Consider the following 229,662-nt stretch of genomic DNA (forward strand, 5'->3'; position numbering starts at 1 on the left):
CATAGCGCGTTGGACCCACTCCTTCCCATCCCGAACAGGACAGTGAAACGACGTTGCGCCGATGATAGTGAGCAGATCGCTTGTGAAAGTAGGTCACCGCCAGGCTCCCATTTGAAGCCCCTGCAGAATCCTGCAGGGGCTTCTGCATTTGATGCGCTCAAAACCTACTCTCTAGCCAAACGGCTACAATCCTCGACTCATTCAGATTCGCCCCCATCGTGATGGTGGTTTTGCGACATGGCTATTTAAGCTATCAGCGATGCACTGAATAGGGCTGGATGGGACATAAAGCGAGGCTGATCAGGACACGCTTGAGCGCCAAAAAAACGCTTATGCTGCAGTCTAACAGCGCGTACGCAATGGATCGCCGCTATGCACTCATACCCTCGCCGCGATGCAGTGCATGGGAATAAGCCATATCGCAAAACCCACTCTGGTTTGGCTAATAGGCTGCTGTTCCAGTCCTTACTTGGTATCGCCACCTTCTTGCCAGATACGCAATAGCTTGTCGTAAGGGACGGTTTCTCCGCGTGGTTTTTCGTTGCGCAATCGGGCTTTGGGTCCGCCGGGGCGGCCAAGCCAGTAGGTGGGGGGCTGTGGTGGGTTCAGGCGGGGCGGGCAGCGCAGGCCGGGTTGCTGCGAGAGTTTCTGCAGGGTGACGGGGTGAGAGATAACCTCACAGGGATGTCAGAGATAAGTGGGAACAACCGGGATGATATGGGAAGAACCTGGATAGGCAAAATGAAAGACTATTGCTGGCACTGAAACTACCCGCTAGCCAAACATGTCGCCCTGTCGCTGGGCGATCTCTTCTTGTCGAACCGTCTTGACGATCTTGTAAATCCATTGGAGTGAGACGCTGTATTTTCTGGCCAGCTCACTATGATTGACGCCGTTGAAGTCATCGTAGATTTGCCGGTCCCGCAACGACAGCTTGTACGATAGCCCCATCGGGAAATAGATGTTCTGACCTCCCCAATGGGCAGCCATTCGATCAGCAATCTCACGCCCCAGTTGCTCGGCCTTGTCCTGGCTCACCCCCGCACGCTCAACCAGTGCCAATGCGCATTGCTCGGCTAGATCTACCAGCAGCTCAGGGCCTTTACTCTTGAACTCACTTTTTTGACGGCTATCCTGGAAGGCTGTTTCATTCATGCTGCTCTCCCTCGTTTCAGTACATCGCTCAAGCACTGCCATGCATAGTGCATGGGGTCAAACGTCATACGGGTAAATGCATCACTCAATGCGTTGTTGATCAGATCCTGCTCAGGCATTGTCAATCCCGACTTGCTGGCCTTGGCCGCCATCTCCTGCACAATCTGTGGCAAGAAACGCATGACCCACTTCTTCATGGTCTCAATCACTCGGTGCATATCGCAGTCAACCCACTGCAGCGCATCCACCCCGGCAATGCGTTTAACATAGCTGGCCAGTGCCCGTTCAGAAGGGTCTTTGACAACGCCCAGCTCATGCAGGAATAGCCATAGAGCGCGTACCTTCCGCGCCTCTGCATCTTGCGCCAAGGGGCGTGACTGCACCGGTGACTTGGCACGTACTTTGAAACCCAGCCGCTTCATATGATCCAGAACCATCTGAAGTTCAGATGCACTCAGATCAGCAGCACTGGTCTTGGTAGCCACTTGCAGCAGGATGGCCCTATAGCATCCATCGTCCAGGCCCAGTTCACGTCGAGCAACATGAATCAAGCGAATTAAACGAGTACGGTCATATGTCTTGGTAGTCATGGTCAGCTCATCAGTACCCGGCAACCACACCGGACAGACCGCGCAGCGTACTGCGCGCGGTTTCGCCTTATGCTGCTGCAGCGTCCTTGAGTGCTTTGGCCGGTGAGAACTTTGGCGCGCGCTTCGCTGCAATTTGGATCGACTCTCCCGTTTTCGGGTTCCGGCCCACCTTGGCGGCGCGCTGAGCAGCACCAAACTTACCAAGGTCGGTGATCGCCAGCTCACCTCCGGCCCGCACGGTATCCAGTACGGTCGTAATCAACGCATTAAGTACAGACTCAACCTGGCTGTTGGAAATGCCTGTGGAAGTCGCCAGATGTTTAACCAGTTCCTGCTTGTTCATTGCGGGTTTCCTTTACATGTAATCACGACATGAAGTCCGGCCTCATCAAACCGGGAGGCCGTTCCGGTACTCAAAACATCTCTGGCCATCGCCAGATGCTCCAGAAAGATATCGGTATGCTCGCCCTGAAGGATCACCAACGCCTCCATGGCTTTGCCATTGGCAGGATCACATACCACGGCTTCAGCACTGACTACATCCGGGTGATCCAGTGCCTGGAGCATACGAGCAAAGCATTGGCGCAGGTTTCTGAACCCCTGCATGATCACACCCCGGCGATATCAAGGTTAATGGGCTGATATTGATCGCTATCCACCACGCGTTCATAAATGCGGACATAGGGTTTGCTACCGGCGATCTGGACACTGTCCGCGATGGCCTGCATCGCACGAAGCCACTTCTCGTCACTGATGTTCAAGCGTTTCAGCCCCAACACACGAGCGGTATTGATCTGTCCTTCCTTGTTCACCTGGAACGCATCATTGATCAGTGCCTTGATCTCATCGCTGCTGCTGGCCGTCCAGGACTGGATGCATTCATCAATCAGCTGTTTGGCCGCCTGCAGGCGCTCGTCAAACACCAGATACTCCTGCACCTGCCGGATCACTTTGTATCGCCCGTCGAACGACAGCAATGTCACATTCCCCTTGATGCCCCCCAGCTTTACGCCGTACTGCTCAGCGGACATTTCGACAAAGGCACCAATGTCTGCAAACGCCTTGGTCTTGAACGACGCCAGTACCGAAGACACATGGCGCGCCTGCTCCACCAGTTCACGCACAATCTCATCACGCGCACGGTCTATGGGTTTGACCATCACCTCGGGAATCAACCGGCCTTCTCTGTCTTGCCAGTACCCGTCTGGAATGCTTGCTTTCATCTGCTACTCCTTGCTGTCACCCGTCATACGTTTGGATGTACTCAACTGATTAAGCATGTCACGCAACTGAATTCGAGTACGCATCAATGCACCTCAGACGGTGATTTAGACACGCACATGACCTGATGCTTGACGATGCCATCCAGCTCCCGCAACACAAAATCATGGTGTCCCTGCATATGCCCAATAACCAGGCGAGCCAACTGAGCAGACACAGCGCTCAGGCTGCCATGAATGGCATGCAACCTTTCCTCCAGCGCATGTAATTGCTTGTTGGCGCGATGCAGTGCGGCACGTAGCTCATCCATGTTGTCCATCGCGTCCGGATCGACATGCGTACGCTCAGGAGCGTTGTGTGAACTCATACCTCCTCCCATGTCACAGTTACGCCCTGGAGCTCGGTAAAACCATATTTCTTGCCCGCTACGGTATGCCAATGGTGACCGCAGGAGCGATCCAGCAGAGGGCCAATGGACGTCTGATGGTTGCGATCAATCCGCACCTCCGGCTTGCTTCCTCGCACAGGAAACAGCGTTTGTGCCAACACGCGGTAGCCCATGGTCCGCAATGTGCGAACGGCAGTGTTCATGACACCCAGGCGGTCAATTACATCCGCGCTGAGTACCCGGCATGCGCTCTCATCGGGGGGCATCGTGGGGGCCTGGACAATTTTCAGTAAAGCGCCCACCTCACACCCCCTTGACCACATCAGCAGTCACCAGTGGTACACCGAGATCCGCCGCCAGGTTCATGCACGCCGTCAGCAGGTTGCCCACCGCCAGCGGGTATAGCAGGGAGACCGTCTCCGGGCGGTCGCGGCGCGGCGTGTTCACAGTCAATCTGGCGCGAAGGGCATCAATGCCACTGCTATCAATCACCTCATGCACCGGCTTGTTCATGCGATCCAGCTTGAACTTGAGGTAATCCTCCAAGCGCCCCCCTTCAAGTGGCGCCAGTTCGACCAGCTCACAACGCTGAACCACCTCACGCACGGCCGCATCACGCTCAGAAAGCTTGGTCTTCAGCTCCGGTTGGCCGATCAGGATGATCGACAGCAGCTTTTTGAAGCCCATTTCCAGCTCGAAGAAGCGTTTCAGATGCTTGATGGTTGGAATGGGAAGCGCATGCGCCTCATCGATCACCAGGCAATGCCGATACCCAGCGGCATGGCTCTCGCGCAAGGCCTTGTGCAACTGGGCGAAGCGCGCCTCCGGGCTACTTTTCGGCTTCTCCAGCGGTGCCACGGCGGCCATGATCGCCTCGGCGATGTGGGTCGACTTCAGCGTCTTGCCTTTCTGGTCGTTGTCTTCCATCGCCAGCACGTAGGGCTTGATGATCAGGATCGGCTGGGTCTCGCGCAGGATGCGGTCTTCCAGGTCACGCATCAGCGTGGTCTTGCCTGCGCCAGACTCGGCCACCACTGCCAGCAAGCCACCATGCTTTGCGGTCTGCAGCATGGCCTCGCGAACGTAGCGGATATCCGGGCTGACATACATGTCCTCGTGTGACTGGATCGCATCATCGGAGAATGGGTCACGAAAAAGACTGAAGTGCTTGCGGGTGGCTGGAAACAGGGCTTGCTTGCGCAGCAACATGGATTCCTCCTGACTGGATACGTTAGCGGGTTTGTTTTGAGGGTGGGCGCCACGGGTCGCAGATTCGGCCTGATGCGATTCAAGCGCTTTGAGCAAATCACCAGGCTCAGCCCCTAGCTCGGCCATCACCGCATTCATACGCTCGTGAATATCGGCCTGATCCACTTCTTCAAAGACACTGGTCAGGCTGGGGGCGGCCATTCCCTTGCCCTCCAGAAAGGCACAAATGCGCTGCTTCAGTTGCAGTTCGTCCAGGCTTTTGGGCCACACCCCGTGGTTCACGATTTGTGCCACGGTGGCGGGTGAAACGTTCAACGCTTTGGCCAGATCGGCTTGTTTGCAACCCGCCTTCAACAGCAGGCTCTTCAACTTCAACATCACTCACCTCCTGCCACTGCACGCAGGACGCGCAACGGCTGCTTGAGATCCGTTACCGGCCCGGACAACTCGGTCGAGAGGGTATCGATCTGGTCTTGAGGAACACCATCAGGAAAGCGTTGTACCAGCCAGGCAAAGCGGTCTACGGTCCAAGCCTCGCCCACTTTGGCTTTGAGCAACTTGGCCGCTTCAACATGTGTAAGAAGTGGAAGTTCCAGTTGTGGTGCTACCAGGTCGTGGACTGTGCCGCGACGAGGCAAGTAGGTTGGTAGATCAACATCGTGCAGGTAGGAATGAGCCTTCAGCTCACCCTCAAATGGTGTGATGCGCTTGGCACGTGCGGCCTTGGCCTCATCAGTTGACAAGCCGGGATAGGCTTGGCCGTCCATTGCTTCAGCTGCACGCTCAATCAGGGTATGCGGCATCGCTTTGTACTCTTCGCCGATGACAGCGCCGGACAGCGCTTGGCCGAATTCATCGAAGCCGCGCTCGGGCTCGATCTGATAGATACGATCCTCGCCGTTGTAGCTCGGCACGGTGATCTGGATTGCACAATCGCCGAACACCATCGCACATACGCCTACCTCATCGCCGCTGCACACCCCATCCAGCCCGCGCAGGCTGTAAATAGCAGAGCGTTCGGCCTGCGGATGTTTGAAACTGACCGTCAGATCGGGGCGAACCTTGCGCGTTTCCTCCTTGGCCGTCATGAAAGCGCGGCAGACGTCTACCGGGGGCAGCAGCAGGAGTTGGTCTGCACGAATCCGCTGCCAAAGGTCAAAGCGTGCCACCGGTTCGGCAAGCCCCTCACGGCGCAAGCGTGAGTCCTGGCCGGGAATCAGATTGGCGTTCCAGGTGTTACTCCAGGCGGATGCTGCAGCATTCAGTTGCTCGATGTTCTCAACCGGCTCGAAACGCAGGCGTGACTCGAATTGTGTCTCGACGATGTTGTTGGCACCTTCAACGCCCCCTTTGGCGCGGGCGTTTCCAGCCTCGTGCTCCAGCGTTTGCACCCCGAGTGCCCGGCACAGGTTTTTGATGGCGGCACTGGTATTGGCACTCCCCTTGTCCCACAGCAGGAAGCGGCACAATCCGTGAAACAGCCGCCCCTCCTGCTGCCCCCATGCAAACATCAAAAAATCGAACAGGTTGTGCTGGTTCTCCCCTGCAGACTCGCAGTACCACACAACAATCACACCGCTGGCCCGGTCATACAGTACATAGCGCCAGACCTTGAACTTGACCTTGGCGTAGTTCTCCAGCTTGTTCTTGTAGAAGTCACGGTCACGCATGATGTACTGGCGCCCTTTGAGGTAATACACCAGGCAGAGTGACGGATCGATTTCGTGGGTATGGTTCGGATGCAGCGCGCGCAAGTGCTGTACGGGCTTGATCTCCCGCTGCGCGTCTACGCTGAGCTTACGGTTGCGGATCAGCCGGTTGAGCTGGTTGTTGCTCACCTTCAACTCGATGCCGTTCTGCTCCAGCACACCGCGCGCTGTAGTGGTGAACAGCGTCTGTTTGCCGTTGTCGCGCACCGCCTCACGTTGCACGGCCCCCAGCTTCACCAGCGCGGCCTCACTCACCGAAGTGCTTCCCTTGTCAGACCGCGCCTTGCGTCCGGAACACCAGCCAACAGCCTGCTTCAACTGCCGGTATACGGTTTGAGTCGACCACCCGAGGAACTGGGCGGTTTGAGCCACCAGTGCAGACTGTTCACCATGCCGGGCAGCATCCAGCCTTGACGCCAGCTCGCGCAGCGTGTCACGAATTTCCGGGGTGATCGCCATGTCATCCACCTCACGCCCCTTCGGTCAGCACATGCTGCCGTGCGTCATCGATATCGGCACCAAAACGCATCCGCAACTCACGCTGCATCTCTGCCGCCAAGGTAGCCGTGCGGCTCACGGCATCATCCAGATGCAGCACTACAGCGCGGATGGCTGGCGGCAGGGAAACCGGTGCCTCAGGGTCATAATCCGGCGCATTGGTAATCTCGCCCGTCATCCAGGCATCCAGTGCCTTGATTGCCTCCAGATGCTTGGCAATAGCCGCATCGAGCACAGATTGCCGCTCAGTGATTTCCCGCTGAAAGGGGGCGACGCGGGTATCCCAGGGGGTAACGGTCAAGGGCTTGGAAAGACGCACCACCTCGCGCTGCAACCTGTTGATGGTCTCTTCCTTACTCTTTGTCACACGCTCGGTAGCCTCCTTGTCGGCGGCGATCTCCGCCATCTGATTGGACAGCGCCTCTTTTTCCTTGGCGTGCTTGGCGATCAGGTCTTCGGCCAGCTCCAGGAAGGAGTCTTTGTCGCCCGACTTGGCTACCTCGATCAGCGCGGTCTTCTGGTCTTCCGGCAGGCGGCGGAACTGGCGCAGCTCGCGGTAGCCGATACCCATGCGGGACATGCTTTCGAGGGCTTCTTCGCCAAAATTATGCAGGTTGGAAATGGCTTCGTTCGCATGTTCAGGCGTCCAACCAAGCAAGTTGCAGAATTCTGCCCAAGTACCGGAATACCCAAGACCGTCTTGGGTACGCTTCCCGCTAAGCTGCTGATAGAGCTTGTTTTCCTTCACAAAGGCCAGCTTAGAAACCAAGACGGTCTTGGAAAACTTGGAGAATGCCTCGGCCATCTGCGCCTGTCCCAGAAGCTGGTTCAGCAGATCGCGTTCCTCACTGTAGTCTGCCTGTACTGCGGCCAAGACATTCGCGGCCTCTGTCATTCCCGGGAGTGTTGGCGTGTCGGCATCCGTCACCACCTGCGCGGTGTTTGCAGTCGTTACGGTCTTGCGGCCCATGGGTTCTCCTTAAAGTTGAGTGGTCAGACGATTGGTGATCTCTTCGATCCGCTGCCGGGCAGCATCCAGCGAGCGCAAGATGCCAACAGCGTGCTGCGCCAGTCGGGTTGAGGGGCGGATGCGCCCGGTCTCTGGAATACGTTCGGCAAAGCCCTTGTCTTCCAGCGTGGCGACGTAGCGGGTGATGGCACTGGGCTCCAGCCCGGTCGCTTTGGCCAGCTCGGTGGGTGTCAGGCCATGGGCAAAGTGCCCCAGCAGCACATTCAGGACATCCAGCACCTTCCCGGCGGATTGCGATGTTTTGCTTGTGTCTCTCATGGTCATTCCTCCTGAAAACACAGCTCTGGTTGAGCATGCTTTTCAACGTTGCCCCGATGCCACGCCAGTCCCTCCATGGCGTTCCGGATAGCCGCCAGCGTGTCTGCGGCTTCAGCCTTGCCGCCGTAAAATTGCAGCAACTGGCCTACCGCTGTGTTGAGCACCTCCTGCAGCTTCTGCATGTCCTCAGCACTGGCATCACGGCCGGTAGGGATATCAATCAACAGCCGCCCAGCGCTAGCCGCCAGCCAGCGCGTGATGTAATCGATACCGCAGGCCGTTTCATAAGGGCGGATCATGTTTGCCGGGATACGTCCGGTCTGAATCCACTTGTAAACCGTCCAGTGATCCGTCAGCCCCATGCGCTCGGCAATGCGCTCAACCGACTGGTTGCGCCTTGCCTTGGCAAAGTCTTTGCACAGTTCCAGTGCATGACGTAAAGAGCTGGGCTGGATACGGCTCCAGTTCGGGCGGCTCATTGGAACGCCCTCTCAAGCATGTCTTCCAGACAAATCCCGCTTTTGCAGCTATCGAAAGTGGTTTGCAGCCGATAGCATGTTGGGCAGATAATTCGTGAAAGGAACCAGCCCATGTCAGATCTGGAAAACCGCTTGCAAGCCCAGCTCACTGCCCAGGCTTTGCTGATAGAGACCTTGCTGGATACCATGGTCAGTACCGGGCAACTGGACCCGCAGGCGCTGGTCTGGCGGCTGGAGCAATACCTTGCTGCACCGAAGGCCCGCTTTGCGGACCCCACAGCAGCCTTGGCCGTCAGTAGTGAAGTAGAGGCGTGGGCAGACATGGCTTATGATCGCTATTCGCTGGCTACGCCCGGCTGACCCTTGTGCGGCAGCGGGGCATCAATACGGCTAATGTGTGGAGTGCCCATGGTCAGCTTCAGGCAGCAGCACGGCGCTGAGTCAAGGCGTTGGCAGGATCAGCACAGATCTCGCCCGCCTTCAGCCCCAGCTTGATGGCGATTTCATGGGCTTGGCCACGAACGCACTTTTTGCGGCCCCCCAGTACCTCGAACACCAGGTTGGGAGAGAATTTGTTGGCGATGGCCCATTGGGTGATGGAGATGCCTTTGGCCTGAAGCGCGGCCCGCGCTTCGTCCGGGGTACGTAGTTTCATGTTGGCTCCTGTTTAAGGGGGCGGCGCTTTGCAGAGTGCCGCTTAAGTTGCCGTTTGTTGTTGGACGGTGTGAATCAATTATTGTGGATTATTTCCACAATGTCAAACGGAATTGTGGATTTGATACACGTTCGCTTGAAGGATGAACTAGACCGCCTTGGTCTAAAGCCCGCTGTAGCAGCGAAGGCCGCTGGCGAACCCGACTCTCAGGGCCTGAGGGATGTTCTTGGTGGGCGAAAACGGCTGTCGGCCGACCTGCTGGCGGCATTGGCAGCGGTTGGTGTTGACGTGCAGTTCATCCTCACCGGCCAGCGGCAAGGCCATGGCATTGGTGAGGCGGCAGTACATCAAGCGGTGCTGGACGCTGTGGATTTACTCTCACTGGAAAAGAAGGTGGACGCTCAGCAGTTGGCCAATGCGGTGGTCAAACTGGTGTCCAAAAGCAGCAGTTCTGCTTCACCAACCAGTACCAAAGTACAGGTGGGCGGTGATTTTCATGGACAGCTGGTCGAGGGAAACGTTAATAACACGGGCAAGATAAATATTGGCACCACCAAAAACATAGGGAAGAAGTAACACGCAGCATGGAAGAGGCCAAGCAAGACATCCGGGGTGACTTCAATGGCCAGCTGGCCAACGGCAACATCAACAACTACAACTACCAGGACCGAGAGAAGCTGAGCGAGGCTGATGCCTATCCTATCGGTAAAAAAGTACAAGAGCTGCTCAAATTAACCGGTAGGGAGCAACCCGCTGTATGGGGTGAACTGAAACGCATTTTTGGCGCAGGTTACAAAGATCTATACAAGGACCAGCTCCTTGCCGCCCATGCCATTCTGGACGGATGGATCATGCAGGCCAAGAATGAGGATGCTGTCAGAAACTGCCAGCTCAAACATGAGGTCGATGCCAGAAAAGCCCAGATAGACTTGCGCGAAGCCCAGCAGAGGCTGGCAACAGTGCAGCAACGACTGGACGCCGCGCATACATTGGCCAGCGACACCCGCATCCGCCACCAGCAAGAGAAAGCAGAGTGCGACACACGCGTCAAGGTAGCCAGGAATGCATTACTGCGCTGGAAAAGTGGCATGTCAGCGCTACTGCTGCTGGCTCTGCTTGCTTCTGCTGCTGTCGCAGTCATGTACGGGCTGTATTCGCACAAGTCGGCACAAGCGGAGAGCTTGGCCCTGCAACTGGCAGCCAAACCGGTACCGTCGCCACAGTGCATGCACGAGAGCCTGACCTACGGCTTGGGCAGTGTACTGGATCGCAAGGGAACGCCAGATTGGCGCTGTGTCGTGAAAGATGGTCAAGCCAGCTGGGAAGAGGTCAAGCTCAAGACCAAGCGTAAGTAGTACCTCGTTATTACAGGCTATGGAGAACTGCTCGTGCGTCGTAAGCTGCTGTTCATGTCAATCCTGATTGTCGGATGTGCCTATGCATCCAGCCCTGCTGAGGTCGAACACTATGTGAAAGATCTGGACACCGCGATCAAGGCCTCGACAGCGGTACTGAAGAAAAGTGACCTCGCAAGCCTGCGCCAGCACAGCACCAAAATGAATGAGCTGAAAAAGGCAGGCGAGAAGTATGGCACCACTGCATTTGACCTCCCCTATGGCCGCTGCTTTAGCTCGGGGGTCATGGCCCAGGAATGGTGGTCTGCACAATTGACTGCCGCCCAGAATGGTGGCGTCGAACGAACCCCCGGCAGGATTGACAGTGCGTGGAAGCAGTACCAATCAAACCGGGCTGAATGCCTTAAAGCAGCTCACTCTGGTGGTAAGGCCCCTGGCACCGTGGTGATCGCCTCCGCAAGTGAAACGCCGCCACGTAAGGGATGCCTGAAGGTCTTGGGTGTTCGACCGGATGGCACTGTAGGTACTACTGCCTATACCTGCCCGAAGCAATGATCCCCATCAGGGAAAGCATGCAAATCCAAGAGACAACCCTGCGATCAACATCGCTTTTAGACTTTGAACAACTGACGAACAGCATCTGAAGCTTGCCAAGCAGATGTGATTAAGACTGATAAGTTACCAAAACGACGAACAGAAGGGTTTGCAAATGGCTCGGGATCGTACCGTAGAGATTGGGGGAATCAACATTGTCACGCACCCGCACGCGCCTGCTGGTTATGTACGGCTACTGTATGCCGCTTTTGAATTAAGGCAAAGCATACGTATCCGCAAAGATCAGCACCTCATGCTGGGGGAGATACGAGCTATAGATGGTGAGAAACCTGAAAATGGTCTTATCGGGAAGTTATATCGCTTTGTGAATATAGACAAAGATGCTCCATGGCTAAACATAAAAAGTCAGGTCGTGGCAACAGAGGAGGAGCGGGCTCGTATTCACATCCCAGAGAACCTGCGCCCTAACCTAGAACAGTTTGGTTTCGTATTTTACCCTCATGGGCATACGTTTTATTTTGAAAGCAATTCTTTCAAAAAGTCGCTGAGCCCTAGGCAAGTTTTCAAGTTACTAGACATACTATTTTCGCATCCAGATATAGTGGCGGAGTTTGGTCCAGTTGATGTGACCATCCTTCCAGACCGTGATCAGCTTGAAAATATCCTCAAGATGCCAACCCTGCGCAAACTCACAATCGTGGTTCAGAAACCTAATGCGGATGAACTAGGAGATGCAGAGAAACGTGTTTTTGACCGAATGAGGAGTCAAAATGCACGTAGGACCACCCTGGAAATCACGGCTGAACTTAGGCAGTCTCTAGAGCTGGATGAAGACATACGTGAACTGGCACGTGTTGCAGCAAGCAACGGGAAAGTTCATGGCTCGGGCTTCGGCATTGGGGGCGAACGGTTAGAGGAGTCTACCGTTGCCAAGCCTTGGCTGGAAAAAATATCGTACAATCCAGACCTACAGCTTCCTGATGAAGCACTGATAGCAGCAACGGAGAGACGACCTGGACATGGCGACTAATCAAAAAGAGAAGGGCGATGGTCATGGGCTGCTCGAAATCTTAAAGCTGTACTGGGCAGCTTACGGAGGCTGGAGAGCGCTCTGGCGGTCACCATACCTGTGGCTTTCTTTTTGCTTGCTGCTGCTCACAACGCATTACTGGCTTACCGAAGCTTGGTGGGAGCAGGTCTTTTCAGTTATGCCTAGCATGCTTGGATTCACACTTGGTGGTTTTGCTGTGTTTCTTGGCTTTGGGGATGAAAAGTTCAAATCTATCATTAGTGGACAAATGCCTGAAGATGGGGGGCGCCCGTCTCCATACCTAGAAGTTAGCGCAACCTTTTTGCACTTTGTCTTGGTTCAAATGATCGCTCTAATTTCTGCTGTTATTGCTCGAGCAACAAATTTTGCGTTGCCAGTAGAATTCTCTTGTCTTACAAAAATGCTTGGGATAATTCGTGTTTTAGGTGACATGGTTGGTTATTGGCTCTACCTCTATGGCTTATGTATTACTGCAGCAGCAGCATTAGCAATTTTTCGTACTGCACATTGGTATGACACACACCAAACTAATAATCGAGAAAATCAATAGGTAGCATTAAACCAGATTAAAAGCCCGCTCCAGACATGACGCCCACAATGGCGTCATGTTCACTTCTGGAGTAGGTCATGTCCAGCCGTAGCCTGCAGCACCTCCACCCCGTCCTACAACCCATCTGTCAGGAGTTCCTGCGCCAAACGGCAGCTGCCGGGCTGGACATCCTCATCGTCTGCACCTGGCGCTCAAATGCCGAGCAAGACGAACTCTATGCCAAGGGTCGCAGTGAACCCGGCCCTCGCGTCACCAATGCACGCGCCGGGCAATCTGCCCACAACCACACCATCCAGGGCCAGCCCGCTTCGTGTGCATTCGATATTGTCCCGATGCAGGCAGGCAAGCCCGTGTGGGATGCCAAGCATCCACACTGGCAGAAGGCAGGCCAGATCGGCATGGCATTGGGGCTCAACTGGTATGGCAAGCCGGGGGCACCATTCCGGGAGTTTCCGCACTTTGAACTGCCACGGGATCGTTGGTAATGAGGCCGAAGCGCTGGTTCACCAGTAAAACCATCTGGTTGAACGTCATTGCAGCAGGCCTGGTTGCGCTGGAAGCAGGCTGGGGTGTGCTTCAACCTGTACTGCCGGTCAATTTCTACGCCTTGATGGCAACGCTGTTGCCAGTCGCCAATGCGGTTTTGCGAGTGCTCACGCAACAAGGCATTTCACGATGAATACACCCTCCAATCTTAGCAAGAGGCCGCCATGCTGGACCTGCCACTGATCACGACACGTATGAAAGCCCTGCTGGCATCACTGGGCATGGTTGCTCTGACCGCCCTGATCGCGGGTGCTGGAGGCTATGCCATGGGGCACCGCACAGCCAAGGCAGATGGCACGGCTGCACTTGCCATGCTCAAGGCGCAATACGCTAATGCACTGGCCATGGCATCTGAGCAGGCGCGCCACCAGGAGCAGGTATTGACCATTCGAGCCAATCAACTGGCAAAGCAGGTACAGCAGGAGCGCACCCGCCATGCCGAGGAAGCCAACCAACTCAAACGGAGGATCAACCGTGTTACCAGCATGTATCGCCCCTCTCTGGACAGCCCGCTGCAGCCTGTACCTCGCTGTGTGTTTACCCATGGTTTTGTCGGCGTGTGGAACGGTGCCATCGGTGCCAGTTCAGTGTCCTCAGCCGATCGTGCCACCGGAGCTGCTGATGCGGCCGACACCGCCGAAGCCCTTGATTCCGGGGTACAGCCAGCCGACCTCCTCACCCACATCACCGAGTACGGCGCCCGCTGCCGTGACATCGAATCCCAGCTGAACCGCGTAATTGACTGGGTACAGGAGACCCAGCCATGACTGTGCAAGTGGAGTTCTGGCAGCTGGTTTCTTTGCTGGTGTCGTTCCTGGGCTTCCTGTTTGCGGCTGGCAAGCTGCTGCTGGCCCAGATCGAACGCCGCCTCAATGAGCGATTTGCGGCCATGGAGAGTGCTCGTGAAACTGCCGGGCGCCACTGGGACGAACGGTTTGGTGCCTTGCTCGAGCATATCAAACGAGAGGCCGAAGGCTGGCAATCACTGGAGCGGGAGTTCCTTCGCTTCCAGGCCGATCTGCCACTCAACTACGTGCGCCGCGAGGACTACGTCCGCAATCAGACCGTGATCGAGGCCAAGCTCGACGCTGTGGCGCTGAAGATCGAAAACATCCAACTGAAAGGTGCCCAACGATGATTGACCAGGCCAAAGTGCGCCGCGAATCGCTGCGCTGGTATCTGCTGCTGGCCCTGTACAACGCCCGCCCCGAGGAAGTGGTCGAGGACGTGATCCAGATGACCATGCGCTCCATCTACCCGGACGTGACCCCGATTGAGGTGCGCAAGGAGCTGGACTACCTGGCCGACCGCGCCCTGGTGAAGCTGCGCAAGGAACCGTCTGGCCGCTGGTGGGGCGACCTGACCCGCTACGGCGTGGACATCGCCGAATACACCATCGACTGCGAGCCGGGCATCGCCCGCCCCGCCAAATACTGGGGCCAGTGATATGGCTCGCCGCAACAGTGTCGAGCAGCTGCCTCAAGCTGTGCGCGAGTGGCTCGACCAGTCTCTGGTCGGTGGCAACTTCAGCGGCTATCAGTTGCTGGAGGAGGCGCTGCGCGAAAAGGGCTTCGCCATCAGCAAGTCGGCCATCCACCGCTATGGCCAGAAGATTGAGCGCCGTTTCGCTGCGATCAAGGCCAGCACTGAGGCCGCTCGCCTGCTGACCGAAGGCGCCGCCGACGACCAGGATGCCCGCTCCGAAGCGGTGATCGCCCTGGTGCAGACCGAGCTGTTCGAGAGCATCGTCAACCTGCAGGAAGCCGGTGACGAAGACATCGACCCGGCTGAGCGCATTGGCCTCTTGTCCAGCGCTGCCAAGAATATCGCCACCTTGGCCCGTGCCAGCGTCAACCAGAAGCGTTTCCGCCTGGACGAGCAAGCCCGCATCGAGCGTGAGGCTCGGGAGAAGCTCTTGGCCGAGCAGGAGGAGAAGCTGCAGGAGCTGCGTGGTGCGGATGGCATGAGCGAGCAAATGGAAAGCCGTATCCGCCGCATCTTGCTGGGTAAAGAATAATGGCCAAGGTACACACGCCTCTCCAGCCCATAGGCACGCCCCGAAAGATCAATCTGGCTGAAGAGATGGAACTGGCTGGCGTGGTTGTGCCGCAGGACGTGGCGGACGCTATCCCGGCCGAACAGCCGGTGTTGCTACCGTACCAGCAACGCTGGTTTGAGGACGAAGCCCAGATCATGTTCGCGGAGAAATCCCGCCGCACGGGGCTCACTTGGGCCGAGGCTGGCCGTAATGTCGTGAAAGCCGCAAGGCCACGCCGCCGCCAAGGTTGCAATACCTTCTACGTAGGCAGCAAGAAGGAGATGGCACTGGAGTATATCGCCGCCTGCGCACTGTTCGCCAAGGCGTTTAACGAACTGGCGCAGGCCGATGTCTATGAGCAGACTTTCTGGGATGAGGGCAAGCAGGAGGAAATCCTCACTTACATGATCCGCTTCCCGAAGTCCGGCTTCAAAATCCAGGCACTATCCAGCCGCCCATCCAACCTGCGCGGCTTGCAGGGCGACGTGGTGATTGATGAAGCCGCCTTCCACGACAGTCTGGAGGAACTGCTCAAGGCCGCGCTGGCGCTGACCATGTGGGGCAACAAAGTGCGGCTGATCAGCACCCACAACGGCGTGGATAACCTGTTCAACCAATACATCGAAGACGCCCGCGCCGGCCGCAAGGATTACAGCATCCACCGCATCACCCTGAATGATGCCATTGCGGATGGCCTGTACCAACGCATCTGCTACGTCACCGGCCAGACCTGGTCACTGGTCGCCGAGAAGAAATGGCGCGACGACCTCTACAAGAACGCGCCCAACACCGAATCCGCCGAAGAAGAATACGGCTGCATCCCCAAGCACAGCGGCGGAGCCTGGCTGTCGCGGGCCCTGATCGAATCGCGTATGTCGGTTGATACGCCAGTGCTGCACTGGGCGTGCCCGCAGGGCTTTGAACTACTGCCTGACCACATCCGCACCGCCGATTGCCGCGACTGGCTGGAAGAACACCTGGCGCCACTGCTGGCCGCACTGCCACAGGATGCCATTAGCTTCGATGGTGAAGACTTTGGCCGCACTGGTGACCTGACCGTCCACGTGCCCCTGATCCAGACGCAGAACCTGGTGCGCCGTGTGCCCTTCATCCTGGAGCTGCGCAATGTGCCGTTCCGTCAGCAAGAGCAAGTTGCCTTTTACCTGCTGGATCGGTTGCCACGCTTTACTGGCGCTGCCTTTGATGCCCGTGGCAACGGGCAGGCACTGGCCGAGTACGCCATGCAGCGCTACGGCGCCAGCCGCATCCAGCAAGTGATGCTTTCCGAAGGCTGGTACCGCGAGCACATGCCGCCGGTGAAGGCCGCGCTCGAGGACGGAGAGTTGGTTGACCTGCCCAAGGACGCCGACATTCTGGCCGACCTGCGTGCCGTGCAGGTGGTCAAGGGTGTACCACGCATCCCCGACAGTCGCAGCACCGGTGAGGACAAGGGCAAGCGCCATGGCGATGCAGCCGTCGCCGTGGCACTGGCGTACTTCGCCAGTCGCGAGATCAACAAAGGCCCGGTGACGGTGAAATCCCGCCGCCGCCGCACCGGTGCCAAAATCACCCAGGGGTATCAATGAGGACCAAAGGCTTATGGGTCAGCGCCACTGAGTTCGTCCAGTTCGGAGAGCCGAGCCAATCGCTCTCCAACCAGATCGCCACGCGCGGCCGCAGCATCGATTTTCACGCGCTGGGCATGTACCTGCCCAACCCGGATCCAGTGCTGAAAGCACTGGGCAAGGACATCAAAGTCTACCGCGAGCTGCGTGCTGACGCGCATATTGGCGGCAGCATCCGACGCCGCAAGGCGGCAGTGAAAGCACTTGAATGGGGACTGGATCGTGACAAGGCCAAGAGCCGCGTAACCAGGTCGATCGAGCGTATCTTTGCAGACCTTGACCTGTCCAGAATCATGACTGAAATGCTGGATGCCATGCTCTACGGCTATCAGCCTATGGAAGTGATATGGGGTAAGGTCGGCAGCTACGTGGTGCCGGTCGACATTGTTGGCAAGCCTGCGGACTGGTTCGTGTATGACGAGGACAACCAGCTGCGCATGCGCACCAGGCAAAGCCCGCTCAAGGGCGAAGAACTGCCGCCACGTAAATTTCTGGTGCCGCGCCAGGATGCCAGCTACGATAACCCCTACGGCTTCGCCGATCTCTCCATGTGCTTCTGGCCGACCACCTTCAAGAAAGGTGGCCTCAAGTTCTGGGTGCAGTTCACCGAGAAGTACGGCGCCCCCTGGGTGATCGGCAAGCACCCGCGCAGCTCGTCAGACGCCGAGACCAACCTGCTGCTCGACCGACTGGAAGACATGGTGCAGGACGCCGTAGCGGTGATCCCGGACGACTCCAGCATCGAGATCAAGGAGGCGGCGAGCAAGACCGGCAGTACCGAGGTCTATGAACGGTTGCTGCACTTCTGCCGCTCCGAGGTATCCATTGCGCTGCTCGGGCAGAATCAGACCACTGAGGCCAACAGCAACCGCGCCTCCGCCCAGGCCGGGCTGGAGGTCACCCGTGACATCCGCGATGGTGATGCAGCTGTGGTGGCTGAAGCCTTCAACACCCTGATCCGCTGGGTGTGTGAGCTGAACTTCAACGACGGTGCCCGCCCGGTATTCTCATTGTGGGAGCAAGAAGATGTCGACAAGGTGCTGGCTGAGCGAGATGAAAAGCTGACCCGAGCGGGTGCCAGGCTGACTTCGGCCTACTTCAAACGCGCCTATCAGCTGCAGGATGGTGATCTGGCAGAGGAGGAGCCCTCCGCACCCTCCGCCGAATTTGCTGAGTCTGCTGATGCACCTGATCAACTGACGCTGGATGTAGCGCTGGATACACTGACGGTCGACAGTCTCAATGCGGAAGCCCAAGCCCTTTTGGCCCCACTCCTGCAGCGCGTCACCCAGGGCGTCCAGCCAGACGAGCTCCTCGGCATGCTGGCTGAGCTGTATCCGAAGATGGACGCCAGCGGCCTGCAAGAGCGCCTGGCGCGCATGATCTTTGTGGCCAAGCTGTGGGGTCGCCTTCATGGCTGACGTAGATCTCGCCTACTGTATGTCCCTGCCGCCCAGGAAGGCGATCGAGTATCTGAAAAACAAAGGCTACGCCATTACCTGGGATTGGGAGGAACTTTGGCAGGATGCCCAGACCCAGGCGTTTACCGTAGCCAAGGCGACACGACTGGACATTCTGCAAGACATCCGCGAAGCCGTTGAGGCCGCGCTGCAGGAGGGCAAAACGCAGGCCTGGTTCACCCGGACCTTGACCCCGCTGCTGCAGGCCAAAGGCTGGTGGGGCAAGCAGGAGCATATCGACCCGGATACAGGCGAAGTCAGCCAGGTGCAACTGGGCAGCCCCTGGCGCCTGCAGACCATCTACCGCACCAATCTGCAGACCGCATATATGGCTGGCCGCTGGCAGGCGCAGATGGAAAACGTGGACGACCGCCCGTATTGGCAATACATCGCCATCCTGGACGGTAAGACCCGGCCCAGCCATCGCGCCATGAATGGTAAGGTGTTCCGCTACGATGATCCGTTCTGGCAATCCTTCTATCCGCCTAACGGTTGGGGATGCCGCTGCCGTGTAGTGGCGCTGGCAGAGGATGATCTGACCCGAAGTGGTCTTAGGGTAGCGCAGTCGACAGGCAAATTGGGCCGTACCCAAAAGCTGGTATCCCGCAAGACGGGAGAAATGCGCGAGGTGGCGACCTATCGGGCGACAGATCCCATCACACGCCGCGACATCATCATCTCCCCGGATGCAGGCTGGAGCTATAACCCCGGTGCAGCGGCATGGCAGCCCGAGCGCCAGCGCTACAGTGGTAATCTGGTGGCCTTGGCCAACAAGGAGCTGCCATGAGCATGCTGAGTCTCACCATCGATGATGCTCAACTGCAAGCAGCCCTGCTACGGCTGGAGCAGGCCGCCATTGATCTACGGCCTGCCATGAGACAGATCGCGCAGGCATTGCTGCTGGAGACCGAACGAAATTTTGAGGAAGAGGGTCGCCCGCGCTGGGCCCCGCTGGCCGATGCCACCGTGCGCGCACGTCTTGGTGGCAAGAAGGCGTACAAGAAGAGCGGTGCGCTGAGGGCTTCGGCCCAGCGCCAGTTGGCTGGCATGCGAATCCTGCAGCATACCGGCCAGCTGGCAAGCTCGATCACCACCAACTATGACAGTACCCAAGCGGTAATCGGCAGCAACAAAGTCTATGCGGCCATCCACCAGTTCGGCGGCAAAGCCGGTCGGGGCCGTAGCGTGGATATCCCGGCCCGCCCGTTTCTGCCGGTAACTGCAAACGGAGAACTGCAACCCGAAGCCCGAGAAGCGGTGCTGGACTGTGTATTGCGCCACCTGAGAACGGCTGCTGGCGTTTAGCCTTCAGAGGGCTCCTCAACCCACGGGACAAGCTTGGGTAGCAAACCACCCTAAAGGACAGGCCAGTAAAGCTTATAAAGGCTTTACAGGTCCGGTATATTGCTTTTCCCATTCTATGGAAAGGAAGCTTGTCATGGCAGAACTCAAAGTCGGTGATGTGGTTCAGTTGAAAGGTGGTGGCCCGGTCATGACCATCGAAACGATCGGCATCAACGATTCATATGGGAACTATCAAGGAACATGCGAGTGTAGCTGGTTCCATAATGGGGAGAGGAAAAAGGAGCGCTTTGTGATGGCAGCGCTACAGCACTATGAGCACCCCAATGTGATGGGTATGGGCTAAGCATTCGATATCGAAAGCATCCTATAGTGGCTTATTAACTTTTAACCCGATTTAAAAGCCCCCATCCCTCATGCCGCCGATCATGGCGGCATGAACACGACCCCACCCCTGCACATCTTCAAGCCCGGCCGCCAGACCGCGATGTCTGGTGCGGTGATGGATTTTTCCGAGTCCGATCTTGCGGCCAGCGCCCGCGCCTACGATCCGGCCCTGCATGAAGCGCCCATTGTTATCGGCCACCCCAGACATGACGCTCCGGCCTATGGCTGGGTGAAGTCGCTGGCCGCAGACCGCGATGGCCTCAATGCCGAGCCACACCAGATTGATGCCGCATTCGCCGAGCTGGTGGCAACCGGGCGCTTCAAAAAGATCAGCGCCAGTTTCTACCTGCCGGACGCGCCCAATAATCCGGTGCCCGGCGTGTACTACCTGCGCCACGTTGGCTTCCTCGGTGCCCAGCCGCCTGCCGTGAAAGGCCTCAAGCAGGCCGAATTCGCCGACGCCGAGGATGGCGTAGTCGAGTTTGGTGACTGGGGCATGGAGACCAACGCCTCCCTCTGGCGTCGGGTACGCGAGTGGCTGCTGGCCAAGTTCGGGCAGGAGACTGCCGACCAGGTTGTGCCGGACTGGCAGATCGAATCCATCCGCGAGGCAGCTCGTCAGGATGACGACACCCCGCGCGCAGCCTTCGCCGACCCAACCGATGCCCCCCCTGACCCGACCCCACCTATTCCTGAGGAGAAACTTGCAGTGACCCCTGAGCAAAAGGCTGCGCTGGAGGCCGAAAACGCCCAGCTGAAGCAAAAACTGGCGGAAGCCACCGAACGTGAAAAAGCCAGTGCAACGGCCAAGCGCCACAGCGAACACCTGGCCTATGCCGAGCAGCTCGTCAACGAAGGCAGGCTGGCACCGAAGCATCGGCCTGCCGTGGTCGCATTTCTGGACTTTGCAGACGGTGAGACGGCCGTCGAGTTCGGCGAAGGTGACGACAAGCAGCCGCTGGCTACTGCGTTCATGTCCTTCCTGGGCGATATGCCGAAGGTGATCGACTTTGGCGAGGCCGCCACCAAGGGCAAGGCCAATACCAGTAGTAGTGCCGATGTCGCTGACTTCGCAGAGAAGCAGACCGACCCCGACCGCCTCAACCTGCATATGCGTGCCGTTGCGCTGGCCACCGAAAAGAACATTCCCTACGAGCAGGCCGTACGTCAGCTGCTGTAACCACCACGGGGCAGCAGATCGCGTAGTCCGCGAAAGCCACCCCACGATAGGAGAGCAACATGGTTGATCGTCTCAGACAGCTCCGGGTCGTTGATCCGGTATTGACCAACATCGCGCGCGGCTACCGCAACGCGCAATACATCGGCGAGGCGCTGTTTCCGGTCGCGCATGTGGAAAAAGAAGGGGCCGTTGTGCCGCTGTTCGGCAAGGAGGCCTTTCGCTTGTGGGAAACCGAGCGCGCCATCCGTGCCAAGTCCAACGTGATGACACCGGACGACATCGACACCCTCGATGTAGTGCTACGCGAACATGATTTGGCCTACCCGGTGGATTACCGTGAGCAGCAGGAGTCGATGTTCGACGCCGAGGCCCGTGCGGCCAAGCGCGTCAAGGACGCAATTGATTTGCGGTGCGAGTGGGCGTGTGCTGCCCTGGCGCAGAATCCGAGCACCTACCTGCCCGGTGGCAAGGTGGCGCTGGCGGGGGCCAGTCAGTGGAGCAATAACGGCGGCGATCCGATCCAGGTGATTGAGAGCGGTAAAGAAGTCGTACGCAGCCGCATCGGTATCCGTCCAAACACGATTGTGATGGGCGCCTCGGTGTATCAATCACTGAAGTTCCATACCAAGCTGCAGAACGCTCTCAGTGCCGGAGACAAGAAGCTCCTCACCATTGAGCACCTGCGCGTGTTGTTCGGTATCAACGACATCTACATCGGTGAGGCCTTGGCCGGTGACAGCGCTACCGGCGATGTGTGGGGTGACAACCTGATGCTCGCCTACGTGGCCAAGCCGAGCGGAGGCAGCGCGGCGGATTACGAGGAGCCGTCCTTCGGCTACACCCTGCGCAAGAAGGGCATGCCGGAAACCGACAAGTACGACGCTGAAGGCGGCAAAGTACGTTTCGTCCGCCATACCGATGTCTACAAACCGGTAGTGGTGGGTGCCGACGCCGGATACCTGATCTCCGATACCAACGCATGAGGTGAACCATGAGCACCAAGAGTTACCGAGTGCGCGGCATTGATCTGGACGTCGACGAGAAACGCATTCCCGAGGGCAGCGAGATCGAGCTGGGCGACGAAAGCGCCAGTAAGCTCGCCCGCTGGCTGGAGCCAGTGGTGAAGCCCGAACCGGCCAAAAGCGGCAAGTACGCCAAATCCAACGCCAACAAGCAAGCCGACAGCGATACCAGCAAAGGTGCCGAGGATAGCGGCCAAGCAGAGGGGAACAAGCAATGAAGACGCAACAATCCATACTGACCACTTCTGTGATCACCTCCGCTGGCCTGACTCGCCGCCGTTTTGTCGGCTTTGATGGCAATGCCTGTGGGACCGGAGTTAAGGCCTTGGGTGTCGTAGATGCAGATACCGAGGCAGGAGGTGTCGCACCGGCGAACGTGTTGGGTTTGATCCTGGTGGAGGCAGGTGCAGCAATTGCAGTGGGGGCTGAAGTTCAGTCTGACGCCAACGGCAAGGCTATCCCCAAGGCTGCTGGAGTGGGTAATGGCATTGCGCTGGATGCGGCAGCGGCTGCGGGTGATGTGATCCGCATCGTGCGGGGCATCTGAGGTCGCCATGCGCTACTGCGTCCTGGCCGATTTGCAGCTGGCCATACCGCCGCAAACCCTGATCTGGCTCTCCAATGACGACGAGTCGGCTACCGTCATCCACACAGCGGTGGTCGAGGAAGCCGTCCGCCAGGCGGAAGAGCTGGTCGATGCCTACTTGCGGGGGCGTTACAACCTGCCGCTGGTTCCGGTGCCCTCTGTCATCAAGGACATCACTGTCCATCTGGCCCGACATTGGTTGTATGCCCGGCGACCGGAAGGCAACGAGCTGCCTGATGCTGTCATTCGCACCTGGAAGTCCGGCATGCAGATGCTGGAGGCCATGCGAGACGGCAAGCTGACCATCGGCGTGCCAAGCGGGGAAGCTGCCCCGGAGTCGGGTGAAATGAAGGTGCGGTCGCGGCCTCGCCGCTTCGACATCAACCTGCTGGATCGGTACCGCTGATGGCTACCACCCTGCAGATTATCGACGCCGTGGTGGCTCGTCTTAAGGTGAAGTTGCCGCAGCTGGCGGTTGAGTATTTCCCAGATCAACCCGGAGAGTACCGGCTCAATCATTCCAAAGGGGCGCTGTTGGTCAGTTACCCCGGCAGCCAGTTTACTGACCCCGTTGATCTCACCTGCATCGTCCAGCCGCGTGTGGTGAAGCTGTCCATCACCGTGCTGTTGCGCCAGTTGAATGGCCGGGGTGGGGCCATTGAAAAGGTCGACGAAGTGCGCCGCGCGCTGGTGGGCTGGCGCCCGATGGATTGCCGCAAGACCTGGGCAGTCTCCGAGAAGTTTCTGGGTGAATCGGCGGGCATCTGGCAGTACGCCGTGGACCTGGCCACTCAAACCATGCTGGTGGAAGACAGCAACATGCCGTCCGGCCCCATTCTGAACCAAGTTACGCATGAGGAAACCCCATGAAAACGAGCAAATACCGTTACAGCGGGCCCAGCAGTGGCGTCACGCTGCAAGATGGCGAAACCGGGTACGAAGTGATGCTGCACCCCGGTACCGAGGTGGAGCTGCCGGAAGCACATGAATATACCCGCACGCTGCTGGCTCTGAATTACCTGACCCCCGTGCCCGAAGCCGTGCGTCCGGGCAAAAGTGCTGCTCGGGGTACGGCTGCGGATGAATCCACCGAGAAAGGAGCCTGAACATGGCTGCAAACTACCTGCATGGTGTCGAAACCATCGAGATCGAACGCGGCCCACGCCCGGTTCGTACCGTAAAGTCAGCGGTGATCGGCCTGATCGGTACCGCGCCCGTCGGAGCGGTCAATGTCGCCACCCTGAGCCTGTCCGAGAAAGATGCGGCCGCCTTCGGCCCGCAGTTGCCGGGCTTCAGTATCCCGCAAGCCCTGGATGCTATTTATGATCACGGCGCCGGAACGGTGATCGTGATCAACGTGCTCGATCCAGCCATTCACAAGTCAGCGGTGACCAATGAAGCCATCACCTTTGATGCTGTGACGGACCGGGTGAACCTGGCACGAGGCGCGGCGGCCAATCTGGTGGTCAAAAGCAATGATGGCATCACCACCTATGTGAAGGGCACAGACTACTCGGTGGATCTGATGACCGGGCAGTTGACCCGACTCAAGGGGGGCACCCTGCTGGCCGGGGCCAGCGTCAAGGCGAGCTATGACTATGCGGACCCAACCAAGGTCACAGCGGCCGACATCATTGGCACGGTCAACGCCGCAGGTGTACGCACCGGTCTCAAGGCATTGAAGGATACTTATAACCTCTTCGGCTTCTTTGCCAAGATTCTGATCGCCCCGGCGTTCTGCACGCAAAACTCGGTGGCAACCGAGCTGATCGCGATGGCCGACCAACTGGATGCGATTACCTATATTGATGCTCCAATCGGTACCACCTACGCCCAGGCGTTGGCCGGTCGCGGTCCGGCAGGCTCCATCAACTTCAACACCTCCAGCGATCGGGTGCGCCTGTGCTATCCGCATGTGAAGGTCTACGACCCGGTGCTGAACAACGAGCGCCTGGAGCCGCTGTCGGCCCGTGCTGCCGGTCTGCGTGCCAAGGTGGACCTGGACAAGGGTTTCTGGTGGTCCAGCTCCAACCAGGAACTGGCCGGTGTGATCGGCGTCGAGCGCCAGCTGTCGGCGATGATCGACGACCCGCAGTCCGAGGTGAACCTGCTGAACGAGCAGGGCATCACCACGGTGTTCTCCAGCTATGGCTCCGGCCTCCGCTTGTGGGGCAACCGCACCGCAGCCTGGCCAACGGTCAGCCACATGCGCAACTTCGAGAACGTGCGCCGTACCGGCGATGTGATCAACGAATCCATCCGCTACTTCAGCCAGCAGTTCATCGACATGCCGCTGAACCAGGCCACCATTGATGCCTTGCTGGAGTCCGTCAACAGCTATGGCCGCAAACTGATCGGCGACGGTGCCTTGCTCGGCTTCAAGTGCTGGTTTGACCCGGCACGCAACAGCGAAACCGAGCTGGCCAGCGGGCACTTGCTGCTCAACTACAAGTACACCCCGCCGCCGCCGATGGAGCGGCTCACTTATGAAACCGAGATTACCTCGGAATACCTGCTGACCTTGAAGGGAGGGAAGTAATCATGGCAGGCAAGATTGAAATCAACCGCATCACCAATGCGAACATCTATATTGATGGCAACTCCCTGCTGGGCCGTGCTGAGGAAATCAAGCTGCCGGATGTCACCGCCATCATGCAGGAGCACAAAGCACTGGGCATGATGGGCAAGATCGAATTGCCCTCGGGCTTTGACAAGCTGGAAGGCGAGATCAAGTGGAACTCCCTGTACAACGAGGTTGCCAGGACCATGGCCAACCCGTTCAAGGCCGTACAGCTGCAATGCCGTTCCAGCATTGAAACCTATGGGGCCCAGGGGCGAATCCAGGAGCTGAGCCTGGTCACCTTCCTGACCGTCATGTTCAAGAAGAACCCGATGGGCACATTCAAGCAACATGACAACGCCGAATTTTCCAGCAGCTTCTCGGCAACCTACCTCAAACAGCTGATTGACGGCGAAGAGATGATCGAGCTGGATTACCTGGCCAACATCTACCGTGTTGGCGGTGAGGACATGCTGGCGACCTACCGCAACAATATTGGTGGTTAAGGTGTCATGCTGGCCGTGGCCCACTTCGGTGGGCCCTCTTCTTATGTATACTGCCATAGGAGACGAGTAGCTGGAGGATAGATGTCTACTAACGATACGTGGTCGACGTTCGCAGCAGTGTATGCAGCAGTAATCTCAACCTTCGTTCTCGGCTGGGATGCATATAAGTGGCTGCACTCAGGGCCAAATGTGCGTATTGATACATCTACGGGCATGAAAATCGCCGGGGGGGGCATTCCCGACCCAAAGAGCTATATCAGCATCATTGCGGTAAACAATGGTGACCGGGCAACGACAATCACAAACCTCGGATTCATGTACTACAAAAGCTGGTGGAAAGCATGCTTGTGTCGTAAGCGATGCGACTACAGCGCGATCATCACAACCCCATCGCAGGCACAGCCGCTACCGTACAGGTTTGAGGCAGGTGACCAATGGATCGGATTATGCGAGCAGGACGATGATGTCGACAGGATGGTTCAGGAGGGGTACTTGTTCGTCGTGCTGTACTGCTCGACCTCAGGCAAGGGCATTCGATGCCTCCTGAAGCGGAAAGAGCACATAACAGTGCAGAAAGCCAACCGGGATGCTTGACCAAGCCCCGAACCAGGCTTTCCACTCCAAGGATGCACCGCAGCGTGAGAAACATCCGTTTCACATATCTTAGTGACAGCTTGGCCTACCAGTTCTCTCAAGTAGGCCTTCTCATTTCTAAAGCCGTTTAACCGACGCCCAACACCGGCTGACGCAAAATCCTTCGTGCACCACTCTTTTTCTCGGGCCACCCACACGAAGGAATTGCCATGAATATCACCTTGCAGCACCCGTTCACCAATGCCGCAGGCCAGCGGATTGAAACCCTCACCATCAAACGACTCAAACGCGGCGACCTGAAAGCCGCACATCGCCACAGCAAGGAAGACGCTGAACAGGAAGACTTCCTGTTTGCCCGCATGACGGGCCTGCTGCTGGAAGACCTGGATTTGCTGGACATTGCCGACAGCAAGGCATTGACCGATGCCTTTCGCGACATGGTTGTCGGCGGAGAGTCATCTGCGTCAACTGGATCAGGTTCTGCTGACAGTGCTACGGATACAGCCCTCTGAAATTGACGGACTGGATCTGGAGGATTACTGGGGCTGGGTCGATGAGGCTGAGCGCGAAGTCAAGCGCCGGAACGGGGTGATGCAGTCCATCGCCGAACCATGAGCATCAACAGTGCGCCCATCGTCCCTGCCAACAGAGACGCAGCAGCAAGCAGCGGCGCCCCCACCATCGCGGCCAGCATGCAAAGCACGGGGAGCAGGAACAGCGCACCCCAAAGCGGCAGATGGGCAAAACAAAGCCATGCCAGCCATACCGCACAGCTGGTAATCGTTAGCCCATAGAGCCATCTGCTGATTGTCAGGGTGGTCTGTTCAAACATATGCCCAGCATAGCAAAAGGAATCCATCATGGCCAATGAGCTGCTCGTTGGTGTCAAGATCGGTGCTGCCTTGGGTGGCAGTTTCCAGACTGCGTTCTCGTCTGCGCGTGGCACCCTGGTCAAACTGGGGCAAGTCACGGATGAGTTGCGGCACAAGCATGATCGCCTGCGCGATGCCATGACCCGTGCCATGTCTCACCCGGCACGCAATGTCACAGAGCTGCGCCGCCAGTACGACCGGCTGGGGCATACCCTGGACCAGTTGCGCACCAAGCAGCAACGGCTGGCCAACAGCCTGGCGCGGGGGGATGCCCTGAAAGCCAGTCGAGCCGACCTGCGCGGCCAAGCCATGGAGACAGCGGGTGTGGCGGTGGCGGTGGGAGCGCCAGTACTCAAGTCTGTCCGCATGGCGGGTGACTTTCAGGATCAGATGCGGGATGTCGCCATCACGGGCGGATTCAGCCGAGCAGAAGAAGCACGGGTCGGCCAGGTGGTCCGTGATGCAGCCCTGCAATGGAATCAGACTCAGTCCGAAATTGGTCGCGGCCTTGGCGTGCTGGTTGCCGGTGGCATTCAGGATGCCCGTGCGCTGGAGCGTTACGCCCCGATCATGGCCAAGGCATCCACGGCGACCCGAGCCAGCATGGATGACCTGGGCGCCCTGGCCATTGCCCTGAAAGACAATCTCAAGATCGGTGAGGCCGGTTTTGAGGGGGCGCTGAATATGTTGACCTGGGCAGGCAAGCAAGGGCAGTTTGAAATCCGCGACATGGCCAAATGGCTACCTTCCCTGACGCCAATGATGGCGGATCTCGGGGTTACCGGCAAAGAAGCCGTGGCCGAGCTGGCGGCATCCCTGCAGATCGCCCGTAAAGGAGCAGGCTCGAATGATGAAGCTGCGAACAACTTCAAAAACTTCCTGCAGAAGCTGACCTCACCCGACACCCTCAAGGATTTTGAGCGTGCCGGGATCGACCTCAAGCAAAGCATGCTGAACCTGCGGGCTCAAGGCATGACACCATTGCAGTCCATGCTGGCGATTATCACCCAGTACATGCAGAGCAAGGGGCCGGATGCTGCCCGCCAGTTCCAGCAGATCATGGCGATCAAGGATGATCAGGAACGGAAGGCAGCACTACAACGCTTGTCCGAAGCCTACAAACTGGGTGACCTGTTTCAGGACATGCAGGCCATGGGTTTCATTCGTCCGGCGCTGGCCAATCAAGGCGAGATGAAAGCCCTGAAGCAAGGGGCGATGAAGGCAGACAGTAGCGATGTGATGGGCAAAGACTGGCAAAACCGGATGGACACCTTCAATGAGCAATTCAAGGCGTTCAAGATTCAGCTCATGGATATTGGTCTGACCATCGGGCAAGCCTTGCTGCCACCTTTGGTCTCATTTCTGAAAGACCTGAAGCCTACGGTCAAAGCATTTGGGGAATGGGCCAAAACCCATCCAGGCGTCATCAAAGGTGTGATCGGTCTGGTTGCCGGGCTGCTGGCCAGCAAGGTGGCTTTCCTGACTCTGCGTTACGGCATCAACCTGGTGAAATCGCCGATTACCGACCTGATCACGACGTTCGAATCGCTGTCAGCCCGCTGGAGCATGCTGAAAGCCTTGTGGCAAAGCGGCAAATTTGCCCCCATCGTCAATACGCTACGTACCCTTGGCAGTGGCGTGATGACGTTCTTTCGCGTGGTGTGGGGCGTGGTTGGCACCGTCATGCGTTTTGTTCCTGTCGCCTTGCGTTTTGCCGGTACCGCCATTCTGTGGCTGGGTCGCCTCTTGCTGGCAAACCCCATTGGCCTGGTCATTACGGTTATCGCCGGCGCAGTCTACCTGATCTATCGCAACTGGGGGCCGATCAAAAGCTGGTTTCAGCGTTTGTGGGCGGGTACCAAACACGTATTCAGCCAGGCGTGGGCCGGTATCAAGCACCTACTGCTGAATTACACCCCGGCCGGACTGGTCATCAAGTATTGGGCGCCCATCACCGCCTGGTTCAAAGGACTGTGGAACGGGATCAAGTCTGCGTTTTCGGGTGGTATTGGTGGGGTATGCAAGCTGATCCTGGACTGGTCGCCACTGGGACTGTTTTACAAGGCGTTTGCCGGGGTGATGAAATGGTTTGGTGTTGACATGCCCAAGTCGTTCACCGAATTCGGCGCCAATGTGATCGATGGTCTGGTCAAGGGTATCAAGGCCAAATTCGGCGCTGCCAAGGATGCCATCATCAGCTTTGGCAAGGACATCAAGGGCTGGTTTACCAGCACCCTGGGCATCAAGTCACCCTCCCGCGTATTCATGGGGTTTGGGGACAATATTGCGGAAGGTACCGCTATTGGCATTGGCCGCTCGGCACCGCTGGCATCACGTGCAGCTACCAGCATGGCCACCAAAACGGCAGCAGCAGCCCGCCGCATCAAAGCGGCCCAGGGTGAGCCACTCGCCCCCGGAATGACTGGCGGGACGGCGGGCCTGACCATTCATTTCAACCCAACCATCCAGCTTCAGGCTGGAGCATCATCGTCCACCAAAACGCAAGTGACCGAGGCCTTACGGCTGAGCCTGCATGAACTGGAGCAGCTCATCAAGCGCGTACTGGAGCAGCAAGCTCGTCGCAACTACACAGGAGCCTGACATGTTTGCACTGTTGGGAGACGTGCAGTTTGACTTGATCACCTACTTTGACAGTTTCGAGTCCCAGTACAGCGTCGACTATGCCGAGCACGCCCTGATCGAAGGCAAGCCCCGCCTGCAACGAATCGCAGATCAGCTGGATGAGATCCGCATCCAGCTCTCGTTCCATATCCACTTCTGTGATCCGGAACAGGAGCTGACCAAGCTGCGGCGGGCACTCTCAGCGCACCAGGCCATGGCACTGGTGCTCGGGAATGGCGATTACAAGGGCTGGTTTGTACTGACCGAGCTCACTGCTACCAGCAAACAGACCGATCAAAGTGGTACCTTGCTCGCACTCGAAGCAAACCTGACCCTGCGGGAATATGTCGGTGACAAGAAGAACCCGCTACCGCCACCAGCGGTACAACCCAGGCAGCCGCCCACGGTGGCCACATCACGGCCAGTGAATCTGGCCGCCCCAGGTATCGCCATAGGGAATGCAGTTGGTCAGGTGCGTACTGTCGTGCGCCAGGTCGTATCGCTGGCCCGCCAGGCGCAGTCCACCATACGGGTGCTGAGCGATGCGGCAGATCTGGTCCGGCAGCTCAAGACCAATCCTGCCGCAGCCATCAAACGCTTGCCACGGCTGTTGGACCTGAGCAAGCAGGCTGTTGCCACACTGGAGAAGCTGGCCCCAGCCGTGACATCCCTCAGTCTGCACATGCCCGAAAGTACACCTGTCCTGCAGGCGATCCAAGGGGCGATTCATGCGCTGCGAAATACCCAGGCTGCATTAGCCAGCAGCAGTATCAGCAACCTGGCTGTGCAGATCGACTATATATCCGGCCAGGCGCGTGCAGCCGGTCGTGAACTGGCGGCGGCAGGTTCAACGATTGACCGGCTGGCAGGCAACATCATCACAAGAGGTCTCTGATGTACCTGACCCACATCACCAAGGATGGAGAGCGCTGGGACCAGCTGTCACAGCATTATTACGGCAACCCGTTTCAGTATGAGCGCATTATCAGCGCCAATCCCCACGTTCCGCTGGATGCCATATTGTCTGGAGGCATGACGCTATCGATCCCGGTGATGGATCAACCGGATGGCCTGGAGGAGCTGCCACCATGGCTGCGCTGACTGAAACCGGCCCGACCCTGCCGCCTGCCGGAGTCGCTGGCGTCCCGCACCCGGTCTTCCTGCTGGCCTATGGGCACACGGACATCACACACGACATCACGCCCTATGTCTGTTCAATTACCTACACCGATTACCTGACCGGGCAATCGGATGAGCTGGAGGTGGAGCTGGAAGATAGCGATGGCCGTTGGCTGAGCAGCTGGTATCCCGGCAAGGGGGATGCGCTGTCTCTTCGGCTGGGTTATGCGGGAGAGCCGCTGCTGCCTGTTGGCCCCTTCGAGATTGATGAAATCGAGTTCTCATCACCACCATCCACGGTCGCCATCCGTGGTCTGGCCACCGGCATCCGGAAGTCAGTCCGTACCCGAGGCAGCCGCGCCTTTGAGAACACCACGCTGGCGGCAATCGCCCAACGCCTGGCCAGGCGCAATCACCTCACGCTGGTCGGCAAAATCCGCGACATCCCCATCGACCGAGTGACCCAGTACCAGGAACGGGATGTCGAGTTTCTGACCCGGCTGGCCAGAGAATATGGCTATGCCTTCAAGATTGTCGGGCGCAAGCTGGTGTTTACCGAACTGCTGGACCTGCGTGAGACGGCCTCCACACTGACCCTGCAACGGACCGATCTGATCTCGATCCGCATGCGGGACAAGATCAAGGATGTCTACCAGCAGGCCACAGGCAAATACCATAACCCGAAGACCCGCAAACTGGTGGTCTACGGCGTCAAGGATGGCCAGGTGGCAGAGGTCGGCACCACCACCAGCGGGCGCAAGACTTCAGGCCATGCCAGCAGCAGCGATACCCTCAAGCTGTCATCACGGGGTACGGCCGCTGCAGTACAAGCCAAAACCCAGGCGGCACTCGACCACACCAACCTGCAGCAAACCGCAGGTACGTTGACGGTACCCGGAAACCCGCGCCTGGTGGCAGGCATCACCCTGCAGCTGGAGGCATGCGGCAAGCTGACCGGCAAGTACCTGGTCGAATCAGCACGCCACCAGCTGGAGCGTGACGGTGGCTATACCACCGAGCTGGAAGTGAAGCGTGTGGCCGTTGCAGGCAGCAAGACCACCCAAAGCAGACATACCGCCAGGCGCAAAGGTCTGAAGGTATATGGCATGACTGCCAGCGGCCAGGTCGGCGTGGTGGGCTTCAGCCAGAAAGGCAAAACCCCATGAGTGATACCCAGCAAGAATCCGGCACCAGTCTCAAGATCGGCACAGTCTCTGCCGTAGATGCCCGCAACTGCCGGGTACGCATCCGCTTGCCCGACTATGAAAACCTCCGCTCGGCCTGGCTGCCGGTACTGCAGGCCAAAACCCTGCGCGACAAGCATTACCACCTGCCGGATATCGGGGAGCATGTTGCCGTATTGCTGGACCCACGTGGTGAAGATGGCGTGGTACTGGGGGCCATCTATTCCAGCGCCGATATGCCGCCCGTCAGCAGTGGTGACAAGCATCACATCCAGTTCGATGATGGTGCAGAAGTGGAGTACGACCGTACCAGCCACCAGTTGACCGTCCGAGGCGGTGTCCAGAAGGTGGTGGTCGAGGCAGGCAGCGAGATCCTGCTCAAAGCGGGCAGCAAGGTCATCATCGACACACCGGATACTGAAGTCACCGGCACCCTGCTGGTGAAGGGCAGGCTGACCTGGCAGGGGGGCATGACCGGATCAGGCGGCAGCGGCAGCGGTACCACTGCCACCATTCACGGCAATATCCACGTCGACGGCAATATCGATGCCACCGGCAGCATCATGGATGCAGGGGGCAACTCGAATCACCACAGTCATGGCGGGGGCTAATTAGATTGGTCGCGCTTGGCAATCTGCTCCAGCTTGCTGGTCGGCAGGGACTGGTACAAATCGGCCATTTCTTTGGGTTCAGTGATCATCTTTTCGACGATCAGATTGATCAGGCGAAACAGGACGGTCACGATCTCCGGGTTATCCTCAAAGTTGATTTCCCCTGGATGTACCGCTGCATTCCCAATGACACGAACCGTATCAAGCGCTTCCTGCAAGATTTTGGGCAGTCCTTTTTCGACCAGACGACCAATATCCTTGTTGATATCCTTGCCGGGCTCCCCAAAGTGCTTGCACAGTTTCTGGATGATCAGCCGCAACAGGGCGGCGGCGGCACGGGGCGACTGTGCTGCGATGGCCCTTGCTTCTGCATAGTCCTGCTGACAATCCTCAGGCAGATCTGATGACGGCAAGGGGGCATTTGAGGCAAGCGGGTAGATCATCTTGCCCTTCGGAGCTCGCGGATCGCCTGACTTATCATCGCGCCAATAGGTCTCTTTTTGACATCGTGCGCACCGAGCTTGGAATAGATCAGTCGCTTCCATAGGGGCGGACGTAGTTACCAAGCTCACCCACCCCATATGAGCAAATGTCTTACAAATCGGGCAGTGGAATGCATTTTTTTTAAACGCTGGCGCAACATACTCCATGAACAGCTCCCTCAGCGATGGACCTGTTCATTTTAATCTCCTTGAATATCCTTTGGGCAAGCGGCGCGGCACGATAGCCGCATGACTCGCCTCTCTGATTCCCTGCACTGGCAACCTGCGCTTGGTCACTTCGATCTGGTCGAAGCCGAGGCGGACATTGCCCAAGCCATCCATATCATTCTGCGTACGCCGAAGGGCAGTGATCCGCATCGACCGGATTTTGGCTCCAACCTGCACCTGTATGTGGATTACCCGGTCAATCAGGTGCGGCCACATCTGGTGCGCGAGGCCGTTGAGGCCATCCGGCAGTGGGAGCCGCGTTGCGAGCTGGTCCGGGTACATCCTGAGACCGATGCGTCGCACATCACGATGCGGGTGCAGTGGCGCCTGGCGGGCGGCGTGTTGCGTGAAACCGGGGTGCGGCTATGAGCAACCTGCCTGAGCCAGACTTTATCTCCCGCGACCCGCAGGCCATCACCGCCGAGATGATCGCCCAGTATGAGCAGTTGACAGGCAGAACCCTCTATCCGGCGCAGGTGGAGCGGCTGCTGATCGATGTCATTGCCTACCGGGAGACCCTGGTTCGCATCGGCATTCAAGAAGCCGCCAAGCAAAACCTGGTCGCGTACGCCCAGCCGCCGATGATTGATTACCTGGGCGAGCTGGTCGGTGTGACGCGCCTGCCTGCCCAACCCGCCCGCACCACCTTGCGCTTCTCGGTTGAAACCGCACAGGCCAGTTCGCTGTTGATTCCGTCTGGCACGCGTGTGGAAGGTGGTGATGGTACGGTAGCGTTTGCCACGGATGAGGATGTCACGCTCCAGGCGGGGCAACTGTCAGTAGAGGTGGATGCAAGCTGTGAAACCGCAGGGACCATTGGCAATGGCTGGCTGGCAGGCCAAATCAACAGCCTGCTAGATGAGCTGAGCCATGTCGATCTGACTGCGCTCAACACCAGCGTCACGGCCAACGGCTTCGACGAGGAAGATACCGAGCGGCTGCGTGAGCGCATCCGCCTGGCACCGGAGTCCTTCTCCAATGCAGGCAGTCGCCTGGCTTATCGATTCCATGCCCTCAAGGCGCATCAAAGCATTGTCGATGTTGCGGTGCTGTCCCCAACACCTGGTGCAGTCAAACTCTACCCCTTGCTGGCCAGCGGCTTGCCGGATAGCAATATGCTGTCACTGGTGGAGGTCACCTGCTCGGCAGACCGGGTGCGCCCGTTGACTGATCAGGTACAGGCATTGTCTCCGGTGGCGGTGGACTATGCGATCACGGCACAGTTGCAGCTATACAGCAATGTCGATGCTGCCAGCGTAAAGGCACTGGCACAACAGCGGGCCGAAGCGTACCGGGCGGAGCGTGCCGCAGGTCTCGGTCGTGACATCGTGCCCAGCCAGGTGACTGCAGCACTGCAGGTGCCGGGGGTATACCAGGTCATCCTCACCGCTCCGGCACTGAAAACCCTGGCTGACTACGAATGGGCGCGTTGCACGGGCATCACCTTGACGGTGACGGGGACAGTCAATGGCTGACTTGCTGCCACCCGCACTGGCCAGTGATCCACGCTTCAAGGCCTTGGGGGCGCTGGCGGCTCGGATCAGTGAGATCGACCGTACACCGGTCTTGGTCTGGTTGCTGGATCGGGTACATGCCTCAGCGCTACCGCACCTGGCTGAGCAACTGCATATCCTGGGCGAAGGCTGGCAGTTCACACGCAACGATCAGGAGCGTCGCCAGCTACTCAAACGTGCTGTCGAACTGCATCGCTACAAGGGCACGCGCTGGGCCATCCAGCAGGTACTGGAGACGCTGGCCTTGTCTGGCCAGATCAGCGAATGGTTTGAGTATGGCGGCCAGCCTTATTACTTCCGGATCAATGTCGACCTCGCCACCCGAGGCATTGACGCGGCCACCTTCGATGCGCTGGTCGACCTGATCTCGGAATACAAGAATGTGCGCTCTCACCTGGAGCGGCTCACCTTGTCTCTGGTGAACCGTTCACCGGTCCCCTCAGTGGGCATCGCCTTACTGGCGGGTGAGGTGGCCTCTGTTTATCCGTTTCAGCAGGTCAACCTCGGCCAGAACAGTCCTTTGCAGCTCGGCATCGGGTATTGGTGTGTCGAGACGGTATCCGTGTTTCCCGGCCCATGACCATCACTCAGGAGTAACCCATGGCCAATGAATTTTTCACCCTGCTCACCACCACCGGCAAAGCCAGGCTGGCCGCTGCTCAGGCCAGCAGCACGCCGTTGCAGATTACGCACATGGCCGTAGGCGATGGTGACAATGGCAGTTACTACAACCCGGTTGAGTCTCAAACCGCGCTCAAGCATGAGACGTGGCGGGGGGCGCTCAACAACCTCTCGGTAGATCAGAGCAACCCCAACTGGATTGTGGCTGAACTGGTGATCCCCGACACGGTCGGCGGCTTCTACATCCGCGAGGTCGGCCTGTTCGACAGCACGGGCAACCTGATTGCCGTGGGCAAATTCCCGGAGAGCTACAAACCCACCTTGGCCAGCGGCTCCAACAAGCAGCTCTATGTCCGCATGATTCTGGAGGTGTCCAACGCCGCCTCGGTCACGCTGCTGGTTGACCCCAGCGTGGTGCTGGCCACCCGCTCCACCGTTGACCAGCGCATCGCCGAAGAGTTGGCCAAACGCGACAGCAAACCCTCTGTCAAAGCCGCTACCACCGCACCGATTACCTTCAGCGGTGTACAGACCGTGGACGGTGTCAGCCTCGTTGCAGGTGACCGGGTACTGGTCAAGGATCAAGCCACCGCCAGTGACAACGGTATTTATGTGGTTGCCGCCAGTACCTGGAGCCGCGCTGCAGATGCCGATGCCAGCATCGAAGTCACACCGGGTCTGTTCGTCTTTGTTGAGCAAGGCAACATCCACGCCGATTCGCTGTGGCAGCTGGTAACAGATGCCCCCATTGCACTGGGCACCACCGCGCTCATGTGGGAGCGGGTATCTGGCAAAACGGGTGTCACGGCCGGGACGTGGCGAGCGGTTACTGTCGACCAGCGTGGCGCTGTCGTGGGTGGCACCAACCCGACTACGCTGGCCGGGTATGGCATTACCGATGCGGCCACCCCGCTGGGCGTGCAAGCCTGCACCTATATTGCCGCCCCGGCCAGCGGCACGGCAGACGCCCTTACCGCCAGCTACAGTCCGGCCATCACTGCATTGGTCGACCGCATGCGCCTGCACATCCGGGCCGCAGCGGCCAACACCAGCGCAACCCCGACCTTCACCCCAAACAGCGGCGTCATCCCGGCCAAGGCCATCGTCAAAGGGGCCGGTCAGCCGTTGGTGGTGGGGGACATCGCCGGTGCCGGACACTGGTTGCAACTGGTGTACGACCAAATACTGGACAAGTGGGTGCTACTCAACCCGGCAACCGGGGTGACGGTTGTACCGCCCGTACCTGTCGGCACCATACTCCATGTCGCGCAGAGCACGCCGCCTGCGGGCTACCTCAAGGCCAACGGCGCAGCCGTGTCCCGCACAGCCTATCCTGCGCTGTTTGCCGCGCTGGTCACCAGCGCAGGCTTCACGCCGCAGACGTTCACCGTCAGCCTGGCCAACCCGGCAGTCTTCACCAAGACCGCCCACGGCTTCACCGGCGGCGAGCGGCTGATGCTCACCACCACTGGGACGCTGCCCACCGGGCTCACTGCCACCACCTCTGTTTACCTCGTGGAAGTGATTGACGCCAACACCTTCTACCTGCGCGAGTGGGGTAACCGGGTCGTGACCAGCGGCACCCAGTCGGGCACGCACAGCTACCTGCAAAGCTTGTACGGCCTCGGCGACGGTACCACCACATTCAACTTGCCCGACCTGCGAGGTGAATTCATGCGCGGCTGGGATGACGGGCGCGGACTGGATACCGGGCGCGCATTGGGCACGATGCAGAACGCCAGCGAGATTGCCATCTACGACAACGCCGTCGGCAATATTCCGCTGACCGTCGTCAAAAATGACGACGGCACCAGTACGTATATGACCAGCTACTCAACCAACATCAGCGCGGCGGCTGGGCGTGACATGGCCTACAAGAAAGTCCGGCCGCATAACCTGGCGTTACTGGCCTGCATCAAGTACTGACCGAGGAAATCATGAGCAAAGTCATTTACCAGTTCGACCCCACCACGGGGGCTTTTATCACCGAGTCATTCGCGGATGCGTCACCGCTGGAACCCGGTGTGTTCTTGATCCCGTCGTTTGCCACGGAAGTACCGCCACCATCAAAGCATCACGTGTGGCGCAATGGGGCGTGGGTAATCGTCCCGGTTCAGACACCTGATCCTGCTGTCGTACTGACCGCAGCCAAAGCCGACGCCAACGGACGCATCAACGCCTTCGCCAAGTCGAAGCGCGCGCTGATTGCAGGCACACCGGACGATGCGGAAATCGCAGGATGGAGCAACAAGCTGCGCATCGCGCAGGCCATCGTCGCGGGCTCAGCAACTAATGGCGATAAAGCAGTATTTCAGGCCGAAATTACTGCACGCGGCATCGCTGGAGAAACGCTGGACAGCTTCACGCAGAAGGTCATCAAGAACGCGACCTTCTTTGGCCAGGCCGTCGCGCTGATCGACGGAATGAAACGCAAGGCACAAGACGCCGTGTCTGCCGCCAAAACGGCGGCAGAAGTGGCCGCTGTGCTCGATGCCATGAAAGCCCAGGCCGAGGCCGCCTTCGCTCAACTCATGCAGTCTGCCTGATGAGGAAAACATGATCACACTACTGTTCACCACCAGCTACCACCCGCTGTCTGCAGTCATCCGCGCCACCACCTGGTCGCGCTGGAGCCATGTTGCACTTCAGGCCGGTGACATGATCATTGAAGCAGCAGCGCCGGGAGGCGTCGTTAAACGCAAGCTGGCAGATGCGATACAGCATGCGCGTGACCATGAGCTGGTCCAACTGCCGTGCCGCAACCCGATAAAGGTTCTACAGGCAGCATCAAGCCAGATCGGCAAACGCTATGACTACAGCGCCATTGTCGGGCTGTGGCTACACCGCGACTGGCAGGACGACCACCGGTGGTTCTGTAGCGAGTTGATCGCGTGGGCATTCCAGGAGGCCGGGGAACCCTTGTTCCGGCCAGATGCTGTACGGCGCATCACCCCACAGCACCTGTACCTGCTGCCACCGGCAACCCAACCCACGGCAGTCTGAAGTAGAAGACAGCGACCGGAGGTGTGCTGGTAACGCACCTCCGGCCAGCTGACCCGCAGAAATGACGAAGGGGCCTTGCAGCCCTTTCAGTTTTTATAAGTGAAATTCTGTTGCAAATGCTGGGAAAAGAATCAACCACCATTTATCGCGCAAAAAGGCGCTCAGTTTTCGCGCCGCGCTTCAGCAGGGATTCATCCATCTGGCTGGCCAGTTGATCCAAGGCTTGTTGCGGGGTTTGTTCAGCGGCCAAGGCAGCCGCAATGCGTGGCCACCAGAGTTCGGCCAGTTGCGGATAATCCGGAACATTGGTGCCGGTTGGGGTCCAGTAGACCCGTGATGGGCTACGGTAAAACTCGATTAGTCCTCCCAGCTTGGGTGCCAGTGCGCTGGCAGCGGGGGAGTGGATGTCGGACTCGCGGATGAAGGTGAGCCCGGTCAGCGACTTCTTCAGCGAGACGGTGCGGGACACGGTGAACTGGGCATAGAGCCAGGCCATGTCCAGCTGCGGCCGTGACGTGGTTTTGAGGAAGGTCCATGCGCCGACATCCTGATAGCCGCGCTGCATGCCCTGTTCCCAGTAGGCGCCCAGTGGAGCAGGGGCCATGCGCCACTTGGGTGTGCCGTCCGGGTGGTTGATGGGGAGCCCTGGCTTGGCCATATCGGCGGTGAATGCGGTGTACCAGAAAATTTGCTGCGCAATCTGCCCTTTGCCCGGTATGGGCCCGGCTTCGGAGAAGGTGAGGTTGCGGGCTTCTGGTGGAGCGTACTGCTTGATCCAGTCCAGGTATTTCTGCAGGGCATAGACCGCTGCCGGACTATTGGTGCCGCCGCCGCGGTTGACACTGGCACCCGCCGGGTTGCAGCCTTCCACCCGAATGCCCCACTCGTCGATGGGCTTACCATTGGGGTAACCGACACTGCCTTCGCCAGCCATGGATAGCCAGGCATCGGTAAAGCGCCAGCCTAGACTTGGGTCGCGCTTGCCATAGTCCATATGGCCGTAAACGCGTTGTCCGTCGATGACTTTGACCTGATGGGTGAAGAAGTCGGCAATATCTTCATAAGCGGACCAGTTGAGTGGTACTCCTAGTGCATAGCCGTAGCGCGCCTTGAAGCGGGCTTGCAAGTCAGGGCGGGTGAACCAGTCGTAGCGAAACCAGTACAGGTTGGCGAATTGCTGGTCCGGTAGCTGGTAGAGCTTGCCATCGGGTGACATGGTGAAGGCCAGTCCGATAAAATCTTCCAGCGCCAGGGTAGGCAGGGTCAGGTCGCGGCCTGCACCTTTCATCCAGTCGGACAGCACAACCGTTTGTCCCATGCGCATATGGGTGCCAATCAGGTCGCTGTCGTTGATGAAGCCATCGTACACTGCCGGGCCACCCTGCAGCTGGTTTTTCAATAGGCGTACCAGATCGCCTTCCGGCTTGATGTCGTGAATGACACGGATGCCGGTCAGCTCATAAAATGCTTTGGCAAGCACCTGCTGTTCATAGCGATGGGTGGTGATGTCTTCAGATAGCACGCGCACGGTCATACCGCGATAGGGGCGAGCCGCCTGGATGAACCAGTTCAGCTCCGCCCGTTGCTGGGTGGTGGTTAGCGTGCTGGGCTGGAATTGACGTAACCAATGGTCGAGCTGGTCGGCGGCATGGGCGTTGTGCCAGGATAAGGTCAGGAGTAGCAGCCAGGCAGAGAGTCGGCGTGGCATGCTCAGTGCTCGGGCTGAATCATGGCGGCAGACAGCTGATACTTGCGCAGTATCTCCTGATAAGCCGGGCTTTGTTTGAAGCGGCGCAGCTCAACACCAAAGGCTTCTGCCAGTGTGTCCAGACCCCGTGAGCGGGAGAATGCCAGATACAGCTTGGTGCGGGCGATCGGGATAGGGTCAAATGCCAGTAGATTGCCCAGATTCATGCTCTCAGCCAGGTGAGTGCCCATGGCCATGTCGGCCACGATTAGATCCACACGCCGGGCTTTGAGTTTGTTCAGGTTGATGCTAACCGTAGGTGCGGGCTCCAGTGTCAGATATGGGGCATGCGAGAAATCGGGAGGGTAGCTATAGCCCGCCGTGGTGCCGATGGTTTTGCCGACCAGGCTGGGCAAGCCTTGATAGCGAAAGCCATCCTCCTTTCGGTAAAACAGCACCAGTCTGCTGGCGGACAAGGGTTCAGGAGGGTACGCCAGATAACTCTCCCGGTCATTCAGCAGGCCACGGCCAATCCCGATCACCGCATCGACATCGCCAGACTTGGCCATCAGCAAGGCGCGCTGCCAAGGCACCACCTGAAACTTCACCGTATAACCCAGCCGCGACAGTACCCGCTGGCAAACCTCCATGTCTGCACCGGGGTTACTGGCGCGCTCATCCAGCACCAGCGGGGGCCACAGCTCTCCCACCACGTTCAGGGTGCGTAGCGGCGCACTGCGCGTAGCGAGCGCCAGAAACATGCAAAGGCTGCCGAGGCACAGGCGGGCCAGAGGCTGAGGGTTGCGCATGGCAGAGTGAAGATTAGGCTCTTGCTTGTTTTATAGCAGAACCATGAAGCAGTGATGACAGTCCGTCAAGCGTAAGTGAACTACTCACCCAATGGCAAAGGCTGGGGGGCGAACAGGCGGCTGAGTTCGCTGACCGGTTCAATGTCTTCTTCATCGAACAGGTGGTCGCCTTCAGCATCTTCCACACCAGTGGCGTGCAGACCGGCAAAGTCAAACAGGGTACGGTCTGCCAGGTGGGAGGGCACCACATTGCACAGGGCCTTGAACATGGTTTCCAGCCGGCCAGGATGTTTCTTGTCCCAGTCGCGCATCATGTCAGCCACCACCTGGCGCTGCAGATTGGGCTGGGAGCCGCACAGGTTGCACGGGATGATGGGGAACTGTTTCCACGCCGCATAGCGGATCAGGTCTTTTTCCCGCACATAGGCCAGCGGGCGAATGACCACATGCTCGCCATTGTCGGAGACCAGTTTGGGCGGCATCGCCTTCAGCTTGCCGCCGTAAAACATATTGAGGAAGAAGGTAGCCAGAATGTCATCACGGTGGTGGCCCAGCGCAATCTTGGTACAGCCTTCTTCCTTGGCGACCCGATAGAGAATGCCCCGACGCAGGCGGGAGCAGAGGCTGCAGGTGGTTTTACCTTCCTCCAGCACACTCTTGACGATGCTGTAGGTGTCTTGCTCGATGATGCGGAAAGGTACGCCGATCTGCTTCAGGTAGGTGGGCAGCACTTCTTCGGGAAACCCGGGCTGCTTCTGATCCAGATTGACCGCCAGAATGCTGAAGTCAATCGGGGCATTACGCTGCAGGCTGAGCAGGATGTCCAGCATGGCATAGCTGTCTTTGCCACCGCTCAGGCAGACCATGACCTTGTCGCCCTGCTCGATCATGTTGAAATCCACCACGGCATCGCCCACCTGATGCCGCAGGCGCTTGTTCAGCTTGTTGCCCTCGTATTGCTGTTTGCGATCAAGGGCTTCGGTGTCGGGGGCAGGCGTAGCGGCATTCATGGAGACGGGTCTGGCCAAAGGCAAAGGGCCAGTATTCTCCCATGAACTACAGGGTGTTGCAATGTATTGATTTGTAGATGTTTTCCGGCACCTTGTGGTGCCGGAAAAGCAGGGTCAGCTGCTGGTCTTGAGCAGGGAGTAAAGCTGGTCTTTCAGGTGCAGACGTTGCCGCTTCATGCCTTCGACCACATGGTCTGCCGCCGCTTCGATGCCATCTTCAGCACGGCATACGGCTTTATCAATGGCTTCGTACTCTTCCAGCAGCCGGGAAAAATGCGCATTACCGGTTTTCAGCAGGTGGATCTGATCGCGCAGCTCAGGGAATTCTGCAGCTAAGGGATGATGTTCGACATGCATGTTGATGACTCCAGTAGGGGACGTTGCTGGAATCAGTGTAGGGGCTTGCTGCTGTTGCAGATTTGATCAAGGTCAAGCCTCTCCACCAGGGAGGAAGCGTGGTGATCGCATGGACTGGCGATACTGCCCCGGGCTGGTACCCACACTCGCTTTGAAGCGGTGACTGAAATGGCTGGCATTGGCATAGCCGCAGCGCTGGGCGAGCTGCTCAAGTGGAAGGTCACTGTGCTGCAGCAGCGTACGCGCCAGCTCCAGCCTGCGGGCGCTGATCCATTGCTGCGGTGTCATGCCGAACGACACTTTGAACATGCGTGCCAGATGAAACTCGGACAGGTTGGCTTCAGCTGCCAGCTGCCCCAGCGTGAGTGGCAGCTGCAACTGGGCGTCAATATAGTCCGCCAGGCGCCGCCGCACCGCGACCGACAGCCCTCCCTTGCTCGCCGGGGCACGCAAGGCCGACTGGCTGCGCAGCAGCATGCTGAGGATGTCGTGCGCCTGGCCGTTGGCCTGCAGCAGGCCATCCGGGTGTTGCCAGTCTGTCTGCACCAGTTGCTGGCAAGCGGCAGCCAGTTGCGGATGTTCAAAGTAGGTGCGATCCGCCAGCGTCAGCTCGCGGGGCTCACGGTCCAGCTCCTGTACGGCGCGCTGGGTAAAGTGCTCCGGCAGGAAGTAGAGGTGCAGGAAGCGCAGCTCGCCGCGCACCCACCAGCGCGACTCATGCTCTCCCGGCAGGGTGCAAAGGTATTGAGGCGCGCCATAGCGGGGTACTCGCTCACGCTCGGTCTCCTCGCCGCCGTTCAGATAGAAAGACAGGGTGTGGTGACCGGGGTGGTTGTAGCAGGTCTCGTCCTCATGGGTCTTGCGATGCCAGATGGCGGCCGCCAGATGGTCACCCAGCCAGACAAAACGCTCCAGCTGCGCATTGGTGTCGTTCAGGGTACGGAATACCGAATGCAGCTGGTCAGCAGGTTGCAACAGGGCAGGTGTGGTCGAAACGTCCATGGCTTCAGTATAGGGAGATGGCGTAAGGCTGTGAATGCCGTATGGCAGATATGCGCAAGAATGGACAACTGCGCACGGCTACGGTGTTCACAATGAAACGACAAGACAAGGAGTCGTTTCATGTTCAACCTCATGCTGTATGTTGTGACTGTATTGATCTGGGGGACCACCTGGCTCGCCATCAAGTGGCAGCTGGGCGTGGTACCGGTGCCGGTGTCCATCGCCTGGCGCTTTCTGCTGGCCAGCCTGGTGCTGATGCTGGTGCTGCTGTTGCGCCGTGAGTGGCGCCTGCCACCCAAGGCGGCCATGCCGTTTGTGCTGGCACAAGGGGTGGCGCTGTTCTGCCTGAACTTTCTGTGTTTCTACCATGCCGAGCAGACCGTGCCGAGCGGGCTGGTAGCGGTGATTTTCTCACTGGCCCCGATTCTGAATGCCATCAATGGCAAGCTGTTCCTGAAGCGGGAGATGCAGCCCAGCGTGCTGGTCGGCGCGGTGGTGGGGCTGGCCGGCATCGTTTGCCTGTTCCTGCCGGAATGGCGACACTGGCAGGCTGGCATGGGGCAAGGCGTACTGGTGGCGGCGCTCGGCACGATCTGCTTTTCCAGTGGCAATCTGCTGTCCAGCCGGATGCAGGGCATGGGGTTGACACCGCTGTTTACCAATGCCTGGGCCATGCTGGTGGGGGCCACCATCCTGACGGTGGGCAGCTTGCTGGCAGGTTTGTCGTTTGAGCCGGAGTGGACGCCGCGCTACCTTTCTGCTCTGGTGTATCTGGCCATTCCGGGATCGGTGATTGGATTTACTGCCTACCTGATGCTGGTGGGACGTATCGGGCCTGATCGAGCCGCCTACTGCACCTTGCTGTTCCCGGTGGTGGCGCTGGTGGCCTCCAGCCTGTTTGAACAGTATCAATGGACAGGCTGGACGGTATTGGGCCTGCTGCTGGTGGTGGCGGGGAACCTGATCGGGCTGGCGAATGCCCGCCGTGCCTTGTGGGCGATGCTGACCGGGCGACAGCTCCAGCCCGGCTGACCCAAAGGGATGGTGGCAGCAGGAGTTTGGCGCGCAGGGGCTGGCTTGTGGTATGGTTCTGGCATGATCTTTCCCTGCAAGGCTGATTCATGACTGCACTGCCGCCACCGCGCCCCCTGTCGATGATCCGGGACTTCCATCTGGCTGACTGGTTCACCCTCAGCAATGCCATCTGCGGGGTGGGTGCGCTGTTCTCGGTCATGACCTACCTGCAGCGGCAGCAGGTATTGCATGTGTATTTTGCCGGTGCGCTGGTGCTGCTGGCACTGATATTTGATGTGCTGGATGGTCGCATTGCGCGCTGGCGGCAGAAAAGCTCGGCGATGGGCCGTGAGCTGGATTCGCTGGCGGACGTGATCTCGTTCGGGGTGGCGCCAGCGGTGCTGGCCTATGGCTGCGGCATGCAGGGCATGTATGACCGCATTGTGCTGGGCTATTTCGTAGCCTGCGGCGTGTCCCGGCTGGCCCGCTACAACGTCACGGCTGAGGCGCTCGCTGAGGGGGGCGACAAGGTCAAGTACTTTGAAGGCACGCCGATCCCGACCTCCATTCTGCTGGTGCTGATGCTGGTGATTGCAGCCGCCTGTGGCGCGCTGGGCGACCAACTGTGGTTTGGCGTGCTGAAGGTCATGGGGCATGACCTGCACCCGCTGGTGCTGGTCTATGCCGTGTCCGGCTCGCTGATGATCAGCCGTATCCGTATCCCCAAGCTTTGATGAGCGAGCGCATGCCTCCATTCAGGAGGCATGCCAGCCATCCGATCTTCCGGTTGCTCAAAAAATCTTCTGCTGCTTTAACCCCGTCGGGCCATCTTGCCCGTTTCAGTCTGCAAGTGCTCCGGCAGAATGGCAGCCAGCTGTCGTGCCGGAGGTATCCCAGCCCATCAAAAGGAATGATTCCATGTCTCGTCAAGTTGCCTTGTCCATGCTTTTACTCGGGAGTGCCTGCATGACTGTCGCCGATGCCGCTGAACAAACCAGTAGCCTGAATGAGCAGCAAGAAGTGGCTGTAACCATCTACAACCAGGATCTGGCGCTGGTGAAAGACCTGCGCAATGTGGGCGTGAAGCGCGGCAGCCTCGCCTTGGCTTTCCGTGACGTCAGTGCCCGCATGCGCCCGGAAACGGCGCTGCTGCGCAGTGTTACGTCACCGGGCAAGCTGTCAGTACTGGAGCAGAACTTTGACTATGACCTGCTGACGCCACAAAAGCTGCTGGAAAAGTACGTAGGGCGCAGTGTCAGTGTGATCAAGACCCACCCGACCACGGGTGTGGAAACGGTCGAGCGGGCACAGGTACTGGCCGCTAATCAGGGCGTGGTACTGAAGATTGGTGATCGTATCGAAACCGGCGTGCCGGGCCGTCTGGTGTTTGACGATGTACCGCCCAATCTGCGCGACCGGCCTACCTTGGTGATGCAGCTGGATAATCAGGGCGCAGAGCAGCAGCAGATGGAGCTGAGCTATCTCACCGGTGGCTTGTCGTGGAAAGCAGACTACGTGGTGGAGCTGGCCGACAAGGAAGACCAGCTGGATATCTCCGGTTGGGTAACCTTGAACAATCAGAGTGGCGCCAGCTACCGCAATGCCAAACTGCAACTGGTGGCGGGTGATGTGAACCGGGTAGAAGAGCGTATGCGCGGGGCACCCAAGCCGATGATGGCCGCGGCACCGATGATGGACATGGCAAAGAAGGAGCGCTTCGCGGAGGAGTCGCTGTTCGAATACCACCTGTATACACTGGACCGTCCGACCACCATCGCTGAGAGTCAGACCAAGCAGGTGGCATTGCTGAGTGGTGCGGGGGTACCGGCGCGCAAGGAGCTGCTGCTGCAAGGTAATGACTACTACTACTCCAGCAGCTATGGTGACCTGGGGCAGAAGATGAAGGTGGGCGTGTTTGTCGAGTTCGACAACAAAGAGGCCTCTCGCTTGGGCATGCCGCTGCCGGCGGGGGTGATCCGTGTCTACAAGAAAGACCGGGCCGGTAATGCCCAGTTTGTTGGCGAGGATCACATTGACCACACGCCGAAGAACGAAAAGATTCGCCTCAAGCTGGGTGAGGCGTTTGATGTGACCGCCGACAAGAAGCAGACCGACTTCAAGAAGGTGGGCGGCAACGGCAAGTACAACTACATCTTTGAGGCGGCGTTCGAAGTGGTGCTGAAGAACGCCAAGAAGGAGGCGGTGACGGTGACGGTGCGTGAGCCGATGCCAGGGGACTGGCAAGTGCTGAGCGAAAGTCACCCGCACCAGAAAACCGCCAGCAATACGTCGGACTGGCGCATTACGGTCCCGGGTGAAGGCAGTACCACCCTGAAGTACCGGGCGCTAGTTCGTTATTGATCCGACTTGAGAGGTCGCCTGCGGGTCGGCGCTGCCGACCTGCAGGGTACTCCCGCACTCAGTCTTGACGCAAGATGGCTTCGCGCAAGCTGTCCAGCGCGTCGGTAAACAGGCCGTCTACGCCCCAGGACAGCAACTCACGGGCCCGATCGGCGTCGTTCACGGTGTACGCCATCACCCGGTAGCCTGCTGCCTTGATGGCAGCCACCCGCTCCGCAGTCAGAATCAGGTAATCACAGTTAAACGACAGGCAGCCCAGTTCGCGCAGTCGCGCTTCCCAATCCTCTGGCCATTCTTCGACCAGCCAGCCGCGCGGCAGGTGGGGCGCGGCATCACGAGCGGCTACCAGTGCTTCCCACGAGAAGGAAGACAGCAGTGGAGGCACCGGCTGGCCCGCCCACAGCTGGGCCGCTTCGCGGGCCACCTGCTCGCCTGTCTCTCGATCACGGCCCGGGCAGGGCTTGATTTCCACATTGGCCCGCAGGCCATGTTGCTGGCAGTAGCGGGCGACTTCTGCAAAACGCGGGAAGACGGTGCCAGCGAAGCGGCTACCATGCCAGCTGCCGGCATCGGCTTGCTGCAGTTCGGCCAGCGTCATGCGTGCAGCCAGGCCGCGACCATTGCTGGTACGGTCGATACTGTCGTCGTGCAGCAGGAAGGTGTGATTGTCGGACGAGAGTTTGACGTCAAACTCTACGGCATGAAAGCCGCGCGCAACGGCCTCGGCCATGCCGGGCAGCGTATTCTCGGGGGCCAGATAGCCACCCCCACGGTGAGCAAACAGGGCAGGGTAGGGCCAGGCTTGCAGGGTCATGTACTTCCTTTCAGGCTACGACGACGGGATTTGGCAGGGCCCGCCACTTCGGGCTCAAGGTTTTGCTGCCGCAAGCGATTTTTGGTCAACATGCCTGCAGCGTCAAGGATCGGATACGCCAGCGCGCAGACGTGTGAGTTGATACGGCGCAGGTCACGGATGACATCCAGATGCAGCGCGCTGGTCTCCACGCTGGGCAGCATATTGTTGGTCAGCCGCTGCAGGTGGTTTTCGGCGTACAGGCGCTCCAGCTCATTGAAGCGGGATTTTTCCTCCAGCAGACGCTGGGCATTCTTCACATCCGGATGCATAAACAGGTTCAGGCCCAGACGCAGATTATTGATCAGTCGGTCGTGCAGCTCGCGGATCTCTTCATTGCCGGATTCGGAGAAGCTGAGCTGGCCGCGAATCTTGCGCCGCGCCAGGTCCATCAGGTTCTTGTCGATAATGTCGCCGATATGCTCCAGATTGATGGTCAGCGAAATGATGTCGGCCCAGCGCTGGTTCTCAACCGTGGACAGCTCTTCGCGGTTGACCTGCATCAGGTAGAACTTGATCGCCTTGTACAGGCTGTCGACCCCGCTTTCCATCTGCTCCACCGGGCGAACCAGCTTTTCCTCGTTCTGGCACAGCACCTGTTGCGAATGCCGCAGCATCTGGTCGATCAAGTCGCCAATGCGCAGTGCCTCGCGGGCGGCGCAGCTGACCGCCACTTCCGGGGTATTGATCACATTCGGGTCAAGGTAGCGGGGCTGGGCGGGATCATCGCTACTGGCGCTATTCGGCAGGATGCGCTCGGTCAGCTTGGCAACCGGGCCGGTCAGGCCAATGAACAGCACCGCTGTGGCCAGATTGAACAGGGTATGAAAGTGCAGCATCTGCCGCGCCGGGTCGTCATCCAGCAGGGCCAGCCACTCCGGCAGATAGCGCAAGAACGGCATCACCAGCACACAGGCGCTGAGCTTGAAAATCAGGTTGGCCAGCGGCACCCGGCGGGCAGCATTACCCGTGCCTGAGCTGGACAGCATCGGTGTCATGGCACTACCGAGGTTGGCGCCCAGCACCAGGGCAAAGCCTAGCCCAGGCGAGATTGACTCCGAGCCCACCAGTGACACAATCAAGAGTACGATCGCCAGGCTGGAGTGGGCCAGCAAGGTCAGCAAGGCGGCCAAAGCCATGTCCAGCAGCAGGTCACCGGTCAGGGTTTTGAAAATCTGCTGGATGATCGGGCTGTGGCTGATCGGCAGCATGGTATGCCCGATCAGTTGCAGGGCCAGCATCATCAGGCCCAGGCCAATGGCGGCGCGCCCTGCATTGCGTGAAGTGGTGGTTCGGTCCGCACGGAACAGTGCCACGCCAATGAAAATCAGTAGCGGCGAAATCCAGGTAATGCGCAGCGAGAACGCCTGGGCGATCAGGCTGGAGCCGACATCGGCGCCCAGTACCACGGCCATGGCGGCGTGGGTTTGAATCAGCCCTTGCGCTACAAACGCCGACATCATCAGGGTGGTGGCCGTGCCACTCTGGATCAGGGCCGTCATGGTCAGGCCAGAGAGGAAAGCGGTGCCTTTGTGGTTGACGCTATGTCCCAGCCAGCGGCGCAGCGGTACCCCCCAGGCACGCAGGATGCCGGTTTGCACCATATGCGTGCCCCAGATCAACAGGGCAACGGCACCAAACAGATTCAGCAAGGTCAACATGGCTTGTTCCAGGTCATGTCTGAAGTCACCATTACTTCAGTGTAGTGTCTGATGATGCTTGTGGCGAAACGAACATGGTCATTCTGTGTGCGACTTCGTGTGTGAGCCTTTCCGGATCAGTGTTTCTGGCGGGGGAACGCTGAAGTGCGAAAATGTTCGTTTTGTCATCAATATGTCACATTTAGCTATCAAGATGACCGGTGCGCATCAACTATCGGCTTTGACGATTTTAGGCATTGAATTTTCCGATCAAAGGTGGTGTGCCGCCCCGTTCAGTGGTCGTGCTATGATCAACGCATGAAACAAGACCCGGAACGCTTTGAGCTGCTGATCCGCGCGCACTACCCGATCATCGTGGTGGAAACCCATGAAGAGGCGCGCTTTCGTGACATGCTGGAACTCTTGGCCGCCAAGCATGACTGGCCCTTGTTTGGCTGGAACGTGGCGGACGGTCTGGCGCGGCTCAAGTTTGGCGAGCCCGAGCGGGTATTGGATACCTATCAGCTGACGCTGGCGCTGGGGCATCTGTACAAAAGCCCGCAAAACGGGGTGTTTCTGTTTTTCGATGCCCATCCCTTTCTGGATGACCCGGTCAATGTGCGGCTGGTGAAGAACATTCTGCAGGGGCGGCAACGTACCGATCGTACGCTGGTATTTATCAGCCATGCCTTGAGCCTGCCCCCCGAGCTGCAGCGTTTTGCCACCAGTTTCAGCCTGGACTTGCCCAGTTATGACGACCTCTATCAGATGATGCGGGAGGAGGCGGAGCAGTGGGCGCGCATGCATGGCAGCAAGGTCAAGGCGGAGCCTGCCGCCTTGCAGCAAATGAATCGGCTACTGGTGGGCATGACGCTGGAAGATGCGCGTCGCTTGGTGCGGGAAGCCATCCAGAACGATGGGGCCATCACCCGCGAGGATCTGGTACGTACCCAGCAGGCCAAGAATGACATGCTGAACCACGACAGCATCCTGTCGCTGGAGTCGGATACCGCCCGCTTTGCCGAACTGGGTGGCTTGTCTGCCTTGAAAGACTGGCTGGCGTTACGTCGCCCGGCTTTTTTTGGTGAAGTGCAGGGGCTGGATGTACCCAAGGGTATTCTGCTGACCGGGATTCAGGGCTGTGGCAAAAGCCTGGCCGCCAAATGCGTGGCCGGGAGCTGGGGTTTGCCCTTGCTGCGACTGGATTTTGGCGTGCTGTACAACAAGTTCTTCGGTGAAACCGAGCGCAATCTGCGGCAAGCGCTGGCTACGGCGGATGCCATGTCACCCTGCGTGCTGTGGATCGACGAGCTGGAGAAAGGCATCCACGGCGGTGACGGCAGTTTTGATGGTGGCTCGTCGCGCCGCATGCTGGGGACGCTGCTGACCTGGATGGCTGAGCGCAAGCGCCCCGTCTTTCTAGTGGCCACAGCCAACGACATCGACCCGCTGCCTCCTGAGCTGGTACGCAAGGGACGGCTGGACGAAATCTTCTTTGTGGATTTGCCGGGTGATGCGGATCGGCAGGCCATTTTCACCATCCACCTGCAACGTCGCCAACTGGATGAGCAGCAGTTTGATCTTGCCGCGCTGTCGCAGGCTGCTGAGGGGTTTTCCGGCTCCGAGATCGAGCAGTCCATTGTCGCTGGTCTGTATGCGGCTCACGCTCAGCAAGCCACGCTGAACACCGCCATCCTGCAGACGGAGCTGGGGCGCACACGCCCGCTCTCGGTGGTGATGGCCGAAAAACTGGATGCCATGCGGGCGTGGGCAGAGGACCGGGCCGTGCGGGCGGACGGCCCTGCGGTAGAAGCTGTCTGAGCGGCTTCAGTCGCCAATCGGCAGAAAGCCGCTGCTGACCAGTTCGTCGAACAGGTTGGCGTAATCCTTGGCGGCGCGGCTGGCCGGGTTGTAGCTGAACACATCCTTGCCGCAGGCCAGTGCCTCCGCCAGGCTGGCACTCTCATGAATGCGGGTCTGGCACAGATCGTCGCCAAACGTATCCTGCAGCTTGCCGATGATGTCTTTCACGAACTTGCGGCGCTCATTGAAGCGGGTCAGCACATAGCGGCGTTTGATGGGGCGCTTGAGGACGGCTTCCAGCCCTTGCAGCGTATTGGTCAGCTGCACCGCGCCCTGGTAGGACAGAAAATCAGCGGCCACGGGCACCAGTACGCGTTCACTGGCCACAATGGCGTTGACCGACAGCACCCCCAGCATCGGACAACAGTCCATGATGATGGGCATATCCGGCGTCGCCAGCATTTCATCATGAATGGCATGTTTGAGCTTGGTGGCAATCTTGGTTTCCTTGCCCAGCAACATGTCGATCTTGCACAGCTCAATATGCGAAGGGATCAGGTTCAGCCCGTTGGGCAATTGCTGGATCAGGTCCGTTAGGTATTTCTCACCCTTGTAGAAGCCGTACAGCGAGGTGCCGAGCTGGGTTTGTGCGCCAGACAGCATGGTCAGATGGCACTGGGGGTCCAGGTCGATCATCAAGGGGTGGACATTGTCCCGGCGCATGGCTGCCGCCAGGTTGAAGGCTGTGGTGGTCTTGCCGACGCCACCTTTCTGATTGAATACCGCCAGCATGCTCATGGACGCGCGCGTTCCCTATGGGTGTGCAGCGGCACCAGATTGGTGCCGCTGCTTCGGATGGATATCCGTTTGACTATAGCGTCTCTGCTGCGTAATCGGCAAGGCGAGAACGCTCGCCGCGTTGCAGGGTCACGTGTCCGGAGTGCGCCCAACCCTTGAAACGGTCCACCACATAGGTCAGGCCGGAGCTGCCCTCCGTCAGGTACGGCGTATCAATCTGCGCGATATTGCCGAGGCAAATGATCTTGGTGCCGGGGCCGGCACGGGTGATCAACGTCTTCATCTGCTTGGAGGTCAGGTTCTGGGCTTCGTCGATGATCACAAACTTGTTGAGAAAGGTGCGCCCGCGCATGAAATTCAGGGATTTCACCTTGATACGGGCTCGAATCAGGTCACGGGTGGCGGCGCGGCCCCATTCCCCGGCTTCCTGGTCGCTCTGGTTAAGGACATCCAGATTGTCTTCCAGCGCGCCCATCCAAGGCGTCATCTTTTCCTCTTCTGTCCCCGGCAGGAAGCCGATGTCCTCGCCAACCGGTACGGTAACGCGAGTGACGATGATTTCCGTATAGAGCTTCTTCTCCAGCGTCATCGCCAGACCGGCTGCCAGTGTCATCAGGGTTTTGCCGGTACCGGCCTGCCCCAGCAGGGTGACGAAATCAATATTCGGGTCCATCAACAGGTTGAGGGCGAAATTCTGCTCACGGTTACGCGCGGTGATACCCCAGACATTGTTCTTCTGATGGGTATAGTCCTTCAGGGTTTCCAGCACCACCGTCTTGCCAGTTTGCTCTCGCACGATGGCACTGAAATCCTCCTGGCCACCGCCAAACAAAAATTCATTGACCATCAAGGACTTGCACAGAGGTCCGCTCAGCTTGTAGAAGGTACGCCCTCCTTCCTGCCAACTGCTCATGCCCTTGCTGTGTGCATCCCAGAAATCGGCAGGCAATTCCTGGAAGCCGGTGTACAGCAAGTCGGTGTCTTCCAGTACCTTGTCGTTGGTGTAGTCCTCGGCTGCAATGCCCAGCGCGCGGGACTTGATGCGCATATTGATGTCTTTCGACACCAGAATGACTTGCCGCCCAGGGTGCTGCTCGCGCAGGGCGGCGACCACCGACAGGATCAGGTTGTCGGCCTTGCCGAGCGGCAGGTGGGCCGGGGTAGTGGGGGCGAGCGGGGCGGTTTGCAGGAACAGATTGCCGGTGGCACCACCTTGAGAGGGTTCCGCCAGTGGAATGCCCTGGTCCAGGGTGCCTTCGGTGCCGCTGACCATCTGATCGAGGAAGCGGCTGGCCTGACGGGCATTGCGGGAGACTTCCGACATGCCCTTCTTGTTGTTGTCCAGTTCTTCCAGCGTCATCATCGGCAGGAAGATGTCGTGCTCATCGAAACGGAACAGGCTGGTAGGGTCGTGCATCAGCACGTTGGTATCCAGAACGAACAGCTTGGTGGCGACGGGGCTTTTCTTGCTGCGCTTGGCCGGGCTACCCATGCGGAATTTCCTTTCGTTGTTGGACAAGGACACGCTACGGTGAACAGATTACGCTTGCATGACACGCGCTTTCAAGGTGGCCAGTACGTTGGCCGCATGGCCGGGTACCTTGACCCCGCGCCAGGCTTCCACCAGTACGCCTGCGGGGTCGATCAGGAAGGTGCTGCGCTCAATACCGCGCACCTGTTTGCCATACATGTTCTTCATGCGGATTACGTCAAACAGGGTGCACAGGGCTTCATCGGTATCCGCCAGCAGCGGAAACGGATAGCCCATCTTCTCGCGAAAGCGGTCGTGCGATTTGACCGAGTCACGCGAGACGCCCACCACATCGGCTTGCAGGCTAGCAAATTCGGCGTGCAGGTCGCGGAAATCGTTGCCCTCGTTGGTGCAACCGGGCGTGCTGTCCTTGGGGTAGAAGTAGAGAACCAGCCAACGGCCTTGGCCGGGTGAGAAGTGGAACGGATTTACGCCACTGGCTGCGGCGGTGAACGAAAGTACAGTCTGGTTCAGCATGCAGGACTCCATGAGGCTTCAGTGTTCAGCATCGCTGATTCTGTGCGGGGATGCAAGGGGTTCGCGCAGCCTGATACCAGACTTGACATGGCATGCCTGCCACATAATATAATGATAATGGTTATCATTAATATATGGATGCAAACATGAACGCCATGATCATCGGTGCCGATACCCTGGGTAACATTCCGCAGCTGCTGCTGGACCATGGCATCCAGATTTCACGTCACATCACGGGTCGCAATGCATCGCACCAGCGCAAGCTGCCGGGCTTGCCCAAAGATACCCAGTTGCTGATCCTGTTCACGGATTTCCTGGGTCACAATGTGATGCGCCATTTCCGGGCTCTGGCGCAAGAGAATGGGGTGCCGGTGATGGCGTGCCGACGCTCTGTCTGTGCCATCAAGGAAACGCTGGTGCAGTGTGGCATCGGCCAGCCGTGCCAAGGTTGCCCCAAGCAGTCTGGCAAACGCAACCATTGAGCGGGCCAAACGGGAAATACGGTTCACCACCCTTTAACCGGCGGGCCGGGTAGTTTAAAATGCCGCTTTGCATAAGCCGTGAATCCCGACCATGTCGAACGCCCATATTGAAGCCCAGCGCGTACTGGATGAAGCTGATTGCCTGCATGACCACGCCGAGGTCGAGGCAGCACTGGCCCGCATGGCCAGCCAGATTACCAGCCGGCTGGCAGATCAAGACCCTTTGCTGTTCTGTGTGATGAATGGCGGGCTGATCGTTACGGGTCAATTGTTGCCGCGTTTGACCTTTCCCCTGCAGTGCGAGTACCTGCATGCCACCCGCTATGGCAAAGAAACTTCGGGTGGGCGTCTGGCCTGGGTGGTGAAGCCGACGGAGCCGGTCAAAGGCCGTACCGTTCTGGTGGTGGATGATATTCTGGATGAAGGGCATACCCTGGCAGAAATCGTGCGTTACTGTCGGGAAGAAGGTGCAGCCGAGGTGCTGGTGGCCGTGCTGGTGGACAAGCTGCATGATCGCAAGGCACCGGGCATCAAGGCTGATTTCATTGGGCTGGAAGTGGCCGACCGCTTTCTGTTCGGTTTTGGCATGGATTACAAAGGCTACTGGCGTAACGCACCAGGTATCTATGCGGTGAAAGGGCTGTAAGCCAGCCTGTTTGCTTCGTGCAGCCAACAAAAAAACCGGCCAGATGGCCGGTTTTTTTGTTGGCTGTCACCATCTTACTTCGGCACTGTGCCTTCCACGCCTTCCACATACCAGGTAATGCCATGCATGTCGCCATCAGACATGGTTTTGCCTGCGGCCACTTTCACGGCACCGGTGTTGTCCTTGATCGGACCGGCGAAGATCGGGGCTTTGCCGGAGATGATGTCGGCACGGCGAGCGGCCACCTTCTTCTTCACATCGTCCGGCAGGCTCTTGTTCAGTGCGCCCAGATCGATCATGCCTTCCTTCAGGCCCCACCAGATCGGTTCGTTCTTCCAGTTGCCATCCATCGCAGCCTTGACGGCCTTGGTGTAGTACACCCCCCAATTGATCTGGCTGGCAGCCAGGTGGGCATCAGCACCGAACTTGGTCATGTCGGAATCCCAACCGAAGGCTTTCACCTTCTTCTCCTGCGCGGTTTGTACCACGGCAGCGGAATCGGTGTTCTGCATCAGGGTATCCACACCTTGGGCGATCAGGGTTTCAGCCGCCTGGCGTTCCTTGGCCGGGTCGTACCAGCTGTTGATCCAGATCACCTTGACGGTGGCTTTCGGGTTGTTGGCGCGAGCACCCAGGGTGAAGGCGTCAATATTGCGTACCACTTCCGGAATCGGTACCGAGGCCACCACGCCCAGCTTGCTGGTCTTGCTGGTCAGGCCCGCCACATAACCGGCAAGATAGGCACCTTCATAGGTGCGGACATCGTAGGTGCCGACGTTCTTGTCACTCTTGAAGCCGGTGGCGTGCAGGAACACGGTGTTCGGGAACTGCTTGGCCACCTTCAGCGTCGGGTTCATATAGCCAAAGGAGGTGGTAAAGATCACCTTGTTGCCATCTTGCGCCAGCTTGCGGATCACCCGTTCGGCATCCGCCCCTTCCGGTACGCTTTCCACAAACGTGGTTTTTACCTTGCCTGGGAACATCTTTTCGACGGCCTGACGGCCTTGATCATGGGCGTAGGTCCAGCCAGCATCGCCCACCGGGCCTACATAGACGAAGCCCACCTTGAAGGGCTCGGCAGCATGTGCCACGCCAATGACCCCACTCACCACGAGGGCGGCAGTCAGCTGTTTGAGTACGGTTCTGCGCGAAATAACCACAAGTTGCTCCTTTGCATCAAAAGTTGCACCGTGACGGTGGGGGGTATGCGGGGCGGCCAGACGGCCGGGTTGTCATGAATTGTAGACCGTTTACAGCATGACGGGGGGATGCAGCAGCTTCTGCATCAGGTCGGGTTGATCAAGCCGCTTTAGCCACCACTGCAGGGCGTTGCCGCTATCGCTGGCTCGCCAGGCCAGATGGAAAGGGTGGGGTAAGCGTTGATCCACCACTTGCTTGTGGATCAAGCGACCTTCTCGCACATAAGGTTCAGCCAGCTCACGCGCCAGATAGCCACAGGCCAGACCGCTGAGCTGGATCGTCAGTTTGGTCCGCATGTCGGGGACATGCAGGATTTCCTGACCACTGAGAATGCCGGATGAACGTGGCGGCAGGCTGCGTGAGGTATCCGCGACGGCAACCGAGCGATGCCACAGGATGTCTTGTGGCTGCAGAGGCTCCGGCAATTCGGCCAGAGGATGATTGGGTGCGACACAGAACACAAAATCCAGCGACCCGATGGTACGGGTGGAGAAACCGCCGCCCGCCGGAGCGTCACCCGGCGCGCCAACCACCAGATCCGAGCGTCGGGTCAGCAGCGAATCCCAGGTTCCCCCCAATACCTCATGAGTGATGCGGATACGGGTGCCGCTACCTTGTGCATAGAAATCCGCCAGTATGGGTAGCAGTGCCGTACTGGGGAAGATGGTGTCCATGGCAATGGACAGCTCGGTCTCCCAACCTGTGGCTACCCGCTTGACCCGGCTTTCCAGCTCACCTGCCGCACGCAGCAGGTGGCGGCCTTCTCGTAGTAATTCCTGCCCGGCCGGTGTGAGCCGTGCGCGATGCCCGCTGCGGTCAAACAGCTTGACATCCATATCCTGCTCAAGCTTCTGCACGATATAGGTAATCGCAGACGGCACGCGGTGCAGCACTTCAGCCGCGGCAGCAAAGCTGCCCTGGCGATCGATGGTATCCAGAACGGTGAGGGCATCCAGACTCAGGCGCAGCATCTACAGACCTTCCTGTGTCCTGAAGTGTGCAGGGTCAGGCCTTGCCTGAACATCCCGACAACACCTGTTTCAGGGCGGGCAGGTCCAGGATTTCGATTTCCTTGTTGTGGACCCGGATCAGCCCCTGTTCCTGGAAACGCGAGAAGCCGCGACTGATGGTTTCCAGCTTGAGCCCCAGATAGCTGCCAATTTCCTCACGCGTCATGCGCAGCACAAAGCTGCGGGAGGAGTAACCGCGTAAGGCAAAGCGTTGTGACAGGTTCAGCAGGAAAGCAGCCAGGCGTTCCTCGGCCTTCATATTACCCAGCAACATCATGACGCCATGGTCTCGTACGATTTCACGGGACAGCACCTTGTAGAAATTATTCTGCAAGGAGGGGATATGCCGGCTCAGTTCCTCCAGGTCGGCAAACGGAATCTCGCAGACCTCGGAGTCTTCCAGCGCAATCGCACCGCAGCTGTGTGTCTCGGTGCTGATGGCGTCCAGCCCCAGCAATTCGCCTGCCATCTGGAAACCGGTGACTTGCTCGCGGCCATCTTCTGACAGCACGCTCATCTTGAAGAAACCCAGTCGCACCGCAAACAGGGAGCGCATGGCATCACCAGCCCGATACAGCGGCTCGCCCTTTTTGACTTTGACGCGCTGGGTGATGACGGTTTCCAGCTGGTTCATTTCATCACTGTTCAGGCCCAGCGGCAAACACAGCTCGCGCAGGCTACAACTGGAGCACGCTACCTTGAGGTGCTTGAGGGAAACTTCCTGAATAGGGATGGTGGAGGTATGGTTCATGCCAAATCGGTAGGTGTTGATACAGGTCAACCACGAACGGGCGGTGGATGGGCATAGTGGCAAAAACTGCTCACAACCCCGACCCAACCATGCCCGTCCTCTCGCTTGGTCAACATCATAGCCTGAATGCGGATTTTCCGACAGTGGCCGTCCCACGTGGCTGGGGACAAATGTTGTCTTTCAACATGGACGACATCGCCGCCTTCCCCGCACTTCGCCAGATTCGACAACCCCGGCTGAATGACGCAGCCGTCGGGCGAGCCTGGTCGCGCCCGGCGATCGGCCGTCTGCCGCCCGCGCTGTGCATGACGGAGTGCTGGCCGCGTAAGCCGGCGGCAGTTCAGCCTGTACAAGAGGCCATTACGCTGGAGTGGCAGCAGTGGTGCGCCTTGCTGGGCAAGCGTCAACCGACCCAGATGCAGCTGCATGTGTCAGCGCATCCACAGGTTTTTGCGCTGGCGCTGGCCGACTGGCTGCAGCGGCGTGACTCCGTGTCTCCAAGTATGCCTTGTGGCATCGTACTGTATCTGGGGCAGGCGGATGTGCCGGATTGCTCAGGCGTGCCTGGCGCAGACGTGATGCTGCGCAGCATGGCGGGGGGCGAGCCCGGTTTCCATGCCTCATGCCTCACCGTACTGCCCGCTGTGTTGCAACAGGCTGGCGGCAGGGTCGGTGTGGAACTGTGGCTGGGACAGCTCATGGATGCGGAGGCCATGGCGCAGGTGCATGCCTTGTTGCTCATGCAGCCCGCCCGGCTTTGCTTGCGGGGTGTGGTGGCGGCAGCCGTATCCGCCAGCCAGCTATTGCAACAAAAAGAACAGCTGTATCAGGTGCTGCAATGGCTGGATGAGCTGGGTTATGGCCATCTGGCGGGCGGCTGGTTTACCCGAGCAGATGACCCATGGCGGCATGCGCAGCGCCTCGGGCGCTTGATGTTGACCGGGGAGGGCGATCTGATCGCGGAGGATGGCGAGTGGATCGGGCTGGGACCCGGGGCCAGTACCTTGCTGGGTGCGGTCCAAGGCTGGAACAGCCCTGAGGCTGCCTACCTCAAACAGCTGCAGCAGGGCAAGCGCCCGTTGGCAGCGGCGCGCAAGCTGTCGCTGGATATCCTGATGCGGCGTGCGATGGCGCAGCAACTGCTCTGTCTGGGCTATCTGGACTTCATGACGTTTGAGCTGACCTATATGGTGCAGTTCGAGCAATACTTTGCGACCGAGCTGAAGCAGCTGCAAGGCTGGATCAAGGCGGGCTATCTGCTGCAGCGGCATCGCACCCTGTGGCTGACTGAGAGCGGACGGCTACTGGCGGATCAGTTTGCCCGCTATTTCCTGCATGCCTGATACCGTGGGCGATGGCTCCAGCATGGAGACGCTTCGCTTAGTATGTTGCCGATCCTTTCAGCCGCCATGCCAGCAAGGGCGGGGTGACCAGTGTGCTGAGCACCACCACTAATACAATCACCGAGTAGAGTTCATCGTTCAAGGCGCCGATACTCTTACCCATCTGGGCAAAAATCAAGCCGACCTCCCCGCGTGGCACCATACCCCAACCCACCAGCCAGCGGTCGCTTTTGCCAGCAGCGAGCCCGGCGCACAGTTTGCCGACAATGGCGACCAGCAGGATCAGCGCCGTGAGCAGCAGGGTATGCGGCTGGCTGAACACATCCAGCTTGACCTGCATGCCGGTGACCACAAAGAAGATCGGGGTCAACAGATAACCAATGGGCTCCATCAGCCGCATCGGGCGATGTTCAGCATGCTGATTCAGGATATGGTCGACCTCCTGTTCCAACGCAGCGCCATGATTCAGCACCACCTTGTGCACTTCATGGCGGATCATTTCGGCTTCAAAGCGGGACAGGTAGCTGGCGTCCAGAATCAATCCGGCGGCAAAAGCGCCCACAATGGGCGCGAGGCCTGCTGCAGCGGATAGCCAGGCGAAGCCAAGGCAGAAGCTGATCAACAAAGTGAACTGCATGGCCGGCCCACTGTGGATGGACGCCATGAAGCGGCTGATCAGTGGCGTCAGCCAGCGCCCCAGTACGACTGCTGCAATCAAAAACAGCAGCGCCACCGCGCTGACCCGCGCAATCTCCAGCGCGTCCACGCTGCCGGGTTTCGCCAGCCCGGCGACCACAGCCAGAATCACCAGACCCATCACATCATCAATGACGGCAGCCCCCAGCACGATACGGGCTTCTTGCGTATGCAGTGCCTGCGCATCACGGAACACACGGCCGGTAATGCCCACCGATGTGGCCGTCAGTGCGGCGCCCAGAAACAGGTGTGCCATTAATCCGGCTTGGGGGAGTAGCCACGGGCCGATCAGCAGCGTGCCCAGTGCAAACGGCACGACGACACCCACCGTGGCCACAGCAAAAGCGCGCCCACCGACTTGTTTCATGGACTGCAGATTGGATTCCAGCCCGATCTGGAACAGCAGGATGACTACACCCAGCTCGGCCAGAAAACGGATGACGGGGTCTGTGTGAACCTGATCCAGCCCCGGCAGGCCTGCCAGTGCGAGATTGCCGAGCGCGACGCCAGCCAGCAACTCGCCCAGCACAGCGGGCTGACCTATGCGCTCGATCAGGCTGGAGAAGCGCGCCAGCAACAGGATCAGCATCACCCACAGCAAGGTCTGGGTGCTGGCAGCATTGCTGCTGGCCCAGCTTGGCAAGGCCAGCAGCAGCAAGGCTAGCGGTAACATCAGGCGAGGAGTGCGCATGAAAGGGTCCATTGGCAGGGTGTTGGCATGGTAGCCAGCGGCAGGGATGGGCAGCAATACGGGTTAGCAGATGCGGACGACTGACACAAAACCATGTTATGATTCAGGGTTTTGAAAATTCGGCAGAAAAGCCCATGACACGCGCCTTACGCAATATCGCCATCATTGCCCACGTTGACCACGGTAAAACCACGCTGGTGGACCAACTGCTGCGCCAGAGCGGCACCTTCCGCGACAACCAGCAGGTTGATGAGCGGGTGATGGACAGCAACGATCTGGAAAAGGAGCGTGGCATCACGATCCTGGCCAAGAATACCGCCATCGACTACGAAGGTACCCACATCAACATCGTGGATACCCCGGGTCACGCCGACTTCGGTGGGGAAGTGGAGCGCGTGCTGGGCATGGTGGACGGTGTGCTGCTGCTGGTGGACGCGGTGGAAGGCCCGATGCCGCAAACCCGTTTCGTGACCAAGAAGGCGCTGGCGCTGGGCTTGCGCCCGATCGTGGTGATCAACAAGGTTGATCGTCCGGGTGCCCGTCCGGACTGGGTGGTGAACCAGACTTTCGACCTGTTCGACAAGCTGGGTGCCTCTGACGAGCAGCTGGATTTCCCGATTGTGTACGCGTCCGGCCTGAATGGCTTTGCCAAGATGGAGCTGGTCCAGGAATCGTCGGACATGCGTCCGCTGTTCGACACCGTGCTCAAGCACGTACCGGCACCGAGTGGCGATCCGGAAGCCCCGTTGCAGCTGCAGCTGGCGGCGCTGGATTACTCCAGCTATACCGGGCGTCTGGGGGTGGGTCGTATCCTGAATGGCCGCATCAAGCCGGGTCAGGCTGTGGTGGTGATGAACCACGAAGACCAGGTGGCCCAAGGCCGCATCAACCAGGTACTGGGCTTCAAGGGTCTGGACCGGGTGCCGGTGGACGAGGCTGAAGCCGGTGACATCGTGATCATCTCGGGTGTGGAAGACATCGGTATCGGTGTCACCATTGCCGACAAGGACAATCCGGTTGGCTTGCCGATGCTGACGGTGGATGAGCCGACGCTGACCATGGACTTCATGGTCAACACCTCGCCGCTGGCCGGTACCGAAGGCAAGTTTGTGACCAGCCGCCAGATTCGTGATCGTCTGACCAAAGAGCTGCTGACCAATGTGGCGCTGCGGGTGGAAGATACCGGTGATGCGGATGTGTTCCGTGTGTCTGGCCGTGGCGAACTGCACCTGACCATTCTGCTGGAAAACATGCGCCGTGAAGGCTTTGAAATGGCCGTAGCCAAGCCGCGCGTGGTGTACAAGGATGTCAACGGCGAGAAGTGTGAGCCGTACGAGAACCTGACCATCGACCTGGAAGACGAATGCCAGGGCGCAGTGATGGAAGAAATTGGCCGCCGCCGTGGTGAGCTGACCAATATGGAATCGGATGGTCAAGGCCGCACCCGTCTGGAATATCACATTCCGGCGCGTGGCCTGATCGGCTTCCAGTCTGACTTCATGACCATGACCCGTGGTACCGGTCTGATGAGCCATGTGTTTGATGACTATGCACCGGTCAAGGCCGATCTGCCGGGCCGTCACAATGGCGTGCTGATCTCGCAGGAGCAAGGTGAAGCTGTAGCCTACGCCCTGTGGAACCTGGAAGACCGTGGCCGCATGTTTGTCAGCCCGGGCGACAAGCTGTACGAAGGCATGATCATCGGCATCCATAGCCGTGACAATGACCTGGTGGTGAACCCGATCAAGGGCAAGAAGCTGACCAACGTGCGGGCCTCCGGTACCGACGAAGCGGTGCGCCTGACCCCGCCGATCAAGCTGACGCTGGAATCGGCGGTGGAGTTCATTGACGATGATGAACTGGTGGAAATCACACCGAAGACCATCCGTATCCGCAAGCGCCACCTGTCGGAGAACGACCGAAAGCGTGCACAGCGCGGCCTGTAAGGGCTTGCTGCCCGGCTGAAAACAGCGCGCACCGGCGCGCTGTTTTCATTTGAACGACCGTAGGTGACTTGTATGTTGCAATATATTCTGCTGTGTCTGACCTCGCTGCTGACCATGATCAACCCGCTGGCGGTGATGGCGGTCTATAGCGGTATTACGGCAGACCTGGACCGTCGCCACGCCCGGCGCATTGCGCTGCGTGCCTGCCTGATAGCTTCAGCCATCCTGGTGGCTTTTGCGCTCACTGGCGAGTTGATCTTTGATTTCTTTGCCATCTCGGTGCACAGCCTACGGGTGGTGGGGGGTGTGTTGTTCTTCATCATGGGCTATGAGATGGTGCAGGCGCGCCTGGCCAGCATGCCACATGTGCCGCGCAAAGAAGCTGGCCCCTCGCTGGATGGGGCGTCCAAGGATGTGGCGCTGACGCCAATCGCCATGCCGATGATCAGCGGGCCCGGCACCATTGCGACCGTCATCATCCTGATGCATCAGGGTACTAACCTGACGCAGAAGAGCCTGCTGGTGGCGACCGTGCTGTTCAGCTGCCTGCTGACCTTTTTGCTGCTACTGGGCGCGCAGCCGATCATGCGTCGCTTGGGTGAGCAGGGCAACAAGATGCTGACCCGCATCATGGGTCTGATCGTCATGGTGATCGCGGTGGAGTTTTTCTTCAGCGGGCTGACGCCGATTGTGCGTGAAATGCTGCAGCTGCCATTGAAATAAAAAGTGAACAGGAGCGAGACATGAGTGAAATTGAGCGAATTGGGGTCACCCCGCGCTGGTCGGACGTGGTCATACATGGCGACACCATTTATCTGGTGGAAGTGGCTGACCAGACGCTGGAAGGAGACATTACCGCACAGACCCAGGAAGTGCTGGCGTCGATCGAGCGCCGGCTGCAGGCGGTGGGCAGTGGCAAGCATCGCTTGCTGCAAGTGCTGATCTACTTGCCTGATCTGGCTGACCTGCCCGCCATGAATGCACTGTGGGATGCCTGGTTGCCTGCGGGTGCGGCGCCTTCGCGCGCCTGTGTGCAGGCTGCCCTGGCGCACCCCTCATTGAAAGTGGAGATGGTGGTCACCGCCGCACGCTGAGTGAATGGGCGGTGAGCCGGGCTTGGTCATACCAGACTGCGCGGCTGGCATTCATGCAACACCCCTGACCCCACAGCGGGCAGGGGTGTTTTCATTTTTGCGTGCCTGGCGACAATGTTTAGCTAAACATGGTAAACATTGTTATTTACGGTATGACTGACTCACTGGGCACCACGTCCAGTAGCATGTCAATCAGTCAGCTGGAACAACAAGACAGCGAGGCAGGCCTGGATGAGTAATTTGCGCGAGATTGCCGCTCTGGCTGGGGTGTCGGTGGCGACGGCATCCCGAGCCCTCAAAGGGCAGGCGGGTCTGGCGGAGGCGACGCGCGCGCGAATTGTGCAACTCGCCGCAGAGCTGGGCTATGACGTGGCACGCTTGCGAAAATCGGCAGTACGTCGGGTATGTTTCCTGCTGCATCGTCAGCATAGTACCCTGGTGGCCAATCCCTTCTTTTCGGCGGTGCTGCAAGGGGTCGAGACCGCCTGCCAGGATGCAGGGGTGGTGTTGACTTTTCTGTCCATCGGCCCGACAGACCCGCTCACGGAACTGCTGGCCTTGCACCAGCCCGATGCCTTGCTGTGTGCGGGTTACTTCGAGCCTGAGGTCTTGCAAAGGCTGTCACAGCGCGACTTGCCAATGCTATTGCTGGATGCCTGGCAGCAAGGCGTGGCCTCCGTGAACCCAGACCATCGGCAAGGGGGCTGGCTGGCCACCCGGCATTTGTTGCAGCAGGGGCGCAAAGTGGCATTTTTGTCAGGCTCTCTGGCGCATTACAGTATTCGTGAACGTGCCATGGGGTATCGGCAGGCGCTGTTTGATGCCGGCATGCTGGCCAATCCGGCATGGGAGCCGGTACTACCAGCAGGGGTGACCGTTGAGGATGCCGTGTGGCAGGTCAGCCACCAGCTACTGGACCAGCCGCAGCCGCCAGACGCCATTTTTGCGTATAACGATGCTGCCGCCTTGCTGTTGCTGCAGGTTGCCCGGCAGCGTGGCCTGCGCGTGCCGCAGGACTTGGCTATCGTGGGTTTTGATGACATTGCAGCCGCCAGCCTGGCACACCCGGCGCTGAGTACCGTGCGGGTGGACAAGTTGCGGCTGGGGCAGCGTGCGGTAGCGTTGCTGTTGCAAGATGAAGGCATGCAGCAGGAAGTACACCCGGTCACGTTGGTGGTGCGCGCCAGTTCCAGTGAGGCTGGGCAATGATGAACCGATTTCAGCAGGAGTGAGTGAATGGTCTTTCCGGATTTCCACCAGCGTAGCATTTTGTTACAGCATATAAAGCACACGCTGTCCTTCTATCACCCGCGTGCCATTGACCCGAACGGGGGGTTCTACCACTTCCTCAAGGATGATGGTGCTGTCTACGATACGACGACCCGTCATCTGGTCAGCAGCACCCGCATGATTTTCAATTATGCGATGGCGACGCGCCAGTTTGGCGAAGCCTGGCGGCCGGGCCTGCAACATGGCTTGCGCTTCTTGCGTGAGGTACATCGCAATGCCGACACCGGAGGTTATGCCTGGCAATTGCACTGGCAGCAGGGTGAGAAAACGGTGATGGATGGAACCAACCACTGCTATGGGCTGGCCTTTGTGCTGCTGGCTTATGCGCACGCAGTGATGGCGGGCGAAAGCCAGGCGCGGCCCTGGTTGGAGGAAACGTATGCGCTGATGGAGCAGCGCTTCTGGGAACCTGCACATGGCTTGTACGCCGATGAAGCGAGTGCGGACTGGTCCGAGCTTTACCCCTACCGTGGGCAGAACGCCAATATGCACGCCTGCGAAGCCATGTTGGCGGCGTTTGAGGCCACGGGAGAGGTGCGCTATCTGCACCGCGCCGAGACGCTGGCACATAACATCGTCAATCGTCAGGCTGCTCTCGCCAATGGTCTGGTGTGGGAGCACTATCATGCCGACTGGTCTGTGGATTGGGACTATAACCGGGACGACAAGACCAATATCTTCCGCCCTTGGGGCTATCAGCCGGGCCACCTGACCGAGTGGGCCAAACTGCTGCTGATCATGGAGCGCCATGCCGCCCAGTTGCAGCGGGAAAGTGACTGGCTGTTACCGCGTGCGCGGACTTTGTTTGATACGGCGATGCAAAAGGCCTGGGATGCTGAGCATGGAGGCCTTTATTACGGCTTTGGTCCGGAAGACGAGATTTGCGACAGTGACAAATACTTCTGGGTGCAGGCGGAAAGCCTGGCGACAGCCGCCCTGCTGGCGGCCCGCACGGGTGAGGCGTGTTACTGGGCGGATTACCAGCGCTTGTGGCAGTACAGCTGGCAGCACTTTGTTGACCATCAGCATGGGGCCTGGTATCGCATCCTGACTGCGGATAACCGGTCTTACTCGGATGAGAAGAGCCCGGCGGGCAAGGTGGATTATCACACCATGGGCGCATGCTACGAAGTCTTGAATGTACTGCCGGAGCAAGACGCATGAGCCCCTTGCCACGCTTTGTGTCGGCAGGCGAAGCCTTGACTGACTTGATCCGTACGGGTGAGGACCAATGGCTCAGCAAAACCGGCGGCGCACCATGGAATGTGGCGCGTGTCATGTCACGGCTGGATGTTCCCAGCGCGTTTGCAGGCGCGGTCAGTCAGGATGTGTTTGGTGACGCCTTGTGGGGTGCTTCTGAAGAGGCCGGGCTGGACATGCGCTTCATGCAAAGGGTTGCCCGCTCACCCTTGCTGGCCATGGTGTACGAGACGCATCCGCCCGCCTACTTTTTCATTGGAGACCAGAGTGCGGACCTTGCATTTGACCCGCAACAGCTGCCGGCGGGCTGGCTGAGCGCGGTCGCATGGGGACACTTTGGCGGGATCAGTCTGGCGCGGGAGCCGCTGGCGACGACCCTGTTGAATCTGGCCAGATCCATCAAGCAGGCCGGCGGGCGCATCAGTTATGACCCCAACTTCCGCCAGCTGATGGATGCGCGTTATGACCCCATGCTGCAGCAGATGTGCCGGTTGGCAGATGTCATCAAGGTGTCGGATGAAGATCTGCAAGGCTTGTTCCGGCATGATGATGCTGCGGCAGCGCTGCAGACCATCCGGCAATGGAACCCCAATGCTGCCATCCTGTACACCCGTGGCGCAGCCGGGGCTGAGCTGCTGATACACGACGAACACTGGCGGTGTGCACCACCGGCGATCACGGTGGTCGATACGGTGGGGGCGGGGGATGCCAGTATGGGCGGTTTGTTGTACAGCCTGATGCAACAGCCTGCCATGGGCTGGGCTGAGCATTTGGCGTGTGCGGTTGCTGCTGGTGCTGCGGCGTGCCTGGTAGCCGGTGCGGGCGCACCGACTGTGGCTCAGCTGACCGAGCTCCGCAAGCGTGTGCAGGTTGATCCAGCCTGATCGTGTCTATACTTCCGGGTCAGCCATGGCGGCATGGTTGACCCGCTTCTCCTCCTTATTTAACCGCCTGGGCGAGCGGACAGGGCCGTCCTTGCTGATTTTCTGGCACATTCAACGTAGTGCCATATAATCAGGATAGACTGCGGGTGACTGTCATATGAATGTCACCCGGCCACGGGGGAGAACGTGAATGCGCTGCCTGTTTGTTGTGCTTCTGTTTTTGGGATGTTCCCGGCTCGTGCAGGCGGAAGAACCTGCTTTGCCACGTACCCACCTCAAGGTGGTCGGCTCCTGGGATTTTCTCAGCCAGTTCCGTAACTATGAAGAGCCGTTCTGGAGCAAGAGTGTTCCGGAAAAATCGGCTGGACAGGTGACCGCGGAAATCACGGCCTTCAACAAGCTGGGGCTGAAAGGCACCGAAATCATCCGCCTGATGAAGCTGGGTGCGGTCGACTTTGGCACCATGGTGCTGGCCTATGGCACAGACAGCGATGTGGAAGGTGAGGGGGCTGATCTGGCGGGCTTGAGCCCGGATGTCACAACAGCACGCGCGGTGGTCAAGGTGTATACACCCGTGCTGGATCAGTTTTTCCAGAAAGCCCATGGTATCAAGGTGCTGGGTGTGTGGCCTTACCCGGCCCAGATTCTCTTTTGCAAATCACGGCTGAGCAGTATTGCGGACCTCAAGGGAAGAAAAGTCCGGGTGGGGACGCGCCCGGTTGGGGAGCTGGTCGAAGCCCTGGGGGGCGTGTCGGTCAATATCCCGTTTGGCGAAGCCTATGCGGCGATTCGCGATGGCGCGATTGACTGCGCGGTAACTGGGGCTTTGCCCGGCAATGCAGCCAAGCTGCCGGAAATCACCCAGTATCTTTATGTGTTGCCCATGGGCTGGAGCATGGCCATGCAGGGGGTTAACCAGCAAACCTGGGACCGGCTGGACCCGGCGGTACAGCGCTATCTGATGGCGGGCCTGGACGAGATGAATAGTGCCATCTGGTCAGTAGCGGCCAGTGAAACGGAGGAAGGGATCAACTGTAATACCGGCCATGATCCCTGCACCCGCGGAATTCGCGGCAAGATGACCTTGATTCCGGTCTCAGAGAGTGATCGTAAATTGCTGCGCAAGGTACTGTCCGAGGTGGTGATCCGGCGCTGGGCGCAACGCTGCAGCAATGAGTGTGTGGACAACTGGAACCGCACTGTTGGCAAACTGGTCGGTTTGACTGCACGCCGTTGATGCAGAACACCAGCACGATCAACCCCGAAGAGGCCATGCCTGCGGGCAAGCCCGTCAGCATTGCGGCCCGGCTTCGTCTCGCTTTTGCCGTTGTCAGTGCCCTGACGCTGGTGGCGTCTGCTGCTGCCATTTGGGCATTCAGCAAGGTGGAGGACACGGCCCGCACGGTTTCCAGACACAGCTTTCCCGCGACACAGCTGGCAGCGCGTTTGCAACTGGGTAGCCAGGATTTGGCTACCAATCTTGCGGCATTGGCGGGCGCTCCCACGCAGCAAGACAAGGAAGAGGTCAGTCGGCGGGTACGTGCGCAGCTCGATGGCTTGCCGGAGCAGATTGCTGCGTTGGCGGGTAACAATACCGGCATGACCGCTGAGCTGGTTGGTCAGCTGAATGGCTTGCGCAGCAATGCGAGCGAAACCGAACGGCGGGTCGGAGAGCGCTTGCAGCTGGAGGCGCGCAAGAATGAGTTACTGACCATGGCGGGAAACAGTCAGCGCAAGCTACTGTCTGTGGTGGCACCGGTGTATACCGCCGCCAACGCGGACCTGCTGGCAGCAACCCGGAAAGTGTCCAGTGCGAGTGGCGCTTCCATTCATGGTCTGATTGATGGGGAGTTCAGCCAGGTTCAGTCGCTGTTGCAAATGCGTGCCGAAGCCTATCGGCTGGTCGCGCTGGCGGGCGGTCGGCTGCCGCCCGCACAGCTGAAGGAGCAGGCCTTCCTGATCAGTGATGCCATCCTGCGTCAGTTGCCACGAGCAGATTTGTCAGTACAGCAGGAAGGGCGTGCCCTGCTGGAGACGGTCAACAAGGCATGGTCACAGGGCGAGGAAAGTCGGCTGACCATGGTGGTGGCGGCGGTGGCGCGCTTTGATCAGCTGGTTGAACCGCAGGTCAGGGCCAGTACCTTGCAGCTGGTATCACGTAGTGACCAGATTACCCTGGAAGCCACCAATGCTGTGGTGGTGCTGGTGTCGGAACAGGTCAACTCACTGGGCGCCGTGCAACGTTTTCAGGGCGACAGCAACTTGCTGCTTAGCCTGCTGGCGCAGGCTGCCAATGCGCCGAATGAGTCTCAGTTGTCGGTGATCCGGGCGACCTTTGCCAAAACCCTGTCGCAGGCGCGGCACGATCTGGCCGATATTAAAACCGAAACCAGCTTGCAGGCACTTCGACAAGGGGTGGAGGAAATCCGCCGCCTTTCAGAAGGGCCGGATGGCATGTTCATGGTGCGGCAACGGCAGTTGCAGGTGGCGCTGGCGGTACAGGCCATCATTGGTGACAACTGGCGGCGAACCAACCAGCTGGTCATGCGGGTCCGGCAGGTGACGGAGCAAGTGGGCAATGATCTGGACGGTGAGCTGGGTATTCTCACTCAGCGGCTGCACTACAGTACCTGGCTGCTGATTGCCCTGGCAGTCACCGGTCTGCTGATTTCAACCGTTCTGGGTGGCTTCTATGTTGGGCGCCGCATCGCAGGCCGCCTTTCACGCCTGTCCCGCAGCATGCTGAACCTGGCGCGCGGGCAGATGGATGTGGAGGTGTCGGATGCCGGTAATGACGAAATTTCCCGAATGGCCTCTTCATTGGGAGTGTTCCGCAGCGCCATGCTGTCTTTACGTGAGCAGACGACGGCACTGCGACTGAGTGAAGAACGCCAGCGCGCCATCCTGGCAGCCTCGCCCTTTCCCTTGTTTATTGCACGCCTGCAAGATGGGCAGTTGCTGTATTACAACCATCGTTTTGGGGACCTCAACGGACTGGGAGACCCGGAAGATACGGCCACCCGTGAAATCGATTTCCTGTTTGTCCAGCCGGGTGTGCGAACGGCGTTGATGCAGCAACTGAGCGAGATTGGCTCGGTAATTGATCAGGAAGTACAGATCCGAAGCCTGTTTCGCGGGGATTGCTGGGCCCTGTTGTCTGCCATCGTCATCCACTACAACGATGAGCCCGCCATGTTCGCCGCGCTGCAGGACATTACCGAACGCAAGCGCGCTGAAACCGTCATGCGCGAGGCCAAGGAGGCATCCGAAGCGGCAGCACGGACCAAAAGTGAATTTCTGGCCAATATGAGCCATGAGATCCGGACACCCCTGACCGCCATTCTGGGGTATACGCAGCTGGCGCTGGGTGCTGCCCCCACCGGGCAGCAGAATGGCTATCTTGGCAAGGTACAGGGTGCAGCCCAGACGCTGCTGGGCATCATCAATGATGTACTGGATTTCTCCAAGATCGAGGCGGGCAAGCTGGAGCTGGAGTCTGTTGCGTTTGACCTGCGCACCCTGCTCGACAATCTGGCAGGCATTGCTGCGATCCAGGCCGATGGCAAGGGGCTGGAACTGATCTTTGTGGTTGACCCGGATGTCCCCCTGCTGTTGCAGGGGGACCCACTGCGGATCGGGCAGATCTTGCTGAACCTGACCAGCAATGCCCTCAAGTTTACCGAGCAGGGCGAGGTGGTAATTTCCGTACGGCAATTGCAACGGCAGGAGCAGTCGGTCACTTTGAATTTCTCGGTACAGGACACCGGGATTGGCATGACCGCTGAGCAGCAAGCCCGGCTGTTCCAGTCGTTCAGTCAGGCCGACTCCTCTACGACCCGTCGCTATGGTGGTACTGGGCTGGGGCTCGCCATCAGCAAGCAGCTGGTGCACTTGATGGGGGGCGAGATCAGTGTCCAGAGCGAGCCGGGGCAGGGCTCCAATTTCTCATTCCAGTTACCACTGCAGTATGAAGGTGAAACGAGGCCCATGACCCTCCCGGCATTGGCAGGTTGTGCCTGCGTGCTGGCTATCCACAATGTGAAGACACGGCAGCTGCTGCAAGGGTTGCTGGAGGAGCAGGGGGCTACGGTGCAATTCATCGCGCAGATGGCTGAAGCCGAGACGCTGCTTGCAACAGGATGCCAGCTCCTTCTGCTGGAGCTGCATGATGAGGCCGACCTTCGCTTTGCGGCGCAATATGGACATCTGCTGAAGGGGGATGGCAAGCCGGGGGTCGTGATGATCAGCTCTGTTCTGCAGCGTGAGCGCTGGAGCGCCCGGATGAAGGCACTGGGCTTTCAGCACCTGATCACCAAGCCGCTGGAGAGAAGTCGCCTGCTGCAAGCGGTGGAACAGGCGCTGACCGGGCATAGCTCATTGACCCTGCCCGATATGACAGGGAGCGGCTATGGCTTGCGCCGGGAACTGGTTGGCGCGCGCATCCTGCTGGTGGAGGATACTGAATTGCTGCGCGAGCTTGGCGTCACTGCGTTGAGCAGCATGGGGGTTGTGGTCACCACCGCCAGCAATGGGCGGGAAGCCGTTGAGATCATTCAGCAAACCCAAGGGGCATTCGATCTGGTGCTGATGGACGTACAGATGCCGGAAATGGATGGTATAGAAGCCACACAGCGGATTCGGCAACACCTGGATGCGGAACAGCTGCCCATTGTGGCGATGACCGCGCACGCCATGGAAAGTGAGCGTCAGCGTTGCCTGGATGCCGGCATGAATGATCATCTGGCCAAGCCGATTGATCCGGACCGTCTGAGTGATGCCCTGTCCCGCTGGGTGAAACCCGAACGGCTGGGGCCGCCTGGGCAGCCCGTATCGCCCATGCCACCCCATCCGGTTGCGACCCCGCCGAGCTTGCCCAGCATGCCGGGGTTTGATCTGGACGATGCCTTGCGTCGACTGGGCGGGCGTGAGGCCACATTCCGGCGCATGGTATTCCGTCTGCGGGATGGCTATGCGGATACGTGCGAGCGCCTTAAGGTGCTGATCGCGCGAGGAGCGGATGAGGAGGCTATCCGTCTGGCGCATACCTTGCGGGGGGTTGCTGCAACACTGGGCGCCAAGCAGGTGGCCGCGGTCGCTGAAAAACTGGAGCGAGGCCTGCAGCAAGGTATGGTGACGTCGGGCTCGCCAGACTTGCTGGCCTTGTCCGATGCCCTCCGCGAAGTGGTGCACAGCATTGGCTTGCTGGAACAACAGGTGCTGGCGTCAGAGGTCAAGGAAACTGAGACCGCACTGGAGCCTGAAGCCGGTGCCCTGGATGAGCTGGGCATGCTGCTGGATATCCGTAGCCTGCGCGCCCGCAAGCAGTTTGAGTCTGGTCGCGCCTATCTGAACTCAGTCGATGCGAAAGCGACACAAGAGCTGGAAAAAGCCATGTCCCGACTGGATTTTGCGCAGGCAAAACACACATTGGACGAAATTTGTGCAAAACTGAGCGCCAATTCTCCCTCCTGAGCCTGGGCTATTCTGAATCCTTATAACAACCGTGTGCGACAGGACGTGCTGATGCACCAGCCCACCATCCTCGTGGTCGACGATGACCCGACCAATATTGAGGCGCTGTCCAGCGCGCTGCTGGAGCATTACGAGGTCCGCTTTGCCATGTCTGGCACTGAAGCCATTGCCATGGCGAGAATGATGCCTCGTCCGGACCTGGTGCTGCTGGATGTGATGCTGCCGGACATCGACGGCTATGAGGTGTGCCGCTTGTTGAAGACGGACCGCTTGACGGCCAGTGTGCCCATCATTTTTGTCACGGCACTGTCAGACCCGGTACAAGAAGAGCGGGGGCTGGCTTCTGGCGCGGTGGACTATATCACTAAACCCTTTAGTCCGGCCATTGTACGTGCCCGCATTCGTAACCATATCGAAATGCGACGTGCTTATGAACTCTTGCAGCGTCTGGCTGTAACGGACCCATTAACCGGCTTGGCCAATCGCCGGCACTTTGATGAGGCCCTGCTGCAGGAAGTTTCCCGTCACCGTCGTCATGGTATGCCGCTGTCGCTGGTGCTGATGGACATCGACGAATTCAAGCATTACAACGATCTATACGGCCATCCGGCGGGGGATGATTGCTTACGGCTGGTGGCCTTGACCCTGGCCACGGCCTTGCGGCGCCCTGCGGATCTGGTCGCGCGTGTGGGTGGGGAGGAGTTCGCCTGCCTGTTGCCAGAGACGGATGGCAAAGGTGCAGCCATTCTGGCAGAGCGCATTCGCAAGCTGATCATTGATCTGGCGATCCCGCATCAACAGTCCAATGTGGCCATTCATGTCACGGCGAGCTTTGGCGTCTCCATGCTGGACCACCAGCATCAGGAGGCTGAGCAGAGCCTGTATCAACAAGCGGATGTGAAGCTGTACCAGGCCAAGGCTCAAGGGCGTAACCGCGTGATTGGCCCCTGACGGGTGCGCGGCGGCAAAACAAAAGGCAAGGCATGAGTCTTGCCTTTTGTGCTTTGGGACAAACAATCAGCGAATAATGCCTTTACGCTTGATGCTGAACTCACTGATGTCGTAGGTGCTCTTGCCGGTGGTGGCCAGCTGCACCAGGATACGGCCAAATACCGGCGTGTATTTGAAGGCACGGCCAGATTCGCCAGTCAGCACAGCCACATTCTCGAAGCCGGGCAGGGTATCCAGCACCACCTGTGCATCCGGGCTCATGGTATACAGGCAGCAGATGGCATCGTGCGGGGTGGGCTCCACCCCTTTGAAACGATGCATCATGAAGCTGGACATCTGATCCAGAATGCGCGGGTCAGGCTGGTAGGTGCACTGCGACGGATCCTGGTACTGGTTGTTGGTAAAGTCTGCGCTGACCTTGATCTTGTGCGAGCCATCCAGCAGCGGGAAGCCATAGAACAACTGCTGCTGATTGTTTTTGGTTGGCCCAAACTCGTACCACATTGGCCACTTCAGATGCGGGTCCACCTTGTAGTAAGCCACGGTCATTTGCCAGATGGTCAAGTTCAGCTGCATGCCGAATTGACTGAGCACAGGATTCGACCAGGCGCCGGGAGCCAGCACCAGATGCTTGGCTTCGAAGATGCCTTTGGGGGTGTCGATCAGGTAAGGCCCTTTGCCGGATTTGCAGGGGCGGATGGTGGCCTTGCAATGTGTCAGCAGATGGGCACCATGTTCCCGCGCCAGCCGGGCGAAGGTATGCAGCGAGTGCTTGACCAGAATGGTTGCGCCACTCGGTTGCGACAGGCCAAAGTAGTCTTTCGGAATGTCCTTGAAGACATCATAAGCCCGCGGCAACTGTTCAGCCGAATAACGGGTATAGGGAATCCCCATCTGGCTCATCACCTGGGCGCACTCTTCCAGATTGCCCTCCACTGAGGAGGCAGGCAAGCCATAGAACAACAGACCCTTGCGGTCCAGCAGGCGGTCGCCGGTGTAGTGCTCAATTTCCTGCCATTGGCCCAGTGAGGCTTCCGCCAGCTGGGCCATGTCCTCTTCCGAGTACATGACGCGGAACATGCGGGAGTCGCCATCCGAGCTGGCTTTGTCATTGCCAAAGTCATACTGTTCGAACAGAACGGTTTTCAGGCCGGCTGCGGCCCCATAGTAAGCGGCAGACAGACCAATGGTGCCGCCGCCGAGGACGGCCAGATCAACGTGCTGGATCACATCAGAAGACATAGCTGTTCGCCTTGTGGTGGTAGGTCGGGTTGGTTTCGGTCTGGCCGGGCTTGACTGGCTTTGGGGTCAGCAGCGGGTAGCTGGCCGGGATACCTTGCAGGCGCGGCATCTGGAAAAACTCCTCCAGGATGGATTCGGCGGTACACACGGCCCCTTCCACCCAGCCTTGGGCGTTGGAGTAGGCTTCACCGCAGATGTAGACGTGACGGTCAGACATCGGATGGCGCACTTCCTTCATCACTTCCCACGCCTTGTAGTGGGCCGCCCAGGCATGGAAGCCTGCACCATAGGGGGCTTGTGACCAATCCTGATAGTAAGCTCCGATCAGTTTGGACGGGGTGGGGGTTTTGCCGTCGGTGGTCAGATCCTTCAGCAGCATGCCTTCGGCCATGCGCTTCATTTCCTCGGGGGCCGGGGCGCCACCATCGGCACCGATCTGCTCCCACTCCGGCGGAATGTCATAGGGCCGGTTACGCTCAAGCACTTTCCAGAAGCTGTCCGCCTGCATATCCGAGTACGAAGCCAGCAGCAGGGTGCGGGTATCGGTCGGTTTGCCGCCGCGCTCGTTTTCGCTGCCAAAGTCATACGTCATGCGCAGGGGCAGATCGGTAATGGTCGGCCCGGCGTGAAATTCCTTGCCCCACCAGCGCGATTCGTAGGCGAGGAACAGTTTGTAAGCCGGCTGCTTGAGTACGGACTGGATGTTGTACTGTACCTTCCGGTCCTGGAAGAAACTGCAATCCTGATCAATCAGCTCCAGGCTATGACGCGGCATGGCGAGGAACAGCACCTTGGCCTTGAACTTGCCCTTCACTTTCGGATCGCGGGTGACCGCAACAGTACCCTCCGTCCACTCACCGTGCTTCTCAAAATGTGTCAGTCGCAGGTTGCGATATACCGGCACATTCAGTTTGCGCAGTTCCTTGTACATGGCAACCGGCAACTGATGAAAGCCTGTCTTGATGCGTTTGAAGTCAGTCGGCTGCGAGAAGTCCGTCAACATGTAAGGCATGGCTTCTGCTGCGTTCCAGTTGATGGTGTTGGAGTTGTAGCCGCCACCATCCCACACGAAGTCATAGCCCTCATTGCTGAGGGTCTGATACAACATGTTCCAGAAGCCCATGTCGTACAGCGCAATGTCGCGATAGACCGAATCGGAATAACGGAAGTTTTCCTTGACCCATTGCCAGTTGGCATCAGTCCAGCTGTTCGAGTAGTCGCACACCTTCTTGATGGCGAAGTTGAACAGCTGGTTCGGAGTCTGCCGTTGTTCGTCCTTGGGCAACTGGTAAGGCACTTTATAGCCCGGCACATGCGGGTCTTTTGGCGCGACCTTGTCTTCGCTGAACCGCTCGCCACGCAGGTAAAACTGGCTGTTGTCGGTCATCGGGAAGACATCAACATCCTTGCGCAGGCCAAAGTCATCGATCAGCTGGTTGACGATCAGATGGCTGTCAGTAAAGCGCATGCCGCCCAGCTCAGCAGGGACATTCTCCATGTCGGCAATGATGCGGCTGTCCAGCCGACCCCCGACCCGGTCGCTCCACTCCAGGATGCCGATGCGTAGCTGCCCGGTACCATTTTCCTTGACCAGCTTGCTGAGCACCGGGCTGCGTTGCCACTCTTTCTTCATGCGCCAGGCAGTATACAGGCCGGACATCCCCGCACCGACCACCATGACATCGAACTCATCACTTTGACCCAGCTTCAGGTCTTCTTCAATCTGCAGACTGCTGATCTTGCGTACGGACATGCTGATATCCTTTTGCATGGGTGACAGTGTGTACAGCGACAGAATGGCGGGCTGGCCCGCACAGGCATTTGATTATGGATGACGATATTGACGGTTTCAAGAAAGCATAGGCTTTCCTGACCCCCAGCAAAAGTACCCGGAACTGGTCGAAAGTCGTAGGCAAGAAAAAGGCTGCCCAGAACTGGGCAGCCGGTTCATTTTCGTGATTGCGGTTTAGCTGTTTTGTACACAATCCACAAAATAATGTTTACGACCCGCATTTTCCTCCACCACCAGACCGTGGATATCGGCCTCAAAACCAGGGAAGCGCTCGTTGAAGTCGCGGGCAAACTGCAGGTACTGCACGATGGTACGGTTGAAGCGCTCACCCGGAATCAGCAGCGGGATACCGGGTGGGTAGGGGGTGAGCAGCACGGCGGTGATGCGGTTTTCCAGTTCATCAATGGCCACCCGTTCGATCTCGCGGTGGGCCATCTTGGAGTAGGCCTTGGAAGGCTTGAGCGCAGGCTCCATATTGGACAGGTACATCTCGGTGGTCAGCCGGGCCACATCATTGTCCCGGTAGATGCCGTGAATCTGTTCACAGAGGTCACGCAAGCCCACCCGCTCGTACTGCGGGCGAGCCGCCACAAACTCCGGCATCACCCGCCACAGTGGCTGGTTGCGGTCGTAATCGTCCTTGAACTGCTGCAGCTCGGTCACCAGCGTGTTCCAGCGGCCCTTGGTAATGCCGATGGTGAACATGATGAAGAAAGAGTACAGCCCGGTTTTCTCGACAATCACCCCATGCTCGGCCAGATACTTGGTCACAATGGCCGCCGGGATGCCTTGCTCGGCAAACTCACCATCCACGTTCAGGCCGGGGGTGATGATGGTGGCCTTGATCGGGTCGAGCAGGTTGAAGCCTTCTTCCAGATCGCCAAAGCCATGCCAACGGTCACCAGAGCGCAACAGCCAGTCTTCCCGCTCGGCCGGCCCATCCTCGCTCAGATGATCCGGGCCCCACACCTGGAACCACCAGTCCTCTCCCAGCTCGGCATCCACCTTGCGCATGGCGCGGCGGAAATCCAGCGCTTCCGTCAGCGATTCCTCGACCAGCGCGGTGCCGCCCGGGGCCTCCATCATGGCTGCGGCAATATCGCAAGACGCGATGATGGCGTATTGCGGGCTGGTGGAGGTGTGCATCAGATACGCTTCATTGAAGCGATGGCGATCCAGCTGTCGTTCTTCTGAATCCTGTACCAGGATCTGCGAGGCTTGCGACAATCCGGCCAGCATCTTGTGCGTACTCTGGGTGGCATACACCAGCGTTTTCTGGCTGCGCGGGCGGTCCCGGCCAATGGCGTGCATCTCGCGATAGAAATCGTGGAAGGTGGCGTGCGGCAACCAAGCCTCATCGAAGTGCAGGGTGTCGATGAAGTCCCCCAGTGTTTCCTTGATCTTCTCGACGTTGTACAGCACGCCGTCGTAGGTCGACTGGGTCAGGGTCAGGATGCGCGGCTTCTTGTCCGGATTTTTTGCTAGCGCCTCGCGGGCAAACGGATTGGCTTCGATCTTCTGGCGAATGCTGTCCGGGTGGAATTCGGACAGCGGAATCGGCCCGATGATGCCGTAATGGTTGCGGGTCGGTGTCAGGAACACCGGAATGGCACCGCACATGATGATGGAGTGCAGGATGGACTTATGGCAATTGCGGTCCACCACTACAATATCCCCCGGTGCAACCGTGGCATGCCACACCATCTTGTTGGAGGTGGAGGTGCCATTGGTGACGAAGAACAGATGGTCTGCATTGAAAATCCGCGCTGCATTTCGCTCGGACGCGGCCACCGGGCCGGTATGATCCAGCAACTGGCCCAGCTCGTCCACCGAGTTGCAGACATCGGTGCGCAGCATGTTCTCACCAAAGAACTGATGGAACATCTGCCCGATCGGGCTCTTCAGAAAAGCCACGCCACCGGAGTGACCAGGGCAGTGCCACGAGTACGAGCCATCCTGTGCGTAATGGGTCAGCGCACGGAAGAAGGGCGGCATCAAGCCATCCAGATACTTGCGTGCTTCCCGGATGATGTAGCGCGCCACAAACTCCGGCGTGTCCTCGAACATGTGGATGAAGCCATGCAATTCACGCAGGATGTCATTCGGGATGTGGCGTGAGGTGCGGGTTTCGCCATACAGGAAGATCGGGATGTCGGCATTGCGAAAGCGGATTTCTTCCACAAACTTGCGCAGCGCCACCACGGCTTCGGCTTCTGCACCGGTTTCAGCCGCCATTTCCTCGTCGTCGATCGACAGGATGAAGGCCGAAGCCCGGCTCTGCTGCTGGGCAAAGCTGGAGAGGTCGCCGTAGCTGGTGGCGCCCAGAACTTCCATGCCTTCTTCTTCCAGCGCCTGCGCCAGCGCCCGAATGCCGATACCGCTGGTGTTTTCCGAGCGGAAGTCTTCGTCGATAATCACAACAGGAAAACGGAATTTCATGCCAGCTACCTTCACGCAGTAGGTTTTACAGGGGCTTTGGCGCGCTGCAACACGCAGGCCAGATTGGCGCGGATTGTGGCATAGAACCATCCCTTATGCGTGCAGAAATTGCGACTGCAGCAATACCCTGTTGCGGATGGCGCAATGGACGCCTGTGGGTCCTTGAGGATACTCCTCAGCTACCTGTCATCCGTCGATGATGCAAGGGGGCGATCGTTAATCCAGCAGCAAGGCCCGAGTGACGGTGACCCGCTGTGCCAGTGGCAAGGTGTCATACCAGTCGTACAAATCCAGCAATGCCTGGCAGTAGGGGCGGTTGTCGGCGCCGGGTTCGGTTCGGCGGCCAGCCTTGAGCAGCCGCAGATTCACCTTGCCGGCTGCTTCAGCCGCCTCGTTGGTCTGTTCCAGCAGGATTTGTGCACGCAGACCGGTCAGCACCGGTTCCGGACGAAGATGCTGCAAGGTATTCACCAGCCAGCGCACGTCTTCGGTGTCGTCACCGGAGTATTGTTTGTTGGGGGCAGGCACACCAAAAATCGGGCAGTAACCCTCCAGCAGGCTCATTTGTGCTCTGGCTACGACCTTGGTGCGTGCTGCGCGCGCCAGAATGGCCTCATCACTGGCATACGGCAGAATGCGTTGCGTGCCTTGATAGATGAATTCCTGAATGGCGCGCCAGACCGGGACGAGGGTATCGTTTTCCGCAGCCGCCTTCTGAATCAGGGGCAGGTGTGTCTCATACAGTTGGGGTAAGGCCTTGCGCAGCAAGCGGATCTCGTCATCCTGCTCCAGTAGATCATTGACCTCGTCAGGCTCCAGCACTGGTAGGGAAGCCAGCCCGGCGGGTGGGCGGGATACCACGTCGGTAACGTAATCACTGCGGGTCAGCTGCCGCACTGTTGGCAACCACATGGCGTCAAACGGGGTGGCAAACTGGCCGTCCAGCAGCACATCGGGAATACCGGCCGCTTTCAGCTGCTCACGGACTTGTTGATCGTCCTCTGCGTCGGTCTTGCCACTGCTGTTCAGGTGGTGGTGAAACCCGAATTCGGCTTTGGGTGCCATATAGCGCTCTTTGCCTGCGGCAAAGATGATGGTACAGGCGCTGGCGCAGCTGCTGGGAACCCAGATGTCGACCTGGCGGGCTTTGAGCAGCTGATTGATGCGGATGGCTTCACCGAGCAAGCCGCCCGGGCTCTGCAGTCGTACCACCCGCAGCTGGGGGGCATTGGCCAGAACATTGGCCACCTTGTCGGCCGCGCCTGTGCTGATGCTGCCCGACAAGCGCAATACTTTGCCATCGGCACTCAGTTTGACCTGCAGCGGACGCTCACGCAGTTGCAGGCGTTTGAAGCGCGGCGCGGTTTCTGTATCGCCATCCTCCAGCCCCTCAAGCGGGTTGTCGTGGACCGTTTGCGGAGGTGGGGCGGCATGAGCGGTTGACAGCAGCCACAGACAGGAGAAGAGTGTCAAACGCAGGAGCAGGCTCATGGCGGTGTGGTCGTCCTACGAACTGTGCTGTGGGTCGGCGGCGGGTAACAGCAGGGCCGCCAGCGCGAGGTCTTCCGGGTAGGTGATTTTCAGGTTGTTGCGACTGCCGGTGATCAAACGTGGTGAGTCGCCTTGCCGTTCCATGGCGGATGCTTCATCCGTGATGGTGTCCAGCACACCTTGGTGTGCAGCCAGCAGCGGCCGCAGGCGGAACATCTGCGGGGTTTGGGCTAACCACAGGTCTTGCCGTGGTACGGTTTGTGCGACGTGGCCGTCCAGCGTGGCCCGCTTCACGGTTTCGGGCACTGGCACGGCCAGCAGGCCGCCCACGGCATCAGCGTGCAACTGGTCGATCAGGTGGGTCAGGTCGCTGCGGGAGAGACAGGGGCGGGCGGCATCGTGTACCAGTATCCATGGGTCGTCCGGCGTGTTGCTGGCGATGTTGGCCAAGCCATTGCGCACGGTTTCTGCCCGACTGGCACCACCACAGTACAAGACCTGCAAGCGGGGCAGGTCAGACCAGTCGAAGCGCGCAAACCAAGGGTCACCCTCGGTCAGCACCAGCACAATGTGCGAGATGCGGGGCTCTGTGTGCAAAACCTTGAGGCTGTGCCACAGCACCGGCTTGCCGTGCAGCAGCAGGTATTGCTTGGGGCAGTCGGCCCGCATGCGGCTGCCGCTGCCGGCGGCAGGGACCAGCGCAACGAAGCGGGGCGTCATGCAGCGCTATCCGCCTGCAGGGTTTGCCACAGGCTCGGGGCCTTGTTGGCTTTTTCCAGTCCAGCCAGATACTCCGCATGTACAGCCTGCTCCTCAGCACTCAGGCTACGGATGCGCGGGCGGATAGCGGGTGCGTCGCTGGCGACGGTATTGTGCGAATGAGCCGCGGGCGAAGGCTCGATGTCCATCATCAGGCTTTCCTGCCCGCGCGTCATCTCCAGATAGACTTCGGCCAGTAGCTCCGCATCCAGCAAGGCGCCGTGCAAGGTTCGCCCGGAGTTGTCTACGCCGTAGTCACGGCATAGCGCATCCAGGTTATTCCGCTTGCCGGGTCGCAAGTCCTTGGCCAAGGCCAGTGTATCTAGCACCGACGGGCAATAGCTGCGGATCGAAGGTTTGCCCAGTCGAGCCAGCTCGGCATCCAGAAAGCCGATGTCAAACGGGGCATTGTGGATCACCAGCTCCGCGCCCTCTACAAAGGCCAGGAAATCATCCACGATTTCATGAAACTTGGGCTTGTCGGCCAGGAAGGCACTGTCCAGTCCGTGCACGCGCAGTGCGCCTTCTTCGCTCTCCCGCTCCGGGTTGATATAAAAATGCAGGGTGCGCTGGGTCGGCCTCCGGTTGCTCAACTCCAGACAGGCCAGTTCCAGAATCCGGTTGCCCTGTTTGTGCTCCAGGCCGGTGGTTTCGGTATCAAGGACGATTTGCCGCATGTTCAGTTCCGCAGTACGCTTTCCACGCCGGCATTGGCCAGCTGGTCGGCACGTTCATTCATCGGGTGGCCCGCATGGCCTTTGACCCAGTGCCAGCTGATCTGGTGCGGCACGGTCAGCTGATCCATTTCCTGCCACAGATCGGCATTTTTGACCGGTTCTTTCGCTGCAGTTTTCCAGCCGCGCGCCTTCCAGCCTTTCAGCCACTCGCTGATGCCTTTTTGCACGTATTGCGAGTCGGTATGGACCTGAATGGTGCAGGGGCGCTTCAGCAGACGCAAGGCCTCGATGACCGCCATCATTTCCATGCGGTTGTTGGTGGTGTGGGCTTCGCCGCCAAAAATTTCCTTGCGGTGCTCGCCGTAGCAGAGGATGGCTCCCCAGCCGCCGGTTCCGGGGTTGCCCTTGCAGGCCCCGTCGGTATAAATCACCACGACATCCTTACTCATGCTGCTCCTGTTGTACATCCGGGTGGGCCGATACCAGCCTCGGCTTGCGCACCAGCCGACGTGGCTTGATCAGCCCGGTCAGGCGCATGCCCAGCACCTGCTTGCTGGCTTGCAGGCAGTACACGGCACCTGCTGCAGGCCACCAGCGGTTGCCTGCGGGCTCCATGAAGCGCCAGCGCTGCTGCCACTTCGGTTGCGAAAGGGGCGGAATGTAACACGTCATGGCGCTGGCACGCATCTCGAAGCCAAGCAGGGCCAGCCAGTCCTTGAGCCGGGGCAGGCTGATGAAATTGCCATTCCAGGGTTCAGGCCGGGCATTGAGCAGGCGCCGCATGCCCCACAGACTGTAGGGATTGAAGCCGGAGATCAGCAGTTTGCCATCGGGAATCAGCACCCGCTGCGCCTCGCGGATGACCTGGTGCGGGTCGGCGCAGAAGTCGAGCACATGAGGGAGCAACAGCACATCAATGCTGGCGTTGGCAAAGGGCAGGGCGGCGGTATCGGCTGCAATATGCACGCACTCGCCACGTCCCAGCAGTAGCCGCTGCCGCACCCGGCAATTGGCCATCAGGTTGACCTGGGGCAGCCCCAGTTGCACTGCCGTCCAGCCGTATTGCTCATCCAGCGTGCGTCCGAACCAGTCGGCCTCCCGGTTCAACAGGTATTGGCCGAGCGGTTGTGCGAACCAGTCCGCCAGCCTCTGCATTGACGCCGAGGAGTTTTGCCCCGACCATGTGCTCATGCTGACCCTCGTTTCCTTACCCATCCTTACCGATAATTATATCTGGCTTTTGCACGACGGATCATCTGCCATTGCCGTTGATCCGGGTGAAGCCGAGCCCTTGCTGCATTACTTGCAGTTGCACGGGCTGCGGCTGCAGGCCGTGCTGTGCACGCACCACCATTATGACCATGTGGACGGCATCCCGGCCTTGCGGCATGCGCAGCCCGACCTGACCGTTTACGGCCCTGCGACGCCCCGGTTTTCCACCTGGGTGACGCATCCCGTGGTGGAGGGCTCACGGTTGCCGTTACTGGGGCAGACCTTCCAGGTGCTGGAAACACCGGCGCATACGCTGGATCATGTGGTGTACTACGCGGCCCCCTGGCTGTTTGCGGGCGACGTGCTGTTTGCCTGCGGCTGTGGTCGGCTGTTTGAAGGCACGCCTGTGCAATTGCAGCAGTCTTTGCAGCGGCTGGCAGCCTTGCCCGCAGAGACCCTGCTGTGCTGTACCCATGAGTATACGCTCAGCAATCAGCGTTTTGCATTGGCGGTGGAGCCGGAGAGTCTGGCGCTGCAGCAACGCCACGCGCGCGATGCTCAGCGAAGGGCTGCGGGTTTGAGCACCTTGCCGTCGACGCTGGCGGAAGAAGGACTGACCAATCCTTTTCTGCGTTGTGAACAGGCGTCCGTACAGCGGGCGGTCAGCCAGCAGGCTGGTGCAGTGTTAACCGACGCTTTGGCCGTGCTGGCGGCGCTGCGTCGCTGGAAGGATGTTTTCTGAGGCAGGGGGCTTGACCCGAGGATTGCCATAGATTATAAATGGCATCACATAGCGCCGATTTGATCTGTGTAGCTTGCAAGGCGCTCTATAAATATTGCTAAAGCGCATGCCAAACCCGTATGCGCTAAGCGCTACGGGTTTTTTGCATTTCAGGATTCAGGGTTCAGGTAAGTTTTACCTCACGCCGATTTATCAGCTAATTGCGAGGCGTGCCTGACCGGTGTTTACCGGGAAATTTCGCTAAATCGCTGGCCGGAATCAGCGCTCCGTGCCAGGCACAACGGAGTTCGGCCATGTCCAAGTATGTCAATGATCTTCCCGCAGAAGTGGTCCTCGGTGCACCTTACACCCCGGAGGCGCGTCCCGCTCGGGTGGTGTACCGGGTGTTGTTGGTTGGGCAGGATCAACTGGGCCTGATCAAGGCGGGTGAGCAATACTTGCCGCAACAGGTGGCCAGTCTGGAAGTCCGCTTTGAGTCAGCCTCGCAGCCGGCCTTACAGGCGCATGCCAGCCGGAGCTTTGATTGCGCCGTTTGGCAGTGTCGCGGCGCGCTGGACGAGGCGGTGCTGCATGAGGTGTGCCGCATTGCGCCCGCCGGGATGCTGCTGGCCGCTTGAGTGGGTTACTGATTATCCTGCTGTATCGGTTTGAAGCCACGCTGGCGCAGCAGGGCCAGCAGATTGTTCGGTCCAGCGTAATGCAGGGCCCCCACGGCGACAAAAGCGGGTTGCTTGCCTTTGAGCATCTGTACCAGTTTGTCAGCCATCTTGCGGTTGCGGCCTGAGAGCATGATGGCGGCAAACTCTTTGGTCTGTTGCGGCGTCATGCCGGGTGAGTCCTGCAAGAGCATGTCATTCATCTGCTCGGGCTCCCCCTGCCTCCAGCTCCGCACCGCTAGCTGCATCAGCTCGCGCTGTTTGGCGATCAGCTTGGGGTCCAGCTGGCTGAACAGCCAGCTGATTTGCGTGTCTTCACGCAATTGTCCCATGGCCTCCAGTTGCTGCCGGGTGGTCTCCAGTCCGATGATGGTCTTGCCTTGCTGACGTGCTTCACGGTCCAGGTAGGCATCAACGCTGTACTGCTCAGACCAGCCATCCTTGAGCAGGCTCTGCATGCTGAGGGTCATGGCCAGGAACCATGGGCGGGACTGCTGGAACGCATCTGCCGACATGCCATACTGGCTGGGCAGTGCCTGCTTGAGTTGCTGCCAGCGTTGCGGCCCCAGGTGTGCGCTGAGACTGTCCCCCTTGGGGTAGAGCGTCAGCCCGTAGAGGGCCGTCATCTCATGCGGTACCCGATCCATATCCAGCTCGAATACTGCCACGGGTGACTGGCGAAACGCGCGCATGACGCTGGGCGGCAACGGGAACATGTCTGCCTTGCCAAGGTGAACCGTGCCATACAGCCACAGTGTGGTGGTGGGGCTGTCTACACGCCACAGATAGGCCTTGCCTGCCCATGCTGGCACACTCAGAGCGAGCAGCAGGAGCAGGCAGTGGAGATGGCGCAGGGCGCGCAGCGGCATGCTGATCATGCGCCGGACAGCACGTCCTGCATGTCATACAGGCCGTTGGTTTTACTGGCCAGATAGTGGGCCGCACGCAGTGCGCCTTGAGCAAACGTGGCGCGGCTGCTGGCCTTGTGGCTGATTTCGATGCGCTCGCCAATGCCGGCAAACACCACGGTATGATCGCCGACCACATCACCGCCGCGCAGGGTGGCAAAACCGATGGTGCGCGGGTTGCGCTCACCGGTTACACCCTCGCGCCCATAGATGGCATCCTGCTGCAGGTCACGCCCCAGCGTTTCCGCAATCACTTCACCCAGTCGCAGCGCGGTACCCGAGGGGGCATCCACCTTGTGGCGATGGTGCATTTCCACAATCTCAATGTCGTAACCGTCCTTGAGCGCCAGCGCGGCCTGTTGCAGCAGCTTCAGCATCACGTTGACGCCCACGCTCATATTGGGAGCCATCATGATCGACACATCGTCGGCGGCCTGACGGATCAGCTGCTTTTGCTCGGTGCTGAAACCCGTGGTCCCTATCACCAGCTTCACGCCCAGCTCACGACACAGGGCCAGATGCTGCAGCGTGGCTTCGGGGCGGGTGAAGTCGATCAGTACATCGCAACCTTGCAGCGCCTGGGCTGGATCATCCTGGATCAATACCCCGTTGGGCGCGCCGATCAACAGCCCGGCATCCTGACCTATGAATGCATTGCCGGCACGATCCAGTGCTGCATGTAATTGCGCAGTAGCATCATGATGAACAGCAGACAACAACTCCCGACCCATGCGCCCGCTGGCGCCGGCCACAGCAATCTTCAGGGACATGACAGGCTCCGGATCAGGACTTGGGGGCGGAAGCGGCTTGCTCGGCAGCGATCGGGGCGGAGGCAGCCTTCTCCCCGTTCAGCGGCTCATAGGGACGCAGGGCCGGCATGACCGTACCTTCGAACTTGACCAGCTTGTCACCATCGAACCAGACCGAGAAACGCTTGTCTTCCACCGTTTCCCCACGCTGGGTCAGCTGATAGACATAATCCCAGCGGTCAGCATGGAAGGCGTCCTGTACCAGCGGTGTCCCCAGCAGGAAGCGGACCTGCGAGCGGGTCATGCCGAGTTTGAGCTTGTCGACCGCATCCTGGGTGACATAGTTGCCTTGCGGGATATCCAGCTTGTAAGGCTTGAGGGCGGACAGCGAGCAGGCGGCCAGCAGCGTGGCCATCAAGGCCGGTACGAGCAGGCGTCGAACAGGGCGGATCGCAGTATGGGACATGCTGTTCCTTCAGCGTGACAGGGATCGGGCAACCGTGCTCTCGTAGGCAAAGTCGCCAAAAGCCTTTATGATAACTCAAACCCTCCGTGTTGAGCGCAGACAATGAGCAAAGCCAGTGACCTGAAAGGAGTGGGCCTCAAAGCAACCGGCCCGCGCCTGCGTATCCTCGAACTGTTCGAGACCAGTGAAGTCCGCCACCTGTCGGCAGAAGACGTTTATCGTCAATTGATCGGCGAGGGCGAGGATGTAGGCCTGGCCACCGTCTACCGGGTACTGACCCAGTTTGAACAAGCCGGCATTTTGGAACGGCACTACTTCGAAGGCGGCAAGGCCGTATTCGAGTTGCGCCCAGAAGGGCATCACGATCATCTGGTCTGCATCCAGTGCGGCAAGGTCGAAGAGTTCTTTGACCCTGAGATCGAGCGCCGGCAAAACAAGGTGGCCAAGGAGCGCGGCTTCTCCATCCAGACACACTCCCTGTATCTGTACGGTCAGTGTGCCGACTGCCAGAACACCCCCAAGAAACGTCTTTGATCAACGCGCCTGCGCCAGCCCATGCTGAAGCTGACGTGGCTTGACGATTCCCTGCAGTTCCCCGATCCGGCCACCGCTTTGCAGGTGCCGGATGGACTGCTGGCCGCAGGCGGTGATCTGTCCCGCCAGCGCCTGCTGGCGGCCTACCGTTCCGGTATTTTCCCTTGGTATGGGCCGGGCGAGCCTATTCTGTGGTGGAGCCCGTCACGCCGCATGGTGCTGCTGCCGGACGGGCTGCATGTCTCGCGGTCGCTACGCAAGACCCTGCGCAAAGGGCGATTCACCATCCGTTATGACCATGACTTTGCCGGTGTGGTGCGGGCCTGTGCCGCCCCGCGTGCGGGCCAGCAGGGCACCTGGATCGTGCCGGAAATGCAGGCAGCGTATCAGACCTTGCATGAAGAAGGCTGGGCGCATTCGGTTGAATGCTGGCAGGGGGACCAGCTAGTTGGCGGGGTGTACGGTGTGCAGCTGGGCCGCATGTTCTTTGGCGAATCCATGTTTTCGCGGCAAACCGATGCATCCAAGGTCGCCCTGGTTTACCTGTGCGCCAGGCTGCAGCAAGTCGGGGTACAACTGGTGGATTGCCAGATGGAAACCCCACACCTGTACAGCATGGGTGCGCAACCCATGCAGCGCGAAGCATTTCTGCTACGCTTGAAGCACGAGGTCGAGCAAACGGCAGAGAATGACAGGTGGCTGCTACCCCCACCGGACATCCCTGCCGACTGGCCCGGCAAGGGAGAGTGCGGATGAGCGGGCACGATAGCAGCAACCGGCAGTTTATCCAGTTTTATACCACAGCCAGTTATCCCTGCAGTTATCTGGCTGAGGAGCGCTCTCGCTCGCAAGTTGCGGTCTCTGGCGAGCGTATGTCTGCCCAAGCGTTTAGCCAGCTGGTCCGGTTGGGCTTTCGTCGCAGCGGACTGTTTGTCTACCGGCCACACTGCGATTTCTGCCGCGCCTGCATCCCGGTGCGCTTGCCAGTAGCCAGCTTTACCCCCAGCCGGACCCAGCAGAAAATCTGGCGCCGGCAAGGTGATCTGCAAGCTGAACTGTTGCCGATGCGTGAGAGTGCGGAGCATTACTTCCTGTATCAACGCTACCAGAAGTCCCGCCATCCCGGTGGGGGTATGGATGAAGATGGCTATGAGCAGTACCGGGGCTTCCTGCTGCGCAGTCCGGTCGATACCTGTCTGGTGGAGTTTCGGCGCGATGGCGTGCTGAAAATGGTCAGCGTGGTGGACCGGCTGGATGACGGCTGGTCGGCGGTATACACCTTCTTCGAGCCCGACGAGCCACAGGCCAGCTATGGCGTCTACAACGTGCTGTGGCAGGCGCACCAGGTCCGGGCGTTGGGTCTGGAGTATCTTTACTTGGGCTACTGGATTCAGCAGTGCCGCAAGATGAAGTACAAGGCAGACTACCGGCCACTGGAAGCACTGCAAGATGGGGTGTGGTTGCCACTGGACCCGATGGCACCGGTTGGTGATACCCGCGCCTTGGGGCGATAAAACGCTTATAATGCGGCGTTTAGCTGTTTGCTGCCGAGGTCATGGTGTATTCCCTGTTGCGTCCGCTGCTGTTCTCCCTGCCTGCCGAAACCGCCCACCAGTGTAGCCTGGGCATGCTGGATGCGCTGGAGTCCATGGGCTTTGGCAAAGTGCTGGCAGGGCATCCTCCCGCCAATCCGGTCAAGGTAATGGGTATCGACTTCCCCAATCCGGTGGGACTAGCGGCGGGGCTGGACAAAAATGGAGACCACATAGACGGCCTTGCGGCGCTGGGCTTTGGCTTTCTGGAAATCGGTACGGTCACGCCTCGTCCGCAGGCGGGGAACCCCAAGCCGCGCCTGTTCCGTTTGCCCCGGGCACAGGGCATCATCAATCGCATGGGCTTCAATAACGAAGGTGTGGATGCGCTGCTGCAGAATGTGCAGCAGAGCCATTTCCGCGGGGTGCTGGGCATCAATATCGGCAAGAACGCGGATACACCGATTGAAAAAGCCACTGACGATTACCTGATTGGCCTGACCAAGGTGTATCCCCACGCCAGCTATGTCACGGTGAACATTTCGTCGCCGAACACCAAAAACCTCCGACAATTGCAGCAGGGCGATGAATTTTCGGCGCTGCTGGCGGCGCTGAAGAAAGCGCAGCTGCAGCTGGCGGATCGCCATGGCCGCTACGTTCCGATTGCGGTGAAGATTGCACCGGATCTGGAAATGCCCCAGCTGGTGGATATGGCAGAGTTGCTGGTCAAGCATCAGATGGATGGGGTCATTGCCACCAACACCACCTTGTCTCGCATTGGCGTGGAGCATTTGCGACATGCGGGTGAAACAGGGGGCTTGTCGGGGGCACCGGTTCGTCGCAAGTCCACACAGGTGCTGCGCGAAATGGTCAAGCTGCTGGATGGGGCGATGCCGGTCATCGGTGTGGGCGGTATTTTCTCGGGCGACGATGTGCGTGAGAAGCTGGATGCCGGCGCCAGTCTGGTGCAGCTCTATAGTGGCTTGATCTACCGGGGGCCCGGGCTGGTGAAGGAAGCGGTCGAGGCTACCTTGAGTCCTCGCCGCCGGGGTTGATCCGGAGCCGTCTGTATGTCTGTCTACCTGTGGCTGTGGTTACTGGCCGCCTGGGCCAATGTGTGGTGGTGGGAGCGGCATGCGCAGCATGAGCCGGCATCACATCTGCCAGAGGCAAGGGGCCTGCATGCGCTGGGCATGGCCGGTTTGCTGGCGATGGCCAACCTCACCGGCTGGCTATTGCGGCGTACCTCGCTGCCGCTGTCTGCCTGGCTGTGGTCCGGGCTCTTGTTGCTACTGGTACTGCTGATCGCTGGCCTGGGCTGGCGCATGCTTCGGCGTCACCATCCTGCCCAGTATGCCGCGCTACGGCAGGACATGCCTTTCAAGCTGGCTTGCCTGCTATGGCTGGTGGTACCGCTGCTGATTGCCCCGCTAGGTACACTGTGGTGTACGGTGTTGCTGATTGGGGCGCTGGCGGGAGTCTGCTTCAACATGATGGTGCCGGTACTGCTACAGCTTCATCTGCGTTTGCCCACGGCAGAATTGCCTGCTGAAGTGCAAGGCTGGCCCATTCGGCTGCTGACGGTGTGGCTCAGCGGTCTGGCTTTGTCCGGCGTACTGCACGGGGTGCTGGCATGATGGCGCAACTGTGGCTGGCGCTGCTGCCCCCCTTGCTGCTGCTCGCCCTGTTGCTGGTGTTGGTGATATGGGTCCGCCGTCTGCCCGCGGCGCCTTTGCCCTTGCTGGAGCAAATTGACGCGGTGCTGCCGCAGACGCAGTGTGGTCAATGCGGCTATCCCGGATGCCGCCCCTACGCGACAGCCCTGGTGGCCGGAGAGGCTGACATCAACCAGTGTCCTCCCGGTGGTCAGGAAGGGGTAGTTCAGATTGCTCGCTTGATGCAGGTTCCCGTCAAACCGCTGGACAGCAGCCGTGGCGAAACCAAGCCATTCCGGCTGGCGGTGATTGATGAGGCCAACTGTATTGGCTGTACCTTGTGCATCCAGGCCTGCCCGGTCGATGCCATCGTCGGTGCTGCGAAGCAGATGCATACTGTCCTGGCAGATGCCTGTACCGGGTGTGAGCTGTGCATCCCGCCATGTCCGACGGCCTGTATCGACATGGTGGCCCCGGCTGAATTGCAGGCAGAAGCCGCTGTGCCACCGCCAGTAGTGGAGTTGGAACATCCTGAAGCGTCGCAACCGTGCATCCGTTGCGGTGCGTGCATTGAGGTTTGTCCTGCCGAACTGCAGCCCCAGGCACTATACTGGTTTACATCAAGGCAGCAAGAGGCGCTGGCCGAGCAGCATGGCCTCTTGAGCTGTACCGAGTGTGGTGACTGCAATCGTGCCTGTCCGAGCCAGCTGCCTTTGGTACAGCAGTTTCGTGATACCCGTGCTCGACTCCAGCAACATCATGAGGCGCGGCAACGTGCGGATGCGGCACGGGAGCAGCATGCCTGGCATGTGGTGCGGCTGGCGCGTGACAAGCAGGAGCGGGCCGACCGTTTGGCGGCCAAGGCACCTGTGGTGCAGGAGGCAGAGGTGGAGCAGGTCAGTGATGAGGTCAAGGCACGTCAGGCGGCCATCGCTGCGGCCATGACACGGGCTCGCCAGCAGCTGGCCGCCCGGGATAATGGGGAGTCAACATGAGTGAACCCAATCAGCTTGCTGCGGTGGTGCGGCAAGTGTTTCATGCCGTGCCGGAGCGAGGGGAGGGGCCGACGATGCGTGAGGCCGATGTCATCCGGCAGCATGGTGAGGATAGCCCGCGACGGGAGTCTGCCAAGGCACTGGATAATGATCGGCGCTGGTGGCAGATTTCGGATGCGTCCTTCGAGCGCTACCCCGGGATTTTCCCCTGGCTGGATGATCAGGGCTTCCGCTACTACTTGCCGGCTTACCTGACCTGGACCCTGAAGTATCCGGACCGGGCGCAGAATAGCGCCGTTACCCGCGCCTTGGTACAGGCGCTGCTGTTGCCGGTGCAGTGGGACAAGGTTGATGCCTGCAAGAAGCGCTTTGCCCTGTTTGACCTCAAGCAGGCGCACTGCATTGCCGACTGGCTGGACTGGCGCATTGCCGAGGGCGGACCTGAAGCTGAAGAAGCGCAGCTGGCGCTGGAGCGTTACTGGCAGGGGCGTCGCTAGGCCGATGATGAAATCTCCGCATTTCACCGGAGCCGCGAGCCGGGCACAGTGGATGTGCATGGCGTTGCTGCCTGCATTGTTGGTGCGTTGCATACAGGGTGGTACAGTCCCGTTTCGAGCCGCCGTGCTGGCATGGGTAGCAGCGATGGCGGTCGATGCGCTGTGCCAGTTTTTGCGCCAGCAGGAGATCAAGCCAGGTCGTGATGCTGTCCTGACGGCCTGGATTGTCACCCTGAGCCTGCCGGTGGATAGCCCGGTCTGGCTGGCTGCTGCGGCGACGGTGCTGGCGGTGGGTATCGGACTTCACGCCTTTGGTGGCGGCGCCTTGGTGCTCTTCCATCCTGCTATGGTCGGCATCGCCTTGCTCTCGCTATGGCTACCGGGCTTACAGCAGTTTACCGTGCCGGTGTACGCCAATACGTGGAGCATGCTGTGGCCTGCCTTGGCCTTGACGGCGAGCGGCGTGGCTTTATGCTGGGCGCGCCTGATCCGCTGGCAATTGCCTGCGGCTTTCCTGCTTGCCGTGAGTGTGGTGCTGATCGGGGGCGGTTACACCCTGTCGTCGCTGCTATCAGTGTTGGTGCCGGTTGGATTGCTGGCGGCATTTTTCATTGTGGCAGAGCCACAAACCAGCCCGATTTTGCCGCGCCCCGGCATGCTGTTTGGATTGCTGACCGGCGCACTGTATGGCTGGGCCGTGTTGCACTGTCAGCCCCGGCTGGCCGAAGTGGTGTTGCTGGGTAATCTGCTGGTGCCCTGGCTGGACCGCTGGGCGTTGACTGAGTACAGCCGCCGCCGCGAGCAGCGGCGGCTGTCCTGATTCCGCTTAGCTGCAGCGCCCCACCACGGCAGCGGTGGCAATCAGCTCATCCAGCAGCTTCATGGCACTGCTGCCGCTCATGCTGAACGGGTCCAGCTCGGCGCGTGGTGCATATTTCAGCAGCAGGGAGGGGTTGACCCGCTCCAGATTGACTTGTCCCATGCTCCAGTTGAAGAAATGGCGCTCGGTGGTTTCCACATACTGCAGCAAGGTCACCTGGCTGTGTCGGGAATCGGCTGCAATGCGGTGATACAGGCTGGACACATCATCGCGGCTGCCTTCCAGCAGCTGCATGAAGACCCGGTCGGTATGGCACAACACGCCGGTAATGCCATGGCTGGCATTGCTTTTCCGGGCGGTGGTCATCAGTGATTCCAGCAGCTCCCCGGTAATGGGTTGCTGCGCTCGGCTGGCATACAGCAGGCGGACAAGCATGGTGTGCCTCAGCTACGGTTCATCAGGGACAGGAATTCACGGCGCAGGTTGGCATCTTTCAGGAACGAGCCGCGCATCACGCTATTGGTCATCTTGGAGGTATCGTCCTTGACGCCGCGCCAGTGCATGCAAAAGTGATCGGCCTCCATCACGATGGCCAGCCCATCCGGGTTCATCTTGTTCTGCAGCAGGTCAGCGACCTGGGTGATGGCTTCTTCCTGAATTTGTGGGCGCGACATCACCCATTCCGCCAGACGGGCATATTTGGACAGGCCGATCAGATTGGAATGCTGGTTGGGCATCACCCCGATCCACAGTTTGCCGATGATCGGGCACAAGTGATGTGAGCAGGCGCTGCGGACCTTGATCGGGCCGACGATCATCAGCTCGTTCAGATGCTCGGCATTGGGGAATTCCGTCACCGGGGGTTCCGCCACGTAACGGCCACGGAACACCTCCTGCAGGTACATCTTGGCTACCCGGCGTGCGGTTTCCTGAGTATTGTGGTCGCTACGGGTGTCAATAACCAGGCTCTCCAGCACATCTTTCAGACGGGATTCCACTTCCTGCTGCAGTTGTTGCAGTTCACCTGGCTCAATAAAGCTGGCGATATTGTCATTGGCATGAAAGCGCTGGCCAGCGGCCAGAATGCGTTCACGGATACGGGTGGAAACCGGCTCGTCCAAGGGCGTTTCCGCATCGGCAAGACGGGTATGTGCATTCATTGCATATTCTTTCTTCGGGTGCGTGGCGCGTGCCATGCAAAGCGAAACCCCGGCGCCACAAGGGGCCGGGGTGGTTTTCAGAACGGAATGCTGTGATGCTGTAACAGTTGACCGTTTTTGTCAACTATTCAGCGGGGAAGGGCGATCAGGCGCGGCGGCGGAACAGGGGAACGGGCTGATCCAGTGCACTCTGATAGTGTTCGCTGAAGTCGGCCAGCCCCGCCAAAGCCTTGGCAGGGTCTTCACCCTCACGCAGCTGGAAGCTGTCAAAACCACAGCGACTCAGGTATTGCAGTTGATCGCGCAGAATATCCCCGGTCGCACGCAGCTCACCTTGATAATGGTGGCGCTCACGCAGGAGTCGCGCCAAGGAGTACCCCCGCCCATCGGTGAATGCCGGGAAATGGATGGCAATCAGGCTGAAGTGGGGCAGGTCGGCCGCAAACTCGTCGGGCTCGGCATCCCCATCGACCAGCAAGCCAACCGGGTGCGCGTACGCCAGCCAGTGCTCACGCTGGCTCAGCCAGACCGACAGCGGCACCAGCACCGGGCCATCGTAACCGGTGGCCGTTTCATCTGCGGCTGCGAGCTGCCAGTGATCCTCAACCAGCTGACCTTGTTTAATGAGCTTTGGCATAAACGCGCTCCTTGAAGGGGTCGATACCCACACGTTTGACGGTATCAATGAAGCGCTCCTCATCCTGGCGTTGATCCAGATAGACACCCACGATCTTCTCGATGACGCCTGCGACCTCATCCTGGGCAAACGAAGGGCCGATGACCTTGCCAATGGCGGCCGGCGTACCATGCTTGTCGTAGCCCTGGTGGCCGCCCAGCGAGATCTGGTACCACTCGCTGCCGTTTTTGTCGACACCCAGAATGCCGATGTGGCCGACATGGTGATGTCCACAGGAGTTCATGCAACCGGAGATGTTGAGGTCCAGCTCGCCGACATCAAACAGATAATCGAGGTCTTCAAAGCGTTCGGCAATGGCTTCAGCAATCGGGATGGATTTGGCATTGGCCAGCGCGCAGAAATCACCACCCGGACAGGCAATCATATTGGTCAGCATGCCGATGTTGGGCGTCGCCAGGTTCAGCGCTCGCGCACGTTGCCACAGGGCGTACAGGGCATGCTGGGGCACATCGGCCAAAATCAGGTTCTGCTCGTGGGATACCCGCAGTTCGCCAAAGCTGTAATCGTCCGCCAGGTCTGCGGCGGCTTCCATCTGTGCATCGGTCACGTCGCCCGGTGCGGTACCCAGGCGCTTGAGTGACAGGGTGACCGCAGCGTACCCCGCCTGCTTGTGCCCATGCACATTGCGTGAAGCCCAGCGGGCAAAGGCCGGGTCGGATTGCAGATGCTGCTGGTAGTCCGCATCGTCACTGGCAAAGGCCTGGTAGGCCGGTGGCTGGAAGTGCGCGGCAACACGGTCAAATTCGGCCTGGGTGAGCGTGGATGGGCCATCCTTGGTGTACTGCCACTCGTCCTCCACCATCTGCGCAAACACCTCAGGGCCCAGTGCTTTGACCAGGATCTTGATACGGGCCTTGTATTTGTTGTCACGACGGCCATAGCGGTTATAGACACGCAGGATGGCATCGCAATAGGACAGCAGATGCTGCCACGGCAGGAAGGGCTTGATGATGCTGCCAATGATCGGAGTGCGGCCCAGACCACCACCGACAATCACCTGTGCGCCAATCTCACCTTGCTCGTTGTGGATCAGATTGATACCGATATCGTGCACAAACACCGCAGCGCGGTCATGCGTGGCACCGTTCAGCGCCATCTTGAACTTGCGTGGCAGGTAGGCGAACTCGGGATGGAAGGTAAACCACTGTCGCATGATTTCCGCGTAGGGGCGTGGGTCAATCACCTCATCCTGGGCGACCCCGGCGAAATGATCGGAGGTGAAATTGCGTACGCAGTTGCCAGAGGTCTGGATGGCGTGCATCTGCACGGTGGCCAGCTCCGCCAGAATGTCCGGCACTTTGGCCAGCTCCGGCCAGTTGAACTGGATGTTCTGCCGGGTGGAGAAGTGCGCATAGCCACGATCGTAGCGCCGTGCAATATCCGCCAGCTTGCGCAGCTGCTGGCTACGCAAGTGACCGTAGGGGATGGCAACCCGCAGCATGGGGGCGTGCCGCTGCACGTAGAGCCCGTTTTGCAGGCGCAACGGGCGGAAGTCGTCTTCACTCAGCTCACCCGCCAGAAAGCGACGGGTTTGATCGCGGAACTGGGTGACGCGTTCGTCGATGATCCGCTGGTCGATCTCATCATAGATATACATGCAGCAAAGCCTTGTCCGGCAGGGGATGGGGGGACTATAACAAAGCTGGTTATGCAAAAAAAGAATGAATAACCATATGTTAAGAACCATATGGTTTTATAGCGACTTGACCGAGGTCAAAAAAAACCGCCCACGCGAAGGTGGGCGGTTTTTCTACGCAATGCGCATCAGGCCTTGGCCATCAGCTCACGCAGCACGTAGGGCAGGATGCCGCCATGCTTGTAGTAATCGACCTCGATCGGGGTGTCGATCCGGCACAGCAGCTGTACCTGCTGCTGGCTACCATCCTTGCGGGTGATCACCAGGGTCAGGTCTTGCTGCGGCTTCAGGTCGCCCGTGATACCGACGATATCGTATTGGTCGTCTGCCGACAGATTCAGCTTTTCAATGCTGTCATCGCCCTTGAACTGCAGCGGCAGCACGCCCATGCCCACCAGGTTGGAGCGGTGAATGCGCTCGAAGGAGCGGGCGACCACCGCCTTGATCCCCAGCAGCTGGGTACCCTTGGCTGCCCAGTCACGGCTGGAACCGGTGCCGTACTCTTCACCGGCGAACACCACGGTCGGGGTGCCGCGCTCGATGTAGGTCATGGCGGCGTCGTAGACGGTGGTTTGTGCGCCATCCAGCAGCGTGTAGCCGCCTTCAATGCGTGAGCCGTCTTCCTTGGCCGGCAGCATCAGGTTCTTCACCCGCACGTTGGCGAAGGTGCCACGCACCATCACATCGTGGTTGCCGCGACGGGAACCGTAGCTGTTGAAGTCCGGCTTCTGCACGCCCTTGCCCAGCAGGTACTTGCCTGCCGGGGTGGTGTCCTTGAAGGAACCGGCCGGGGAGATATGGTCGGTGGTGACCGAATCACCCAGGATCAGCAGCGGGCGTGCACCCTTGATGTCAGCCACCGAGCCCGGCTGCATGCCAAAGTCGTCGAAGAACGGCGGGCGGGCAATGTAACTGGATTCCGGCCAGCTGTAGACCTGACCGGTCGGTGCCGGGATGGCGTTCCACAGGTCGTGGTCCTTGGTGAAGTCACCGTACAGCTTGCGGAAGGTATCCGGGTCCATGGCGTACTTCATCACGGCGGCGATCTCGTCGCTGCTCGGCCAGATGTCACGCAGGAACACCGGCTTGCCATCGCTGCCCGTGCCCAGTGCTTCTTCTTCCAGGTTCAGGTTCACCTTGCCAGCGATGGCAAAGGCCACCACCAGCGGCGGCGAGGCCAGGAAGTTGGCGCGGATGTTCGGGTGAATGCGGGCTTCGAAGTTACGGTTGCCGGACAGCACGGCGGCGGCGACCACATCATTCTGCACGATGGCTTCGTTCAGTTCGGCGGTCAGATCACCGGCATTACCAATACAGGTGGTGCAACCAAAGGCGGCGACGTTGAAGCCCAGTTTGTCCAGGTAGGGCTGCAGGCCGGACTTGCTCAGGTACTCGGCCACCACGCGGGAACCTGGCCCGAGCGAGGTCTTGATGTGCGGCTTGACGGTCAGACCCTTTTCCACCGCCTTCTTGGCGAGGATACCGGCACCCAGCAGTACGCCCGGGTTGGAGGTGTTGGTACACGAGGTGATGGCGGCGATCAGCACGTCACCATTACCCAGGTCCACACCGGCCTGTTTGGTCGGGTAGCGAACGGCCAGATCGTCCTGCTTCTTGTTGAAGCCATTCTCAGCCACCGGCTTGGAGAACAGGGTGTTGAAGCTGTCCTTCATCTTCGGCAGTTCGATACGGTCCTGCGGGCGCTTCGGGCCAGCCAGGCTCGGCACGATGGTGTTCAGATCCAGCACCAGCGCCTTGGAGTACTCGATGTCGCCCGCCTTGGGCATGCCGTACAGGCCTTGTGCCTTGAAGTAGGATGCAAATGCATCCACTTCGGCATCGGTGCGGCCGGTGCCACGCATATATTCCACGGTCACGTCGTCCACCGGGAAGAAGCCCATGGTGGCGCCGTATTCCGGTGCCATGTTGGCGATGGTGGCACGGTCGGTCAGGCTCAGGTTGGCCGCACCTTCTCCGAAGAATTCCACAAACTTGCCTACTACCTTTTCGCGGCGCAGCAGTTCGGTCACGGTCAGCACCAGATCGGTGGCGGTGATACCTTCGCGCAGCTTGCCCTTCAGCTCTACGCCGACCACGTCCGGGGTCAGGAAGTACACCGGCTGGCCCAGCATGCCGGCTTCGGCTTCAATACCACCCACGCCCCAGCCCACTACGCCGACACCGTTGATCATGGTGGTGTGGCTGTCAGTGCCGACCAGGGTATCCGGGAAGAACACGCCATCACGCTGCTGTACGCCGCGGAACAGGTATTCGAGGTTTACCTGGTGCACAATACCGATACCCGGCGGCACCACGCCGAAGGTATCAAATGCCTGCATGCCCCACTTCATGAATTGGTAACGCTCGCCGTTACGCTGGAATTCCAGCTCCATGTTCTGGCGCAGGGCGTTTTGTGAACCAAAGTGGTCGATCTGTACCGAGTGGTCCACCACCAGATCTACCGGCACCAGCGGTTCGATCACTTTCGGGTTTTTGCCCATCTTGTCGGCGACGTTGCGCATGGCGGCCAGATCGGCCAGCAGCGGCACGCCGGTGAAGTCCTGCAACACCACACGAGCCACTACGAACGGGATTTCGTCCACGCGGGCGGCGTTGGCACCCCAGTTGGCCAGCTGCTTGATGTGCTCTTCCGAAACCTTTTTGCCGTCGAAGTTGCGCAGCACCGATTCCAGCACAATGCGGATGGACACGGGCAGGCGTGAAACCGGGCCGACACCGGCCTTTTCCAGTTGCGGCAGGGAGTAATACTTGGCGGAGGTACCCGAAGCGGTCTTCAGCTCCTGCAGGGTATCGTACAGATTGTGATGATTGCTCATGGTTTGTCAGTCCTAGGCAAGGTCAAGGGCAGGGCGGACCCACAGGCCCCCCGTGGCAGTCGCGATGCGACCCACTCGGTGAATTCGAGATGCTGAATTATAGCTGATGATGCTCCCCCCTGTTACGTAACAGACCGCGTTTTTTCCGCTGGATTCTGCTGTGCAACATCTGTGATATCAGCGCCCTGACTGCTGTTTTGCTGCGCTGCAGTTCACTGTGGTTGCGCTATAGTGTTAGAGTGCTAACAATTTGACTTTGGTGACTGTTATGAACATTTCGAGAAAATACGAGTCTGTTGTGTTTGCGTTCATGATGGCGGCGCTGATGGCCGGTATCATGTCCGCAGTGCTGACCTGGGTGAACACCGGCATGGACAGCGGTTTTCTGGTTCGCTGGTTGCGTGCGTATGGGCTGGCGTTTGTACTGGCCTTTCCGCTGGTACTGTTTCTGGCACCCCGGGTGAGACGTCTGACCCAAAAAATGATCGAGGACAAATAAGCATGATGCGCTTCAAACAAAAGGCAGTGGCAGTGGTTGGTCTGGCGATGGGGAGCCTGCTGGCAGCTCAGTCTGCTGTAGCAGATTCTTTGAATTACAATGTGTTGGAGTTGCAATCTCAAGTACAACGCGAAGTCAGCAACGACACCTTGTCAGCATCTGTCTTCGTTGAGCTGACCCAGAATGACCCGCAGCGGCTGGCGGCCGAGGTGAGCAAGCGTATGGAAGAGGCAACCCGCCTGGCCAAAGGCTACCCTTCGGTACGCGTGAAAACGCTGGGTCAGCAAACCTACCCGGTTTACAACAACCAGAACAAGCTGCAGGGCTGGCGTACGCGGGCCGACCTGAGCCTGGAGTCCGAAGATTTTGCTGCTGCCACCCAGCTGATCGGTAAACTGCAGGGCGTGGTGCAACTGGGCGGCATCCAGTTCGCGGTTTCGCCCAAAGTACGGGAGAAGGTGGAGGCGGAGTTGATGGTGGATGCGGTCAAGCAGTTCCGCCAGCGTGCTGACATTCTGGCCGGTGCGGTAGCCCCTGGCAAACCGGTACGAATCGTTCACCTTGCCGTCAATAGCGGTGGTGGCGAGCCGCCGCGTATGTATGCGATGGAAGCCAAGGCAGCGGCACCTGCCGGTGATGCTGCACCGGTTGTGACGCCCGGTACCAGTCAAGTTTCGGTATCGATCAACGGTACGGTGCAGGTCGAATAAAGCACTGAAACCAGCGTAAAAAAAACCGCCAGTTTGCGCTGGCGGTTTTTTGTGACATCCGCGGTATTATTTAACCAGCAGATCGGCTTCCGATTTGCCGGCATTGATGGCAGCGACAAACCAGCCCGGCTTGCGGCCTTTGCCAGACCAGGTATCAGCCGGGTTGGCAGGGTTGGCGTATTTGGCTGCGCCCGGTTCCTTTTTGGCGGCTTTCTTGCCCAGCATGCCGAGGATTTCTTCTGCCGTCACGCCCAATTGCTCGGCACGCGTCTGCACAATCTTGGCCAATGCGACCGCTTCCTGGTTCTTGCGGCTACGGATTTCCTTCTCAACATCCTGGCGCAATTGCAGCAATTGATCAAAAGTGAAATCTTGCAGGTTCATGGAAGCATCCTTTTAAGGTCATGTTGACAAAAAATGAGGTAAGTCAAAATTCCGCGCTATTCTAGAAGAGTAGCATGGTATTTGTAAAACAGATTTCAAGGTATTGCATGAGCACTGCGCTGGTTCACCCATTACGGCATTTGCGTGTCTTGTCACTCAATATGCATAAGGGCTTAAGCCCGCTGAACCGGAAACTGATCATTCATGAATTATCACTCGCCTTACAGCAGGAAAAACCGGATCTGGTCTTTTTGCAGGAAGTACAGGGCTTTCATCAGCACAGGGCCAGGCGGTTTGAGCATTGGCCAAGTGCAGGGCAAGCGGACTTTATTGCGGAAAGCATGGCCTTTCGGGCGGTATATGGTGGCAATGCCTATTACACACATGGGCATCATGGAAATGCCATCCTCAGTCATTTACCGATTACCGCATGGCGCAACACGGATATCTCGCATAACCGGCTGGAACAGCGGGGAATCTTGCATGCCGAACTGGAGGGGGCATCTGAGACCTGTGGATTACATGCGTTGTGCGTTCATCTGAATTTACTGGCCGGAGGACGCCGTTGGCAATTACGGCGCCTGCGTGAGGAAATTGAACGCCATGTCCCGCCGGAGGCACCCTTGGTTGTCGCAGGGGATTTCAATGATTGGCGTAACGACGCTCGCCAGATTCTGGTTGAAGAGTTTGGTTTGCAGGAGGTGTTTGAAACCCTGCATGGCAAGCCAGCGCGCAGCTTCCCGGCACGCTTGCCCTTGATGACGCTGGACCGGATCTATGTACGCAATCTGAGTGTGACGGCGGCCCGAATCGGACAAGGCCATCCCTGGAAACAGCTGTCTGATCATGCCCCGCTGATGGCTGAACTGTCGTACTGACCGCCCCAGACCAAGATGCGGCTGTGACTGCAGGGTTCAGCCCCGCCACCTATTCAGTGGGTCATGGGGCTGGCTTCGCGGGCTTGCAGGGCATCACGGCTGTGCAGTGTGACCTTGCGGCCCCGCACGGTGATGATGCCCGCATCAGAGAACTGATGCAGCAGGCGAGACAGCGTTTCAGGCGTCAGGCCCAGCTTGGAGGCGACCACATTCTTGTTGACCGGCAGGGTCAGCAGGCCCGACTCACAGGGCAGGTTGAGCAGGTAATGAATCAGGCGCTGCGAGGCACTGTGCAGGCTGACCATCTCGATATCCTGCATCAGCGTGTGCAGCCGGGCGGCCATGCCGGTCAACAAGGAGCGGGCAAATGCGGGCTGGCGGTCGATGACAGCCAGCACATCCTGCTTGCTGACCCAGAGCAGCAAACAATCCTCCAGCGCCTGGGCCTGCACCATGTAGGGCTGTTCGATGAACATCATGGCTTCACCAAACGCCTGGCCACTACCAAAGAATTCAATGACCTTTTCCTGACCATTGGCGGCAGGGATGGACAGTTTGACGCGGCCCACTGCCACCACATACAGGCCGCTGGCGGGATCGCCGCGGTGAAAAACAAAGGCGTGACGCGGCACCCGGACCTGCTGGCTGCGCTCAGCCAACCGTGCCAGGCTTTTTTCGTCCAGCTGGGCAAACAAGTTCAGATGTCCCAGCAGGGAAGGTACGTCCAGTTTGGGCACCATGTGTCCATTCCTCCTGCAATGTGTGTGCAGGATAGCGTTCGCGTTCTTGCCTGAACATTCGCCGCAAGAGCTAGTTCTTGTGGTTTGCTTGTCGGTAGTCAAAGCGCGGGAATAGTGTGGTCAGTTGTCGCTGAGCAGCGGCTGACAGTGGCGGACCCAGTTCTTGCCCGGAAGGACTCCGTAATGGCTGTACCGCGTAGTGAAGTACTCCTCTGGCGGACAGTGTGCTGGCCAGGTTCAGTAGTTCAGGCTCGGGCAACAGGGAGGCTTGCCAGCTGGTACGGCACTCAAAGGTCACCTTTGAGGCCAGCAGCAAGTCCAGGCTACGCCAGACTGGCGTCGCACTGTGCACCCGTCCGGTCAGGCTATCGTAATCCTGCGGGTGGGTTTTGATATCCAGCCCCACCCAGTCCAGCATGGGCAGCACACTGGCGAGTCGCTGCGGGTACATCCCGGCTGTGTGCAATGCGGTAGCAAACCCCAGCTGCCGGGCCTGGGAGAGCATGGCGGGGAGTTGCGGCTCACTGAGCGGCTCCCCGCCTGAGAACACAATCCCATCCAGCAAACCCTGCCGACTGATCAGCCAGCGCTGCACGTCTGGCCAGTGGTACTGCCGATAGCGGGCTTGCAGGTGGGGATTATGGCAGTAGCCGCAGCGCCAAGGGCAGCCGCCGATGAAGAGGACTGCCACCAGTCGCCCCGGCCAGTCCACGCTGGAAAAGGGGGTGATCCCGGCCAGCGCGGGCTGCCCTGCCGCCGGGCTGGCCGGCTGCAGGTGCAGGCGCACAGGCTGGGCTTCAGCGGCTGACGGGCTCATGGAAGAAGCGGCGTTGGTTGAACTCACCCTGTTTGCCGGTATTGAAAGAGCTGACCGGGCGGTGGTAGCCCATCACACGGGTCCAGATTTCGCAGCGGGTGCGCTGGGCATCATCCAGCTTGGGCTGGGTGCTTGGGGTGGCAACAGTCATGCTGAAAACTCCTTTGAGGTCAGACAAGGGGAACAGTGGGGGCATCGCCGCAACAACCCGCTTGGGTAGCCAGCAGTGCGTCGTCACACTTCGGGCAGAACTCGTGCCGACCGGACAGGTAGCCATGGGTCGGGCAGATCGAGAAGGTCGGCGTGACCGTGATATAGGGCAGGCGGAAGCGGGACAGCGCGCGCCGTACCAGCTGCTTGCATGCCTCTGCGCTGGATACCGCTTCATTCATGTACAGGTGCAGTACGGTGCCGCCGGTATAGCGGGATTGCAGTGCCTCTTGCAACGCCAGCGCCTCGAACGGATCGTCGGTATAGCCCACCGGCAGCTGGCTGGAGTTGGTGTAGTAGGGCTGCTCAGGGGTGCCCGCCTGCAGGATATCCGGCCAGCGTTTGCGGTCTTCCTTGGCAAAGCGGTAGGTAGTGCCTTCAGCGGGGGTGGCCTCCAGATTGTAGAGATGGCCGGTCTGCTCCTGATACTGGGCGATGCGCGTCCGGATATGGTCGAGCAGGCGCAAGGCCAGGGCGTGGCCCTCATCCTGTGTCAGGTCAAACTGGTCGTGACTGAAGTTACGAACCATTTCATTGATGCCGTTCATGCCCAGCGTGGAGAAGTGATTGCGCAGGGTGCCCAGATAACGTTTGGTATACGGATACAGTCCCTGATCCATATAGCGCTGTACCTGTTTGCGGCGAATCTCGAGCACGGTAGCGCCGATGTCCAGCAGCTGATCCAGCCGTGCCAGTAGTCCCGCCTCATCACCGGCGAACAGGTAACCCAGGCGGGCACAATTGACCGTCACTACCCCGACCGAGCCCGTTTGTTCGGCGGAGCCAAACAAGCCATTGCCGCGTTTGAGCAATTCCCGCAGGTCCAGCTGCAGGCGGCAGCACATGGAGCGCACCATATGCGGTTCCAGGTCCGAATTAAGGAAGTTCTGAAAGTAGGGCAGACCGTAGCGGGCAGTCATGTCAAACAGGCGCTGGGTATTCGGGTGGTCCCAGTCAAAATCCGGGGTGATGTTGTAGGTGGGAATCGGAAAGGTAAACGCCCGGCCTTTGGCATCGCCTGCCATCATCACGTCAATGTAGGCCTGATTGATCATGTCCATCTCGGCTTGCAGGTCGCCGTAGCAGAAGGACATTTCCTGGCCGCCCACATAGGGCACCTGCTCGCGCAGGTCTGCCGGGCAGGTCCAGTCGAAGGTCAGGTTGGTGAACGGGGTCTGCGTCCCCCAGCGGCTGGGCACATTCAGGTTGTAGATCAGCTCCTGCATGGCCTGACGGACGGCGGTGTAGTCCATGCGGTCAATCCGCACGAAGGGGGCCATATAGGTATCAAACGAACTGAAGGCTTGCGCACCCGCCCATTCGTTTTGCAAAGTACCAAGAAAATTGACGATCTGGCCGATGGCAGCAGACATATGCTTGGGCGGGGTGGCCTCCACCTTGCCGGGTACCCCGTTGAAGCCCTCGGTCAGCAGTTGCCGCAGCGACCAGCCTGCGCAATAGCCGCTCAGCATGTCCAGATCATGAATGTGCAGGTCACCCTCGCGGTGGGCTTGCCCGGCTTCCGGTGGGAAGACGTGGTTCAGCCAGTAATTGGCGGTGACCTTACCGGCCACATTGAGGATCAATCCACCCAGACTGTAGCCCTGATTGGCATTGGCATTGACCCGCCAGTCGCGCTGGTCGAGATACTCGACCATGCTGCTTTCCACATCCACCAGCGAGCGTGCCTGCAGCCGCAAGCGGGCATGTTGTTCACGGTAGACGATGTAAGCGCGAGCGGTCGGCCAGTAACCGGCGGCAACCAGTACATCTTCGACCTGGTTCTGAATGGTTTCGATGCCGGGGCAGGGCATCTCTTCCAGTGCAGCCAGAACTTGTGCCGTCAGCCGCAAGGCCTCCGGCATGGCGAATTCACCGGTGGCTTGCCCGGCTGCAGCCAGTGCCGCTTCAATTTTGTTCCGGTCAAACGCGACGACCCGGCCATCCCGTTTTACAACATGCTGGGCTTGCATCATTCACTCCATCCAGTCAATCTGGGTACAGATTATCACTAGATGTAGTGTTTATGTCGGGGTGTAGCTACTAGGCTTGCAATTGCTTGATGGGGGTCAAGCCAGCCGGGTTCAGCCGGGTTTTCCGTCGCGCCGTACCTGCCAGTAGATGGGCAAGACACGGGCAGCCCACAGCAGCATCAACAGTAACCAGGCCGCCGAGACTGCGTTCAGCCAGGCGGGCGTGAGGCCTAGCAAGGCCACCAGCACCCGCAGTGCTGCAACACCATGCAGACCCAGATAGATAGCCCAGTAACCGCGGTCCGCCTGCAGGGGCTGGCCGCTGTGCCCCAAGCTGACGCGAGTCACAAAGCCCACCAGCATGGTGACGCAAAAGCCCAGCCCGAGCGCGTGGGCGGGTGCCGAGCCCACGGCAACCCCCAGGGTACCCAGTACCTGCAGCAGGACCGCGGGTGCCAGCCAGGCAAAAGACAGGTGCAACATGGCCAGCAGGCGGTTTTGCAGGCTGAGGATGATCCCCCAGCGCCAGCTGGTATAGACCAGACTGGCTGCCAGCAACAGGCCAGCAGTAGCTTCCAGCCAGGCCCATTGCAGGCCACTGCCCAGGGCCATCAGCCCGCAAGCGGTCAACCAGCCATCCAGCAGTTGCGGTGGGCGCCAGGCCAGCTTTTGCGGGAACACCGCCTGGGTGAAGAAGGGCAGCATGCGGTGGGACACCACCAGAAATACGGGTAATAGAAAAGCCCACAAGGCCAGCGAGCGGCCCAGTAGCCACCAGCGGCCATCGCCAAGGCCGACCCATGTGATTGCGACCAGCAGGGTCAGCGGTGCCATGCAAAAAGCCAGCAGCAGGCGTTGGGCGTGGCGACGGTCTGCCACGCTGCTGGCCCGGATGCAGCGCCACCAGCGCCAGCACGCCCACAACCAGCATCCGGCCATCAGCAATAAACCGGGCAGGGGCGCAAGCCCACCCCAGGCAAAGCCGAGCAGGCTGAGGGCAATACCAGCCAGGTAGGCTGCCGCAAGCGGTGTCATCCCGGTGACGGCATCGACATTCAACCAACGTGGCCCGGCGGTGAAAATGAAGCCAAACATGAACAGCGGGAAGACGCCGAGCGGCATCATCAGCCCATGCACCATCACGGCAGGCCAATGCCCGGGTTGGGGCCACAGCAGCATGGCCCACCACCACAGCGCCAGACTGACCGCCGCCAGCACCCCCGCTGCAAAGCAGGGGCGATGCGGCGCCAGTTGAAAGCGTTGCCAGGCGGCTTGTAGCGGGGAGGGGGGCGTAGGATTGTCAACCAGCATGGTGAAACTCCAAAGCCGCAGCGCGGCAGGGGCACCGGGCTGCTCAAAAAAGGGATTCTCAGCGGCGGTGAGCAGGCAGTTGTTGCAGTGCGGACTGGACCGCGAGCCGCGCCTGCTCACGCTCATCGTCCAGGCAGTCCGCATGATAGCGCTTTTTGGCACCCAGCTGGTTCAACACCAGATGCTGATCCGGCGCAACGCCCGCATTGTGGAGACAGGCACGAACGCAAGCCAGCGCACAGCCATCCAGCGCCAAGATTGGGCGACCGCTGCGCGCCAGCTTGAGCAGCACCGGTACGCCGCCGCCGACCCCGCTGATGCAGGACATCTCGGCCTGGCCTTGCCGGTCCAGCTCCACCGCGCAATCATTGGCCAGTTGCGCCACGCTGGAACAACCCGAGCAGGCGTAGACCAAGGGCAGGCTGGGATCGGACAAGGCCATGCTTTACACCCCGTTTGCTTGTAGCCAGGCAGGACGTTCCAGCGCATCCAGCCAGTTTTTGACGATCAGTCCCAGCTCGGTATCGCCACTGATCTGCAGGCGACGCTGGAAAAACAGGGTGTCGGCATCCATTTCGCCGCGCAGCAGGCAAAAGAAATCAGCCAGCGTGGCTTGCAGCTGCAAGTCGGTATTGGGCTCATCGCACCACTGGAAACGCCCTTGCCGGCAGGCAAAGCGGACCTGGATGCCCCAGTCGCTGACCGTGAGGGCAAAGCAGTGACCATCCAGTTCGGCTGGCGGTGTGAGGCCAGCCAGTCGTCGTGCGGCCTCCAGGCCGAACAGGGCATGCCAGGACCAAAAGTGGACCGGTAGCCGCTGGTGCCATTGCTTCAGCCAAGCGGGTGGGGTCGGGAAAGTGAGGTTCATGCGGTTTCTACCCAATCCATGCCGGGACGATCAAACCAGTAGCCATTGCAACGCCCTACTCCGACGGGTAGGGGTACATCGGGGTGACGCTCCGTGCTCAGTGCCGCAATGGCAGCCAGCGTCCCCTGCGACATGGGGTTGACCCGCAGGACATGCACTCCCAAAGCGTATACATCCCGGGCTTGTGCCAGTAAATCCAGGCAATGGGCGGACTGGGTCTGGATACCATTCAGGGTAAGGAATTCACCCTGCTCGCGGGTTTGCAGCGGCAGACCATCCGGATGCTCGATGCAGCGGAATTCGCAGTGATCCTTTTGTAAACGGAAATGGCGTGCGGTAAAGCAGCGGGCGGAGAAGGCGAGTGCCAGACGCCCCCATACCTGCAACTCGCATTGCAGGCCAGCGGGGATTTCTGCCAGCAGACGCTGCAGCTCGCTGCCACTCATTTCCAGTGGCACCACAAAGCGGCTGGCTCCCAGCGCTACCAGCCAGGACAGCGTGCCGCCGTGATAAGCATTGAGATGAGGGCCCGCAATGAAAGACTGGCCTTGCAGCACCCGCACCGCCCCCAGATCATTGGCCTCGACCTGGAATTGCGCCGCCAGTGCTTTTTCGACCAGCTTGTGCATGGCGCGCCGGTCCGACTCGCTGTCGATCAAGGTCTGGGTGGACAGCACCACGGTTTTGCCTGCATCACGCAGGGTATGAGCCAGCGCCAGCCAGTCGTCCAGCCGCATCTGGTGGCGGCGGCCACACACCACTTCCCCCAGATACACCACCTGTGCGGCAGATTCGGCGATGTCGGCATAGAAGCGCAGCAGGTCTTCGCGTTGCCAGTAGTAGCTTACCGGCGCCACGCTGATCAGAGAAGTGTTCATTTCCATGGTCGGTCAAATGCCCCCTGCGTGGTTTGCGCGCCTTCCGCGTGGCGAGCCAGTGCAGCCTGCCAGTCCGGACGCACCGAGAAGCGTGCAGGGTCGCGCTCGGCAGCATCCAGCGCCGCGCGCAGGGTGGATACAACCTGAGCGACATAGGCAGGGCTGCGCTGTCGTCCTTCAATCTTCAGCGCGGACACCCCCATCGCCAGCAGACGCGGCAGCAGACTGATGGCATTCAGGCTGGTGGGTTCTTCCAGCGCATGATCCAGCTCGTCCTCCACCAGGAACCGCCCTTTGCACAGGGTGGGGTAACCTGCCGGTTCACCGGGCGCGTAGCGGTCGATCAGCACGCCATTGAGGCGGGCGTCCAGCTGCCCCGCCTGCTCGACCCAGCGCACCGCATGGGCGGGCGAGCAGACCCCCTGGTTATTGGGCGAGTCACCCGTGGCAAAGCTGGACAGGATGCAGCGGCCTTCCGCCATCACGCACAGGCTGCCAAAGCCGAATACTTCGATCTCAACCCGGGTTTGCCGGGTCAAGCGCTCCACCTCGGCCAGCGTCAGCACCCGTGGCAGTACCACGCGCTGAATGCCGAATTGCTCGAACATCAGCTCGATGCTGTCCAGATGGGTGGCCGAGCCCTGCACAGACAGATGCAGACGCAGGTCTGGATAGCGTTCGCGTGCATAACCCAGTAAACCGGGGTCTGCCAGAATCACCGCATCGGCCTTGAGGGCGTGAGCGTGGTCGATGGCCTGCTGCCAGAGCGCGGTTTGCCCTGGCTGCGGGTAGGTGTTGATGGCAAACATCACCTTGCGCCCCATGCGGTGCGCCAGGGTGACACCTGCTTCAATGTCGGCCTCGGTGAAATTGAGCCCGGCGAAGTTGCGGGCATTGGTGGCGTTCTTCAGGCCGAGGTAGACGGCATTGGCGCCCGCCTGCAGCGCAGACTTGAGTGCGGCGAGGTTACCGGCTGGAGCCACCAGCTCCATTGTGCGTCGAACAGGTTCCATGCGGCCCAGTCTAGCCGCGCCGGGCCACCTTGGCCTTGTTTGAGGTCAAGGCCATGCTTGCGCGCCTGCTAATGTCAGGCGTCTACCTCACCCTCCTGATTCAGCCCATGCTCAACGGCATACACCGCCACTTGAACCCGGCTGCTCAGGTTGAGTTTTTTCAGGATGTTCTGCACGTGAATCTTGACCGTACTCTCCGCCACATCCAACCTTCGGGCAATCTCCTTGTTGCTTTCCCCTCGAGCCAGACACTGCACAATTTCCCGCTCGCGGCTGGTCAGCTTGTCGCGTGGCGGGCTGGCCAGTGGGGTGGCCGCTTGTGGGCTTTGTGCGCGAAACTGTGCCACCAGTTTGGCAGTCATGCTGTCGGCAATCACGGCTTCGCCACGGGCGGCCCGGCGTATGCCACTGGTTAGCGCCGCGACATCAATATTCTTGATCAGGTAGCCGCGCGCACCATCGCGCAAGGCCTGGCCCAGTTCATCGGCTTCTTCAGATACCGTGAGGATCACCACGGCGCATTGCGGGAGGTCCTGCACCAGAATCTGCAGGGTTTCCAGCCCGGAGAGACCCGGCATGTTCAGGTCCAGCAAAATCACATCGGGCAGGAATTCCTTGGCGCGCTTGATGCCTTCCAGGCCGTCAGCCGCTTCGCCAACCACCTGAAGATCGGCTTCACGCTGCAACAGCTGCCGGACGCCGGAGCGAAACAGACTATGGTCGTCAATCAGCAACACACGGATGGGGGCAGTATCCAATACCATTCCTTTCAGGCAGCCTGTCTTTCCTGCCACGGCAGGATCAGGCGTAGCGTGACCCCCGCGCCGGGGGCCGCTTCCAGTTTGAGTTCAGCGTGCAGGCGGCTGGCCCGCTCCCGCATGATGTGCAGGCCGACATGGCGTTCCGCACGGGCGGCTACCTCTTCCGGCTGATAGCCACGCCCATTGTCACGAATCACCATTTCAAAGTCGCGACCATTGCGGATGGTGACCTCGACATGGCTGGCCTGAGCATGTTTTCGCACATTCGACAGCGCTTCTTGCAGAATGAACAGCACTTGCAGTTGCTGCTCAGGTGGCAGAGGGGCGCCCTCGTCATCGTTGACATCCAGCGCGACGGTCACGCCTGATTGCCGTCTGAAGCGGGCCACGGTATCCACCACGGCAGCCTGCAATTCACCCTGCTCCAGCTTGCTGCGGAAATTCAGCAGCAACTCCCGCACATCCTGATAGCTTTCATCGACCCCCATGCGCAACAGCGGCACAATCTCCTGCAGCTCTTCCGCTCGGCCATCCTTCAGTGCCGATTCCAGCATCTGTACCTGCAGATTGAGGTAGTTCAGACCTTGCGCCAGGCTGTCGTGCAGGCCCTGGGCGACCAGATTGCGTTCTTCGGCTACCGCCAGTTGTCGGGCTTTGGCGCTGAGGCGCCGATTGTCCAGCGCCACACCGAGATGACGTCCCAATGTTTCCAGCAGTTGGGCGTCTGCGGCAAGGACTTCGCGTTGCTCACGGAAATGCAGTGAGAAGGTACCCAGCACTTCTTCACCGCTCATGACCCGAAATACCGCCAGGCTTAGAAAGCCATCGCGTGCGCAGTGAAATAACTCAGGCTTGGGCAATTGGCGGAAGTCGCGAATCACCACCACGGGTTTTTGGGTGGCTTCGCCACAGAAACAGGCGTCCCGCTGCATACAGTGCTCTGAATCCTCCAGTGATTCGGACAAGCCTTCCGAGACCACCAGATGAAGGTTGTCTGCTTGTGGGTCGATGACGCGAATGCTGCCCCCCTCCGCTGAGAACTGACTCATGACCCGGCGCAGGAAACCGTGGCACATCTCTTCAATATCGCTAGGTTGATTGAGAAAAGCGGCCATGTCATACAAGGCGCCCAGTTCACGGTTCTGGTTCGCCAGCTGGGCAGTTTTCTGCGCGACCCGGCTTTCCAGATCCTGATACAGGCCTTCCAGCTCGTCAGCCATCTGGTTGAAACCATCCGCCAGCACGCCGAATTCGTCACGGGTTTCTACGGGAAGTCTTACCGCGAATTCACGGGTGGCCATCCGGCGCAGCCCGTCCTGCAAACGCAAAACCGGAGAGATGATCCACAGATAGAGCAGGTAGATCATGGCCAGGGTACCGATGCTGGCAATCACCAGCAAGATGGCTTGGGACAGGCGTAGCAAGTTGGTTTTACTGGCATTGTCCACTTCAATCATGCGAACCAGCAGATCAGCCTCTTGCACGAATTCCGGTAAAACTTTCAGGTAGGTATCTGCAGGCTCACCCGCCAGGGCGTGTAGTGCTGCCTGGTGCAAATCCTGCCAATGTTGATGAACGCGTTGCATCTGCAGGCGAATGCGTGCATCGGCGGGCAAGAACAGGGGGCGGGCCGGATTGCCTTGTTGCAGTCGTAGCAGGGTTGCTGCCTGCAGGGCCAGCTCTTGCCGGGTCAGCTGATCATGCTCGGGATTACGCTGCAGTAACTCCACGGCGACCCGATTGGCACGCATGCGCAGACTCCCCGTGTCGTTGATGGCGGCACCGGCACCTTCAAGCTGCCACGACAACCACAGGGTCCAGCACACCATGCCCAGCACCACCAGCAAGGCCACGATGGAGCTGACGATGATGCGGGTCGAGAGTCTTTGTCGCAAGGAGGGCAGGGTTACGGAAAAAGGCATGGTGGGCAAGGCATCATCCGGTGGGTCGGTTAAAGGGATGCTGACATTGACATTATGCATCATGCGATGACCTCCGGTGTCAGGCATCGTCGGGGACCAGCGGGCAGACCAGCGGCAGAAAGGCATCGGCACGCGGGGAATAGGCCAGCAAGGCACCGGAATCCAGATCAAAGTACCAGCCATGCAGGGTCAGGCTACCCGCATTTACCCGTTGCGCGACCCAGGGAAAGGTCATCAGGTTTTTCAGGGAGACCAGAATGGCGGCCAGCTCGCAAGCGCGCCGCTGTGCGGCAGGTTCTGCGTCGGGCATCAGCTGGAAAACCTGCTGCCGGGCAGAATCCGCAATGTGCACCCAGCGACCGATGAAGTCGGTTTCGCCCTCTGTGGGAAAGCGCTGTTCGACCAGGGCGCGGATCCCGCCGCACTGGGCGTGACCTAGAATGATGATGCGGCTGACCTGCAACTGATCCACGGCAAACTGGATGGCGGAGGATACCCCCTGATGGCTCATGCCGTGCGTACAGGGTGGGACCAGATTGGCCACATTGCGTACCGTAAAGATGTCCCCCGGATCGCAGCCGAGCAGCAGGGCAGGGTCCACCCGCGAGTCACAGCAGCCGATCAGCAGCGTAGTCGGGTGTTGCCCCTGCTTCAGCTCGTCGTACACCGAGGGTTGTTGGTCAAAGTACTGTTGCTGGAAGCGTTGGAACCCACTGATGAAGCGTTCCAGATCGTGCATGGTCAGCCTCCCGTCTGTGACATGAAGCGGATGATCTTGCCGGGCTGCTGCTGGAAATCATGCCGTTCTGGTTTGCGGGCGATGGCCGCGCGGATACGGGCCACCAGCTCGTCATCACTGGCCCCCTCACGTAGCCAGCGGCCGAGCGGCACTTGATCCTCCTGCCCCAGGCAGAGGTACAGGGTACCATCCACCCCCAGGCGAACCCGGTTGCAACGCTCGCAAAAATGCTGGGACATCGGGGTGATCACCCCGAAGCAGGCGCGGTTGTCGCCGGTCGTCCAGTAGCGGGCCGGGCCGCTGTCCTGAGCATCCAGCAGGGGCATCAGGCCATGCTGCCGCGCCAGCTCGGCCCCCAGGCGGCTCAGGTTCAGCGTGGTCGTGGCACGCCCGGTGTCACCCATCGGCATCGGCTCAATCAAGCGCAACACAAAACCCTGCGCCAAGGCAAAGGTGAGCAGGTGCTCGACTTCGTGCTGATTGACCTCGGGCTGGACCACCATATTGAGCTTGATCGGCGTGAGCCCGACCGCTTTGGCCGCCATGAGGCCATCCAGCACCGAGGCCAGGCAGTCTCGACCGGTGATGCGGGCAAAACAGGCAGGGTCGAGGCTATCCAGGCTGATGTTCAGGCGGCGTACCCCCGCCTGCTTGAGGGCGGCGGCATGCTGCGCCAGTTGGGTGCCATTGCTGGAGAGCGACAAGTCACGCAAGCCGGGCAGGGCAGACAACCGCCCGGTCAGATCGGCCAGCCCGCGCCGTAGCAGTGGCTCACCCCCCGTCAACCGTACCTTGCTGATCCCCAGCTCGACAAACAGGCCCACCAGCCGGGCCATTTCATCATGACGCAACCAGTTGGCGGGCTCCTCGAATCCTTTAAAGCCTTTGGGCAAGCAGTAGGTGCAACGCAGGTCACAGCGATCAGTGACAGACACCCGCAGGTAAGTGATCTGCCGCCCAAACGGGTCGATCAGGCCGGGTGCTGCCGGGGTAGCAGACTGCGCGGTGGCTGGCACATCGTGCATGGCGGTGTTCCGGGAAAATGAACCATGCTGTCATTGTGCGCGTCAGGCGTGGGGCTCACCATTCGCAGGACGGACTAGTCCTTCTGGCTGAGTCAGGGCATATGCCAGCGCAGCGATCAGGTCAGACTGGGTGACCATGCCTGTGAGCTGCTGTGCATCATCCACCACCGGCAGCTGGTGCAGCCCCCAGTCGGAAAGGAGCGGTACCAGGTCGGCGAGCGATTGGCTTGCCCGAACTGTTCGGGCGGGGTGGCTCATCAAGCGGGCGACCGGTTCGCTCAAAACGGTCTGAGCCTGTTCTGCCAGTGCGGAAGGCCAGGATGCAGCATGCAAACCCAGCCGTTTCAGCAGGTCCACCAGCGAAACCACCCCCAGTACCTGCCCGTTGCTGACCACGGGCAGCAGCTTGACCCGATGCTGCTGCAGCATCCGCCAGGCCATTGCGCCATCCTGCGCCGAATCAAGGCTGATCACATCGCGGGACATGATGTCTGCCACCGTGCGCTGTGCCAGTGTGTGCTGCAGTTGTTGCTGTTGCAGGCTGGCGGCCAGCTGGACCAGCTGTTGCGGGGCGACATCGAGTAGTTGGTCTTGCTGCGCTAAAGCCTGCTGCCACTCAGTCAGACTGGCTTGCAGTCGCTGCGAGGGGAGCGGGTCAGCCGTGCGGTGGCCAGCGGGCTCAACAGGCGACACGCGACGCTGCAGGCTGGACAGGGTCAGTAGCAGCAATAGCCCGGGCAACATGGCGACCAGCAGCGTCGGCATGGTCAAGCTTGGCTGCAGCAGCACCCATATCGCCATGGCCCCGCCGGGTGGATGCAGGCAGCGCAGGGCAAACATCAGCAGCAGTGCCCCTGCTGTGGCCAGCGGGGCGGACCAGTACAGCGGCAAGCCCGCCTGCAGGACGGCAAAGGCAAACAAGGCAGAGATACTGCTCCCGGCCAGCAGGGCCCAAGGGCGTGACAGCGGGCTGCCGGGCAGCGCAGCCAGCAAAACAGATGAAGCTCCGAGGGCAGGTAACAGATGAATACTGGGCCAATGCTGTGCCAGCCATGCTGTTCCGCACAGCGCCAGTGCGACCAGCATGAAGGCACGGCATTGGGCGGCCCAGCCAGGCATCGGTAAGCCTGAGCGCAGCCCGCGCATGGCTTATTGCACCAACGGGCTGTCAGACATCGTTAGCTCAATACCGCTGATGCGGGCCTTGCCGACCAGCAAGTGCACATACTGGCGCCAGGCGATATCCTGATTCCAGGCTTGCAGGGTGGCCTTGATCTGCTCGGCAACATGCGCATAGGGCAGCAGATGCCCATTGATTCGCCGTGCCAGCCAAACGATATGCAGACCATGACGGCTTTCCAGCAATTGAGGCAACAAGCCGGGGGGCATATTGAAGACTGCCCGTTCGAATTCAGGTACGCACTCACCCCGTCCTAGCTGTCCCAATTGTCCACCTACAGCGGCGGAAGGACAATTGGAATAACGCTGTGCCAGCTCACCGAAGCGCTCTGGTGTTTGCTGCAGCTGCTGCAGCACCGCTTCGGCCTGGGCGCGTAGCGCAGGCAGGCTGACGCCCGGCGTGACCTGGAACAGGATATGCGACACTTCGACCCGCTCCCCGACGGTAAAGCGGGCAGGGTGTTGCTGATAGTGACGTTGGCAGCTATCGTCATCCACCGTGGGCAGGCTCACTTGCGACTGCAGCAGGGCGTCAATGCTGGCTTCATCATCCGCCTGACGGAGCCCCAGTCGCTCCGCTTCGTCCAGCAGGACATGGCGGATAACCAGCGATTCAGTGGCGGCCCGCGTCGGATTGGGGTGTTGCTGATGGTTGACGATCTCCCTCGCCACGTCGTCGTCCGTCAGTTCATGCTGGTTTACACAGATCGGCATACTGTTTCACTCCGGTCAGGACTGCACCTTATTTCAGGGCAGCGTAAAGTTGGGTGCAGTTTTCCATGACTTCCACCAGTCGCTCACTAGTAGTGGCAATGTGCTCGGCATTGCCGGTCTTGAGGGCGGCATCAAAAAAGAACCACTGCTGTTGAGCCATCTGCAATTGCCGACGGATGGCCTCCGTATTGACCGGCGCGGCTTGCAGGCTTTCCAGCGCTTGTTGAATCTCCTTGCGTGTCTGCTGCATGGCGCTGTCGCGTGCTGGACTTTGAATGCCCCACTGTCGCAGCAAGGCATTCTTGGCCAAGCGCTGAGACAACATGCGAGTCCGACCAGACAGATTGACCCATTTCCCGGTTAACTGGCCACTCAGGTCTTGCAACTGCACGGTCAAGGTCTGCGCATCCCCCAGCAACAGCTCCACCCGCTCATCCAGTTGCAGCGCAATGGCTGCACTTGGCGTGGCCGCCAGCATGGGTTGTACGCGCTGCCAGTCGGTGGCCATCCGCTCCACTTGCTTGCTGGCCTCTGGCCAGGCGACGGTCAGCTTGCGCAGCAATTGCAGGGCTTGGTTGAAATCCTTTTCAGCCTCCGTCATTTGCTGGCGGGCCGACTGGGGAATGACGCCCAACCCCAGCTGGGCATAATTCTTGACCATACGCTGGCTGAGCATACGCTGCCGCCCCGCCAGGTTGATCAGGTCCATGGATACGGTTTCGGCATACAGAGCCAGACTAAGCACCCACATGCCCAAACCACACAACCATGCCCATTGCTTGCGCATACCAGGTTTTCTCCTTTAATTGATCAGCGGGGCCGTACCAGTTGCCATGCGCGCCCCAGATAGGTCACGGAGGCGAAACCGCTCCACACGTGCACCAGCCGGGTAAACGGGAACAGCACGAACAAGCTCATGCCCATGAACAGGTGAGCCTTGAACAGCCACGGTGCGCCACTGACAAAGAAAGCAGCATCGCCCTTGAAGGTGACAATGTGCTGAGCCCAGGTCATCAGCAGCACCATCATGTGGCCATCCATATGCCCGGCGGATTCCACAATGGTGGCCAGACCCAGACAGAGGGTGACCAGGATCCACACCAGCAGCAGCTTGTCACCGGTGCGGGTGATGGCGGCCAGGCGCGGGTCGCTCATGCGGCGGTGAATCAGGATCAGCAGACCGACCAGCCCCAGGCTGCCGAACAGGCCGCCAGCAGTCATGGCTACACCTTGCTTGAAGCTGTGGCTGATGCCGAGTGCGTCCCACACCGCCACCGGGGTCAGCAGGCCGACCAAGTGACCAAAGAACAGACCAATGATGCCCAGATGGAACAGTATGTTGCCCAGGCGCAATTGCCCGCGGTGCAGCAGCTGAGAGCTGTCACTCTTCCAGGTGTATTGTTCGCGCTCAAAGCGGATGAGGCTGCCCAGCAGGAAGATGGTCAGCGCGATGTACGGGTAGATGCCGTACAGAAAGGCATTCAGATAAGACATGATCTATCCCCTTAATCAGTGCGCAGCCGCGCGCGGGTGAAATTGCACGGTATGCGTGCCACCGATGGCCGGTTTGAGCAAGGGCTCGACGCCATCGGCGCCCGGACCGAAACGCTCCAGGGCTTCATCCATGTCGCGCACCGGTGGCTCGGCTTGTGGCAAGGGCACCACCGCAGTCAGGCTACGCAGCACGCTAAAAATGCTGGCGTACGGGCTGAGATTGCGCGCCAGCCGGTCACCGATGGCGGCCAGAACGTGAATGGCGTCGCCCAGCAAGGCTTCGGCCTCATCTGCGGGCAGCAGGCTGAGGAATTCCAGAAACAGCGGCACATGATCTGGCAGCTCGCCACCTGCCGGTTCCACGCCATGCCGCTGGTACTCCTGCAGCAGGTCGACCATGGCCTGGCCGCGGTCCCGACTTTCGCCATGCACATGCTCGAACAGGTGCAGGGCGTGTGCCGGGTTGCGGTCAAAGGTGGCGACATAGTTTTCCTGCAGTTCCACCAGTGAGTGCTGTCGCATGAAGTCCAGCAGCGGCGTCAGCTGCTGATGGGCATTCGGGATGTCCTGCAAAGCCACGGCAAACTCGTCCTGAGCGGCCAGTAAATCGGCTTCCGGGTAGCTGAGCAGCGCCGAGAGCAGGCGGTATAGTGTGGACATGGTGTGCTCCTTTCCGCCGCTCATTGCTCGGCCGCCGCTTTTTTGCGTGACTTCGGCATGTCGACAAAGATCACGCTGCCTTTGGACTTCTTGCCGAACAGCGAACCTTCCGAGGTGCCACCACTGCAACCGTTGCCAAAGGTGAAGCCGCAACTGCCCTTGTCATTAAAGCTGTCTTCCACCAGTTCCTTATGGCTGCTGGGGATGACAAAGCGGTCTTCATAGTTGGCAATCGCCATGATCTGGTACATGTCCTCCACCATGGCGGGATTCAGCCCGGTGTGTTGCAGCAGGCTGTCATCGCCCTTGCCATGCACCACTTGCGAGCGTTTGTAGGCACGCATGGCGATCATCCGCTCCAGCGCCTCCACCACCGGTTGCTCCTTGCCTGCGGTGAGCAGGTTGGCGAGGTAGCGCACCGGGATGCGCAGCGATTTCACGTCTGGAATGATGCTGTCGCCCAGCGTGGTGTGCGGCATCTGGCCAGATTCAAACGCAGACTGGATCGGCGAGAGGGGCGGGATGTACCACACCATCGGCAGCGTGCGGTATTCCGGGTGCAGCGGGAAGGCGACCTTCCACTCCATCGCCATCTTGTAGACCGGCGAGTTGCGGGCGGCTTCCAGCCAGCTTTCCGGAATACCCTGTTCGCGGGCGGCGTCGATCACCGCTTGCGAGTTCGGGTCAAGGAAGCACTTGAGCTGAGCTTCGTACAAGTCCTGCTCGTTGGCAGTTGCAGCCGCTTGCTCGATCAGGTCGGCGTCGTACAGCAGGACACCCAGATAGCGGATGCGCCCGACACAGGTTTCCGAACAGACGGTAGGCTGGCCCGCTTCCAGTCGCGGGAAGCAGAAGGTACATTTTTCGGCCTTGCCGCTTTGCCAGTTGTAATAGATCTTCTTGTACGGGCAACCGGAGATGCACATGCGCCAGCCACGGCACTTGTCCTGGTCCACCAGCACAATGCCGTCGTCCTCGCGCTTGTAGATGGAGCCGGACGGGCAGGAGGCGACACAGGCCGGATTCAGGCAGTGCTCGCACAGGCGCGGCAGGTACATCATGAAGGTGTTTTCGAAGGTCGAATACATCTCCTTCTGCACCCCTTCAAACAGGGCATCACGACTGCGCGAGCTGAATTCGCCGCCGAGATCGTCTTCCCAGTTCGGGCCCCATTCGATCTTTTCCATCTTCTTGCCGGTGATCACCGACACCGGGCGTGCGGTGGGCGGCGTCTGGCTGAGCGGGGCCTTCTGCAGGTGCTCGTAGTCGTAGGTGAAGGGCTCGTAGTAGTCGTCAATGGCTGGCAGATTCGGATTGGCAAACAGATTGGCCAGAATCTTCAGCTTGCCGCCCTGACGCGGCTCCAGCTTGCCACTGGCGTTACGTTGCCAGCCACCTTGCCATTTCTGCTGGTTTTCCCACTCCTTCGGGTAGCCGATGCCGGGCTTGGTTTCCACATTGTTGAACCAGGCATACTCCACGCCGTCGCGGCTGGTCCACACGTTCTTGCAGGTGACCGAGCAGGTATGGCAGCCGATGCATTTGTCGAGGTTCAGCACCATGCCGACCTGTGCACGAATTTTCATGTTCAGACTCCTTCTTCTTCCGTGCGCGGGCCTTCCAGCCACGCTACCTGCTTCATCTTGCGCAGTACCACGAATTCATCGCGGTTGCTGCCCACTGTGCCGTAGTAGTTGAACCCGTATGCCTGCTGGGCATAGCCACCGATCATGTGGGTGGGCTTCAGCACGGTGCGCGTCACCGAGTTGTGAATACCCCCGCGCTTGCCGCTGGTTTCCGCCCCCGGTACGTTCACGATCTTTTCCTGGGCGTGATACATCAGGCACATGCCCACTGGCACCCGCTGTGACACCACCACCCGCGCGGTCAAGGTGCCGTTGCTGTTGAATACTTCTACCCAGTCGTTGTCCTGGATACCGGCCTGCTGTGCTTCCTGCTCCGAGATCCACACGTGCGGGCCTCCGCGTGACAGCGTGAGCATGCGCAGGTTGTCGGAGTAGGTACTGTGAATGCCCCATTTCTGGTGCGGGGTAATCCAGTTCAGCACCAGCTCATGGTTGCCGTTTGGCTTGCGCCCCAGCATCGGCTGCACCGTCTTGGTGTCGATGGCCGGTTTGTACACACAGAAGCCTTCACCAAAATCCAGCATCCAGCGGTGGTCCTGATAGAACTGCTGCCGGCCGGTCAGCGTGCGCCAGGGAATCAGCTCGTGCACATTGGTATAACCCGCGTTGTAGCTGACCTCTTCGCTTTCCAGCCCGGACCAGGTGGGGGCCGAGATGATCTTGCGCGGCTGCGCCTGTACATCACGGAAGCGGATCTTGTCGTGCTCGCGGCCTACTGCCAGGTGGCTGTGATCGCGGCCCGTCACCTTTGAGAGCGCCTGCCAGGCTTTCACCGCCACATGGCCGTTGGTTTCTGGCGCAAAGGTCAGGATCATTTCGGCGGCGTCGATGGCGGTTTCCAGCCGTGGACGACCCTGGCTGATGCCCGGCTCGCTGACCGTACGGGTAAGGCCTGCCAGCTCATGCACTTCATGCTCGGTGTTCCAGTTGATGCCCTTGCCGCCATTGCCCAGCTTGTCCAGCAGCGGCCCAACTGAGGTGAATTTCTTGTAGATGTCGTTGTAGTTACGCTCGACCACCGTCATGGTCGGTGCGGTTTTGCCAGGAATCAGGTCACATTCACCATGTTTCCAGTCCTTCGGCTCCAGCGGCTGGCCCAGTTCGCCCGGGGTGTCGTGCATCAGCGGGGTCAAGACCAGATCTTTGCGGGTGCCGAGGTAGGGTCCGCCAATGTCGGTAAACTTCTTCGCCAGCAGCTTGTAGATTTCCCAGTCGGTCTTGCTTTCCCACAGCGGCTGCACCGCCTCACTCAAGGGGTGGATGAAGGGGTGCATGTCCGAGGTGTTGAGGTCGTCCTTTTCGTACCAAGTGGCGGTTGGCAGTACGATGTCGCCATACAGGCAGGTGGTGCTCATGCGGAAGTCCAGCACCGTCAGCAGGTCCAGCTTGCCTTCGGCCGCTTGCTCGCGGAAGGTGACCTCGCCGGGGCGGATGGCATCACGCTCGTCGTCAAACAGCGCGTTCTGGGTACCCAGCAGGTACTTGAGGAAATACTCATGGCCCTTGCCGGAGCTGCCAAGGATGTTTGAGCGCCAGACAAACATATTGCGCGGGAAGTTGGCCGGGTTATCCGGGTCCTCACAGCTCATGTGCAGCTCGCCTTGCTTGAGCTGCTCAACGGCGTAGGCAATCGGGTCCTTACCAGCTGCTTCTGCCGCTGCCGTGAGGTCCAGCGGGTTGGTTTGCAGCTGCGGGGCGGATGGCAGCCAGCCCAGGCGCTCCGACTTGGCGTTGAGGTCGATCAGGCTCAGGTGGCCATAGCGGGCACGGTCGGCTGCCGGTCCGAGAATTTCATCCAGATGCAGTTTTTCATGCCGCCACTGGCTGGTGTGGGCATAGAAGAAGCTGGTGCCGTTCATCTGGCGCGGCGGACGTTGCCAGTCCAGCGCAAAGGCCAGCGGTGCCCAGCCGAACTGCGGACGCAGCTTTTCCTGACCCACATAGTGCGCCCAGCCGCCACCACTCTGACCGACGCAACCGCACATCATCAGCAGGTTGATGATGCCGCGATAGGTCATGTCCATGTGGTACCAGTGGTTCAGCGCCGCGCCGACAATCACCATGCTCTTGCCACGGGTGTCATGGGCATTCTGGGCGAACTCGCGCGCCACCTGGATCACCAGCTCACGCTTCACACCAGTATGTTGCTCCTGCCAGGCCGGGGTGTAGGGCACATCGGCATCATAGCTGCTGGCCACATTGTCACCACCCAGACCACGGTCGACACCATAGTTGGCCATTTGCAGGTCATACACGGTGGCTACACGTACGGCGCGGCCATCGGCCAGAGTCAGCCGCTTCACTGGCACTTGCCGTTCCAGCAGGCTGTCTTCATCGCGGCCAAAGCAGGCGAAGCCGACGCCTGCTACTTCGTCGCACTGGCCCAGCAGACTCAGCACGGGATTGACCGGGCGACCGCTGCCGCCGTCCTTCATTTCCAAGTTCCAGCGTCCGGTCTTGCCGGTTTCTGCCTTGTCCTCACCCCAGCGGAAACCGACCGTGCCGTTGGGTACCACCAGTTCGCCACTGTCGGCGTCGATCAGCAGGGTTTTCCAGTCCGGGTTATTGGCTTCACCATGATTACCGGCCAGCTGCGAGGCACGCAGGAAATGGTCCGGTACCAGGCTGCCGTTGTGCTCGCGCAGTTGCACCAGCATCGGCATGTCGGTGTATTGCTTGACGTAGTCGCGGAAGTAGTCTGACTTGCCAGCGTGGTGGAACTCGGTCATCACCACATGACCCATGGCCAGTGCCAGTGCGGCATCGGTGCCTTGCTTCGGTGCCAGCCAGATGTCGCCGAACTTGGCCATTTCGCCAAAGTCGCTCGATACGGCCACCGTCTTGGTGCCTTTGTAGCGGACTTCGGTGTAGAAGTGGGCATCCGGTGTGCGGGTCATCGGCACATTGGAGCCCCATACCATCAGGTAGGTGGAGTTGTACCAGTCGGCGGATTCTGGCACATCGGTCTGTTCGCCCCAGATTTGCGGGCTGGCCGGTGGCAGGTCGCAATACCAGTCATAGAAGCTGAGACAGGCACCGCCCAGCAGGCTGAGGTAACGGGCTCCGGCGGCGTAGGACACCATCGACATGGCCGGAATCGGCGAGAAGCCGATGATGCGGTCCGGGCCGTATTTCTGGATGGTTAAGGCATTGGCGGCGGCGATGATCTCGGTTGCGGTATCCCAGTCTGCCCGCACGAAACCACCTTGACCGCGCACGCTCTTGTAGCGCCGCGCCTTTTCCGGGTCCTGGCTGATGGATTCCCAGGCGGCAATCGGGTCCATGGTCTGGCGGGCTTCGCGCCACATCTCCATCAGGCGGCCACGGATCATCGGGTACTTCACTCGCTGTGCCGAATACACATACCAGCTGTACGAGGCGCCGCGTGGACAGCCTCGTGGCTCGTGATTGGGCAGGTCAGGGCGGGTACGCGGGTAATCGGTCTGCTGGGTTTCCCAGGTGATCAGGCCGTTCTTGACGTAGATTTTCCAGCTGCAGGAACCGGTACAGTTGACGCCGTGGGTCGAGCGCACCGTTTTGTCGTGCTGCCAGCGGCTACGGTAGGCGTTTTCCCATTGGCGGTCTTCATCGACCACCGCCCCGTGTCCATCGGCAAAGGTCGATTTGACCCGTGTCATGAACTTCAAACGGTCCAGAAAGTGGCTCATCGTGCTTCTCCAGTGTGGGTCCGGCGCAGCCGGGGTGATGCTGTCAGTGTCGCTGTTGAGGTGCGTGCTGACCATTCATCGGTTGGCGGGGAGGTGGGCTGCACAAGGACTAGTTCTTCCGGGTAGTACCCCGGAAAGCGCACACCCGGCTAGTAGCCGGGTGTGCAGGTATTGATCAGCAGGGCATCTCGGCGCCCTTGCGCGCATAGAACCACCAAGTAAGCACCATGCAGCTCACATAGAAGGCAATGAAGCAGTACAGGGCAGCGTCTACCGAGTTGGTCAGCTCCAGCGAGGTGCCAAAACTCTTCGGGATAAAGAAGCCACCATACGCACCGATGGCACCGGAGAAGCCGAGCACCGCAGCCGCCTCCTTGCCGCCTTCGGCCAGCGCCTGCTTCTCGGCCTGTTCCCCCTTGCCGGCAGCGGCGCGCTGCCGCTCGGTCAGGAAGATCACCGGGATCATGCGGAAGGTGGAGCCGTTACCAATGCCGGTGAGGGCGAACAGTACGATGAACATGCTGAGGAAGCCGTAGAAGTCGCCCCCCACGCCGCCATGCGGCAGGTAGTGCATGACGCCGAAGACGGCCAGTGTCATGCCGATGAAGGTGAACAGGGTAACGATGGCGCCGCCGATTTTGTCCGACAGCCAACCACCCAGCGGACGCAACAAGGCACCTACCAGTGGGCCAAGGAAGGCATAGGTGGTGGGGTTGATGCCGGGGAACTGTGACTTGGTCAGCATGGCGAGCCCGGCCGAGAAGCCGATGAAAGAGCCAAAGGTGCCGATGTACAGCCAGCACATCAACCAGTTGTGCTTGCGCTTGAAGATCACGGCTTGGTCGGCAAAAGAGGCGCGGGCATCGGCGATGTCATTCATGCCAAACCAGGCTGCCAGCGTGGCCAGAATGATGAACGGTACCCAGATGAAGCCGGCATTTTGCAGCCAGATGTGCTTTTCAACGCCGTCCTTGATGAATGTGTGACCCTCGCCACCCACGCTGCCCAGCATGGCCGAGGCAATCACCATTGGCACCACAAACTGCACCAGGCTCACGCCCAGATTGCCGATCCCGGCATTCAGCCCGGTGGCCAAACCTTTCTTGGCCTTGGGGAAAAAGAAGCTGATATTGGACATGCTGGAGCTGAAGTTACCACCGCCCAGACCGCACAGCAGGGCCAGCAGCAGCAGGGTAGGGTAGCTGGTGGAGGGGTCGCGCAGCGCAAAGCCCATGCCAAGTGCGGGAATCAGCAAGCTGGCGGTTGAAATGGCCGTCCACTTGCGGCCACCGAAGATGGGTACCAGAAAGCTGTAGAAAATGCGCAAAGTAGCGCCAGACAGCGCGGGCAAGGCCGTCAGCCAGAACATCTGGTTCTTGGACAGCTGGAACCCGGCTTTATCCAGATTGACCACCACCACACTCCACAGCATCCAGATGCTGAAAGCCAGCATCAGCGCGGGAATGGAGATCCACAGGTTACGGTTGGCGATGCGGGAACCGTTTTCTGACCAGAAGGCCGGATTTTCCGGTTCCCAGCGTTTCAGTACATGGCTGGACATGATGCATTACTCCCAGGGATGGGCGCCGCAGCGCCCGGATTCTGTAAAAGCAGCTCAGGCGGCCTTGCTGGCCAGGGCTTTCTGACCTTCGGCCACACTCTCGGCACGGAAGCTGAAGTGCATCCAGATCAGGGACACACACACAGTGCCGTACAGCAACATGAAGCAGCTGGTGCGTACGCCGGTCAGGTCCAGTGCCATGCCGAACAGGATTGGCAGCAGGAAACCACCGAGGCCGCCTGCCAGGCCGACGATGCCGGACACCGCGCCGATGTTGTCGGAGAAGTCATCCGCAATGAACTTGAACACCGAGGCTTTACCGATGGCAGTGGCGATGCCGACCACAAACAGCAGCAGCGTGAACAGGGTGGGGCTCAGGCCGATGTGGAAGGTCTGCGGGCCGTTGACCGTGGTGATGGTGAAATTGGTTTGCGGGTAGCTGAGCAGGAAGAAAGCCACCCAGCACACCCACATCACCCACCAGGTGGTCTTGTAAGCACCCTGGCGGTCGGAAATCCAGCCGCCGATGGCGCGCAACACCCCGCCCGGCAACGAGAAGCAGGCGGCGAGCAGGGCAGCCAGCTTCATGTCAAAACCGTATTCGCCGATGTAGTACTTGGTCATCCACAGTGCCAGCGCGACATAGCCGCCGAATACCACCGAGTAATACTGGCAATAGCGCCACACACGCGGGTCTTTCAACATGCGCAGCTGTTCCATGAAGCCGACGGTAGAGGGCACGTTGTGTGCCGGATTGGTGGCTGAAAATACCCAGAACAGGATGGCGGTTACCAGCATGGCGACGGCGTAGACCTTGGGTACAATCACCCAGCTGCCTGCTGCAGCAATCAGCGCCGGGGCGACGAACTTGGTGAGCGCCGAACCCGAGTTGCCTGCGCCAAACACGCCCATGGCAAACCCTTTGCGGTTGGCTGGGAACCAGCGGGCCACATACGGCGTGCCGACCGAGAAGGAACCACCCGCCAGCCCGACAAACAGCGCCAGCACCAGGAAATGCCAGTACTCGGTGGCATAGCTCATCAACCAGATGGGGATCACGGTAGAGAGCATCAGGATGAAGAACACGATTCGGCCACCAAAGCGGTCCGTCCAGATACCCAGCGGTACCCGTACCAGCGAGCCGGTCAGTACCGGCATGGCCGCCAGCAAGCCAAACTGGGTTTCGCTCAGGTTCAACTGCTTCTTGATGGGAATCCCCATCACCGCAAACATCATCCAGACAGCAAAGCAGATGGTGAAGGCAAAGGTGCTGGAAACCAGCACGGAAAGGGCGCGGCCATTGCCGCCTGCAGGGTCACGGCTCATGATGCATCTCGCTTTAATGACGTGTTGCCAGCTTAGCGAGCTGCTGTCAGACCGCCCATTCACCAGACGGGCTAGCGTGGGCGATCAAAAGAACTAGTCCGGGTGGCTGGGTTTTGCCCGACTTGACCTTTAGACGTATTTCCGCTGCCATAGGCAGAGCGCGCAACAGAGGTATACCGAATGGCCGCATCCATCACCCAGCAATGGCAGCTGGGGTCATACCATGTGACCGTATCAGCAAATGCAGCTCAAGCTGGTCTGCTACCCGCCGTGTTGAGCACACTGCGGCAGCATCACCAGCACACCGGCGCACTCAGGGAGGGAGATCGCATCCGCTTCGGCTGGTCCGAACTGATCCTGGTCCAGCAAGCCGATGGCATACTGCAGCTCGGCGAGCCTGACTTTGATGGGGATCCTGCACAAGGCATCGTGCCAAGTATTTGTCAGACGCTTGAGGTGTACAGCGAGCAGTTGGCTTTGGCCGAGCAGATGGGGGTGAAGCCAGAGTGGACGGCGTATGATGAAACCGTACTGGTAGAAACGGGTTGCCTCGCGGCAGACAAGCTGTTTTTACAGCGCTTCGAGCCCGAAGTCTGGATGCCGGATTCCGGTTGGTCAGTTTCCCTGGCTTCAAACGACCCTGGCCGCATGGTACAGCACGAATTATTACCCATCTGGCAGTTGCTACGTGCTTATCCCCATCTGGCTCCGGCTTTGATCTTGCCTGAAGGCTATGGTGTGCTGCTGGAACATGGTGACATTGTGCAGGTTTGGGTGGTTGACGATAGATGACGCATGATGATGTGGTAGTTATAGGAAAGTTGGAGCAAGCATGCAACACCATAAAAAGTGCCATTTTCGCGATCTAGGTAGTTTTGGATTGTGTTGCGCTCGGTATCGTGCGTAGAATTGAAATTCACAGGTCGATTCGTGCACGATTGCCGTTGCAAGGTAACACCACACCTCTTTGTTGCACGCAATCAAGATAAGAGCGCAACAGCAATCACCAAGATGCCATCACCTATGCAACACTGCAAACGTGCCACGCTGGACAAAAAAACGCTTACCCCAGCCGTTGGGTGGGGCGTTATTTTGAATGTCTTGCTGGCGATCGCCCATGGTGATTGCTGGAACATCGGTCTGTCCCACTGGACTGTCGGAACTTTCCTGCGAAGGCTTTAGGATTGATCACCAGCAACATGGTTGTAACGAGCGGCCTCGCTAGTGTGCATTGAAATTTTGGGCGCACAGTCTTCTACCCCAGCGCATGCACATTGAGGCGGTCGCAGCTCATTCATTGCTTAATAATTTATCACGACAGACCAAGGCATGCCGCAGTGGCCCGGCCTGATCTGGAGGCGACAGCAGGGCTTGTGCAAAACACAGCTGATCTGCAAGGGAAAGTCGGATGATATCAGTGTGCTCGATAGCGTTCTTTGCTGCGTCATGTACGGCAGCTACTATGAAATCGTTGATAGTGAGCCCTTGAAGCTCGGCCGCCCGCTTTAGCATCGTATGAAGACCGGTGCTGATTCGGGCTTGGAGCCGGACAGTAGTGAGTTTGGCAGGCATGCGCCCCTGTTCTCCTGACGTCATCATAGTTCAAGTGCCACCGATTCATAGGTGGTGTTTGATTAGTACAAAATCTTTGGGTCTCCATATCCGTAAGTGACCTCTGGGAGAGCTCCTTTCCTCATGGACAGACGGATCTGAGTCCATTTCTCGGTGCCGTGGTCGCCTGATTCATCCCGATGCCTGTCAAGAATATCCATTAGGTCAAATCCACCAGCATCAAAGGCTTCCCAGTCATCGCTGTTGTTTTTTTGATATCGCTCAGTTAAATCAATAGCACCATCAAACGATCTGTAAAGAATCTCATTTTTTAGCCAATCTACCGGAAGATTGGCAGAAATTAACTTCAATGCTGATTCAATCTCAATGTTATGCACATCAACTTCCGGGTTGGTTCATTAGACAGGAGGTGCTAAATGCGGCACAGACTCATCATTCACCAGATCCATCAACTTGTCGAAGCTTTTCACCACGTCGTACTTGACGTTTTCTGGAGCGTACTTCCGGTTGATTTCATTGAAAAACTTGCGGGCGCATTCGATCTTGGTTTCCTCGATCTTCGTCAGCTGCATCGTTGACATTGACCCCTTGGTCTCCGCCACGAAATAGACATGCTTGACAGCACCCTCTTTGAACGAAATTGCCCAGTCCGGGTTGTAGTCACCCACTGGCGTCGGGATCAGGAAGCCACGGGGTAACTTGGCGTACACGACCACATCAGTGCAGGTGTCGAGCGTCTCGACGAACTTGCGCTCGATGCCGGAGTCCGTGATCACATAGTCGTAGATGTGTCGCCTGAGCTTGTCACCGGCCTTGCTGAAGTCCTGCTTGGTCTGACCTGCCGTGAAGATGTCGATATCGAATTTGTCCTCGACCGGGTCGTAGGCCAAGTGTTCGATGATCATCGTTGCCTTCTGCTCGTTGATCAGCCGCACGGCTTCGGCGATGAAGCTCTCGGGATTGGTGCGGAACTGTGCAAACACTGCGACGCTGATTCCTTTCAGGATGTCTGCCGTCGTGCGTCGCGTCAGTTGCGTGCCTTCAGCGATCTTGCCGATGAGGTCGTACTTCACTGCCGAGTGAATCGAAGGCACGTTCTTCTCGGTTTCAGTGGCCTTGAGCACAAATGCTTCGCCATCTTTCAGCCCGTCGTAGGTCACCTGGGCAGCCTGCTCGCCGGTTTGAATCGTGTACTGCAACGGCGTCACGCGAAGGCTCTTGTCCAGTTCGGCAACGGCCTTCTTCACCAACTCTGCTGAATCAAAGTCAACGCTGTAAGCCGCCTTGCGATTGATCCGGTTCCACAGCTCCTTGAACTCCTGTTTGTTGAAGTTGCTGTTGAGCGGATTTTTCTTGGGGCGACGGTCATCGCCAATCTCAAACATCTGGTTGTCGCTGAAGACGCTGTCGATCAGTTGGTACACCTGTTCAGCATGAGCCTGCAGTTCCGGGGGCAACGGTGCCAGGGTGCCTTCCTTCTTGGCCTCGTGGTACGTGCCCGTGATGCGGTCGGTATCGTCGCTGTAGTCGTTCTTGAGCAGGTACTTGTAGATCTGCTTGGCCAGTTGCGGCGTGACCTCGACATTGCCGGTGGGCGTCTTGAGCACCTTGCCGGTGAAGTAGGCCTCGTTGGCCACCTTGGGGCGGGCAGACAAGGAGTCGCTGATATCTTTCTGCAGCGCAGTGACGAACTCCTTGAAGCTTTCGCTCGCCACCACGGTCAGCACGTTGACGTCATGGACGATGGCCGGATGATCCACCCGGTCGCCGAGCTGGTTGACTGACAAGCGCAGACCACGACCGACCTCTTGTCGGCGTGTCACCTCGTTGTTGTAGTCGGGATGCTTCAGGAAGCAGATCACGAAGACATTGGGGTTGTCCCAGCCTTCGCGCAGGGCCGAGTGCGAGAAGATGAAACGTACCGGCTCTTCGAATTTGAGAAGTTGCTCCTTCTTTCGCAGAATCAGGTCATAGGCATCCACATCGTCGGACAAGCCTTTGTTTTCACCAGTCTTGGCAATGCTCGGGTCCACGTCGCGCTTGGTCTTCTTGTCGATGGAGAAATACCCGCTGTGCGTTTTTTCCGCCGCAATGCCCTTCAGGTACTTGATGTACTGCGTTTCATCCAGATCCAGCACCTCGTTCAGGTACTGGCTGTATTCCTCTTCAAAGATCCGCGCGTAGTCACCTTTCTCGTCCGCTACCGAGTAGTCGCGGTACTTGACTACTTCATCGATGAAGAACAAGGTCAAGACCTTGATGTCTTGCTGAAACAGCGCCTGTTCCTTGTCGAAGTGCGCCTTGATCGCCTCCCGAATCTGGATGCGACGCAGCGACGCTTCGTTCACGTCCCCTGTGGCTTCGCCAACAAAAAGCTCAACGCCGTTGGTGAAGCTCAAGGTGTCGGTGTTTGCGTTGATGTCCGCGACCACAAACCCACGGTACTGATCCAGCTCGTTTGAAAAACCGTCGGAGAAGAGGTTGTCACCCTTGGAAAGCTTGCGCACCACGCGCTTGATCTCGCCGCTTTTCAGCTTCTGCTCGAACTCAACACGCGCCACAGGCGCCTTGCTCGAAATTTCGATGGATTGCAGGTATAAATAGGCATTGGTTCCCGCCAGACCCTTCACCGAGATGCCGCGCACGGCAATCTTCTTCACCAACTTCTGGTTGTAGGCATCCAGCGCGTCCAGCCGGTGAATCTTGTTGTGCGTGGTTTTGTGGGTGGCCGAGTAGCGCAGCACCATCAGCGCCTTGAATTCCTCCAAGGACTTCAGCGTGGCGGCGCCTTCCATCTTTTGCGGCTCGTCCAGGATCAGGATCGGGCGGTTAGCGCTGATCACATCAATAGGTCGGCGAGACTGGAAGTCGTCCAACACGTCATAGATGCGCCGGTTGTCAGCGCCACGGGCAGCAAACGCCTGCACGTTGATCACCATCACGTTGATACCCGCGTCCGACGAAAAGCTCTCCAGGTGGTGCAACTGCTTGGAGTTGTAAATGAAGAAGCGCGCCTTCTTGTGGTAGGTCTCCAGAAAATGCTCTGCCGTGATCTCCAGCGACTTGGCCACACCCTCACGAATGGCAATGCTCGGCACCACGATGATGAACTTGCTCCAGCCGTACTGCTTGTTCAGCTCGAAAATGGTCTTGATGTAGCAATACGTCTTGCCGGTGCCGGTTTCCATCTCGACATCAAGATTGACCCTGCTGACCTTGGTCTTCACCAGTTCGGACGACTGGGGCAAGTTCTGTTGATGCTGAACCTGGGTGATGTTCCCCAGCAGTGCGATATCGGTCAGCTTCAGGTCGGCGTTCTTGAACCCGCCCTCAGCAAACAGATCCTCGACGCCTTTCCTGGCCTTACCCGGATCGATGCGATAGCTGATGGCCTCCGCCGTGGCGGGCGGCTGCCCTTTGAAGCAGTCGACCACGGCTTGCACCGCCGCTGTCTGATAAGCCTGCGTTTTGAATTTGAGTTTCATCACGCGCCCCTCAGATGCATTTCACTTCGGTGGCGGGCGACAAGAGCTTGAAAATCTGCTCGACGTTGATCTTGACCGCGCTGTTCTTGTAGCCCGCATCGCGGAACACCACGCGCAGCGGCTGATGCTTGGCCAGTTCCTTCACAAAGGCTTCGTCGATGCTGCCGCTGGCATCGAAGCATGCGGCAAGCGCATTGCCATCGACAAAGAACACATCCTTGCCTTGAATCGACTGTTTGGTAATGGGCAGCGCCAGATTGACGCCCCAATCCAGCATCACTTGGAACAACAGGTCATCGGGTGTGCGGTCGGGCTTGATGTTATCGACGAACAGGTCGAACTTGGCCTTGTCCAGCGCATCGGGCGCGTAGTAGACGTCGGCCATGTTTGACGTATCAACCTGCATGGCACGAAAACCAACATCCTGGCGCCAGCCCTCTTTGCATGTTTCTTCTAGCACCTGCTTTCCTGCACGCCTCAATCGCTCTTTACTGATGTCTGAGATCTTGGAAAATTCCTCTTGATCACATTTTTCTGGCAACTGAATCAGGATGAAGCGGCGATTGCTGCCGTCTTCAGCGTTCTGCTGCATCACAGCATGTGCAGTGCTCCCACTCCCCGCAAAGAAATCGAGGATCAGATCATCGTCTGTGGTCGTAAGCGCAATAATTCGCTGGAGAAGTCTTATTGGCTTCTTACCGTTGGGGAACTCAATATCACCTTCTTTTGTGAGATTGTTGTATTCGATGTCGTCCCACAATGAACTTACTTTATCTAGATAGTAGTATGAGCCATCAATTCTTTGTACAGCATCAGAGAGGAACATCATCATGCGCCTCTGCTCTCCCTTGTAGAGAACTTCGATTACTGAACCTTCATTTCTTCCTTTAATCGGCTTATATTCGCAGCCGACCATTGGCACATCAATGTTAGCCGTTTCTCTCATGGTAGTTAGTCTGACGCTACTCTGCGCATTGGTTGTTTGAAATATTTTGTCTGCGAACTGATCGTAGACTGCATCCTCCGTGAGCTTGTTTTCTCTGGCGAAGGCTTGGATCGACATCGTTTCAAGAGTTTTGTAGCCGAAGAATCGCACGCCCCGAGCCACATCCTCTTTGATCAGGAATTTTTCGGCCAACTTCGTAATGATGGAGGTGTACTTCCAACTTTTTCCTTCTTGCTCGTAGGCGCGAATCCGGTCCGATAGCTTCGTCTTTATATAGACCGGATTCAGCTGTAAATTTTCTTTGTTCTTAGCGAATGCCCAGATAAATTCAGTGGTGTCTTTAAGACTCTTTCCCTCTGAGCTTCCGGAAACTCCGCCGACCTTGGTCTTGACCGTAATAATATTTATAAAGTTGTCCTCACCGAACACCTCAGTGCACAACTTTCCGAGCGAATCCACTTCGTTGTCGTCAATATGTACGAACACAATGCCGTCGTCGCGCAATAATCTTGATGCCAGCTTAAGTCGCGGATACATCATTGAAAGCCAATCTGAATGGAATCGTCCATTGGACATGGTATTGGCCACAAGTCGGTTTCCTGATTCGTCCTTTTGATTGGATCGCTTTAGAAACTCATCGGTCGTTACCGAGAAGTCATCTTCGTAAATAAAATCATTTCCGGTGTTGTACGGCGGGTCGATATAGATCATCTTGACCTTACCGAGGTAGGTCTCCTGCAGCAGCTTTAGCGCGTCGAGGTTGTCGCCCTCGATGAACAGGTTCTTCGTGGTGTCAAAGTCCACGCTTTCATCGCGGCAAGGACGCAGCGTTTTGGCAATCGGCGCATTGGCCGCGAGCAAGGCTTCGCGCTTTCCTGGCCAGTTCAGGTGGTAGCGCTCTTGCGGCCCTTCCACAATCGACTCGGCCAACTCTTGCCGCAACTGGTCAAAATCCACGGCCAACTTCACGCTGCCGTCCTCGCCCTTAGCTTCGGTGACGCAGCCTGGAAACAGATCACGAATACGGGCGATGTTGTCCTGCGTGAGATTGGGTGAATGCATTTTTAGTCTTTCCATGTTCTTTTCCTCTGGTCGCCGCGATTTTGCGTGGCTGTTCTATTTGGATTGGCCTTATTCGGCGTCAGAATTGTCTTGGTGTTTGAGCTCGGAAAACTTCGCAGCCATCGTCGGATTGCCACGTGTGAGCCGCTTGACCGTTAGGTCTTCAGCCTTGTCGTTGGCAAGCCGTAGATTGTTGGCCGACTTGTGTAGCGCTTCTTTGGTCTTTTCCAGATCCTTGATAGCTTCGTCGATGCGTTTGACCGCTTCTTCAAAGCCGTCCGAAGCTAGACGCCAGTTGCGCCCGAATGCGGTCTTGAAGTCGTCGAGCTGGGTTTCGAAGTGTGTGATGTCGATGTTCTGTGCCTTCACCAGTGCCAACTCGGACTTGTATTGAAGTGATTTCATCGCCGCATTGCGTAGTAGTGTGATGATAGGGATGAAGAACTGCGGCCGGACGACGTACATCTTCGGATAGCGGTGGAATACATCAACGATGCCCGAGTTGTAGAGTTCACTGTCGGGCTCAAGCAGGGAGACCAGCACTGCGTATTCGCAGCCTTTTTCGGTACGGTCCTTGTCGAGCTCCTTGAAGAAGTCTTCGTTTTTCTTCTTGGTGGCTGTTTCGTCACCTTCGTTCTTCATCTCGAACATGATCGAGACGATCTCGGTGCCTGCATCATCCATGTCACGGAAGATGTAGTCGCCCTTGCTGCCGGTGCGCGCGTCGTTGTCCTTCTCGAAGTATGCCTTCGGAAACGCGGTTGCCCGCAGGCGGTTGAACTTGATCTCGCAGTGTTGCTCAAGGGTTTCGCCAATCATCTTGGTCGACAGCCGCGCCTTCATGTCCCGCAGGCGAACGATCTCACCATCGCGATCCTTGAGCTGCGTTTCGTACTTGTCTTTGAGCGCGGTTTCGGCGAGCTGCTTTTCGAGTGCCGCCCGATCAAGTCCATTCTTCAGCTCGTCCCGCTCTTTCACTACCACACCGACTGCCTCGGTAATAGCGAGCTTTTTCGCGACCTCACCTGCGTCAATCTTGGCCTTCAGGTTCTGGATCTCTGCATCCTTAGTGGCTGCAGCCTTTTGCAATTCGTTCAGAAGTTTGGCCTCGGCCAGCTGGGACGCAGCTTCTTTCTCTTGCTTCGCCTTCTCTAATGCTGCTGCCAGCGAGACGCGGTCTCTTTCCACGGCACTCAGAGCTTCGCTAACTGCCAGCTTCCGCTCAACCTCACCAGCTTCGAGCTTGGCCTTCAACTCCTGAATTTCAGCATCCTTGGCAGAAGCAGCCTTTTGTAACTCGCTAGAGGCTTTGGCTTGGGCCAGCTCGACGGCATTGCGCTTGTCCTGTTCGGCCAGTTCAAGACGCTCGTGCAGCTGCTTCTCGAAATCAGCATCACGAACCTGTTTCAGAATGTCTGCGTAACCAGCTTCATCGATCTTGAAAGCCTTGCCGCAATGAGGGCAGATGATTTCATGCATGCTTATTTCCCCCGAAGCTCTTCAAGTTCGTTTTTAAGCTGTCTCAAGTGCGCGTTGATCTCTACCTTGCGGTTGAATTGTTTTTCTTTGGCAAGTCTGCCGGCAGCTTTCTCGACCTCACGCTGCTTGACTGCAACCTGTTCAACGCGGGTGACCAAGTCAGCGAGGCTTTCTTGTGGGCGCGCGGGCGTGGGGATCAGGCGATGAAGCGTCTGCTCATACAAGCCGCCCAAGTCGAGTGCCAAGGGCATGGCGGCGCGCTCACAGTCACTCGGCAACCAGGCTGTCGCAAAGTAGTCGCTCAAGCCCCAACGGCTGGCGTCTGACTCGTTCGGGCGCTTGTACGCGGCAATCACCTGTGTTCGGCCATCAAAGCTCAGCTCGAAGATGATGGGAAACTGCACCGCGCCATCGATGCAGCGCAAAACGTCCAGATTCAGCTCCGACGTCTTGAGCTGGATCGAGAAGATCTGAAGCTCTGGCACTCCCGGCTTGGCGGGCAGGTTGATCGTTTCTGGTGCCAACTTGTATTGCCAGACGATCTGCTCCACCTGCTCGACGAACAAGTCCTTCAGCCTCGTATTGGCACCGCTGTGTTCGTAGATCTTGTTCTTTGGCAGGGTGCGGCCAAAAGCGGCTTGCTTCGGGTAATTGATGAACGCGGCATTCGACTCGAATCGGGCGGGCAGACTCATCCGACCTCCTGAATCACGAGGAAGGTGATCAGTTCGAAGTCGTCCAGCCCAGCGATGGTATTGACCAGTGCGGTGGTCTTGCCGCCGCTGAACAGGCTGTCCAGATCCTTCTCTTCCTTCACCTCGATCATGGAGCGAATGGTCTTGCCAAGCAGGTCCGAATACACCTGCATCTTGCGGCCATCGGCCGTTTCCTTGTTGAACAGGCGACAGGCATCCGGAATAGGCTGGGCTTGCCCCTTGCAGCAACTGCGCACCAGATCCAGCAAGCGCTTGACCTCGGTGTGGTCGTGAATGACTTCACCCTCGCGGTTGATGTAGACGAGGTAGTAAGGGTGCAGCCGGTTGTGCTGGCTGACGTTGACGCTTGGATTGCGGTTACGCAACGTGAAGATCACGCCCGGGCGCAGGCCCAACTCCGGCTTGGCAGGCACTACGGCGTGCATCCCGCTTGGCACGTTGCTCAATTCGCCATTGGCCTTCACATAGTTGAGCAAGTCCATGCGGAAGTCATTGAGCCCGAGGTCAGTGATCGACACACCGGTCTTCAGGTCCTCCAGCTCAATCACTTCCTCTTGCAGGCGTCGCAGTTGCTCCTTGCGATAAGACACGTCGTTGGCTTGGGCGCTCAGCACGTTGTCATCGCCGGTGGCCGTGACGTCGGCAATCATCATTCGACTCTCAACCCGCTCCTTGAGGTTGATGTACTCGTCGAGCGAGATGTCTGGCCAGTAGTTGACCAGCTGGATGTTGCTGTTGGGCGAGCCGATGCGATCCACACGGCCGAAGCGCTGGATGATGCGCACGGGGTTCCAGTGGATGTCGTAGTTGATGAGGTAGTCGCAGTCCTGCAGGTTCTGGCCTTCAGAGATGCAATCGGTGCCGATCAGCAAGTCAATCTCTGCCGCTTCGTTGGGCAGCACGATGGCTTTCTCCTTCGAACGCGGCGAGAAGAGGGTGAGCAGTTCCTGGAAGTCGTAGCTCTTCTTGAGCGTGGACTTCGGCGCACCTTTGCCGGTGACTTGCGCGCTGTGCAGGGTCTGTGTGGCCAGTAACTCCGGAGCCAAATTGGCATACAGATAGTCAGCGGTGTCGGCGAAGGCGGTGAAGATCAGCACCTTCTTGTTGCCGGGATTCAGCGGTGCTGCGATCTTCTCGAGAACCAGTGCCTTCAGGTGCTGCAGCTTGGCGTCATCGGCAGGCGTGATCTTGTTCATCGACGCCAGCAAGGCATCAATGATTTCCAGATCGACCTTCAACTCGTGCTCCCAAGAAGGCAAGTCCATGTCGGCGAGACTGATCTTGACCTTGCCACCTATTTTTTCAGATTCGTCGCTGCCCCCAATGGTGGGCAGATCGTCGTCGTCCGCGTCGAGGTTTTCCAACTGGTCGGTCAGGTCATCAATGCTGGCGACGTTGCCGGTCTGGTTGAACGTGTTGATCTTGGCCAGCGTATTCGTGTGGTTCGCACGCAGGGACTGGAGCGTCAAGCGGAAGGACTCAATCGAGCTTTCAAGACGCTTGAGCAGGTTGGTCGTCATCAATGCCTGCAGGCTCTTTTCGCGGTCGGCTTGCTTGAGCTTGCCTTTGCCGCCTGACACCTGCGTGTCGTACATCTCCTCGTACTTCTTGAGCCGACTAGGCAGGATGTAGCTGATCGGCGCGTACACGGCGAGCTTGAGCAGGGACAGTTGCTCGAAGATCTCGTTGAAGCTCATCACGTCCGTTCGCTGTGTGAGCGGGCTGTGGAACGACAAGGGTTTGCGGCGCTCTGGGAATTGGCCGATGTCCTTGGTATCGTAAAAGGTCTGGATATGTTTCCGGGAGCGTGCGATGGTGACGCTGTCGAGCAACTCGAAGAAGTCGAAATCCAACGAGTCCAGGATGGCCCGCGCTGTGCGCTCTTCCGGTGGAAGCTTTACCCATGTGTTGAAGCTGGCCTGTGCACCACGGAAAATGTCCTCTACCGTCTTGCCGGTGCGCAGCTTCTTGCTGAGATTCTCAGAGTCGCCCTCGTAGGCCAGTGCCAGTTGGTTGCGCAGGTCATTGAAGCGGTTGTTCACCGGGGTGGCTGAAAGCATCAGTACCTTGGTTTTTACGCCCTCCTTGATGACCTTGTTCATCAGCTTCTGGTAGCGTGTTTCCTTGTCCTTGTAGGCGTCGTTATTGCGGAAGTTATGCGACTCGTCGATGACGACGAGGTCGTAGTTGCCCCAGCTGATGCGGTTTAGCGGTGTGCCAAACGACTCGCCACTAGCGCGGCTGAGGTCGGTATGACAAAGTACGTCGTAGTTGAACCGGTCACGGGCAAAGACGTTGGTTTTGAGATTGCGGTTGTAGTTCTGCCAGTTGTCCGCCAGCTTCTTGGGGCATAACACCAAGACTGACTTGTTACGCAGCTCATAATACTTGACGACCGCTAGGGCCGTGAAGGTCTTACCCAAGCCAACGCTGTCGGCCAGGATACAGCCGCTGTAGGTTTCCAGTTTATTGATGATTCCAGTGGCCGCATCTTTCTGGTAGTTGAAGAGCTTGTTCCAGATGAGCGTGTCTTGGTAACCCGTACGATCGTTCGGCAGGACATCCTCGTTGATGTCGTCCAAGAACTCATTGAAAATGTTGTAGAGCATCAGGAAATAGATGCTCTCGGGCGAGTTTTCCCGGTACACAGACGCAATGTGGTCACAAATCTGTACAGTCACATCTTCCAATTTCTCGGGGTCTTGCCAGATCTGGTTAAACAGACTGAGGTAGGCCGCCGTAAAAGTCGGCTCGTCCATTTTGTTGACGAGGTTGGAGACAGCGTTGCCCTGCTGGTAGCCTAGATCCACGGCAGTAAAACCATGCAGTGGCATATACACAGTATCAGTAGCAGCTTGAACACAGGCGAACTGCTGCATCGGTGCCTTGTTGCGATTGGATCTGAAGGTTGCTTTACGCCGCATCCAGTTTGCGCACTCTTTTGCGATCGCGCGCTGGGTCAACTTATTGCGCAATTGGATTTCAAACTCACTGCCATATAGGCTGCGCTCACGATCCAGCTTGGGGATGTGGAACTCCCGACGTTCCTTTCGTATTCTGTCAGTGACTTCGTCCGCAGTGAACGTTGGCGAAGTAAAGATGAACTGAAGCTCGTCAATTTTCTCTAGCTCTGCTTTCAGTGACTCGAATGCATACATCGAAAAGCACGAGGCTGCGATCTTCAGGCTCGCACCTGGCCTAAGGGTCTGCTTGAGATCATCGCCCAGTAGGCGGCTGATGTTGTCGATCAGTTCCATCAGTCACTTGCCCTCGAATTCTTGTTGGTCAGATTTGCGGCAATCCACTCTTCCAGGTCACTTCGACGGAAGCGCCACGTTCCGCCCAACTTGAAAGCTGGGAGCTTGCCCTCGACCGCAAGGCGGTAGATGGTGCGCTTACCCGCTTTCAAATAGGTGGCCACCTCGTCCAGGGTCAGAATTTCACCTTCCGGGTGTTCCATCGTCTTGCCTTTATCGATGATGAATGGAGTTTGCCAATAGTTGCCAATTCTTCCATACAGGTTTCATTCTGACCAACCAATTTTGCTTTGGCGCACTACAATATTACCGTGGATGATGCCACCCATGAGGCGGTGGCTGTGGTGGTGGAGCGCGCCATCAGCGGTGAGCTGCTGACCTGGCTATTGGATCAGATCGGTCAAACTCGCGGCTTGCCACAAGTGATTCGCACGGACAATGGCAAGGAATTCTGCGGACGGGCAATGCAGGGCTGGGCGCAGCAGCGTGGCATAGCCTTACGGCAGATCGAACCGGGCAAGCCGAACCAGAATGCTTACATTGAATCCTTCAATGGCCGCTTGCGGGATGAATGTCTGAACGAGCACTGGTTCATGAGTCTGGCCCATGCCCGAGTGCTGATTGAAGCCTGGCGGTGCGAGTACAATGAAGCGCGCCCGAAGAAGGCACTGGGAGGGCTGACGCCCTCCGAGTATGCCCGGCTACTGGCGGAAAGAGCTGTTAAACTACCCCCGGACTTTAAAGCGGGGTGCTACTGAAGATGGAGGACCGTCGGTTCCGGCGCAAGCTGTACCTCGCACTGAATGCGGTGTAACAGGGCCTAGATGCCTGGGGGGGGTATTGCAATTGTGAGCGCAACCACTTGGGCGAGATGTGATGTGGTCGCACCGCGCTGCAAACGCTGATTAGGGATAAACTCGCATGGAAGGAAAAGGTCGACAATCTGAGCTGATCTGACAATCGGAAACCGTCAAAACGGGTCGACAGTCAGACCAAGTCTGAACTTCTACATGTACGGGATGGGGTGATTTATTACTAACCATCCGTGGTAGCGATCATTGAATGACGGCACAGAGTCCCCCGATCACGCCAGTATGGGATGGTGGAAGCGATAGGTTCTGCCACGTTCGTTTAACACGCGAAGTCGACCTAAGGCCTCCGAATCGCCTAATCCAGCTCGTCGTAGTGCACCATACAACAGGTAGAACTCGGTTTCTAGGTCGCCAGCGAAGATACCTGGGTCGTCAGAGCCGAGGCACACCATGATTTCCGGGTCGCCTTCTTCGACATATCCTGGCACTCGCATCCACCGTAGTGAGTGGTGCTCGTCAATGTTGTTGTACTGACTAATCCGAACATTGCTTGACGGTAGAGTCTCAATGAGTACGCCCCGATCGGCCACATGCTGCATGAGAGCTTGCTGCAATCGGACGTAAGTTGGTGCATCTAGGAAATGAGCTTCCTTGGCAATCAGTTCCTCCGTACGCGCTTGCACATTCTTGTCGCTCAACCACTTCCAGAGCAATTCGACTGGCTGGGGTTGGCTCTTGCACGTTAACCGGACTAGCTCGGCCTCCTCGCGCCAAAACTCGTTCAGGGGCGTGTGGTGCGAGTTTTCCTCGCCAGTTTGCTGTTGCATCAAGTCGTAGCGGCTTAGCCCTCGAAGTGCCATTGCGCGCTCCACATCGCGAGCCGGCAGCGAGTGTCCGAAGATTTGCCCAGCAACCTCTTCCAGTTCTCGCTGCAGTCGGAATGCGCACGCCTGAGTCTCTGGTCCATCCCGCAGAAGTTGCCACGCAGCTAGCACACCCTGCATCCACTCGCCCCGGGACAGAATGATCGTGCCCGGCATGCGATCAAGCCACAATGTTGGTCTGATTCCCATGACCGTGCCATGACCGATGCGGTCGCCGTCCCGCAGATCCAGCAGTGTCAATGCTTCCCACATCGTAGCGATCCCTGACAGCAGGTGACGGAAGTCCTCACCTGCGTGGAAAGTGTGCCGGGTGAGACCTGCTCGTCGGCAGACACGGAAGACCGGAGCGAATACATCTGGTGGTGCATGCAGTTCGTTAGCAGCGGCATCAATACCCCGTACCCAATTCTGGAGTCGAGGCCATCGGGCAAGCATCGAGAGCAAAACACCAGCCACCCGACGTAGCTGACGTTCGAGTGGGTAGTGGCGGAAAGGACCCGCTTGGTGCAGCTGAGCTAAAGACCAAGGTTGTTTGATGAAGTGTGCCACGAGTGTCAGGCGGTGGACGCTTCGGTGCTGAATGTCCGGCCGCATGAAGTATCCATCCAGCTGGGTCAATAAAGCCGATAGGGTGCGAGCAGGCTTGCCGCGTGGGTGTCCGATGTTTGCCGTGTCTCTCAGGTACTCAAGGTAGCCGCCCAAGATGGCCTTGAAGAGTTTGTAAGCCTTCACTGGGGTATCCTTGGGTGCGAAGCGCCCTTCCAGATACCCTACCGTGCTGGTTGCCAACCGGGGCCCATGTATCGCATGGAAGCGTGTTAGATAGTCCCGTTCTGCAGGCTCGCGAAGCTCCGTTAGCGTGAACTTCTGAAACTGGTCAAAGCCGTACTGCGCCTCGCTCTGGACAAGCAATCGATAGTATTCGTTCGACAGTAGCAGGTAGGTGTGAAACATGCGGGTCAACTGCATGCTCGGCCGTTGCAGGAGCCTGGTGATTAGACCTGCCATCCAAGTAAGTTCGTCTTCGATATCGGACTCGTTTCGCCACGATGGAGCTGGCTCTCGCAGCCCTACAGACCACTCATCGTTAGCTGCAGCGGTCAAGTATTGACAAGACGCGGGCAGGAGTGCATCCGGCGCAATCCTGTCTTCAGCGGCGCCGACAAGCCATGCACGAAGGCGGCTTGCGGCCCGCAGATGCAGATAGAAGGCCTGCGGCGTCAGATCGGGATTCGCTTGCCCGACCAGTTCGCGAATACGCCCGGAATTCTTGCCACGGGTCCACGCGTCGACGAACTCTCTTGTCTCAGTGTGTGGATTGCGAATTGCGCGAAGCCAGCAGATCTCGGCATGTGTACTACCATTTAAATGCAAATGCGTCTCATGCAAACCCTCCCGCTCCACATAGTCGGCGACCGCGGCCTCTTCGGGCCGGAGCAGGGGCAGAACCTGCCGTCGCCACGGGGAGCCCCCCCTATCGAACGAGACAGGCTGCAAGCGAAAGGAACCGTCCAAGGTGTACCTCCCGACACCGAGGGACACGTCTGCGGCGGCCTGGATCGGGAGCAAAGAGACCCGGCTGGCCACGCCCTGCTGCCAGGCGCCCAGGAGATCACGACGGATGCGCACCGCTCCATGCCTCAACTCCAGGAATTCGTCGATGAGGGCATTTATCGTTGTTAGCAGGGCCCCTTGGGCTGGCTGTTGGCGGGAAACCAGGAATCGCCACGCAGAGTCGAACACATGATCCGGGAACCGGGCTGCCCACGGCTGATAGGCAAGATAGGTCGGTTCCCGCAACTCAGACCATTCCAACGGTCGCGTGAAGGGTGTCTCCCAGGAACGTCGCAGGACTCGGTGGTCCGACAGCAACAAGGCCGAGAGGAGCGAGCCGATAGACGCGGCTTGGGTGCTCATTCTGCGGGGGCCTGGTCTGCCTTGTCAGACTTCGCTGGTGATTTCGAAGAATTCCGCAACTGGCCTACGATGGAGACTTTCTGCATCTTTTCAGCTACTGCCTTGGGGCGCAGCAGTTCCTCAATTGAAGTCATCTCTGTGCCCTCGGGAAACAGTGGCTTCAGTGCGTCGGCATAGTCCCAGTCTACATCGAGCAGTCCCAGGAGCAGCGGGCATGTCGCTACTATCGACGTCAAAGGGAAATCGTGTCGTTGGGGCTGCATAGTCTTGAGTTTGTTGACAAACCAAACAGCTGAAGATCGAGGGTTGTTCCTGTCGATGCGCAAATTGACGGTTGACGTGCCGAGCGAGGCCGAGAGGTGATGCTCTGCCTCTTCAACGAGGAAGGCATTGATGATGCAGAGCGCAAAGATCTCCATCACTTCGCCGAAGTCCGACTTGGGTCTCAACTCCTCAGAGGCCTTCTGTAGACTGAAGAAGAGTCGTGTCCAAACCTTGCCGAGCAAGATGGCAGAAGGAGATATTGCCTTAGCCAACTGCAGTGCATCTTGACGCCATTTATTGATGTCACTCCACAGCTCCTCTTGCTTAGAAGCTTCAGTACCAGGGTTTGCAGGATCTGACGCCTCCGCGTCTTCCAAATCTGCTGTGCTTCCTTGAGGCGACCAGTTGGGGGCGGTTACAGTCAACGACGGATATGCACGGTCGAAGATCGTGCGAGCTTCCTGATCATTTTCCGAATCTGCGGAGAGCAGCTTCTCAATGAGGCCCAATAGCGTGAAGATGGACCCATAAGTGCGAGTACCGGCGCCACTCGCTACGTCGACCATGCTCAGGGCAAAGACAGGTAGCCGCTTGATTGTATCCATATTGACAGCAAGTCGGATCGTGGTTCGAGCGGTGTGCTCCGACGTGCGCCCTTTCCGATTCAATCCGACCACTCCGGGGAGCACGACGCGGGCCTTGGGGTTGATGCTGTAAGGCAGGGCGATGACTGCAGTGGCGCGCCGAGCCCAGTCAAGGCTGTCTTCTCGCCGGCCAATCCCCAGATACGACTTGAACTGAGAGGCACGATCGAATGAGGCGGTGTCTTTCTCCCCGAGATGAGTACGGGCGAGAGCGTAGAGCGAGACACTACCGGGTCCACGCAGTAAATAACGCAATGCCATCCCTGGTCGCTCCGCACAGAAATGGGGTACCTCTGCGGCCAGGGCTGCAAAGCTGACTCGGACGTCCTGTTCAGCCGACATCGCCCGGAGATACGGGGCGGTATCAATGTCTCCATCCAGAAGGGATAGATCGAATACAGCCTGCGTTAACGCAGGGAGTTCCTGCGCAGCAATGGCATCGGTGTCGACGGAGAACTTGTAGAGGCTGGTCAGTGCCAGGGCTTGCAGAGCGCGACTGAGTGCAGTCGATAATTCGGTTGACCACGATGCAGATGCCAATGTGGAGCTCGATGAGCCGTCCATATACGGTGCACAGCTGGTCATGACCTGCAGCACCGAGCGCAGAGGCTGTTTGAGCAGGAACTCAACATAAGTGGCAACGTCGCCACTGGTTTTGACGCGCAGTCCGCGTTTGACAATCGCCTGGACGACATCCTTGATGTGGATCACCCCCCCCCAAGCGGGATGCGACACTCGGCAGTTCGTTCGAAGCATGACATTCCAGAGCGGCTGCAGTTGCATGCGCCTGCGGATCGGGAAGAGCTTGAGCAGATACTGCTCTTCTAGGTGGTCAATCATACGCAGGTACTGGGCCGAGCGATCCCCTTGTGTTGAACGACGTGGAAGTTCCAGTGCTGCTTCGCGCTTGCCTGCGACCGTTTGCGCGAAGTGCTGGCGCACGAGTAGCGAGTAGAGCTCTAGGTCTCCTGTCACCAGAATCATGATGAGAGGGGCATCCAAATATTTCCGGAAACACTCCAACAGGCTGACCGCATGTGAGGCGTCCGTGTCGGCATCGTCAAAGGCAAACATGAGCGCACGTACACCCAGGATACGGCAGGCCGTGGAAAACAGGCTGTGGAGCTTGGTTCGAAGGTTCGTGCTATCGCCAGCACGTTCAAGCCCCCATTCGAGGAACAGATCCGGGTCCAGATCGTTAAGCGGGTGGTGGTCCTTGGCGAACAGACTCAACCCACCGGCGACGCCCTTGAAGGTGCGATGCCATTCCGCTCGCAGAGGTTCATCTTGAGGTCGGCACTGCACTTTGAGAGCATCGTCAACTCGCTTGCGAAGCTGTTGCAGTATCACAAGGAGGATGATTTCGCTGCGCTCAATGCGACTTGGGTCGATCGGGTTGATGAAGGCAAGATGGCCGTTCACCCTAGTGTCATTCTCAAGGGCGACTTTTACAGAGCTAAGGAATGTCGACTTGCCAGCTCCTCGTGTCCCATCTATAAATTGGGTCCAGCCACTGCTGGCAGGGAGGTCATACATTGAGGCTGATTCTGTAGCACCTAAGGTCTCGAGGTGTTTGATGACCTGATCCCGAAGATGCTCGTAGTTCTCTCTGTGGACAAGTTGGTCGATTGATAGCGCATTGGCATTGTCCCCTTGTTCGAGACGAATGAGAATTTCTGAAGATTGCGCTGGTTCAGGTGTAAGTTGGCTCAAGTGGTACCTCCTGAAGCTTCGAACATTGGGGCCACCCCATACTTCCTCGACAGGCGAGAGCGACTCGCTGGGCTGTACCGAGTTTGGCTTTGGATCCTAAGCAAATAACTCTAGCATGGGAGAATAAATTGTAGAAGTTCAGACTTGATCAGACAGTCAAGCCTTGTCGAGAGGTGGGGTTACCCGTTTTAATTGAGGGCGTATCTTTATCGAAATGGAGCACAGCGCCAATCTGACTATCAGGCATCATCAAAACAGGTCGACCGTTAGATCAAGTCTGAACTCCTATATATGGCTGTGGTCATCTGCAACGTCGCTGGTTTAAAGCCCACGGGAGTGCCCCTCCTTGATTTTTGGGGGGATGCCGCGGGGGGCAGCAGATCGTGCATTTTCTGATCGTGAGAACAGTGGTGAGTCAGCACCGATTTTGACTAACCGATCGTCAGCTTGATGGTCCCCAGTCATGTTGGACTAAATATCCGTTTTCTCCCCACTCTGCGTATTACCAATTAAAGTTAATGGCATTGCATCCAATTGATACAGCTGATCTCGAGCATCTTTATACCCCTCAAAGAATTTAACCCACTTATTCATACCCCCCCCCAATTCTCCAACAGCACGGATCATGGCTAAGTGTGATGCGCGAAGCAGGTCAACCTGCCTTTCCAACTCTGCAATTCTCCGATCCTTGCTTTCCAGTTCAGCTGCCGTAGACTCCTTGGATCGTTTTGTCAGGCGACTTATGTGTTTACGGATATCTTGTTGCTTAGCCTGATACTGAGCCACCAGTTCAGAGCGAGGTAGGTTGCATGTGATTGTTGAAGCATGACCAATATGAGGATGCAGACGTGCCACTGCACGGGCAGTGATATCCACATTTTGATACAATAAGTCATCAAGGATCTGTATCAGCAATTCATCACCTTGATTATTTGAATCGGACCTATTCGTAGCCATCTAGCACGCTCCTTGGCGTATTTGCTGTTTTAGAAAGATCCGCTCCATCAGGGAAGACTGGCATGCCCTCGGGTGTCACCAAAATCTGTTTGACCGCAGCAAGTCGGTTCTTGGCATGAATGAGCTGGTTATCTCTACCGACAGCCTTTGCCGAGCGTGATTCAATAGCCTTCACTGCATCCTTCAGGCGCCCCTCCAATTGCACAAGATGCGCGTGGTGTTGTGGCATTCCGGTTGCAGTAAGGTGCCGACATCCGGCAAAGCACTCCAGATGCTTGGGGCAGGGGTCGACCGTAAAACTATTGATGCAGTGTCCATAGGGAGTTGAGTGAAAGCCGTCAGCCTCTAGCTTGAGGAATTCGAATGCAGCATCTTCACCATGAGTTTGCTGGATGTTTTTGAATGCATCGACAATTGGCCCGCTCGCCTTGCCAGCCTTGATCATTCGTGCCACGGTTGCTGCCTTGCGTCCCAACGACACCTCCACTTCCAAGGGCAGCTCAATGCCTTCCAGGTCCTCTGCCAGGCTGCGATGGTCGTATTCGTAGCTCTGTGCCACACTTCGGCGATTGAACCGTTTGGTGATGATCGTATCGGCTACCCCTAGCCGGAAGAGCTCCGTGTTTTGCAGGTGCCTTAGCGCATGTGGATTCAGAGTCAACATCCGATCTTCATCTGAACCGCTGTAAGACTCGAAGAGGGTCGAGCCGCTGCAACCTTCGTTCCCACCAATCGCATGATGCATCATGTCTGGACTGAATCGACCAACCGAGTAATACCGCGTGATGTCACAAAGGCCATCGTTTCGACCTTCAGCTAACGCCCTTTTAGGCATCAGGAACATCAACTCCCACGTCTGGATCTCTCCAGCCGGAGATAAGCGAAATGGAGATCGATCAGATAATTTGGTTGTTAATCTCAACAGGTGGTCCTCAATTTCATCAACCCGTAAGAACACCTTTTTCCATTGCATTTGTGAGTCGTGATATTCGGTGCCATCCTGCCGTCTGAAGGTAATTTTTCCTTTTAATCGATTATAGAATACGTACAGCGCGGTATTCAACGAGCTAGAGGCAGAGTTTATTTGCCGAAGTTGGTAATCATACATTTCGTCAAACACTTGGCCATCAAATCTGTCTCGATATCGTGACTGCCATTGATCTTGTTCCTGATTTGGCAACGCCAGTAATATCGGATTGCCTGTGAGGTATGGATATAGCTCAATCGCTGAGACTAACTGATCTCGCCTGAACCAAGGAAGAATCCGTTTCTCTTCTACCTGGCGGCGAAGCGTCTCACGTAATGGTTGCGTAATTCTGGCCACTTCGCTCAGTGTTTCAGTCAGAGCGGCCTCGAACATTGACGGCACATACTGCGCTGTTTCGAAAAGTGCCACGCTATCAGAATTAGGGGTTTGTTGTTTCTCTGCAAAGTACCGGAGCATCATGGCTGTCGAGTAGCCGCCAAGCTCACCGGCAGCACGGCCAGAGGTATCGTAGTACTCTCGAACCCGCTTCCAGTCTGCGGGTAAGAGGCAGGCTTCACCAGCACGAAGCCCACAAAGCAACATGATTTTGGTCTGTGTAAAACGTAGTAGATCGAGAATGCTCCGTGGCTGTTCAGTAAACACAATCCGAACAAGTTCCCAAAATGCACGCCGGTCCGGTAGTTTTTCGGCACGCTTCCGTTCCTCCAGGTCAGAACGAAGCTCATCCATTGATTTCGTGTAACGTGCTCGTTTCCCTCTGACGCCGTGTCTTTTCATGGAGAGGGCAGGGGCGATTGGCCCGATATCGGCGATGTGATTGGCATCGATCAGGGTTTTAACGAGACCTAGAATCAGATCTGCCAGTTTCCCTGACGCCTGAAGCCCCTTCGCGAGCTCGAATGCTCCTACAACATCATCTACTCGCAACTCCCATGGCTCACGACCATCAACAACAGTAGCCAAAACGCGCAGTGGTCTAACCACATTGCCGATGACGTGCCCTGTCGAGTTTTTGCGGTAGAACAATTGTTCTACTATGACGGCCTTCAGAAGGTCCAGCCAGCCTGGTGATAGTGATGTCTTGGGAAGAGCAGGAAGGTCTTGTTGCTTGCGTCTCTCATTCAGAACCAGCAATGCCTTGGCATCAAGTCCAAAATCGCGAACCCAATGAACGGGGGGAGGGGAGTCACCAACAAATTGCGTGATGTTCCAGGCCTCCTCTGGAACCGCAGTTCCATCAGTCAGCAGCCGAACATCCCAATTCACCCCACGCTCACTGGCAATGCGACGACCAAAATCAATGAACGCATAGAAATGTTCATTCATTGACCGTCTCCCTCAATTTCGGCGATGATGGACTGGACGTTTGATATCGTTCGCTTCAACTGGATATATGCCGGTGAATTTTCATCCCCTTTCGACGCGTCTGAGAAAAATGTGACGACAGACCGGAAATCTAACAACACCTGTCGATGAATTTCTGGATCGTTGAGGGGCATGAATTTGAAGCATCCGTAGCATGCGGTGACCGGGTTCGTTGGGCAGGAGGGCTGACCAATTGAACAGGCGCCGATACCAGATATCGGAATGCCATGGGGAGCACTGCCAGTTCCCTTTCATCGATGAACCGGTCATGTGCGATTTTTGTAACCTGCTGATAGATTTCGGAAATGCCTAGGGCCGCATTGACTCGCTCGGCTTGATTGGCTGATGCCTGGAAATAGACAAGCCCAGTATCAATATCACTATGGCCCATGGATTCAGCCAATTCCTCCTGACTAGCACCCGCATCCACTAACCGTTGGGCTGCAGTATGCCTGAGCTCGGTTGCACTGCGTGGCTCAGGGAGGAGGGCGGTGGTAGCCTTCGTGATGATATAGCCAGTTTCGCGCGCACTCGAAACATCAAATATTCGGCCTTCACCACTCAGTCCAGCGCGGATAGCGCGTTCGTAAAGCTCAATGAACAAAGGAGCCCACTCTCGTTTTACTTTGCGCATGAGAGGTTGTGCCTTGTTCTTGGACCGCTGTTTAATCATCCTGAAGGTCAGATGCACAGAGGCGTTAGTGTCCTTCGCATTCGCCCAGATCCGAATATCACGCATTTGGAGCATGCCAATCTGCATTGGCCGAAGCCCAAACTGAAACGCGCATAGAAGGACCGATGTTGTCCGTAGTTCCTCGTCATTTACCATCTGAGGGTGCCTGGTAATGATGTCGCTCATCTCGTCAAAATGCGCGACAAGCACGGCCTCCTCATCAACGCTCAGGAAAACGTCACCACAGCGCACACTCGCATATTTGTCAACATAAGGGAAAGCCAAAGTGGATAGAAACTCAGCGTATTGCGATGACCACCCTGCCAAATTGAACTTACAGAAGTGATATAGGATGCTCTTCAAAGAGCCCATTTCATTGTGTCTGTATGCTTTCGATATGAGCTCCTGCCAAATTTGCCGTACTGTCGTTGGAGCTGAACTAAGGATGAGGAGCAAGTCGTTTGGTAAAATATTACGCAACCTTTGAAATCTTACTTGAGCCGTGCTGACAGCCATTGTTTGCATCTGGTTACAGCACCAATGCTTTAGGATTGGGCGAAACACAGGATGAAACTCTCCAAAATCGAGCGACTCGATTGACCCTGATATCGATATTGACCAAACATCATTCTCAGTGGGGTGCTGAAGCGAACAGGATTTATCGAGGAAGTCGTCGTAATAGCGAATAACAGATGGCAGGTCTGGTACAGCTATGGTAAATTCCTCCCATGGTTCATGAGAGTTGGCAGTTGCTGAGGTCATCCCTTATGCTCCGGAATTGCGCGCAAGACTACGACGCGGTCATCAAAGACATTGTTCCAGACCGATGCTAGCCGATCCTCGAACACGGCACGCGCATATTTCCGAGGCATATCTGACGAGCGTGCCCACCCAAAAAATGTTCGCATCTTTTGGAGTGCTTCATCCATTGAATCCCCTTGATTCAAAAGCTGATTCAATCTAACAACCGCACAGGTGTGCCGCAAGTCATGGGCAGAAATGGATATCTTTCCAGTCCTGTCCTTCAGATCTTTCAGGACGGATGCCGGCAGAGATGCTGTGATTTTCTGGAACAGCTTTGTGACAGACTCGGCTGATAGCGGGCTCCCACGTTGAGAGTTCATCAGATATGAATGTGCCGGCTTGCCTCGATAATTCTCAACATAGCCCTGAACGATGCGAGCAGTCAGCTCACTGACCGGAATTTGCCGTATGGAATTTACTGTCTTGATGCTTGGTATGCTGTATCGCTGATCCTCATCCTCATATGGATTCTCAACCACGGATAGCCAATAGCGATCGCGGCCCAATTTTGAATCAACCCCATGTTTAATGGCATCCGATGCCAACATCAGGAGTTCGCCGCGTCTCAATCCTTGGTGAAGCAACAAAATGAACACGAGAAATGCACGCCACCTGGATGTGGCATCACGAAATGGGTTATCAGACGCGACAGGATCAAGCAGTTTATACAGCGCCTCAACAACTGTAGATGGAAGCGCACGCAGGCTGTCTTGGGTCCGTTTTTTGCCGATGCGAAGCTGTGAGTAAAGCGTGCCAAGGTGATCCAGCCGCCCCTTGATCACTTGGAGCTGGGAGACCGGCAAATTGCTCTTGCTCAGACGATAAATGATGTCATTTACGAATCGAAATGCCGTTTGCCACCTCAATTGAGCGGTTTCGTTGATGTTTGGTTGATTCCGAATCGAAACGAAATAGGCCTCGAGGAGCTCTCCCAGCGTCTCGACATCGATACTGAACAAGGCATCGTCGAGTATGCCCGGTCCATGTAGGGCATCAGAAAACTGGTATAGGGCCTCAACATAGCTCAGCACCTTACGCTTGCTGGATAAAGCCAGGTCCGAGGTCTGGTACATTGACCAGATCGTTGCCCAATATCTGGGTAACCCAGCCTCGTCAAAGAGTGCTGGCTCTTGTAAAACCAGAGGAATGTGGCGGGCCCAAACGTGTTTCAGCAAGTTGTCGCTACCAAGATGAACTTACTGCAGTGGTCAAAAGCAAGACACTGTGTATTTGTGGACAGTAGGCTACGCCGGTCGGCGGCTGCCGACAAGCTACGACAGTGTCAACGTTCTAGGTCACAAACAAAAATAATGTATGTGACGTATGTGACCTTTTTTTAAATATCTGTTGCTTTATAAAAGGTAATAACATCAAAAATGTGCAACACTCTGTGAATTACCCGATTTTCGCATAATTTGTATTATGTAAAATAATGTTGCTTCAGCTATACACCATCATGGAATCTAGAAAGAAAAAGCCCGCAAACATTGCGGGCTTTCGCTATGCATGCACCATTTGATACCAGCCTCGGCCAGATGCGCAATCATTCCCACTCGATCGTTGCGGGTGGTTTTCCGCTCACATCGTAGACTACCCGGTTGATGCCGCGCACTTCGTTGATGATGCGGTTGGAGACGCGGCCCAGCAGATCGTAGGGTAACTCGGCCCAGTGGGCGGTCATGAAGTCGCTGGTGACGACGGCACGCAGGGCGACCACGTAGTCGTAGGTGCGGCCATCGCCCATTACGCCGACCGATTTCACTGGCAGGAATACGGCGAAGGCCTGGCTGGTGAGTTCGTACCAGCTTTTGCCTTCGGCATTGCGGCTGTTGCGCAGCTCTTCAATGAAGATGGCGTCGGCGCGTTGCAGCAGCTCCACATATTCGGCTTTCACCTCACCGAGCACACGCACGCCGAGGCCCGGGCCCGGGAAGGGATGGCGGTAGACCATATGGTGCGGCAGACCGAGCTCAACGCCCAGCTCACGGACTTCATCCTTAAACAGTTCGCGCAGCGGCTCCAGCAGCTGCAGATGCAAGGTGTCCGGCAGGCCACCGACGTTGTGGTGACTCTTGATGGTGTGAGCTTTGCCGGTTTTGGCACCGGCGGATTCGATCACGTCCGGATAGATGGTGCCTTGAGCCAGCCATTTGGCTTTGGGTAGCTTGGCGGATTCACGCTGGAACACTTCCACGAACTCGCGGCCAATGATCTTGCGCTTCTGTTCCGGGTCGCTAACGCCTGCCAGATGCTTCATGAAGTCTGCTGCGGCGTGGACGTGAATCACCTTGACGCCCAGATTGCCGGCAAACATGTCCATCACCTGCTCGGCTTCGCGGTAGCGCAGCAGACCGTGGTCGACAAACACGCAGGTCAGCTGGTCGCCAATGGCACGGTGAATCAGTGCGGCGGCAACTGACGAGTCTACCCCACCAGAGAGACCGAGGATCACCTCATCGCTACCCACTTGCTCACGAATGCGGGCTACAGCGGTTTCGATATAGTCTTTCATCACCCAAGATGGCTGTGCACCGGCAATCTCCAGCACAAAGCGGCTGATGATTGCGGTGCCTTGCTTGGTGTGAGTCACTTCCGGGTGGAACTGTACGGCATAGAAGCGGCGTGCTTCGTCTGCCATGGCGGCAATCGGGCAAGCGTCATTGCTGGCAATCAGCTTAAAGCCTTCCGGCAGGGCGGTCACCTTGTCACCGTGGCTCATCCAGACATCCAGCAGGCCATGGCCCTCTTCATTGCAGCGGTCCTGAATGTCGCGGAACAGTGCGGAGTGGCCACGGGCGCGGATGGCGGCATAACCAAATTCACGCACATGGCCGCTCTCGACCTTGCCACCCAGCGCTTGTGCCATCCACTGCATCCCGTAACAGATGCCTAGAACCGGCACGCCAAGGGTAAACAGCTCCGGCGTGGCCTGGTAATCGCTTTCGTACACCGAGTTGGGGCCGCCGGAAAGGATAATGGCCTTGGGGTTGAAGTTGCGAATGAATTCGATGCTGACATCGAAGGGGTGAATCTCACTGTAGACGTGTGCTTCGCGCACGCGGCGGGCAATCAGCTGCGTGACTTGCGAGCCGAAATCCAGAATGAGAACCTTATCCATATACCTTCTCCCGTCTGAAAACGCACTGAGCGGGCCGCAGCCCGCTCAGTGTTTTGAATGCTATCTCTTCTGCTGCTTCATGGCGCGCTGCATCTCCCGCTGCGCATCCTTTTCCCGCGCGGTATCCCGCTTGTCGTGCATTTTCTTGCCTTTGCCCAACCCGATCTCCAGCTTCACGCGGCCCTTGCTGTAGTGCAGGTCCAGCGCAACGAGGGTATAGCCGGAGCGCTCTACTTTGCCGATCAGTTTGGCAATCTCGCGCGCATGCAGCAGCAGCTTGCGGTTGCGGATCACATCGGGGGTCACGTGGGTGCTGGCAGTGTTGAGCGGCGTGATGTGGCAGCCGATCAGGTAGAACGCGCCACGCAAGGGGCGCACGTAGGATTCCTTCAGCTGCACACGGCCTGCACGAATGGCCTTCACCTCCCACCCTTCCAGCACCAAGCCGGCTTCGAGGCGTTCTTCGATGAAGTAGTCGTGAAAGGCTTTTTTGTTGGTGGTGATGCTCATGTCAGCGTGACCGAAGGCCAGTGCGCGTCAGGTAAAAGTGAGCCAATGATTATACCAGAAGGCGCCCTCCCCGCGTAAGGCATTTGCGGAGCGGTGCTGATACCGCAAAAAGCGTGGCAATGGCTTGACTACATGGGCACTACATTCTATATAATGAACCATAACTCACTTTTCATTGTTGCGTTGCACATAATGGAAAGTTTTGTGTATATAATGCGTTACATGATCCAGTTGTGCATTGCAAATGCCGTCAACCCGGTACTTGCCCTGCACATGCCCGCCGCCGTTACCTGGTGGCCGGGATGGATGACCAGACCCGATCTCTGGCACCCAACGCAGGACGCTCTTTGCCGTAACGCAAATGCAGCAACACTGTCCGCCTTCATTGGCAAACCCCGGTTTGCTGGCAGGCGAGCAGTCCTGACGCCGGTGACCAGCCTTCGCGTGACCCCGGCGTCGAGCAGTAGAGACACGACCAAACCAAAAAAGGGGAACACGCATGACCACTCGTGAACAACGCATTGCCGCCATCCAGAAGGACTGGGATGAAAACCCGCGCTGGAAAGGCATTACCCGTGGCTACAGTGCTGCGGATGTCGAGCGCCTGCGTGGCTCGGTACAGATTGAGCACACGCTGGCTCGCCGTGGCGCTGAGAAGCTGTGGAAGCTGCTGAACGAAGAACCGTTCGTCAACGCGCTGGGCGCGCTGACCGGCAATCAGGCCATGCAGCAGGTCAAGGCTGGCCTGAAGGCCATCTACCTGTCGGGCTGGCAAGTGGCCGCTGATGCCAACCTGGGCGGCGAAATGTATCCGGACCAGTCGTTGTACCCGGCAAACTCGGTGCCTGCAGTGGTTCGCCGCATCAACAATACCTTTCAGCGTGCGGATCAGCTGCATCACGCCGAAGGCAATGATGACATCGACTTTTTTGCACCCATCGTGGCAGATGCGGAAGCCGGTTTCGGAGGTGTGCTGAACGCGCACGAGCTGATGAAGGGCATGATTGAAGCCGGTGCGGCAGGCGTGCACTTTGAAGATCAGCTGGCCTCGGTGAAAAAGTGTGGCCACATGGGGGGTAAAGTGCTGGTGCCGACCCGTGAAGCCGTTGAAAAACTGGTTGCTGCCCGTCTTGCAGCTGACCTGTATGGCGTCCCTACCCTGCTGGTGGCGCGTACGGATGCTGAAGCCGCTGACCTGCTGACGTCCGACGTGGACGAGCGTGACCAGCCGTTCTGCACTGGTGAGCGTACGGTGGAGGGGTTCTACCGTGTGAAGCCGGGCCTGGAGCAGTCCATCAGCCGCGGTCTGGCCTATGCCCCGTATGCCGACCTGATCTGGTGCGAAACCGGCAAGCCGGATCTGGAGTATGCCCGCAAGTTTGCTGAGGCCATCCACGCCCAGTTCCCCGGCAAGATGCTGGCTTACAACTGCTCACCATCGTTCAACTGGAAGAAGAACCTGGACGATGCCACCATTGCCAAGTTCCAGCGCGAGCTGGGTGCCATGGGCTACAAGTTCCAGTTCATCACGCTGGCTGGTTTCCATAGCCTGAATTACTCGATGTTCAACCTGGCCTATGGCTATGCCCGCGAGAACATGACGGCCTTCGTGGAGCTGCAGCAGAACGAATTTGCCGCCGCCGAGCGTGGCTTCACTGCCGTGAAGCATCAGCGTGAAGTCGGCACTGGTTATTTCGATGCGGTGACCCAGACCATTCAAGGCGGCCAGTCTTCGACCACCGCCCTGAAGGGGTCGACCGAAGAAGAGCAGTTCCACTAAGCAATACTGTGGCTCCAAGGGCATCGCCCTGCCCTGCAACGGCCACCTTCGGGTGGCCGTTGTGCATTGCACATACAGGCCATGGCGGGTGACAATAGGCACCTCACTGTCCTCAGGATACCCAGCACCATGACCACCTCTCTCGCCGATATTCGCCAGGACTACGCCAAGCAGGAACTGTCACCGGACGATTGTCTGGCCGATCCGGTTGCTCAGTTTCAGCGCTGGCTGGATGAGGCGCTGCAGGCCAAGGTACCGGAGCCAACTGCCATGCATCTGGCAACCGTTGGTGCGGATGGCCGGCCCAGTGGGCGGATTGTGCTGCTGAAGGGGGTGGAAGCTGGTGGCTTGCAGTTTTTCACCAATTATCAAAGCCGCAAAGGCCAGCAGATTGATGCCACACCTTTTGTATCGTTGACCTTCTTCTGGCCGGAGCTGGAGCGACAGGTACGGATTGAGGGCCGGATTGAAAAGCTGCCTGGCGAAGCATCAGACCAGTATTTTGCCAGCCGCCCTTATGCCAGCCGGATTGGTGCATGGGCCTCGGAACAAAGCCAGGAAATCAGTGGCAAGAGTGTGCTGGTGACCCGCGCGGCCGAGTTTGGCCTCAAGTATGTGTTGCACGTCCCGCGTCCGCCACATTGGGGCGGCTATCAGGTGATTCCGGACCGGCTGGAGTTCTGGCAAGGGCGCCCCAGCCGCCTGCATGACCGGGTGCAGTACCTTCGGCAGCAGGCGGGTGGCTGGCAGGTCAGCCGTCTGGCGCCGTGATCGTGCCCCAGTAGCCCGGCGCTGCATAGCAGGTTTTCAGGTAATCGATCAGCAGGCGAACCCGTAGCGGCATTTGACGCTGCTGCGGGAAGACCATATCAATATGGCTGGCCGGCGTCCGGAAGGCATCCAGTACAGTGAGCAGTCTTCCGGCACGCAGATCGTCTCCCACTTCCCACAGGCTGCGCCAGGCCAGCCCCATCCCGGCCAGCGCCCATTCGTGCAGGACCGCACCATCATTGCAGCACAGCGGGCCTTGCACCTTGATGGTGACACGTTCGCCCTGGCGCTGAAACTGCCAGCCACGCTGCTGGTTACTGCTGCCCAGCAGCAGGCAATGATGCTGTGACAAGTCTTCCAGGGTTTGTGGCGTACCGCGTTCCGCCAGATAGGCCGGGCTGGCCACCACCAGCCGCCGGTTTTCTGCCAGCTTGATGCTCACCAGATTGTGATCATGCTCGCCATTGATGCGAATGGCGCAATCCATGCCTTCATTGACCAGATCCACCATGCGATCTGACAAGTCGAGGCTGACTTGAACCTCGGGGTGCTGGCGGCAAAAGGCCGCCAGCAGCGGCGCAACGTGACGGCGGCCAAAGCCTGCTGGCGCCGTCAGGCGCACATGACCGCTGGCGCGAATGCTGCCGAGCGTAACTGAAGCTTCCGCATTCGCCAGATCCGTGAGCAGCCGCTGACAGTTCTCCAGAAACGCACTACCCTCAAAGGTCAGCGAGAGGCGACGGGTGGTACGCTGTAGCAGTTTGACCCCCAGACGAGCCTCCAGCGCATCCAGCCGTCGTCCCATGATGGCAGGTGTAACCCCTTCCACGCGGGCAGCGGCAGAGAGCCCCCCTTGGGTGGCCACAGCCACAAAGGCTGCGATTTGCTTAAACGCATCCATCAGGCCAGCATCACCCGATCAGGGCGAATCAAGGCCCAGATATCGCTCGCATTCATCGGCTGTGCACACAAAAAGCCCTGCCCCAGCGTGCAACCCAATGCCGCGACGGCCCGCAGTTGCTCGGGCTGATCAAGCCCTTCCGCAATCAGTGGAATTCCCAGCCCATGCCCAAGCGACACAATCGCTTTGGTGACTTGCATGCTGGCTGGGTTATCCAGCATGCTGATGATGAAGCTGCGGTCCACTTTGAGCTTGCGGATCGGTAATTGGGCCAGGTAGCTGAGGCTGGAGTAGCCGGTGCCAAAGTCATCCAGTGAGCAGGGAACGCCAAGCTCTGCCAGCCGCTGCAGGGTGGTACACACCTGCTCGGGCTGTGAAAGCAATGCACTTTCTGTCAGCTCCAGCTCCAGTACATTGTGTGGCAGCTGGCTATGTTTCAGCAGACTGGACAACCGCGCCTCAAAGTGGGCATCGGCCAGTTGTACAGCCGAGATATTCACGGCCAGCGTGATGTTGGCCCCCGCTTGGTGCCATGCGGTCAACTGGGCAATGCCCTGCTGCAAAACCCAGTCCCCTACCGGGTGGATCAAACCGGTTTCCTCCAGAATGGGGATGAACTCTGCCGGTGCCACGTCACCCAGACTGGGGTGCTGCCAGCGCAGCAACAACTCCAGCCCGACAACCCGCTGATCACTCAACTGGAAAATGGGCTGGTAGGCAAACTGAAGCTCGCCACGCTGGTGCACCTCATGCAGGTCCCGCTCCAGAATGGCGCGGCGGCTCAGGTTAAGTGACATGTCTGGGACAAAATAGGTGACATCCGCCGACAGCTGTTCCAGGCTCAGGTTGGCTGCAATCGACGCATAACGGATCAGCAGGTCGGGGTCGTGACTGTCCTCCGGGTAGCGACTGCCGCCCCAATGCGCGGCGATGCGAACCGGCTCGCCATCCTGGCCCGAAAAAGGCAAGGCGACGGCCTGCTGGCAGGCCCGCAACCGCTGATAGGCATCCGGCTCTTTCAGCGCCAGCAGTAGCATGCCGCCGCCGATGCGGGCTACCGCATCCCCCGGCATGACCCGATTCTGCAAGCGCTGCGCCAGTTCAATCAGGACCCGGTCACCTGCTTGATGGCCTAAGGTGTCATTCAGGCGGGTAAACTCGTGCAGGTCCAGCAAGATTAGCTGGTAGGCTTGGCCTCCGGCCTGCTGTTGCAGCCAGTCCAGCATGCCCGCCCGGTTCAGCAAGCCGGTCAGGCTGTCGTGGCTGGCCTGATGGCGATACGCGGCTTCGGCCAGCGCCCGCTCGGCCATTTCTTTGCGTAAAGCCTGGGTGCGTGCGTCCACCATGGCTTCCAGTTCGCTGGCGGTGGCCTGCAGGCGTTGCTGCTCCAGGCGGGCGTGCGCCAGATCCAGTTGACTGAGCAAGGCATCCAGCTGATGCTGGAAGACATCCTGCAGGTAGAGCTCCCGTTGCCGGAATGACTCCTTGAGCGCCTGCACCGCCTGCTGATGGCGACCTGCCCGGCTCAGGATGTCCGCTTTTTCATGATAGCCATGAGCCGCTACCCCGTAGCGCTGTTGCCACAGGTCCAGACGGATTGACTCATCCGATAGCCGCAAGGCCTCGTCAAAATGCCCCCGCTCCGCCTCCAGCAATGCAGTATTGCTGTACAGCAGCCCCAGCCAGGTACAGGCGGGCGGCAAACTCCAGTCATGGATCTGCCAGGCTTGCTGCAGGCGTTCTGCCGCCACATCCAGTCGACCCAGCTCCGCCAATGGGTCATACATATTGGCCAGGATGCCCATATGCAGTAGCGGAAGTTCTGCTTCCTCCGCCAGTTTGGCGGCGGCCTCATGGCTACTGAGGCTGGCCTCCCATTGCTGGTCCCGCTTCAGGGTGGTGCCCAGCCAGGTCAAAGCCAACGCTTGCCAGCCGGGGCTGCCCGTATCCGCAAAACCGGCAACGGCGGCACGCAGGTGGGTAATGGCTGCAGCATACTGCCGCTGCTCTCGTTCAATACGACCTTGAACCAGCAAGTGGAGCGCACGCCCCCATGGGCTGGCAACCTGCCGGGATGACATCGGCAGATGTCCAAAGCTGGCCATTGCGGCACCAATGCCTATCGACAGCATCTGGACGTGCGCCAGCAACAGGTACCCTTGCTCACGAAATGCCTCATTCGGGCAGTCGGACAGCAAAGTGGCAAAGCGCTCGCATCGGACCAGTGCGCTGGACTCCAGGGCGGCCTCACACCAGCAGCGAATCAGCCAATACAGACACAGCAGCTCGTCGTCCCGATGGAGTGAGTGCGCCTGTGCATACACCCCTTCAAGCTCTGGAAGTAACTGACTGGCGATTTTTTCGCCACCCACCAACCGCTGCTGAATCAGTTGGTCAAGATGTGGGTGGTTTGCCCTGGGGGCAGGGTCCAGATAAGGCTTAAGCAAGGCGCTGGTCTCAGCACTCACGGTGACAACCCATTTTTGTCTGTGGCCCAGTAAAAAGCAGATGCATGCCTGCAGTGTACGACAGCCCTGCCCATGCGGCCAGCATGGTGTGCGTGTATCCCGGCAGGCTGCTCTGAAAACGCACTATGCCACAATAGAGGCCTGACAATTAGCATTGATAATGTAAAAGATGATTTGACCTTTTGCGCTATTTTATTTCTATAAGCAACATAATAAACTTGCTGCATTGCAACGAAACAGCGCAGCAGCGCGACGATAACCTCAGGAGATGCTGATCATGAATTTGCCCGCTGGTATTCAGTTAACCGCCCCGATTGAGCCCGGCTTTGAACGTATCCTCACCCCGGATGCACTCGGCTTTGTGGCCAAACTGCATAGCGCCTTCGAGGGACGTCGGCAGGAGCGGCTGGCTGCCCGAGTGGTACGCCAGGCTGCGCTGGATGCCGGGCAGCGCCCGGACTTCCTGGCCGAGACGGCTGACGTTCGCGCAGGCGACTGGCGTATTGCCCCGCTGCCTGCCGCCCTCCAGCGTCGGCGGGTGGAAATCACCGGGCCGGTTGAGCGCAAGATGATCATCAATGCGCTGAACTCGGGCGCCGACAGCTACATGACGGACTTCGAGGATTCCAATACGCCGAACTGGAGTAACCAGATTCATGGCCAGATCAACCTGTACGATGCTGTGCGGCGCCAGATCACACTGGAGCAGAATGGCAAGCAGTACACGCTGAACGATACGGTGGCAACGCTGGTAGTTCGTCCACGTGGCTGGCATCTGGATGAGAAGAACATGCTGGTTGATGGGCAGCGTGTCTCGGGTAGCCTGTTCGACTTTGGCCTGTTTTTCTACCACAACGCCAAGGAGCAGCTGGCGCGCGGCTACGGCCCCTACTTCTACCTGCCGAAGATGGAAAGTCATCTGGAAGCGCGGCTGTGGAATGATGTGTTCAAGCTGGCCCAAGATGAGTTGGGCATCCCGCAGGGGACCATCAAGGCCACCGTGCTGATCGAAACCATCCTTGCCGCCTTCGAGATGGATGAAATCCTCTATGAACTGCGCGAGCACTCCTCGGGCTTGAACGCTGGACGCTGGGATTACATCTTCAGCTGCATCAAGAAGTTCAAGCAGGATCGGGATTTCTGCCTGGCAGACCGTGCCCGTATTACCATGACCGTCCCCTTCATGCGTGCCTATGCCCTGCTGCTGCTGAAAACCTGCCACAAGCGCCACGCTCCGGCCATTGGCGGCATGGCTGCACTGATTCCCATCAAACATGATGCCGAGGCCAATGAAAAGGCCATGGCCGGTGTGCGTGCCGACAAGGCACGGGATGCCGGCGACGGTTACGATGGTGGCTGGGTGGCTCACCCCGGGCTGGTCCCGCTGGCCATGGCCGAATTCAAGGCGGTGCTGGGTGATCGGCCGAATCAGATCGACAAGCAGCGGGACGATGTGCAGGTCAGCGCGGCAGACTTGCTCAATTTCCAGCCGGAAGCACCGATCACGGCAGCTGGTCTGGCGATGAACATCAATGTGGGCATTCAGTACCTCGGTTCCTGGCTGGCGGGCAATGGCTGCGTGCCGATCCATAACCTGATGGAAGACGCCGCTACGGCAGAGATCAGCCGCTCGCAGGTCTGGCAGTGGATTCGCTCACCCAAGGGCGTGTTGGAAGATGGCCGCAAGGTCACCGCGGATCTGGTGGCTGCGCTGATTCCGCAGGAGCTGGACAAGATCCGCGCAGAGCACGGCGATGCCCGCTTCCAGGCCACGCCATACACCGAAGCGGCACAGATCTTCGAGCAGATGTGCACCCAGACTGATTTTGCCGAATTCCTGACCTTGCCCTTGTATGAGAAAGTCTAAGTACCTCAGCGCGTAACCATTCTCTCCGCACGCCCCGCCCGGGGCGTGTGTCTTTTCCGCCTCATTACGCTTTGCTCACAACTTGGTTTGTCATTGGATGACTGGGGCATAATGCCTGCAGCATGAGCAACCTATAACAGGCTGAGGCCCTTCAGTGGGACCCAACAGCCGCATCCAGCAACCTGAATTGAGCATCCAGATGACCTTTGACCTTTCACTGTTCGAGCAGAACCTGCTTGAACAATCTGCGGCCGCTGCCTCATTTCAGCGTTTTCTTCGTCATGCTGAGTATGACAAACTGGAGGAGCTGCTCCAGTACCATGCCTCAAACCATGCCTCCGGTACCGAGTGTGTTGACAAGCTGCTGGGCTACGGTTGGCTCACAGACGTCAAACGGATGTTGCTGCATCGTGAGTGGACACCTGTTGAGCTCCTGGCGGCGCTAGGGCAGTGGGAGGTGGCCAGGCCATCCAGCTATCACGCGCAAGTCATGCTGGCTGCCTTCTGGCTCGACCGTGCCAGCACCATCCGTACGGAAGCGTGCTCGGACCAGGTCAGTGGGGATCGTTGGCTTGGGGCCGCCATGGCGGCTGACAATGCCTGTGTCCATGCCCTTCGTGCCATCTCGCTTGATGCCAAGCCTTGTCTGGCTTTCTGGGTATTGATGACATGCGCCTCGTTTCTGGGTGAGCCTGTCTGGTTGATCCATCTGTTCAAGGGGCAGCTGACGCCGCCCCCCTCCCCACCGCAAGACCCCGACGATCATGCCCACTGGTATGCCGGCTTTATCCACATTGAGGCACTGGGAGGCGCTCTGCTGCCCTACCCGCAACAGTTGCCACAGACATTGCCACCGCGGGCAGCGCATGAGTTTGCCGAGGGACATGTCTACTGGTTGCTGCGTGCCATTGAAGTGAACCCATGGGATCTCGCCACCCTGGCCAATGCTGTCTACTTCTTGTATCCGCGTTGGGGTGGCAGTCATGAAGCCATGGAGGCCTTTATCAACGGACCACTCTGTCAAGCCTTGAGCGAGAAGCAGCGAGGACGTCTTTGGTACACCAAGGCGATGGATGACATCGAGGATTACCAGTACGACCACTTTGATGATGAATACAACCTGGACGCGGATTGGCAGGGTCTGCTGGCGCGGAGCAAACCCGCCTGGTGTGAAGTACGTTGCCTGATGAAGTATGGTGAGTACCTCAGTTACCAAGGCCGCCTTGATGAGGCGTATCGCTATCATGCGGAAGCCATGCAATGCTATGCCCAGAGCGGGGTGACGATCCAATGTGAGCGCGCTGACATGCGAAACATCACGATCGACATTGTGCGCGATGGCATGCCGGACCCTCAGGGCATACTGGTCGGCTATCTGAGCATTGCAGAGTGGCAAAACCGGAGCAGCTGGCACCTGTTGCTCGCCGTGGTGGGGCGGCAATTTGGCGTGTTCGGGATGCCGCAGGTCGAGAAAGACGGTCAACTGGATCATGCGGTGCAGCTATTACACCACCAGGGGCATGCGCATGATGACGCCTATGACGTACCCATGCTGCTGTGGCGTGGTGGGCACTATCAGGCCGCATTCTGGCTGGCCTCATGCCTGGCTGATCGAGACCTGGCATGGGCTCAGATCTTTCTGGTTGATATTTATCTGGGGGTGCTGGAAGACAATGGACAAAACCCCTATGCCACCGATGCCGAGCTGGCCCTGTTCTGGCAACGCAAATCTGCGGCCCTGAGACACCCGCGAGCGCAATTTTTGCTGGCCAAGCGCTTTCTGCTGGCGGATGGCTTTATCGTCTCTGACCCCATGGTGATGGCCGAGGCGCGCGACCTGCTACATAGCGCGCTCGCCAATGGTGAAGATGATGCCCGTCTCTGGCTGTACCGCCTGATGATTGATAGCGGCAGTCCGGAAGAGGCGCATTGGGCGCATGACACTTTTACGCAAGAGCTGCTCAACCACAGCCGTCGATACACGCGTGCTTGTACGGCGGTCTATCTGGCCGATTTGTACAGTCGGGAAAATGGCCCTGTCCATGCCCCGGAGTTGGCGGTCGCCTGGGCCAGGCAGGCCATGGCGCTGGATGAAGAGGGTGAGTTCTCTCAATATCTGCAGAATCTCATCGAGGCCAATACCACCGATAACAAGAGTCTGATTGGCGTTGTGTCTCGATTGATGCGTGATCCCAGTGCAGGTTTGAAAGCCGCACTGAACAATGGCCGAGTATTCGTCCCGGAAGGATTCTCCCTATGACAGTGCGTTGAGTTCAGGCCCACCCAACCCCAGCCTTTATCTACTTCAATCAGGATTGATTACCCTCATGAGCATTGACCTGCAACCTGTTGCCGCACGTCTGCAAGCCGCAGAAAACCTGACGCATACGCTACAGCAGTATCTCAAGGCGGGTGCCTATGATGAGCTGGAAGCGCTCCTCCAGCAGCAGGCAGATTTGTACGCTTCGCCTGAGCAGGATGTCGACGACGAGTTCGATTATGAGTGGTTGACCAATGTACAAAGATTGTTCGACGAGGATACCTGGCAAGCCGAGGCGCGAATGGCCGCCTTGCAGCGGTGGATAGATGCCCGCCCGGACAGCTACCACGCATACTGCTACCTGGGGGCGCTGTGGATCGACCTTGCCAGCAGCATCCGCGGTGGTGGCTGGGCACATAGCGTCACGGAAGACCGCTGGGTAGGTGCCCGTATGGCGCGCGATAATGCCTGCATTTACTTGCTCAAGGCGATTGACTTGCATGAGCGCCCTGCGCTGGCTTACTACTCCCTGATGCAGATTGCCTCATACCTGCGCGAACCGGATTGGCTGGTGCATTTGTTCATGGGGGAAGTCACGCCGCCCGCAACCGCCCCGGACGATGAACACGAGCGCCTCCTGTGGGAGGCCGGGCTGGAACATGTCCAGCACTTTGGGGGGAGTCTGTTGCCCTACCCTTCAGCCTTGCCTGGCAAGCTGCCCTCGCGCGCGGAGCACGAATTCGCCGAAGGGCGCTTGTACTGGCTACTGCGTGCCATGGATGCCAACCCGCAGCATGTCGCGGCCCTGGATACTGCCACCTACTACCTGTACCCTCGCTGGCACGGCAGCCATGAGGAGATGGAGGCCTTTATCAATGGGCCCTTGTGCGCCGCCTTGAGTGAAAAGGGCCGTGGCCGCCTGTGGTATCGCAAGGCCATGGATTACATCACAGACTATCCGGACCACGAGGACCATGAGGGGCTGGCCGAGCGTGAGGCCGACTGGCAGCAACTGCTCAATCGCCCCATGCCGGACTGGTGCCGTTTCCGGGTATTGCTGCAGCACAGTGAATTCCTCAGCTATCAAGGCAAGGTCAAGCAGGCCTACCTGTCCAGCACCGAGGCGGTGCAGTTGTATGGCCGTACCAACTTGACCGCCTGCGCCGACGAAGATGACATGAAGAATCTGGCCTTGGATGTCGTCCGTGATGGCATGCTCGACCCCAATGAAACCTTTGCCAGTTTGCTGCAAGTGGCTGAGCTATGGAGCAACAGTGCCTGGCAGCTGTTGCTGGCGTTGACCGCACGTCAGTTTGGTTTGTTCGGCATGCCGAAAACGGAGCGCGAAGGTCTGCTGGACAAGGCGTTGCTGGCCCTGCGCAGCAGCGAGAGTGAGCATAACGATGCCTATTATGTGCCGGACCTGCTGTGGGATGGCGAGCACCATGAAGCCGCCTACTGGCTGGCCAATGTGCTGGCTGAGCGGGATGTGCCCTGGGCACAGAATTTCCTGACCGACCTCTATCGTGGCGCGCTCGAGGACAGCGAGAATAGCCCCTATCCGGAAAACCCGGAGCGAGCTGAGTTCTGGCAACGTAAAGCGGCGGCGCTTGAACACCCGCGCTCCCAGTTTCTGCTGGCCAAGCGTTACCTGCTGGCTGATGGCTTCATCATCAAGGACCCGCAGCAGTTTGCCGAGGCGCGTGACTTGCTGTTGGCGGCACTCAATGGGGGAGACGATGATGCCATGCTATGGCTCTATCGCTTGCTGATTGACAGTGGCAGTGCAGAAGACGCGCAATGGGCGCACGATCAACTGACACCTGCGTTATTGAACAACGAAGAGAACTATACCCAGCTGTGCACGGCTGTGTACCTGGCAGACCTGTACAGCCGCAAGAAAGGGCCGTATTACTCATCCGAGCTGGCCGTGGCCTGGGCTGAACATGCTCAGCAGCTGGATGAGGACGACGACTTTGAAAAGTACCTCAAAGGGCTGATCAAGGACAACAAGAGCAACGGCTTGACCGGGGTGCTGTCACGCATGATGAACACTGGTCGCAAAGAGCTGCGCCAGGCGCTGGAAGCGGGCCGGATTTTTGTACCGGAAGGGTTTGAGGTGTGAACCAGAGTGACTTTATCCGGCGGGTCCGCCAGCTGGAATCCGGCGGCGCCGCCCAGGACCAGCGCTTTCAGTGGCGTGTGCTGGGCTGGCTTTTGCTTGGCTACGGCGTGATTGGCGGTACGGCTTTATTGGCGATGCTGGCCCCGGTGGCCTTGTTTCTGGCCTTGCTGTTCAGCAAGCATCTGATTGTGGCGCTGCTGTTTGGGGGGAGTTTGCTGGCCGCCAGCCACTTTGGCTGGCGTCTGCTGAAAACCTTGCTGGCGGTGCCGGTAGAGCATGGCGAGGATGCACTGCCCCTGCAGCGGCAGCAAGCGCCCAAGCTGTTTGAACTGCTGGATACGCTGGAGCGGGCGTTTCAGGTTCGTGTGCATCAGGTTCGCCTGGACGCACGCCTGAACGCGGCCATACGTCAGCAGCCCAGGCTGGGCGGCCTGCTCGGCAGCCGCAACACCCTGATCATCGGGGTGCCGCTGCTGGCGACCTTCACGCTGGAACAAACCACGGCTGTGCTGGCCCATGAGTTTGCCCACCTGCGCGGGGATCATGGGCGCTTTGGCAGCCATGTGTACCAGATGCGGCTGAGCTGGTACCGGCTTCGTCACCATCTGGAGCGGCAGCGCAGCTATGCCAGCTACCCCCTGCTCCGCTTTCTGCGTTGGTATGCGCCGCGTTTCAACGCGGAATCCTTTGTATTGAACCGTGCCAGCGAATATGCAGCGGATCAGGCGTCTGCCCGACTCACCTCCGCGGAAGATGCCGCCACGGCATTGCTGGTCAGCCACCTGGCGGATCTCTGGCTGGACCGTGTTTTCTGGCCTCATGTGTATCGTCACAGTCGTGAGCATGCCGAGCCCGACGTGGCGCCCTATCACCTCTTGCTGGGATTGACACCTCCTGCTGACAGCCTCCCGCTGGCGGAGATGGTCATGCCGTGGTCGCAGGTATTTCGGGACCCCAAAGAATGGATCAATCAGACCATTCTGATGCACGAACAGCTGTCACGGTTGACGGACTATGACGACACCCACCCCTGCCTGTACGACCGGATTAGCGCGCTAGGGATGGAGGCAGATTTGCCCCCGCTGCCCTTGCCCTGTGATTATCCAGCGTCGCAAGTGCTGCTGGGTGAGAGCCTGCCTGTACTGGCTCAGCACCTGAACGGGCTCTGGCGTGAGCATCAACGCGGCTACTGGCATGAGCAGCATCAGTTGCATGAGCCGCCGGAATTGGCGACCTATCATGGCCTGTTGCGCAAGCAAGCCACACAGGCTTTCTCTGCTGAAGACTGGCTGCAACTGGCCATTGCCCAAATGGCGCTGGGTAAACCGGATGAAGAATGCCGGTTGAGCTTGCGGGCCGCCTTGACCGCTGAGCCACAACACGCCCGAAGCCTGTATCAGTTGGGCTTGCTGGCCATCCGGATGGAAAACTGGGCAGAAGCCCCCGACATTTTGCAGCAGGCGATGCAAGCGGACCCTCAGCTGGAGGCTGCCTGTCTTGATGCACTGGCCCGGATGGCCATGCTGCAGGACGATGACCTTGCGGCGGAGCGCTACCTGCTGGCACATGACGAAGCATTGCGGCGCTATGGCCGCAGCCGGCAGGAGTTGGCGTGTGTGGACGCCAGTGACAATTTGCAGTGCCCGACGCTCAGTGCGTATCAGCGCAAGCAGCTGCAAGAGGCTTTACAACCAGTACGTAGCTGGGTGCGGCAGGTCTGGGTGGCACACAAGGTATCCCGTCTGAACCCGCGTCATACCACCTGGCTGCTGCTGGTCGAGCCACAGACAAGCGCTGCCGAATCCCTGCTCTCCCCTGTGCGATCCAGCCACACTGAGGCGTGCCGCGTCTGGCTGGATCGTCACACGGTGCCCATGCCTGACTACTATCAGGACCACGTCCTGACACGCCACGACGCCCTGCTGCTGGCGCGTTTACCAGAATGTGCCCTGCCCTTGTTCGACCCTGCCTGAGCTGTGTTTGATGGTATCAGGCCTAACGTGACGTTGGGCCTGATTAACTTTGCACCATTTGATCAAATTTGACATGCACCATGTGGCATGCCATGATTTGATCAAATATTGCAGTAAACTATCCATGTCTACCACCAATAAACGCACGTTCAAGAGGAAGTTTGCTCTGTGGCGATCCGGTGCATCGGGCGGCATATAGCTTACAGCTGATTTGATCATATTTATCAAACTCTACTGGAGGCGATCATGCCGGAGCAACTCAGAAACTTTCTTACCCAGCACCAGATCCACGAAGTCGAATGCGTCATCCCGGATATGACGGGCGTCGCGCGCGGCAAGATTGTGCCGCGCAACCTGTTCCTCAATGAAGACGACATGAAAATGTCAAAAGCGGTGCTGATGATCACTGTCAACGGTGAATTTGCCGACTACGAACGCTTTGTCGGCCCCAGCGACCCGGATATGGTTTGTGTGCCCGACGCCGCAACCGTGCGGCTGGTACCGTGGGCCATTGAGCCCGTCGCCGTGGTGATCCACGACTGCCAGGACTTTGATGGCCGCCCGGTGGGCATTTCCCCTCGCGCCGTGTTGCGCCGGGTACTCAAACTCTACGAAGCCAAAGGCTGGCGCCCGGTAGTCGCACCGGAAATGGAGTTTTACCTGATCGCACAAAACAACAACCCGCACGAGCCCTTGCGCCCGCCGACTGGGCGCGCCGGAAGGCGTGAAGTGGGCCGTCAATCCTTCTCCATCGATGCGGTCAACGAGTTCGATCCGTTCTTCCAGGATTTGTCCAACTTCTGTGATGCCGCCGAACTGGGGGTGGAAACCCTGATCCATGAAGTGGGCGCGGGGCAGATGGAGATCAATTTCTCGCATGGTGATGCGCTGGACCTGGCAGACCGGGTATTCCTGTTCAAGCGCGCGGTACGGGAAACCGCTTTCCGCCATAACATTTTCGCCACTTTCATGGCCAAGCCGATGGAGGACGAGCCCGGCAGTGCCATGCACATTCATCAGAGTATCGTCGATGCGGGCGGGCAGAATATTTTTTCCAATGCCGATGGCAGTGCCAGCGAGCTGTTTTTCAGCTATATCGCCGGTTTGCAGAAGTACATGCCCAAGGCAACCGCCATTTTTGCACCCTATGTGAACTCCTATCGTCGGCTGTCTCGCTTCACTGCGGCACCGATCAATGTGCGCTGGGGTTACGACAACCGTACCTGTGGCATTCGGGTACCTAACTCTGGCCCGGAAGCGCGCCGACTGGAAAACCGGGTGCCGGGGGTCGATGTCAATCCGTATCTGGCCATGGCCGCGACGCTGGCCTGTGGTTATCTGGGAATGGTGGAAGGTTTGCTGGCCTCCCCTCCCATGTCCGACAGCGCCTATGACCTTGACTACGAATTGCCACGCAACCTGGGGGACGCGGTAGAAGCACTGGCGGAGTGCGCCGAGCTGGCTGAAGTCCTGGGCAGTGATTTTGTGCCAGCCTTCTGCTCGGTGAAAGAAAAGGAATACGAAACCTTCTCGCGGGGCATTACGGCCTGGGAACGCGAACATCTGCAACTGCACGTTTAAGGAACAGGAGAACACCATGGAAATCCGTCACGGCATCAACATGGATCGCGCCCGCGCCCTGTTTCGGCGCGAGCAGGATCGTTTTGTCGAAAGCATGCCCCGCTCGAAAGTCCTCTCCGCCCAGTCTGGTCAGCACTTGCTGTTTGGCGTACCGCTGCACTGGATGAATGACTGGTCCACCCCTTTTTCGCTATATGTGGCGGCAGCGCGTGGCGCCCGCTTCCAGGATGTGGATGGGCACGACTATGTTGACTTCTGCCTGGGGGATACCGGTGCCATGTTTGGCCATGCGCCGGAGCCGGTGGCTGAAGCGGTCGCTGCACAGACCCGCCGGGGCTTCACCACCATGCTGCCGTCCGAAGACGCCGCCTGGGTCAGTGCTGAGCTGGCGCGCCGCTTTGGTCTGCCCTATTGGCAATTTGCCATGACCGCGACCGATGCCAACCGCTTCGTGATCCGCTGGGCGCGTGCGATTACCGGCCGCAGCAAGATTCTGGTATTCAACGGCTGCTACCACGGCACCGTCGATGATGTGTTTGTCGATCTGGTCGAGGGCCAACCGCGCCAGCGTGACAGCCTGCTGGGGCAGGTCTATGACCTGACCCAATACACCCGCGTGGTGGAGTTCAATGACCTGGCCGCGCTGGATGCGGCGCTGGCAGAAGGCGACATTGCCTGCGTACTGGCTGAACCGGCAATGACCAATATCGGCATGGTGCTGCCGGAAGAAGATTACTGGCAGCAGGCGCAGGCCATCATCCGCCGCCATGGTGCACTACTGGCCATTGATGAAACCCATACCATCAGCACAGGGCCCGGTGGCTACACCCAGGCCTTTGGCTTGCAGCCCGACCTGTTTGTGGTCGGTAAACCGGTCGCAGGGGGTGTACCTTGCGCGGTGTATGGCTTCAGCGCCGAACTGGCAGCACATGCACAAGCGGCCAAGCGCAATGCCCCGCCCGGGCATTCCGGCATCGGCACCACCCTGACCGCCAACATGCTGGCGATGGCAGCGATGCGTGCCAATCTGGCCGAAGTGATGACCGACGCCGCCTATGCGCACATGATCCCGCTGGCCGAGCAGCTGGCCAATGGCTTGCGCGAGCGTATTGCGCAGCGGCAATTGCCCTGGTGTGTCACACAGATTGGTGCACGTACCGAGTTCCAGTTCACCCCTGCGCCACCCCGCAATGGCAGTGAGGCTGAGCAGATTCTGGACAGCGAGCTGGAGCAGATCATTCATCTGTATTTGCTCAACCGGGGCCTGCTGATTACGCCTTTCCACAACATGATGCTGGTCTGCCCGGATACCCGGGTGGAAGACGTGCAACGCCTGCTGGCGGTCTTTGATCAATGCCTGCAGGAATTGCATGCCTGACAGCGAAAACGGGGCGCGGTACACTCCCCGTTTTGCAGAAAAGCCTTGCATGAAAACGGCCGACGACAGCACGCTGCAGGATCAGACCTACCGTACGCTACGCCAGTGGCTGACGGTAGGCCGCTTCTTGCCGGGGGAGCGCCTGAAGATCCGCCAGATGTCCGCAGAGCTGGGGGTGGGCGAAATGCCGGTGCGCGCCGCGCTGCAGCGCCTGGCTGCTGAACATGCGGTGGTCAATGTGCCGCATTGTGGCGTGACGGTACCGCAGCTGTCGCGCGCCCAGTTTGCCGATGTGCTACAGGTGCGGTTATTGCTGGAAGGTGAAGCTGCCGAGCGGGGCGCGCACCGGCTGAGCGATGCCGAGCTGCAAACCTTGCAGCAGCTCTCGGAGCAGATGGCCACCGCACTGACCATCCCGGATGCCAAGGCCTATCTGGATGCCAACGAACGTTTTCACCTGATTCTCTATCGTGCTAGCGGCTCCCCGCTGCTGCTGGAACTGATCGAAACCGTGTGGCTGCAGGTCGGCCCGATTTCCAACCAGCTGTTTGACGACCCCGACTTTGCCAAACGCCTGAATGACGCCCACAGCGATGTCATGCTGGCGCTGCACAAGCGCGACAGCAGCGCAGTCCGCCGTGCCATTGAGCGCGATCTCTTTTACGCCGGACAATACTTGCAATCGCGTTGTAGCTGAGTGCGGCACGCTTGCGGCATTCGGCTGAACGAGTCAGGCAAATGTCATACAATGCAGGATTGCCCCTGCACAGCGCGCCATGCTGAACCGACTTGACCATTTTCTGCTCAATCCACCACTGCTGCCGCAGTTGTCAGGCTGGCGGCGTGGTGTGATCGAGTTTTTATTTTTTGGTCTCAAGGAGGCCCGCTCATGCCTGTTTGCAGGGCTGTTTTTCAGCATGGTACTGCTGGTGCCACGAAGTGATTTGTTTGGCTGGCACCGCTATGATGTCCTGCTGGCGGGGGCAGTGCTGATTCAGGCTTTGATGCTGGTGCTAAAGCTGGAAACCCTGGACGAGCTCAAAGCCGTTTGCCTGTTTCATGTGCTCGGCTTTGGGCTGGAAGTGTTCAAGACATCGGGTCATATTGCGTCATGGAGCTACCCGGATGCGGGCTGGAGCAAATTGTTTGGTGTACCACTGTTTGCGGGCTTCATGTACGCTGCCGTGGGAAGTTACATCCTTCAGGCCTGGTATTTGTTCGGTTTGCGCTTTCGTCATCACCCGCCCTACTGGATGGCCACGCTGGTAGCGCTGCTGATCTATGCCAATTTCTTCACCCATCATTACATCATGGATTTTCGCGGCTATCTGGCCATGTTGATCATTGGCCTCTATGCCCGTGCCACGGTCATTTTCCGGCCTTATGACCGTGAGCGCAGCATGCCGCTGTTGCTGAGCTTTGTGTTGATCGGTTTCTTCATCTGGCTGGCCGAAAACATCAGCACCTTTCTGCACATCTGGGCCTACCCTCACCAGCTGGGGGGCTGGTCTGCTGTGCACGTGGGTAAATGGGGCTCCTGGTCGCTGCTGGTGATCATGACCTTTACCATCATCACCCATCTGCAACATCACCGCCGCTCGGTACATGTGCCGGAATGAGCGGCGTTACAGCCACTCAGTCGGCGCTGCGTCCAGATCCGGCAAGGTCAGCCCATGCTGCGGCAGTGGCAAGGCGGTTTTGTAGCGAACCTGCTTCAGCGCAAAGCTGGAGCGGATGCTGGCGATGGCACTGATACGACTGAGGTGCCCGAGGATGAAACGCTCCAGCGCCGGGGTGTCCGGTACCACCACCCGCAGCAGATAGTCCGCATCGCCCGTCATCAAGTAGCACTCCATCACTTCTGGCCGGTCGGCGATGGCCGCCTCAAATTCCTGAATCGTGCGCTCATCCTGCTGCTTCAACGACACATTGATGAACACATTGAGGCGAAGCCCCAGCACCTCCGGGTTCAGCAGGGTTACTTGCTGACGGATGATGCCCAGGTTTTCAATGCGCTTGACCCGGTTGAAACAGGGGGTGGTCGACAGGTGAACGGTACGCGCCAGTTCCGCGTGCGTCACGCGTGCGTTTTGCTGCATCTGGTGCAGGATGGCAATGTCGGTACGATCCAGCCGTTGCGGGTTCTGCATGATTATTCCAAGTTGGTGATCATTTGAAGAATATTATTACGCTAACAAAGCATGCCTTGGCAAACGTTGGATAAATTTTCTGGGGCAATCGCGCTACCATTTTTCGGTGCGCAAGCAAGGTCTTGCATTCCGGTCAATGGCATCCAGCAGGTTGAACATGAACAACATTACCCCTCCCTTTCTGTGGCATACCGTGCACCAGCAGGACCCGGACCCTGTAGAGACCGCAGAATGGCGTGAGGCCCTCGAAAGCCTGCTGCAAGCCTCCGGCAGCCAGCGGGTACATGACATCATGGACATGCTGACCGAGCTGGCTCGGCAGCCGCATATTGGCTGGCAGCCACCGCGTGGCACCCCCTACCTGAACAGCATTGCTGTAGAGCAACAGCCTGCATTTCCGGGCGATCTGGCCATCGAAGAGCGGCTGGCGTCGATCATGCGCTGGAATGCGCTGGCGATGGTGGTGCGTGCCAATGCAGCCTACGGTGAGCTGGGTGGGCATATCGCCAGCTACGCCAGTGCGGCAGACTTGTTTGAGGTGGGGTTCAACCATTTCTTCCGCGCGGCCTATCCCAATGGGGGGGACGATCTGGTGTTTTTCCAGCCGCACTCCGCTCCCGGCGTGTACGCCCGGGCCTTTCTGGAAGGACGGCTCAGTGAGGCGCAGCTGGGTTACTACCGGCAGGAACTGTCTGCCCAACAACAGGGCACACAAGGCTTGAGCAGTTACCCCCATCCGTGGCTGATGCCGGATTTCTGGCAGTTCCCCACCGGCTCGATGGGCCTGGGGCCGATCAGCTCCATTTATCAGGCCCGCTTCATGCGCTACCTGAGTCACCGGCAACTGCTGGATACCCGAGGGCGCAAGGTGTGGGGGGTGTTTGGCGATGGCGAAATGGACGAGCCGGAGAGCATGAGTGCGCTCACCCTGGCGGCCCGTGAGCAACTGGATAACCTGATCTGGGTGGTGAATTGCAATCTGCAGCGGCTGGATGGCCCGGTGCGGGGCAATGGCCGCATCATTGACGAGCTGGAAACCCTGTTCACCGGTGCGGGCTGGCACGTGATCAAGCTGGTGTGGGGCTCCGACTGGGATGGTCTGTTCGCACGTGACCATGCCGGGGCCTTGACCCGTGCGTTTGCCCATACCGTGGATGGTCAGTTGCAGACGTTTGCGGCCAAGGATGGCCGTTACAACCGTGAGCACTTCTTTGGACAAAACCCGGAACTGGCTGCACTGGCGCAAGGCCTCACCGATGAGCAGATCGACCGGCTGAAGCGCGGCGGGCATGATCTGGTGAAGATTCATGCCGCCTATCATGCCGCCATGCAGACCGAAGGTTGCCCAACCGTGATCCTTGCCCATACCAAGAAAGGCTACGGCATGGGCGAGGCCGGTCAAGGTCGCATGACCACCCACCAGCAGAAGAAGCTGGAGCGGGATGACCTGATTGCCTATCGCAACCGCTTCAACCTGCCGCTGACCGATGAGCAAGCCGCCAGCCTGACCTTGGTGCGCCCAGCGGCAGATAGTCCGGAAATGCAGTATCTGCATGCTCGCCGTCGCGAGCTGGGTGGTGCATTGCCGGCAAGGCGAACCCAGGCAGACGTGATTGCGGTGCCACCGCTGGCGCAGTATGGTCAATTTGCACTGCAAGCCGGTGGCAAGGAAATGAGCACCACCATGGCTTTCGTGCGCATGCTGTCCAGCTTGCTCAAGGAACGCCCACTCGGGCAGCGTATCGTACCGATTGTGGCTGACGAAGCGCGCACCTTTGGCATGGCAAACCTGTTCAAGCAGATTGGCATTTATTCCAGCGCCGGTCAGCAGTATGAGCCGGAAGACATTGGCTCGGTGCTGAGCTACCGTGAGGCGCTGGACGGGCAGATTCTGGAAGAAGGCATCAGCGAAGCGGGCGCCATCAGCAGCTGGACCGCTGCCGCCACCAGTTATTCCGTGCATGGCCTGGCCATGCTGCCCTTTTACATCTACTACTCGATGTTTGGCTTCCAGCGCATTGGTGACCTGATCTGGGCTGCAGCAGACCAGCGCGCTCGCGGTTTCCTGCTGGGAGCAACCTCGGGACGTACCACGCTGGGTGGCGAAGGCTTGCAACATCAGGATGGCAGCAGCGTGATGCAGGCCGCAGCCATACCCAATTGCAAGGTCTATGACCCCTGCTTTGCTGGTGAACTGGCCGTGATTCTGGATCACGGCATGCGACAGATGATGGAGCAACAGCAAGACGTATTCTATTACCTGACGGTGATGAACGAGAGCTACGCCCAGCCAGACCTGCCTGAAGCAGCCGCGCAGAATGTGATCAAGGGCATGTACCGCTTTACCCACCTCTCCGTGCCGGAGGCGCGCGGCAAGGTGCGCCTGCTCGGCTCCGGAGCCATCCTGCGGGAAGTGATCGCCGCCGCCAGTTTGCTGCAGCAGGAATGGCAGGTGGAGGTGGAGGTGTGGAGCGTGACCAGCTTTGCCGAGCTGTCACGCGAGGCCCAGGAAGTGGAGCGCTGGAACCGCCTGCATCCGCAGGATGAGGCACGCGTCGCACATGTCTCACAATGCCTGCAGGGGGAGGCGCCAGTCATCGCTGCCACCGACTACGTCCGAGCCTGGCCCATGCTGATTGCCAGTTACTTGCGCGCACCCTATACGGTATTGGGGACCGATGGCTTTGGCCGCAGTGATACCCGGCTTGAGCTGCGCCAGTTCTTTGAAGTGGATCGCCACCAGATTGTGCTGGCTGCCCTCCAGAGCCTGCGACAACAAGGCCGTTGCGATGCGGCCCTGTGCCAGCAGGCCATCGAACGCTATGGCATTACCAGTGAGCGCGAGGCCCCCTGGCATCGCTAAGCCCTTGTTGAATGATGCTGGGTCACCCATACTGAGCTGACGATACACAGGGAGGTGTACCGATGGCCGTAGACCCAGTACTGGCAGACGAGATCAGGGGGCTGTTGTCCGGTGAGCCTGGGGTCGATGAGAAAAAGATGTTTGGCGGGCTATGCTGGATGTGGCACGGGCATATGCTGTGCTGCATCAGTAAAGACGGGCGTTACCTGTTTCGGGTCGGACCCGCACAGCAGGCTGAAGCTTTGGCCCGGCCCGGTGCGACAGTCATGGTGCATGGTGGCCGAACCATAACCGGCTTCATCTGGGTGGAGGCCACCCCTGCCAGGGCCTATGGCCTGGCACTGTGGCTGGCCTTGGCCCGCCACTTTGTGGGCAGCTTGCCACCCAAGTAGATACCACTAAGCATGAATCTGTAACATCCATCGCAGATGATGCGTCCGTCAGGTACTCTCGAAGCTTCCTGGCGTGCAAGGAACCCACCAGCTCAAGGAAAGCGCCATGCGTCTTGCGGGCAAAATCTTGCTGTACTTCTTGTCTATCGGTGTTGCCGGCTATGCCGTGGTCGCGTACACCGCGTTCCCGATCGGGAGCCTGGTGCATCCGGACATGTTGCGGAGTTTTCAGGCGCACCGCATTGAAGTGTATGCCCACATTTTTACGTCCGCAGTAGCGCTGTTACTGGGTCCGCTGCAGTTTTCCCAAGCCTTGCGAGCGCGGAAACCGGCGCTACATCGCTGGCTCGGACGGGCCTATCTGGGGCTCGGCGTCCTGCCCGGCGGGCTGGCCGGCTTGCTGATCGCACGTAACGCCTATGGCGGCATGCTCTCTACATTGGGGTTTGCCGCACTGGCCATCGCATGGCTATATAGCGGGCTGCGTGCCTATCTCGCCATTCGGCAGCGCGACATTGGCACACACCGTCGCTGGATGATACGCAATTTCGCGCTCACCCTGGCTGCTGTTACGCTGCGCTGCTACCTGCCGCTCAGCATGCTCACGGCCATTCCGTTTGAACAGGCTTACCCAGTGATTGCCTGGCTATGCTGGGTACCCAACCTGCTGATCGCGGAGCGGTGGCTACGCCGCAGCAACCCGCATTGATACCACGCCCGTCGTGCAGTCAAGGCGCTGACGGGACGCTCAAGGCAAGAAGCGGTTCAAAGTCTTGCACCCTAGAGAGAGACGGGCTGACAACAACGGATGAAGTGACATTGACTGAGTGTCAATGTGCATTCCGGAGTTGTGGTCAGCCTCGTATCGCCATGGCTCCGATCACCTGGAATAGATCTCAGACAACACATGACCTGCGAAGACCATCGCAGGATCAGGCGCTTACGGTCCACTGAACCAGCCGCATGACCAAGGGGCGGGTCAGTAATACGCACGCAAAACCTATCGGTGCAGCCAGTGCATACGCTCGCAGTACTCGAAGCAGATAGTCATGACCCAGCCCGGTATTGACCCCCAGAATGACGGCGGTCATCAGAAAAGCCATGATGGCGGCCATGTAGAACGAGAAGACGATGGGTGTAAAGCGTTTAGGGATTTTCCATCGGTTCGTTGGGTTCATTGAAATGACCTTTCCTCAATAATGAGTTGTGATGACGGCAATCATTTTACCAATGAAAACAATTCTCACTTAATATGCGGATTGGACCATTATGTATGAGCATCGTGCATGACAAGCACACACAGCATCCGCGAGTCTGATTTTCTGGCAGAAAGCACGCGCTCCGGTGTGGCAAGCTCAGACTGGGGGCAGATTCAGCAACGCAGCCAACAAGTTGCACCAGGACTATCCCTGACCTCCTTGCAGTGTGAAACCCGGCGTGACCTGCGAGTGATACCGGATCGCCCCCCGGAAGCGGCAGCCTGGGTGATGGCGGTCAGTCTCACGGGGCATTCCTGCTTTGAAACCACCTCCGGCATACAATGGCTATTCAAGCCCGCCAGCCATAGCTGGGGCTTACGTACCGGTCACAAAGGGGTACGCCACTACCCCGCTGGTCAACGTATATCGCAGTTGCGCTTGGTCCTGGCTCCCGAACTGGCCAACCATTACCTGGGCCCGGTGAGTCGCCTGCTCTCGGGAAAGATCAGCCAGCCGATCAGCAATACCCTTGCGCTAAGCCGGGCGGCGCAGCAGTTGTTGCACAACCATGCACACTTGTCTCCTCTGACGCTACATCAGGCCAGCCTTGAGCTACTGCAATTGGCTTTGCCCGCTGAGGGTTCTCATGTCGCCAGATCGTCTGGCATGGTGCATGTCCTTGCACTGATTCATGCCGGTCAGGCTGATCGACTGTCAGTTGCAGAGCTTGCCAGGTATGCAGGCTTGAGTGTACGTCGGTTCAAGCAGGCGTTTCATGAGCAGACCCGACAGGGGGTTCTACAGTACATCCAGCAACAGCGCATGCTGCGTGGTCTGCAACTGTTGCGGCAAGGCTGGCGTGTATCACAAGTGGCCTACCAGCTGGGGTATGAGCATCCCAATAACTTCAGCGCGGCTTTTTTGCGCTACTTTGGGCATGCACCTCGAGATACCGTTGTGGGCAAGGTGGCCTGAGCGCTTGTCGCGGCTACGGCACGTCGTTATACTGGAGAACCTTTCATGCCCGCAATGAAAGGTTCTCCATGCTGGATCTGGCTACGCTCTCGCTGTTTTCCCTTGCCGCACTGCTGCTGACAATTACTCCTGGCCCTGACATGCTGTTGATGACGGCTCGAACCTTGAGTCAAGGGCGCTATTCCGGCTTTGCAACACTGGCGGGTATCCAGACGGGAACCTATCTGCATGCGCTGGCCGCTGCTTTGGGGCTCTCACAGCTCATGCGCATGGTACCACTGGCCTATGATGGGGTACGGATTGCCGGTGCGCTATACCTGCTGTGGCTGGCCATCCAGACACTACGCAGCCCTGCGACCGCTGCGGCTACCGACCAACCCAGCCCCTTGCGCATGGGGCTGGTTTACCGGCAAGGCTTGTTGTGCAATGTCCTGAATCCCAAGATGGCCTTGTTTGTACTGGCCTTGTTTCCGCAATTCACCCACCCGGCGGCAGGCTCCATGGTGCTGCAATTCCTGCTGCTGGCTACTGTATTGAACCTGATTGGCCTTGTGGTGAACGGGGTGGTGATCCTGCTGGCACATCAGGTGATGCGCCGTATGCGTGGACAAGCCCCTCGGCGCTGGCCCCGTTATCTGTTGGGTAGCGTATTTGGAGGACTGGCGCTACGCATGCTGTGGCCGGCCGGACGCTGAATCCTGTGGTTCAGCGGTTGGCCTGCTGCACGTAATCCGTCATCAGGTGTTCGGGCTTGAGCTGTAGCGATGCCTCCCGGTCAAAGCTCAGCGACAGCTCGCCAAGCCCCGGGAGATAGAGTCGTGCGCCGTGGCTGGGTCCTTCTCGCATCAGCAAGCATTCCTTGCCCTCCACCTCGGCATAGAACTCGTTGAGCCGGTCATTGCCTTCATGCAGGCTGGCTCGCAGCACGCGACCGTCCCATGGATGATTCACACCATACGCCTTGATCAGGACAGCCTCACCACTGGCAAGCCATGCCAGTTCTACAGTCAGGGTTTTCGGGCCTTGATAGGATTCGCCATAGCGGGCAACGGGTTCTTTTTTGGCTTGCATCAGTGCTCCTTGTGACAGGGGTTTAACCGTTAAAAAGCATGCGGCATGCGTGTGTCGCGCCCGCCGCATGCGTTCACTTGCTACCCTGTTGCTCGTATTCGGTCAGCAGGTGCTCAGGCTGCACGGACAGGGATTCTTCCCGCTTGAACTGCAAATAGGACTCACCCAATCCCGGCAAGTAAATCTGCGCTTGATACTGGCCAACCAGCATCATCACATAGTCCTTGCCGTCCACTTTCAGATAGTACTCGCTACGGTCGTCGCGCCCGCTGCGTACGTCAACTCGCAGTACCTTTCCATCCCATGCGTGATCGACTCCATACACCTTGATCAGCGCCTGCGTGCCGCTGGCCAGCTTGGCCAGTTCTACCGTCATGGTCTTGGGTCCCAAGTAGTATTCACCATACTTGGCCATGGCTTCACGTGCCAGGGTGAGTGTGGACGCGCTGAGCAGCACAGCGCCCAGAATCAGGGAACGAAACGGCATGGAGTCTCCTCAAATGCATATGGCTGTGATTGATGATGGGCAAACCTTAGCACGTCATAATTGACAATGTCATGTGAGTTTGTGCTCACAAGGCACGCGCAGGCGCTCACAACACGCTATGATGGAATAGACCCTAAACGAGGAAATGAGCAGACCATGCTACTGTACGGCAGCAGTGATTCGGGACACAGCTTCAAGGTGCGCAGTTTTTTGTTGCTGGCCAATCTGCAGCACCGCTATGAGTGGATCGACCTCGGTCTACCACGCGAGCAGCGACCTGCCGCCTTTGTGACCGCCAGCCGATTTGGCGAAGTACCTGTCCTGGTGGATGAAGGTCGCTCACTCTGTCAGTCCAACGCCATTCTGCAATATCTGGCGCGCAAGACCGGGCGCTTTACCGGAGGCAGCGGCGAGTGGCAAACGGTGCTGGAGTGGCTCAGCTGGGAAACCAACCGCATCGGCTTCAGCTTGCCCAATTATCGCTTTGCGCTGCTGTGGTCACCGCTGCCGGCAGACGTCATGCATTATCTGCTGCAACGGCTGCTGGCTGATCTGGGTACGTTGGAGCAGCATCTTGAGCAACACGCCACCTTGCTGGAAAGCGGATTGACCATTGCAGACCTGAGCTGTGGTGCTTATCTGCACTGGTTGCCGCAAGTAGGCCTGCCGCTGTCGGATTACCCCAACATCACCCGTTGGCTGCAGCACATGACCAGCCAGCCGGGATGGCTGCATCCCGATCAAGCGCTGGCGCGCCACGCCAGCGAGTGAGCTTGACAGTCTGCATGCCTTTACTTATATTTCTGTATATACAGAAATTGAAAGCAAGCCATGCAGCTATCCCCCACCATGCAGAAGTACATCCTCCACTGGGGGGAAATGGGTACCCGCTGGGGCGTGAACCGCACGGTTTCGCAGATCCATGCCCTGCTGTTTCTGGCTAACCGCCCCCTGCACGCTGAGGAAATCAGTGAAACTTTGAGTGTGGCCCGCTCCAATGTCAGTACCAGCCTGAAAGAACTGCAAGGCTGGGGACTCGTCAAGATCCAGCATCTGCCGCAAGACCGCCGCGATCACTTTGTCGCGCATCAGGAGGTGTGGGATATCTTTCGCACGGTGCTGGAAGAGCGCAAACGGCGGGAACTCGACCCCACCCTGTCCGTCCTGCGCGAGTGCTCGCTCGAAGCTGAGAACGACCCGGAACTGGAAGCGGCCACCCGAGAGAAGATGGACCGGGTGCTGGTCTTCCTGGAAATGCTGATGCAAGCCTACGCCGACTTCAAGCATTTACCACCGCAGACGCTACAGCGTTTCCTGAAGATGGGCGGCAAGGTTGCCAAGCTGTTCGGGAGTGATGACGCCCCAGCGTTGTAAGCCTATGTTCAGTCCAGGCAGGCCTTCCTGCCTTTTTTGTAAAAGGTGATTTCTGTGTGTACAGAAAAATTGAAAACCAAGCGCAGCATGCTGATCCACTTCCTGCTGCTGGGCTGCTTTGTACACGCACTGGCGGGGATGGCCATGACAGCCAGACCGGAGCTGCTGGCGCAGTTTCTGGGGCCTTTCCAGGCCAGCTTTTGGGCGACAGCGGTACCTCAAGCGGCGCACCAGCAACTGCTGTGGTGGTTACAGGCTTTTGGTGCCACGCTGCAAATGCTGGGCCTGTGCATGACCCTCATGGTCTGGAGCGGGAGGCATCACCGGCAACCCACGGTCTGGCTAGGGCTGGCGCTGGCCTTGCTGCTATGGGCACCACAAGACATCTGTTTGTCCTGGCAGCGGGGCATTGCCTTGTTTGTCAGCCTGGATCTGCTGGCGGTACTGGCCTTGCTGCCACCGCTGCTGCTGCTGTATTTCATCGACAAGCGAGGTGATGCATGACTGCCCTGTTCGCCATTTTAACCTTCCAGGCCATACTGGGGGCACTGGACATGCTGCTCAACCATGAATGGCGTGAACACCTGCCCAGCCGACCGGGAGCACGACTGGAGCAAGCTTTGCACGCAGCCCGCGAGTGGCTGTACGGCATGCTGTTCCTGGCTTTAGCCTGGGCGCAGTGGCAAGGCAGCTGGGCTTGGTTGCTGGCTGCCGTATTGCTGGGTGAGATCCTGCTCACGGCTTGGGATTTCGTGGAAGAGGACCGCACCCGTGTCCTGTCGCCCAACGAGCGTGTGATGCATCTGGTACTCAGCATGGGGGCCGGTGCAGTATGTACCCTCATGTTGCCCTTGGTGTTGCAGTGGTCCCGCCTGCCGGATGCCGTCGTGCTGACCCGTCATGGTTACTGGACCGGGTTGTTTACCCTGTTTGCCATTGGTGTCTGGGTCTGGGCTGTGCGTGATACCTGGGCCGCCATCACGCTGTATCGCCTGCACAAAGGAGCCCGCACATGAACATCCTGCTGCTGGGCGCAAGTGGCTTCATCGGCAGACAGCTGGCGGCTCAGTTGGTCCAGCACGGCCATGTGGTGCAGGCGGTGGGTCGAAGTGACCCTGTGCTGACGGGCGTCCGCTGGGTAGCAGCAGACCTTGCCCACATGACGCAGATGAAGGACTGGTTGCCGCTGCTGAACGGTGTTGATGCGGTCATCAACTGTGTCGGCATCTTGCTGGAGCCCCATGCCGGGGCCTATGCGACCTTGCATGCCGACATGCCTTGCTCTCTGTTTGCCGCCAGTGAAGCGCGGCAGGTCCGCCGTGTGATCCAGCTCTCTGCCTGGGGTAGCGATGTTGACGCTGAAACCGCTTACTGGCGCAGCAAGGGCAAGGCGGATGCGGATCTGCTGGGGCGGGATCTGGACGGTGTGGTCCTGCGCCCCTCACTGGTGTACGGCGAAGAGGGTGACAGCAGCCGTGGCATGCGCACGCTGGCCACGCTGCCGGTGCTTGTGCTACCTATGGCGCGGCGGGCGCGCGTACAGCCCATCCATGTCGATGATCTGGTCGCGCTGATGCTGGCTTTGCTGGCAGCAGCACCGGCTCAGCGTGGTATCGTCGATGCCGTTGGACCGCACAGCTGCAGCTTTGCCGATTACCTGTCGACCCTGCGGCAAGGCATGCGTGCAGGCGCGAGTTGGGTGCTGCCATTGCCAGATGGTTTGGCCTATACCGTAGCCCGGCTGGCGGCCCATATTCCGGGGAGTTTGTTGACGCCAGACACCCTTCGCATGCTGGCGGCGAGTGCTGGAACGGGGCCACTGGCAGACCCCCTGCCCTGCCAACAGCTGCTTGGGCGGCCGCTGCGGCACCCTACCAACTTTGCGCCCCCGGAATTACGTGCAACTGCGGTGATGGGCTGGGCAGAACCGATACTGCGCGTGATGATGGCGTTGTTATGGCTGTGGAGTGCGCTCACCGGCTGGTGGTGGCCGCGTGAACAGTCGCTGGGCTGGTTACACGCCTGTGGCATCCCCGCCGCATGGGCGCCAGCTGCGCTGAATGGAGCCTGCCTGCTCGACATCAGCCTGGCGGTGCTGCTTGTCCTGCGCCCTCGGCGCTGGCTATGGGGCGCGCAAGCCCTGCTGGTGGCCTTTTACAGCGTCAGCCTGAGCGTGGGCATGCCCGAGCCCGAGTGGTGGCTGCACCCTTTCGGCGCCCTCAGCAAGAATCTGCCGATTGTGCTGCTACTGATCATGATGTGGCGTATGAGTGAGGACAAGCCATGAGCTACCTGCTGCTGAAATACCTGCATATCCTGTCTGCCACGCTGATGTTTGGTACTGGCCTGGGGACCGCCTTTTATATGTTTGTGACCAACCGGGGCAAACAGGTGCAGAGTATTGCGACCGTGTCGCATTGGGTGGTCAAGGCCGATTGGTGGTTTACCACCCCCGCAGTGATTTTCCAGCCGATCAGTGGCTTGTGGATGGCGCATCTGGCGGGCTGGCCACTGCACAGTCATTGGTTGCTGGTAACCTTCGCCCTGTATGCGCTGGCCGCCATCTGCTGGCTGCCGGTAGTGTGGCTGCAATTGCGCATGCGGGACATGGCCCACCACGCGCTGCAGCATGGTGAACCCTTACCTGCGCGCTACTGGCAGTATGAGCGCCTGTGGACGCTGCTGGGCATCCCCGCTTTTGTGGGACTATTGGTGGTGTACTGGATGATGGTGGCTAAACCGGCCTAGCCCGCGAACCTCACGCGGGTGCTTGCAGCCAGTCCAGCAGCGGCTGCCACTGCTCGCGCTCCTTGGCGTAGCGCAGCGTCGGCAGGTCAAACAGGGTCAAGCCACGGGCAATAGTCTGCACGTAGAGCTGCGCATCGCGAATGTGGGTCACACACGGCAGGTCAAACCGCTGCAGAAAGCTGGCCAACTGGCGGGCACTCTGCGTTCGCGGGTTGACACGCATGCCCACCACCGCCACCCGTATCTTGCCCTTGCGCACCACCTTGGCCTCGGCCAGGGCCTGCAAAAAGGGTTCGCTGGCCCACATGTCCATCGGCGAGGCCTGGACCGGAACGATGACGCTATCCACCGCGTCCAGTACTGCGGCCCATTTCTTACCGTGTAAACCGGCCGGGCTGTCCAGTATCGCCCATTCCGTGCCTTTGGGTGGGCGCATCGGTCCATCCAGCTGCGCCTCCCAGCCATGCACGGGCGGGAATTGCTCCGGGCGGGCCTGCAACCAGTGGCGGGTGGATTGCTGGCGGTCGACATCACCCAGCATGGTGCGCCAGCCCTGCCAGGCAGCCCAGCTGGCCAGATGCGTGGCCAGGGTGGATTTGCCGCTACCGCCCTTGGGATTGGCGATCAGGATGCGTCGCATGAACCTCGCCTCTTAAACCGGTTTGCGCTCATACACCGCCTGGGCCAGCGTACCGGAATCCACATGTTCCAGCTCGCCGCCTACCGGCAAACCGCGCGCAATACGGGTGACGCCGATCTGCTGCCGTTTCAGCATCTCTGCAATATAGTAGGCGGTGGCCTCGCCCTCCGCCGTGTAATTGGTGGCAAGGATGACTTCTTCCACCACGCCATCCTGTGCGCGCTTGAGCAGCTGTTCCAGGGCAATATCTTTCGGTCCGATGCCGTCCAGCGGGGACAAACGCCCCTGCAGCACGTAGTACAGTCCTTGGTGGCAGCGTGCCTGCTCCATCATCAGCAGGTCGGCGGGCATCTCGACCACACACAGCTTGCTGCGGTCGCGCTCGTCATCCCGGCACAGACTGCATACCTCATGTTCGCTGTAGTTGTTGCACAGGCTGCAACGCACCAGAGTGTCGAGCGCCAGATTGAGCGAGAAGGCCAGACGCCGTGCGCCGGTCTGATCCCGCTGCAGCAGGTGATAAGCCATGCGCTGCGCTGAACGTGGCCCCACTCCCGGCAGGCATTTCAGCGCGTCGATCAGCTCCAGAAGGGCCGACGGGCTGTTTTGCGGAGATTTCACCGTAGGCTCAGAACGGCAGCTTCATGCCCGGCGGCAGGTTCAGCCCGGCACCGAAACCGGACATCTTTTCCTGAGTGGTGGCTTCCACTTTCTTCAAGGCATCGTTGAAGGCCGCAGCAATCAAGTCTTCCAGCATTTCCTTGTCGTCTTCATCGCCCGACAGGACCGATGGGTCAATATGCACCCGCTTGACCACATGGTGGCAGCTCATGGTCAGCTTGACCATGCCCGCACCAGCTTGACCTTCCACCTCGATACTGCCCAGCGATTCCTGCATCTTGCGCATGTTTTCCTGCATCTGCTGCGCTTGCTTCATCAGGTTGCCCAAGCCACCCTTCATCATGTTCTGCTCCTTGCTGCGTATGCCCGTGACGGGCGTCCATCGTGTGGGTAAAAATCAGGCAGATGGCGCCAAGGGCTGTACCGTATCGGTCAGCAGCCGCGCCCCTGCATGGGTTTGTAAATATTGTACAACCGGGTCGGCCAGCAGCGCCTCGGTCGCTTGCTGCAGGGCCTCAGCCCTTGCCTGCTGCTCCAGCTGAATCGGTGCCAGCGCGTCGCTCGCACCCAGCTGAATACGCAGGCTGACGGCACTGCCAGTGTAGCTTGCCAGCGCCTCTCGCAGCTTGTCCTGCTGCATCAGCATGGATTGATACGTGGCTGGCAAGGTCAGCGACCAGACCCCATCCTCCACCCCGGTCAGCACGCAATGCTTGGCCAGCATAGCGGCCACCCCGGTGATGGGCAAGGCTTGCACCACCTCATGCCAGTCCGGCAACGCGGCCACATTGGCTGGTGCTATGACAACTGGCGGTGCGGGTGTGGCAACGGCTACCGGCTCAGGCACCGAAACCCGGGCGGGGGTTTCGTCATAAGCCTCCAGCGGAGGCAGCTCAGCCTCCCATGGTGGCCGCTGTACGGACGTTGCTTCCTGCACAGCTTCAGCAGCAACGGGCACCGCAGACATGACTTCGGCTGCGGTCTGGGGCGGCACGGTCGGCGTGGTGGCGACAGCAGCCGGTGTACTACTCGGCATCACTTCGTGGCTATCCGCCCTTGGTGGCGACTCCAGACGTGGACTGCGGGGCGGCATCTGGCCGCTGGGCTCGAACGCCAGCATGCGCAGCAGGCACATGGTGAAACCGGCGTACTCATCCGGTGCCAGGCCCAGGTCACGACGGCCCAGTACGGCAATCTGGTAATACAGCTGTACGTCTGCCGGGCTGAAGCGGTCGGCCAGCGTGCTCAACCGGCTGTAATCTGGCGTGGACGTATCCAGCGCTTGCGGCACCGCTTGCAGTACCGCCAGTTGCTGCAGCAACTGCGCCAGCACTTGCAGCGCGTGATCAAAGCTGACCGAACGCGCGGCCATTTGTGCAGCCTCGTTCAACAGTACCTCGCCCTGCCCTGCCGCCAGCGCATCCAGAATGCGCAGCAGATAGCTTTGATCCACCGTCCCCAGCATGCCGCGCACCGCGTCGGCCTTGACCTCGCCCAGACCATAGGCAATGGCCTGATCCAGCAAGGACAAGGCATCCCGCATACTGCCCTGGGCGGCATGGCCCAGCTGCATCAGCGCGTCGGCTTCAAACGGGATCTGTTCCTGCTGCAGTACAAACTGCAGGTGCTGTGCCACGGTCTGCGGCGGGATCTGCTTCAGGTTGAACTGCAGGCAACGGGACAACACTGTCACCGGCACTTTCTGCGGGTCGGTGGTCGCCAGAATGAACTTGACGTGCGCAGGCGGTTCTTCCAGTGTTTTCAGCATCGCATTGAAGGCACTCTTCGACAGCATGTGCACTTCGTCGATGATGTAAACCTTGTAACGGCCTGCCGTCGGCGCGTACTGGGCGTTCTCCAGTACCTCGCGGATATTGTCGATACCGGTGTTGCTGGCGGCGTCAATCTCCAGCAGGTCCACAAACCGCCCACCATCAATCTGGGTGCAGGCCGTACATTGGCCGCACGGTTCTTCCTGCACGCCCGTTTCACAATTCAGTGATTTGGCGAGAATACGCGCCAGCGACGTTTTGCCGACTCCACGGGTACCGGTAAACAGGTAGGCATGGTGCAGGCGCGAGGTCTTCAGCGCATTGGTCAGCGCCCGTACCACATGCTCCTGCCCCATGACCTGGGCAAAGGTACGCGAACGCCACTTACGGGCGAGGACTTGATAGCTCATGCGGCCGATTCTACCAGAAAGCCCGCCGCACCGGCGCGCTTGCCCCATGCGGGTTTTTGGCAAAAAACACTTGCCAGCCCCCGGCTTTCCCGCTATGATCCGGCCTCTCTCGCGGAAAGGTGGATGAGTGGTTTAAGTCGCACGCCTGGAAAGCGTGTTTAGGGTAACACCCTAACGGGGGTTCGAATCCCCCCCTTTCCGCCAGTAGCCCGATACAAAAAAGCCGACCTGATGGTCGGCTTTTTGCTTTTCTACCTACCCGTTTACAGCTTCACCATCACATGCCGCACGCAGCTGTAATCTTCCAGTGCGTAGACCGACATGTCCTTGCCGTAACCGGATTTTTTCATGCCGCCGTGGGGCATCTCGGACACCAGCATGAAGTGGGTATTGATCCAGGTGCAGCCATACTGCAAGCGGGAAGCCGCCTGCATGGCCTTGCTGACATCACGGGTCCACACCGAGCTGGCCAGCCCGTAGTCGGAATCATTGGCCCAGCGCACGGCGTCCTGCTCATCGTCAAAGCGGGTGATGGAGACCACCGGGCCAAATACTTCGCGGCGGACGATTTCATCCTGCTGGCGAGCGCCGGCAATCACTGTCGGCTCGTAGAAATAGCCGTTGCCCTGCCCCACTTTGCCACCGGCCACCACTTCAATATGGGATTGCTGAGCGGCACGCTCCACAAAGCTGGCGACCCGGTTGCGCTGGCGAATGGAGATGAGCGGGCCCATTTCCACCCCTTCATCATCCTGCAGGCCCACCTTGATGCTGGAGACGGCACTGGCCAGCTCCGCTACCAGCTTGTCGTAGATGCCCTTGCCGGCGTAAATGCGGCAAGCGGCGGTGCAGTCCTGCCCGGCATTGTAGTAGCCAAAGGTGCGGATGCCAGCCACCACTTCTTCCAGATTGGCATCGTCAAACACAATCACCGGGGCTTTACCGCCCAGCTCCAGGTGGGTGCGCTTCACGCTCTTGCTGGCCGCCTCCAGAATGCGCTGGCCGGTCGATACATCCCCGGTGAGCGAGACCATGCAGACTTCGGGCTGCGAGATCAGTGGTGCGCCCACGCTTTCACCCCGCCCGGTCACCACATTGACCACGCCCGGCGGCAGGATATCCACTATTAACTCAGCCAGCCGCAGCGTGGTCAGCGGCGTCTGCTCAGAAGGTTTGATCACCACGGTATTGCCAGCAGCGATGGCGGGGCCAATTTTCCAGGCGGCCATCATCAGCGGGTAGTTCCATGGCGCAATGGAAGCCACCACCCCTAGCGGATCGCGCCGGATCATGCTGGTGTGTCCGGGTAAATACTCCCCCGCCACCATGCCGCCCATATTGCGAATGGCGCCGGCAAAAAAGCGGAAGACATCGGCCACTGCTGGAATCTCGTCATTCAGCACCGCCAGGTAGGGCTTGCCACAGTTCAACGACTCCAATCGGGCCAGCTCGGGGCCATGTGCTTCGATCTGATCCGCCAGCTTCAGCAGCAGGGTGGCACGATCTTTGGGTGTGGTCCGCGACCAACCGTCAAACGCGACGGCAGCAGCCCCTACTGCAGCGCGCACCTGCTCCGGTGAAGCTTCATGCACACGGCACAGCAGCTCGCCGGTTGCCGGGTTGAAGATGTCTTCCGCCACGCCATCACCAGCCACAATCTGCCCGTTGATCAACAGGTCCTGAGGGAAAACAGCTGTGCTCATAGGGTTATGCTCCATCCAAAAGGGTTGTGACAAGGTTCATTTGCCGCTGCCACTGCTGGCAGCGGTATTGCGCGTCAGATAATGCGCCAGCAGAATGGGGATGGCGGTCACCAGCATCACCAGCATGGCAACCACGTTGGTAATGGGCGCATCACGCGGCCGGCTGAGCTGATTCAATAGCCAGATGGGCAGTGTACGCTCGTGCCCTGCCGTAAAGGTGGTCACAATCAACTCGTCAAACGACAAGGCAAAAGCCAGCATCCCGCCCGCCAGCAAGGCGGTGGCCAGCTGCGGCAAGACCACCTTGCGCAAGGTCATCCAGCCATCGCCGCCGAGGTCCATGCTGGCCTCGACCAGGCTATGCGGCAAACGTCGGAAACGGGCGATCACATTGTTGTACACCATCACCACACAAAAGGTGGCATGTCCGATCACGATGGTCCAGAAGCCGGGCTCAGCGCCCATCAGCTTGAAGGCAGACAGCAAGGCGATGCCGGTGATGATGCCGGGCAAGGCAATCGGCAGGATCAGCATCAGCGACAAGGCCTCTTTGCCCCAGAATTGCCGGCGATACAAGGCCGCAGCCGTAATCAGCCCCAGTACCAGCGCCAGGCCAGTTGCCATCGCAGCTACCCGTACCGATAGCCCGATGGCCTGCAGCACATCCTCGCGTGCCAGCGCCTCACTGAACCAGTGCAGCGTCAGCCCGGTGGGTGGAAAGGCACTGCCACCTGGATCGGCATTGAAGGCATTGAGCATGATCATCACGATGGGGAAGTGCAGAAACAGCAGCCCGCCATAAGCCATGATTCTTAGCCAGCGCGGTGCGCGGGGATGTCCGTTATCAGAGCGCATCGAAAGCTCCCAGTCGCTTGGCCAGCATCAGATACAGGCCGATCAATACAATGGGCACCACGGTAAATGCCGCTGCCAGTGGAATATTGCCGATCGAGCCTTGCATGGTGTAGACCATGGAACCGAGGAACAGCCCGGAAGGCCCCACTAGCTGCGGAATAATGTAGTCCCCCAGCGTCAGCGAGAAAGTGAAAATGGAGCCCGCCACCACCCCCGGAAACGCCAGCGGCAGCAGTACTGTGCGGAAGGTCTGAATCGGGCGCGCACCCAGGTCAGCCGAAGCTTGCAGCAAAGACTGCGGTACCCGCTCCAGCGCAGCCTGAATCGGCAGGATCATGAAGGGCAGCCAGATATAGGTGAACACCAGAAAGCGCCCAAGATGCGAGGTGGCCAATGTATTGCCACCCAGCCCCGGGGTCGCCAGCAGGCTGTCCATCACACCGGTCAGCCCCAGGTGCTGGATGATCCAGAACAGCACGCCTTCCTTCGACAAAATGACCGTCCAGGCATAGACCTTGACGATATAGCTGGCCCACATGGGCAGCATGACTGCCACATAGAACAGCCCCTTTTCCCAGCCCCGGCAATATCGCGCCATGTAGTAGGCAATGGGAAAACCTATCAGGGAGGCCGCCAGCGTGACCATGACCGCCATGGTGATGGTCCGCAGCAGGACATCACCGTTGGCGGCGACCAGCAGGGCCTGATAGTTGGCCAGCGTCAGGTCATGGCTGACGGTCATCGAGAAGTCGTCGAAGGTATAAAAGCTTTGCCCCAGCAAGGCAAACAGCGAGCCCAGATAGACAACACCGAACCACAGCAAGGGCGGGATCAGCAGCATCAGCAGATACACATTGGGGCGGCGGTACAGCAGGTTGGCCAAGCGCCGCGTCAGCCCGGACGGCACGGCTGCATTCGCCGTAGCGGTCGCACTCATCTCACAGCCCCTCGCGCAAGGCCACCATCGCGGCACGAGGCCAGCTGATGGCGACGGGTTGGCCTGGCTGCAAGCGCATCGACAGGTCACTGCTGTCATTCGGTAGCACCGCCGCCAGCTGTTGCCCGTTGACCCGGATCTCTACCCGGCTGCTGGCACCGTGAAACTGGATGTCCAGCACCTCACCTTCCGCGTTGATCTGTTCACGATCGATGGCAGCAGCCAGGCGGATGTGCTCGGGGCGGATGGAGAAGGCCTGCGCTTGGCCGGTAAGTTGCTGGGCCAGCGCGCCCCGGATGATGTTGGCCGTGCCGACAAAGTCCGCCACGAACACCGTTTGCGGCTGGTTATACAATTCGCGTGGCGGAGCCAGCTGCTCGATACGGCCTTTGTTGAACACGGCTACTCGGTCAGACATCGACAGTGCTTCGCCCTGGTCATGCGTGACATAGACAAAGGTAATGCCCAGCTGCCGGTGCAGGGATTTGAGCTCCAGCTGCATCTGCTCACGCAGCTTAAGGTCCAGCGCACCCAGTGGCTCATCCAGCAGCAATACGCGAGGCCGATTGATCAAGGCGCGAGCGAGTGCCACGCGCTGGCGTTGCCCTCCAGACAGCTGTGCCGGACTACGGTCCCCATAGCCCCCCAGCGCGACCAGCTGCAAAGCCTCTTCGGCACGTTGCAGGCGCTCGGGCTTGGCCACCCCTTTGACCATCAGGCCATAGGCCACATTGTCCCGCACGCTCATGTGCGGAAACAGCGCATAGTCCTGAAACACGGTGTTGACATCGCGCTCATAGGGCGGAACGCCACCAGCTTCTTGCCCAAAAATACGGATGCTGCCGCTGCTGGGCTGCTCAAATCCGGCAATCAGGCGCAGGCAAGTGGTTTTTCCGGAGCCGCTGGGGCCCAGCATGGAAAAGAACTCACCCTCCTGAATCTGGATGGAGACTTGATCAACCGCTTTGACATTGCCAAAGCTGCGGCTGACCGCTGAAAATTCAACAGCGATACTCATGATGTGTCTGACTCCAGGTCGGGGTACACACCGCTACAAGCGGTGCATGCCCCGAGGTGGATGGGGGCTCAGCGGCCGCCCATGATGGCGATGTAGTCTTGCGTCCAGCGGCTATATGGAACGCAGGTGCCCTGCGTGCTGCACTTGGCTTGCGGCGTTTTCCAGAAGTGGATGCGGGTCATGCGGTCAAAGCCATTGTCGCCACAGAAGTTGCTGCCTCCCGGTGCCTTCTCCTTGCAGGCGGCGGGTACGGCCGGCACAGAGCCAAACCATTCGGCCAGCGAAGACTGCAGCTTGCTGTTCAGCGACCACTCCATCCACTTGTAGGCGCAGTTGGGGTGCTTGGCTTCTGCATGCATCATGGTGGTATCCGCCCAACCAGTGGTGCCTTCCGCCGGGAAGGCAGAGGCAATCGGCTGCTTCTCACCCTTCAGCGCATTGACCTGATAGGGCCAGGCACTGGATGCCACCACGCCTTCCTTCTTGAAGTCGTTCATCTGCACGGTGACATCGTGCCAGTAACGATGGGTTAATCCCTTTTGCTGACGCAGCAAGGCCAGCACCGCTGCATACTGGGCTTCGTTCAACTCGTACGGGTCCTTGATGCCGAGCGCCGGGTTTTTCTTCATCAGATACAGGGCGGCATCCGCAATATAGATGGCGCCATCATAGGCTTGTACGCGGCCCTTGTTCGGCTTGCCATCCGGCAGTTTTTGCGGCTCAAACACCACCGCCCACGATTGCGGCGGGCTCTTGAAAACATTGGTGTTGTACATCAGCACGTTCGGCCCCCATTGGTAGGGTACGCCATAGTGCTTGCCTTGCACCACATGCCAGGGGGCATCACGCAGGCGCTCATCCACCGTTTTCCACGAGGGAATCAGGGCGATGTTCACTTCCTGCACTTTTTTACCTGCCACCAGGCGCAGGCTGGCATCGCCTGAAGCGGTCACCAGATCGTAACCGCCCTGGCTCATTAGTGAAACCATCTCGTCAGAGGTGGCTGCGGTCTTGACATTGACCTTGCAGCCCGAGGCCTTCTCAAAGCCGGTGACCCAGTCATACTTCTTGTCGGTTTCGCCGCGCTCGATATAGCCTGGCCAGGCAATGATGTCTAGGCGTCCTTCCCCGGCGCCCACCGCAGCGGGGGCGGCATAACTGCCAAGTGATAATCCCAGCAGGGAAAACACGCCTAAGCGAACCATGGTTACGTGTGTCATGCTCTGATCTCCGGAGTGCCTGATTATTGTTCTGCCACGGGTGGCGCGGGTATTGCCGCCACCGAGCGTGGACGATTAACCCCTTTTTCATCAATGACTTGAAGATAAGTCATTGGATGAACAGGTCTGCTCAGGATTGTAGGAGCATGCTCAGGCCGCGACCAGAACGTAATTCAGATACGACCTATCTGAAAAACCGATGGCAGTTCATGCATGACTGACGCGGATATGGGAACGTCCGAATTCACGAGCCACAATCTGAAAGTGCTCGGCAGCCTCATGCTGCATGGAGCCTCGCCGCCAGGCGATGCCCAGCTCCAGAATCGGCAAATCTTCCATGATGGCCCTTGCCTCTAGCCGGTCCCCTTCCAGTGACCAGGGCCGGTACAGCAGGTCCGGCAGGATGGCGACCCCGGCCCCGGTGGCGACCAGACTACGTACCGCTTCGACCGATTCGGTACGCATCTGTGGACGAGGCCGAACCCCGGCAGCTTGCCAAAAAGCATTACTGGTGGATTCCAGCTCGTCCAGCTTCAGCATGATCAAGGGCTCATCTGCCAGCTCATGAATAGAGACGCTCCCTACTTCGGTCAGTGCATGGTTGACTGGTAGCCACAAGCGCCAGCGCGAACTGAGCAAGGTCTCAGTCTCCAGCGCCTGCCGGTTTTCCAGCTGCGATACCAGCAGCACCGCCACATCGAGTTCGCCATTGACCAGCAAGTGCTCAATGTAGTCACGCCTATCCTCGATAATCTGCACCTCCACCATGGGGAAGACTCGCCGGAATCGGTCCAGAAGATAAGGCAGGTAGTAGCCGGACACCAGACTGGTGACGCCAATATTGAGCTGACCATTCATGGTGTCTGGCCGTGCCGACAGCGCCTGCTGGGCATTGCGCACACTGGCCATGATCTGATGGGCGTGCCGCAGGAACTGATGCCCGGCATGGGTCAACACCATGCCACGGGCGTGCCGATGAAACAGGGCAGCCCCCAGATCACTTTCCAGGGCTTTGATAGCCTCGGTCACCACCGACTGGGAGATGTTGAGGGATTGCGTGGCCCCGGTGATGGATTCAGCCTCGGCCACAGCGATGAAATAGCGGATGTTCTTCAGCGAGATCGGCATGCCCACACTGTAGATCAGTGCAGGCATGCCCGCCAAGGGTTGGCGTATTTACTTTTTCTCGGCGAGCTTCTGGTTGCGCAGCACGCACAGCAGGTCAGCCGCAATGTGGGCGGCGGCAATTGCCGTCAGTTCACTCTGGTCAAACGGCGGCGAGACTTCCACCACGTCCATCCCCACCAGATTGACGGGTTGCATGCCGCGGACGATGTGCAGCGCCTGAGCGGAGCTCAGGCCCCCGGGTACCGGGGTGCCGGTGCCCGGCGCAAACGCCGGGTCCAGACAGTCGATGTCAAACGTCAGGTAGGTCGGTCGATTACCAACGATTTGCAGGATGCGCTGCAGGGTCGCTTCGGCTCCGTTGGCGTGAACCCACGGTGCATCCAGCACATTCATGCCCATGAAATCATCGTTCCAGGTACGGATACCCACCTGCACTGACGTTTTCGGATCAATCAGCCCGTCCTGGATTGCCTTGTAGAACATGGTGCCGTGGTTGAGTGAATCCGGCGAATCGTCGGCCCAAGTGTCACAGTGGGCGTCAAAGTGAATCAGGCTCAGTGGCGCGCCAAACTTTTCGGCATGGGCTTTCAACAGCGGATAGGTGATGTAGTGGTCGCCGCCGAAAGTCAGCATCTTGGCACCGCTGGCCAGAATGGTGCGGGCATGCTCGACAATGCTGGGGGTGATGGTTAGCGGGTTGTGGGCATCAAACCAGCAATCGCCATAATCAATCACTGCCAGATCGTCGAAGGGGTCAAAGCCCCACGGGAAGGGCTTGAGCTCGGACAGCTGCACACTGGCAGCCCGCACGGCAGCCGGTCCCAGACGCGCACCGGGGCGGAAGGTGGTGGCCAGATCCAGCGGCACGCCGGAAATCACCACATCCGCACCGGTGAGGTCACGGGTATAGCGGCGGCGCATGAAGCTGAGCACGCCAGCGTAGGTATTTTCAATGCTGGAGCCATGGAGGCCAGGGCGGCGGATGGCGCCATCACCCAGAATGGGTTCAGTCATGTTGCACTCCTCGGGCTACGAACGCAGCCACGCAGAATACGCCGGGAAGCCCGACGATTGCCGTCCATCTTTGCGCAGCCGACGGGTTGAGGCTGCCCACCCTCGCGGGTGTGCGGCGCAGTGTGCCGCAAAGGATGGGCGCTGTCCACGCCCATACCGCACTTATAGCACCAGCTGCAGCGAGGATAGCAAGGCCCCCGGCAGCCGCATGCTGCTCGATGACCGGCTGTCATAGCTCATCGGGTCCACCAGCCACTCGCGCTCGATGGTCAATGCCTCCAGTTGATCGCCCAGCATCCGGTACAGGCTGTCGTCAAATCGCATCACATTGAGCGGTGCTACCAGCTCGCCCTGCTCCACCCAGAAACAGGCAAATCGGGTCATGCCGGTGATGCGGCAGTGGCTGCGGTCGGAATAGTTGAGGTACCACAGATTGTTAAGATATAAGCCGGTATCCAGCTGGCGCAAGACATCCTGCTGTGCCAGCTGGCCCGCAGCCATATCAAAAGAATTGGCGGACTCACTGCCATCCGCCCCATTGCTGGCAAGGCCAAACTCACGGGCGCTGCGCGGGCTGACCAGCGCATGCACGAACTGCCCGTGCTCGATCAGGCACAGGCGCTTGGGTTTGCGGAAGCCTTCACCCTGAAAATCAGGGGCCAGCCCGGCAGCGGTGTTTTCGCTCAGACTCACCAAGGGCGAAAATTGCCGTTCGCCTTCCACCAGTTTCAGGAGTGCGCTGCGCTTGCTGTGAATGGACTGGGCAGACAAGGCCTCCCAGTTGAACAGGGTGAACAGCTCGCCCACTGCGGCCGGGGCCAGATAAGCGCGATAGGCGCCTGGCTGCAAGGTGCGCGCAGGGCGCGACAGCAAAATGAGCTGTTGCCCTGCTGCGTGCAAGTCTGCTGCAAAGGCAGCCGCATCCCATTCAAAACCTGCCTGGCCGCGTTTGACGGCTTTGTCCCCGCAGGCGTGCAGACTCCAGTCAAAGTTGAAGCTGGTGGTTTCCTGCCAGTTGCGCTGTCCCAGATGATTGGCAAAGGCGTAATACACCGGCCCCACTGCCAGAATGCCAACCAGGTCGGTCCCTGCTGCAGTGACAGCAATATCCGCCGCGATCTGCGTAGCGTCCGGCAGGCGGGATGGCTCGATGCGGCAACTGTCCTGCCGGGTATCCGCCAGCATCAGGTGCGGGTCATCCTGCAGTTGCGGCAGCAGGCCTCGCAAGGTGTGCAAACCCGCCAGCAGCACCTCACGATCATGAGCCAGCTCGCCTTGCATGCTGAAGCTGTGCGCGGCCTGCTTTTGGCCCTGAATCAGCTGCAGGGTGAGATACAGCTGAAACACCTGACCCGCCTGACGGATCTGGCCATGATTGAAGCGGACAAAGTCCGACCGCTCACCGGAAAACCACAAGGTAAAGCCTTCGCCTCCTTGCAGCTGGCTACTGACGGCATCCGCGAGTTGCTCAAACCAGGCTTGCATCAGGCAGCCCCTCCAAATACCTCAATATTCCGGAATACGCAGGCGGGCGACGCATGCCCGACCCGGATCACCTGATTGGGCTCCCCCTTACCACAATAAGGCGTGCCCATCACCTTGCGGGTGTGGACATCACCAACCGCTGAGAGTGAGCGCCAGAAGTTGGCGGAGATACCCCGATAGTTAGGATTTTTAACCACACCCTTCAGCTCGCCATTTTCAATCAACTGTCCCCACTCGCAGCCAAACTGGAATTTGTTGCGCGAATCGTCAATCGACCAGGACACGTTGGTATCCATCAACACCCCATGCTCGATACCCGCCACCAGCTCGGCCAGCGACTGCGTACCTGGCTCGATATTGAGGTTGGCCATACGGTCAATCGGTGCACGATGCCAGCCACTGGCGCGGGCATTGGCCACCCCGGTCAGGCCGGCGCGCTGTTGCGAGAGAGGACTGCCAAGCGGGCGCTGCAGGATGCCATCCTTGATCAGCCAAACCTTTTCGCTGGCGTGGCCTTCGTCGTCCCAGCCATAGCTGGCAAACTCTTCGCGGATCGACGGGTCGTAGGTGACATTCAGCAAGGACGAACCGTACTGATAATGCCCAAACATGTCCGGCGTGACAAAGCTGGTACCGGCCATATTGCGTTCATCACCCAGGATGCGGTCCAACTCCAGCGGATGACCGATGGACTCGTGGATCTGCAGCATCATCTGCTCGGGCATCAGCAGCAGGTCCATCCGCTCGCTGGGGCAGTTGGGGGCCTGCAACAATTGCAGCGCCTCATCCGCCACCTTCGATCCCGCGCCCCAGAATCCCGCGGCCTGCAGCATGCCCAGACCGCCTTGCTGACAATAGCCGTTGTATTGTCCACCAAAACTGCGGGATTGCGTCTCACCATCGGCAAAAGCGGTGATCACGATACCCGGCATCAGGTAGCGGAAGCGCTGGAGGGTATCGCCACCACCATTGGTCAGATAGCGATGCTCCTCATCCACCCGACCCAGGGTGACCGACCACTCAACAATCCGCGGGTCGATGCGGCAGGCATCGGCCTCCTGCTGCAAACGGGCAAACAGTTCACCGCGATGCCAGTCCAGTGCCTGATTCGCCCCCGGACCGCAGTACTCCCCTACCGGGTGCATCAAGGGATACTGGCTCACCTCGTAGGCCGCATGACGGGCGTGCAAGGCAGCCCATTGCAATGCCCGCTCCAGTGCACGCTGCAAACCAGCTAGGCTGACATCACTGGTGGCCGCATAGCCGTGTCCGCCTTGGGCGACCACACTCAGCATCACCCCGACATCCTCGGTCAGGGTCACCGGTTGCGGCACGCCACGGCGTACGGTCAGGGTCTCGCGATGCGCCCGCACATGACGCAAGCTGCAAAAGAAACCCTCGGTGGGCAGGGCTTCAAACAGCGTCTTCAGCGTATCGGCCATGGTTATCCCTGATCAGGCCTGCAGGGCCTTGCTGGCGATTTCAAACACATCCGGCGACAAACCTTCTTTAGCCAGAATGCGCTGCAACTCCGCCTTCATCAGGCCTTGTCGGGCAGTATCGTATTTCTTCCAGCGGTTAAAGGCAGACACCACGCGGGAAGCCACCTGCGGGTTAATCCCATCCAGTGCCAACACCTGATCCGCCACCCAGTGATAACCCGAACCGTCGGCAGCATGGAAATGCAGCGGGTTGGCACTGGCAAAGCTGCGAATCAGCGCGTAGACCTTGTTCGGATTGGTCAGTGTAAAGCAACGATGTTGGGTCAGCTGTTTCACATGCTCCAGCGTACCCGGCAGGCAACTGGTGGCTTGCATCTGCAACCATTTATCCATCACCAGCGCCTCATCCTGCCACTGGTCAGCAAAGTGGCTCAGCGCATGTTCCCGCAGCGGATGCGCCACATTGGCCAGCACAGCCAGTGCGGCCTGCTGATCAGTCATATTGTCTGCTTGCATGAACTGTTCGTGCGCACGCTGCAATTCCTGCTCCTGTTCACCGGCGCACAGATAAGACAAGCAGACATTGCGCAAGGCGCGCTTGGCAGAGGCATCACCCGTCCACACATAGGCACCTTGCGTCAAACGCTGGTAATGGCGCAGCCAGTCGGCGGACAGTGCTTGCGCCAGCTTGCGGCGGACAAACTGGCGAGCCTGATGAATCGTGTCAGGATCAGCCACCTCCATCACCTCGGCCAGCCAACCTTCGGTCGGCAAGCTCAGCGCCTGGGCAGCCAGCGCCGGGTCCAGTTGCTCATTGTTCAGCACCTGACGCATGGCCGAGGTGAAGTGTTCCGGCAACTGCAGGGGGCGGCCGGCCTGCGCATCGGCTACCAGTGCCAGCAGCACCCGTTCGGCCAGTTTCTGCCCCGCATCCCAGCGGTTGAACTCATCACTGTCATGCGCCAGCAAGAAGGCCAACTCAGCATCCGTATAGGCCATCTCCAGCTTGACCGGTGCGGAGAAACCCTGCAGCAGGGAAGGCACCGGTTGGCACGGAATGTCCACAAACTCGAAGGTCTGCTCAGCGTCTGTCAGTGACAGCACCCGGCTGCCCTGGATGGCCTCCGCCTCGCCGCGCAAGCGCAATGGCAGGGTTTGACCTTCAATGCCCAGCAGGCCCATCTTGACCGGAATGTGGAATGGCAGTTTCTCTGGCTGCCCCGGTGTGGCCGGGCAGGACTGGGCCAGGGTCAGGCGGTAGCAGTGTTGTTCGGCATCATACTGACCGCTGGCACGCAATACCGGCGTGCCCGCTTGATCGTACCAGCGCTTGAACTGTTCCAGATCGGCACCATTGGCATCCGCCATGGCAGCGACAAAATCTTCGGTGGTCACAGCCTGGCCATCGTGGCGGCGGAAGTACAGGTCCATCCCCTTGCGGAAACCCGCCTCGCCCAGCAAGGTATGCTGCATGCGGATGACTTCCGCGCCTTTTTCGTAGATGGTAACGGTGTAGAAGTTATTGATTTCGATATAGCTGGTCGGCCGGATCGGATGGGCCATCGGACCTGCATCTTCCGGGAACTGGGCGCTGCGCAGTGTCTTGACCTGGTCAATGCGTTCCACGGCACGGGAGCCCAGGTCCATGGAGAATTCCTGATCACGGAATACCGTCAGGCCTTCTTTCAGGCTGAGCTGGAACCAGTCGCGGCAGGTCACCCGGTTGCCGGTCCAGTTGTGGAAGTATTCGTGGCCAATCACCGCCTCAATCGCGCCAAAGTCCCAGTCAGTCGCCGTTTCCGGGCGCGCCAGCACGTACTTGGTATTGAAGATGTTGAGGCCCTTGTTTTCCATCGCCCCCATGGTGAAGTCGCTCACCGCCACGATCATATAGATGTCGAGGTCGTACTCCAGCCCGAAGCGGTCTTCATCCCACTTCATCGCACGCTTGACCGACGCCATGGCGTGATGGCACTTGTCCAGATTGCCGTGCTCCACCCAGATCTGCAGCAATACCTCACGCCCGGAGCGGGTGCGGAAATGGTCTTCCAGCACCACCAGCTTGCCGGCCACCAGCGCAAACAGATAGGCCGGCTTGCGGAATGGGTCGACCCACTTCACCCAGTGGCGCCCCTTGCCGGAGTCGCCCTCGCCCACCTTGTTGCCATTCGACAGCAGCACCGGGTACTTTTGCTTGTCGGCCACAATGGTGGTCGAGAAACGGGTCATCACGTCCGGGCGGTCCAGGTAATACATGATGCGGCGGAAGCCTTCCGCTTCACACTGGGTGTAGAAATTGTCGTTGGATTTGTACAGCCCAGACAGGGTTGTATTGGTCTGCGGCTGAATGCGGGTCACCACATCGCAGAAACAACTGTCCGGCAGGTCGCGAATCACCAGTTCGGTCGGTGACACGGTATAGCGGTCGGCTGCCAGGGTTTCTCCATCAATCTTGACCGATACCAGTTCCAGCGCATCCCCCACCAGCACCAGTGGGGCATTCACTTCCGCAGAGGCCGGGTTGCGGGTGATCACCATGCGGGCTTCCACCTCGGTGTCCACTTCCCGCAGTTCGAACTTCAGATCGATACGGTCAATGATGTAGGGGGACGGCAGGTAGTCCTTGAGATAAATGGTTTGCGGGGTTTCAGTGCGCACAGTTCATCCTCAATACAGGGAGCAGGATCGCTGCTCCATCATCGTTTGGTCCGGCACGACTGTGCCGGACGCGCTTATTGTTCAGTTTTGCTGCAACCAAGCCTTCCGGCGGGCGTGACAACTATCGCTGGCCTCTGCCATCACTTGCAGGGCCGCTGTGTCTGGTTGACTGGTTTGCAGGCGGATGGGCAAGGTCTTAAGCTCATCGCGGCGGAATGCATGTACCACGGTCTCGGCACCCAGTGGCAAGCGGTCCAGCAAGGTTTCCAGATTACCTTGACTGACCTTAAAGCCATCCAGCGCGATGATCACATCGCCCCCCGCCAGCCCGGCGAGCTCGGCGGCGCCTCCACTCAAGACGCTGCTGAGCTTCAGACCCAACGGATCTGTCGCCGTACGGGCCCCCAGCTGATTGCGCGGCGCAGGCGGCTCGGCCAGCCACTTGCCCCCTTTGTCTGCCAGGTTCTGCGGCATACGGCACTGCAGGGACAAGCCCAGCAGCGGCAACACCGCCTGCAGCGGTTCCAGCAGCTGACTGGGTTGCCGCAAATACGTATCAAAAAAGGCCGTGAGGTCGACCCCGGCCACTTCGCTGGCCACCCGCTCCCACTCGTCTTCGGCAATCCCGACGCCTGTCTCGGCAAAGCGCGCACCATAGCGTTGCCACAGGGTACGCATGATGTCATCCAGCGAGCAGTCATGCTGCGCGCGCAGGGTCATGTCCAGCAGCCACCCCACCAAAGCGCCTTTGACATAGTAGCTGGCCAGCGCATTCGGTGAATTTTCATCCTGCCGGTAATACTTGATCCAGGTATCAAAACTGGCATCTTCCAGTGTCTGTACCTGGCAGCCGGGCGTGCGCAGGACACTGGTGAGGTTTTGCGCCAGTGTTTCCAGATACTGGCTTTCCCGCGTCACACCGCTGCGCACCAGCATCAGGTCATCGTAGTAGCTGGTAATGCCCTCAAAGGCCCACAGCAGACGGGAATAGGCTTCACGCTCCAGCGGGTACGGCGCGTAAGCCGCTGGCTTAAGCTGCTTGACGTTCCAGCTGTGAAAATACTCATGGCTGATCAGCCCCAGCAGCTGGGTGTAACCGCTGCCAGGTTCGGCGGGCTCATCCGGGCGTGGCAAGTCATTTCGATCCGCAATCAGGGCAGTGGAGCTGCGATGCTCCAGCCCGCCATAGCCGCCGCCCACATAGAGCAGGAACAGATACTCACTGAAGGGTGCCCCCATCTTGCTTCCGGGCTGCCCGAACAGCTCGATCTGCGACTGGCAGATGCGTGTGGTATCGGCCACCAGCCGAGGCAAGTGACCATGATGACGGCCGCTGATGGCCAGCCAGTGCGGGATGCCCAGAACATCAAACGCGCAGATTTCCAGCGTACCGCATTCAACCGGATGATCGATCAGCGCATCATAATCAGGCGCTTGATAATGGCCGAAGGCCCAGCGTGTTGCGCCGCCTGCTGGGCGCGGCAAGGTGGTCGCGACCTGCCAATGCTGATAGGCAGTACCTGATGGCGGGACCAGTTCTACCTCGACCGGCTGCTGTTCCTGCCCCACCACGGCAAGGCAGGTACTGGTGGCATTGAAAAAAGCCCGTTCCTGGTCGAAATAGGCACCCCGCACCGACAAGTCAAACGCATACACCTGATAGTACAGTTGCAGCACACCACGGACCGGCTCTGCTTGCCAGCGTGCCTTGTCCAGCTTGAGCAGCCGGACTGACTCCCCCTCGCATTCAGCGCGAATGGTGACAATGTTCCGGGCAAACTCACGGATCAGGTAGGAGCCTGGAATCCAGGCCGGCAAGGTAAAGGCTTGCCCGGCGGGATCGGGGTGATCGACCGTCAGGCAAACTTCGAGCAAATGGGCGTGGGGATCGGCAAGGCTGATCCGGTAATGGATGGCAACGGGAGACGTCATGCAGGTCGGGCCTCGTGCAGGCAAAGCGGGATTTTACCACGCTGAACCCATGCACTTGCGGACCAATCCAGTCAGACGCCCGGTCATCGGTTCAGGTAGATCGGTTAATGGACGTCTGGAACAAAAAAGCGTTCCCGCAAGTCTTCGAGACCGAACGTATCAAGGATCTCATTGAGACGGGCAATGGCACGACCGGGCGAATGATTGCCCTGCCGCGCGATGATCAACTCGTTCTTCATGGAGTGCTCCCATCCCACCAGCTCGGTCACTGTAACCTGGTAACCATGCGCTTCCAGTTGCAGGCAGCGCAACACATTGGTCAGGTGACTACCGAACTCACGGGTATGCAAGGCGTGACGCCAGATTTCGGCCAGCGCGTCGCGGCGGATCGCCGCCCCCTTGCCTTGTCGTAGCACACTGGCTACTTCAGCCTGACAGCAAGGTACCAGCACAATGGATTGCGCCTGCTTGCCCAAGGCAAAGCGGATGGCATCGTCGGTTGCCGTATTGCAGGCATGCAAGGCGGTGACCACGCTGACCTGTTCAGGCAGCTGCGTGGAATGGATCGAATCGGCCACCGACAGGTTGAGGAAAGACATGCCCCCAAAGCCGCAACGCGCGGCGAGCTCTTCCGAGCGGGTTACCAGCTCTTGCCGGGTCTCGATGCCGTAGATATGGCCCGGCTGGCTGCGGGACTTGAAGAACAGATCGTAAAGAATGAAGCCCAGATAGGACTTGCCAGCCCCATGGTCGACCAGGGAGATCGGCTTGCCCTGCCCCTCCGCCTCCAGCAGCAGCGGTTCAATGAATTGAAACAGGTGATAAACCTGCTTGAGTTTACGTCGACTATCCTGATTGAGTTTGCCATCCCGTGTCAGGATGTGCAGCGCTTTCAGGAGCTCAATGGATTGCTCGGGACGAATATCAGGGATGCTCATGGCTCGGCTGCAGGCACATAGCGGCCTGGCGCATTAAAAGATTGTTAAATTTTATCAGCCTGACACCACAGTTGCCTATCCACGTCTACAATATACAACTGAGTATTCCGTCCCCCTGTTCACTTCCTGAATCGGCTTGGCTGTATATGGATCGAAACGATTTACTGGCAGCAACGCGCACCGAGTTTGTCAGAGGCTATACCGCCATACTCGACGAGCTGCTCAATGAAAGCATGGCAAGACTGTTTGAACGAGCAGAACATGCCGGCTCGATGCAACAGCAGGGCCTGTACTTTGACGCACGCACGGTACTGATGACCCGCTCAGTGCAGATCCGCCAGCAGCTGTCGGCGGCCTTGCAGCCCTTGCTGAACCGAAGCTTTCAGACCGCATACAGCACCTTCCGCCCCTCGTTTGCGGAGCAGGTCAGCAAGAAAACCACGCTGTCGCTGGTGAGTACCGACGTCATTGACGACGAAATGTGGGTCGATGGTGTCACCAAACGCCTGCGGGATGAGGCCGACGAGCAATTGCGGGACTTGAACATCCGCATGGCCTTGCTGTTTGAACAGGAAACCATCAGTGAACGGGAAAACCCGTTCCGCCCCTACCTGCTGGCCAAGTGCCTGAGCAGTGCCGCTGAAGGGCTGGATCTCTCCAAGGAGATTGAGAACGTTCTCACCGAAGCGCTGGCCAATGAGCTGGTCAAGCGCGTCAGCCAGATCTACGCTGCCGTCAATGGCCTGCTGGCCCAACACGGCATTGCCGCCGAGTTGAGCCTGCGCATCGTACGGCAAGCCCCGGCTTCCCCCGCCCCGATGCCAGCGGCCCCTGAATTACCGGTAGAGCCCACGGCAGAAACCCCGCCAGTGGAAGCAGACATGATGGGGATGCCACGCTATCCGGAGTACGGTGCAAGTGCGCCTGCTCCGGCATGGCATGCTGCTGCAGCTTCGACCAGCCACCCCGCCGCCCCTGCCGGACGGGTGGAAGACCGCCTGCTGCAGCTGGTTCGTCAGCCCCAGCAAGCCGGTACTTCCGCCTTGGGCAGCATGCAGGATCATTGGCAAAGTGCCAGTCAGCACGCGGGAGGGGTTCCTGGTGCGGGCATGTCAGCGGGTCCCGCCTCAGCCTCTCCCACAGACAGCGCGCCCAGGTCTGGTTGGCGTAGCTGGCTGGAAGGCCCTCGCAAAGCCGGCCAGGTATTGCGTCAGCTGTTCTCAGGGGCGCCTGCGATGGAAGAAGCCGGCTCCGGTGAACCTGTACGCAGCTTCCAGCCCAGCAGCAATAGTGTACTGACGCACTCGATCGACAGCCTGATGCGGACTGCTACACCGCAAACAGTCGACATGCATGATGATCAGGGGCAACTGCGCAACCTGATCCTGGAGCACCGGGAAACCCTGAGTGATCAGGTGGAAGAAGAAAACGAGCAGATGACCATCGACATTGTGGCCATGCTGTTTGAGTTCATCCTGCGTGACCAGAATGTCCCGGCCGAAGTGCGGGCACAGCTGGGACGCTTGCAGTTCCTGGTGCTGAAGGTGGCCTTGATGGACCCCACCTTACTCACCCAGAAGAGCCACCCGGCCCGCATGCTGGTCAACCGGATTGGCAGTATCTCGCTGGGGCTGCAGCAGATTGACCCGACAGGGGAGCGGGTGGCAGGCGAGATCTGCCATATTGTCGAGACGTTGCTCAGTAGCGATATTGAAGGCAGTGCCTTGTTTGGCACCATGCTGGACGAACTGGATGCCTTCATCGCCCGTGAATTACGCAGCAATGAGCCGCAAGTGGACTCGGCCTTGGCCGCGGTTGCTCAGGCCGAGAGCCGTACCCTGCAGTTTGCCCGCATCACCGCCATGATTGGTGAGGCCTTGCAAGGCGTTACCATTGACCAGTATCTGCAAGAGTTCCTGCTGAATCACTGGGCGCGGGCCATTGAAGTGGCTGGCCGTACGGATGCGACCCGCGCCCGTCGCTTCCGCGAGGCCATACCGCAGCTGATCTGGAGCATCGTGCCCAAGGTCACAGAGTCTGACCGAGCAGCGCTCACTGCCATGTTGCCCAAGCTGATTGGAACCCTGCGGGATGGCATGTTGCTCAGCAAAAGCAGCAAGGCGGACCTGGAACAGCTGATGGCCTGGCTGTTTGACAGCCACAAACTGGCCTTGCGCAGTGCGGTGCCTGCCAATATGTGCCCGCCACTCAGCTTCTTCCAGCAGCGGTTCCAGCACTTTATCGAGCAAGGCGAACCCTTGCAGGTCATTACGTCGGATCGTTCGGTGACACCGGACCGCAAACTGCTTGAGGAGGCCATGAGCGAGCTGGAAACCCAGCTGAACCTGATTGATCAGTTGTTTGAAGACGAGCTGGCAGATGAGGCCGGGCTGTCTGATGCGGATTTCTCCAACGCCGAAGTCGAGCAGGAAGAGCTGGGGGCATATGCACAGCTGCGTAGCGGCGTTGCCGTCGAGGTCAACCTGGATGGCAATCCGACACTGGCCCTGCTGAGCTGGAGCGACCCCACCGTACCCCGGATGGTGTTGCAGATGCAGCATAGCGAAGCGCCGTCCATTATCAGCGTGCGTCTGTTCATTCGCTTGCTGAAGTCAGGTCGCGCGCGCTTCCTGGAAGATCGTCCGATCTTTGAGCGGGCCATTGAAAGCCTGCTGGACTCCGCCGACCAACTGGACCGCACGCCGCTGGCGGCCTGAGTCTGTCACGCCCCGGAGGCGTTGCAGGCTCAGTACTCGCTGTCTACAAAACCACCGTGTGGCGAGGCAAAGTTCTCAAAGCGGGTGTATTGCCCCATCCAGGTCAGGCGTACGGTCCCCACCGGGCCGTTACGCTGCTTGCCGATGATCACCTCGGCACAGCCTTTGTCGGGTGAGTCCGGGTTGTAGTATTCGTCGCGATACATGAACAGGATCACGTCCGCATCCTGTTCAATGGCACCGGATTCCCGCAAGTCCGACATCATCGGACGTTTATTGGGGCGCTGCTCTACCGCTCGCGACAGCTGCGACAAGGCAATCAGCGGTACATTGAGTTCCTTGGCCAGACTTTTTAGCGAGCGCGAGATTTCAGAGATTTCCGTGGCCCGGTTCTCGCTGGCGCTCTTGCTGGAGCCCACCATCAGCTGCAAATAGTCGATCACGATGAGGCCAAGCTGGCCCGTTTGTCGCATCAGGCGGCGCGCACGGGTGCGGACTTCCATGGAAGACAGGCCACCGGTTTCATCAATGAACACCGGTGCTTCGTGCAGCTTGCCTACTGCTGTGGTGAGCTTGGGCCAATCGTCATCATCGAGCTTGCCGGTGCGCATCTTGTGCTGGTCCAGACGACCAATGGAACCGATCATCCGCATCACCAGCTGGGCGCCCCCCATTTCCATGGAGAACACCGCCACCGGCTTTTTGGTTTCCACGGCCACGTTTTCAGCAATATTGATGGCGAAGGCGGTCTTACCCATCGAGGGGCGGCCTGCCACAATGATCAGATCACCCGGCTGCAGGCCAGAGGTCTTGGCATCCAGATCGGCAAAGCCCGTAGGGATGCCGGTCACATCGCTGTCGGAATCGCGATGGTAGAGCATGTCGATGCGCTCCACCACCTGGGTCAACAGCGTAGGTGTATCCAGAAAGCCCTTCTTGCCCTTGGCGCCAGCCTCAGCAATTTCAAAGACTTTGGCCTCGGCTGAATCCAGCAGCTGCTCGGCGTTACGACCTTCCGGATTGTAGGCGGACTCGGCAATTTCGGTCCCCACTGCAGCCAGGCGGCGCATGATGGCACGCTCGCGCACAATCTCTGCATAGCGGCGGATATTGGCAGCACTGGGCGTGGCTTGCACCAGTTGCCCCAGATACGGCAGCCCGCCGGACTCTTCCAGCTTGCCCCGGTTATCCAGCACCTCAGCCACGGTGATGACATCGACGGGCTTGTTGTGCTCGGTCAGCCAGCCGATCGCCTCAAAAATCAGTCGGTGGTCAAAGCGATAAAAATCCACATCGCTGATCACGTCCGCAATCTTGATCCAGGCCTCAGCATCCAGCATCAGGCCGCCCAGCACGGACTGCTCTGCCTCCATGGAGTGCGGGGGCAGTTTCAGCTGGGCCAGCAGCGGGTCAACCGCTTGGCCAGTAGGGGCGGGAATTGGGCTATTCATGCCAGTAAGTCTGCAACAGGGCCTCGCATTTTACCACTATTGGACAGGTCCAGTACCAAGGCATGAAACAGCCAGCTACCATGTGGCAGCCATTGCTCGGTCCATCGCCATGAGTGGCCCATTTCAGTCTGCGCCGGGATGCGGAAGTCGATGTCAGCCTCATCCTCCAGCCCTGCGGTAATGCCGTTGGCAACGCCACCACAGGCGTTCCAGTATCCCGGCTCGTAGCGCGGATTATTCCGCCCCCAGCCTTGCAGCATGCACACATCAAACGGGTTGGCCCCCATGATCCAGTCGCAGCAATGCTGTGCCAATCGGGCGAGTGGTAAGTCCGTGAGCTGGGCGGCAGGGGTCTGCAGACCGAGGCGAGCAGCGGCGGCCAGGGAAGCCAGGCGTGCATTCTCGCCTTGCCACCAGTAACCGCTCTCATTCTGATGGGGAATGAAGAAGGACGACCGCCCCGGCTGGCCTGGCTGCACCACCCAATGCCTGGGGTAGGCAAACGGGTTGTGTGTACGGGCAGCCAGCTTGAGCTGCTGCTGCCAGCCCCGCTGCAGCTGCTGGCGAGCACACGCTGCCGCCCCCCCCTCCCCGGCCAGTTCCAGATAGCGGGTCAATGCCAGCAACGGCAGGCCTGCATCGGAGGCATGGAAGTAACTGCGTTCATGCTGCTCGGTCATCCACCAGAACCCGGCATCATCCTGTTTAGTCGCCATGCGGGCGACCCATGTACCCGCCTCTTCCAGCCAGCCTTGCTGTGGGCGAGCGGCAGCCAGCTCACAAGCAGCCAGCAGCGCACAGTAGTCATCAATCAGGTTTTCCTGGCCATCATCCAGATAGCCTGGATTATGTGCCCGCAAATGCTGATAGCCTGCGGCTGCTCGCCGGTAGTAATCTTCACGCGAGTATTCACCATCCCGTGCCAGGCAGCTGGCGCGCGCCAGCGCGGCAATGGCCAGCCCGGCGCCTTGGCGGAAACCTGCACGGTAGTCGGCAGACTTATGCCCTTTCTGCGTGGCATAGGCGCACAATTCCCGCTGTGATGGATCCTTGCTCCAGCGATCAAACACCGTCATCAGAAATGCGCCGTCCGGCAATTGCATGCGGCTGAGGAAATCTGCACCGTGCAAGGCCTCATCTTGCACTCGCTCATCAAACCATGAGGTCGTAGCGGGCAAGCGCAGGCTGGCATCCGCCAGTTGCCAGACCAGCAAGGGCGTCTGCTGCGGGTTCATGTGGTTCGCGTACGAGAGATGCGACAGGTACTTGGAGACGTCACCAGAGGCATCGTACCAGCCGCCATGCACATCGACGGGCTGACGGCTATCCAGCAAGGGCGCGGTCCGGTCTGCCTGGTCATAAATGCCGCTGCAGCGCTGCGATTTGAAGTAATGCAGCAGGTCCGACACCATCTGGCCAGCGAACAGGTCCGGCTGAATCTCAAACGGGGCAGACACCAGTGGTGGATGGCTGTCCAGCAGCCAGAGCTGATACTGCCCGGGCTGAACCCAGGCGCTGAAGTCCAGTCGATGAAAAAACCGCCCCTGCCAGCCCGGTACCTGCTCAGCCGCCTGCAAGCTGCCTTGCCACACGGTGGATTGCGTCCGGCAATCCAGCAACGCGGCTTGCAAGCCGCTCATGGCGGTATGGCTTTGCAAAATGGCCTGCTTGTCGGCAGCAGGCCGATACCCCACATGATTGAACAGCCACTGCATCAAATGCTCCGGAAGCAGGCCGCTGAAGGCCAAACCCCAGAGTCTACTCGCTGAGCGGCTTCAGTTGTGCAGCTTCTTCTTCCGTCAGCACGCGCAAGGTGGGGACATAGCCATCAAACACCACACCATGCATCTCGGTGCGCTTGTGGCTGCGCATCAGACCCAGCAAGAATTGCAGGATTTCCGCGGTGATGACCTGTCCGGGCACCAGCGCCGGAATACCTGGCGGGTAAGGCACGATCTGGTCTGCCGAGACGCGGCCAATGAGGCCGGGATTCGGGCGCTCGTCCTCATCAATCATTGGCACCATTTCACCGGCCGCGTAGTAGGCATCACGCGGCAGATAGCGCAGCGCGGTGAACTCGGCAATGTCTGGCACCCGATACAGGCGGCGTGGCGCGCGCTTTTCCCGGGCCAGACGCATCAGCGCATCGTACAGGCGTGACACCTTGCTGCGGGTGGTCCCGATGGTCAACAGCAAGGTGACGGTATTGAAGGTCGATTTCTCAACCTGAATGTTGTAGCGCTCGAACAGCTCATGCTGGAATTCATCGGTGGTATAGCCCGATTGGGAAATATCCAGCGTCACCTTGGTGGGATCGAGCTGAACATTATCATTGCGCACCTCTTCCGGCAGCAGGTCCTCCAGCTCCAGCACCCGGAAGACGCCGGTTTCCTTGATGCTCTCACGCAGTTCACGTGCCAGCTCCAAGGTACGAGACAGCAGCTTGTAGCCTTCCATCACGGCCTGTTTGCGCGCCACATCCAGGCTGGCAATCATGCTGTATTGCGGGCTGGTGGAGGCATGCATGTTGAAGTTTTCCCGGAAGATGTGCTCGTCAAACTCCGGGTCGTTCACATGAATCATGCTTGACTGGCTGAGTGCCGACAGCACCTTGTGCGTACTCTGCGTTGCATAGTCAGCTCCCGCTTCCAGCGCGGTGGGCCGGAAGGCGGGGTGAAACTGGGCAAAGCCGTACCAGGCTTCATCAATGATGACCTTGATACCCTTGGCGTGGGCGGCCTGAATGATGGGCGGTAGATCGTAGCGCAAGCCATCATAAGTGCAGCTGGTCAGGATCAGCACCTTGGCATCCGGATGCTGCTCGATGGCCTCGAAGATGGCCTTCTTCGGTACCGTACCGAACACGCCGTATTTCTTGTTGACCGAGCTGTTCAGATAAATGGGGTGTGCGCCAGACAGCACCACACCGTGGTGAACCGACTTGTGGCAGTTCCGGTCCAGCAGCAATTTGTCGCCCGGTGTCAGCAAGGTCTGGAAAATCACCTTGTTGGCGGTAGACGTACCATTGGTGGCAAAGAAAGTGCGGCGCGCGCCGAATGCCTTGGCCGCCAGCTTTTGTGATTCCTCAATCACCCCTTTCGGGTCCAGCAAGGAATCCAGCATGTCAACCGAGACAGATAAATCCGCCCGGAAAGCATGCTCACCCAGAAATTCGTGAAAATCATTGACCCACGGGCTGCCACGTAGCGAGTCACCTGAACTGTGACCCGGAGTGTGCCAGGCATCCTTGGCCATCAGCACATAGTCACGCAGCGCATCGTAGAACGGGGTGCGGGCGCGCTCCTGAATCTGCGCGTGCAGGATACGGTACCAGCCCCGGTAGTCGCGCTCTTCACGGCAGAAGTAGCCATCCACCGTTTCATTGAACAGGGCTTCGACCACTTCATCCTGCCGGGCCTCATCAATCATGATGTAGATGCTGAGCTCAGGCCGCATGGCGTGGATGCAGTGCACCAGATCAAGCGCGCTCTGCTGCTGGGTCTTGTCCTGATCCTCCAGGGAGTAGAGATTGTCGTCAATCATGACGGCCTGGTAATCACCATCGGCCGCCAGCACATTCAACGCTTCCTGTGCCGATGTGACGCCAGAAAACGTCAGGCCAAACGGGTTATCCAGATGTTTGGCCGCACCGTTAAGACCATTGGTCAGACTGCGTACCACCATTTTTTCGTCATTGATGACGAGTACTTTGCTTACCGGCTTTGACATAGACCTCTGACTCACTGCACTGATGGCCAGCCCGGTTTCAGGCTGGCCTTACTGGCTGCTGCTAACGCCCCAAACGGCCACCCTTGCTGATGACCACGAAATCGACAAACGTTGATCCCCGGTGATTAGACGGCAAATAGCGCAGCGGAAAACCGCCGAAGTATTTGTCATCCATGCTTTCCAGAGCCTCGACAAACGTTTTGCGGGTCACATTGCTGCCCGCTTTCTTCAGCCCTTCAATAATCACCCAGCCGGTCATGAAGCCCTCAATGCCGGGATAAGTCAGCGGCTTGCCTGCGGCGTACTTGCGCATGGCTCGCTGAAAATCGCCTACCACTTGTTCGGTACCGGTAATCGGGTTCGGCATGACCTGGGAAATGGCTACCCCGACCGCCTCTTCTTTCAGCAAGGCGTACAGTTCGCTCGCATCCACTGGCGACAAGGCAAAATACTGGATATTGATGCCACGCTGCTTCATGCCATGGATGAAATCGGCAGCCGGCTTGCTGACAGCCACCAGAATCACCGCGCCAACCTTGGCATCAGCCAGCTGCTTGACCGCCGCGGTGACATCCAGCTTGGTGCGATCGTACTTGGCGCTGGCAGCCACATCGAGGTTGTTCTTGCGCATGGCACGCTCAATCCCCTCCAGCCCGGCCTCGCCATAGCTGTCGTCCTGATACAGCACACCAATACGCTTGATCCCCAGGCTGACCAGCTGGCGCACAATACGTTCGGACTCATCCCGATAGCTAGCGCGGATGTTGAACTGCATCGGGTTGTGATAAATGCGGGTGACATCGCTGCCGGTGTACGGCGCAATGGAGGGTACTTTTTCCTTGAAGATCAGGTCGGCGATCTGTTGGTTATTGGCAGTCCCGAACACCCCGGCCAGGCCGAAGACTTGTTCCTTCTGGATCAGCGTGGTGACATTGCCAAGCGTTTTGTCTGGCAGGCTGGCGTCGTCCAGCGTTTTCAGCTCCAGCCGGCGACCGTTGACGCCCCCCTGATCGTTGATCATCTGGAAGGCAGCTTGCAGACCCTGATTGTATTCCTCAACGACACGGGCATACGGCCCGGTTACCCCTGCCGACTGCCCAAACAAGACCCGAGCGGGTTCAACCCCTGGCTCTGCACGCACCGTGGCGGCGAGTCCGAGGGCGAGTGTCAGGACCAGCAAGGCATAGCGTTGCAGCAACATGATGTGTCTCCTCTTGCGAAAGGCTGTTGTATTTTATGGGCTCGCCTTTTCGCAGTTCTGCATTGCGGAACACGGTTCCGCAATGCAGAGAAGCCACAGTGTGCAGGAAGTTGCTTTCTGACTCAAGTCAAAAATGCAACGTCCCGCAGCTGCTGCTGATGACCCCACGTAATGGGGTTGTGGTGTCAATCAGCTGGCATGCAGCAACTGCAGAATCGACGAGAAGTCGAGCTTGCCGTTTCCCTGAGCACTATGCAATGCGTACAAACCGCGAGCCTGAGCTCCCATTGGCGTCGCCACCTTGCTGGCAATGGCGGCTTCCAGCGCCAGGCCCAGGTCCTTCAGCATCAGGTCAACCCCAAACCCCCCGGCATAGCCCTTGGATGCAGGTGCGTTTTCCATCACACCCGGCCACGGGTTATACACCTCCAGCGCCCAGTTACGGCCCGAACTCTTGCTCATGATCTCGGACAACACTTTGGGGTCCAGCCCATGTGCGACCCCCAGATTCAAGGCCTCCGCCGTACCTGCCATCAGGATGCCGAGCATCATGTTGTTGCACATTTTGACGATCTGCCCCGCACCATGTGACCCGGCGTGGTAAATATTCTTGCCCATGCGCTCCAGCAACGGCCGCACCTGCTCCACCACCTCCGCTGCACCACCTACCATGAAGGTCAGCGTACCGGCAGCGGCGCCGGCCGTGCCGCCGGATACCGGTGCATCCAGCATCGGGAAACCGGCCTCTTCTGCGGCTTGAGCCACCTTGCGAGCCACCGCCGGAGCAATGGTGCTGCAATCCACCAGAATTGCGCCCGCGCGGGCGTTGACCAGCAAGCCACCGTCTCCCAGATAGATCTGCTCCACATGCTGCGATGCTGGCAACATGGTGAGGATGACATCCGCCTGGCGTGCAGCCTCACCCGCTGACGTACATGCTTTGGCCCCCTCTGCGGCCAGGGTCGACATGGCTTCCGCTACCAGATCAAACACGCTCAGGGTAAACCCGGCTTTCAACAAGTTGCGCGCCATAGGCAGGCCCATATTACCCAGCCCGATGAATGCGATATGCATGGTGACTCCTGTTCAGTAAAGAATGGGGGTTACAGGTCCTGCAAGGGGTGGGGGCCGCTCCAAGGTGCGACAAAATGCAGCGCCAGGGCATCTTCCTCCACGGCGGCATCATGTGCGGCCGACCAGCGCGGCTGGTTATCCTTATCGACCAACAAGGCCCGCACCCCTTCCGCGAATTCTCCGCTCAAACAGCAACGGACTGACGCGACCAACTCCCACTGGAAGGCCTCTCGCAAGGAGAGATGCTCACAGCGCGCCTGCATGGCAAGACCAAGCCGAGCCGACATCGGGCTGCCACGCTGCAGGTTGCCAACCGCCTTGAGCCACCAGGGGTCGTCTTTAAAGGCTTCCCGGGTCTGCTCGTCTAGCAAGGACTGAATGACGGCAGACGCATCGTGGCCGCGGCACACCTTGAGCAGTTGCGACCAATGCTGCTCAATGGGGGATACGGGCCAATTCACTCCGGAGTCGCCCTCCAGGCGGACCAGCAACTCGGTCAGACACTGCTTGCGGCCCGGCTCATCGGCAGGCCAATGTTGAGCGCACAGCCCGGCCTTGACGTGCTCCCATTGGTCATTGGCGAGTTGATAATCAGCCATGCCCAGGAAGCGGGCGTCGGATGCATTGAGGTGCACCCCGGTCAGCGCCAGAAAACGGCCTACCTTGCCGGGCAAACGGCTGAGGAACCAGCTGCCGCCCACGTCCGGATAAAGGCCGATGCTGATTTCCGGCATGGCAAGCCGTGAGGTTTCTGTCACCACCCGGTGGCTGGCACCGGCCATCAGGCCGATCCCTCCGCCCATCACGATGCCTTTACCCCAGACCAGTATGGGCTTGGCATAGGTATGGATCAGATAGTCAAGCTGGTATTCCAGTGCAAAGAAATGGGTGCAAGCGGTCAGGGCGTTACCTGCCCGGATCTGCTCATACATGGCGCGAATATCGCCACCGGCACAAAATGCCTTGTCACCTTGCCCTAGCAGTACCACGCAGGCAATCTGCGGATCCGCCTGCCAAGCTTGCAGCTGCGGCAGCAGCAGCTCAATCATCGGCAGGGACAACGCGTTCAGGCTTTTTTCACTATTCAGGCACGCTACACCAATGCGACAGCCCTGCTGCCCAGCCCACTCTTCAATACGGATGGGAGAATCGCTCATGCGTCATCGGTCCTTAGCGGTTTTTCCATTGCGGGCTGCGCTTCTCCAGAAAGGCGGTGACGCCTTCTTTCTGGTCCTCACTATCAAACAGCATGACAAAGCGCTCACGCTCCTCAGGCAACACCTGATAGGGGCCCCGCATGCGGCTGCTCTGGATCAATGCCTTGCAGTGCATGACGGAGACCGGGCTTTGTTGCTCCACCTTGGCAGCCAGCTCCAGCGCCTTCTCCAGTGCCTGACCTTTGGCCACCACCTCTTCTGCCAGGCCAATCTGCAAGGCGGTGGCAGCATCCACCCGCTCGCCGAGCAGGATCATGCGTTTGGCCCAGCCTTCGCCTGCCAGCCAGGCCAGGTTCTGTGTCCCCCCCGCGCAGGGCAGCAAGCCCACCTTGGCTTCCGGCAGCGCCATCACCGCTTGTGCCTCCACCACGCGCAGGTCACACGCCAGGGCGGCTTCCAGGCCACCGCCCATGGCGTAGCCATTGATGGCGGCAATCGAGACGCCACGGAAAGTGGCCAAGGCCTCAAAGGCTTCGCCAAAGATGCGCGAGACACTGGCCGCTACGCCCTTGTCACCACTGGCAAACTGATTGAGGTCCGCCCCGGCGCTGAAGAACTTCTCGCCTTGTCCGGTCAGGATCAGGCTGTAAATGTCTTTATCCTCATTCAGTGCCCGCACGGTATCGCGCAAGGCCGTCAGGCTGGCGACGGTCCAGGTATTGGCAGGTGGATTGGCAATGGTAATGATGGCCACATGACCGCGTTTTTCCAGTTCAATACTCATATTTTCCCTCAACGCTTAGCGCAGGCGAGCCAGCACAGCCTCATCCTGCAAGGCTCGGCCAACAATGACCCGCATGATTTCATTACTGCCTTCCAGAATCTGGTGTACCCGGGTATCCCGCACCATGCGCTCCAGCGGGTATTCGCGGATATAGCCATAGCCGCCAAACAGCTGCAGGGCCTCATTGCAGACCTTGAAGCCCACATCCGTCGCAAAGCGCTTGGCCATGGCACAGTAGGCGGTGGCATCCACATCTCCGGCATCCAGTTTGCAGGCTGCCAGTCGCACCATTTGCCGGGCCGCAATCAGCTCGGTCAGCATGTCGGCCAGTTTGAACTGGGTGATCTGGAAGTCCATGATGGCCTGACCAAACTGCTGCCGCCCTTTGACGTAGCTACAGGCGGCATCCAGCGCAGCTTGCGCGGTACCCACCGAGCAGCTGGCAATATTCAGGCGCCCGCCGTCCAGCCCTTTCATGGCAATGCGGAAGCCTTCGCCCTCCTCACCCAGCCGCTGCCGGGCGGGAACATGCACATCCTCAAACGTTATGGCACGGGTGGGCTGGCTGTTCCAGCCCATCTTGCTTTCCTTGCGCCCATAGCTGATACCAGGGCTATCAGCTGCGACCACAAACGCCGAGATCCCCTTCGCGCCGGGTCCGCCGGTGCGGGCCATCACCACCAGCACGTCACTCTCACCACCACCGGAGATGAACATCTTGCTGCCATTCAGCCGGTAGCCATCACCATCCAGCGTCGCACTGGTTTTCAAGGCGGCGGCATCCGAGCCATTGCCCGGCTCCGTCAGGCAATAGGAGCCCAGCAGCTCGCCTGCCACCATGCCTGGCACCCATTGCTCGGCCACCTCGCGCTGCGCCCAGCTGGCAATCATCCAGGTCGCCATATTGTGGATGGTCAGGTAAGCCGTGGTGGAAGTGCAGCCGGCCGACAGCGCCTCAAAAATGATACTGGCGTCCAGCCGGCTCAACGCCAGGCCACCATAGGCTTCCGGGGTATAAATACCGCAAAAGCCCATCTCACCGGCTTGGCGCAGGGTGTCCTTGGGAAAGAGGCTTTCTTCGTCCCAGTGCGCGGCATGCGGCGCCAGTTCGCCGGCGGCAAAGGCTTGTGCCGCCGCCTGCAAGGCCAGCTGATCGTCGTTCAGTGAGAAATCCATATCTGACCTCAGCGCAAGCTGATGGTGGTATTGACCTTGCCACCGGTGGAAGCCGGATCATCAAACCAGCGTGCGGTAACGGTCTTGGTCTGGGTGTAGAACAGCACCACCTGCTTGCCATACGGCCCCAGATCCCCCAGCTTGCTGGCGCGTGAACCGGTAAAGCTGAACAGCGGCACCGGCACCGGGATCGGCACATTGATCCCCACCTGCCCGACATCAATCTCCTCCTGGAATTTGCGCGCGGCAGCCCCGCTCTGGGTAAAGATGGCGGTGCCGTTACCGTTCGGGTTGGCGTTGATGAAGTCGATGGCCTCATCCAGCGAGTCGGCAGCCACCAGGCACAGTACCGGCCCGAAAATTTCCTGGTCATAAATGGCCATGCCGGGTTTGACGCCACTGAAGATGGTCGGGCCAACAAAGTTACCCTGATCAAAGCCCGCCACCTGCACCTGACGGCCATCAAGCTCCAGCGTAGCGCCATCGGCCACCCCGCGCTCAATCAAGCTCTGTACCCGTTCCTTGGCGGAGCAGGAAATCAGCGGGCCGACATCCGTACCGGGCTCTGTCCCGGCACTGACCTTGAGCGTGCGGGCTTTGGCCACCAGCTCCGGAATCCACTGCTGCGCTTCACCCACCAGCACCGCCACCGTCAACGCCATGCAACGCTGACCTGCCGCGCCAAATGCCGCCCCGGTCAGCTGGTTCAGTGCCTGTTCCTTGTTGGCATCCGGCAGCACAATGGCGTGATTCTTGGCCCCCATCATGCATTGCACCCTTTTACCCGCCAGTGATGCACGCTGGTAAACGTGAGTACCAACCTTGCTGGAGCCTACAAAGGAAATGGCCTTGATGTCCGGGTGGTCACACAGACGGTTCACCACCTCTGGCCCGCCATGTACCACGTTCAGCACCCCGGCCGGAATACCCGCTTCCAGCGCCAGCTCAACCAGTTTTGTGGTGACCATCGGGTCTTGCTCGGAAGGCTTCAGCACAAAGGTATTGCCACAGGCAATCGCCATCGGGAACATCCACAGCGGAATCATGGCCGGGAAATTGAACGGGGTAATCCCGGCGCAGACGCCCAGCGGCTGCATCAGGGTATAGGTATCCACCCCACCGGCCACATTCTCGGCAAACTCACCCATTTGCAGCGTACCGATATTGGCGGCATGCTCCACCACCTCCAGCCCGCGGAAAATGTCGCCCTCTGCATCTGCCAGCGTCTTGCCCTGCTCGGCCGTCAGCACGGCTGCCAGCGCCTTCATGTGCTCGCGGATCAACTGTTGCAGACGCAGGAAGATGCGGGCGCGGGTACCAATCGGTGTCCGTTTCCAGCTGGCAAACGCCTGACGCGCAGCAGCAACAGCGGCATCCACTTCTTCCACCGTTGCCATGGGCACCTGGGCCAGTACCTGCTGGGTAGCCGGGTTAATGACGTCACGCCATTGCGTGGTCTGGCTCTGGACCCATTCGCCATTGATCAACAGGGGGATGCGCTGCATGGTGGACTCCTCTACCCTTCTTGGGGGTGTGTTCATGGTTTGACTGGTCAAGCCAGCCCCAAAGTCTCGCGCTGCCTTTTGGGCAGGCGCGATGCAATCAAATGCCAGGACCGGCTGATCAGTGCTTCCACCTCTTCATCCGGCAGCACGCAATCTGCCTCCAGCAATAGCCAGTGGTTACGCGCCAGATAGGGCGCAGGCTGGATACCCGGCAGATCGGAAAGTTCGAGAAAACGATGGCTGTCGACCTTGATCGACATCGCTGCCTGGGGCTGCCCCCGCTCATCCAGCCGGATGATGGCGAACAGTTTCTCCGCCACCATGCAGCAGTGGGCATTGCCCCACTTCACATCCTCCTGAACACCCGGCAAGGTGCGGCAATGGGCCAGCAAGCGGTGAATATTCATCAGGCGCCCTCATGGCAGCTTGTCGATTCAGCGGCGGGTGAGAGGGCGAGACCCGCCTTCTCGGGCAGCGGTTGCCAACGGCGGCCATCCCAGCGCTGCAAGAATAGTTGGGTACTGCCTCGACGATCCTGACACCGAGTCTGCAGCGGCAGCATGATGCCCTCCGCGCCCAGCGCCTGCAGTCGGGAAGGACTCAGGTTCAGGTGGGACAGACTCCATGCCCACTGTCGACCATCCAGGCTGCGTACGCCAAAGCGGCTCTGTCCGCCGCGCAACGCTTCCGCCAGAATGATGCCTTGCATCACACCCCGGTTGTACGCCACCGAACCGAGGTCTTGCCGCTGCAGCATGCGCCCCTGTCCCTGCCCATAAACGACCCGCTTGATGTCCTCGATGACTGGAAAGCGCTGTCCCTCAGCGACCAGACTCACGCTGGTATAGCCTTTGGCCTGTAGCGCCACCGGCTGGACTGCCTCTTCCAGGCCAGACCAGCTGCTGCCGATGATGCGTGACATGGGCAGGCCACTCTGCGCGGCTTTGCCTAACGCAACCGGGGTCATCCTGTCCCAGCCTCGAAGCAGTACCCCGGCCGGTTTCAACCGACCGATCTGTCCCCATGCAGCCTGCTGCTCCTCACCCGGTGGGCTAACGGGCAGGTGAATCAGGCGTGCCTCGGCCTGGCGTGCCAAGCCATCCAGCACCGGCAGCGCAGCGCGGGCATAGTCCGAATCCAGGTACAGGTCGACGACCGTCTTGCCGCGCAAGACCTGCGCCTGTGCAAGGGTTCGCCACATGGCCTCGGCTTCGGCCGCCGCATCCGGGCCCAGAGCAAACTGATACGACGTACTGGCCAGCTTGCCGGGTTCCGGCGTGAAGCCTCCCGTCATCAGCAGCGGCATACGCTGCTGCTCTGACCACGCATCCAGCATCAGCATGGCCCCATTGGAGGGCACATTGAGCACAGTCGCCCCGCGCGCCTGCAGCTGGCGGGCGCAGACGTCCACCCGGTCCATCCGGTAGCCGGTTTCGCAGGACAGCAGCTTGATGGGCTGGCCATTGACCCCGCCATCACGCAGGTTCAGCAGGGTCAGATAGTCTTCCAGCCCGCCCGCCACTTTAGTCCCCAGCGCAGCGTACGGACCCGTCCGGTATTGCAGGACACCAATGGCCTGCTCTGCGGATACCATCAGCGGCAGCACGCCCAGCATCAGCGCCCCCCACCTTGCCCACTGTCCCGGATTCCCTCGTTTCACCTGCACCCTCCTGTTGATTGTTGGCGAGTGGTAAGCATAACCAGAATCCGGGTCAGTTGGGGGAATCAGGCGGCCTGCTGAATCGTGATGACGCCATGCTGGTACTGATGCAGTTTTTCAGCCTGCATGCCGCGCACCTTCTCCACATTGGCTTCCTTGACATGACCGTAACCACGAATCAGCTCCGGCAACGCCGCAATGTCCGCCGCCTGCGCCAGCTTGTCCGCCTTGAGGCCGGGCAGCAGTGTATCTACCAGCGCTTCGTAGTCCTTGATCAGCTGCCGTTCCATCTTGCGCTCTGCCTGATAGCCAAACGGGTCCAGCGCCGTGCCACGCAAACCTTTGAATTTGGCCAGCAAGCCAAAGGCCTTCATCATCCACGGGCCAAAGCGGCGCTTCTTCGGCTCGGTGCCATCTTTCTGCAGCCAGGTAGGCCCCAGATGGAAGCTCAGCTTGTAGTTACCGCCAAAGGTGGCAGCCAAGTCTTTCAGGAACTGACCATCGCTGTACAGACGCGCGACTTCATACTCATCCTTATACGCCAGCAGCTTGAAGTAGTTGCGTGCCACCGCCCAGCTGAGTCGGGTGGAGCCCGCCTGCGCCGCTTGCTCCGCTTGCTGTACGCGCTCAACCAGCGCACGATAGCGCGCGGACAGTGCTTCTCCCTGGTAATCCACCAGGAATGCAGCACGGTGCGCGATCAGTTGCTCCAGTGTCTGCGGCATGGCTACGGTCTTGGCCTGCTGCTCAGGGAACGCTACCTTTTCCACGGCAGTGCTATCTACCGCGGCATGGCGGCCCCACAGGAATGCGGTCTGGTTGAACGACACGGCAGCGCCATTGAGCTCAATTGCTTTCATGATGGCGTCTTCCGTGACCGGCACCAAGCCGCGTTGCCAGGCAAAACCCAGCATAAACATGTTGGCCGCAATGGAATCACCCAGCAGCGCAGTGGCCAGACGGGTGGCATTCACGGCAGCAAAGCGCTCCTCGCCTACCGTTTCCAGCAGGGTCTGGGTCATGGCAGCTGCCGGGAAGCGGGCATCCGGGTTACGGGTAAACTCGCTGGTCGGCGATTCGTAACTGTTCACCACCGCGTGGCTGAAGCCCAGCCGCATCTTGGCCAGCGCCTCAGCACTGACCGTCACCACCAGGTCGCAACCCAGTACCAGATTGGCATCGCCTGCGGCGATACGCACTGCATGCAGTTGTGCCTGGTCTGCCGCGATCCGGATGTGGGACCAGACGGCCCCGCCCTTTTGCGCCAGGCCTGCCATGTCCAGCACGGTGATGCCCTTGCCATCCAGATGCGCAGCCACGCCCAGGATCTGGCCGATGGTGACCACCCCGGTGCCACCGACGCCGGTCACCATGATGCCGTACGGATGATCCAGCGACGGCAAAACCGGCGCTGCCAGTACGGGTAGCTGTTGCAATTCACCCTTGCCTGCCTTGCTCTTGCGCACTTCACCGCCTTCTACCGTGACAAAGCTGGGGCAGAAACCGTTGATGCAGGAGAAATCCTTGTTGCAGGAAGATTGGTCAATCTTGCGCTTGCGGCCCAATTCGGTTTCCGACGGCAACACCGACAAACATTGCGATTTGGCGCTGCAGTCACCGCAGCCCTCACAGACGCGCTCATTGATGAATACGCGCTGGTTCGGGTCCGGATAGGTGCCACGCTTGCGCCGACGGCGTTTTTCCGCCGCACAGGTCTGGTCGTGAATCAGGATGGTGGTCCCCGCAATCTCACGCAGCTCTCGCTGTAGGCGGTCCAGCTCGGAGCGATGGAAGACTTCCACGCCAGGGGCCAGATTGCTGACACCCTCATACTTCTCTGGCTCGTCGCTGGTGATGACGATGCGCTTGACGCCCTCTGCCGCCAGCTGGCGGGTAATCATCGGCACGTCCAGCGGGCCATCCACCTGTTGGCCGCCAGTCATCGCAACGGCATCGTTATAGAGGATTTTGTAGGTAATGTTGACCTTGGAAGCAATCGCCGCCCGAATTGCCAGCAAGCCCGAGTGGAAATAGGTACCGTCCCCCAGATTGGTGAAGATGTGCTGTGTTTCGGTAAACGGAGACTGACCGATCCAGGTGACGCCTTCGCCACCCATCTGGGTGAAGGTTTTGGTGTTCGGGTCGATCCAGGTCGCCATGTAGTGGCAACCAATCCCGCCATGAGCCCGGCTACCAGCCGGTACCTTGGTCGAAGTGTTGTGCGGGCAGCCCGAGCAGTAATGCGGCATGCGGGCAATGCTCTCGCGCGGCTGAATCAGCTGCGCCTCCTTGGCCTCATAGAAGGCCAGACGCTCACGGATGATGTCGCTGTCAAAGAAGCGGGCAATACGGCTGGCAATGGCCCGTGCAATCATGGCCGGGGTCAGTTCACCGGCGGCAGGCAACAGCCAGGCGCCGTGCGGCAAAGCCCATTCGCCCTTCTCGTCAAACTTGCCGACCACGCGCGGACGCACATCCTCACGCCAGTTATACAGCTGCTCTTTGAGCTGATACTCAATGATCTGGCGTTTTTCTTCGATGACCAGAATCTCTTCCAGCCCCTCGGCAAACTGGTGTACGCCTTCCGCTTCCAGCGGCCAGGGCATGCCAACCTTGAAGATGCGCAGGCCAATGTCCTGTGCCAGTTTTTCGTCAATGCCCAGGTCGTCCAGCGCCTGCATCACGTCCAGGTAGGATTTACCGCTGGTGATGATGCCCAGTTTGGGTTGCGGGCTGTCGATCACCACCCGGTTCAGCTTGTTGACCCGGGCATAGGCCAGTGCGGCATACAGGCGGTGATGCAGCACGCGCTCTTCCTGCGCCAGCGGGGTATCCGGCCAGCGAATGGAGAGGCCATCCTTGGGCAGCACCACGTCTTCAGGCAGCACCACCTGCACCCGCTCCGGGCTGACGTCCACAATGGCGGAACTCTCCACGGTGTCGGTAATGGCTTTCATCGCCACCCAGCAACCGGAGTAGCGGCTCATCGCCCAGCCATGCAGGCCAAAGTCGAGGAATTCCTGTACGCCAGCCGGGCTGAGCACCGGAATCATCGAGGCGGACAGGATATGGTCTGACTGGTGAGGAAAGGTGGAAGACTTGGCAGCATGATCGTCACCTGCGATCACCAGCACCCCGCCGTGCTGGCTGGTACCCGCGGCGTTGCCATGCTTGAGCACATCCCCGCTGCGGTCCACGCCCGGCCCTTTGCCATACCACATGGCAAACACGCCATCGTACTTGGCCCCGGGGAACAGGTTGACCTGCTGGCTACCCCACACGGCTGTCGCGGCCAGATCCTCATTGATGCCATGTTCAAAGTGAACATGGTGGGCCTTGAGGTACTTGCCTGCCTTTTCCATCGCCTGGTCTACCCCGCCCAGAGGGGAGCCCCGGTAGCCGGAAATGAAGCCGGCGGTATTCAAGCCGGCCAGCTGATCTCGCTGGCGCTGCATCATGGGTAGCCGGACCAGCGCCTGGATACCGGTCATGAATACCGGGCCGCGCTCGGCCGTGTACTTGTCGTCGAGCGACAGTTCACGTGTGGTCATGGTGTCTTCCTCAAAAATTGTGTTCTCAAGGTGTCGCCCTGCCGGGTAGGCAGGCTATGGGTGTGACCGTGGCGCGCCGTCGTTCAGGCGCGCCGATGCTCGTCCAGACTGGTGATGGTACGCCAAAGGCTGGGTAAACCGGCAGCGCATGATCCATCCCGCCCAGTGGACAGTACAACGACCCTTGTTTCCTGTTATAGACTTCTGACGCCAACTGGTTTCACGATACGTTACGTTTACGTAAACGTCAATAAGTATCACCCCGCAAGAATACACCGTTATCACCGGGGTTTTCTGCCAACTGACCCGGAAATTCACCTTGCACCCCTGATGAGGCCTACCTAAGATGAACTGAGCCCCCGCTCATAACATGGAGACGGATCATAATGAACATCGACGCGGTATTCGAAAAAACCCACCTGCTGCCGACCATCCCGCGCGTGGTGCAGGAACTGATCGACAGCTTCAATCAGGAAGACATCGAAATTGGCAGTATCGCCAAGCGGGTGGCGGTGGATCAGGTGCTGACCGCCAAGGTGTTACGGCTGGCCAATTCGGCACACTATGGCTCCACCCGACAGATCGGCTCTGTGGATGATGCCGTTGTCGTACTGGGCTTCAACAGTTTGCGAACATTGGTGATTGCATCCGGTATTACCGGTGCCTTTTCCCAGATGCCCGGGTTTGACCGCGATCGCTTCTGGCAACATTCACTGCATGTTGCCAGCATCGCCAAGTGGCTGGCCCGGCATGGCACCATGAAACTCAATGGCGAGATTGCCTTTACTGCAGGCCTGATGCATGGCATTGGTCAGTTGCTGCTGCACATCGTGCTGCCCAAGGAATCCGCCACGCTGCAAAAAACCTCGAACATCGGCACCCCGGCCGCCCGTGTCGACCTTGAGCAAGCCACCATGGGCATTGACCACTGTGAGGTGGGCACCGAGCTGGCCCGGCGCTGGAACTTCCCGGATGATATCCAGCGTGCCATCGCGCACTATGCTCAACCGGAACAGCTGAAACCCATGCACCCGTATGCGGCCTTGATTCATCTGGCCGTATTTCTGGCGACGCTGCTGGAAAATGATGGCGGAGAGGAAGAGGTCGAAGAGGGGTTCCCGGCTGAAGCCGCTTCTCCCTTCAGTTTCACACCGGAGATGCTGTGTGCCGCCCTGCCCGAGCTCAAAGAGCTCAGTACGGCGATGGATTCACTGATCTGACCGCTGCCCTGCCCCCCACCCAAGGCCACGGAAACAGTGGCCTTTTTCATTGCTGCGACACTGCGTCACATGGTCAAGCGGCTCACGGCATCTGACAATACGCGCCTGACAACCCTCAACCCAAATGCCAGGTGCAACTCATCATGATTCTTTCCCGCATTGCATTGTCCCTGACCGGCGCGGTCTTGTTCCCGCTTGCTGCACAAGCCCATGTCACCCTGGAGCAAGGCAGCGCCGAAGCTGGGAAAAGCTACAAGGCGGTACTGCGCATTCCCCATGGCTGCGATGGCAGTGCCACGACGGGTATCCAGGTGACCTTGCCCGACGGTGTACGGCAGGCCAAGCCGATGCCACACGCGGGCTGGAGTGTGCAGGTCGTGAAGGAAAAGCTGGCGCAGCCTTACGACTGGCATGGTGACACCATCACCGAGGACGTTCGCCGCATCCGCTGGCAAGGCGGCAACCTGCCGGATGCGTATTACGACGAATTTGTGTTCCGCATCCAGCTTCCGCCGGATGCCGGGAAAACGCTGTACTTCAAGGTCAAGCAACAGTGTGAGAAAGGTGAAATCGACTGGGCAGCAGTGCCGGGCGACAGCAGCGGCAATGACCATCCGGCAGCGAGTCTGAAGCTGCTGCCCCCCGCCAGCAGCGGCCACTAAGCATCCTCGTTTCGCGTCGGGCCGCCACTCAGGTGGCCCACGCCCCTACCCGCCCGACCGCTTTCAACCAGCCGGCCAGACGCTGCTGCGCCTCATCGCGACTCATGCGTGGTTCAAACCGGTGGTCCAGCTGCCATTGTGACTGCAATTCATCCAGCCCCTGCCATACACCGGCTTGCAGACCTGCCAGATAAGCCGCACCCAATGCCGTGGTTTCCAGCACCTTGGGACGCAAGACGGGTATCCCCAGCAGATCTGCCTGGAACTGCAGCAGGGTCGCGTTGGCGGCGGCGCCACCATCGACACGCAATTCCGTCACAGGCTGAGACGCATCGGCTTGCATGGCCAGCAGCAGCTCAGCAGACTGGAATGCAATCGCTTCCAGCGCCGCGCGGGCAATGTGCGCACGGTTCGTGCCACGGGAGAGGCCCAGCAAACCTCCACGTGCATGCGGGTCCCAGTGCGGCGCCCCCAATCCGGTAAAGGCAGGAACCAGATAGACACCGCCACTGTCCGGCACCGAGTTGGCCAGACTCTCGATCTCGGCAGCATGCTCAATGATGCCGAGGCCATCACGCAGCCATTGCACCACGGCGCCACCCATGAACACGCTGCCCTCCAAGGCGTAATGCGGTTGATCGCCGAACTGCGCCGCCGCCGTAGTCAGCAAGCCATGGGTCGATACTCGTGCTTCAGAACCCGTTTGTAGCAGCATGAAGCAGCCGGTACCGTATGTATTCTTGGCCATACCCGGCTGGTGACAACCTTGCCCGAACAAAGCCGCCTGTTGGTCGCCAGCCATACCTCCTATCGGGACTGCGGTCCCCAGCAGTGAGACATCCAGTACCCCCATTGGTGCACAGGAAGGCCTTACTTCGGGCAGCATGCCGCGCGGGATGTTGAGGAGGGCCAGCAGGTCGTCGTCCCAACACCCTCTGTGAATATCGAACATCAGGGTGCGTGATGCATTGCTCACGTCCGTGACATGACTGCGCCCTCCGCTAAGCCGCCACGTCAGCCAGCTGTCAATGGTGCCGAAAGCCAGCTTACCGGCTTGGGCCTGAGCGCGTGCGCCAGGCACATGGTCCAGCAGCCAGGCCAGTTTGGTACCGGAGAAGTAAGGGTCCAGCACCAGACCAGTACGCTCACGAAACAGCGCTTCATGGCCAGCCTGTCTTAATTGCTCGCAATGATCTGCGGTGCGCCGGTCCTGCCAGACAATGGCATTGTAGATGGGATAGCCGGTTTGCCGATCCCAGACTACCGTGGTTTCACGCTGGTTGGTGATGCCGATGGAGGCCACTTGTGCTGCACTGACTCCTGCCTTGTGCAGCACGCTACGCAGTGTGTGAAGTTGGCTCTGCCAGATGGCTTCGGGATCATGTTCCACCCAGCCGGAATGTGGAAATATCTGTGGGAACTCCTGCTGCGCTGTAGCGACAATGTTTGCCTGCTCGTCAAACAGGATACTGCGTGAACTGGTGGTTCCCTGATCCAGGGCAAGCACATAACGCATACACCACTCCTTGAGTGCAACCCCGCGTGCATGCACGGGGTATGAAAGGCAAACTGTAGTTCACAGTGTACCGACCTTTGCGATGGCCACCAAAAAAAGAGGGGTGTTGCCACCCCTGTCAAGCTCACACGAGGAAACGGTTTACTTGCTCACTTGTTCAGCAAGCCATCACGATGCTGGTGCAGCCATGCTTCCAGACGTGTTGCGGCATCCGCAGGCAAATGCAATCCCAGCTTGCTGCGACGCCACAGGATGTCTTCCGCTGTACAGGCCCATTCCTGCCGCACCAGATAATGCAGCTCCGCCGCATAAACCCCAGGAAGGACTTCCTCGGCCATGACCCCGCCCAGCTGGATGTCGGACAGGATGGTCGTACTGCAACTACCATAGGTGCGGGCATAACGGGCCAGCATGGCGGCAGGCAAAGACGGGCATGCCTCTTGCAGCTGTCGGGCGTATACGGCGATTCCCCCAGCAGGCAGGTCGCCACCTGGCAGTACCGCATTCGCAGTCCAGGAGCGGGCGGTGCTGTTCAGCAGCGGCTGCAGGCGCTCCACCGCTTCTTCCGCCAACTTGCGGAAGGTGGTGATCTTGCCGCCAAACACGGACAGCAACGGCGGCTCGCCATGGTCGGCATCCAGCTCCAGCGAGTAGTCACGCGTGACACTGGCCGCGCTGGCGGATTCGTCGTCCAGCAAAGGCCGCACGCCGGAGTAGTGCCACACCACATCGCCCGGGGTAATCTGTTGCTTGAAATAACGCCCGGCCATGTCGCACAGATAGGACACTTCGTCCTGATCAATCGCCACCTTGGCGGCATCCCCCTTGTACTCCACATCAGTGGTGCCAATCAGGGTGAAATCCGTTTCATACGGTATGGCAAAGATGATGCGCTTGTCCGGGTTCTGGAAAATGTAAGCATGATCATGCTCAAACAGCTTGGGCACCACAATGTGGCTCCCTTTGACCAGACGCACCGAACGCTCAGCCTGCACGCCGATGGCGCTTTTCAGCACCTGCCCGACCCACGGCCCCGCCGCATTGACCAGTGCACGCGCCTTGACCCGGCGCGTACTGCCATCCGGACATTGCAGCTCGACCTCCCACACACCATTGACCCGTGCGGCCGCTACGCAGCGGGTTCGAGTGAGGATCTCCGCGCCACGACGCGCCGCATCCATGGCATTGAGCACCACCAGCCGGGCATCCTGCACCCAGCCATCCGAATAGATGAAGCCTTTCTGGAAGCGATCATGCAAGGGCTTGCCCGCCGGATGCCGGGCCAGCTTGACCGAGGTGGAGCCAGGCAGTAATTCACGCCGCGCCAGATGATCGTAAAGAAACAAACCGGCTCGGATCAGCCACGCCGGGCGCAAGTGCTGATCATGTGGCATGACAAAGCGCAGCGGCCAGATGATGTGCGGGGCGGCACGCAGCAACACTTCACGCTCCTGCAAGGCCTTGCGTACCAGAGAAAATTCGTAGTACTCCAGATAGCGCAAACCGCCATGGATCAGCTTGGTGCTGGCTGACGAGGTATGTTGTGCCAGATCATCCTGCTCGCAAAGCAACACGGAGAGGCCGCGTCCTGCCGCATCCCGCGCGATGCCGACACCATTGATGCCGCCACCGATGATGACCAAGTCCAACACATCCTGCATAACATCCTCTACCTGTATGTGAGCCAGCCCGCAGGCTGGTGTTGCTTATCTGGTGATGTTATAGCGTTGCATAGATCGTTTTGCAACATTTATTTTCGTTTATGTTCTTTTTGGATGAATTGTGCGGAAAATATCAGGCAAGCCCACCCATCGTGCAGGTAGTCCTGCACGGCAAACACAATCGGTGTAACATTCTGCCGCCAGCGATTCGTTTTCGCACATTTGCAGGAGACCACTCGAACCATGCTGCTCAACCCCAGACAGCAACAGCTGCTAGAACAGATTCGTCAGCACGGTTTTGTATCGGTCGAAGCGCTGGCCCAGCATTTCAGTGTCACCATGCAAACCATCCGCCGCGACATCAACCAGCTGGCAGAGCAAAACCTGCTGCGTCGCTATCATGGGGGGGCTGGCCTGCCCTCCAGCGTGGAGAACATTGCCTACAACCGGCGACAGGTGTTGAACAGCGATGAGAAGCGCAGCATTGCCACCGCCGTTGCCGCTCAAGTGCAGGATGGCCAGTCACTGATCCTCAATATCGGCACCACTACCGAAGAAGTTGCCCGCGCGCTGGTACAGCACCGCAACCTGTCGGTCATCACCAACAACCTCAATGTGGCGGCGACCCTGGCGGATAACCCCGAGCATGAAGTCATCGTGACCGGCGGGGTGGTCCGCGCTCGAGACCGGGGAATCACCGGCGAGGCCACCATCGACTTTCTGCGACAATTCAAGGTGGATATCGGCATCATCGGCGTATCCAGCATTGAGAACGATGGTACTTTGCGGGATTTTGATTACCGTGAGGTGAAGGTCGCGCAGACCATCATCGAGCAGTCACGTCAGGTGTGGCTGGTGGCCGACAACAGCAAATTCAGCCGCGAGGCACTGGTTCGCCTCGGGCATATCAGTCAGGTGGATGCCCTGTTTACCGATGCGCCGATTCCGGAAGCCCTGCAAGCGGTGATTCGCGAGGCCGGTACCCAGGTCTTCATTACCGCGCAGGTGGGCGCAGCAACCGCGCCGTGATGGCATCCGGGTCCAGCAGGGTACGCAATTCG

General features: G+C 59.0%; 214 protein-coding genes, 1 tRNA gene, 1 rRNA gene, 1 other RNA gene and 1 pseudogene (1 of these 218 only partly in view). 97 read left to right on the forward strand and 121 right to left on the reverse strand.

Features of this window, described 5'->3' with window-relative positions:
• A 5S ribosomal RNA gene (rrf, locus tag HF682_RS00005) occupies positions 1-105 on the forward strand; the annotation flags it as partial.
• A gap of 669 nt (positions 106-774) precedes the next feature.
• Here the strand turns inward: rrf and HF682_RS00010 are convergent.
• The 12 genes from HF682_RS00010 to HF682_RS00065 all read right to left on the reverse strand — a co-directional run bounded on the left by HF682_RS00010 (position 775) and on the right by HF682_RS00065 (position 8,537).
• Positions 775-1,155, reverse strand: a complete 381-nt coding sequence (locus HF682_RS00010; protein ID WP_168875217.1) for a Mor transcription activator family protein — start codon at positions 1,153-1,155, stop codon at positions 775-777.
• A complete protein-coding gene (locus tag HF682_RS00015; RefSeq protein WP_168875218.1) occupies positions 1,152-1,745 on the reverse strand; it encodes a gp16 family protein in 594 nt (197 codons plus the stop codon). The genes HF682_RS00010 and HF682_RS00015 overlap by 4 nt, the downstream gene beginning before the upstream one ends.
• Positions 1,743-1,813, reverse strand: an RNA gene (locus tag HF682_RS00020) — hammerhead ribozyme type II. The genes HF682_RS00015 and HF682_RS00020 overlap by 3 nt, the downstream gene beginning before the upstream one ends.
• The gene (locus tag HF682_RS00025; RefSeq protein ID WP_168875219.1) at positions 1,813-2,088 is read right to left on the reverse strand and encodes an HU family DNA-binding protein; all 276 of its coding nucleotides are present in this window, start codon (positions 2,086-2,088) and stop codon (positions 1,813-1,815) included. Before HF682_RS00025 ends, HF682_RS00020 begins: the two co-directional genes overlap by 1 nt.
• On the reverse strand, positions 2,085-2,351 hold the full coding sequence (locus HF682_RS00030; protein WP_168875220.1) for a hypothetical protein: 267 nt from the start codon (positions 2,349-2,351) through the stop codon (positions 2,085-2,087). The genes HF682_RS00025 and HF682_RS00030 overlap by 4 nt, the downstream gene beginning before the upstream one ends.
• A 2-nt stretch (positions 2,352-2,353) precedes the next feature.
• On the reverse strand, positions 2,354-2,968 hold the full coding sequence (locus HF682_RS00035) for a DUF3164 family protein (RefSeq protein WP_168875221.1): 615 nt from the start codon (positions 2,966-2,968) through the stop codon (positions 2,354-2,356).
• Between the two features lie 83 nt (positions 2,969-3,051).
• A complete protein-coding gene (locus HF682_RS00040) occupies positions 3,052-3,333 on the reverse strand; it encodes a hypothetical protein (protein WP_168875222.1) in 282 nt (93 codons plus the stop codon).
• Positions 3,334-3,657: 324 nt separating this feature from the next.
• The gene (locus HF682_RS00045) at positions 3,658-4,941 is read right to left on the reverse strand and encodes an ExeA family protein (protein ID WP_168875223.1); all 1,284 of its coding nucleotides are present in this window, start codon (positions 4,939-4,941) and stop codon (positions 3,658-3,660) included.
• Complete coding sequence (locus tag HF682_RS00050) at positions 4,941-6,731, reverse strand: DDE-type integrase/transposase/recombinase (RefSeq protein WP_168875224.1); 1,791 nt, start codon at positions 6,729-6,731, stop codon at positions 4,941-4,943. Before HF682_RS00050 ends, HF682_RS00045 begins: the two co-directional genes overlap by 1 nt.
• Positions 6,732-6,741: 10 nt before the next feature.
• On the reverse strand, positions 6,742-7,740 hold the full coding sequence (locus tag HF682_RS17635; RefSeq protein ID WP_205881846.1) for a hypothetical protein: 999 nt from the start codon (positions 7,738-7,740) through the stop codon (positions 6,742-6,744).
• A 9-nt stretch (positions 7,741-7,749) separates the two neighbouring features.
• Positions 7,750-8,058, reverse strand: a complete 309-nt coding sequence (locus HF682_RS00060) for a helix-turn-helix domain-containing protein (RefSeq protein WP_168875225.1) — start codon at positions 8,056-8,058, stop codon at positions 7,750-7,752.
• Positions 8,059-8,060: 2 nt separating this feature from the next.
• The gene (locus tag HF682_RS00065) at positions 8,061-8,537 is read right to left on the reverse strand and encodes a hypothetical protein (protein ID WP_168875226.1); all 477 of its coding nucleotides are present in this window, start codon (positions 8,535-8,537) and stop codon (positions 8,061-8,063) included.
• A gap of 111 nt (positions 8,538-8,648) precedes the next feature.
• Between HF682_RS00065 and HF682_RS00070 the strand changes: the two genes are divergently transcribed.
• On the forward strand, positions 8,649-8,897 hold the full coding sequence (locus tag HF682_RS00070) for a hypothetical protein (RefSeq protein ID WP_168875227.1): 249 nt from the start codon (positions 8,649-8,651) through the stop codon (positions 8,895-8,897).
• A gap of 58 nt (positions 8,898-8,955) precedes the next feature.
• Here HF682_RS00070 and HF682_RS00075 read toward each other — a convergent pair whose 3' ends face one another.
• Complete coding sequence (locus HF682_RS00075; RefSeq protein ID WP_168875228.1) at positions 8,956-9,192, reverse strand: DNA-binding protein; 237 nt, start codon at positions 9,190-9,192, stop codon at positions 8,956-8,958.
• A gap of 69 nt (positions 9,193-9,261) precedes the next feature.
• Here HF682_RS00075 and HF682_RS00080 point away from each other — a divergent pair, with 69 nt between their 5' ends.
• The 27 genes from HF682_RS00080 (at position 9,262) to HF682_RS00210 (ending at position 27,021) form a co-directional block, all read left to right on the forward strand.
• The gene (locus HF682_RS00080; RefSeq protein ID WP_168875229.1) at positions 9,262-9,768 is read left to right on the forward strand and encodes a hypothetical protein; all 507 of its coding nucleotides are present in this window, start codon (positions 9,262-9,264) and stop codon (positions 9,766-9,768) included.
• A gap of 8 nt (positions 9,769-9,776) precedes the next feature.
• Entirely contained in the window at positions 9,777-10,547 is a 771-nt protein-coding gene (locus HF682_RS00085) for a hypothetical protein (RefSeq protein ID WP_168875230.1), read from the forward strand.
• Positions 10,548-10,580: 33 nt separating this feature from the next.
• Positions 10,581-11,102, forward strand: coding sequence for a hypothetical protein (locus HF682_RS00090; RefSeq protein ID WP_168875231.1), 522 nt, complete (start codon positions 10,581-10,583; stop codon positions 11,100-11,102).
• A gap of 154 nt (positions 11,103-11,256) precedes the next feature.
• The gene (locus tag HF682_RS00095) at positions 11,257-12,132 is read left to right on the forward strand and encodes a DUF4747 family protein (protein ID WP_168875232.1); all 876 of its coding nucleotides are present in this window, start codon (positions 11,257-11,259) and stop codon (positions 12,130-12,132) included.
• Positions 12,122-12,703: a hypothetical protein gene (locus HF682_RS00100; RefSeq protein WP_168875233.1), complete on the forward strand. Its 582-nt coding sequence runs from the start codon at positions 12,122-12,124 to the stop codon at positions 12,701-12,703. Before HF682_RS00095 ends, HF682_RS00100 begins: the two co-directional genes overlap by 11 nt.
• 77 nt (positions 12,704-12,780) lie before the next feature.
• Positions 12,781-13,188, forward strand: a complete 408-nt coding sequence (locus tag HF682_RS00105; protein ID WP_168875234.1) for a M15 family metallopeptidase — start codon at positions 12,781-12,783, stop codon at positions 13,186-13,188.
• A complete protein-coding gene (locus HF682_RS00110; RefSeq protein WP_168875235.1) occupies positions 13,188-13,382 on the forward strand; it encodes a hypothetical protein in 195 nt (64 codons plus the stop codon). The genes HF682_RS00105 and HF682_RS00110 overlap by 1 nt, the downstream gene beginning before the upstream one ends.
• Positions 13,383-13,413: 31 nt before the next feature.
• Positions 13,414-14,016 (forward strand): hypothetical protein, encoded by a 603-nt coding sequence (locus HF682_RS00115; protein WP_168875236.1) that lies wholly within the window; start codon positions 13,414-13,416, stop codon positions 14,014-14,016.
• A complete protein-coding gene (locus HF682_RS00120) occupies positions 14,013-14,387 on the forward strand; it encodes a hypothetical protein (protein WP_168875237.1) in 375 nt (124 codons plus the stop codon). Before HF682_RS00115 ends, HF682_RS00120 begins: the two co-directional genes overlap by 4 nt.
• A complete protein-coding gene (locus tag HF682_RS00125) occupies positions 14,384-14,695 on the forward strand; it encodes a hypothetical protein (protein ID WP_168875238.1) in 312 nt (103 codons plus the stop codon). The genes HF682_RS00120 and HF682_RS00125 overlap by 4 nt, the downstream gene beginning before the upstream one ends.
• A gap of 1 nt (position 14,696) precedes the next feature.
• Positions 14,697-15,266 carry a DUF3486 family protein gene (locus tag HF682_RS00130; protein WP_168875239.1) on the forward strand — a complete coding sequence of 190 codons (570 nt, stop codon included), beginning with the start codon at positions 14,697-14,699 and terminating at the stop codon, positions 15,264-15,266.
• A complete protein-coding gene (locus tag HF682_RS00135) occupies positions 15,266-16,873 on the forward strand; it encodes a hypothetical protein (protein WP_240947010.1) in 1,608 nt (535 codons plus the stop codon). Before HF682_RS00130 ends, HF682_RS00135 begins: the two co-directional genes overlap by 1 nt.
• Positions 16,870-18,333 carry a DUF935 domain-containing protein gene (locus HF682_RS00140; RefSeq protein ID WP_168875240.1) on the forward strand — a complete coding sequence of 488 codons (1,464 nt, stop codon included), beginning with the start codon at positions 16,870-16,872 and terminating at the stop codon, positions 18,331-18,333. Before HF682_RS00135 ends, HF682_RS00140 begins: the two co-directional genes overlap by 4 nt.
• The gene (locus HF682_RS00145; protein WP_168875241.1) at positions 18,326-19,159 is read left to right on the forward strand and encodes a phage head morphogenesis protein; all 834 of its coding nucleotides are present in this window, start codon (positions 18,326-18,328) and stop codon (positions 19,157-19,159) included. Before HF682_RS00140 ends, HF682_RS00145 begins: the two co-directional genes overlap by 8 nt.
• Positions 19,156-19,677 (forward strand): phage virion morphogenesis protein, encoded by a 522-nt coding sequence (locus HF682_RS00150; protein ID WP_168875242.1) that lies wholly within the window; start codon positions 19,156-19,158, stop codon positions 19,675-19,677. Before HF682_RS00145 ends, HF682_RS00150 begins: the two co-directional genes overlap by 4 nt.
• A 133-nt stretch (positions 19,678-19,810) precedes the next feature.
• On the forward strand, positions 19,811-20,020 hold the full coding sequence (locus tag HF682_RS00155) for a YodC family protein (protein ID WP_205881847.1): 210 nt from the start codon (positions 19,811-19,813) through the stop codon (positions 20,018-20,020).
• A gap of 90 nt (positions 20,021-20,110) precedes the next feature.
• Positions 20,111-21,241 (forward strand): peptidase, encoded by a 1,131-nt coding sequence (locus HF682_RS00160; protein WP_168875244.1) that lies wholly within the window; start codon positions 20,111-20,113, stop codon positions 21,239-21,241.
• Between the two features lie 59 nt (positions 21,242-21,300).
• Positions 21,301-22,224, forward strand: coding sequence for a major capsid protein (locus HF682_RS00165; RefSeq protein ID WP_168875245.1), 924 nt, complete (start codon positions 21,301-21,303; stop codon positions 22,222-22,224).
• 8 nt (positions 22,225-22,232) lie between these two features.
• Positions 22,233-22,481, forward strand: coding sequence for a hypothetical protein (locus tag HF682_RS00170; protein WP_168875246.1), 249 nt, complete (start codon positions 22,233-22,235; stop codon positions 22,479-22,481).
• Complete coding sequence (locus HF682_RS00175) at positions 22,478-22,810, forward strand: DUF2190 family protein (RefSeq protein WP_168875247.1); 333 nt, start codon at positions 22,478-22,480, stop codon at positions 22,808-22,810. Before HF682_RS00170 ends, HF682_RS00175 begins: the two co-directional genes overlap by 4 nt.
• 7 nt (positions 22,811-22,817) lie before the next feature.
• Positions 22,818-23,255, forward strand: a complete 438-nt coding sequence (locus HF682_RS00180) for a gp436 family protein (RefSeq protein ID WP_168875248.1) — start codon at positions 22,818-22,820, stop codon at positions 23,253-23,255.
• Positions 23,255-23,719 carry a Gp37 family protein gene (locus HF682_RS00185; RefSeq protein WP_168875249.1) on the forward strand — a complete coding sequence of 155 codons (465 nt, stop codon included), beginning with the start codon at positions 23,255-23,257 and terminating at the stop codon, positions 23,717-23,719. Before HF682_RS00180 ends, HF682_RS00185 begins: the two co-directional genes overlap by 1 nt.
• Positions 23,716-23,955 carry a hypothetical protein gene (locus HF682_RS00190; protein ID WP_168875250.1) on the forward strand — a complete coding sequence of 80 codons (240 nt, stop codon included), beginning with the start codon at positions 23,716-23,718 and terminating at the stop codon, positions 23,953-23,955. Before HF682_RS00185 ends, HF682_RS00190 begins: the two co-directional genes overlap by 4 nt.
• 2 nt (positions 23,956-23,957) lie before the next feature.
• Positions 23,958-25,388, forward strand: a complete 1,431-nt coding sequence (locus HF682_RS00195; protein WP_168875251.1) for a phage tail sheath subtilisin-like domain-containing protein — start codon at positions 23,958-23,960, stop codon at positions 25,386-25,388.
• A 2-nt stretch (positions 25,389-25,390) separates the two neighbouring features.
• Entirely contained in the window at positions 25,391-25,915 is a 525-nt protein-coding gene (locus tag HF682_RS00200; protein ID WP_168875252.1) for a phage major tail tube protein, read from the forward strand.
• A gap of 81 nt (positions 25,916-25,996) precedes the next feature.
• Positions 25,997-26,509, forward strand: coding sequence for a hypothetical protein (locus tag HF682_RS00205; protein WP_168875253.1), 513 nt, complete (start codon positions 25,997-25,999; stop codon positions 26,507-26,509).
• Positions 26,510-26,718: 209 nt separating this feature from the next.
• Positions 26,719-27,021 (forward strand): phage tail assembly protein, encoded by a 303-nt coding sequence (locus HF682_RS00210; RefSeq protein WP_168875254.1) that lies wholly within the window; start codon positions 26,719-26,721, stop codon positions 27,019-27,021.
• 59 nt (positions 27,022-27,080) lie between these two features.
• On the opposite strand, the gene HF682_RS00215 is transcribed toward HF682_RS00210, so the two are convergent.
• Positions 27,081-27,371 carry a hypothetical protein gene (locus tag HF682_RS00215; protein WP_240947012.1) on the reverse strand — a complete coding sequence of 97 codons (291 nt, stop codon included), beginning with the start codon at positions 27,369-27,371 and terminating at the stop codon, positions 27,081-27,083.
• Between HF682_RS00215 and HF682_RS00220 the strand changes: the two genes are divergently transcribed.
• The 5 genes from HF682_RS00220 to HF682_RS00240 are packed head-to-tail and all read left to right on the forward strand — an operon-like array spanning position 27,370 to position 32,917.
• Complete coding sequence (locus HF682_RS00220) at positions 27,370-29,982, forward strand: phage tail tape measure protein (RefSeq protein WP_168875255.1); 2,613 nt, start codon at positions 27,370-27,372, stop codon at positions 29,980-29,982. The genes HF682_RS00215 and HF682_RS00220 overlap by 2 nt on opposite strands.
• A 1-nt stretch (position 29,983) precedes the next feature.
• Positions 29,984-30,898 (forward strand): phage tail protein, encoded by a 915-nt coding sequence (locus tag HF682_RS00225; protein WP_168875256.1) that lies wholly within the window; start codon positions 29,984-29,986, stop codon positions 30,896-30,898.
• Positions 30,898-31,104, forward strand: coding sequence for a tail protein X (locus tag HF682_RS00230; RefSeq protein WP_168875257.1), 207 nt, complete (start codon positions 30,898-30,900; stop codon positions 31,102-31,104). The genes HF682_RS00225 and HF682_RS00230 overlap by 1 nt, the downstream gene beginning before the upstream one ends.
• Entirely contained in the window at positions 31,092-32,288 is a 1,197-nt protein-coding gene (locus HF682_RS00235) for a phage late control D family protein (RefSeq protein ID WP_168875258.1), read from the forward strand. Before HF682_RS00230 ends, HF682_RS00235 begins: the two co-directional genes overlap by 13 nt.
• Positions 32,285-32,917 carry a phage baseplate assembly protein V gene (locus HF682_RS00240; protein ID WP_168875259.1) on the forward strand — a complete coding sequence of 211 codons (633 nt, stop codon included), beginning with the start codon at positions 32,285-32,287 and terminating at the stop codon, positions 32,915-32,917. The genes HF682_RS00235 and HF682_RS00240 overlap by 4 nt, the downstream gene beginning before the upstream one ends.
• Here the strand turns inward: HF682_RS00240 and HF682_RS00245 are convergent.
• Positions 32,914-33,567 carry a DUF4145 domain-containing protein gene (locus tag HF682_RS00245; RefSeq protein ID WP_168875260.1) on the reverse strand — a complete coding sequence of 218 codons (654 nt, stop codon included), beginning with the start codon at positions 33,565-33,567 and terminating at the stop codon, positions 32,914-32,916. The two genes, HF682_RS00240 and HF682_RS00245, sit on opposite strands and share 4 nt — an antisense overlap.
• Positions 33,568-33,648: 81 nt before the next feature.
• Between HF682_RS00245 and HF682_RS00250 the strand changes: the two genes are divergently transcribed.
• Genes HF682_RS00250 through HF682_RS00285 form a run of 6 tightly spaced genes read left to right on the forward strand, consistent with a single transcriptional unit; the run spans position 33,649 to position 38,765 of the window.
• Entirely contained in the window at positions 33,649-33,996 is a 348-nt protein-coding gene (locus HF682_RS00250) for a GPW/gp25 family protein (RefSeq protein WP_168875261.1), read from the forward strand.
• Entirely contained in the window at positions 33,993-35,102 is a 1,110-nt protein-coding gene (locus HF682_RS00255; RefSeq protein WP_168875262.1) for a baseplate assembly protein, read from the forward strand. The genes HF682_RS00250 and HF682_RS00255 overlap by 4 nt, the downstream gene beginning before the upstream one ends.
• Complete coding sequence (locus HF682_RS00260) at positions 35,095-35,721, forward strand: phage tail protein I (protein WP_168875263.1); 627 nt, start codon at positions 35,095-35,097, stop codon at positions 35,719-35,721. Before HF682_RS00255 ends, HF682_RS00260 begins: the two co-directional genes overlap by 8 nt.
• 20 nt (positions 35,722-35,741) lie before the next feature.
• Positions 35,742-37,688 carry a phage tail-collar fiber domain-containing protein gene (locus HF682_RS17725; RefSeq protein ID WP_240947014.1) on the forward strand — a complete coding sequence of 649 codons (1,947 nt, stop codon included), beginning with the start codon at positions 35,742-35,744 and terminating at the stop codon, positions 37,686-37,688.
• An 11-nt stretch (positions 37,689-37,699) separates the two neighbouring features.
• On the forward strand, positions 37,700-38,308 hold the full coding sequence (locus tag HF682_RS00280) for a hypothetical protein (RefSeq protein WP_168875264.1): 609 nt from the start codon (positions 37,700-37,702) through the stop codon (positions 38,306-38,308).
• Between the two features lie 10 nt (positions 38,309-38,318).
• Positions 38,319-38,765, forward strand: a complete 447-nt coding sequence (locus HF682_RS00285; protein WP_168875265.1) for a YiiX/YebB-like N1pC/P60 family cysteine hydrolase — start codon at positions 38,319-38,321, stop codon at positions 38,763-38,765.
• Positions 38,766-38,907: 142 nt separating this feature from the next.
• Here the strand turns inward: HF682_RS00285 and HF682_RS00290 are convergent, their stop codons facing one another.
• The 5 genes from HF682_RS00290 to HF682_RS00310 all read right to left on the reverse strand — a co-directional run bounded on the left by HF682_RS00290 (position 38,908) and on the right by HF682_RS00310 (position 43,630).
• Positions 38,908-40,473: an ABC transporter substrate-binding protein gene (locus tag HF682_RS00290; protein WP_168875266.1), complete on the reverse strand. Its 1,566-nt coding sequence runs from the start codon at positions 40,471-40,473 to the stop codon at positions 38,908-38,910.
• A 2-nt stretch (positions 40,474-40,475) separates the two neighbouring features.
• Positions 40,476-41,261, reverse strand: a complete 786-nt coding sequence (locus HF682_RS00295; protein WP_168875267.1) for a substrate-binding periplasmic protein — start codon at positions 41,259-41,261, stop codon at positions 40,476-40,478.
• A gap of 80 nt (positions 41,262-41,341) precedes the next feature.
• Positions 41,342-42,271, reverse strand: a complete 930-nt coding sequence (ttcA, locus tag HF682_RS00300; RefSeq protein ID WP_168875268.1) for a tRNA 2-thiocytidine(32) synthetase TtcA — start codon at positions 42,269-42,271, stop codon at positions 41,342-41,344.
• Positions 42,272-42,385: 114 nt separating this feature from the next.
• The gene (locus HF682_RS00305) at positions 42,386-42,628 is read right to left on the reverse strand and encodes an HP1242/YdcH family protein (protein WP_168875269.1); all 243 of its coding nucleotides are present in this window, start codon (positions 42,626-42,628) and stop codon (positions 42,386-42,388) included.
• Between the two features lie 72 nt (positions 42,629-42,700).
• The gene (locus HF682_RS00310; protein WP_168875270.1) at positions 42,701-43,630 is read right to left on the reverse strand and encodes an AraC family transcriptional regulator; all 930 of its coding nucleotides are present in this window, start codon (positions 43,628-43,630) and stop codon (positions 42,701-42,703) included.
• A 120-nt stretch (positions 43,631-43,750) separates the two neighbouring features.
• Between HF682_RS00310 and HF682_RS00315 the strand changes: the two genes are divergently transcribed.
• The 3 genes from HF682_RS00315 to HF682_RS00325 all read left to right on the forward strand — a co-directional run bounded on the left by HF682_RS00315 (position 43,751) and on the right by HF682_RS00325 (position 47,005).
• The gene (locus tag HF682_RS00315) at positions 43,751-44,662 is read left to right on the forward strand and encodes a DMT family transporter (protein WP_168875271.1); all 912 of its coding nucleotides are present in this window, start codon (positions 43,751-43,753) and stop codon (positions 44,660-44,662) included.
• A gap of 89 nt (positions 44,663-44,751) precedes the next feature.
• Entirely contained in the window at positions 44,752-45,378 is a 627-nt protein-coding gene (gene pssA / locus HF682_RS00320) for a CDP-diacylglycerol--serine O-phosphatidyltransferase (RefSeq protein ID WP_168875272.1), read from the forward strand.
• A 232-nt stretch (positions 45,379-45,610) separates the two neighbouring features.
• Complete coding sequence (locus tag HF682_RS00325; protein ID WP_205881848.1) at positions 45,611-47,005, forward strand: DUF4139 domain-containing protein; 1,395 nt, start codon at positions 45,611-45,613, stop codon at positions 47,003-47,005.
• Positions 47,006-47,063: 58 nt separating this feature from the next.
• Here the strand turns inward: HF682_RS00325 and ugpQ are convergent, their stop codons facing one another.
• Both ugpQ and HF682_RS00335 read right to left on the reverse strand, forming a co-directional pair.
• The gene (gene ugpQ, locus HF682_RS00330; protein WP_168875274.1) at positions 47,064-47,819 is read right to left on the reverse strand and encodes a glycerophosphodiester phosphodiesterase; all 756 of its coding nucleotides are present in this window, start codon (positions 47,817-47,819) and stop codon (positions 47,064-47,066) included.
• Positions 47,816-49,519: a Na/Pi cotransporter family protein gene (locus HF682_RS00335; RefSeq protein ID WP_168875275.1), complete on the reverse strand. Its 1,704-nt coding sequence runs from the start codon at positions 49,517-49,519 to the stop codon at positions 47,816-47,818. Before HF682_RS00335 ends, ugpQ begins: the two co-directional genes overlap by 4 nt.
• 297 nt (positions 49,520-49,816) lie before the next feature.
• Here HF682_RS00335 and HF682_RS00340 point away from each other — a divergent pair, with 297 nt between their 5' ends.
• Positions 49,817-51,319, forward strand: coding sequence for a Ycf46 family AAA ATPase (locus HF682_RS00340; protein WP_168875276.1), 1,503 nt, complete (start codon positions 49,817-49,819; stop codon positions 51,317-51,319).
• A gap of 6 nt (positions 51,320-51,325) precedes the next feature.
• Here the strand turns inward: HF682_RS00340 and HF682_RS00345 are convergent, their stop codons facing one another.
• The 3 genes from HF682_RS00345 to HF682_RS00355 all read right to left on the reverse strand — a co-directional run bounded on the left by HF682_RS00345 (position 51,326) and on the right by HF682_RS00355 (position 54,107).
• Entirely contained in the window at positions 51,326-52,099 is a 774-nt protein-coding gene (locus HF682_RS00345) for a ParA family protein (protein WP_168875277.1), read from the reverse strand.
• 73 nt (positions 52,100-52,172) lie between these two features.
• Entirely contained in the window at positions 52,173-53,591 is a 1,419-nt protein-coding gene (locus tag HF682_RS00350; RefSeq protein WP_168875278.1) for a PhoH family protein, read from the reverse strand.
• Between the two features lie 48 nt (positions 53,592-53,639).
• On the reverse strand, positions 53,640-54,107 hold the full coding sequence (locus HF682_RS00355) for a peroxiredoxin (RefSeq protein ID WP_168875279.1): 468 nt from the start codon (positions 54,105-54,107) through the stop codon (positions 53,640-53,642).
• A gap of 146 nt (positions 54,108-54,253) precedes the next feature.
• Here HF682_RS00355 and HF682_RS00360 point away from each other — a divergent pair, with 146 nt between their 5' ends.
• Positions 54,254-54,589: a DUF2325 domain-containing protein gene (locus tag HF682_RS00360; RefSeq protein ID WP_205881849.1), complete on the forward strand. Its 336-nt coding sequence runs from the start codon at positions 54,254-54,256 to the stop codon at positions 54,587-54,589.
• A 91-nt stretch (positions 54,590-54,680) separates the two neighbouring features.
• Entirely contained in the window at positions 54,681-55,235 is a 555-nt protein-coding gene (locus HF682_RS00365; protein WP_168875281.1) for a hypoxanthine-guanine phosphoribosyltransferase, read from the forward strand.
• A gap of 74 nt (positions 55,236-55,309) precedes the next feature.
• Here HF682_RS00365 and HF682_RS00370 read toward each other — a convergent pair whose 3' ends face one another.
• The 3 genes from HF682_RS00370 to fnr form a co-directional block, all read right to left on the reverse strand.
• The gene (locus tag HF682_RS00370) at positions 55,310-56,395 is read right to left on the reverse strand and encodes a BMP family ABC transporter substrate-binding protein (protein ID WP_168875282.1); all 1,086 of its coding nucleotides are present in this window, start codon (positions 56,393-56,395) and stop codon (positions 55,310-55,312) included.
• A gap of 90 nt (positions 56,396-56,485) precedes the next feature.
• Positions 56,486-57,406: a LysR family transcriptional regulator gene (locus HF682_RS00375; protein ID WP_168875283.1), complete on the reverse strand. Its 921-nt coding sequence runs from the start codon at positions 57,404-57,406 to the stop codon at positions 56,486-56,488.
• Positions 57,407-57,440: 34 nt separating this feature from the next.
• Complete coding sequence (gene fnr / locus HF682_RS00380; RefSeq protein WP_168875284.1) at positions 57,441-58,196, reverse strand: fumarate/nitrate reduction transcriptional regulator Fnr; 756 nt, start codon at positions 58,194-58,196, stop codon at positions 57,441-57,443.
• Between the two features lie 170 nt (positions 58,197-58,366).
• Between fnr and HF682_RS00385 the strand changes: the two genes are divergently transcribed.
• Entirely contained in the window at positions 58,367-59,539 is a 1,173-nt protein-coding gene (locus tag HF682_RS00385) for a hypothetical protein (RefSeq protein ID WP_168875285.1), read from the forward strand.
• A gap of 37 nt (positions 59,540-59,576) precedes the next feature.
• Here the strand turns inward: HF682_RS00385 and HF682_RS00390 are convergent, their stop codons facing one another.
• Entirely contained in the window at positions 59,577-60,926 is a 1,350-nt protein-coding gene (locus HF682_RS00390; protein ID WP_205881850.1) for a cation:proton antiporter, read from the reverse strand.
• A gap of 134 nt (positions 60,927-61,060) precedes the next feature.
• On the opposite strand from HF682_RS00390, the gene typA reads away from it, so the two are divergent.
• From typA to HF682_RS00435, 9 genes are all read left to right on the forward strand, one after another.
• Positions 61,061-62,872, forward strand: a complete 1,812-nt coding sequence (gene typA, locus HF682_RS00395; RefSeq protein ID WP_168875286.1) for a translational GTPase TypA — start codon at positions 61,061-61,063, stop codon at positions 62,870-62,872.
• Positions 62,873-62,944: 72 nt separating this feature from the next.
• Positions 62,945-63,595, forward strand: a complete 651-nt coding sequence (locus HF682_RS00400) for a MarC family protein (protein WP_168875287.1) — start codon at positions 62,945-62,947, stop codon at positions 63,593-63,595.
• Between the two features lie 20 nt (positions 63,596-63,615).
• Complete coding sequence (locus HF682_RS00405; protein ID WP_168875288.1) at positions 63,616-63,966, forward strand: RidA family protein; 351 nt, start codon at positions 63,616-63,618, stop codon at positions 63,964-63,966.
• A 231-nt stretch (positions 63,967-64,197) separates the two neighbouring features.
• Entirely contained in the window at positions 64,198-65,175 is a 978-nt protein-coding gene (locus HF682_RS00410; RefSeq protein ID WP_168875289.1) for a LacI family DNA-binding transcriptional regulator, read from the forward strand.
• A gap of 27 nt (positions 65,176-65,202) precedes the next feature.
• Complete coding sequence (locus HF682_RS00415) at positions 65,203-66,420, forward strand: AGE family epimerase/isomerase (protein WP_168875290.1); 1,218 nt, start codon at positions 65,203-65,205, stop codon at positions 66,418-66,420.
• Positions 66,417-67,340 carry a carbohydrate kinase family protein gene (locus HF682_RS00420; protein ID WP_168875291.1) on the forward strand — a complete coding sequence of 308 codons (924 nt, stop codon included), beginning with the start codon at positions 66,417-66,419 and terminating at the stop codon, positions 67,338-67,340. The genes HF682_RS00415 and HF682_RS00420 overlap by 4 nt, the downstream gene beginning before the upstream one ends.
• 259 nt (positions 67,341-67,599) lie before the next feature.
• The gene (locus HF682_RS00425) at positions 67,600-68,577 is read left to right on the forward strand and encodes a TRAP transporter substrate-binding protein (RefSeq protein WP_168875292.1); all 978 of its coding nucleotides are present in this window, start codon (positions 67,600-67,602) and stop codon (positions 68,575-68,577) included.
• On the forward strand, positions 68,577-72,812 hold the full coding sequence (locus tag HF682_RS00430) for a response regulator (RefSeq protein WP_168875293.1): 4,236 nt from the start codon (positions 68,577-68,579) through the stop codon (positions 72,810-72,812). Before HF682_RS00425 ends, HF682_RS00430 begins: the two co-directional genes overlap by 1 nt.
• A 51-nt stretch (positions 72,813-72,863) precedes the next feature.
• Positions 72,864-73,763: a diguanylate cyclase domain-containing protein gene (locus HF682_RS00435; protein WP_168875294.1), complete on the forward strand. Its 900-nt coding sequence runs from the start codon at positions 72,864-72,866 to the stop codon at positions 73,761-73,763.
• Between the two features lie 66 nt (positions 73,764-73,829).
• Here HF682_RS00435 and HF682_RS00440 read toward each other — a convergent pair whose 3' ends face one another.
• The 8 genes from HF682_RS00440 to HF682_RS00475 form a co-directional block, all read right to left on the reverse strand.
• Positions 73,830-75,005: an FAD-dependent oxidoreductase gene (locus tag HF682_RS00440; protein ID WP_168875295.1), complete on the reverse strand. Its 1,176-nt coding sequence runs from the start codon at positions 75,003-75,005 to the stop codon at positions 73,830-73,832.
• Positions 74,995-76,758: a flavin monoamine oxidase family protein gene (locus HF682_RS00445; protein WP_168875296.1), complete on the reverse strand. Its 1,764-nt coding sequence runs from the start codon at positions 76,756-76,758 to the stop codon at positions 74,995-74,997. Before HF682_RS00445 ends, HF682_RS00440 begins: the two co-directional genes overlap by 11 nt.
• Positions 76,759-76,971: 213 nt before the next feature.
• Complete coding sequence (locus HF682_RS00450; RefSeq protein WP_168875297.1) at positions 76,972-79,236, reverse strand: arginine/lysine/ornithine decarboxylase; 2,265 nt, start codon at positions 79,234-79,236, stop codon at positions 76,972-76,974.
• Between the two features lie 216 nt (positions 79,237-79,452).
• The gene (locus tag HF682_RS00455) at positions 79,453-80,727 is read right to left on the reverse strand and encodes a COG3904 family protein (protein WP_168875298.1); all 1,275 of its coding nucleotides are present in this window, start codon (positions 80,725-80,727) and stop codon (positions 79,453-79,455) included.
• 15 nt (positions 80,728-80,742) lie between these two features.
• A complete protein-coding gene (gene ispD / locus HF682_RS00460; protein WP_168875299.1) occupies positions 80,743-81,447 on the reverse strand; it encodes a 2-C-methyl-D-erythritol 4-phosphate cytidylyltransferase in 705 nt (234 codons plus the stop codon).
• The gene (dnaQ, locus tag HF682_RS00465) at positions 81,444-82,163 is read right to left on the reverse strand and encodes a DNA polymerase III subunit epsilon (protein ID WP_168875300.1); all 720 of its coding nucleotides are present in this window, start codon (positions 82,161-82,163) and stop codon (positions 81,444-81,446) included. The genes ispD and dnaQ overlap by 4 nt, the downstream gene beginning before the upstream one ends.
• Before the next feature lie 2 nt (positions 82,164-82,165).
• Positions 82,166-82,612 carry a ribonuclease HI gene (gene rnhA / locus HF682_RS00470; RefSeq protein ID WP_168875301.1) on the reverse strand — a complete coding sequence of 149 codons (447 nt, stop codon included), beginning with the start codon at positions 82,610-82,612 and terminating at the stop codon, positions 82,166-82,168.
• Positions 82,605-83,354 (reverse strand): class I SAM-dependent methyltransferase, encoded by a 750-nt coding sequence (locus tag HF682_RS00475; RefSeq protein ID WP_168875302.1) that lies wholly within the window; start codon positions 83,352-83,354, stop codon positions 82,605-82,607. The genes rnhA and HF682_RS00475 overlap by 8 nt, the downstream gene beginning before the upstream one ends.
• Here HF682_RS00475 and gloB point away from each other — a divergent pair.
• Together gloB and HF682_RS00485 are read left to right on the forward strand one after the other, a co-directional pair.
• Positions 83,353-84,117, forward strand: coding sequence for a hydroxyacylglutathione hydrolase (gloB, locus tag HF682_RS00480; RefSeq protein WP_168875303.1), 765 nt, complete (start codon positions 83,353-83,355; stop codon positions 84,115-84,117). The two genes, HF682_RS00475 and gloB, sit on opposite strands and share 2 nt — an antisense overlap.
• Before the next feature lie 293 nt (positions 84,118-84,410).
• Positions 84,411-84,734, forward strand: coding sequence for a hypothetical protein (locus HF682_RS00485; RefSeq protein WP_168875304.1), 324 nt, complete (start codon positions 84,411-84,413; stop codon positions 84,732-84,734).
• A gap of 5 nt (positions 84,735-84,739) precedes the next feature.
• Here HF682_RS00485 and HF682_RS00490 read toward each other — a convergent pair whose 3' ends face one another.
• Genes HF682_RS00490 through HF682_RS00500 form a run of 3 tightly spaced genes read right to left on the reverse strand, consistent with a single transcriptional unit; the run spans position 84,740 to position 86,896 of the window.
• On the reverse strand, positions 84,740-85,642 hold the full coding sequence (locus tag HF682_RS00490; protein ID WP_168875305.1) for a TraB/GumN family protein: 903 nt from the start codon (positions 85,640-85,642) through the stop codon (positions 84,740-84,742).
• 5 nt (positions 85,643-85,647) lie between these two features.
• Complete coding sequence (gene dapB, locus HF682_RS00495) at positions 85,648-86,451, reverse strand: 4-hydroxy-tetrahydrodipicolinate reductase (protein ID WP_168875306.1); 804 nt, start codon at positions 86,449-86,451, stop codon at positions 85,648-85,650.
• A gap of 13 nt (positions 86,452-86,464) precedes the next feature.
• Entirely contained in the window at positions 86,465-86,896 is a 432-nt protein-coding gene (locus tag HF682_RS00500; RefSeq protein ID WP_168875307.1) for an outer membrane protein assembly factor BamE, read from the reverse strand.
• Between the two features lie 102 nt (positions 86,897-86,998).
• On the opposite strand from HF682_RS00500, the gene fur reads away from it, so the two are divergent.
• The 8 genes from fur to HF682_RS00540 are packed head-to-tail and all read left to right on the forward strand — an operon-like array spanning position 86,999 to position 92,929.
• Entirely contained in the window at positions 86,999-87,430 is a 432-nt protein-coding gene (gene fur, locus HF682_RS00505; RefSeq protein ID WP_168875308.1) for a ferric iron uptake transcriptional regulator, read from the forward strand.
• Between the two features lie 21 nt (positions 87,431-87,451).
• On the forward strand, positions 87,452-88,186 hold the full coding sequence (gene aat, locus HF682_RS00510; RefSeq protein ID WP_168875309.1) for a leucyl/phenylalanyl-tRNA--protein transferase: 735 nt from the start codon (positions 87,452-87,454) through the stop codon (positions 88,184-88,186).
• The gene (locus tag HF682_RS00515; protein ID WP_168875310.1) at positions 88,183-88,944 is read left to right on the forward strand and encodes an arginyltransferase; all 762 of its coding nucleotides are present in this window, start codon (positions 88,183-88,185) and stop codon (positions 88,942-88,944) included. Before aat ends, HF682_RS00515 begins: the two co-directional genes overlap by 4 nt.
• A 41-nt stretch (positions 88,945-88,985) precedes the next feature.
• Positions 88,986-90,017: a quinone-dependent dihydroorotate dehydrogenase gene (locus HF682_RS00520; protein WP_168875311.1), complete on the forward strand. Its 1,032-nt coding sequence runs from the start codon at positions 88,986-88,988 to the stop codon at positions 90,015-90,017.
• A gap of 15 nt (positions 90,018-90,032) precedes the next feature.
• A complete protein-coding gene (locus HF682_RS00525; RefSeq protein WP_168875312.1) occupies positions 90,033-90,599 on the forward strand; it encodes a hypothetical protein in 567 nt (188 codons plus the stop codon).
• Positions 90,596-91,612 carry an electron transport complex subunit RsxB gene (gene rsxB / locus HF682_RS00530; protein ID WP_168875313.1) on the forward strand — a complete coding sequence of 339 codons (1,017 nt, stop codon included), beginning with the start codon at positions 90,596-90,598 and terminating at the stop codon, positions 91,610-91,612. Before HF682_RS00525 ends, rsxB begins: the two co-directional genes overlap by 4 nt.
• Positions 91,609-92,109, forward strand: coding sequence for a DUF6714 family protein (locus HF682_RS00535; protein ID WP_168875314.1), 501 nt, complete (start codon positions 91,609-91,611; stop codon positions 92,107-92,109). Before rsxB ends, HF682_RS00535 begins: the two co-directional genes overlap by 4 nt.
• 7 nt (positions 92,110-92,116) lie before the next feature.
• Entirely contained in the window at positions 92,117-92,929 is an 813-nt protein-coding gene (locus HF682_RS00540; protein WP_277346160.1) for an RnfABCDGE type electron transport complex subunit D, read from the forward strand.
• Positions 92,930-92,935: 6 nt separating this feature from the next.
• Here the strand turns inward: HF682_RS00540 and HF682_RS00545 are convergent, their stop codons facing one another.
• The 5 genes from HF682_RS00545 to acnA form a co-directional block, all read right to left on the reverse strand.
• The gene (locus HF682_RS00545) at positions 92,936-93,364 is read right to left on the reverse strand and encodes a BLUF domain-containing protein (RefSeq protein ID WP_168875316.1); all 429 of its coding nucleotides are present in this window, start codon (positions 93,362-93,364) and stop codon (positions 92,936-92,938) included.
• Positions 93,365-93,372: 8 nt separating this feature from the next.
• Positions 93,373-94,089: a GTP cyclohydrolase I gene (gene folE / locus HF682_RS00550; protein ID WP_168875317.1), complete on the reverse strand. Its 717-nt coding sequence runs from the start codon at positions 94,087-94,089 to the stop codon at positions 93,373-93,375.
• 145 nt (positions 94,090-94,234) lie between these two features.
• A complete protein-coding gene (locus HF682_RS00555) occupies positions 94,235-94,726 on the reverse strand; it encodes a DUF934 domain-containing protein (protein ID WP_168875318.1) in 492 nt (163 codons plus the stop codon).
• Positions 94,710-96,383, reverse strand: a complete 1,674-nt coding sequence (locus HF682_RS00560; RefSeq protein ID WP_168875319.1) for a nitrite/sulfite reductase — start codon at positions 96,381-96,383, stop codon at positions 94,710-94,712. Before HF682_RS00560 ends, HF682_RS00555 begins: the two co-directional genes overlap by 17 nt.
• Positions 96,384-96,550: 167 nt before the next feature.
• The gene (gene acnA, locus HF682_RS00565) at positions 96,551-99,259 is read right to left on the reverse strand and encodes an aconitate hydratase AcnA (protein WP_168875320.1); all 2,709 of its coding nucleotides are present in this window, start codon (positions 99,257-99,259) and stop codon (positions 96,551-96,553) included.
• Positions 99,260-99,527: 268 nt separating this feature from the next.
• Between acnA and HF682_RS00570 the strand changes: the two genes are divergently transcribed.
• Together HF682_RS00570 and HF682_RS00575 are read left to right on the forward strand one after the other, a co-directional pair.
• Positions 99,528-99,758, forward strand: coding sequence for a DUF2798 domain-containing protein (locus HF682_RS00570; RefSeq protein ID WP_168875321.1), 231 nt, complete (start codon positions 99,528-99,530; stop codon positions 99,756-99,758).
• Positions 99,759-99,760: 2 nt separating this feature from the next.
• Positions 99,761-100,468, forward strand: a complete 708-nt coding sequence (locus HF682_RS00575; RefSeq protein ID WP_168875322.1) for an SIMPL domain-containing protein — start codon at positions 99,761-99,763, stop codon at positions 100,466-100,468.
• A gap of 66 nt (positions 100,469-100,534) precedes the next feature.
• Here the strand turns inward: HF682_RS00575 and HF682_RS00580 are convergent, their stop codons facing one another.
• Positions 100,535-100,852: an H-NS histone family protein gene (locus tag HF682_RS00580; protein ID WP_168875323.1), complete on the reverse strand. Its 318-nt coding sequence runs from the start codon at positions 100,850-100,852 to the stop codon at positions 100,535-100,537.
• A gap of 107 nt (positions 100,853-100,959) precedes the next feature.
• Between HF682_RS00580 and HF682_RS00585 the strand changes: the two genes are divergently transcribed.
• The gene (locus tag HF682_RS00585) at positions 100,960-101,730 is read left to right on the forward strand and encodes an endonuclease/exonuclease/phosphatase family protein (protein WP_168875324.1); all 771 of its coding nucleotides are present in this window, start codon (positions 100,960-100,962) and stop codon (positions 101,728-101,730) included.
• 53 nt (positions 101,731-101,783) lie between these two features.
• Here HF682_RS00585 and HF682_RS00590 read toward each other — a convergent pair whose 3' ends face one another.
• The 22 genes from HF682_RS00590 to HF682_RS00695 all read right to left on the reverse strand — a co-directional run bounded on the left by HF682_RS00590 (position 101,784) and on the right by HF682_RS00695 (position 126,235).
• Entirely contained in the window at positions 101,784-102,470 is a 687-nt protein-coding gene (locus HF682_RS00590; protein ID WP_168875325.1) for a Crp/Fnr family transcriptional regulator, read from the reverse strand.
• Positions 102,471-102,540: 70 nt separating this feature from the next.
• Entirely contained in the window at positions 102,541-103,287 is a 747-nt protein-coding gene (locus HF682_RS00595) for an anaerobic ribonucleoside-triphosphate reductase activating protein (protein WP_168875326.1), read from the reverse strand.
• Positions 103,268-103,438 (reverse strand): anaerobic ribonucleoside-triphosphate reductase, encoded by a 171-nt coding sequence (gene nrdD, locus HF682_RS17920; RefSeq protein WP_168875327.1) that lies wholly within the window; start codon positions 103,436-103,438, stop codon positions 103,268-103,270. The genes HF682_RS00595 and nrdD overlap by 20 nt, the downstream gene beginning before the upstream one ends.
• Before the next feature lie 19 nt (positions 103,439-103,457).
• Positions 103,458-105,473 carry a ribonucleoside triphosphate reductase gene (locus HF682_RS00605; RefSeq protein WP_277346149.1) on the reverse strand — a complete coding sequence of 672 codons (2,016 nt, stop codon included), beginning with the start codon at positions 105,471-105,473 and terminating at the stop codon, positions 103,458-103,460.
• Positions 105,474-105,581: 108 nt separating this feature from the next.
• Positions 105,582-106,781 (reverse strand): NnrS family protein, encoded by a 1,200-nt coding sequence (locus HF682_RS00610; RefSeq protein WP_168875328.1) that lies wholly within the window; start codon positions 106,779-106,781, stop codon positions 105,582-105,584.
• A 58-nt stretch (positions 106,782-106,839) separates the two neighbouring features.
• A complete protein-coding gene (locus tag HF682_RS00615) occupies positions 106,840-107,223 on the reverse strand; it encodes a putative zinc-binding protein (RefSeq protein ID WP_205881851.1) in 384 nt (127 codons plus the stop codon).
• Between the two features lie 3 nt (positions 107,224-107,226).
• On the reverse strand, positions 107,227-107,649 hold the full coding sequence (ubiT, locus tag HF682_RS00620) for a ubiquinone anaerobic biosynthesis accessory factor UbiT (protein ID WP_168875329.1): 423 nt from the start codon (positions 107,647-107,649) through the stop codon (positions 107,227-107,229).
• On the reverse strand, positions 107,646-108,527 hold the full coding sequence (locus HF682_RS00625) for a U32 family peptidase (RefSeq protein WP_205881852.1): 882 nt from the start codon (positions 108,525-108,527) through the stop codon (positions 107,646-107,648). The genes ubiT and HF682_RS00625 overlap by 4 nt, the downstream gene beginning before the upstream one ends.
• The gene (gene ubiU, locus HF682_RS00630) at positions 108,524-109,540 is read right to left on the reverse strand and encodes a ubiquinone anaerobic biosynthesis protein UbiU (protein ID WP_168875331.1); all 1,017 of its coding nucleotides are present in this window, start codon (positions 109,538-109,540) and stop codon (positions 108,524-108,526) included. The genes HF682_RS00625 and ubiU overlap by 4 nt, the downstream gene beginning before the upstream one ends.
• Positions 109,541-109,614: 74 nt before the next feature.
• A complete protein-coding gene (locus HF682_RS00635; protein ID WP_240947018.1) occupies positions 109,615-110,298 on the reverse strand; it encodes a response regulator in 684 nt (227 codons plus the stop codon).
• 11 nt (positions 110,299-110,309) lie between these two features.
• Positions 110,310-112,286: a type IV pili methyl-accepting chemotaxis transducer N-terminal domain-containing protein gene (locus HF682_RS00640; RefSeq protein WP_240947021.1), complete on the reverse strand. Its 1,977-nt coding sequence runs from the start codon at positions 112,284-112,286 to the stop codon at positions 110,310-110,312.
• 16 nt (positions 112,287-112,302) lie between these two features.
• Positions 112,303-112,962: a carbonic anhydrase gene (locus HF682_RS00645; RefSeq protein WP_168875333.1), complete on the reverse strand. Its 660-nt coding sequence runs from the start codon at positions 112,960-112,962 to the stop codon at positions 112,303-112,305.
• A gap of 2 nt (positions 112,963-112,964) precedes the next feature.
• A complete protein-coding gene (gene moaA, locus HF682_RS00650; protein ID WP_168875334.1) occupies positions 112,965-113,987 on the reverse strand; it encodes a GTP 3',8-cyclase MoaA in 1,023 nt (340 codons plus the stop codon).
• Positions 113,988-114,029: 42 nt separating this feature from the next.
• On the reverse strand, positions 114,030-115,106 hold the full coding sequence (locus tag HF682_RS00655) for an HPP family protein (protein ID WP_168875335.1): 1,077 nt from the start codon (positions 115,104-115,106) through the stop codon (positions 114,030-114,032).
• A gap of 30 nt (positions 115,107-115,136) precedes the next feature.
• A complete protein-coding gene (locus tag HF682_RS00660; RefSeq protein ID WP_168875336.1) occupies positions 115,137-115,880 on the reverse strand; it encodes a peptidylprolyl isomerase in 744 nt (247 codons plus the stop codon).
• A 28-nt stretch (positions 115,881-115,908) separates the two neighbouring features.
• On the reverse strand, positions 115,909-116,667 hold the full coding sequence (locus tag HF682_RS00665) for a type IV pili methyl-accepting chemotaxis transducer N-terminal domain-containing protein (RefSeq protein ID WP_168875337.1): 759 nt from the start codon (positions 116,665-116,667) through the stop codon (positions 115,909-115,911).
• A gap of 23 nt (positions 116,668-116,690) precedes the next feature.
• On the reverse strand, positions 116,691-117,374 hold the full coding sequence (gene narI / locus HF682_RS00670) for a respiratory nitrate reductase subunit gamma (RefSeq protein WP_168875338.1): 684 nt from the start codon (positions 117,372-117,374) through the stop codon (positions 116,691-116,693).
• A gap of 15 nt (positions 117,375-117,389) precedes the next feature.
• Positions 117,390-118,034 carry a nitrate reductase molybdenum cofactor assembly chaperone gene (gene narJ, locus HF682_RS00675; protein WP_205881853.1) on the reverse strand — a complete coding sequence of 215 codons (645 nt, stop codon included), beginning with the start codon at positions 118,032-118,034 and terminating at the stop codon, positions 117,390-117,392.
• 20 nt (positions 118,035-118,054) lie between these two features.
• Positions 118,055-119,620, reverse strand: a complete 1,566-nt coding sequence (narH, locus tag HF682_RS00680; RefSeq protein ID WP_168875340.1) for a nitrate reductase subunit beta — start codon at positions 119,618-119,620, stop codon at positions 118,055-118,057.
• Between the two features lie 2 nt (positions 119,621-119,622).
• Positions 119,623-123,348 carry a nitrate reductase subunit alpha gene (locus HF682_RS00685; RefSeq protein ID WP_168875341.1) on the reverse strand — a complete coding sequence of 1,242 codons (3,726 nt, stop codon included), beginning with the start codon at positions 123,346-123,348 and terminating at the stop codon, positions 119,623-119,625.
• Between the two features lie 175 nt (positions 123,349-123,523).
• Complete coding sequence (locus HF682_RS00690; RefSeq protein ID WP_168875342.1) at positions 123,524-124,909, reverse strand: NarK family nitrate/nitrite MFS transporter; 1,386 nt, start codon at positions 124,907-124,909, stop codon at positions 123,524-123,526.
• Positions 124,910-124,963: 54 nt separating this feature from the next.
• Complete coding sequence (locus tag HF682_RS00695; protein WP_168875343.1) at positions 124,964-126,235, reverse strand: MFS transporter; 1,272 nt, start codon at positions 126,233-126,235, stop codon at positions 124,964-124,966.
• 180 nt (positions 126,236-126,415) lie between these two features.
• Between HF682_RS00695 and HF682_RS00700 the strand changes: the two genes are divergently transcribed.
• Positions 126,416-127,027, forward strand: a complete 612-nt coding sequence (locus HF682_RS00700; protein ID WP_168875344.1) for an immunity protein Imm33 domain-containing protein — start codon at positions 126,416-126,418, stop codon at positions 127,025-127,027.
• 498 nt (positions 127,028-127,525) lie between these two features.
• Here HF682_RS00700 and HF682_RS00705 read toward each other — a convergent pair whose 3' ends face one another.
• The 8 genes from HF682_RS00705 to HF682_RS00740 all read right to left on the reverse strand — a co-directional run bounded on the left by HF682_RS00705 (position 127,526) and on the right by HF682_RS00740 (position 138,955).
• Positions 127,526-127,807 (reverse strand): type II toxin-antitoxin system TacA family antitoxin, encoded by a 282-nt coding sequence (locus tag HF682_RS00705; protein ID WP_168875345.1) that lies wholly within the window; start codon positions 127,805-127,807, stop codon positions 127,526-127,528.
• Between the two features lie 62 nt (positions 127,808-127,869).
• Positions 127,870-128,184, reverse strand: coding sequence for a hypothetical protein (locus tag HF682_RS00710; RefSeq protein WP_168875346.1), 315 nt, complete (start codon positions 128,182-128,184; stop codon positions 127,870-127,872).
• Between the two features lie 21 nt (positions 128,185-128,205).
• A complete protein-coding gene (locus HF682_RS00715) occupies positions 128,206-131,292 on the reverse strand; it encodes a type III restriction-modification system endonuclease (protein ID WP_168876856.1) in 3,087 nt (1,028 codons plus the stop codon).
• A gap of 10 nt (positions 131,293-131,302) precedes the next feature.
• Positions 131,303-133,315 (reverse strand): site-specific DNA-methyltransferase, encoded by a 2,013-nt coding sequence (locus HF682_RS00720; protein WP_168875347.1) that lies wholly within the window; start codon positions 133,313-133,315, stop codon positions 131,303-131,305.
• A 54-nt stretch (positions 133,316-133,369) separates the two neighbouring features.
• Positions 133,370-134,779 (reverse strand): DUF2130 domain-containing protein, encoded by a 1,410-nt coding sequence (locus HF682_RS00725; protein ID WP_168875348.1) that lies wholly within the window; start codon positions 134,777-134,779, stop codon positions 133,370-133,372.
• A 2-nt stretch (positions 134,780-134,781) separates the two neighbouring features.
• Positions 134,782-135,474, reverse strand: coding sequence for a DUF4391 domain-containing protein (locus HF682_RS00730; protein ID WP_168875349.1), 693 nt, complete (start codon positions 135,472-135,474; stop codon positions 134,782-134,784).
• Entirely contained in the window at positions 135,471-138,752 is a 3,282-nt protein-coding gene (locus HF682_RS00735) for a helicase-related protein (protein ID WP_168875350.1), read from the reverse strand. Before HF682_RS00735 ends, HF682_RS00730 begins: the two co-directional genes overlap by 4 nt.
• The gene (locus HF682_RS00740; protein WP_168875351.1) at positions 138,752-138,955 is read right to left on the reverse strand and encodes a helix-turn-helix domain-containing protein; all 204 of its coding nucleotides are present in this window, start codon (positions 138,953-138,955) and stop codon (positions 138,752-138,754) included. Before HF682_RS00740 ends, HF682_RS00735 begins: the two co-directional genes overlap by 1 nt.
• 102 nt (positions 138,956-139,057) lie before the next feature.
• Here HF682_RS00740 and HF682_RS00745 point away from each other — a divergent pair.
• Positions 139,058-139,510, forward strand: a pseudogene (locus HF682_RS00745) (integrase core domain-containing protein); the annotation flags it as partial.
• Positions 139,511-139,836: 326 nt separating this feature from the next.
• Here HF682_RS00745 and HF682_RS00750 read toward each other — a convergent pair.
• The 8 genes from HF682_RS00750 to smpB form a co-directional block, all read right to left on the reverse strand.
• Positions 139,837-142,365, reverse strand: a complete 2,529-nt coding sequence (locus HF682_RS00750; RefSeq protein WP_168875352.1) for an amidohydrolase family protein — start codon at positions 142,363-142,365, stop codon at positions 139,837-139,839.
• The gene (locus tag HF682_RS00755; RefSeq protein ID WP_168875353.1) at positions 142,362-144,986 is read right to left on the reverse strand and encodes a hypothetical protein; all 2,625 of its coding nucleotides are present in this window, start codon (positions 144,984-144,986) and stop codon (positions 142,362-142,364) included. The genes HF682_RS00750 and HF682_RS00755 overlap by 4 nt, the downstream gene beginning before the upstream one ends.
• A gap of 471 nt (positions 144,987-145,457) precedes the next feature.
• Entirely contained in the window at positions 145,458-145,943 is a 486-nt protein-coding gene (locus HF682_RS00760) for a hypothetical protein (RefSeq protein ID WP_168875354.1), read from the reverse strand.
• Positions 145,930-148,257 (reverse strand): hypothetical protein, encoded by a 2,328-nt coding sequence (locus HF682_RS00765; protein WP_168875355.1) that lies wholly within the window; start codon positions 148,255-148,257, stop codon positions 145,930-145,932. Before HF682_RS00765 ends, HF682_RS00760 begins: the two co-directional genes overlap by 14 nt.
• A 130-nt stretch (positions 148,258-148,387) precedes the next feature.
• Positions 148,388-149,731: a site-specific integrase gene (locus HF682_RS00770; protein WP_168875356.1), complete on the reverse strand. Its 1,344-nt coding sequence runs from the start codon at positions 149,729-149,731 to the stop codon at positions 148,388-148,390.
• On the reverse strand, positions 149,728-150,948 hold the full coding sequence (locus HF682_RS00775) for a tyrosine-type recombinase/integrase (protein ID WP_205881855.1): 1,221 nt from the start codon (positions 150,946-150,948) through the stop codon (positions 149,728-149,730). Before HF682_RS00775 ends, HF682_RS00770 begins: the two co-directional genes overlap by 4 nt.
• Positions 150,949-151,316: 368 nt before the next feature.
• Positions 151,317-152,891, reverse strand: coding sequence for a glutamine-hydrolyzing GMP synthase (guaA, locus tag HF682_RS00780; protein WP_168875357.1), 1,575 nt, complete (start codon positions 152,889-152,891; stop codon positions 151,317-151,319).
• Between the two features lie 60 nt (positions 152,892-152,951).
• Positions 152,952-153,401: an SsrA-binding protein SmpB gene (smpB, locus tag HF682_RS00785; protein WP_168875358.1), complete on the reverse strand. Its 450-nt coding sequence runs from the start codon at positions 153,399-153,401 to the stop codon at positions 152,952-152,954.
• A gap of 499 nt (positions 153,402-153,900) precedes the next feature.
• Here smpB and aceA point away from each other — a divergent pair, with 499 nt between their 5' ends.
• Both aceA and pdxH read left to right on the forward strand, forming a co-directional pair.
• Positions 153,901-155,181 carry an isocitrate lyase gene (gene aceA, locus HF682_RS00790; RefSeq protein ID WP_168875359.1) on the forward strand — a complete coding sequence of 427 codons (1,281 nt, stop codon included), beginning with the start codon at positions 153,901-153,903 and terminating at the stop codon, positions 155,179-155,181.
• A 129-nt stretch (positions 155,182-155,310) separates the two neighbouring features.
• Positions 155,311-155,952: a pyridoxamine 5'-phosphate oxidase gene (pdxH, locus tag HF682_RS00795; protein ID WP_168875360.1), complete on the forward strand. Its 642-nt coding sequence runs from the start codon at positions 155,311-155,313 to the stop codon at positions 155,950-155,952.
• On the opposite strand, the gene HF682_RS00800 is transcribed toward pdxH, so the two are convergent.
• The gene (locus tag HF682_RS00800) at positions 155,933-156,853 is read right to left on the reverse strand and encodes a LysR family transcriptional regulator (RefSeq protein ID WP_168875361.1); all 921 of its coding nucleotides are present in this window, start codon (positions 156,851-156,853) and stop codon (positions 155,933-155,935) included. The genes pdxH and HF682_RS00800 overlap by 20 nt on opposite strands.
• Positions 156,853-159,321 (reverse strand): putative bifunctional diguanylate cyclase/phosphodiesterase, encoded by a 2,469-nt coding sequence (locus HF682_RS17985; RefSeq protein WP_168875362.1) that lies wholly within the window; start codon positions 159,319-159,321, stop codon positions 156,853-156,855. The genes HF682_RS00800 and HF682_RS17985 overlap by 1 nt, the downstream gene beginning before the upstream one ends.
• A 277-nt stretch (positions 159,322-159,598) precedes the next feature.
• On the opposite strand from HF682_RS17985, the gene aceB reads away from it, so the two are divergent.
• The 8 genes from aceB (at position 159,599) to HF682_RS00845 (ending at position 172,124) form a co-directional block, all read left to right on the forward strand.
• Complete coding sequence (aceB, locus tag HF682_RS00810) at positions 159,599-161,188, forward strand: malate synthase A (protein ID WP_240947023.1); 1,590 nt, start codon at positions 159,599-159,601, stop codon at positions 161,186-161,188.
• A gap of 199 nt (positions 161,189-161,387) precedes the next feature.
• Positions 161,388-163,448: a DUF4034 domain-containing protein gene (locus tag HF682_RS00815; protein WP_168875364.1), complete on the forward strand. Its 2,061-nt coding sequence runs from the start codon at positions 161,388-161,390 to the stop codon at positions 163,446-163,448.
• Positions 163,449-163,515: 67 nt separating this feature from the next.
• Complete coding sequence (locus tag HF682_RS00820) at positions 163,516-165,573, forward strand: DUF4034 domain-containing protein (protein WP_168875365.1); 2,058 nt, start codon at positions 163,516-163,518, stop codon at positions 165,571-165,573.
• Positions 165,570-167,546: a M48 family metallopeptidase gene (locus HF682_RS00825; RefSeq protein WP_168875366.1), complete on the forward strand. Its 1,977-nt coding sequence runs from the start codon at positions 165,570-165,572 to the stop codon at positions 167,544-167,546. The genes HF682_RS00820 and HF682_RS00825 overlap by 4 nt, the downstream gene beginning before the upstream one ends.
• Positions 167,547-167,792: 246 nt before the next feature.
• The gene (locus tag HF682_RS00830) at positions 167,793-169,127 is read left to right on the forward strand and encodes a glutamine synthetase family protein (RefSeq protein WP_168875367.1); all 1,335 of its coding nucleotides are present in this window, start codon (positions 167,793-167,795) and stop codon (positions 169,125-169,127) included.
• A 16-nt stretch (positions 169,128-169,143) separates the two neighbouring features.
• The gene (locus HF682_RS00835; protein ID WP_168875368.1) at positions 169,144-170,505 is read left to right on the forward strand and encodes an aspartate aminotransferase family protein; all 1,362 of its coding nucleotides are present in this window, start codon (positions 169,144-169,146) and stop codon (positions 170,503-170,505) included.
• Positions 170,506-170,554: 49 nt separating this feature from the next.
• Positions 170,555-171,202: a GntR family transcriptional regulator gene (locus HF682_RS00840; RefSeq protein WP_168875369.1), complete on the forward strand. Its 648-nt coding sequence runs from the start codon at positions 170,555-170,557 to the stop codon at positions 171,200-171,202.
• Positions 171,203-171,281: 79 nt separating this feature from the next.
• Positions 171,282-172,124 carry a DUF817 domain-containing protein gene (locus HF682_RS00845; protein WP_168875370.1) on the forward strand — a complete coding sequence of 281 codons (843 nt, stop codon included), beginning with the start codon at positions 171,282-171,284 and terminating at the stop codon, positions 172,122-172,124.
• Positions 172,125-172,130: 6 nt separating this feature from the next.
• On the opposite strand, the gene HF682_RS00850 is transcribed toward HF682_RS00845, so the two are convergent.
• The gene (locus HF682_RS00850) at positions 172,131-172,655 is read right to left on the reverse strand and encodes an Lrp/AsnC family transcriptional regulator (protein WP_205881856.1); all 525 of its coding nucleotides are present in this window, start codon (positions 172,653-172,655) and stop codon (positions 172,131-172,133) included.
• Positions 172,656-172,812: 157 nt separating this feature from the next.
• On the opposite strand from HF682_RS00850, the gene mdeB reads away from it, so the two are divergent.
• The 3 genes from mdeB to HF682_RS00865 all read left to right on the forward strand — a co-directional run bounded on the left by mdeB (position 172,813) and on the right by HF682_RS00865 (position 176,619).
• A complete protein-coding gene (mdeB, locus tag HF682_RS00855; protein WP_168875371.1) occupies positions 172,813-175,518 on the forward strand; it encodes an alpha-ketoglutarate dehydrogenase in 2,706 nt (901 codons plus the stop codon).
• 62 nt (positions 175,519-175,580) lie between these two features.
• Positions 175,581-175,910, forward strand: coding sequence for a TfoX/Sxy family protein (locus HF682_RS00860; RefSeq protein ID WP_168875372.1), 330 nt, complete (start codon positions 175,581-175,583; stop codon positions 175,908-175,910).
• 106 nt (positions 175,911-176,016) lie between these two features.
• The gene (locus HF682_RS00865) at positions 176,017-176,619 is read left to right on the forward strand and encodes a DUF2306 domain-containing protein (protein WP_168875373.1); all 603 of its coding nucleotides are present in this window, start codon (positions 176,017-176,019) and stop codon (positions 176,617-176,619) included.
• Positions 176,620-176,842: 223 nt separating this feature from the next.
• Here the strand turns inward: HF682_RS00865 and HF682_RS00870 are convergent, their stop codons facing one another.
• Positions 176,843-177,088: a DUF2798 domain-containing protein gene (locus tag HF682_RS00870; protein WP_168875374.1), complete on the reverse strand. Its 246-nt coding sequence runs from the start codon at positions 177,086-177,088 to the stop codon at positions 176,843-176,845.
• Positions 177,089-177,196: 108 nt separating this feature from the next.
• On the opposite strand from HF682_RS00870, the gene HF682_RS00875 reads away from it, so the two are divergent.
• Both HF682_RS00875 and HF682_RS00880 read left to right on the forward strand, forming a co-directional pair.
• Positions 177,197-178,084, forward strand: a complete 888-nt coding sequence (locus HF682_RS00875) for a helix-turn-helix transcriptional regulator (protein ID WP_168875375.1) — start codon at positions 177,197-177,199, stop codon at positions 178,082-178,084.
• A gap of 68 nt (positions 178,085-178,152) precedes the next feature.
• Positions 178,153-178,779 (forward strand): LysE family translocator, encoded by a 627-nt coding sequence (locus tag HF682_RS00880; RefSeq protein WP_168875376.1) that lies wholly within the window; start codon positions 178,153-178,155, stop codon positions 178,777-178,779.
• Between the two features lie 10 nt (positions 178,780-178,789).
• Here HF682_RS00880 and HF682_RS00885 read toward each other — a convergent pair whose 3' ends face one another.
• Complete coding sequence (locus HF682_RS00885) at positions 178,790-179,155, reverse strand: hypothetical protein (protein ID WP_168875377.1); 366 nt, start codon at positions 179,153-179,155, stop codon at positions 178,790-178,792.
• A 73-nt stretch (positions 179,156-179,228) separates the two neighbouring features.
• Complete coding sequence (locus tag HF682_RS17650) at positions 179,229-179,642, reverse strand: hypothetical protein (protein ID WP_205881857.1); 414 nt, start codon at positions 179,640-179,642, stop codon at positions 179,229-179,231.
• A 156-nt stretch (positions 179,643-179,798) separates the two neighbouring features.
• Here HF682_RS17650 and HF682_RS00895 point away from each other — a divergent pair, with 156 nt between their 5' ends.
• The 6 genes from HF682_RS00895 to HF682_RS00920 are packed head-to-tail and all read left to right on the forward strand — an operon-like array spanning position 179,799 to position 183,764.
• Positions 179,799-180,413: a glutathione S-transferase family protein gene (locus HF682_RS00895; RefSeq protein ID WP_168875378.1), complete on the forward strand. Its 615-nt coding sequence runs from the start codon at positions 179,799-179,801 to the stop codon at positions 180,411-180,413.
• Positions 180,414-180,473: 60 nt separating this feature from the next.
• Positions 180,474-181,016: a GbsR/MarR family transcriptional regulator gene (locus HF682_RS00900; RefSeq protein ID WP_168875379.1), complete on the forward strand. Its 543-nt coding sequence runs from the start codon at positions 180,474-180,476 to the stop codon at positions 181,014-181,016.
• 54 nt (positions 181,017-181,070) lie between these two features.
• Positions 181,071-181,520 carry a cell division protein gene (locus HF682_RS00905; protein WP_168875380.1) on the forward strand — a complete coding sequence of 150 codons (450 nt, stop codon included), beginning with the start codon at positions 181,071-181,073 and terminating at the stop codon, positions 181,518-181,520.
• Positions 181,517-182,032: a hypothetical protein gene (locus HF682_RS00910; protein WP_168875381.1), complete on the forward strand. Its 516-nt coding sequence runs from the start codon at positions 181,517-181,519 to the stop codon at positions 182,030-182,032. The genes HF682_RS00905 and HF682_RS00910 overlap by 4 nt, the downstream gene beginning before the upstream one ends.
• On the forward strand, positions 182,029-183,303 hold the full coding sequence (locus HF682_RS00915) for an SDR family oxidoreductase (RefSeq protein WP_168875382.1): 1,275 nt from the start codon (positions 182,029-182,031) through the stop codon (positions 183,301-183,303). Before HF682_RS00910 ends, HF682_RS00915 begins: the two co-directional genes overlap by 4 nt.
• Positions 183,300-183,764, forward strand: a complete 465-nt coding sequence (locus HF682_RS00920; protein ID WP_168875383.1) for a DUF2269 family protein — start codon at positions 183,300-183,302, stop codon at positions 183,762-183,764. The genes HF682_RS00915 and HF682_RS00920 overlap by 4 nt, the downstream gene beginning before the upstream one ends.
• A 10-nt stretch (positions 183,765-183,774) precedes the next feature.
• Here the strand turns inward: HF682_RS00920 and HF682_RS00925 are convergent, their stop codons facing one another.
• From HF682_RS00925 to dnaX, 4 genes are read right to left on the reverse strand one after another with little or no spacing between them, the layout of a single operon-like run.
• A complete protein-coding gene (locus HF682_RS00925) occupies positions 183,775-184,404 on the reverse strand; it encodes a nucleotide-binding protein (RefSeq protein WP_168875384.1) in 630 nt (209 codons plus the stop codon).
• 12 nt (positions 184,405-184,416) lie between these two features.
• Positions 184,417-185,025 (reverse strand): recombination mediator RecR, encoded by a 609-nt coding sequence (gene recR / locus HF682_RS00930; protein WP_168875385.1) that lies wholly within the window; start codon positions 185,023-185,025, stop codon positions 184,417-184,419.
• A 7-nt stretch (positions 185,026-185,032) separates the two neighbouring features.
• Positions 185,033-185,368, reverse strand: a complete 336-nt coding sequence (locus HF682_RS00935) for a YbaB/EbfC family nucleoid-associated protein (protein WP_168875386.1) — start codon at positions 185,366-185,368, stop codon at positions 185,033-185,035.
• 54 nt (positions 185,369-185,422) lie between these two features.
• The gene (gene dnaX / locus HF682_RS00940) at positions 185,423-187,207 is read right to left on the reverse strand and encodes a DNA polymerase III subunit gamma/tau (protein ID WP_168875387.1); all 1,785 of its coding nucleotides are present in this window, start codon (positions 187,205-187,207) and stop codon (positions 185,423-185,425) included.
• Positions 187,208-187,320: 113 nt separating this feature from the next.
• On the opposite strand from dnaX, the gene HF682_RS00945 reads away from it, so the two are divergent.
• Positions 187,321-187,411: transfer RNA gene (locus HF682_RS00945), tRNA-Ser, on the forward strand.
• Positions 187,412-187,470: 59 nt separating this feature from the next.
• Here HF682_RS00945 and HF682_RS00950 read toward each other — a convergent pair.
• The 12 genes from HF682_RS00950 to HF682_RS01005 form a co-directional block, all read right to left on the reverse strand.
• The gene (locus HF682_RS00950; RefSeq protein ID WP_168875388.1) at positions 187,471-188,910 is read right to left on the reverse strand and encodes a gamma-aminobutyraldehyde dehydrogenase; all 1,440 of its coding nucleotides are present in this window, start codon (positions 188,908-188,910) and stop codon (positions 187,471-187,473) included.
• Positions 188,911-188,946: 36 nt separating this feature from the next.
• Entirely contained in the window at positions 188,947-189,765 is an 819-nt protein-coding gene (locus HF682_RS00955) for an ABC transporter permease (protein ID WP_168875389.1), read from the reverse strand.
• Positions 189,755-190,702, reverse strand: coding sequence for an ABC transporter permease (locus tag HF682_RS00960; RefSeq protein ID WP_168875390.1), 948 nt, complete (start codon positions 190,700-190,702; stop codon positions 189,755-189,757). Before HF682_RS00960 ends, HF682_RS00955 begins: the two co-directional genes overlap by 11 nt.
• Position 190,703: 1 nt before the next feature.
• Positions 190,704-191,720 carry an ABC transporter ATP-binding protein gene (locus HF682_RS00965; RefSeq protein ID WP_168875391.1) on the reverse strand — a complete coding sequence of 339 codons (1,017 nt, stop codon included), beginning with the start codon at positions 191,718-191,720 and terminating at the stop codon, positions 190,704-190,706.
• Positions 191,721-191,788: 68 nt separating this feature from the next.
• Positions 191,789-192,940: an ABC transporter substrate-binding protein gene (locus tag HF682_RS00970; protein ID WP_168875392.1), complete on the reverse strand. Its 1,152-nt coding sequence runs from the start codon at positions 192,938-192,940 to the stop codon at positions 191,789-191,791.
• A gap of 207 nt (positions 192,941-193,147) precedes the next feature.
• Positions 193,148-194,095, reverse strand: coding sequence for a LysR family transcriptional regulator (locus HF682_RS00975; RefSeq protein WP_240947025.1), 948 nt, complete (start codon positions 194,093-194,095; stop codon positions 193,148-193,150).
• 21 nt (positions 194,096-194,116) lie between these two features.
• Positions 194,117-195,082, reverse strand: a complete 966-nt coding sequence (gene speB / locus HF682_RS00980) for an agmatinase (protein WP_168875393.1) — start codon at positions 195,080-195,082, stop codon at positions 194,117-194,119.
• A gap of 162 nt (positions 195,083-195,244) precedes the next feature.
• Positions 195,245-196,567, reverse strand: a complete 1,323-nt coding sequence (locus tag HF682_RS00985) for a TldD/PmbA family protein (RefSeq protein ID WP_168875394.1) — start codon at positions 196,565-196,567, stop codon at positions 195,245-195,247.
• The gene (locus HF682_RS00990; RefSeq protein WP_168875395.1) at positions 196,567-198,009 is read right to left on the reverse strand and encodes a TldD/PmbA family protein; all 1,443 of its coding nucleotides are present in this window, start codon (positions 198,007-198,009) and stop codon (positions 196,567-196,569) included. The genes HF682_RS00985 and HF682_RS00990 overlap by 1 nt, the downstream gene beginning before the upstream one ends.
• 12 nt (positions 198,010-198,021) lie before the next feature.
• The gene (gene pepN, locus HF682_RS00995) at positions 198,022-200,667 is read right to left on the reverse strand and encodes an aminopeptidase N (RefSeq protein ID WP_168875396.1); all 2,646 of its coding nucleotides are present in this window, start codon (positions 200,665-200,667) and stop codon (positions 198,022-198,024) included.
• Positions 200,668-200,748: 81 nt separating this feature from the next.
• Positions 200,749-202,599, reverse strand: coding sequence for a M61 family metallopeptidase (locus tag HF682_RS01000; protein WP_168875397.1), 1,851 nt, complete (start codon positions 202,597-202,599; stop codon positions 200,749-200,751).
• 104 nt (positions 202,600-202,703) lie between these two features.
• Positions 202,704-203,537 carry a class I SAM-dependent methyltransferase gene (locus HF682_RS01005; protein ID WP_168875398.1) on the reverse strand — a complete coding sequence of 278 codons (834 nt, stop codon included), beginning with the start codon at positions 203,535-203,537 and terminating at the stop codon, positions 202,704-202,706.
• A gap of 146 nt (positions 203,538-203,683) precedes the next feature.
• Here HF682_RS01005 and HF682_RS01010 point away from each other — a divergent pair, with 146 nt between their 5' ends.
• On the forward strand, positions 203,684-206,254 hold the full coding sequence (locus tag HF682_RS01010) for a DUF1631 family protein (protein WP_168875399.1): 2,571 nt from the start codon (positions 203,684-203,686) through the stop codon (positions 206,252-206,254).
• A 29-nt stretch (positions 206,255-206,283) separates the two neighbouring features.
• On the opposite strand, the gene dnaB is transcribed toward HF682_RS01010, so the two are convergent.
• The 12 genes from dnaB to HF682_RS01070 form a co-directional block, all read right to left on the reverse strand.
• On the reverse strand, positions 206,284-207,705 hold the full coding sequence (gene dnaB / locus HF682_RS01015; protein WP_168875400.1) for a replicative DNA helicase: 1,422 nt from the start codon (positions 207,703-207,705) through the stop codon (positions 206,284-206,286).
• Complete coding sequence (locus tag HF682_RS01020) at positions 207,702-209,420, reverse strand: glycoside hydrolase family 9 protein (protein ID WP_168875401.1); 1,719 nt, start codon at positions 209,418-209,420, stop codon at positions 207,702-207,704. The genes dnaB and HF682_RS01020 overlap by 4 nt, the downstream gene beginning before the upstream one ends.
• Before the next feature lie 43 nt (positions 209,421-209,463).
• Positions 209,464-211,434: an aminotransferase class I/II-fold pyridoxal phosphate-dependent enzyme gene (locus HF682_RS01025; RefSeq protein WP_168875402.1), complete on the reverse strand. Its 1,971-nt coding sequence runs from the start codon at positions 211,432-211,434 to the stop codon at positions 209,464-209,466.
• Positions 211,435-211,495: 61 nt separating this feature from the next.
• A complete protein-coding gene (locus HF682_RS01030; RefSeq protein ID WP_168875403.1) occupies positions 211,496-212,635 on the reverse strand; it encodes an ABC transporter substrate-binding protein in 1,140 nt (379 codons plus the stop codon).
• Positions 212,636-212,824: 189 nt separating this feature from the next.
• Complete coding sequence (gene mmsB, locus HF682_RS01035; protein ID WP_168875404.1) at positions 212,825-213,709, reverse strand: 3-hydroxyisobutyrate dehydrogenase; 885 nt, start codon at positions 213,707-213,709, stop codon at positions 212,825-212,827.
• A 29-nt stretch (positions 213,710-213,738) separates the two neighbouring features.
• Positions 213,739-214,866, reverse strand: a complete 1,128-nt coding sequence (locus HF682_RS01040) for an enoyl-CoA hydratase/isomerase family protein (protein WP_168875405.1) — start codon at positions 214,864-214,866, stop codon at positions 213,739-213,741.
• Positions 214,867-214,879: 13 nt separating this feature from the next.
• The gene (locus HF682_RS01045; RefSeq protein ID WP_168875406.1) at positions 214,880-215,650 is read right to left on the reverse strand and encodes an enoyl-CoA hydratase; all 771 of its coding nucleotides are present in this window, start codon (positions 215,648-215,650) and stop codon (positions 214,880-214,882) included.
• Positions 215,651-215,665: 15 nt separating this feature from the next.
• Positions 215,666-216,826: an acyl-CoA dehydrogenase family protein gene (locus HF682_RS01050; protein WP_168875407.1), complete on the reverse strand. Its 1,161-nt coding sequence runs from the start codon at positions 216,824-216,826 to the stop codon at positions 215,666-215,668.
• Between the two features lie 8 nt (positions 216,827-216,834).
• Positions 216,835-218,331 carry a CoA-acylating methylmalonate-semialdehyde dehydrogenase gene (locus tag HF682_RS01055; protein WP_168875408.1) on the reverse strand — a complete coding sequence of 499 codons (1,497 nt, stop codon included), beginning with the start codon at positions 218,329-218,331 and terminating at the stop codon, positions 216,835-216,837.
• Positions 218,332-218,378: 47 nt separating this feature from the next.
• The gene (locus tag HF682_RS01060; protein ID WP_168875409.1) at positions 218,379-218,738 is read right to left on the reverse strand and encodes an MmcQ/YjbR family DNA-binding protein; all 360 of its coding nucleotides are present in this window, start codon (positions 218,736-218,738) and stop codon (positions 218,379-218,381) included.
• Positions 218,738-219,991, reverse strand: coding sequence for an ABC transporter substrate-binding protein (locus HF682_RS01065; protein WP_168875410.1), 1,254 nt, complete (start codon positions 219,989-219,991; stop codon positions 218,738-218,740). The genes HF682_RS01060 and HF682_RS01065 overlap by 1 nt, the downstream gene beginning before the upstream one ends.
• Before the next feature lie 65 nt (positions 219,992-220,056).
• Positions 220,057-223,542, reverse strand: a complete 3,486-nt coding sequence (locus HF682_RS01070) for an indolepyruvate ferredoxin oxidoreductase family protein (protein ID WP_168875411.1) — start codon at positions 223,540-223,542, stop codon at positions 220,057-220,059.
• A 386-nt stretch (positions 223,543-223,928) separates the two neighbouring features.
• On the opposite strand from HF682_RS01070, the gene HF682_RS01075 reads away from it, so the two are divergent.
• Both HF682_RS01075 and HF682_RS01080 read left to right on the forward strand, forming a co-directional pair.
• Positions 223,929-224,762 carry an HDOD domain-containing protein gene (locus HF682_RS01075; RefSeq protein ID WP_168875412.1) on the forward strand — a complete coding sequence of 278 codons (834 nt, stop codon included), beginning with the start codon at positions 223,929-223,931 and terminating at the stop codon, positions 224,760-224,762.
• Between the two features lie 143 nt (positions 224,763-224,905).
• Entirely contained in the window at positions 224,906-225,424 is a 519-nt protein-coding gene (locus tag HF682_RS01080; protein WP_168875413.1) for a YcnI family copper-binding membrane protein, read from the forward strand.
• A gap of 28 nt (positions 225,425-225,452) precedes the next feature.
• Here HF682_RS01080 and glpK read toward each other — a convergent pair whose 3' ends face one another.
• Together glpK and glpD are read right to left on the reverse strand one after the other, a co-directional pair.
• Positions 225,453-226,940: a glycerol kinase GlpK gene (gene glpK / locus HF682_RS01085; protein WP_168875414.1), complete on the reverse strand. Its 1,488-nt coding sequence runs from the start codon at positions 226,938-226,940 to the stop codon at positions 225,453-225,455.
• A 149-nt stretch (positions 226,941-227,089) separates the two neighbouring features.
• Positions 227,090-228,601, reverse strand: coding sequence for a glycerol-3-phosphate dehydrogenase (glpD, locus tag HF682_RS01090; RefSeq protein WP_168875415.1), 1,512 nt, complete (start codon positions 228,599-228,601; stop codon positions 227,090-227,092).
• A 243-nt stretch (positions 228,602-228,844) separates the two neighbouring features.
• On the opposite strand from glpD, the gene HF682_RS01095 reads away from it, so the two are divergent.
• Entirely contained in the window at positions 228,845-229,630 is a 786-nt protein-coding gene (locus HF682_RS01095) for a DeoR/GlpR family DNA-binding transcription regulator (RefSeq protein ID WP_205881858.1), read from the forward strand.
• On the opposite strand, the gene HF682_RS01100 is transcribed toward HF682_RS01095, so the two are convergent.
• On the reverse strand, positions 229,596-229,662 hold the end of the coding sequence (locus tag HF682_RS01100; RefSeq protein ID WP_168875416.1) for a tRNA dihydrouridine synthase. The gene runs 881 nt beyond the window's last position; the window shows 67 of its 948 coding nt (coding positions 882-948); its start codon lies beyond the right edge, outside the window — the gene reads right to left on this strand; the stop codon is at positions 229,596-229,598. The genes HF682_RS01095 and HF682_RS01100 overlap by 35 nt on opposite strands.

Source organism: Leeia aquatica (assembly GCF_012641365.1).
Lineage (GTDB): Bacteria > Pseudomonadota > Gammaproteobacteria > Burkholderiales > Leeiaceae > Leeia > Leeia aquatica.

Bases quoted from the DNA above. Each gene is read 5' to 3' on its own strand.
- HF682_RS00050 (WP_168875224.1), bottom strand. From the start codon at position 6,731: ATGGCGATCACCCCGGAAATTCGTGACACGCTGCGCGAGCTGGCGTCA.
- HF682_RS00220 (WP_168875255.1), top strand. From the start codon at position 27,370: ATGGCCAATGAGCTGCTCGTTGGTGTCAAGATCGGTGCTGCCTTGGGT.
- HF682_RS01040 (WP_168875405.1), bottom strand. From the start codon at position 214,866: ATGAGCGATTCTCCCATCCGTATTGAAGAGTGGGCTGGGCAGCAGGGC.
- acnA (WP_168875320.1), bottom strand. From the start codon at position 99,259: ATGAGCAATCATCACAATCTGTACGATACCCTGCAGGAGCTGAAGACC.
- HF682_RS00120 (WP_168875237.1), top strand. From the start codon at position 14,013: ATGACTGTGCAAGTGGAGTTCTGGCAGCTGGTTTCTTTGCTGGTGTCG.
- HF682_RS00695 (WP_168875343.1), bottom strand. From the start codon at position 126,235: ATGAGCCGTGACCCTGCAGGCGGCAATGGCCGCGCCCTTTCCGTGCTG.
- HF682_RS00750 (WP_168875352.1), bottom strand. From the start codon at position 142,365: ATGAGCACCCAAGCCGCGTCTATCGGCTCGCTCCTCTCGGCCTTGTTG.
- HF682_RS00240 (WP_168875259.1), top strand. From the start codon at position 32,285: ATGAGTGATACCCAGCAAGAATCCGGCACCAGTCTCAAGATCGGCACA.
- HF682_RS00045 (WP_168875223.1), bottom strand. From the start codon at position 4,941: ATGTTGAAGTTGAAGAGCCTGCTGTTGAAGGCGGGTTGCAAACAAGCC.
- HF682_RS00130 (WP_168875239.1), top strand. From the start codon at position 14,697: ATGGCTCGCCGCAACAGTGTCGAGCAGCTGCCTCAAGCTGTGCGCGAG.
- HF682_RS00355 (WP_168875279.1), bottom strand. From the start codon at position 54,107: ATGCTGAACCAGACTGTACTTTCGTTCACCGCCGCAGCCAGTGGCGTA.
- HF682_RS00515 (WP_168875310.1), top strand. From the start codon at position 88,183: ATGAGCGGGCACGATAGCAGCAACCGGCAGTTTATCCAGTTTTATACC.
- HF682_RS00770 (WP_168875356.1), bottom strand. From the start codon at position 149,731: ATGACCTCAGCAACTGCCAACTCTCATGAACCATGGGAGGAATTTACC.
- HF682_RS00625 (WP_205881852.1), bottom strand. From the start codon at position 108,527: ATGAACACTTCTCTGATCAGCGTGGCGCCGGTAAGCTACTACTGGCAA.
- HF682_RS00730 (WP_168875349.1), bottom strand. From the start codon at position 135,474: ATGAGTCTGCCCGCCCGATTCGAGTCGAATGCCGCGTTCATCAATTAC.
- HF682_RS00210 (WP_168875254.1), top strand. From the start codon at position 26,719: ATGAATATCACCTTGCAGCACCCGTTCACCAATGCCGCAGGCCAGCGG.
- HF682_RS00205 (WP_168875253.1), top strand. From the start codon at position 25,997: ATGTCTACTAACGATACGTGGTCGACGTTCGCAGCAGTGTATGCAGCA.
- HF682_RS00280 (WP_168875264.1), top strand. From the start codon at position 37,700: ATGAGCAAAGTCATTTACCAGTTCGACCCCACCACGGGGGCTTTTATC.
- HF682_RS00075 (WP_168875228.1), bottom strand. From the start codon at position 9,192: ATGAAACTACGTACCCCGGACGAAGCGCGGGCCGCGCTTCAGGCCAAA.
- HF682_RS00520 (WP_168875311.1), top strand. From the start codon at position 88,986: ATGGTGTATTCCCTGTTGCGTCCGCTGCTGTTCTCCCTGCCTGCCGAA.
- HF682_RS00150 (WP_168875242.1), top strand. From the start codon at position 19,156: ATGAGCATGCTGAGTCTCACCATCGATGATGCTCAACTGCAAGCAGCC.
- HF682_RS00640 (WP_240947021.1), bottom strand. From the start codon at position 112,286: ATGATGCATAATGTCAATGTCAGCATCCCTTTAACCGACCCACCGGAT.
- HF682_RS00450 (WP_168875297.1), bottom strand. From the start codon at position 79,236: ATGAAATTCCGTTTTCCTGTTGTGATTATCGACGAAGACTTCCGCTCG.
- HF682_RS00435 (WP_168875294.1), top strand. From the start codon at position 72,864: ATGCACCAGCCCACCATCCTCGTGGTCGACGATGACCCGACCAATATT.
- pssA (WP_168875272.1), top strand. From the start codon at position 44,752: ATGACTGCACTGCCGCCACCGCGCCCCCTGTCGATGATCCGGGACTTC.
- HF682_RS00295 (WP_168875267.1), bottom strand. From the start codon at position 41,261: ATGCGCAACCCTCAGCCTCTGGCCCGCCTGTGCCTCGGCAGCCTTTGC.
- HF682_RS00900 (WP_168875379.1), top strand. From the start codon at position 180,474: ATGCAGCTATCCCCCACCATGCAGAAGTACATCCTCCACTGGGGGGAA.
- HF682_RS00060 (WP_168875225.1), bottom strand. From the start codon at position 8,058: ATGAGAGACACAAGCAAAACATCGCAATCCGCCGGGAAGGTGCTGGAT.
- HF682_RS00260 (WP_168875263.1), top strand. From the start codon at position 35,095: ATGGCTGACTTGCTGCCACCCGCACTGGCCAGTGATCCACGCTTCAAG.
- HF682_RS00935 (WP_168875386.1), bottom strand. From the start codon at position 185,368: ATGATGAAGGGTGGCTTGGGCAACCTGATGAAGCAAGCGCAGCAGATG.
- HF682_RS00175 (WP_168875247.1), top strand. From the start codon at position 22,478: ATGAAGACGCAACAATCCATACTGACCACTTCTGTGATCACCTCCGCT.
- HF682_RS00830 (WP_168875367.1), top strand. From the start codon at position 167,793: ATGCCGGAGCAACTCAGAAACTTTCTTACCCAGCACCAGATCCACGAA.
- HF682_RS00180 (WP_168875248.1), top strand. From the start codon at position 22,818: ATGCGCTACTGCGTCCTGGCCGATTTGCAGCTGGCCATACCGCCGCAA.
- HF682_RS00025 (WP_168875219.1), bottom strand. From the start codon at position 2,088: ATGAACAAGCAGGAACTGGTTAAACATCTGGCGACTTCCACAGGCATT.
- HF682_RS00815 (WP_168875364.1), top strand. From the start codon at position 161,388: ATGACCTTTGACCTTTCACTGTTCGAGCAGAACCTGCTTGAACAATCT.
- HF682_RS00185 (WP_168875249.1), top strand. From the start codon at position 23,255: ATGGCTACCACCCTGCAGATTATCGACGCCGTGGTGGCTCGTCTTAAG.
- HF682_RS17650 (WP_205881857.1), bottom strand. From the start codon at position 179,642: ATGCCGTTTCGTTCCCTGATTCTGGGCGCTGTGCTGCTCAGCGCGTCC.
- dapB (WP_168875306.1), bottom strand. From the start codon at position 86,451: ATGTCCCTGAAGATTGCTGTGGCCGGCGCCAGCGGGCGCATGGGTCGG.
- folE (WP_168875317.1), bottom strand. From the start codon at position 94,089: ATGAATGCACATACCCGTCTTGCCGATGCGGAAACGCCCTTGGACGAG.
- HF682_RS01050 (WP_168875407.1), bottom strand. From the start codon at position 216,826: ATGGATTTCTCACTGAACGACGATCAGCTGGCCTTGCAGGCGGCGGCA.
- HF682_RS00950 (WP_168875388.1), bottom strand. From the start codon at position 188,910: ATGAGCACAGCTGTTTTCCCTCAGGACCTGTTGATCAACGGGCAGATT.
- narJ (WP_205881853.1), bottom strand. From the start codon at position 118,034: ATGTCCACACTATACCGCCTGCTCTCGGCGCTGCTCAGCTACCCGGAA.
- HF682_RS00285 (WP_168875265.1), top strand. From the start codon at position 38,319: ATGATCACACTACTGTTCACCACCAGCTACCACCCGCTGTCTGCAGTC.
- HF682_RS00975 (WP_240947025.1), bottom strand. From the start codon at position 194,095: ATGCCTGCACTGATCTACAGTGTGGGCATGCCGATCTCGCTGAAGAAC.
- HF682_RS00800 (WP_168875361.1), bottom strand. From the start codon at position 156,853: ATGGATGCGTTTAAGCAAATCGCAGCCTTTGTGGCTGTGGCCACCCAA.
- HF682_RS00250 (WP_168875261.1), top strand. From the start codon at position 33,649: ATGACTCGCCTCTCTGATTCCCTGCACTGGCAACCTGCGCTTGGTCAC.
- HF682_RS00235 (WP_168875258.1), top strand. From the start codon at position 31,092: ATGGCTGCGCTGACTGAAACCGGCCCGACCCTGCCGCCTGCCGGAGTC.
- HF682_RS00965 (WP_168875391.1), bottom strand. From the start codon at position 191,720: ATGAGTATCGCTGTTGAATTTTCAGCGGTCAGCCGCAGCTTTGGCAAT.
- HF682_RS00685 (WP_168875341.1), bottom strand. From the start codon at position 123,348: ATGAGCCACTTTCTGGACCGTTTGAAGTTCATGACACGGGTCAAATCG.
- HF682_RS00485 (WP_168875304.1), top strand. From the start codon at position 84,411: ATGTCCAAGTATGTCAATGATCTTCCCGCAGAAGTGGTCCTCGGTGCA.
- ispD (WP_168875299.1), bottom strand. From the start codon at position 81,447: ATGACGCCCCGCTTCGTTGCGCTGGTCCCTGCCGCCGGCAGCGGCAGC.
- HF682_RS01060 (WP_168875409.1), bottom strand. From the start codon at position 218,738: ATGAATATTCACCGCTTGCTGGCCCATTGCCGCACCTTGCCGGGTGTT.
- smpB (WP_168875358.1), bottom strand. From the start codon at position 153,401: ATGAGCATCACCACCAACAAAAAAGCCTTTCACGACTACTTCATCGAA.
- HF682_RS00915 (WP_168875382.1), top strand. From the start codon at position 182,029: ATGAACATCCTGCTGCTGGGCGCAAGTGGCTTCATCGGCAGACAGCTG.
- HF682_RS01055 (WP_168875408.1), bottom strand. From the start codon at position 218,331: ATGCAGCGCATCCCCCTGTTGATCAATGGCGAATGGGTCCAGAGCCAG.
- HF682_RS17635 (WP_205881846.1), bottom strand. From the start codon at position 7,740: ATGGGCCGCAAGACCGTAACGACTGCAAACACCGCGCAGGTGGTGACG.
- HF682_RS00920 (WP_168875383.1), top strand. From the start codon at position 183,300: ATGAGCTACCTGCTGCTGAAATACCTGCATATCCTGTCTGCCACGCTG.
- HF682_RS00170 (WP_168875246.1), top strand. From the start codon at position 22,233: ATGAGCACCAAGAGTTACCGAGTGCGCGGCATTGATCTGGACGTCGAC.
- HF682_RS00445 (WP_168875296.1), bottom strand. From the start codon at position 76,758: ATGTCCGTACGCAAGATCAGCAGTCTGCAGATTGAAGAAGACCTGAAG.
- HF682_RS00580 (WP_168875323.1), bottom strand. From the start codon at position 100,852: ATGAACCTGCAAGATTTCACTTTTGATCAATTGCTGCAATTGCGCCAG.
- HF682_RS00705 (WP_168875345.1), bottom strand. From the start codon at position 127,807: ATGCCTGCCAAACTCACTACTGTCCGGCTCCAAGCCCGAATCAGCACC.
- HF682_RS00400 (WP_168875287.1), top strand. From the start codon at position 62,945: ATGTTGCAATATATTCTGCTGTGTCTGACCTCGCTGCTGACCATGATC.
- HF682_RS00430 (WP_168875293.1), top strand. From the start codon at position 68,577: ATGCAGAACACCAGCACGATCAACCCCGAAGAGGCCATGCCTGCGGGC.
- HF682_RS00820 (WP_168875365.1), top strand. From the start codon at position 163,516: ATGAGCATTGACCTGCAACCTGTTGCCGCACGTCTGCAAGCCGCAGAA.
- HF682_RS00105 (WP_168875234.1), top strand. From the start codon at position 12,781: ATGTCCAGCCGTAGCCTGCAGCACCTCCACCCCGTCCTACAACCCATC.
- HF682_RS00665 (WP_168875337.1), bottom strand. From the start codon at position 116,667: ATGCGCAAGCAATGGGCATGGTTGTGTGGTTTGGGCATGTGGGTGCTT.
- HF682_RS01000 (WP_168875397.1), bottom strand. From the start codon at position 202,599: ATGACGTCTCCCGTTGCCATCCATTACCGGATCAGCCTTGCCGATCCC.
- HF682_RS17725 (WP_240947014.1), top strand. From the start codon at position 35,742: ATGGCCAATGAATTTTTCACCCTGCTCACCACCACCGGCAAAGCCAGG.
- HF682_RS00765 (WP_168875355.1), bottom strand. From the start codon at position 148,257: ATGAATGAACATTTCTATGCGTTCATTGATTTTGGTCGTCGCATTGCC.
- speB (WP_168875393.1), bottom strand. From the start codon at position 195,082: ATGACTGAACCCATTCTGGGTGATGGCGCCATCCGCCGCCCTGGCCTC.
- HF682_RS00035 (WP_168875221.1), bottom strand. From the start codon at position 2,968: ATGAAAGCAAGCATTCCAGACGGGTACTGGCAAGACAGAGAAGGCCGG.
- HF682_RS01025 (WP_168875402.1), bottom strand. From the start codon at position 211,434: ATGTCAAAGCCGGTAAGCAAAGTACTCGTCATCAATGACGAAAAAATG.
- HF682_RS00225 (WP_168875256.1), top strand. From the start codon at position 29,984: ATGTTTGCACTGTTGGGAGACGTGCAGTTTGACTTGATCACCTACTTT.
- HF682_RS00545 (WP_168875316.1), bottom strand. From the start codon at position 93,364: ATGCTTGTCCGCCTGCTGTATGCCAGCCGAGCGCAGCAACCCATTACC.
- HF682_RS00255 (WP_168875262.1), top strand. From the start codon at position 33,993: ATGAGCAACCTGCCTGAGCCAGACTTTATCTCCCGCGACCCGCAGGCC.
- aceB (WP_240947023.1), top strand. From the start codon at position 159,599: ATGAATTTGCCCGCTGGTATTCAGTTAACCGCCCCGATTGAGCCCGGC.
- HF682_RS00970 (WP_168875392.1), bottom strand. From the start codon at position 192,940: ATGACACACGTAACCATGGTTCGCTTAGGCGTGTTTTCCCTGCTGGGA.
- HF682_RS00215 (WP_240947012.1), bottom strand. From the start codon at position 27,371: ATGATGGATTCCTTTTGCTATGCTGGGCATATGTTTGAACAGACCACC.
- HF682_RS00390 (WP_205881850.1), bottom strand. From the start codon at position 60,926: ATGCGCACTCCTCGCCTGATGTTACCGCTAGCCTTGCTGCTGCTGGCC.
- glpD (WP_168875415.1), bottom strand. From the start codon at position 228,601: ATGCAGGATGTGTTGGACTTGGTCATCATCGGTGGCGGCATCAATGGT.
- HF682_RS00190 (WP_168875250.1), top strand. From the start codon at position 23,716: ATGAAAACGAGCAAATACCGTTACAGCGGGCCCAGCAGTGGCGTCACG.
- gloB (WP_168875303.1), top strand. From the start codon at position 83,353: ATGCTGACCCTCGTTTCCTTACCCATCCTTACCGATAATTATATCTGG.
- HF682_RS00115 (WP_168875236.1), top strand. From the start codon at position 13,414: ATGCTGGACCTGCCACTGATCACGACACGTATGAAAGCCCTGCTGGCA.
- HF682_RS00575 (WP_168875322.1), top strand. From the start codon at position 99,761: ATGATGCGCTTCAAACAAAAGGCAGTGGCAGTGGTTGGTCTGGCGATG.
- HF682_RS01095 (WP_205881858.1), top strand. From the start codon at position 228,845: ATGCTGCTCAACCCCAGACAGCAACAGCTGCTAGAACAGATTCGTCAG.
- HF682_RS00985 (WP_168875394.1), bottom strand. From the start codon at position 196,567: ATGCAAGCCTGGTTTGAGCAACTCGCGGATGCCGTCAGTAGCCAGCTG.
- HF682_RS00655 (WP_168875335.1), bottom strand. From the start codon at position 115,106: ATGCCTGGCTGGGCCGCCCAATGCCGTGCCTTCATGCTGGTCGCACTG.
- HF682_RS00385 (WP_168875285.1), top strand. From the start codon at position 58,367: ATGTTGTCTTTCAACATGGACGACATCGCCGCCTTCCCCGCACTTCGC.
- HF682_RS00725 (WP_168875348.1), bottom strand. From the start codon at position 134,779: ATGCATGAAATCATCTGCCCTCATTGCGGCAAGGCTTTCAAGATCGAT.
- HF682_RS00560 (WP_168875319.1), bottom strand. From the start codon at position 96,383: ATGTATATCTATGATGAGATCGACCAGCGGATCATCGACGAACGCGTC.
- HF682_RS00660 (WP_168875336.1), bottom strand. From the start codon at position 115,880: ATGCCGATCTGTGTAAACCAGCATGAACTGACGGACGACGACGTGGCG.
- HF682_RS00990 (WP_168875395.1), bottom strand. From the start codon at position 198,009: ATGGCCGATACGCTGAAGACGCTGTTTGAAGCCCTGCCCACCGAGGGT.
- HF682_RS00885 (WP_168875377.1), bottom strand. From the start codon at position 179,155: ATGCAAGCCAAAAAAGAACCCGTTGCCCGCTATGGCGAATCCTATCAA.
- HF682_RS00490 (WP_168875305.1), bottom strand. From the start codon at position 85,642: ATGCCGCTGCGCGCCCTGCGCCATCTCCACTGCCTGCTCCTGCTGCTC.
- HF682_RS00525 (WP_168875312.1), top strand. From the start codon at position 90,033: ATGTCTGTCTACCTGTGGCTGTGGTTACTGGCCGCCTGGGCCAATGTG.
- mmsB (WP_168875404.1), bottom strand. From the start codon at position 213,709: ATGCATATCGCATTCATCGGGCTGGGTAATATGGGCCTGCCTATGGCG.
- HF682_RS00410 (WP_168875289.1), top strand. From the start codon at position 64,198: ATGAGTAATTTGCGCGAGATTGCCGCTCTGGCTGGGGTGTCGGTGGCG.
- HF682_RS00455 (WP_168875298.1), bottom strand. From the start codon at position 80,727: ATGAGCCTGCTCCTGCGTTTGACACTCTTCTCCTGTCTGTGGCTGCTG.
- HF682_RS00735 (WP_168875350.1), bottom strand. From the start codon at position 138,752: ATGGAACTGATCGACAACATCAGCCGCCTACTGGGCGATGATCTCAAG.
- HF682_RS00955 (WP_168875389.1), bottom strand. From the start codon at position 189,765: ATGCGCTCTGATAACGGACATCCCCGCGCACCGCGCTGGCTAAGAATC.
- HF682_RS00475 (WP_168875302.1), bottom strand. From the start codon at position 83,354: ATGAGCACATGGTCGGGGCAAAACTCCTCGGCGTCAATGCAGAGGCTG.
- HF682_RS00850 (WP_205881856.1), bottom strand. From the start codon at position 172,655: ATGCAGAACCCGCAACGGCTGGATCGTACCGACATTGCCATCCTGCAC.
- HF682_RS00155 (WP_205881847.1), top strand. From the start codon at position 19,811: ATGGCAGAACTCAAAGTCGGTGATGTGGTTCAGTTGAAAGGTGGTGGC.
- HF682_RS00335 (WP_168875275.1), bottom strand. From the start codon at position 49,519: ATGTTGACCTTGCTGAATCTGTTTGGTGCCGTTGCCCTGTTGATCTGG.
- HF682_RS00870 (WP_168875374.1), bottom strand. From the start codon at position 177,088: ATGAACCCAACGAACCGATGGAAAATCCCTAAACGCTTTACACCCATC.
- HF682_RS00030 (WP_168875220.1), bottom strand. From the start codon at position 2,351: ATGCAGGGGTTCAGAAACCTGCGCCAATGCTTTGCTCGTATGCTCCAG.
- HF682_RS00690 (WP_168875342.1), bottom strand. From the start codon at position 124,909: ATGTCCAGCCATGTACTGAAACGCTGGGAACCGGAAAATCCGGCCTTC.
- HF682_RS00375 (WP_168875283.1), bottom strand. From the start codon at position 57,406: ATGCTGCGCCTGAGTCTGGATGCCCTCACCGTTCTGGATACCATCGAT.
- HF682_RS00145 (WP_168875241.1), top strand. From the start codon at position 18,326: ATGGCTGACGTAGATCTCGCCTACTGTATGTCCCTGCCGCCCAGGAAG.
- HF682_RS00760 (WP_168875354.1), bottom strand. From the start codon at position 145,943: ATGGCTACGAATAGGTCCGATTCAAATAATCAAGGTGATGAATTGCTG.
- HF682_RS01010 (WP_168875399.1), top strand. From the start codon at position 203,684: ATGGATCGAAACGATTTACTGGCAGCAACGCGCACCGAGTTTGTCAGA.
- HF682_RS00095 (WP_168875232.1), top strand. From the start codon at position 11,257: ATGGCTCGGGATCGTACCGTAGAGATTGGGGGAATCAACATTGTCACG.
- HF682_RS00645 (WP_168875333.1), bottom strand. From the start codon at position 112,962: ATGCACGATCTGGAACGCTTCATCAGTGGGTTCCAACGCTTCCAGCAA.
- HF682_RS00070 (WP_168875227.1), top strand. From the start codon at position 8,649: ATGTCAGATCTGGAAAACCGCTTGCAAGCCCAGCTCACTGCCCAGGCT.
- HF682_RS00715 (WP_168876856.1), bottom strand. From the start codon at position 131,292: ATGAAACTCAAATTCAAAACGCAGGCTTATCAGACAGCGGCGGTGCAA.
- HF682_RS00535 (WP_168875314.1), top strand. From the start codon at position 91,609: ATGAGTGAACCCAATCAGCTTGCTGCGGTGGTGCGGCAAGTGTTTCAT.
- narI (WP_168875338.1), bottom strand. From the start codon at position 117,374: ATGTCTTATCTGAATGCCTTTCTGTACGGCATCTACCCGTACATCGCG.
- HF682_RS00085 (WP_168875230.1), top strand. From the start codon at position 9,777: ATGGAAGAGGCCAAGCAAGACATCCGGGGTGACTTCAATGGCCAGCTG.
- HF682_RS00405 (WP_168875288.1), top strand. From the start codon at position 63,616: ATGAGTGAAATTGAGCGAATTGGGGTCACCCCGCGCTGGTCGGACGTG.
- mdeB (WP_168875371.1), top strand. From the start codon at position 172,813: ATGAACAACATTACCCCTCCCTTTCTGTGGCATACCGTGCACCAGCAG.
- fur (WP_168875308.1), top strand. From the start codon at position 86,999: ATGAGCAAAGCCAGTGACCTGAAAGGAGTGGGCCTCAAAGCAACCGGC.
- HF682_RS00720 (WP_168875347.1), bottom strand. From the start codon at position 133,315: ATGGAAAGACTAAAAATGCATTCACCCAATCTCACGCAGGACAACATC.
- dnaQ (WP_168875300.1), bottom strand. From the start codon at position 82,163: ATGCGGCAAATCGTCCTTGATACCGAAACCACCGGCCTGGAGCACAAA.
- fnr (WP_168875284.1), bottom strand. From the start codon at position 58,196: ATGAACCATACCTCCACCATCCCTATTCAGGAAGTTTCCCTCAAGCAC.
- HF682_RS00310 (WP_168875270.1), bottom strand. From the start codon at position 43,630: ATGGACGTTTCGACCACACCTGCCCTGTTGCAACCTGCTGACCAGCTG.
- HF682_RS00160 (WP_168875244.1), top strand. From the start codon at position 20,111: ATGAACACGACCCCACCCCTGCACATCTTCAAGCCCGGCCGCCAGACC.
- guaA (WP_168875357.1), bottom strand. From the start codon at position 152,891: ATGGATAAGGTTCTCATTCTGGATTTCGGCTCGCAAGTCACGCAGCTG.
- HF682_RS00540 (WP_277346160.1), top strand. From the start codon at position 92,117: ATGAAATCTCCGCATTTCACCGGAGCCGCGAGCCGGGCACAGTGGATG.
- HF682_RS00570 (WP_168875321.1), top strand. From the start codon at position 99,528: ATGAACATTTCGAGAAAATACGAGTCTGTTGTGTTTGCGTTCATGATG.
- HF682_RS00345 (WP_168875277.1), bottom strand. From the start codon at position 52,099: ATGAGCATGCTGGCGGTATTCAATCAGAAAGGTGGCGTCGGCAAGACC.
- HF682_RS00880 (WP_168875376.1), top strand. From the start codon at position 178,153: ATGCTGGATCTGGCTACGCTCTCGCTGTTTTCCCTTGCCGCACTGCTG.
- HF682_RS00595 (WP_168875326.1), bottom strand. From the start codon at position 103,287: ATGAGCCCGTCAGCCGCTGAAGCCCAGCCTGTGCGCCTGCACCTGCAG.
- HF682_RS00700 (WP_168875344.1), top strand. From the start codon at position 126,416: ATGGCCGCATCCATCACCCAGCAATGGCAGCTGGGGTCATACCATGTG.
- HF682_RS00555 (WP_168875318.1), bottom strand. From the start codon at position 94,726: ATGCCAAAGCTCATTAAACAAGGTCAGCTGGTTGAGGATCACTGGCAG.
- rsxB (WP_168875313.1), top strand. From the start codon at position 90,596: ATGATGGCGCAACTGTGGCTGGCGCTGCTGCCCCCCTTGCTGCTGCTC.
- pdxH (WP_168875360.1), top strand. From the start codon at position 155,311: ATGACCACCTCTCTCGCCGATATTCGCCAGGACTACGCCAAGCAGGAA.
- HF682_RS00585 (WP_168875324.1), top strand. From the start codon at position 100,960: ATGAGCACTGCGCTGGTTCACCCATTACGGCATTTGCGTGTCTTGTCA.
- nrdD (WP_168875327.1), bottom strand. From the start codon at position 103,438: ATGACTGTTGCCACCCCAAGCACCCAGCCCAAGCTGGATGATGCCCAG.
- HF682_RS00740 (WP_168875351.1), bottom strand. From the start codon at position 138,955: ATGGAACACCCGGAAGGTGAAATTCTGACCCTGGACGAGGTGGCCACC.
- HF682_RS00360 (WP_205881849.1), top strand. From the start codon at position 54,254: ATGAACGCCATGATCATCGGTGCCGATACCCTGGGTAACATTCCGCAG.
- HF682_RS01075 (WP_168875412.1), top strand. From the start codon at position 223,929: ATGAACATCGACGCGGTATTCGAAAAAACCCACCTGCTGCCGACCATC.
- HF682_RS00860 (WP_168875372.1), top strand. From the start codon at position 175,581: ATGGCCGTAGACCCAGTACTGGCAGACGAGATCAGGGGGCTGTTGTCC.
- dnaX (WP_168875387.1), bottom strand. From the start codon at position 187,207: ATGAGCTATCAAGTCCTCGCCCGTAAGTGGCGTTCGCGTACCTTTGCC.
- HF682_RS00910 (WP_168875381.1), top strand. From the start codon at position 181,517: ATGACTGCCCTGTTCGCCATTTTAACCTTCCAGGCCATACTGGGGGCA.
- HF682_RS00865 (WP_168875373.1), top strand. From the start codon at position 176,017: ATGCGTCTTGCGGGCAAAATCTTGCTGTACTTCTTGTCTATCGGTGTT.
- HF682_RS00065 (WP_168875226.1), bottom strand. From the start codon at position 8,537: ATGAGCCGCCCGAACTGGAGCCGTATCCAGCCCAGCTCTTTACGTCAT.
- HF682_RS00440 (WP_168875295.1), bottom strand. From the start codon at position 75,005: ATGTCTTCTGATGTGATCCAGCACGTTGATCTGGCCGTCCTCGGCGGC.
- HF682_RS00305 (WP_168875269.1), bottom strand. From the start codon at position 42,628: ATGCATGTCGAACATCATCCCTTAGCTGCAGAATTCCCTGAGCTGCGC.
- narH (WP_168875340.1), bottom strand. From the start codon at position 119,620: ATGAAAATTCGTGCACAGGTCGGCATGGTGCTGAACCTCGACAAATGC.
- HF682_RS00100 (WP_168875233.1), top strand. From the start codon at position 12,122: ATGGCGACTAATCAAAAAGAGAAGGGCGATGGTCATGGGCTGCTCGAA.
- HF682_RS00925 (WP_168875384.1), bottom strand. From the start codon at position 184,404: ATGCGACGCATCCTGATCGCCAATCCCAAGGGCGGTAGCGGCAAATCC.
- HF682_RS00135 (WP_240947010.1), top strand. From the start codon at position 15,266: ATGGCCAAGGTACACACGCCTCTCCAGCCCATAGGCACGCCCCGAAAG.
- ubiU (WP_168875331.1), bottom strand. From the start codon at position 109,540: ATGGAACCTGTTCGACGCACAATGGAGCTGGTGGCTCCAGCCGGTAAC.
- HF682_RS01020 (WP_168875401.1), bottom strand. From the start codon at position 209,420: ATGCAGTGGCTGTTCAATCATGTGGGGTATCGGCCTGCTGCCGACAAG.
- HF682_RS00125 (WP_168875238.1), top strand. From the start codon at position 14,384: ATGATTGACCAGGCCAAAGTGCGCCGCGAATCGCTGCGCTGGTATCTG.
- glpK (WP_168875414.1), bottom strand. From the start codon at position 226,940: ATGCGTTATGTGCTTGCCCTGGATCAGGGAACCACCAGTTCACGCAGT.
- HF682_RS00420 (WP_168875291.1), top strand. From the start codon at position 66,417: ATGAGCCCCTTGCCACGCTTTGTGTCGGCAGGCGAAGCCTTGACTGAC.
- HF682_RS01070 (WP_168875411.1), bottom strand. From the start codon at position 223,542: ATGACCACACGTGAACTGTCGCTCGACGACAAGTACACGGCCGAGCGC.
- aceA (WP_168875359.1), top strand. From the start codon at position 153,901: ATGACCACTCGTGAACAACGCATTGCCGCCATCCAGAAGGACTGGGAT.
- HF682_RS00140 (WP_168875240.1), top strand. From the start codon at position 16,870: ATGAGGACCAAAGGCTTATGGGTCAGCGCCACTGAGTTCGTCCAGTTC.
- HF682_RS00200 (WP_168875252.1), top strand. From the start codon at position 25,391: ATGGCAGGCAAGATTGAAATCAACCGCATCACCAATGCGAACATCTAT.
- HF682_RS00835 (WP_168875368.1), top strand. From the start codon at position 169,144: ATGGAAATCCGTCACGGCATCAACATGGATCGCGCCCGCGCCCTGTTT.
- HF682_RS00015 (WP_168875218.1), bottom strand. From the start codon at position 1,745: ATGACTACCAAGACATATGACCGTACTCGTTTAATTCGCTTGATTCAT.
- HF682_RS01030 (WP_168875403.1), bottom strand. From the start codon at position 212,635: ATGTTGCTGCAACGCTATGCCTTGCTGGTCCTGACACTCGCCCTCGGA.
- HF682_RS00875 (WP_168875375.1), top strand. From the start codon at position 177,197: ATGACAAGCACACACAGCATCCGCGAGTCTGATTTTCTGGCAGAAAGC.
- ubiT (WP_168875329.1), bottom strand. From the start codon at position 107,649: ATGAACCTCACTTTCCCGACCCCACCCGCTTGGCTGAAGCAATGGCAC.
- HF682_RS00350 (WP_168875278.1), bottom strand. From the start codon at position 53,591: ATGGGTAGCCCGGCCAAGCGCAGCAAGAAAAGCCCCGTCGCCACCAAG.
- rnhA (WP_168875301.1), bottom strand. From the start codon at position 82,612: ATGAGTAAGGATGTCGTGGTGATTTATACCGACGGGGCCTGCAAGGGC.
- HF682_RS00615 (WP_205881851.1), bottom strand. From the start codon at position 107,223: ATGGCCTTGTCCGATCCCAGCCTGCCCTTGGTCTACGCCTGCTCGGGT.
- dnaB (WP_168875400.1), bottom strand. From the start codon at position 207,705: ATGAATAGCCCAATTCCCGCCCCTACTGGCCAAGCGGTTGACCCGCTG.
- HF682_RS00590 (WP_168875325.1), bottom strand. From the start codon at position 102,470: ATGGTGCCCAAACTGGACGTACCTTCCCTGCTGGGACATCTGAACTTG.
- HF682_RS00230 (WP_168875257.1), top strand. From the start codon at position 30,898: ATGTACCTGACCCACATCACCAAGGATGGAGAGCGCTGGGACCAGCTG.
- HF682_RS01080 (WP_168875413.1), top strand. From the start codon at position 224,906: ATGATTCTTTCCCGCATTGCATTGTCCCTGACCGGCGCGGTCTTGTTC.
- HF682_RS01045 (WP_168875406.1), bottom strand. From the start codon at position 215,650: ATGAGTATTGAACTGGAAAAACGCGGTCATGTGGCCATCATTACCATT.
- HF682_RS00840 (WP_168875369.1), top strand. From the start codon at position 170,555: ATGAAAACGGCCGACGACAGCACGCTGCAGGATCAGACCTACCGTACG.
- HF682_RS00010 (WP_168875217.1), bottom strand. From the start codon at position 1,155: ATGAATGAAACAGCCTTCCAGGATAGCCGTCAAAAAAGTGAGTTCAAG.
- HF682_RS00610 (WP_168875328.1), bottom strand. From the start codon at position 106,781: ATGCTGGTTGACAATCCTACGCCCCCCTCCCCGCTACAAGCCGCCTGG.
- HF682_RS00845 (WP_168875370.1), top strand. From the start codon at position 171,282: ATGCTGAACCGACTTGACCATTTTCTGCTCAATCCACCACTGCTGCCG.
- HF682_RS00500 (WP_168875307.1), bottom strand. From the start codon at position 86,896: ATGTCCCATACTGCGATCCGCCCTGTTCGACGCCTGCTCGTACCGGCC.
- moaA (WP_168875334.1), bottom strand. From the start codon at position 113,987: ATGCACGATGTGCCAGCCACCGCGCAGTCTGCTACCCCGGCAGCACCC.
- HF682_RS00365 (WP_168875281.1), top strand. From the start codon at position 54,681: ATGTCGAACGCCCATATTGAAGCCCAGCGCGTACTGGATGAAGCTGAT.
- HF682_RS00340 (WP_168875276.1), top strand. From the start codon at position 49,817: ATGAAACAAGACCCGGAACGCTTTGAGCTGCTGATCCGCGCGCACTAC.
- HF682_RS00960 (WP_168875390.1), bottom strand. From the start codon at position 190,702: ATGAGTGCGACCGCTACGGCGAATGCAGCCGTGCCGTCCGGGCTGACG.
- ttcA (WP_168875268.1), bottom strand. From the start codon at position 42,271: ATGAATGCCGCTACGCCTGCCCCCGACACCGAAGCCCTTGATCGCAAA.
- HF682_RS00290 (WP_168875266.1), bottom strand. From the start codon at position 40,473: ATGCCACGCCGACTCTCTGCCTGGCTGCTACTCCTGACCTTATCCTGG.
- HF682_RS00415 (WP_168875290.1), top strand. From the start codon at position 65,203: ATGGTCTTTCCGGATTTCCACCAGCGTAGCATTTTGTTACAGCATATA.
- HF682_RS00110 (WP_168875235.1), top strand. From the start codon at position 13,188: ATGAGGCCGAAGCGCTGGTTCACCAGTAAAACCATCTGGTTGAACGTC.
- typA (WP_168875286.1), top strand. From the start codon at position 61,061: ATGACACGCGCCTTACGCAATATCGCCATCATTGCCCACGTTGACCAC.
- HF682_RS00040 (WP_168875222.1), bottom strand. From the start codon at position 3,333: ATGAGTTCACACAACGCTCCTGAGCGTACGCATGTCGATCCGGACGCG.
- HF682_RS00315 (WP_168875271.1), top strand. From the start codon at position 43,751: ATGTTCAACCTCATGCTGTATGTTGTGACTGTATTGATCTGGGGGACC.
- aat (WP_168875309.1), top strand. From the start codon at position 87,452: ATGCTGAAGCTGACGTGGCTTGACGATTCCCTGCAGTTCCCCGATCCG.
- HF682_RS00895 (WP_168875378.1), top strand. From the start codon at position 179,799: ATGCTACTGTACGGCAGCAGTGATTCGGGACACAGCTTCAAGGTGCGC.
- HF682_RS00325 (WP_205881848.1), top strand. From the start codon at position 45,611: ATGACTGTCGCCGATGCCGCTGAACAAACCAGTAGCCTGAATGAGCAG.
- HF682_RS00245 (WP_168875260.1), bottom strand. From the start codon at position 33,567: ATGGAGTATGTTGCGCCAGCGTTTAAAAAAAATGCATTCCACTGCCCG.
- HF682_RS00165 (WP_168875245.1), top strand. From the start codon at position 21,301: ATGGTTGATCGTCTCAGACAGCTCCGGGTCGTTGATCCGGTATTGACC.
- HF682_RS00195 (WP_168875251.1), top strand. From the start codon at position 23,958: ATGGCTGCAAACTACCTGCATGGTGTCGAAACCATCGAGATCGAACGC.
- HF682_RS01005 (WP_168875398.1), bottom strand. From the start codon at position 203,537: ATGAGCATCCCTGATATTCGTCCCGAGCAATCCATTGAGCTCCTGAAA.
- ugpQ (WP_168875274.1), bottom strand. From the start codon at position 47,819: ATGACCCTGCAAGCCTGGCCCTACCCTGCCCTGTTTGCTCACCGTGGG.
- HF682_RS00605 (WP_277346149.1), bottom strand. From the start codon at position 105,473: ATGATGCAAGCCCAGCATGTTGTAAAACGGGATGGCCGGGTCGTCGCG.